Genomic DNA, 171,145 nt, shown 5'->3' on the forward strand with positions numbered 1-171,145 from the left:
GGTGGTATGCCCGCCGGCGCTCGTCGCGCTGCTCGAATCGGTCGATGGCATCACGCAATGCGTCCCGCTCGATGCGCTCGCCGCGCTGCCGCCGCACGACTACTGGTGCTTCCTGATGAGCCTGCCCGCGCTCGCCGGCACGACGCTCGACACCATCCCGTACGCGACGCCTTATCTGCACGCGAGCGCATCGCGCATCGACTATTGGCGGAGCCGCTTGCCGGATATGCCGAAGGTGGGCATCGCGTGGTCCGGCGAGCCGCGCCCGTGGACGCCCGATTCATACGGCGCATTCAGCCGCCGCTGGCTCGATGCGCGTCAGTGCGAGCCGCTTCTTGCCACGCCCGGCGTGACGTTCGTGAGCCTGCAGAAAGGCCCGATGGCGCGCGCCCAGATCGGCACGCTGCCCGAACCGCTGCGCCCGCTCGACCCGATGAACGAGGTCGCCGACTTCGCCGAGACGGCCGCGATCATCGCGTCGCTGGATCTCGTGATTTCGGTGGATACGGCGGTCGCGCATCTGGCCGGCGCGCTCGGCAAGCCGGTGTGGATACTGCTGTGCGCGAACGCCTGCTGGCGCTGGCTCGACGCCCGCGACGACTCGCCGTGGTATCCAAGCGCGCGGCTTTTCCGCCAGCGCGCGCCCGGTCAGTGGGTCGAGGTGATCGAGCGCGTCGTCGATGCGTTGAACGCATGGCGCTCGGAACGCGTCATGCCTCGCTCTCCATGATGCGGTCGATCCACCGCGCGTTCTCGCCCGCCGATCCGATGCCTGCATGCTTCGCCATCGGCACGAAGAAATGCGTGGCGATCGGCAGCTTCGAGCTTTCGAGCCAGTTCGTCAGATGCGCTTCGAGACGCTTCGCGGGCGCGCGCAGTTCCTCGCGCAAAACCGGCGGCAGCTTCTCGAAGTGACGCATGTCCGTCTGATACGGCTCGGGCGCGACGCACAGCGCGTTCGGGCGGCCGTCGACATCGGCGGGAAGACGCTCCAGCGCCTGATGCAGCAGCGCGACGCCCAGCCCTTCGCCGCGCCAGGGCTTGCGCACTTCCCATTTGCTGATGTAGATCACGCGGTGCGTGCTGAAGACTTCGCACAGACGCTCGTGTCCGAGCGCCTCGGTCGATGCCAGCGCGAGCGAAAGCATTTCGCCCGAATAGGTGTCGAGCGTATAGACGAGATCGGCGCTCTTCGTGAGCGGCGGCACCTTCACGAGCTTCAGTTCGACCGCCGCCGCGACGATATCGCTGCCCGCCTCGTGGTACACGGCGAACGCGGTGCCGAGCCGCTCGTCGTCGACTTGCGGATACTCGTGGCGGTAAGTCATCGTGAAGAGCAGCGGGCCGATCTTCTCGCGATACGCGAGCGGCCGGTCCACGTCGTAGTCGTCGGTGCCTTGCAGGCCGTAAGGGTCGTAGTCGCGCTTCTGGCGGCGCTCGCCGCTTTCCATCGCCGAAGCGAGCGCGGCAAGCGGCCGGCGCGATTCCGGCACCAGATCTTCCGGCAAGCCTTCCCACGAAAGACGCAGGAACTCGCGTCCGCCACGGTAATGCGCCTCGAAGAGCGACGCGACCGGATCGCTCGCGACCGGATCGAGAATGCGCTGCGCGCACTCGAGCGCGCGGTCGAGCAACTGATCGGCTTCGGCGGGATCGGGCGCGAGCGGCGGCTCGTCGGCCTGCGGCTGGGCGGGCAGCCCTTGCGCCACGCGCGCCTTGTGCGCCAAGTCCAGCCACTCGTCGGCGGCGCGCTCCGCGATGAAACCGGCGGCGATCCGATAGCCCGTCAGCACGACGGACTGGCCGGTATCGCCGAGCGGAAACACGTACTCGTCCGACATGGCTTCGTCGACCGTGACGGACGCGAACGTCTCGCGTGGCAGCGGCGCGTTGGCCGCCGAGTCGAAGCGGGCGTGGGACAGGACATGCGCGGCGAGGTCGGACGCGGCGGGACCGAATTCCGAACCCGGCCCGGGAAGCAGCTTCAGAAGAGGTAAGGCGGTCGCATTGCCGAGGGTGCCCGATGTGCTCATGAGTGCCGTTCTCCGATCGTGAACGGCTATCGTAACAAACCGTGCCAATTCAGGAGAGCGGGCGCAGGACGTGCTTCTGGCTCGACAGTTCGACTCGGCTGCGGAGAAACGCGATGAACAGCGACATTCACGAGGGCGGCTGCGCGTGCGGCGCGTTTCGCTTCCGGGCGACGGGCACGCCGCGGCGCGTCGCGCTGTGTCACTGCATGACGTGCCGGCGCGTGCACGGCTCGGCGTTCGGCGCCTACGCGATCTTTGCCCGCGATCAGGTAGAGATGCGCGGCGCACTCAACACGTGGGAAAGCTCGGAAGACGGGCGGCGCCATTTCTGCCCTGTCTGCGGATCGGTGGCGTACATGGAGTTCGTGAGCCGGCCGGAAGTGGATCTGCCGCTCGGCGCGTTCGATGAAACCGGCGTCTTCGAGCCGGCCTACGAGCTCTGGTGCATGCACCGCGAGCCGTGGCTGCCGAGTGGCGCGCGCCCGGAATACGCCGAGGAACGGACGGCATGATCACGCGCCGCCGCTGCTTGCGTCCCGAAAGGTGAGCGCCATGCCGGGACGCGAGGGACGTGAAGGACACATTCGCATCGGCATTTCGGGCTGGCGTTATGCGGGCTGGCGCGGCGTGTTCTATCCGAAGAAGCTCGCGCAGGCGCGCGAACTCGAATTCGCGTCGCGCGCGGTGCAGACCGTCGAGATCAACGGATCGCACTATTCGCTGCAAAGCCTCTCCAGCTGGCGGGCATGGCACGAGGCCACGCCGGAGGGCTTCGTCTTCAGTGTGAAAGGGCCGCGCTATCTCACGCACATGCTGCGTTTTCGCGACGAGACGGCGATTCCCGCCATCGCCAATTTCTTCGCTTCGGGCGTGCTCGCGCTCGACGAGAAACTCGGGCCTTTCCTGTGGCAATTCCCGCCGAATTTCAGCTTCAAGCCGGAATCGTTCGAACGCTTTCTCGAACTCTTGCCGAAGGACACGCACGCCGCCGCGGCGCTCGCCCAGCAGCACGACACGCGCGTGAAGGAGCCGTGGTTCGAGGCGCGGCGCAAGCGCGCGCTGCGCCATGCGATCGAGATTCGCCATCCCAGCTTTTGCACCGATGCCTTCGTGAAACTTCTGCGCAAGCATGGCGCAGCGCTCGTCGTATCGGATTCGGTCGCGGACTGGCCTTATGCCGAAGACCTCACGTCCGACTTCATGTATCTGCGGCTGCATGGCACCGAGACGCTCTACGGCGGCGCCTATTCGGACGACGCGCTCGACGGCTGGACGCGGCGCATCGAGCGCTGGGCGGCGGGCGGGCAGATCGAGGACGCGCGGCTCATATCGACGGCTGCGGCGCGCCGCCGTGCATCGCGGGATGTGTACTGCTACTTCGACAACGACCAGAAGGTGCAAGCGCCTTTCGATGCGCGCCGCCTGATGGAACGCCTCGGCGTGAAGCCTGCAAACGGCGGCTGATCGCGTCGGCAACGGGTCATTTCGTGTCCGAATCGACCGGGACACGAATTGTCCCGCCGGAACTGCATCCTTCACTCAACGGTCCGACAGTTTGCATCGATTGCATTCGCGTCAGGAAAATAAGACGATAAGCGGCGTGCTTCGCGACAGAAAAAGCGGTCAACAAAGCGAAAGCGAAGGCACAGGCGCCGGATGCGCGACAAGCGGCAGGATCGAGAACGTGAAACCTCCAATGCCTACGAGGAGCATCGATACCATGGCGAAGCAACCGGTTAGCGGCAGTGACAAGACTCATCCCGAAGGCGCGAAGTGCGTCGGCGCGTGCGACCTTCAGGAGCAGATCGAAGTGATCGTCATGCTGCGGCGCAAGGACGAAGCGGGCTTTCGCCAGATGATGGCGCGCATCGACGCGGGCGATGCCCCCGCGCAATCCGTCACGCGCGAGGAATTCGACAAGCGTTTCGGCGCATCAGAACACGATGTCGAGAAAATCAGGAAGTTCGCGGCAGACAACGGCTTGACTGTCGTGCGCGCCGAGCCGAGCACGCGCAGCGTCGTGCTGAAGGGCAGCATCGACCAGTTCCAGAAGGCGTTCGACGTGAAGCTCGAACGCTTTCAGCATCACAACATCGGCGAGTATCGCGGGCGCAGCGGCCCGGTGAACGTGCCTGACGATATCCACGACGCCGTCACGGCCGTGCTCGGCCTCGACAGCCGGCCGCAGGCGCGTCCGCATTTTCGCTTCCGGCCGCCGTTCAAGCCGGCACGCGGCGTCACGCCGGCGTCGTTTTCGCCCGTGGATCTCGCCGGTCTCTACGACTTTCCGGATGGCGACGGCGCGGGCCAGTGCATCGCCATCATCGAACTCGGCGGCGGCTATCGCGATGCTGATCTGTCCGCGTATTTCTCGAAGCTCGGCGTCAAGTCGCCGAAAGTGGTGTCGGTGAGCGTGGACAACGCGAAGAACGCGCCGACCGGCAACCCGAACGGCCCGGACGGCGAAGTGACGCTCGATATAGAGATTGCAGGAGCGGTCGCGCCGGGCGCGCGCATCGCGGTGTATTTCGCCCCGAACAGCGACGCCGGTTTCGTCGATGCCGTCAACCGCGCGATCCACGACAACACGAATAAGCCGTCCGTGGTGTCGATCAGCTGGGGCGGACCGGAGTCGAACTGGACGTCGCAGTCGATCAACGCGTTCAACGACGTGCTGCAAAGCGCCGCCGCGCTCGGCGTGACCGTGTGCGCGGCGGCGGGCGACAGCGGCTCGTCGGACGGCGTGGGCGACGGCACGGATCACGTCGATTTCCCGGCATCGAGCCCGTATGTGCTCGGTTGCGGCGGCACGAGCCTTTCGGCGTCGGCGCAGTCGATCACGCACGAAGTGGTGTGGAACGACGGCGATCAGGGCGGCTCGGGTGGCGGCGGCGTCAGCGCGGTTTTCGCGCTGCCCGCGTGGCAGAAGGGCTTGAGCGTGGCGCACACGGGCGGCAAGCACACGCCGCTGTCGAAGCGCGGCGTGCCCGACGTGGCCGGCGACGCCTCGCCGCAGACCGGCTACGAAGTCGTGATCGACGGCGAGGAAACGGTCGTCGGCGGCACAAGCGCGGTGGCGCCGCTGTGGGCCGCGCTGATCGCGCGCAGCAACGCGATCAACGGTGCGCCGTGCGGCTTCGTCAATCCGAAGCTGTACAAGGCGAAGACCGCGTTTCGTGACATCACGCAGGGCAACAACGGCAGCTTCGCGGCATCGGCGGGATGGGACGCGTGCACGGGCTTGGGCAGCCCCGACGGCGGCAAGATCGCGGCCGCGCTCACGCCCGCGAGCGGCCAGGCAAGGCAGTCGAGCAAGAGTTGAGGGACAACAGTGAACAACAACCACGACGACGATTCTGGAGCGACCACGATGAACTCCGATCCACTGACAACGAAGACGATTCATGGCCACGCCGGCACGGGCATCGCGCCGGACGCAGGCGCTGTCGCGCCCCGGCCGGCCGAGGCGAGCGAGCCTACCGGCGAGGAACGCGCGGCGAAAGCACCGGCCAAAGCGCCCGCGAAGAGCACGGGCAAGAAGGACCAGCCTTACTTCGATCCGGTCGCCTACGGCAACGGCCCCGACGACTCGGTCGAGGCCACCGAAGCCGATGAAAACGCCGCGATCACGCAGCACACGGCGAACATCGGCGGCGAGAAGATCGCGTACACGGCGACCGTCGGCCATCTGGTGACGGTGGATCCGAGCAGTTCGAAGCCGGATGCGAAGATGTTCTACGTCGCGTTCACGAAGGACGGCGCGAAAGAGGAAGCGCGTCCGCTCACGTTCTTCTATAACGGCGGGCCGGGCTCGTCGTCGGTGTTCGTGCTGCTCGGCTCGTTCGGGCCGCGCCGCATCAAGACGGCCATGCCGAGCTTCACGCCGCCCGCGCCGTACGAAATGGAGGACAACCCGGACAGCCTGCTCGACAAGAGCGACCTGATCTTCATCAACCCGGTGGGCACCGGCTATTCGGCGGCGATTGCGCCGAACAAGAACCGCGATTTCTGGGGCGTCGATCAGGACGCCGATTCGATCAAGCAATTCATCAAGCGATATCTGACGAAGAACAACCGCTGGAATTCGCCGAAGTTTCTGTTCGGCGAATCGTACGGCACGGCGCGCAGTTGCGTGCTCGCGTATCGGCTGCACGAAGACGGCGTCGATCTGAACGGCATCACGTTGCAATCGTCGATTCTCGACTACCGGCAGGCGGGCAATCCGGTGGGCGCGCTGCCGACCGCCGCCGCCGATGCGTGGTATCACAAGAAGCTCGGCGTGCATCCGACACCCACTAACTTGCTCAGCTTCATGGAGGAAGTCGCGGAATTCGCGCGCACGGACTACCTGAACGCGCTGCGCAAGTTCCCGCAGACGGACGACGAGGTGGTCGAAAAGCTCGCGGAATACACGGGCATCGACAAGGTGACGCTGCTTGCGTGGAGCCTCGACATCGCCGCCTACGACAGCCGCGGCAACTCGCTGTTCCTGACGACGCTGCTCAAGTCGAAAGGCGAGTCGCTCGGCTCTTACGATGGCCGCGTGACGGCGGTATCGACGGGCATCGCGGGCAAGATCGACCCGAACAGCGGCGGCAACGACCCGACGATGACGGCCGTGAGCGGCGTGTACACGGCCATGTGGAACAGTTACCTGAACGAGCAGTTGAAGTTCACGTCCACGTCGTCGTTCACGGACCTCAACGATCAGGCGTTCATCAACTGGGACTTCAAGCACACGGATCCGACCGGCGAAGAGAAGGGCGTCGATGCGAAGGGCAACGTCGTGCTGTACACGGCGGGCGATCTCGCGGCGGTGATGGCGCTGAACGTGGACCTGAAGGTGCTGTCCGCGAACGGCATGTACGACTTCGTGACGCCGTTCTACCAGACGATTCTCGATCTTCAGCAGATGCCGCTCATCGACAAGACCGTGCGGCAGAATCTCTCGGCGACGTTCTATCCGTCGGGGCACATGGTCTATCTGGATGGCGGTTCGCGCACGCAGTTGAAGGCGGATCTCGCGAAGATGTACAGCGAAGCCACGTCGAACCATGCGGCGATGAGCCGGATCATCGCGCTGCAGAAGGTCACGGCGGACAAGGCGGGGCAGGCGCTTTCGCCCGAAAACGCGCAGTAAGACCGCGCGTGCCGTTGCAGGTTTCGCAACGGCACGCGCGACCGTGTCACCGACCTTTCGGCTGTCCGATTGGCGCGTCTTGCGCTTTCTGACACACTGGCTGCACCGCTCGATTGGGGGTGCAGCTTGTCTCATTCCTCGAGGCCGCAACGCGCGTTGCGCTTATTGCTCGTCGTCGCATGGCTCGTCGCCGGCATGGTGGCCGCCGACCTGCACGCGGCCGCGCGGCTCGTGATCGGCGCGGTGCCGGGCATGGTTGCGCCGCTCGATGTCGCCACGGGCTTGGCCGCGAACGAAGCGCCGCGCGGCGTTTCTGTCGAATTCGCGCAGGCCGTCGCGGAATCGCTCGGCATGGAGCCGCAATGGCGGTGCTATGCGGATCGCGCGGCGCTCATCGAGGCGCTTTCGCGCGGCGAGATCGACATGGCGACCGGCGCGACCGGCGACGATCCCGGCGGCCCGCTCTTGCTCTCGCGACCTTACTTGCCGATCAAGACGGTCATCGTCGAGCCGCTCGCCAAACGCGCGCCGACGCATCGCATCGCGTATGTGCGGACGCAGACCTCGCCAGTGCGGCTCGCGGCCGCGTATCCGTCGATGACGCCCGCCGCGTATCCCGATACCGTGTCGGCGTTGCTCGCGGTATCGCTCGGCCAGGCCGATGCCTTCGCGGGCGACGTCACCGCCGCCGCGTACTCCATCGGGCATTTCGAGTTGCCGGGTCTCGCGGTCACGGGCTTCGCGCCGTTCGATCAGGGCGGCTACAGCTTCGCGTTCGACGCGCGCCGGCCGGGCGGGCAGGCGCTGGCGCAACGGGTCGATGCCGCGCTGGCCAGCCTGCCGCCGCGCTTCATGATCGTGGCCCGCGCGCGCTGGGAAGTGGCGATGACCGCGGTATCGGCGCAGGGCGCGCTGGAACTGACGCCCGAGGAGAAGGCGTGGATCGCGGCGCATCCGGTCGTGTACTACTCCATGCTGTCGCACGCTCCGCCGCTCATGTTCCGCGATGCCTCCGGTCAGCCCGCCGGTCTCGCGCCGGACTTGCTCGCGGCCATTTCGCGCATCACGGGGCTGCGCTTCGAAGGCCGCTTGCGCCGCGACATTGCACGGATAGAGCGCGACGTGAAGACCGGCGAATCTGCGTTCCTGCCGATCAGCGTGCCGCGCGATCCGGACGACCCCGATCTCGTCGCGTCGGTGCCGTTCGGCGAGGGCCTCGTCGCCATCGTGACGCGCACGGGCGCGCCGCCGCTTGCCGATGCAGCGGCGCTCGCAGGCAAGCGCGTCGCGTTGCCGTCCGGGTATCCGGCGGGGCCGTCGTTGAACGAACAGGCGCCGACGGCGCGCATCGTCGACGCGAGTGCAGGCGACGGCCAGCTCGCCGCCGTCGCGAACGGGAAGGCCGACGCGACCGTGCTCGACATGAAGCTCGCCAATTACGCGACCGCCAATCCGTATCGCGGCAGGCTCGCGATCAGCGGCGTGCTGTCGTCGAAGCCGTCCCCGCACGTGTTTCTCGTCGCGCGCAATCAGCCGGTGTTACTCGACATTCTGAATCGCGCGATCACGGCGCTGCCGCCTCACGAACTCGAGGCGATCCGTGCGCGCTGGCAACTGGCCGGGCATCCGGAAACGTTGTGGGAAGAGCGTCGCCCGCGCGTGGAACTCGGCGCGGCGCTGGGCGGCGCGCTCGTGATCGTGCTGGGCGCGTGGGCCGTGTCGCTGCGCGCGCAGATCCGGCGACGCATCGCAGCCGAAAACGCGATGCGCGCGGCCAAAGAGGAAGCCGAGACCGCGAACCGCGCGAAGTCCACGTTTCTCGCCACAATGAGCCACGAAATCCGCACGCCGATGAACGCCGTGCTCGGCCTGCTCGAACTCGAATTGCGCGCGCCCGGCGAGCGCGACGCCACCGCGCGTGCGCTGCTCACGGCGCATCGCGCCGCGCGCGATCTGCTCGGCATGATCGACGATCTGCTCGATGTCGCGAAGATCGAAGCCGAGCGGCTCGTGCTTTCGCCGTCGCCGGTGGAGTTGTTCGCGTGGATCGCGAGCGTCACGGCCATCTACGAGCCGGCGGCGCGGGCGAAGGGCGTCGCGCTCGTCGTCGAGCGGCATGGCGAGCGCGACGGCCCGGCGTGGATCACGGCCGATGCGCAGCGGTTGCGGCAGATCATCGGCAATTTGCTGTCGAACGCGATCAAGTTCACCGATGCAGGCGCGGTCACCCTGTCCTGCGATGTCACGCCGTCTCGCGATGGCGAGCGCGCGGTCACGTTCGTGGTGTCGGACACGGGCGTGGGCATTCCGCCGGAACGGCAGGCGTCGCTTTTCACGCCATTCGTGCAGGCTCACGACGGCGGCGCGCGGCGCTTCGGCGGCACGGGCCTCGGACTCACCATTTGCAAGCGGCTCGTCTCGATGATGGGCGGCAGCATTGCACTATCGAGCACGCCGGGGCGCGGCACGCGCTTCACGGTGCGCCTGGCTTTGCCCGAGGCAAGCGAGCCGATGCAGGCGGACACATCCGCGACGCCCGGGCTCGCGCGTTCGCTGAACGGTTTGCGCGTGCTCGTCGTGGACGATCATCCGGCGAACCGCATGGTGCTCGACGGCCAGATCCGGCTTCTTGGCGGCGCGACGGAACTTGCAGTGGACGGCCGCAGTGCGCTCGTGCGCTGGCGCGACAAGCCGGGCGCGTTCGACGTGATCCTCACCGACTGTTCGATGCCCGAGATGAGCGGCGAGGAACTGGCAGAGGCCATTCGCGCCGACGAGGCCACGCATGAGTTCGGCTCGCGCGCCATGCCTATCGTCGGGCTGACGGCGAATGCGCAGGCCGAGGCGGCCGAGCGGGCCGTCGCGGCGGGAATGACGATGTGTTTGGTGAAGCCCATCGGCCTCGATGCGTTGCGGGACGCGCTGGTGGCGGCGAGCGGGCTGGCGGCCGAGCCAAGGACGAGGGAGCGGCGGGGAACTGCGGCGCGGGAAGCGCACGGGGAGCGCCCGGCGACGTTCGCGGGAAGCGACGAAAGTGGGCAAGGCGGGCAGGCCGTGCGACGTTCGGTCGGCGGGCGATTGGGGCAAGTCGGGCGAATGGAGCAAACCGAGCGAAGCGAGCACGCGGAGCAAGCCGGGCACGCCGATCAAGCCGATCAAGCCGATCAAGCCGATCAAGCCGACCACGCAGCGCAGGCCGCACGAGCTGTTCGAGCTATCCGATCCTTGCCTACGGAGCAGGCAGCGCCACCTTCTCGCACTCAACAAGCTCTCCAAACGGCTCGGACGTCGCAGGCCGTGCGAGCCACACGGACGGCGCAAGCCATACAACCGCCGCCAGCGCTGCAACTGCCTAGCACCGCCCAAACCGCCCAAACCGCCCAAACCGCCCAAACCGCCCAAACCGCCCAAACCGCCCAAACCGCCCAAACCGCCCAAACCGCCCAAACCGCCCAAACCGCCAAAACCGCCAAAACCGCCCAAACCGCCCAAACCGCCCAAACCGCCCAAACCGCCGCAAGAGCCGAAACCGCCGAAACTGCCGTAAGCGCCGTAAGCGCCGTAAGCGCCGTAAGCGCCCTAAGCGCCGAAACCGCCGAAACCGCCCAAACCGCCCAAACCGCCGAAACCGCCGAAACCGCCGAAACCGCCGAAGCCCCGCAGACCAGCAACTTCACCACCACGTCCCCCGCCTTCAACCCCGCCACGCTCGCCACTTTCGGCGATCAGGCGACGACGCTCATCGAAACGCTGAAGTCCGCCAACGCGCAGGACCTCGACGAGGCGCACGCCGCGATGGACGCTTGCGATCACGAACGCCTCCGCGAGATCGCGCATCGGATGAAAGGCGCGGCGGCGGTTATCGGCGCGGCGCGGTTCACCGAGACGTGCGTCGCCCTTCAGCGCGATTGCGACCGCGCCATCGACGAAGATCGCAACGGTGATGACGACGCATCCATCGCCGCATCGTTCGCCGCCTTCGAGCGGGCAGCCCTGACACTCGATGCGGCGCTCGACGCCGCCGTCGCGCGGCCATCGGTCTGACCGACGCGCTTGCGCGCCGCCCGGCGATCGTGTGTTCTAATTGAACCTCCGTTCATCTCGAAAATAGGCGGCCACGCGTTGGCCGCACGATCAGCGTGCGCCAACGAGGCATGAATCGAAGGGACAGATACGCAATCCATCGTCGCTCGCGCCGCTTCGTTTGCGCGATGCAGTGTGCGCTCTTCGCGATGGCCGCGGTGCTCGCCACCAACGCAGCCCGCGCGCAGCAGTCCGACTGGCTGGATCCGCATGTCACGCAAGCCACCATCGTCGATACGATCTGCGTGCCGGGTTATGTCGACCGCGTGTTGCCGTCCTTCGAGACCCAGATGCGACAGAAGGAGCGGCTGCTGAAGCAGCGCAGCATCGACGCGTCGTTCGCGTCGGAATATGCGCTCGACCACCGGATGCCGGTGCTGCTCGGCGGCTCGCCGAATTCGCCCGCGAACCTCGATGTGCGGCGCTGGGAAGGGCGCAGCGGACAGCGTCGCAAGGAGCGGCTCGCGGTGTATCTGAAGCGTTGCGTCTGCACTGGCGACATGACGCTGAGAGCCGCGCAGTCGGCGATGGCGGGTGATTGGCCGAATCTTTATCCGAATCTGTCGAGTATGTCTTGTCAGGGGTTTTGAGCGAACGGATGCGCGGCCGTGCTGCGTCCGGGCAACTGCGCTACGTAGGTGGCACCGGTTTTATGCCGATGCGCGCGTTCCCTGAAGCAGTCGGTCGTGTAAGCCGTCCGTAGTCGAAGCTCAAGCGGATCGTTCAATGCAGCAGGAAGAAAGACACAAGACGCCAATGAGCGCACGAATCATCGGGGTCGCGGCACTCGCCGCATCGGTCGCTTGCACGGCGCAGGCGGGCGCAGGAGCGCCGGTGTCGGCGGCGTCGGGGACGGTGGTCCAGCAGCGCGCCTCACCTGCGCCCGTGCCGCCCGCGCCGCCTCTGGCGCGCAGCGCCAGCGCGCCACAGGCCGCGAGCGCACCGCCCCGCGCGCTCCCCGGGATGCCGGTACCGATAACGCCGCAAGCGGCATCGGCGCCAACGGGCGCATCGGCGGCGAGTGAGGCATCGGCAGCATCGGCCGCTGAAGCCGCATCGGCCGCCTCCGCCTCCGAAGCCGCATCCGAAGCCGCCGCGCCCGAAGTCCCGCTGCCGCCCGAACCGCCCGAACCGAACGTCGCCCAACGCACGGGTTTGCCGGCAACGGGCGCCTACGCGATGCGTCAGACGTTCGCGAAGGAAGTCGACCGCCGTCTCAATGTACCGCTTGCCGATCAGCAGGCGTATGGCCGCCTGCTGCAACACGCGCTCGACGAACACGGCCACGGCGATCTCGCGAACGAATTCGTCGTCCTCGTCGATCGCAGCGAGAACGTGCAGGCGCTTTTCGTCTACTTCCGCGCAAAGCCGGGCGATGCCTGGTCGATGATCGGCGCATCGCCCGTATCGACCGGACGGCCCGGCACATTCGACCACTTCCTGACGCCGCTCGGCGTGTTCCAGCACGTGCCGGGCAACATGGATTTCCGCGCGGAAGGCACGGAGAACGAGTTCAAGATTCGCGGCTACGGCGCGCAAGACATGCGCATCTACGATTTCGGCTGGGCCGATGGCGAACGCGGCTGGGGCAAAGGCGGCGTCTCGCCGATGCGTTTTCAGATGCACGCGACCGACCCCGAGAAACTCGAACCGCTTCTCGGCATGCGGCATTCGAAGGGCTGCGTGCGCATTCCATCGACGTTGAATACGTTCTTCGATCATCACGGCGTGCTCGATGCGCAGTACGAAGCGCGCGCAGCCGAAGGCGAATCCATGTGGGTGCTCAAAGCCACGCGGCAGACGACGCCGTGGGCGGGGCATTATCTCGTCGTCGTCGATAGCGCGCGCAAGGCGCGGCCCGCATGGTCGCCGGGACCGGGCAAAGCGGCGCGAGCGCATACGCCAGCGGGCGCCAATTCCGTGGACTAACGGTGGACTAGCGCGCTACTTCGACCGGGCGAGTACAACCCCCGCCAGCGCCACGGCAAAGCCCGCCAGTTGCAGCGCGCCGAGCGTCTCTCCGAACGCGATAAAGCTCATCAGCGCGGCGAGCGGCGGCGCGAGAAAGAGCAGGGCCGTCGCGCGCGACGCATCGCCGCGCCGGACCATCCACACGAGCATCGTCGTCGCGACGCCCGAGAGCATCACGACGCCCCATGCGATGCACGCCCACGTGGTCATCGACGGGACGAAGCGGTGTTCGCCCAGCGAGGCCGCGAGCACGGCCGCGACAATCGCCGCGCCCGCGTTTTGCAGCGCGCTCGCACTCCGGATGTCGGCGCTCGCGAGCGATGTCTTCTGGTACAGCGTGCCCGCGGTAATGGCGAAAACCGAGACGACCGCGACCGTCACGACGAGCCATTGCGGTGCGTGTGCAGGGTTCGCGGCCTGGGCGACCGGCGCACCGCTTTGCGCGAGCTTCGGCGCCAGCACCAGCGCGACGCCTAAGAGACCCACGAGCAGCCCGCTCCAGGATCGCGCCGAAAGCCGCTCGCCGAACACACGCGCCGCGATGGCTGCCGTCAGGAGCGGCTGAAGCGCACCCAGCAACGCCATGATGCCGACGCCCAGACCTTGGGCGACCGCCCAGTAGCCCGCGCCGAGATAGACGCCTTGCAGCAGCGCGCCGGCGAACAGATGCCGTGCGGCGTCGCGTCCATTCGGCCAATGCACGCGGGCGGTCAGCGCCAGCACGAAGAACAGCAGGGCCGTGCCGCAGAAGCGCGCGAGCAGGTAGAGATTCGGATCGACGTAAGGCGTGATCGCGCGCGCGACGATGAAGCCCGTCGACCATAAGAACACGAAAACCGGCGCGGTGAGGAAGGAGAGCATGAGTGCGGGCGGTTGGCGATAACCGCGGAAGTATCCCTGCGATTGCGTATGTCGTCTTGTTCAACCGTGCACTCGCCGGGGCCGCATATGACAGCCGTGAGCATTCACGCCGATGTCACAGACCTCTGCAATGCTTCCGGTCTACCGTCCTTTGTCATCCAGTCACGAGACCACACATGAGCCGCGATTCATCCTTCGCGCGCCGGCTGCTGCCCGGCGCGTGCGCATCGATTGCATTGGCTGCACTGGCTTCCTTCGCCGCGACGCCCGCACTGGCCGCCGACGCAGTCGTCCTGTACACCGCCGACGGTCTCGAAAATCTCTATAAAGACGTGCTGCCCGCTTTCGAAAAGAAAGAAGGCGTGAAGGTGAATATCGTGACGGCGGGTAGCGGCGAAGTGGTGAACCGCGCGACCGTCGAGAAGGATTCGCCGAAGGCCGACGTGCTCGTCACCTTGCCGCCGTTCATCCAGCAGGCTTCGCAAAGCGGGCTTCTCCAGAACTACCAAAGTGTGAACTACAAGAACGTGCCCGCCATCGCGAAGGCGCAGGACGGCGCGTGGGCCACGTTCGTGAACAACTACTTCTCGTTCGCGATCAATCCCGAAGTCACGAAGACTGCGCCGAAGACGTTCGCGGACCTGCTGCATCCGAGCTACGCGGGGAAGGTCGCGTATTCGAACCCGGCCACCGCCGGCGACGGCATGGCGGTCATCATCCTCACGTCCGCGCTGATGGGCGAGGACAAGGCGTTCGACTACCTGAAGTCGCTCGAACAGAGCGCGAAGTTCCACACGAAGGGCACCGGTTATCTCGACGTGCTGCTCTCGCGTAACGAGATCGCGTTCGCGAATGGCGACCTGCAAATGGATCTCGACGACGCCGAAAACGGCGGTTTGTCGATCAAGCCGCTCTTTCTCTCGCACGCGGCGAACGAAGCGCCGACGACGTTCCAGCTTCCGTACGCCATCGGTCTCATCAAGGGCGGGCCGAATCAGGCGGAAGGCAAGAAGCTGATCGACTATCTGATGTCGTCGGAAGTGCAGGCGAAGGTCCCGGACATCTACGGCATCCCGGCGCGCACCGACGTGCCGCTCGCGGGCAAGAACGGCGAAGCGGTCAAGCAGGCCATTTCCGGCGTCAGGCTGATTCCGGTCGACTGGAATCAAGTGATGCAGAAAAAGGCCGGCTGGACCGAGCGATGGAAGAACGAAGTCATCGGGAGTTCCGGCAAACAAACTGAAGTCGTGAAGCCGAAGTCGTGAGCACGGTCGCACTGTCGCCGGCGGCGCGCGAGGAGAGGGCGCTCGCGCCCGCGTCCGGCGTACGCATCGAGCACCTGACCGTGCGCTTCGGCGCGCGCACGGTGCTCGACGACCTGACGCTTCGCATCGAACGCGGCGAGTTCCTCACCGTGCTCGGCCGCAGCGGATGCGGCAAGACCACGCTCTTGCGCTTCATCGCCGGCTTCGTCAATGCGGACGCGCTCGCGGGCACGTTGAGCATCGCCGGGCGCGATTTGACCCATGTGGCCGCGCATCGCCGCAATCTCGGGCTGTTGTTTCAGAACTACGCGCTGTTCCCGCATCTGTCCGTGTTCGACAACGTTGCCTTCGGGTTGCGCGCGCGCAAGCTGAAAGCGGCCGAAATTGCGCGACGCGTCGCGGACGCACTGAAGCTCGTGCAACTGGCCGATGCCGGTCACGTGATGCCCGCGCAGCTTTCCGGCGGCATGCAGCAGCGCGTGGCGCTGGCGCGCGCGCTCGTCATCGAGCCGGACGTGCTGTTGCTGGACGAGCCGCTTTCCGCGCTCGATGCGAATCTGCGCGCATCCGTGCGCAGCGAACTGAAGGCGCTGCACGAGCGTCTGCCGAACCTGACCATCGTCTGCGTGACGCACGATCAGGATGACGCCCTCGTGCTGTCGGACCGCACGCTTCTGATGCGCGATGGCCGCATCGCGCAGATCGGCTCGCCTCGCGAACTGTACGACGCGCCCAACGACGGCTTCGTCGCGCGCTATCTCGGCGCGGCGAATCTGCTGCCGCCGCGCGTCGTCTATCCCGTCGGCGACGCGCGTCACGACGAACGCGAGCGTCTTGCGTGCATTCGTCCCGAGCGTTTCGCCATTGTGCCGCTCGGCGAAGGGCCGCTGCACGGCACGATCGCATCGGTGGAATGGTATGGCGCGGCGCTTTCCATCGCCGTCGCGCTCGATGCGCTGCCCGGCGAGCCCGTCCTCGTGACGATGCAGCGCGGCCACGCGCCCATGCCCGAAAAGGGCGCACGCGTCTCTCTTCGATTCGAGGCTGACGATGTCGTCCTTCTTCGTCCCTGACAGCGTCGCGCAGACGGGCAACGGCGAAAGCGCGTTCGCTGCGCACCGGGCGGCGGCGCAGCGTCGCGAGAAGCGCGCGCAGTGGCAGTTGCTTTTCATCCTTGTGTTCGTGCTCGGGCCGCTCGTCGTCTATCCGCTCGCGCGGCTCGTGCTGTTGAGTGCGACCGGTCCGCACGGCCTCACGTTCGATGCGTACACCGCGTTCTTCGGCAACGCCGAAACGCGCGGCGTGATCGGCACGACGGTGGGGATTTTGTTAGCGAGTGCGTCGATTGCCTCACTGCTCGGCGTCGCGCTCGCGTCCATGCTGTTCTTCCGGCCGTTTCCGGGCGCGAAGCTGCTCACGCGCTTTCTGGAATTGTTCGTCGCGTTTCCGTCGTTTCTCGTCGCGTTCACGCTGATTTTTCTGTATGGATCGCAGGGCGCGGTGAGCATCGGCTTGCAGCGCATGTTTTCGCTCGATGCCCCGCCGCTCGATTTTCTGTTCGGCATCGGCGGCGTAATTCTTGCCGAAGTCGTGTTCTATGCGCCTTTCGTGGTGCGCCCGACGCTCGCGTCGTATGCCACGCTCGACATGCGTCTCGTCGAAGCGGCGAGGAGCCTCGGCGCAAACGGATGGATGGTCGCGACGAAAGTCGTGCTGCCGATTGCATGGCCGGGCATCGCGGCGGGCACCATTCTGTGCTTTCTGCTGACGTTGAACGAATTCGGCATTCTGCTCGTGCTCGGCAGCGCGCACCTGATTACCTTGCCGATTGCAATCTATAGCGCGGCCACCGTCGATCTCGATCTGCGCGCGGCGGCGGCCGGCTCGGTCGTCATGCTGCTCATGTCGCTTTCGCTCTACGCGCTGTACCGCCGCGTCGATGCGCGCAGCCAGGGACGCTGACATGCAGCTTTCGGCATCCTTCAGACCGGCGTCGCTGCTGCGCATGATGGCGATGTGCTTCGTCGCGCTCGTGTGCTTCTGGCTTTTCGTGCTGCCAGTGATCGTCGTGGCGCTTTCCAGCGTGGCGTCGCGCTGGTCAGGCACGATCCTTCCTGACGGCTTCAGCGCGCGCTGGTTTTCACGCCTCGGATCGAGCGAATTCGACGCGCTCACGACGAGCCTGACGACCGGCTTCGCAGTCGCGGTTCTCGGCACCGCGCTGGGCTTGTGGCTCGCGCTGGCGCTCGAAGGGCGCGACCGTCGCGGGCTCGGCGCGCTCGTCGATGCCGTGGCAATGGCGGGCAGCGGCGTGCCGAGCGTCGTGCTCGGGCTCGCGGTGCTGATTGCGTATCACAAGCGGCCGGTGGATTTGTCCGGCTCGGCGGCCATCGTCGTACTCGTGCAGCTTGCGCTCGTGCTGCCGTTTTGCTACCGGTGCGCGGCGGCCGCATTGCGCCCTGAGCTGACCACGCTGCGCGAAGCCGCCGCGAGTCTCGGTGCGCCGCCGCGCATGGTGCTGGCGCGCGTCGTGCTGCCGCAACTGCTGCCTGCCGTGCGCGCGAGCCTCGCGCTCGGCTTCGCACTGTCGCTGGGCGAACTCGGCGCGACGCTCACCGTGTATCCGCCGGGCTTCGCGACCGTGCCCATCGTCGTGGTCGGGCAGGTCAATCGCGGCTACTATCTGCCCGCGTCGGCGCTCTCGCTGATCCTGCTGGCCGTTTCGCTGGCCGCTCTTTTCGTGATCGCCGGCCACGCGCCGCGCCGCGATCGCCGGGTCATTCGGCATCCGAAATAAATTTTACCGAGTACGCCCTTCGAAAGTTGCGGGGAACCTTCGCGCGGCTCGTCATACCAAAAAAAATAAAACTGGCGTAACCTGCCTTTATCGGGGCGACCGCGTCTCTGTGCCTGCGCGAAATCAGCCGGCCGTGCACAATCGGGCCGAACTCACGGCGCGCTTCGCTGTCGTTGCATAAGTTGCAAACACCGGAGGTTTAGATGACATCCGTCGACCTGGAATTCGACCAGCTCAACAGCACCGTCGATGCGCTGCGGCGCTCCATCTCGAACCGCCTGATGTACGGCGTAGGCAAGGACGCGGCGACCGCCCAGCCGCGCGACTGGCTGCACGCAGCGGAGCTGGCCGTGCGCGACCGGCTCGTCGCGCGCTGGATGCGCACCACGCGCCAGCAGTACGAACAGGACGTGAAACGCGTCTATTACCTGTCGATGGAGTTTCTCATCGGCCGAACATTCACCAACGCGCTGCTCGCGCTCGGCATCCATGACGAAGTGCGCGACGCGCTCGCGAGCCTCGGCGTCGATCTGGCGACGCTGGAGGATCTCGAACCCGACGCCGCGCTCGGCAACGGCGGTCTCGGGCGGCTTGCGGCCTGCTTTCTGGATTCGATGGCGACCGTCGGCGTGCCCGGTTTCGGCTACGGCATTCGCTACGAATACGGCATGTTCCGGCAGACCATCGTGGACGGCAATCAGGTCGAAATGCCCGACTACTGGCTGCGCGCGGGCAACCCGTGGGAATTCCCGAGGCCCGAAGTGGTGTACACGGTGCATTTCGGCGGACGGACGGTGCAGCGCGACGACCGCATCGACTGGATCGACACCGAGCACGTCAACGCGATGGCCTACGACACGGTGATACCCGGCTTCGCGACGACCGCGACGAATACGCTGCGCCTGTGGTCCGCGCGCGCGACCGACGAATTCGATCTGTCCGCTTTTAATCAGGGCGACTACCGCCGCGCGGTGGAAGCGAAGAACACGTCCGAGCACGTCTCGCGGCTCCTCTATCCCGACGATTCGACGCAGGCCGGCCGCGAATTGCGTCTGCGTCAGGAATACTTCTTCGTCTCCGCGACGATGCAGGATTTGATTCGCCGCTATCAACGCACGCATACGCATTTCGGCCGGCTCGCGGAGAAGGTGGCGGTGCATCTGAACGATACGCACCCCGTGCTCGCCATTCCCGAACTGATGCGCCTGCTCGTCGATACGCACCGCGTGCCGTGGGACAAGGCGTGGAAGCTCGTGCAGCAGATGTTCTCCTACACCAATCACACGTTGATGCCCGAGGCGCTCGAAACGTGGGACGTAGAAATGCTCGCGCGCCTCTTGCCGCGGCATCTGGAGATCATCTTCGAGATCAACGCGCAGTTCCTCAAGCAAGTCACGGAAAAGTTCGGACGCGATGTCGAGCTGATCCGCCGCATTTCGCTCGTCGATGAATTCGGCCAGCGCCGCGTGCGCATGGCGCATCTCGCGATTGTCGCGAGCCAGAAGGTGAACGGCGTCTCGAAGCTGCATTCGCAACTGATGGTGCAGAACATCTTCTCCGACTTCGCGCGCATGTACCCGGACCGCTTCACGAACGTGACGAACGGCATCACGCCGCGACGCTGGCTTGCGCAGGCGAGTCCGTCGCTGTCGTCGCTGATCGACAAGCGCATCGGACCGCGCTGGCGCACCGATCTTTTCGAACTCGGACGCCTGCGCGAATGGCGCGACGATCCCGAGTTCCGCAAGGCATTTCACGACGCGAAGTTCGCGAACAAGCTGCGTCTCGTGGAACGCGCGCGGCGCGAAGCCAACGCGATCATCAATCCTGAAGCGCTGTTCGACTTGCAGGTCAAGCGCATTCACGAATACAAGCGGCAGTTGCTGAACATTCTGTATGTGATCGTGCGCTACAACCGCATCCGCGAAAATCCGGAGCGCGACTGGACGCCGCGTGTCGTGATGTTCGCGGGCAAGGCGGCATCGGCCTACAAGATGGCGAAGAACATCATCAAGCTCATCAACGAGGTCGCGCGCAAGATCAATGCGGACCCGCTCGTCGGCGACCGGCTGAAGGTCGGCTTCATTCCGAACTACGGCGTGAGCGTCGCGGAGCTGATCATTCCCGCAGCGGATCTCTCACAGCAGATTTCGATGGCAGGCACCGAAGCATCCGGCACCGGCAACATGAAGCTCGCGCTCAATGGCGCGCTGACCATCGGCACGCTGGACGGCGCGAACATCGAAATATGCGAAGCCGTGGGGCGCGAGAACATCTTCATTTTCGGCAACACGACGGACGAAATCGAATCGCTGCGCGCGGCGGGATATCGCCCGCGGCTGATCTATGAAGAAAACCCGGAGTTGAAGCTCGCGCTCGACCAGATCCGGCTCGGGCACTTTTCGCCGGACGAGCCGCACCGCTTCTACGACATCTTTCACACGCTGGTGGACTGGGGCGATCACTACATGGTGCTCGCCGACTTCGAGAGCTTCGACAAGACGCAAAGCGAGGTCGACCTCAAGTTCCGCGACAAGGATGCGTGGACGAGAAGCGCCATCGAAAACGTGGCGGGCATGGGCATATTCTCATCGGACCGCACGATTGCCGAGTATGCGCGCGAAATCTGGCACGTCGAGCCGTTGAGTTTCAGCTGATGCCTCATGGCAAGGCGGGCCGCGCGTCGAGCGTGCGGCCCGCCTTCTCTCATGCCTGCGGCCGCGCCGCGTGCTTTGTCACCGCCTCGCCGACGAGCGCCGCCACGCGATCCGCAAATTCCTGATCTTTGGTGATCAGCACTTCACGCTCGCCATCTGGAGTCGTGACCATCAGCTGATAGACCACGTCCTGCGTGATCCACGACAGATAGCCGACCACGACGATCATCGCGCCGAGCACGAGCGCCGCGCCCGAGCCGGTGACGATACCGCTAGCCAGCCCCGCCAGCCCGATCAGCGCGATCACGATGGGCAGCGGCTTCTTGCGCTCAATTTTCACGACCCGCGCCGTGCGCAACTCGCGCAGCGGAATCATTTGTCCGGAAGCAGAGAGGCCGGCGCGCGAAAGCGTGACGCCGCGTTCGTTGAAGGGTGTATCCATAGGCTGTTCGATTTTTCAGTTGACGGCGGAGAAACCGGGCAGGTTACCAGACGCCTGCAATAAGCGATAAAGTCGGGAAACGACACCGATTGTAAGTGGCCGGCTAACGAAGGCTGTCGAAATCTGTGCGGCGTTGCCGTCACGCGCTTCGCAAACTATAATTGTTTCGGGCAACGAAGCAATCCATCGAGCGCAGCGCGCGACGCGTTGGTACGTCGCTCATGCCAAAGCACTCGAGCTGCGCTGCACAGGGCCCGCTTGGTGCGTGGCATGAAGCGACTCGAATGTTTTGTATCGGCGCACGTGGCAACAGGCCATTCCGGCGCTCACACTGTTTCCAAAACGGGGTTGACTGCACCGCGTTTGCAGTTATTAAAAGGTTGTTAATCAAACTAAGGAGTCACCATGAATGCAATGAAATGGCGTGCGGTCGGTGCCGTCGGTGCCGTTGTGATCGCGGCGCTCGCCCAGAATGTCGCGGCGCAAAGCAAACCGATTGCGTATCCGTCGAAAGGGCAGAGCCCGCAGCAACAGCAGCAGGATGACGGCGCGTGCTACAGCTGGGCGAAAAGCAGCACGGGAATCGATCCCGCGATGGCGTCCAATGCGCCGCCGCCGCAGTCGGGTCCCGCCGTGGGCGGCGGCGAGCGCGTGGGCGGCGCGGCGCGCGGAGCCGCAGGCGGCGCGGTGATCGGCGCCATCACGGGCGACGCGGGCAAGGGCGCGGCCATCGGTGCGGCAGCCGGCACCATGGCGGGCGGCGCGCGGGCACGGCAGAACAAGCGCGCGCAGCAAGCGAACGCCCAGGCGCAAAGCCAGGGCGCCATGGCCACCTACTACCGCGCGTGGACCGCGTGCATGCAGGGGCGCGGCTATTCCATCCAGTAGTGTTGGCACGGCGCGATTGCAGCTTGAGACGAACCGGGCTTCGCATGGTGTGAGCGGCAATCGGCGCTTTTGTCTGACTCGGCGGAGGCCGCGCCACGAACCACGGCCTTCTCTACGATGTGAAGGCCGCGCTCGATCCGCTGAGGCTGCGCAACTCGAAGCAGCGCGATCTTGACGTCGCCTCACGGCTGCGCGCTGCGCTCGATCGCCGCCGCGATGTCCCGGCTCACGCTGGCGAGCGCCCGGCTATGCGCGGCCACGAGCGCATCGAAGTCGGGCCCGGACACCGGTTCACGCACGACCGAACGCCCGCTCAGGGCGGTATCGCCGCCGAAACTGCGCACGGCCCAGCGCGCATCGATCGCCACTGTCTGGTCCGGAACGGATTCGAACTGCTGGATATCGACGCGCACGCGCCACGCCTGCGGGTCCGCCACCGCACGCGACGCGACCGCCACGCGGTCGGAGCCTAGCAACAGCGTGAGATCGCCCGCAATGGCATCCGCGATGCTGCTGTTGAGCGGCTCGCCCCAGCGCGCGTATTCGTTGAGCGCGACTTCGTTGTCCGAATTGCGCGTGACGATCTGCGGACGATTGACGAGATCCGGCACCGTGACCGGACGCACGATCAGCGGCCGGCCCGGCCCGCGGCCCGTGGTCGCGGTCAGCGACGAATCCACGCTCAGGCGGTAGAAGCTCGCGCGCGGCGAACTGCATCCGGCGCAGACGGCGAGCATGAGAGTCAGGCAGGCGAGAACGGGCCGCATCACTTCTTGTCCTCCGGCTTGCCGCGCAGCAGCGCTTCGGGATGCTGCTGCAGATAGTCGGCGAGACTGCGGAACGACGCCGCCGTGCGCGTCAATTCGCGCACCGCTTCGGCCGTGTCCTGCTGCAAGCCGGAATCGGGCATGAGGGTGGAATGCGCGGCATCGAGCGCGGCGCGGGCGGCGGAAAGCGTAGTCGCCGCCTGGGGAACGATCTGCGTGTTGAGGTTGCTCATCAGCAGGCTCGTGTTGTCGAGCGTCTGCTTGGCGCTCGCCGTGAGCTGTTCGATCGGCAGCTTGTCGATGCGCGTCATGATCCGGTTGATCGAATCCTGCAACGAGGCGAGGCCGCTCGGCGTGGTGGGCAGAACGGGCGGCGTGCGGCTCCAGTCGATGCTCGCCTTCGGCGCTGAGGGGAAGAAGTCCAGCGCGACATACAACTGTCCCGTCAGCAGGCTGCCGGTTCGCAACTGCCCGCGCAGTCCGCGTGCGACGAGCAGTTCCGCGAGCGCGCGCGGGTCGTTCACCAAGCGGCCGCTCTTGATGCCGCTTGCAAAGCGCGACGTGAATCGCTCCGGATAGAGCCTGACTTCCACCGGAATGCTGATCTGCCGCCTGACCGGATCGAAGCTCGTATAGATGGCCGATACCTCGCCGATGGTAATGCCGCGAAAGTCCACGGGCGCGCCGACCTCGAGCCCGCGCACCGAGCCGTGGAAGTCGAACGCATAGGTCTCGACTGTATGCGCAGTGCATCGGCGCGCGTCGCAAAGAGCGAAAAGGTCGTGTTCGCGGGCGCTTCCGCCCAGGAAAGCGATGCGGCCGGCGTCTCGAAGGCGAGACCGCCTATCAGCATCGACACGAGAGACTGCGTGTTGAGCTTGAGCCCGTCGGTGCCGAGCGTCAGGTCCACGCCGCTTGCCTGCCAGAAGCGCGAATCCGCGTTCACGTAGCGGTCGTAAGGGGCGTTCACGAATACGTGCAGCGTGACGCCGCTGCCGTCCGGATTCAGTTCGAACGAGGTCACCTGACCGACTTGCAGGCGGCGAAAGTAGATGGGCGCGCCGACATCGATCGAGCCGAGATCCGCCGCCTTCAGCACGAACTGCCGTCCGGGCACGTCGTTCGCGAAGACGGGCGGCGTCTCGAGACCCACGTATTCGCGCCGCTCGCGCTTCGTGCGGCCGATGTCCATGCCGATATACGCGCCGGAAAGCAGCGTGCTGATGCCCGACACCGAACCGCCCGCCACGCGCGGCCGCACGACCCAGAAGCGCGTGTCGTCGACGAGCATCCTGCTCGCATCGCGCGTCAGTTCCGCCTTGGCGACCACGCGCGAAAAGTCGTCCGACAGCGCCACCGACTTCACGAGGCCGATCTCCACGTCCTTGAACTTGATCTTCGTTTTTCCCGCTTCGAGCCCTTCGCCGGTCTTGAAGCTGATGGTGACGGTCGGTCCTTGCGCGAGCACCGCCTGCGCCGCCAGCCAGACGCCGACCGCCACCGCGATGGCCGGGACGATCCACACCCAGGGAATGCGCCAGCGCCGTTTGGGCACGACCTCCGCATCGGGCGTTTCGTCGGGCGTGCTCATCGCGGCTCCTTGCGCGGCGTCGCGGTGTCCCAAATCAGGCGCGGATCGAAGGACATGGCGGCGAGCATGGTCAGCACGACGACCGCCCCGAACGCAATCGACGCCGGCCCCGCTTCGATGGTCGCGACCGCGCTGAACTGCACGAGCGCGACGAGCACCGCGATCACGTAGATATCGAGCATCGACCAGCGGCCCACCAGTTCGACGATCCGGTAAATGCGCGCGCGTTGTTTATTGCGCTGAGTCATGCGCAGGTTGGCGCTCGCGGCGAGATAGCCGATCGCGAGAATCTTGAGCATCGGCACAGCAATGCTCGCAATGAACACGATGATCGCGAGCGGCCACGATCCCGAGTGCCACAGATAGGCGACGCCGCTCAGAATCGTGTCCTTCTGAGCGCCGAAGAGCGAACTTGTGTTCATCACCGGCAACGTGTTCGCAGGAATGTAGAGAATTGCCGCCGCGCTCAGATAGGCCCACGTCCGCGACAGGCTCGCGGGTTTGCGCAGATGCACGCGCGCGCCGCAGCGCGGACAAAAGAGGTGAGCGTGCCGGCGCGCGCCGCGCGTGCAGAGCCCGCATTCGTGGCAAATGCAGATGCCGTTCGCGGCAGCGGTCGCGCCGTGCAGCGGCGTGTCGGGGGCCATGCCGGGCGGGCCGCCTTCGAGGCGCGCCCACATGGCCCGTTCGTCGAATGCGGATGATGCCGCCACCAGCAGCAGCATGAGCGCGCCGAGCGACCAAAGCGCCGGACCCGGCACCACCGACGCGATATGCGCGAGCTTCACCACCGCGACGAGCAAGCCGAGCATCAGCACTTCGGTCATGCCCCATTCACGCGCAACGCGCAGCAGGCGAAAGACCGCATACGCGCGCCACGGCTTGCGGTTCAGGTGCAGCGGCAGCAGCAGCCAGACCATGCCGAGCGCCTGCAAGCCGGGCATCAGAACCGTCGTGACGAAGACGAGCCCGGCAAGCGGCCACATGCCATCGCGATACAGCACCCGCGCCGCGCCCATCAGCGTGGTTTCGACAAGCGAGCCGCTCACCGAAAGCCCCACGATGGGAAACGCGTTCGAGATGACCCAGAGCACGCAAGCCGTGAGCGCAAACGCGAGCGCCCGGTCGAATCCTTGTCTGCGGCGCCGGTAAAGGACGGCGCCGCATCGGCAGCAGGTGAGGGCGCCGCCGGGCGGCACGGGGTGCTCCCGCTGCACGAGATCGCATTCGTGACAGGCGATCAGCGCTCGCGCGCCGCATGCCGCGGCCGCTTCCGATGACGTGCTCATTGCAGCGCCTGCGCGGCTGTCCCGGCAGGTTTCGACGTCTCGGCGGACTGGCTTTCGCCCGCCGTCTGCTGCGTGGTCATCTTGTCCGCTTCGACGACCCAGCCGCCGCCCATCACCTTGTACAGCGTGACGAACGACGTGAGCGCGGCCGCTTGCGTCTGCGTCTGCGCGAGTTGCGCGTCGAAGAGACTGCGCTCCGCGTCGAGCACTTCGATGTAGCTGGTGTAGCCGCCCTCGTAGCGCGCCCGCGCAAGTCGCGCGTAAGTGGCGAGCGCCGTGACCTGGCGGCCTTGCACTTCGAGTTGCGTATGCAGTTTCTGCGAGGCGATGAGCGCGTCGTCGACTTCCTGGAAGGCGACCTGAATCGCCTTCTGGTACGACAGCAGCGCGGCGCGTTGTTGCGCTTCGGCCGTCTGCACCTGACCAGATATGTTGCCCGCCGTGAAGATGGGCTGCGTCACCGCGCCCGCAAACGACCAGACGCGCGAAGGCCCGGTGAACAGCGACGAAAACTGTCCGCTTGCCGTGCCGAACAGGCCGGTGATCGAAATTTGCGGGAAGTACAGCGCACGCGCCGCGCCGATGAGCGCGTTCGCCGCGATCAGATCCTGCTCGGCCTGAAGCAAATCGGGGCGGCGTTCCAGCAGATCGGACGGCAAGCCCGCCGGAATCACGGGCGTGGCGAACGCGCCAAGCTCGCAGCCGCGCACGATGGGCCGCGGATTGTCGCCGAGCAAAACGGAGAGCGCGTCTTCCTGTTGTGCGATTTGCGTTTCGAGCTGCGGTATCGTCGCGAGGGAGGCTTCGTACTCGGACTGGCTCTGCGCCAGTTCCATCTGCGAGACTTCGCCGCCCTCGAAGCGCAAGGTGAAGACGTGCACCGACTCCGCGCGGCTTTCCGTCGTTGCCTTGGCAATGGCGAGCTGCTGATCGAGGCTGCGCAGGTTGAGATACGACGACGCCACCGACGCCACGAGCGAGAGGATCGTCGCGCGCCGGGCTTCCTCGCTCGATAGCAGGTTCGCGCGTGCCGCCTCGGTGAGCCTGCGAATTCGGCCGAAGAGGTCGATTTCCCACGCGGCCGATACCGAAAGCTCGAAGTTGTTGAAGACCGGTCCGACGCCCGGCAGCGTGGGCTGCGGTCCCGCCCGCGAGATACGCTGGCGGCCCGCCGTCGCGCCCGCCGAAATCTGCGGGAAGAGCGCCGATCGCGTCGTGACGAACTGGCCCATGAACTGTTCGACGCGTGCCGCCGCTATCTTCACGTCCTTGTTGTTGGCGAGCGCCGTTGCGATCAGGTCGTCGAGGACGGGGTCCTGAAACTGCTTCCACCATTCGGTGTTCGCTGTGTCGGCCACTTCGGTTGTGGCGAAGCGGAACGTCGCGGGCGTCGGCACCGGCTCGCGTGAATAGTTCGGCCCGAGCAGGCAGCCGTTCAGCAAAACGACGCCGACGAGGCTTGCGAAGCAAAGAGAAAGCCGGGCGCGAAGCATGTCAGTTCCCCTCGTTGGGAGCGGAGGGGCGCGCGTCGGCGCTGCCGCCCGACGCGCCATGCACCTGCACCGCATCGGGCGCGGGCACCGGCGCGGCCGATGCCGGCGGGGCATGGCCGCTCTTCTTGCCGGAGCGTGAGGACATCGTTTCCAGCACGTAGAAGAACATCGGGATAAAGAACACGGCGATGACGGTCGCGCCCAGCATCCCGCCGATCACGCCCGTGCCGATGGAATGCCGGCTGTTCGCCGATGCGCCCGTCGCGATGGCGAGCGGCACGCAGCCGAGAATGAACGCGAGCGAGGTCATGACAATCGGCCGCAGGCGTTCTTCGGCGGCGGTCATCGTGGCATCGAACACGGACTTGCCCGCTTCGCGGTTGATCACGGCGAACTCGAAGATGAGAATCGCGTTCTTGGCGGCCAGCGCGACGAGCATCGTGAGGCCGATCTGGAAGTACACGTCGTTGTTCAGTCCGCGCAGGAGAATGGCAAGAAGCGCGCCGAAAATGGCGAACGGCACGGCCATCAACACGCCGAACGGCAAGCTCCACTTCTCGTATTGAGCCGCGAGGATCAGGAACACCATGACGAGCCCGAAGATAAAGACGAGCGCCGACGAACTGCCCGACTGCTTCGCTTCGAACGCCTCGCCGCTCCACGCAATGCCGTAGTCGGACGGCAGGCTCGCGGCCACTTCTTCGAGCGCCTGGATGACCTGCCCCGACGCGTAGCCGGGCGCGGCATTGGCCGTGATCTTGACCGCCGGGAAGTTGTTGAAGCGCGTGATGAGGTCCGGCCCCGTGACGTAGCGCGTGTTGACCACTGCCTTGAGCGGCACCATGCTGCCGCTCGTGCTCTTCACGAAGATCTGCGTGAGATCGTCGGGCCGCAGACGGTACGAAGGCTCGGCCTGCAGAATCACCTGCCAAAGGCGGCTCGAGCGGTTGAACTGCGAGACGTAGAGCGAGCCGAACATCGTCTGCATCGCGCTATAGACGTCTTCCACGGGCACGCCGAGCGTTTCCGCCTTGTCGCGGTCTACGTCGGCGAGCAGTTGCTGCGAGGCGGCGTTGAAGGTCGACGTGACGCCGGTCAGTTCGGGCCGGCGCTTGGCCTTGGCGACGAAGTCGTCGACGATGGCCGCGAACTGCGAGATGGGCGCATCGCCCTTGCTCTGAATCCACATTTCGGTGCCGCCCGTCGTGCCCAGCCCAGGAATGGACGGCGGATTCAGCGGCACCACAATGCCTTGCCTGATCTGCGAGAGCGCCTTGTAGGCATTGACCAGCACCGCGCGCGCGTTCTGCGTGCGGATATTGGCCGACTTGTAACGCTCATCGAAGCCCTTCAAGCCGACGAAAAACGTCGACGCGTTGTTCTTGCTCTGACTGTCCAGCAGGCTGAAGCCGTCCACTGTCGCGATGCTGCCGACGGCGGGCTGCTTGAGAAAATACTCGGTGATGCGGTCCGACACTTCGCCCGTGCGATCCAGCGACGCCGCGTCCGGCATGATCACCGCGCCCAGCAGATAGCCCTGATCTTCCGGCGGCAGGAACGCGGTGGGAATGTCGCGCATCATCACCACCGCCAGTGCGATCAGTCCGGCGAAAAGCAGCAAGGCGATCACGAAGCGTTTGATGACGAGCCTCACGACTCGCGTGTAACCCGATGTCATCCGCGCGAACTGGCGGTCGAACCAGCGGAAGAATCCTTTCTTCTCGTGATGCCCGGGCTTGAGCAGCAGCGAGGCGAGGGCAGGCGACAAGGTCAGCGCGACAATGCCCGAAATGATGACCGATATCGCGATGGTGATGGCGAACTGCTTGTACATCTGCCCCGTGATGCCGCCGAGAAACGCGACGGGCACGAACACCGCGCACAGCACGAGCACGATGGCGACGACGGGACCGGCCACTTCGTCCATCGCCTGCTTCGCGGCGGTCTTCGGATCGAGCTTGTGCACGGTCATGTTGCGCTCGACGTTCTCGATCACGACGATCGCATCGTCCACGACAATGCCGATGGCCAGCACCATGCCGAATAGCGTCAGCATGTTGATGGAGAAGCCGAGCGCCGACATGCCCATGAACGTGCCGACGATCGACACCGGCACGGCCAGCACCGGAATGAGGGTGGCGCGCAGGCTTTGCAGAAAGACGAACACCACGATCACCACCAGCACGACCGCTTCGAAGAACGTATGGACCACGTCGGAGATGGACGCCCGCGTGAACTCGGTCGTATCCATCGCGATTTCGTAGTCGATGCCTTGCGGAAACGACTTCTTCATTTCGGCGAGGCGCGCGCGCACCTGATTGGATACATCGAGCGCGTTGGCTCCCGGCTGCTGATACACCGCGAGCACGGTCGCGGATTTACCCTGGAAGCGGCTGCGAATCGAATAATCTTTCTGCCCGAGTTCGGCCCGGCCCACGTCTTTCAGACGCACGATGGCCGCGCCGCCCGACTGCGCGCGAATGATGATGTTGTCGAACTGCGCCGGCTCCGTGAGCCGCCCAGAGGTCGTCACCGCGAACGACTGCTCGACGGGCGCGCCCGTCGGCGATTGCCCGAGACGCCCCACCGCGAACTGCTGGTTCTGATTCGCGACAGCTTTCTGCACGTCGGCGGCCGTGACGCCGAGCTGCGCCATGCGGTCGGGCTTGAGCCAGATGCGCATGGCGTAATCGGGCGTGCCGAAAATGCTCGACTGGTTCGCGCCCGGAATGCGCTTGAGCGCATCGAGCACATAGACGTTCGCGTAGTTGGCGATATAAGTGGCGTCGTATCGCTCGTCGGGCGAGTAGATGGCGATCACCATCATGAACGCCTGAGACTTCTTCTGCACCTGCACGCCTTGCGCCGTCACCGACTGCGGCAGTTGCGGCAACGCGAGATTGACGCGATTCTGCACGTCCACCTGAGCAAGCTCCGGATTCGTGCCGATCTCGAAGTACGCGTTGATGGTCAGGTTGCCCGTCGACGAGCTCGACGAGCTCATGTAGATCATCCGGTCCGCGCCGTTGACCTGCTGCTCGATCGGCGCGGCCACGTTGTTCGCGACCACGTCGGCGCTCGCGCCCGGGTAAGTCGCGGAGATCGTGATCTGCGGCGGCGTGATGTCGGGATACTGCGCCGTCGGCAGTGCGAGCATCGCCAGCGCGCCCCCGAGCGTGATGACGATGGAAATGACCGAAGCGAAGATCGGGCGGTCAATGCAGAAATGTGAAATGTTCATTGGCCTCTTCCACGCGACATGCTTCCGATGGTCGGCTCTTCACATCACTTGCCGGCGCCGCCTTCGTTCCTCGTCTGGCTGAGTGATGCCTGCGCGCCCGGAGCAGAGCTCGCCGCGGGTGCCGTTGCGGGCGCTTCGCTGTTCCCCGGTGCGCTGACTACGCGCACCTGCGAATCGGCTGCGATGCGCACCGCGCCATCCACGATGACGCGCTCGCCTGACTTCAGGCCGCTCGTGACGAACCAGTCGTCGCCATGCCATTCGCCGACTTCAACCACGCGCTGGCGGGGTTTCGATTGCTCATCCAGCACCCAGACGAAATGACTCTTCGCGCCCTGCAGCACGGCGCGCTGCGGCACGAGAATGGCATTGGGGCGCACCGCGCCCGCTACCCGCGCCTTGACGAACTGCCCGGGGCGCAGCGTGCCTTTCGGATTCGCGAACACCGCGCGCACGAGAAACGTGCCCGTTTCCGTGCTGAAGGCCGGATTCGTGAAGTCAATGCGGCCGGTCTGCGGGTAGACAGATCCGTCTGCCTGAATGACGCTCACGTCGAACTTGTTTCCGGGCGGAAAGTGCAGTTCATCTTTGCGTATCTCTTCCCGCCATCTCAACAACTCGTTCTCCGAGATGCTGAAGTTCACCCACATGGGGTCGAGCTGGTAGACATAGGTGAGCAGGCCCGACTGCGTCGGTGTCACATAGCTGCCTTCCTGCACGCGCGCGAAGCTCGACAAGCCCTTGAGCGGCGAACGGATCGTCGTATAGCTGAGATTGAGTTGTGCGGTCTGCACTTCGCCTTGCGCCGCGATGACGGCGGCTTCGGCTTGCTTCTCGTTGCCGGTGGCGTCGTCGAGGTCCTTCTTGCTCAATGCGTTCATGGCGGCGAGCGGCACCACGCGCGCAAGATTCTGCTTCGTGACGTAGAGCCGCGCCTGCTGCTGCGCGAGCGCGCCCTTGGCGGTTTGCAGCGCAGCTTCGAACGGCCGCTTGTCCATGAGGAACATCACTTGTCCCGCTTCCACCAGCGCGCCTTCGGTGTACATGCGCTTCTCGAGAAAACCATCGACGCGTGCGCGGATTTCCACTTCGCGAGAACTCTGCGTCTGCGCGGTGAACTCGAAATCAACCGGTGTCGACTTCGACGCGACAGTGACGACGGTGACATCCACAGCCGCTCGCGGTGCTGCGGGCGGCGGCTTGTTGCACGCTGCGACCGACAGCAGCACGAGCGAGACAGAACAGCACGAGCGCAGGGCGGGCATCCGGCGCGGCAGTGGAAAAGACCGCCTGCAGTCGAGCATCTTCTTGCACGTGAACGCCATGGGCGCCTCCCCCCTGGGATGGCCGATAGTCGGAGAACGAACGCGCTCGCGCGTGCATCGCGCGATGCATCGAGCGATCGCGTCCCTCGAAGCTCGACTTGACACGCGACGTCCATGCGCGCGAGCCTGATACTTGTGATGTGGTAGCGAACTCCGGTCGTCACGGTAGCGATAGCCGGGCGCACCGGCTTCGCCCTGTCAGGCGTGATGTTTTCGATGAGTCCAGTAATAACCGAAGACGATCCAAAACGCTATAAAAAAGTTCGACGGTGGCCGACGTGCGGAGCCATCGGCTGCGAAACGTGCATCGCCGAAATAATGTATGTATTGCTTATTATCAACTTCAACCCTCATGGCGATTTCTGAAACGTTGGTCGAGACTGGTGCGAAAGTAGCGCTTCATTCGAACCGGAAGCTGGACCGAACCCCAGACTTGCATATCGGAAATTAACGATATATACTTCGCCTCAAGACGATTCGGAAGGCGCACGCTTGTTGCCGCGTGTTCCGCATCGTCAGATGCATGAGCAACGAAATGGACATCGACGCAATTCACAAGGCCCTCGCCAACCCCCTTCGCCGCGAGATTCTCGAATGGCTGAAGGAGCCGGAGCGGCATTTTCCGCATCAGGAACTGCCGCTGTCGCATGGCGTCTGCGCGGGCCAGATCGATGGGCGCTGTGGCATGTCACAGTCCACCGTTTCGGCGCACCTTGCAACCCTGCATAAAGCCGGGCTCGTCACGACCAAGCGCGTGGGGCAGTGGGTGTTCTTCAAGCGCGACGAAGCGGCCATTCAGGCGTTCCGCGATTCCATCGCAGATCTCTGAAGTCTTATCGCCCCTTCGAAGTGACAGCATCATATCAATTCAATTAGGATACCTCTACGTTATGCCGACTCTTTTCGATCCGCTCAAGGTGGGCGCAATCACGCTGAAGAACCGCATCGTCATGGCGCCGCTTACGCGTCAACGCGCAGGTGTCGAACGCGTGCCGAACGCGCTAATGGCGCAGTATTACGCCGATCGCGCATCGGCCGGTCTCATCATCAGCGAAGCGACGTCCGTCACGCCGCAGGGCGTCGGCTATGCCGATACGCCGGGCATCTGGTCGGACGAGCAAGTCGAAGGATGGAAGCTCGTGACGCGTGCTGTTCATGAAGCAGGCGGCAAGATCTTCCTGCAATTGTGGCACGTCGGCCGCATTTCGGACCCTATCTTCCTCAACGGCGAACTGCCGGTTGCGCCGAGCGCGATCGCCGCGAGCGGTCACGTGAGCCTCGTGCGTCCGCAGCGTCCGTATGTCACGCCGCGCGCACTGGAACTGGATGAAATCGCGGGCGTGGTCGCGGCTTATCGCAAGGGCGCGGAAAACGCGAAGCGCGCGGGCTTCGACGGCGTCGAAGTGCACGGCGCGAACGGTTATCTGCTCGACCAGTTCCTTCAGGACAGCACCAACAAGCGCACGGACGAGTACGGTGGCCCCATTGAGAATCGCGCGCGTCTGATGCTCGAAGTGGTCGACGAGTGCATCGCCGTTTGGGGCGCGGACCGCGTGGGCGTGCATCTCGCACCGCGTGCGGATTCGCACACCATGGGCGACAGCGACCGCGCGGCCACCTTCGGCTATGTGGCGCGCGAGCTGGGCAAGCGCAAGATCGCGTTCATCGCGGCGCGTGAAGCGGAAGGTGCGGACAGCCTGGGACCGCAATTGAAGAAGGCGTTCGGCGGCGTGTATATCGCGAACGAGGGCTTCACCAAGCAGAGCGCGGAAGCCATCCTCGAACGCGGCGATGCCGACGCTGTGGCATGGGGCAAGCCGTTCATCGCGAATCCGGACCTCGTGCGCCGCTTCGAAGTGGACGCGCCGCTCAACTCGCCGGATACCGCAACGTTCTATTCGGCAGGGCCGAAGGGCTATACCGACTATCCGTTGCTTGAAACGGCGGAGTAAGTTTTCGCATCAGGCATTACATCATGCATCGAACAAAACAGCGGCTTCGGCCGCTGTTTTGTTTTTGTCCTCCAGCTTAGTCAAGCCAATTACCTGCACAGGTACCGCAACGCCTTCTTCTAACCAATCGCACGTCGAAATTATCGATTTTGCGCTCAACCGCGCCGCAAAAATAGTGTATTGGTGCGTCTGACTCTCTGCCGACTGTGCGTGCACCACGAAGCGCACGGGCGCAGAAACCACACTGCAAGTGCATGCCCGGTTCGTTTCATGAACGATTCAAGACGCCGCTCGTTCCATACGTTTCTCCCGTGCCCGTCGGGCATCTAACGGCTGCGGGTCGATCCCGCCAAGGAGCGCTTATGTCGTGGCTTACGCAAACGCTGCGCAGCTACCCGGAAATCGCGATCTTTCTTTCGCTAGGCGTCGGGTATTGGGTCGGCGGCAAGTCGTTCAAAGGATTCAGTCTCGGCGCAGTGACCGCGACGCTGCTCGCCGCCATCGCCATCGGGCAACTTGGCATCAGCATTTCGTCAAATGTAAAAGCCGTCTTCTTTCTGATGTTCCTGTTCGCAGTCGGCTATGGCGTCGGTCCGCAATTCGTGCGCGGCATTGCAAAAGACGGCTTGCCGCAGGCGCTTTTCTCCGTGATCCAATGCGTCCTTTGTCTCGCCGCGCCTTATGCAGCAGCGAAGATCGCAGGCTATGGCGTCGGTTCGGCGGCGGGCCTTTTCGCGGGATCGCAGACGATTTCTGCGTCGATGGGGCTCGCGACCGACGCAATCAATCGCCTGGGCCTTGCGCCTGCCGAGACCAAGGCGTTGCTCGACGCGATGCCAACGGCCTACGCCGTCACCTACATCTACGGCACCATCGGCTCCGCGATCATTCTCGCGATGCTCGGGCCGAAACTGCTTAACATCGACCTCGTTGCGGCATGCAAGGATTACGAGGAAAAGCTTGGCGGCGCGGCGGAACTAGGCGGGCCGGGCACGGGATGGCATCAGTTCGCGCTTCGTGCGTATCGCGTTGCCGATCACGGGCGCGCCGCAGGCATGAGCGTGGCTCAAGCGGAGGCGCTCAGGCCCGCCGGCGCGCGGCTTTTCATCGAACGCATTCGGCGCGACGGCAAGATACAGGAAGCCAAGGTTGACGACGTGCTGCAGCCGGGCGATGTCGTCGCGGTCGTCGGGCGGCGCGAGCACCTCGTCGATCTGCTCGGCGGCACCGCGACCGAAGTCGACGACGCCGAATTGCTTGCGGTGCCCGTGGAAGGCGTGGATGTCTACATCACGAGCAAGCATGTGGAAGGGCGCACGCTCGCTGAACTCGGGCAAACGCCGGGCGCGCGCGGCGTCTTCATCCGGCGTATCAAGCGCGGCGCGACAGAAACGCTGATTCCCGTGCTGGCGAGCACCAAGCTGTATCGCGGCGACACGGTGACGCTTGTCGGACGCACGCAGGATACGACCGCAGTGGCGAATGCGGTGGGCGTCATCGACCGGCCGAGCGACGTGGCGGATATGGCCTTCGTCGGCCTCGCCATCACGCTCGGCGCGCTCATCGGCGCCATCGTGATTCGCTTCGGCGCTGTCCCGATCACGCTCTCGACGGCGGGCGGCGCGCTCATCGCAGGCATCGTGTTCGGCTGGCTGCGCGCAATTCATCCGACGTTCGGCCGCATTCCGTCACCGACTATCTGGTTCATGAATTCAGTAGGACTGAATGTATTCATCGCGGTGGTCGGCATATCGGCAGGTCCGGGCTTCGTCGCGGGATTGCAGAAGCTCGGCGTGAGCCTGTTTTTATGGGGTATTTTCGCGTCGTCGGTGCCGCTCATCATCGGCATGTATATCGCGAAGTACGTCTTCAAGTTCCATCCCGCGATTCTGCTCGGCATCTGCGCGGGCGCACGCACGACCACAGCCGCGCTCGGCATGATCTGCGACGCGGCAAAGAGTCAGGTTCCGGGCCTCGGCTATACGGTCACGTATGCGGTCGGCAATACGCTGCTCACCATCTGGGGGATGGTCATCGTGATGCTGATGACGTGAAGGCTCGACGCAGTGTGACTCATCGTTTTTTCCCGTACTCGATTGCTCATTTCCTGGGGGTGTTGGATGTCAAAGTCCTCGAAGTCCGGTTCCGACGATCGTGCAGCGATGGCCTCGCTTAGCCCGTTCGAACTTAAGGACGAACTCATCAAGGCAGCGGGCGGCGGCGTGGTGGAGCGCCCCGCGAACGTCGCGATGCTCAACGCGGGCCGCGGCAACCCGAATTTCCTCGCGACGATTCCGCGCCACGGCTTCTGGCAGCTCGGTCTCTTCGCGATGCGCGAATCGGAGCGTTCCTTCGCGTATATGCCGGAAGGCATCGGCGGCTTTCCGAAACACGAAGGTCTCGAAGAACGCTTCGAAATCTTCGCGCGTGAGAACAAGGGCACGCCCGGCATCGCCTTTCTCACGGGCGCGGTGTCGTATGTGCGGGACCAGCTCGGGCTCAACGCGGGGGACTTCCTCTACGAAATGTGCGAAGGCATTCTCGCGTCGAACTACCCCGTGCCGGACCGCATGCTGAAGCTGTCCGAAGTCATCGTCGGGCAGTATCTGCGGCGGGAGATGATCGGCAAGCATCCGTTCGTCGGCGACTTCGACATCTTCGCGGTCGAGGGCGGCACGGCCGCGATGACGTACATCTTCAATACGATGCGCGAGAATTTCCTCATCAAGGAGGGCGATACCATCGCGCTCGGCATGCCGATCTTCACGCCGTACATCGAGATTCCCAAGCTGAACGACTACAAGCTCGAAGTCGTGAATCTCAATGCAGACGTGGAGCAAGGCTGGCAGTACTCGAAAGAAGAGCTGGACAAGCTGCGCGACCCCAAGATCAAGGCGTTCTTCCTCGTGAATCCGAGCAATCCGCCGTCGGTCAAGATGGACGACGAAAGCCTCGAATACATTGCGGAGATCGTCAAGGAAAGGCCCGACCTGATTCTCCTGACCGACGACGTGTACGGCACCTTCGCCGACGATTTCGTTTCACTCTTCGCGCTCTGCCCGAAGAATACGATTCTTGTGTACTCCTATTCGAAGTACTTCGGCGCGACGGGCTGGCGGCTGGGAACCATCGCCACGCATCGCGAGAACGTGTTCGACGAGCAGCTCGCCGCTCTCCCGCAGGAGCAGAAGGCGATATTGCACGAGCGTTACGAATCCATCACGACGGAGCCCGACAAGCTGAAGTTCATCGACAGGCTGGTCGCCGATAGCCGCACCGTCGCGCTGAATCATACGGCGGGCCTGTCCACGCCCCAGCAGGTGCAGATGGTGCTGTTCTCGCTGTTTTCGCTGATGGACACGCCCGACGCGTACAAAAACGCGCTCAAGCGGCTCATTCGCAATCGCAAGCAGGCGCTGTATCGCGAGATCGGTATCCCGCTCGAGGACGACGACAAGAATCTCGTCGATTACTACACCATTCTCGACATGGAATATCTCGGGGAGCGCATGTACGGACGCGATTACGTCGAGTGGCTCACGAAGAACACCAAGCCGACGGAATTGCTCTTCCGGCTTGCGCAGGAAGCACGCGTCGTGCTGTTGCCGGGACGTGGTTTCGGTACGCAGCATCCGTCAGGACGCGTGTCGCTCGCGAATCTCAACGAAAGTGACTATATGCAGATTGGCCGCGCGATTCGCAGGATGATGGACGAGCACGTCGCGCAGTACAACGCGCAGAACGGCAAGAAGGGCAAGTAGAAGACAATCGGGCCGCGCAAGGCGGCCCGATTGTCATGCATGTGCTTCAAGCAGGAAGCGGCGCGCTCAAAACTTGTGACGCATGCCGATGCGGAACGCGAGCTGGTTGTTCTCGCCCTGACCCGACGTGCCGAAGTAGCTCGACGACGACGAACCGATCGACGCCTGATTCTCCTGGCCGCCGTTCGAACCCGACGCCTTCTGATAGATAGCGAGCAGGTACACGTCGGTGCGCTTGCTCAACGCGTAGTCGAAGCTCGCGTCGATCTGATGCCAATGGCCCTTGAGGTTGTCGTAAAGGTCCATGTACGTATAGCCGAGACCCGCCGTCATCGCAGGCGTGATGGCGTACTTGCCGCCGATATCGAATGCGTTGATGCGCGAACTCGCACCGACGATCGGCTCGAAGCGCGTGTTCGTCCACAAGCCGAAAACCGTCGCCGCGCCAATCGCATAGTTAGCGCCAACGCCGAATGAACGCAGATCCTTCGCGTTGTTCACCGTGCCGGTCGTGTTGATGTTCGCGACCGTCATGCTGAATGCCGGCGTGGCAGCCGTCGGATAGTGGATGTCCGTGTACGCCGCACCGACGCCGAGCGGCCCGGCCTTGTAGTTCAGGCCGAAGCTGTAGGCGCGCGACGAACCTTGCGTCGTCGTGGTGCCGACAGTGGTGTTAGGCGTGCCCGCGAACGCGCCCGCGGTGTTCGAGAAGCCGTACATCGCGCCGAACGTGATGCCGTAGAAGCTCGCGCTCGAGAACTTGACCGCGTTGTTGATACGGCTCGACGTCAACTGGTCGAAGTCGTTCATGTGGTACGCGTAGTTGCCCGCGACAGTCTGCCCGCCGATCGAATATGCCGACCCGAGGTAGTCGGTGTTGAAGCTGTATTGACGACCGAAGGTCAGCGAGCCGACGTCGTTCTTCGCGATACCGACGTATGCCTGACGGCCGAATTCCGCGCCGCCCTGACCGAGCGTGCCCGTGCCGCTGTTGAAGCCGTTTTCCAACGTGAAGATAGCCTTCAGGCCGCCGCCCAGATCTTCGGCGCCGCGCAGGCCCCAGCGGCTGCCTTGGGCAACGCCGTCGTCGTATTTCACGAGCGATTTGCCGGGGCGCGTCGCGCTGGCCGCGCTGTTGTTCACATAGCTGATGCCGGCGTCGATGATGCCGTACAGCGTCACGCTGCTCTGTGCATGAGCGGACGTGGCGATGGTGGCGAAAGCGGCGAGGGCGGCAGTTGCCAAGAGATTCTTCTTCAAAACGTGCTCCGTGAGTTGGTTCGCGGTGTGTGGTTGCGCTGCGAGGGCAGCGCCCGTCTGCTGCGTCGCGCTCGGGCTGGCGCGTGGCGGCGACGGGCGCAAATGTAGCGGCGGCTGAAGAAAGAAATGTGACAGGGTTTACCTTGAGCTTTGGTGTCTCGCCGGTGCAACGGGGCTTGAGCATCGCGCTCACGTGTGCCAACGCGCGCACGCGGGGCCGCGCTATGCTGGCGGTTCATCACCCCGAGCGAGCGAACATGGACGAACAGGGAATCCGCGAACTGGAAGAACGCCTGAGACAGGCGATGATCGCCTCAGACGTGAATGCGCTCGACGCGCTGCTCGCCGACGACTTGAGCTTCGTCGACGCAACGGGCAAGGTCTGGACGAAGGCCGACGACCTCAACGGGCATCGCTATGGCATGCAGCGCATCGACACGCTGAAGGTGGAGGAGCAAAGCATCCGCGTGTATGGCGCCTTCGCGATCACGGTGACGCGCGTGGCGATATCCGGCACGTTCGCGGGCGCACCGTTCACGGGCAGCCTGCGCTATACGCGAACGTGGGGCGAGACCGCAGGCGCCTGGCGCGTGGTCGCGGCGCAATGCGGTCTCATGGCTTTCTAGAGGCGAAACGCTCAGGCCGACAGCAGCGAGCCCGTGCGATACGCCTTCGCGCCCGCGATGCGCGCGACTTCGAGACCCGCCGTCGCGAAACGCGTGATATGCCGCGCGTACATGACGCCCGACGTGCTGCACTTGACGGTAGTCACGGTGTCGGTCAGCGGATCGACGATATCGGCAATGGCTTCGCCTGCGTCGATGAATGCGCCCACTTGCGCGCGAAACACGAGCACGCCCGACGCCGGCGCGACGATCGGCTCGGCGCCCGCGAGCGGCGTCGCAGGGAACGCGAGCTCAGGCAGCGGCGCTTGCGGCGCATCGATCACGCCGCGGTGAATCAGGTAATTGACGATGGCCTGCGCGTCCTTGTCCGCGAATTCATGCGACACGTCATGCTGGCTGCGCAGCTCGACCGTCACCGAAATGCCGCCGCTCGGAATCGGGAAGCGGTCGCCATAACGCGCGCGCAGATCCGACCAGCAGAAGCTGTGGATTTCGTCGAACGGATTGCCGACCGAATTCAGCGCCAGCAGCGATGCCTTGGAATCCAGATAACGCGCGAGCGGTTCCACTTCCGCCCAGATGTCCGGGTTCGTGTACAGATGCAGCGCGGCGTCGAGATCGCAGTGCAGATCGAGCACCACATCCGCGTCGTAGGAGAGCTTTTGCAGCGCGAGGCGTTGCGATTCCAGTTCGGTGCGCGGCGTCTGTTCGTCGAGCGCCTCTTTCATCGCGGCGCGCACCGCGAGGCGGTTCGCATCGGCGTCGTTGGACAGGCGCGCCTCGATGCGCGGCGCGACCAGCGCGGCGAGATCGTGGAAATTGCGGTTGAAGTTGTGGCCGCTGTTCGTATCGAACCGGCCGAGCAGGTTGCCGTGCAGGAACTGATTCAGGCCGATGGGATTGGGCACCGGCACGATCACCACTTCGCCGCGCAGCTTGCCGGCGGCTTCGAAAGCGGCGAGCTGGCGGCGCAGCTTCCACGCGACCAGCATGCCCGGCAGTTCGTCCGCGTGCAGCGACGACTGAATGTAGATCTTCTGTCCGCCGCCGGGACCGTAGTGAAAACTGGCGATGTTGCGAGAAGTGCCGAGCGTCGGCGAGATGAGCTGGTGAGTTCTGGTCTGCATAGTGTTCGCGCGCACGCGAGTGCGCGAGGTCTTGCCTCGATGGTTGCTGGACGGGTTGAGGCGCCCGGATGCGGGCCTGTGATGCGCTGCGGTGTCTCCGTCCGCCGGCGCGGCCTCAGACGTTCGATCTTAGCCGAAATCGGCGCGGCGGGCGGCCGGCTCGTCGGCACCGGCCGGACGGCGCGCAATGAAAAACGGGCTCCGCGGAGCCCGTTCGTCTGTTGGCTGCTTCCGAAGAATTAGCCGCCGTACACGTCGAAGTCGAAGTACTTCTTCTCGAGCTTCTTGTACGTGCCGTCCTTGATGATGTCGGCGATCGCCTTGTCGATCTTCGCCTTCAGGTCGGTGTCTTCCTTGCGCAGACCGATACCGGCGCCATTGCCGAGAATCTTCTCGTCGACGATATCCTTGCCCGCGAAGTCGAAGCCCGCGCCGCGCGGCGTCTTCAGAAAGCCGATGTCGGCCTGCACCGCGTCTTGCAGCGCGGCGTCGAGACGGCCCGAGGTCAGGTCGGCGTAAACCTGGTCCTGGTTCTGGTACGGCGTGACGGTCACGCCCTTCGGCGCCCAGTACGTCTTGGCGTAGGTTTCCTGAATCGTGCCTTGCTCCACGCCGACGTTCTTGCCCTTCAGGCTGTCGGCCGTCGGCAGGATGCCGCTGCCTTTCTTCGCGACGAGGCGCGTCGGCGTGTTGAAGAGCTTGCTGGAGAAAGCGATCTGCTCGGCGCGTTGCGGCGTCATGGACATCGACGAGAGCACGCCGTCGAACTTCTTCGCCTTCAGCGCGGGGATCATGCCGTCGAAGTCGTTTTCCACCCACACGCACTTGGCCTTCAGGCGCGTGCAGATTTCGTTGCCGAGATCGATGTCGAAACCGACCAGCTTGCCGTCCGAACCTTTCGATTCGAACGGGGGATAGCTTGCGTCGACGCCGAAGCGGATCGTCGAATAGTCCTTGGCATGGGCCGTGACGGCGGTGAACGACGTGACGGCGAGAAGGGACATCGACAAGGCGGCAAGCAGTTTCTTCACTGTTTTAACTCCAGAAGGTGGTCAGTTCGGCCCGGAAGGTCTCGTTCCGGTGCCGTCCGGCGAGGCGGGCGGTCGCCTGAAACAGGCCGGACGGCGGGCATTCCGCGGATCGTGTCCGTGCAGAATCGGCAGAAGGTTACCAAGCCAAAATAGTTCGGAACCTAGTGAAACCCCGAATAGCGGCGCTTTAGAGCATTTCCTCCTTTCTGCATCCACGCGCGAGCGGCGGTTCGCGCGCCCGAAGGGGCCGCCCGCAGGAATGATCCAGCCGGTTAAGATGCGGCCTTCGCTTTTTGCGCCTCGGCGCGCCGAAAGCCCTCGCATCGCCAGACAAAAAGCCAGACATGAATCAGGAGACGACACCGATGGCCACCTCACCTGCGGGAAATTCACGCCGCGCATCCGCCGATGCAGCCCCGCCCGCACTGACCGCCGGCCTCATTTCCGCGCGCCTCGACAGGCTGCCGGCTACGCGCACGGTGTGGACGCTCGTCGTTCTGCTGAGCCTCGGCTTCTTCTTCGAACTGTACGATCTGCTGTACTCGGGCTACGTCGCGCCCGGCCTCGTGAGAAGCGGCATCCTGACGCCCGCGACGAACGGATTCTTCGGCATGACGGGCGTGGCGAGCTTCATCGCTTCGCTGTTCGCGGGGCTTTTTATCGGCACGGTCGCGTGCGGCTGGCTTGCCGACCGCTTCGGCCGTCGCGCCGTGTTCACGTATTCGCTGCTGTGGTACACGGCGGCCAACGTCGTCATGGCGTTTCAGGAGACCGCCACGGGGCTCAACTTCTGGCGCTTTCTGGCGGGCGTGGGTATCGGCGTGGAACTGGTGACCATCGGCACGTATATCTCGGAACTCGCGCCTAAGCATATCCGCGGCCGCGCTTTCGCGTGCGAGCAGGCGGTGGGCTTCATGGCGGTGCCCGTCGTCGCGTTTCTCGCGTATCTGCTCGTGCCGCGCGCGCCCTTCGGCATCGACGGCTGGCGCTGGGTCGTCGTGATCGGCGCGCATGGCGCGCTCTTCGTCTGGTGGATTCGCCGGCGCTTGCCCGAAAGCCCGCGCTGGCTCGCGCAAAAAGGGCGGCTGGAAGAAGCCGACCGCGTGATGTCCGCGCTCGAAGCGCAGGTGCAGCGCGAATACGGCAAGCCGTTGCCGCCGCCCGCCGCGCCCGAGCCGGTGCTGGATGCCGAAGACGCACGAGGCGGCGCGTTCGCCCGCATGTGGCGCGCGCCCTACGGCAAGCGCGCCGCCATGATGATCATCTTCAACGTGTTTCAGACGGTCGGTTTCTACGGCTTCGCGAACTGGGTGCCGACGCTTCTGATCAAGCAGGGCATCACGGTGACGTCGAGCCTGATGTATTCGAGCATCATCGCCATCGCGGCGCCCATCGGCCCGATGATCGGCCTCGCGATTGCCGACAAGATCGAACGCAAGACGGCCATCGTCGCGATGGCGGCGGCCAATATCGTGTGCGGGCTGCTCTTTAGCCAGTCGTCGAATGCGGCGTTTCTGATTGCAATGGGCGTCGGGCTCACGCTGTCGTCGAACATCATGTCGTACAGTTTCCACGCCTATCAGGCCGAGCTTTTCCCGACGAGCATCCGCGCGCGCGCCGTCGGCTTCGTGTATTCGTGGAGCCGGTTCTCGGCGATCTTCACGTCGTTCATCATCGCGGGCGTGCTGAAGGGCTTCGGCACCACGGGCGTGTTCGTGTTCATCGCGGGCGCCATGCTGATCGTAATGGCGGCAATCGGATCGTTGGGGCCGAGAACGCGCGACATGGCGCTCGAAAAGATCTCGCACTGAAGCGAACGCGCGCCGATTGCTGCGTGTGTGCGTTCTGTATGCCAGAATCCGCATAACGTTCCTCGCAGCCGCCCACTATTCGAATATGTCCGACACGCTCAGTCCAGTCGAAGCAGATCATGCGATGCGCAACTGGACCTATCGACCCGAAGGCCGGATTCGGATCGGCTCCGAGATGCACAAGCGCATGTTCTGCGAGATGCTGCTGACGACGCACAATCCTTATAAGCCTGCCGTCATCGAGTGGCCGAAGCTGGACGCGGCGGCGCTGAGGCGCGTGACGTCGCTGCCGATCTGGGATATCGCGGTGCAGACGGAAGGGCGCGCGTCGATTCGCGTGGCGACGTATGCGGCGAGCGTGGCCGACCCGTTGCTCAACGAAGCGTTGCGCATGAACGGCGGCGAGGAGGCGCGGCACAAGCTCGTGTTGTCGAAGCTCGTCGAGGCGTATGGCATCGAACTCGCGCCCGAGCCGCCGTATCCCGCTCCCGATGATGCGCTGCGCGCGTGGATGCTTACGGGTTACAGCGAGTGCATCGACAGTTTCTTCGCGTTCGGGCTTTTCGAGGCGGCGCGTCAGTCGGGCTATTTTCCGGAGGCGCTTGTCGAGACCTTCGAGCCGGTGATCCAGGAAGAAGCGCGGCACATTCTGTTCTTCGCGAACTGGGTGGCGTGGTATCGGCGCAGCTTGCCGTGGTATCGCAAGCCGGGTTTTCTGCTGAAGACGGCGGGCGTGTGGCTTTCGCTGATCCGGGATCGCATATCGCTCGCGCGTGGTTTCGATAAGAGCGGCGCGGCGCAGGACGCGAATTTCCCCGCGAATGTCGGCGATTCGGTGGCGGGTGAAGTGTCGGTGGGCGCGTTGATCGACTTGTGTCTGGTCGAGAACGAGCGCCGCATGGCGGGCTACGACGCGCGGTTGCTGCGGCCGACCACCGTGCCGATGCTCGCGCGGGTCGCGCGGCGGTTCGTCAAGTAGGGGAGTCCGCTCCCGGCGCCTGACCACTTTCCTCGAACCGCCGCGACGCATCCTCCACATCCTGCCTGAACCTTGCGAGCGCCGCCAACCGAGCATTCGGCGGCTGCAGCGCCGCCCACAACACGTCCACCAGTTCATCCGCCGTCGTCTCGATCTGAGCCTGGCTCAGGCGGCGCTTCGCGAGCGTCGCGTCCCAGAGCACGTGCTCCATCGGCCCGAAGACGAGCGAGCGCAACAGACGCAGCGACACGTCCGCGCGTATCTGCCCGAGCGTCTGCCCGCGCGCGAGCACGTCCATCAACGGTGCGGTGTAGCGGCGCTGCAATTCAGTCAGCGTGTCCGACAAATCATGCTGTTTCGTGCGGCCTTCCGACAGCACCAGCGAACATAAGCCGGTGCCGTTGACGAGCATCAGCCGCAGATGCGTTCTCACGATAAAGGCGAACTGTTGCCGAATCGAGCCTTCGCGCGGCAGGCCGCTCTCGAACGCATCGATGATTTCGTCATACCAGTCCGCGATCACGCGCGCGCACAGCGCCCGCTTGCCGCTGAAGTAGCTGAAAACGGTCGCCTCCGAAATGCCCGCGCGCAGCGCGATTTCCGCAGTGGTCGCCGCGTCGTAGCCTTTTTCGGCGAAGACATCGCGGCCTGCTTGCAGGATGTCGCGCACGCGCTGCTGAGATTTGACGCCGGTGGGCGTCCGGCGGCCGTTTCCGGTGGATTGCGTGGACATGATCGTGCCGAAGAGTGTCGGGAACGAATGTGAGCGTAGCTCAAATCCCTATTGACGGCTACCGGATTTGAGCGTGAAATAAGCCACGAATCGGTAGATGCCCGTTGTGAGCCAGGCTCAAGTTCGGGTACGCCAACCCCACTGCATATCCGAGGAGACACCCATGAGCACCGTGCCGGGCCTGAACTTCGCGCTGGGCGAAGACATCGACATGTTGCGCGATACGCTCGTCAACTTCGCAGCGAAGGAAATCGCGCCGCGCGCTGCGGAAATCGACCGCACCGACCAGTTCCCGATGGACCTTTGGAAGAAATTCGGCGATCTCGGCGTGCTCGGAATGACGGTCTCCGAGGAATACGGCGGCGCGAACATGGGCTATACGGCGCACATGGTCGCGATGGAGGAAATATCGCGCGCGTCGGCGTCGGTCGGGCTGTCGTATGGCGCGCATTCGAATCTGTGCGTGAACCAGATTCATCGCAACGGCACGGAAGCGCAGAAGCGCAAGTATCTGCCGAAGCTCGTATCCGGCGAACATGTAGGTGCTTTGGCGATGAGCGAGCCGAACGCCGGGTCGGATGTGGTCAGCATGAAGCTGCGCGGCGACGAAAAGGGCGATCACTACGTGCTCAACGGCACGAAAATGTGGATCACCAACGGCCCGGACTGCGACACGCTCGTCGTCTATGCGAAGACGGATATCGAAGCGGGCGCGAAGGGCATTACGGCGTTCATCGTCGAGAAGGGCATGAAGGGCTTTTCCGTCGCGCAGAAGCTGGACAAGCTCGGGATGCGCGGCTCGCACACGGGCGAGCTCGTCTTCGAGAACGTCGAAGTTCCGAAGGAAAACATTCTCGGCGCGTTGAACGGCGGCGTGAAGGTGCTGATGAGCGGTCTCGACTATGAACGCGCCGTGCTCGCGGGCGGTCCCACGGGCATCATGCTCGCGTGCATGGATGCGGTCGTGCCGTATATCCACGATCGCAAGCAGTTCGGGCAGGCCATCGGCGAATTTCAGTTGATTCAGGGCAAAGTCGCGGATCTTTATACGACGCTGCAAGCGTGCCGCGCGTATTTGTATGCCGTGGGACGTCAGCTCGATACGCTCGGCTCGGGACACGTGCGCGACGTGCGCAAGGACTGCGCGGGCGTCATTCTCTATACCGCCGAGAAGGCGACGTGGATGGCCGGCGAAGCAATCCAGATTCTCGGCGGCAACGGCTATATCAACGAGTATCCGGTCGGGCGTCTCTGGCGCGATGCGAAGCTCTATGAAATCGGCGCGGGCACGAGCGAGATCCGCCGTATGCTGATCGGGCGCGAACTGTTCGCAGAGACGGCATAAGGGCGCGCGTCATGACCATCATCGAATCGAAGCTGAATCCGCGCAGCGAGGAGTTTCGCACCAATGCTGTCGCGCTCGAAGCACTCGTCGCGGACCTGAAAGAGAAGGTCGCGAAGATTGCGGAAGGCGGCGGGCAGGCGGCGCGCGACCGTCATTTGTCGCGCAACAAGCTGCTGCCGCGCGATCGCATCGCGCAGTTGCTCGATCCCGGCACGCCGTTTCTCGAACTCTCGCAGCTTGCAGCGTACGGCATGTACAACGATGAAGCGCCGGGCGCGGGCATCATTACAGGCATCGGGCGCATTGCGGGGCAGGAGTGCGTGATCGTCTGCAACGACGCGACCGTGAAAGGCGGCACGTACTATCCGGTCACGGTGAAGAAGCACCTGCGCGCGCAGGAAATCGCCGAGCAGAATCGCTTGCCGTGCGTGTATCTCGTCGATTCGGGCGGCGCGAACTTGCCGAATCAGGACGACGTCTTTCCTGATCGCGATCACTTCGGCCGCATCTTCTATAACCAGGCGAACATGTCGGCGCAGGGCATCGCGCAGATCGCAGTGGTGATGGGATCGTGTACGGCGGGCGGCGCATATGTGCCCGCGATGAGCGACGAATCGATCATCGTGAAAGATCAGGGCACGATTTTTCTGGGCGGACCGCCGCTCGTGAAAGCGGCGACTGGCGAGGAAGTGAGCGCGGAAGACCTGGGCGGCGGCGATGTTCACACGCGGCTTTCGGGCGTTGTCGATCATCTCGCGCAAAACGACGCGCACGCGCTCGGCATCGCGCGCAGCATCGTCGGCAATCTCAATCGCGTGAAAGCGCCGACGCTCGCGCTCAAGGAACCGTTGCCGCCGCGTTACGAGCCGGAGAGTCTCTACGGCGTGATTCCCGTCGATACCCGCAAGCCCTTCGATGTGCGCGAAGTGATCGCGCGCGTCGTCGACGATTCCGCTTTCGATGAGTTCAAGGCGCGCTACGGCACCACGCTCGTCTGCGGCTTCGCGCATATCTGGGGGCATCCGGTCGGCATCGTCGCGAACAACGGCATTCTGTTTTCCGAGTCCGCGTTGAAGGGCGCGCATTTCATCGAACTGTGCTGCCAGCGCAAGATTCCGCTCGTGTTCTTGCAGAACATCACGGGCTTCATGGTTGGCCGCAAGTACGAGAACGAAGGCATTGCGCGTAACGGGGCGAAGATGGTCACGGCGGTGGCAACGGCGAAAGTGCCGAAGTTCACGGTGATCATCGGCGGCTCGTTCGGCGCGGGCAATTACGGAATGTGCGGCCGCGCATATTCGCCGCGTTTCCTGTGGATGTGGCCGAACGCGCGCATCTCGGTGATGGGCGGCGAGCAGGCCGCGTCCGTGCTCGCGACCGTGCGGCGCGACGGCATAGAGAAGAAGGGCGGCACGTGGTCGAAGGAAGATGAAGAAGCGTTCAAGGCGCCGATTCGCGAGCAGTACGAGGTGCAAGGGCATCCGTACTATGCGAGCGCGCGCTTGTGGGACGACGGTGTGATCGATCCGGCGCAGACGCGCGACGTGCTCGGCCTGGGACTCGCCGCGACGATGAACGCGCCTATCGAAGACACGCGCTTCGGCGTGTTCCGCATGTAACCGGATGTGATGCCCATGTTCAACAAGATACTGATTGCGAACCGCGGCGAAATTGCATGCCGCGTGGCGGCGACGGCGAAGCGCCTGAACGTGGCGAGCGTCGCCGTGTATTCGGACGCGGACGCGGAAGCCAAGCACGTCGATGTCTGCGACGAAGCGGTGCATGTCGGCGGATCGGCTGCGTCGGAGAGCTATTTGCTCATCGAGCGTATTGTCGATGCCGCGAAGGCGACCGGCGCGCAGGCCGTTCATCCCGGCTATGGTTTTCTTTCGGAGAACGAAGCATTCGCCAATGCGTGCGAACAGGCGGGCATCGTATTCATCGGACCGCCGGTAGAAGCGATCCGCGCAATGGGTTCGAAAGCCGCCGCGAAGGCGCTGATGCAGTCCGCATCTGTCCCGCTGGTGCCCGGTTATCACGGCGACGATCAGGACGCGGCACTGCTGCAACGCGAAGCGGACCGCATCGGCTATCCGGTGCTGCTGAAGGCGAGCGCGGGCGGCGGCGGCAAGGGCATGCGCGTGGTCGAGCGCAGCGAGGACTTCATGCAGGCGCTCGCGTCGTGCAAGCGCGAGGCGGCGTCGAGCTTCGGCAACGACCGCGTGTTGATCGAGAAGTATCTGCTGCGTCCACGACATGTCGAAGTGCAGGTCTTCGCGGACACGCACGGCAACGCGGTGTATCTCTTCGATCGCGATTGTTCCGTGCAGCGGCGTCATCAAAAAGTGCTGGAAGAAGCGCCCGCGCCCGGCCTCTCCGATGAAACGCGCCGCGCGATGGGCGAAGCTGCCGTTGCGGCTGCGCGCGCCGTGAATTACGTCGGCGCGGGCACGGTCGAGTTCATCATGACGCAGGACGGCCAGTTCTACTTCATGGAGATGAACACGCGGCTTCAGGTCGAGCATCCGGTGACGGAGATGGTGACGGGGCTCGATCTCGTCGAATGGCAATTGCGCGTGGCGGCGGGCGAGCCGCTACCGCTCAAGCAGGACGAGTTGCGCGTGAACGGCCACGCGATCGAAGCGCGCATCTATGCCGAAAATCCGTCGCGCGGTTTCTTGCCATCGACGGGCACGCTCAAGCATCTGGCGCTGCCCGAAGCAGTCGAATTCGCGCTCGATGGCAACGTGCGCATCGACAGCGGCGTGCGCGAAGGCGACGCGATCACGCCGTTCTACGATCCGATGATCGCGAAGCTGATCGTGCATGGCCGCGACCGCCGCGATGCGCTGGCTCGCATGGCGCGCGCGCTCGCGCAGTGCGAGATCGTCGGCTTGCACACGAACGTTGAGTTTTTGCAACGCATCGTGCGAAGCGAGCCGTTCTCGCAAGGCGAACTGGATACGGGCCTCATCGAGCGTCATCGCGATGCGCTGTTTGCGCCGCCGCCGGTGTCGCGCGGCAAGGCGCTCGCGCTCGCGTGCGCCGCGCTGCTCACGCGGGAAGGCGGCGAAGCGCACGGCCATTCACCGTGGGATGCGCTTTCGCACTGGCGCATGGCCGGCGGCTACAGTCAGGATTTGAATTGGCGCGCAGTGGACACGGACGAGGCGCTCAAAGTTGTCTTCACAAAGGATCGTGAAAAGCGCCTGCAATGGGACGAGAAGACCGCGCGCTTCGACTGGTCGCATCAAGGAGAAACGTCGTTTACGGTTCAACTCGACGATGCGCTCATCAAAGGCCACGTCTTCACGGACGGCGACGCGTTCCACGTCTTTTACGAAGGCGCGGCGTTCGCTTTCGAGTGGCAGAACCTGATGGCGCACGCTGGCGACGCTGAACACGAAGGGCGTTTGACCGCGCCGATGCCGGGCAAGGTCATCGCGGTGTTGGTGGAAGCGGGCGCGTCGGTGGAGAAAGGCGCGCCGCTGATCGTGATGGAAGCGATGAAGATGGAACACACCATCGTCGCGCCGACGGCGGGCAAAATCGGCGAGATTCTCTTCGATGTCGGCGATCAGGTCGCCGATGGTTCCCAACTGCTGGTGCTCGAAGCGCAGCCGGCCTAGCGCTTCTTCTTCGGCGGGCGGCCGAGCAGCGTTTCTTCGCTCTCCGCCCGCACGAGGATCTCGACGCGCCGGTTCATCGCGCGGCCTTGCGGCGTGTCGTTGCTGGCGATGGGCCGCAGATACGCCACGCCCTTCGTCGTGAGGCGCTCGGCCGGCACGCCGCGGGCGATCAGCGCGCGCGCGACTGCTTCGGCGCGCGCCTGAGAAAGCGTCCTGTTGTAGGCGAGCGTGCCGTCGTTATCGGTGTGACCTTCGATCAGCACGGGCCGCATGCTGCGCTTGAGCACCGTTGCCGCGCGGTCCAGCGCCGGCAGACTGCCGCGGCGAATCTCCGCTTCGTCCACATCGAAAAGCGCGACTTCCGGGAGCCGCATCTCGACGCCGCCGTTGACCTGCTGCATGGCGATGCCGTATTGCGCATTCAGCCGCTCTTCCGTCGAGCGGTCCAGCTTGGTGCCGCAGCCCGTCAACAGCACGAGCGAGGTACATGCTCCAACCGCCAGTAAGCCTTTGCCGACCATTCCGAGATTCTCGCGTTGATGCCCGAGCCGCGATTATAGGGAGGACAGAGCGTTCGTTTGTAAAGAACGTTGCATCAATTCGTCGACGCGAAGTGGAACGAATCGTGCGCTTACAATGCTCGCGGCTCTATCGCTTTCGCTTATTGTCGATTCCTTCAGAGGCTCCCTTTCATGGCGATTTCTTCGCGCACCGAGAACACGCCCAACGCGGCTGAAGCGGCCGATCGCACGCGCAGGATGCAGCGCGCGGCGTCGGCGGTGCTCTATACCGTTCTCGTGGTGATCGCGCTCTATACCGCGCGCACGTTCATTCCGGCTGTCGTGTGGGCTATCGTGATCGCCATCGCGTTGTGGCCCGCGTTCGGCTGGCTGGAGCAGCGTCCCGTGTTCCGGCAGCGTCATACGCTGCTCGCGGTGCTGCTGACGCTCGCGGTCGGCTTGCTCTTCGTGGTGCCGTTCGCCGTTGTCGCGGCGCAGACGGCGGACGAAGCGCACGACCTGCTGCAATGGTTCCACGACGTCCTGCGCACCGGCATTCCGATGCCCGCGTTCGTTCAGTGGCTGCCGACCGGCGCGCAACAGGTCGCGCACTGGTGGCAGGCCAATCTCGCGACGCCGCTGGAGTCGTCGCCTGCGGTGAAAAACCTGCATAGCGCGACGTTCGTGGCGATGACGCGGCATTTCGGCAGCCGCGTCGTGCACGTCCTCGTGCTCTTCGGCTTCATGCTGATGACGCTTTTCTTCATCTTTCAGGCGGGCGCCAAGATCGGCAGGCAGCTGATTGCCGGGTCGCGGCGCGCGTTCGGCGCGGACGGCGCGGCGCTCGTGCAGCGCATGGCCGATTCGGTGCGCAGCACGGTCGTCGGACTGGTGGTCGTAGGCCTGGGCGAGGGCGCGCTGCTCGGTATTGCCTATGCCGTGACCGGCGTGCCGCACGCCACGCTGCTCGGCATGCTGACGGCGGTCGCCGCGATGCTGCCGTTCTGCGCGCCGATCGTCTTTCTCGGCTCGGCGCTGTGGCTGCTCGCACAGGGGTCGATGATCGCGGCGGCGGGCGTGGCGATCTTCGGACTCGTCGTGGTATTCGTCTCCGAGCACTTCGTGCGGCCCGTGCTGATCGGCGGCTCGACGCGCCTGCCGTTTCTGCTCGTGCTCTTCGGCATTCTGGGCGGCGCGGAGACGTTCGGGCTGCTCGGGCTCTTCATTGGCCCGGCGCTGATGACGATTCTCGTCGTGCTCTGGACCGACTGGGCTCGCGCCTGATCCGCAGCGCTTGATCAGTCGCCGCGTTCCTGCACGCACACCCACGGCGAGACGACCACGGCCCACAACTCAGGATCGCGGGCGGCGAGGTCGGCGGCTGTTTCGGCTTGCACGCGCTCCACAAGTCCGGCCGATAGCCATTGCGTGACCTGCTTCGTGTCGTCGCTCGCAACGGCTTCCGCGACACTCACCAGATCCAGGTCGCGCTTCACCCAGATCAGCACGCCCTTCGCGAAGAAGCGTTCGAGTTCCGACCAGCCGATCTGCGCGGTTTCGGCGAGGAGCTTCACGTACAGCGGGCTGGGATTGGCGGCGTCGGTCATGGCGGGAATGCGATAAAAACGAAAGGCGTCCGACACTATAGCGCAGTGCCGGACGCCTTTTTTGCGGCTTACAGCGATTACAGGTCGAAGAACACGGTTTCGTTCGGTCCGCGCAGATGCATGTCGAAACGGTAAATGGTCGAGGACGTGCCCGGCTCGCGCTTCGCGATCAGCGTGTGGCGGCGCTCGGCCGGCACGCTTTGCAGCACGGTGTCCTTCGCGTTTGCTTCGGTTTCATCGTCGAAGTAAATGCGCGTGTACGAATGCAGCAGCATGCCGCGCATCAGCAGGATCACGTCGAGATGCGGCGCGGAATCGTCGGCGGTTGCGCCCGGCTTCACGGTATCCACGATAAAGCGCAGCTTCGGGTCCGTGCCCGTGCCGACGCGCGCAAAGCCGCGAAAGCCCGATTCGCGCGCTTCTTCCGCGCTTTGCACGTAGCGGCCGTTCGCATCGGCCTGCGCGACTTCGATGAGCGCATCGCCGATGGGCTTGCCTTCTGCATCGAACACGTTGCCGACGACGGCGATGTGCTCGCCCGGCACTTCGCGGTCCGCCGCCGATGCCGTGAAAAGGCTCTTCAGGTCGAAGTTGTACTGTTCCGGCACGAGGCCGTATGCGAAATACGGTCCGACGGTCTGCGAAGGTGTTTGCTTGAGGGTCGTCATGATCACTCCGTCGGGGTCTCGTCCGGGCCGCGCAGCACGATGTCGAATTCGTAGCCGAGCGCGTAGTTTTCCTGCGTCGTGTCGATGGAAAAGCGCGAAACCAGGCGATGGCGCGCGTGTTCCGGAATGCCCTGGAAGATCGGATCGAGTTCGAGCAGCGGGTCGCCCGGGAAGTACATCTGCGTGACGAGGCGAGAGCCGAAGTATTCGCCGAAGAGCGAGAAGTGGATGTGATTCGGCCGCCATGCGTTCGGATGGTTGCCCCACGGATACGCGCCCGGCTTGATGGTCATGAAGCGGTAGCGGCCCTGATCGTCGGTCAGGCAGCGGCCCGCGCCGAGGAAGTTCGGGTCGAGCGGCGCGTCGTGCTGGTCGGCCTTGTGCACGTAGCGTCCGGCGGCGTTCGCCTGCCACACTTCGACGAGCGTGTTGCGCACGGGACGCCCGCCTTCATCCAGCACGCGGCCTGTCACGATGATGCGCTCGCCGAGCGGCGCGCCGTTCTTCGCTGCATTGCGCGTGAGGTCGTTGTCGTAAATGCCGAGGTCGTCCGCGCCGTATACGGGCACGCGGCGGTTGCGCAGGTTTTCTTTGAGCGGAATGAGCGGCAGCGAAGGACTGCGCGACACCGACGACCGGTAGCCCGGCGACAGGTACGGCGGGTGCGATTCCCAGTCGCGCGGCGTGAGAATGGGGGACGTCATGTCACTGTCTCCTGATGATGTGACGTGAATAGGATATTTCTGGCGACTACTTTAACGAACGCGCCGAGTTATGGAAAATGACGTTTTGTGCGTCTAACCATAACGGCTCTTCATGGATACGGACTTCACCAATACGCGCGTCAAGTTCCGCCATTTGCAGTGTTTTCTGGCCGTGACGCAACTCGGCAGCGTGCAGCGCGCCGCCGACAGTCTCTCCATCACGCAACCGGCCGTTTCGAAGACCATCGGCGAACTCGAATCCATTCTAGGCGTGCGGCTCTTCGAGCGCGGGCGGCGCGGCGCGGTGCCCACGCGCGAAGGGCGGCTTTTCGCGCCGCACGCGAGTGCGTGCGTGGCATCGCTGCGCGAGGGCGTCGACATGCTGCTGCGCGAGCGCGGCGACGTGCCGGGCGTGGTGTCGATCGGCGTGCTGCCGACCGTCGCGAATGCTTTGCTGCCACCCGCGTTCGCCGCGTTCCGGCAACAGTGGCCGGCCGTGTCGCTGAGCGTTCACACGGACTCGAACGCGCCGCTCCTGGACCGTTTGAAGGCAGGCGAAGTGGATCTGGTCATCGGCCGGCTCTCGGAGCCGGAGGCCATGCACGGGCTGTCGTTCGAGCAGATTTATCGCGAGCCGCTGGCGGTGGCGGTGCGCCGCGATCATCCGCTCGCGTTCGAGACGCCCCTGACGCCCGCGCTGCTGACGCGCTTTGCCATCGTCGTGCCGCCGTTTGGCACGCTCATCCGTCAATCGGCGGAGAGCATGCTGACCGCGTTCGGCGCGCACGCGCTCACCGCGCTCGTCGAAACGCTGTCGGTCTCGCTCGGGCGCTCGCTCGCGCTTCATAACGACGCGGTCTGGTTCGTGCCAGCGGGCGCGATCGAGCACGACATCGCGCTCGGCCTGCTGGTCGCGCTTCCGATGCCGTTTGCCGGCACCGACGAGCCCATCGGCCTCATCCGCCGCAACGACGCGGCCCGCACGGCCGTCGAGGAGTCGCTGGTCGATGCCATCCGCGAGGCCGGGCGCACGCGCGCCGCGAGCAAATGACCGAAGCGTCCGCGCGGCCCGCTGCTTGCTCAGGCAGCATTTACCGCGCAAGTTTTGCGGGAACAAAATACTATGACGAAAGGGCGGAAATGGCGGAATCGCGGCATCGAAAGCAAACGTTCACGGTCAATCACTCGCTGCCGCCCGGCCCTCGTTTTCGCATCCAACCCATGCCCGCACCGTTCGCACCATGAAGACCGTACTTCTCGTCGACGACGACCCGACCACCATCGAAGCCTGGACCTTATGCATGCAGGGAGAGGATTGCAACGTCTTATGTGCGTTCGACGGCAACCGGGCCTTGTCGATACTGGGTGAGCAAACGGTAGATATCGTCGTTTCCGACTGGATGATGCCCGGTCTGGGCGGCGCGCTGCTCTGTCAGACGATGAAGAACGACGCGTCGCTCGCGCACATTCCGTTCTTGATGATCTCCGGGCATCCGAACCCGCCGGCATTCGTGAGCTATGACGGCTACCTGCGCAAGCCGGTGGACATGGAAACGCTGCTCTCGGCGGTGAATCGGCTGTGCGCAGCCAAGAAACGCCCGCTGTACTAACGCAGTTCGGCGAGCGCCTCGTCCATCTGGTTCTGCGCGAGCCGGTTCAACTCCTGCGGGATCTCGCATGCCATCGGCAACGGGGGCGTGACGATCACGCGAATATGCCCGCCGTGGTCGGGCCAGCCCTTCGCGGGCCACACTTTCCCGGCGTCATGGACGACAGGCACGACCGGCACTTTCGTCGCGCACGCGAGCCGCACGCCGCCGGACGCGAGCTTGAGCGGCGCATCGTGGGCAACGCGCGTGCCTTCCGGAAAAATGACGACCGCATCGCCTTTTTTTAGCCGCGCCGCGCATTCGCGCGTGACCGCCTGATGCGCCTGCCGGATCGAACCGCGATCGAGGCTCACCATATCGAGTCCGCGCAGCACCCAGCCGAAAAACGGAATCTTCGTCAATTCGCGCTTGAAAACGAAACTGATGCGGCGCGGGAAGAGCGCCATGAACGCGAGCGTTTCCCACGTCGATTCGTGGCGACTCAGGATGATGAACGGTCCCTCGGGCAGATGCTCCAGGCCTTCCACGGAGCACGTCACGCCGGCGATGACGCGCATCATCGCGACCATCGCGCGGCACCACAGCTTCGCAAGCCAGTAGCGTCCGTTGCGGCCGACGAACGGAAAGAGCGGCAGGATCAGAATGGACCAGAGTGTGCCGCTGCCGAGCAGATAGGTAGCGAAGAGCCACTTGACGAGAGTGCGGCGCATCGGGCTTGAGGTATCGGAGTGATGGAGGGCGGGTAAGGGCAGAAGCATAGCGCATCGCACTTTCGGGAGCTTTCATGCGCGGCCGTCCGGTGGATGCAACAATGGTCGCCGTTCGACACTTTGAGGAATGACGCGATGGAAGACCTGCCGGTGACTTTCGACGAGGGCATGCTCGACGTCGGCGACGGACATTCGATCTACTGGCGCGCGCAGGGTCCGCGCGATGCGCCTGCGATGCTCGTCGTGCACGGCGGCCCCGGCGGGGCGATGAACGTCAAATGGGCGGAAGTGCTCGATCAGGACGCGTGGCGCGTCGTCTTCTTCGACCAGCGCGGCTGCGGCAAGTCGAAGCCGTTCGGGAAGCTGGAGCACAACGGGCTCGACGCGCTTGTCGGCGACATGGAAAAGTTGCGCGCTGCCCTCGGCATCGAGCGATGGGCGATCTTCGGCGGTTCGTGGGGCACGACGCTCGGCCTTGCCTACGGGGTCGCGCATCCCGAACGCTGCACGGGCTTTCTGCTGCGCGGCGTCTTTCTCGCGCGCCGCGAGGACATCGACTGGTTCCTGTGGGACGTGCGTCGTGTGTTTCCGGATGCGCATGGCGCGTTTCTCGACGCGATCGAAGCCGCCTGCGGGCAGCGCCCGGCGAACGCGCAGGACATTTTGACGCTGACCGAGGCGCCGCTCGCGCGTTTCGACGAGGCGGGCGCACGGCTCGCGCGCGCCTGGACGCTGTACGAAACGACGCTGTCGGTGGTCAACAAGCCCGCCTCCGAACCCGCCGACGAGGACAAGCGGCCGAGCGCCGAAGCCAATGCCGCCGCGGTTTCCATGGCGTTGCTCGAACGTCATTACATGGCGCAGGAACTGCCGCCTGAGGCGCTGCTGCCGCGCGTGGCGCGCATTGCGCATCTGCCGTGCCGTATCGTTCACGGGCGCTTCGACATGGTGTGTCCGGCGGACCAGGCGGTCGCGCTCGCGGCGCACTGGCCGGGCGCGGGGCTGGCCGTCGTGAGCGGCGCGGGACACTGGACTTTCGAGCCGGGCAATGTCGTCGCGCTGCGGGCGGGCGCGCAGGCGCTTGCGGACGCGATTCGCAACGCGTGAGCGAGCGTGACGCCGGCAGTCAGGCCAGCGGCGTGCGGGCGGCTTCGGCTAGACGCCGCGAGTGCTTCGAAGCGGGCAACGTGGCGGCGCATTTCAGGCGCTCGCGAAGCGGTCAAGGACGCGTGAGTGCGCGCAGCGCCGGCAGTCAGGGCAGCGGCGTGCGCGCGGCCTCGTCGAGGCGCCGCCAGTCCAGGTCTACTCCCGAGACGATCGTCCGCTCGCCGCGCCGTATCGCGATGGCGAGCGTCACGCACAGCGACGTGCCCGTCACCGAAAGATACGGCGCGGACGTGATGACCTGCTGCGGCTGCGCGCAGGCATCGACGAAATAGGAGCGGTTGTCCCAGCGGCCGCTCGACGGGTCCGCAATCGGCGCGAAACGCTCGCTGCGTCGAGTCGCGCACGCGCCGGCCAAGGCGGGCATGTACTCGCGGCCGGCTTCGTCGAGAAAGAAGCAGCTCAACGTGCTCGGTAGCGCAAGGATTTCGGCGCACGCGGACTCGCCGCTCGCGCCGCCCGCCAGACGCCGCGCCGCCTGAGCGAGGCCCGCGCGGTACGGCATCAGCAGCAGATCGCGCGTCAGGCGCTCGCTGCGGCGCGTCTGCGCGAGCGTGTCGAACGCCTCCTCGATCAGCGCGGTGGCCGCACTGGCCGGCGACAGCCCTTCCGCAGGCTTGCCGAGAAGATAGCCCTGCACGAAATCCACGTTTGCCCGCGCGGCGAGCAGAAGATCCTCGCGCGTCTCGATGCCTTCCGCCACCACGAACATGCCCGACTGATGAAGCAGATCGACGAGCTTCGGCAGCACCCAGTCGCTCAGGTGCGTGCGTTTCGGGCCGTTCGGCAGACGCACGAGACTGCGGTCGAGCTTGACGATGTCCGGCCGCATGGTCAGCAGCCGGTCGACGTTGGAGTGGCCAGCGCCGAAGTCATCCACCGCGACGAGAAAGCCTTCCGCGCGAAACGCACGCGTCGCGCCGGCAAGGCGTTCGACGTCCGTCCCGCCCGATTCCAGCACCTCGATCACGAGCTGTTCCGGCGCAAGCCCGGCCTCGCGCGTGCGCGCCGCGAACTGCCGCGCGTAGCCGTGGTCCGTGAAAGTTGCCGGGTTCATGTTGATGAAAAGCCATTGCGCAGCCGGCAGAAAGGCGGCGGCGCTCTGGAGATGCGTGATATGGCTCAGGCGGTCCAGCTCCGCCACCGTTCCCGCGACGATCGCGCGGCCGAACAGGTCGAATGGGCCGACGAGCGGCTCGTCGGTCAACGGCGCGTCGTTTGCTAGCTTTTTTCCGCGCAGAAGCGCCTCGTAGCCGATCTCGCGTTGATGTGGCAGGCTGAAGATGGGCTGGACATGCGTCGAGAGCGCGATGCCGTCGACGACTTCGGCGCGCCGCATCAGCACGCCACGCGGTCGCGCGGCGCGCGCTCGTCGCGCAATGCGGACGAGGACGCGCACAGGATGGCACACGGGTCGGAGAACGGCAGCACGGCGGCGGTACGAACGTGAAATAGGATGAACACGTTATCGGCGTGCGTGATGCGAACTTGAGCGCGTGCGGGGCGCGCGCCGGATTTGCCGGGCCACGTCCCGCGACCTATCTTTGATGGTGCGGTGATACGATCGCGCTGCAACTAACCCGGTGCGCGGCTCGTCGAACGCTGCATGCGAACTTCAAGAGAGACATCGATGGCGCAACAGAAAACCAATCCCAAACTCGAGCAGGCGCTGACACGCGGCGATCTCGCCATCCGCCAGGCCAACTCGAGCCGCGCCACCGCGGTGCTGCGCGCGCTCGGCAAGATGATCGTCGAGGCATCGGCGACCATCGGCGTCGAGGCGCACGTCGTCATCCATGATGGCGACAAGATCTACGATCCCGCCGACGGCGTGTGGCCGCAGCAACTGCTCGTCTCGCTGGACGGCCCGGTGGAGGAGAACGACCCGGACGAGATCCGCACGGTCACGCTGCTCGCCGATACGCCGGGCACCGTGTTCCGCTGCGAGTGGCAGCGTGCAGACGGCAACCTCGGCCGCCAGGAGGGACGGCCGCTCGCGATGGTCGCGTTCATCACGGACGTCGACATTCCCTGGCTGGACGAAGAAGACTGACACCGCATGATGTTCGTGCGCGAAAGCGCGGATGCCGGCCCGGCGGTCGCATCCGCGTTTTTTTTGCGCGGCGCATCGACTTACAAGTGCTCAAGCAAACGTTTCCGTGGGTTATTTTTATTTTGGTGACTGCTTAAGAGTTGTGTCCTATTTCTATTCAGACGGCTATTCTTCGAATTGCCTCTTGCGCGGGGTTTGCTTCTCCTTGCCCTCGTTCCGGTTCACCATTTTTGTGCGCGATCTTATTTCCGTACGGCGTTGGCTTATTCAAGATCGAATGCCTACCGGTAATAAGTTCGCTTGTAGAAGACATATTCCACCGATATAGCCCAAAAGTTGCTCCGTAACAGCGGCAAGCGCGCACCCCGTTCTTTGACTTCGTGAGAGGCTCGACACGCCGCATGAGGGTCCTACCTACCTAATCCGCCCTCATGACGCGGCACTTTCTAATCGCCGAGAAAATGGGGTTTAACAAATGGACCGTCTGGACCTTGCCAATCACGCCGCCGTCAAACAAGCAAACCAATTCGACAACACGCTTCGCCCGACGCTCACGGTCGTGCCCTCGCTTCAGAAAACCGAGCGCATGCCGTTTACTATTCGTATCGTCCGGGATGACGAGGGCCTGCAAAAAGCGGTAAGCATTCGACGTTCTGCTTACGGACGGCATTTGCCCGAGTTCGCAGAGAGAATGGCGATCGAACATTCCGATCGCGATCCGGGGACGGCCGTGCTGCTCGCCGAGTCGAAGCTCGACGGCGCGCCGCTCGGCACCATGCGCATCCAAACGAACGCTTACGGACCGCTCGCGGTCGAGCAGTCGATCACGCTGCCGGATCATCTCGCGACGAGCCGCCTTGCGGAAGCGACGCGGCTGGGTGTCGCGGGCGGCATGGTCGGGCGCGTGGTAAAGGTGGCGCTATGCAAGGCGTTGTGGATGTTCTGCGAAATGCACGAGATCGACTGGATGGTCATCACCGCGCGTTCGCCGCTCGACCGCGAATACGAGGCAATGCTTTTCCGCGATGTTTTCGGCGCGAACGAGTTTCTGCCGATGTCGCATGTCGGTGGTTTACCGCACCGAGTGCTGGCGAAAGAAGTGGCTGTCGCGCGGCAGCGTTGGGAGGAAGCGCGTCATCCGTTATTCAACTATATGGTGAACACGCATCACCCAGACATCGATTTGCAATCTGTCGATTTATCTTTTGATTGGGAACCGGTAGGATGCCCGGAGGCACCGTTGATGGCTTATGGCCGTTAATGGCGTCGCCGTTTCAGCATGCACCAACGAAGGTAAAAGCAATTAACCGGACCCCGGCGCGGTCCGGTTGGCCAAAAGGCAGCGGTGGCGGTTTGCCGTCCCGCTGTTCGCCAATACCGGCGCGGCGGGGCGCTGGCGGCGTGAACGGGGGTTGTCCAGGTATGGCGTCGGTTATTCCAGCTTCCTTATCGAGATTCAAACGAAGCGGCTCGTGGATCGACGACGCGCTCTACGCGGTCGCCGTCTACGCCGTGCCGTTTCTCATCGCGCTCGGCACGATCGCCACGCTTTACTTCCTGCCGCGCCAGTACGAATCGCGCGGCGCGATCCCGTTGCCACTGCGCGTCCTCGCCGATGAAGGCGATCAGCTGCGGCCCGCCGAAGCACTCACGGCGCTGAGCGGCGCCGCGCCCGTGTCCCGTTACAGCACGCATCTCTCCGAGAAGCCGATCTGGTTCACGTTCAGCGCGCCGCCGATGGGGGGCGAACTGACGACCGCCGTGGAATTACCGTCGCGTCACGCGCAAACGCTTGCTTGCTGGGACGCAGCGACCTTGCGCCCGCTCGGCCGCGCCGACCGGGATTCGGTGAGCGGCGCGATGCACCCCGTCAAGGCGGGCTTCTTCATCCAGGCGGGACGGCTCGCGCAACCCGAGACCATTCTCTGCCGCGGCACGTACTCCGGCCCGGCGCAGATCATCGTGCAGGCTTGGAAGTGGCAAGGCCTGCGCAGTTCCGCGCTCGACTTCCAGGAAAGCTCCGGGCTGATCGCGGGCGGCCTTCTGACGCTCGCCGTCTTCGTCTTCGTCACGGCGCTCATCAATCGCGAGTGGACCTACGTGATTTTCGCGGTATGGCTCGTCGGCAATCTGCGGTTATGCGCGAACGCCATGGGCTGGGACATGCAATGGCTCGGCCGCATGCTGCCGCCGGACTTCATGATGCCGCTGCGGCAGATCACGTTCGCCGCGTACTACCTGCTCACCGCCGCGCTCTTTGCGCAGTTGTTCCGTCGCGAACTGCGGGTCGTCGGCTATCGATGGCTGCTGCGTGTCATTCAATACGTCGGCGTCGTGCTGCTCGCCGCGGCGCTCGCGTTGCCTTACTCGCTCTTCATCCCGACGCTATGGATCACCGCGGCGTTCGGCATCTGCGTACTGGTGTTCTTCCTCGTGCGCCTCGTGTGGATGGCCCGCTCGCGGACGGTGCTGTGGTACGTGGCGTCGCTCGCCATCGTGCTCTTCGCCACCTTCTCGGAAGTGCTGGGCGCTGCTTTCGGACTCAAGGTGCTGCTGGGCGGCGTGAATACGGTCATGGCCGCCCTGTCGTCGAGCATGATGGCGGCGTTCGCCATCGCCGAGCAGATGCGCGCCGAGCGCGACTTCCGCCGGCAGGCGCAGATGGAACTGCGCAACACGTACGAAGTCACGCCCATCGGACTCTTCACGCTGGATGAGAAAGGCCACTTCGTGCGCACGAACCCCGCCTTGCGCGCGATGCTCGATCTGCAAAAGGCCGAATACAAGCTGCGTCACTGGCACGATTACTTCGAGCCGGGCGCGTGGGGCGCGTTGCAGGCGCTGGCGTCCAAAGGCAGCGACGGCGAACTGGAAATGAGCGGTTCGGTGGAACGCGGCACCGGCGAGCGGCGCTACTTGCTCAAGGCCATTCGCTCGAACGGATGGATAGAAGGTTCATTGCAGGACACGACCGAACGTTCGAAGGCCGTCGAGCGCTTGCGCTTTCTCGCCGAGCACGATCCGCTCACCGGCTCGCTGAATCGCCGCGGCGTCGAGAAAGCCATCGCCGCGCAGAGCGAGGAATCGCTGCCGTGGGCGCTGGCCTATGTCGATCTCGACCGCTTCAAGCTGGTCAACGATCTCTTCGGCCATCGCTGCGGCGACGAGGTCTTGCGGCAGGTCGCCGCGCGCACGCGAGCGCATTTCGCGCGCAGCTATCCCGTTGGCCGCATCGGCGGCGACGAGTTCGTATGCGTGATGAACGATACGTCCATCGAAGACGCCATCGCGCAGTGCCGCGAACTGATCTCCATTCTGAGCGACGCGCCGTACCAGGTCGGCAATCGCGCATTCCAGGTGAAGGCGTCGATCGGACTCGTGGAATGTTCGCAGGGCGTGCGCGTGCAGGACGCGCTCTCCCACGCCGACCGCGCGTGCCGCGAAGCGAAGAAGGTCGCGCATACGCATCTGGTCACGTATCGCAAGGGCGCCGCGGCGTTCGAGGAGCGCGCGGAAGAATTGAAACTCGTCGAGACGCTGGGCCGCAATCGCCTGCCGCCGGGCCTCTTTCTCGTGATGCAGCCGATCATGTCGCTGCGCGCGCCGAATGAGTCGCTGAACTTCGAAGTGCTGCTGCGGATGCGCGCGCCCGACGGCACCACGCTGCCGGCCGGCAAGGTTATCGTCGCGGCGGAAGAGTCGGGCAACATCGCGGCTATCGACCGCTGGGTGATTTCTACGCTGCTCGAATGGATCGAGACGCATCGCCACGAACTAAAGAACACGCAGTTCATCTGCGTGAATTTGTCTGGCGGCTCGCTCAACGACGAGCAGTTCATGGAGGACATCTTTGCGCTCTTCGCGCGGCATCCGTCCGTCGTGCATTATTTGTGTCTCGAGATCACCGAAAGCGTCGCGCTGCACGATCTCGAAAACACGCAGCGTTTCATCGCGCGCGTCCACGAAATGGGCGGCAAGATCGCCCTCGATGATTTCGGCGCGGGCTACACGTCGTTCAAATATCTGAAGTCGCTGTCGGCGGATGCGCTGAAAATCGACGGCGAATTCGTGCGGTCCATGTGCGAGCATCCGGCGGATATCGCGATTGTCGAGGCAATTGTCGCGCTGGCGCGCAATCTCGGCATGCGAAGCGTCGCGGAGTGGGTCGAGGATATCGACACGCTGCGTGCATTGCAGGAAATCGGCGTCGATTACGTGCAGGGCTTTCTCGTTGCGCGGCCGCAGGACAGCTCGGCCATTCTGGCGGCGCGCTCTGCCGCGAGCTTCGTCAAAGATCCGGAGGTCGTCAGCTTCGTGCAGTGTTTGTCCGAGCCGGCGCAGGCCGTTGCCATCGACTTCGAGCGGCGCGCGCGCGCCATGAACACGCACTGATAATCAACGCGTTCTGGGCGGCCGGGATTACGCCGCCGTCATTCCATTCAGAATCTTTTCCGCCGCAATCGGAATGCGCGTGTCGTCCCATTGCGCGAGCCATTGCAGTTCCTTTCGCGTGAAATAACCCGATTGATTGCGAAGCGCATATTGAAGCGCATCCACGACGTGATCGCGGATGATCTGCGGCGCATTTTCGTCCGTGACGATTGCGTGAAAGGCTTCGAGTGTGCTCATGTTGCGTCGTTTCGATTGACCGTAATGCGACTCACATTAACCGGCCAAAAAACGCGGACAAAAATCGCGGAGTCGATTCGTTTTTAAATCCTCGTTGCATCCTGTCTATACAGCTTGCGCTGCCGCAGCGCTGCGCGACGTCGGGATTTCCCCAATACAACGCAAGTTGTATATACAAGAACATGCGGTGAACCACTCAATGCCCGAGCGCAGGAGCCACCGTGACGTCGTCCTCCCGTATTCGCGATACCCAGATCCGCGCGCCGCGCGGCGCCCAGCTCAATGCGAAAAGCTGGCTGACCGAAGCGCCGCTGCGCATGTTGATGAATAACCTGGACCCGGACGTCGCCGAGAATCCGAACGAACTCGTCGTCTACGGCGGCATCGGCCGGGCGGCGCGCGATTGGGCCTGCTACGACAAGATCGTCGAGACGCTCAAGCGGCTCGAAGCCGACGAGACGCTGTTGATCCAGTCGGGCAAGCCGGTCGGCGTGTTTCGCACGCACGAGAACGCGCCGCGCGTGCTCATCGCGAATTCGAATCTGGTGCCGCATTGGGCGAACTGGGAGCACTTCAACGCGCTCGACGCGAAAGGTCTCGCCATGTACGGCCAGATGACGGCGGGAAGCTGGATCTATATCGGCAGTCAGGGCATCGTGCAGGGCACGTATGAGACGTTCGTCGAGGCGGGACGGCAGCATTACGGCGGCAATCTCAAGGGGCGCTGGGTGCTCACGGCCGGGCTCGGCGGGATGGGCGGCGCGCAGCCGCTCGCCGCGACGCTCGCGGGTGCGTGCTCGCTGAATATTGAATGCCAGCAGAGCCGCATCGACTTCCGTCTCAAAACGCGTTATGTCGATGAACAAGCCAGCGATCTCGACGATGCTCTCGCGCGTATCGCCCGCTACACGTCGGAGGGCCGCGCGGTGTCGGTCGCATTGTGCGCGAACGCCGCCGACGTCCTGCCCGAGCTGGTCAGGCGCGGCGTGCGCCCGGACCTCGTCACCGATCAGACGAGCGCGCATGACCCACTGAACGGCTACTTGCCGCGAGGCTGGACGTGGACGCAATACCGTGATCGCGCGCAAAGCGATCCGGCGGCGACCGTCAAGGCCGCGAAGCAGTCGATGGCCGAACACGTGCGCGCAATGCTCGCGTTCCGTGAGCAGGGCGTGCCGACCTTTGACTACGGCAACAACATCCGCCAGATGGCCAAGGATGAAGGCGTCGAGAATGCCTTCGATTTCCCCGGCTTCGTGCCCGCGTATATCCGGCCGTTGTTCTGCCGCGGCGTCGGGCCGTTCCGCTGGGCGGCGCTGTCGGGCGATCCCGAAGACATCTACAAGACCGACGCCAAGGTCAAGGAACTGATCGCCGACGACGCGCATTTGCATCGCTGGCTCGACATGGCGCGCGAGCGCATCCGCTTTCAGGGCTTGCCGGCGCGCATCTGCTGGGTCGGGCTGGGTCAGCGGGCGAAGCTCGGCCTCGCGTTCAACGAGATGGTGCGCAGCGGCGAGTTGTCCGCGCCGGTCGTGATCGGGCGGGACCATCTGGATTCGGGGTCCGTCGCGAGTCCGAATCGCGAAACGGAGGCGATGAAGGACGGCTCGGACGCCGTGTCCGACTGGCCGCTGCTGAACGCGCTGCTGAACACGGCGAGCGGCGCGACGTGGGTATCGATCCACCATGGCGGCGGCGTCGGCATGGGCTTTTCGCAGCACGCTGGCGTCGTGATCGTCTGCGACGGCAGCCGCGAAGCCGACGCACGCATTGCACGCGTGCTGCACAACGATCCGGCGACGGGTGTCATGCGCCACGCGGACGCCGGCTATGACTCTGCAATCGAATGCGCGCGCGAGCAAAACCTCGATCTGCCGATGATCGCGCGATGAGCACGCTCTGGCATCACTTCCACGCGGCAACGATGACGGGCGGCAAGTATTCGGTCATCGAAGACGCGGCGATGTTGACGGACGCCCGGCGCATTGCGTGGATCGGTGCGCGCGCCGACGCGCCGCGCGAGGTGGATTGCGAGCACATCGATTTGGGCGGCGCCTGGGTGACGCCTGGGCTGATCGATTGCCATACGCATCTCGTTTTCGGCGGCGATCGCAGCGGCGAATTCGAGGCGCGCCTGGAAGGCGCCAGCTACGCGGAGATCGCGGCGCGCGGCGGCGGCATCGCGAGCACGGTTCGGGCGACGCGCGAAGCGAGCGAGGACGCATTGTTCGACGCGGCCCGGTCCCGCGCGCTCGCTCTCATGCGCGATGGCGTGACGACGCTCGAAGTCAAATCGGGCTACGGTCTGGACCTGGCGAACGAACGCAAGATGCTGCGCGTGGCGCGGCGTCTCGCCGGCACGCTGCCGCTCACCGTGCGGACAACGTGCCTCGCGGCGCACGCGTTGCCGGCCGAATATGCGGGGCGGGCGGACGATTACATCGCGTATGTCTGCGAAACCATGCTGCCGGCGCTGGTGGACGAGCATCTCGTCGATGCCGTCGATGCCTTCTGCGAACATCTCGCGTTCTCGCCGCAGCAAGTGGAGCGCGTGTTTCAGGCCGCGCGCAATCTGGGCGTGCCGGTGAAGCTGCACGCGGAGCAGTTGTCGTCGTTGCGCGGCGCGACGCTCGCGGCGAAGTATCAGGCTTTATCGGCGGATCATCTCGAATACATGACGGAGGACGACGCCATAGCGATGGCGCGCGCCGGCACGGTCTCCGTGCTGTTGCCGGGCGCGTTCTACATGCTGCGCGAAACGCAAGTGCCGCCTGTCGATGCACTGCGGCGGCACGGTGTGCCGATTGCCCTCGCGAGCGACCTGAATCCGGGCACGTCGCCGGCGCTGTCCCTGCGGATGATGTTGAACATGGGTTGCACGCTGTTCCGGCTGACGCCGGAGGAGGCGCTTGCCGGCGTGACGATTCACGCGGCGCAGGCACTCGGCTTGAAGTGCTCGCACGGCTCGCTGGAAGCGGGCAAGGCGGCCGATTTCGTGGCCTGGCGAATCAATCGGCCTGCGGAACTGGCGTATTGGCTCGGCGGCGCGCTGCCGAATCGGGTGGTGCGAAACGGCGAAGAGATTGCGTTCGATACGCCGACTCAATGAGACGACGCCCCGTCGATGGCGGCGGGGCGCGGCTCGGACGGTACGGCGCAGTCAGGCCCGACGGCCGCGGATCATTCCATAGATGACGAGCAGGATGATCGCGCCGATGACCGAGGCGATCCATCCGGCGGGCTGTCCGGGCTGGTACCAGCCGAGCGCCCGGCCCACGTAGCCCGCGACCAGCGATCCGGCAATGCCGAGCACGATGGTCATGATCCAGCCCATGTTGTCGTCGCCCGGCTTAATGGCGCGTGCGATAAGACCGACGACCAGTCCAACGATCAAAGTACCGATAAATGCAAGCATGCGGTTGCTCCTCGACGTGATTTGCTGCGTGTTAGCAGGTAGCGTCCGGGCGTGGCCCGGCCTCTTCAAAGTAGCACGGCCGGTAGCGTTTGAGTATGACGCTGCCGGCAGTGCCCGGCATCGGCCGTTCGGCCAAAACGGGTAGCACGCCGGATGCCACGCAAGCCAGCAGGGTAGAATTCGTCGCATTGCTTCACGCACAAACATTGCACGATGACCGACTCCGCATTTCCTCCCACCGACGACCCTATTCACGAAGACCGGCTCTGGCAAGACGACGGCTGGACAGCACGGGTGATCAAGAATGAAGACGACGACGGCTGGGCCGTCGAAATGATTCAGGCGGGCGAGGCGGAACCCGCGCTCGTCGGTCCCTGGACAATGGGCCGCGACAAGAAGAACCCCAAGCCGCTGGATGCCGCCGCGTTTCGCACACTGGTGAAGACGGCGTCCGAAGTGCTGCGCCGCCATGAGCAGCAGCGTCACGCGATGCTGCACAAGAACGTCACCATCGACGTGCGCGGCGAGGAAATCACGGTCACGCTCGATATCGTTCCCGATGACGACGATCCATACGCCGATCTCAAAGCCATGGATGCATTCGGCGCGCAACTCGCGCATGTTCGCGTTTCACCCGCGTTCAAGCTGAGCAAGGCTAGCGCGGAGCGGTGGGCCGAGAACGACTTCGCGAAGCCGAATTGAACGGCCCCGGCCGCTCTTTCGCTGCACTCGCTGCCCAAAAAGAAAATGCCGTCACGCGGACGTGACGGCATTTGCATTTCGTCGTGAAGCTGACCCGTCTTATTTGACGACGAATTCGATCCGGCGGTTCGCGAAGCGTCCGCTTGCGGTCGCATTGTCGGCCACGGGATTCGCGTCGCCGTAGCCCGTCGCAGTGAGCGACTGCGGCGGCACGCCGCTCTTGACGAGGAACGCACGGACGGCTTGTGCGCGCTCTTTCGACATCTCCAGCTTCGCCGGCGGCGCGCCGACGCCGTCGGAATAGCCGGCGATTTCGAGGTTGACCATTGAGCCCTTCGCCGCGCAGTTCTTGAGCAACTGCGCCGTTTCACCGAGCGTCGAGGCCGCGCCTTCCGGCACCGTCGCGCTCGACCGGCCAAAGTTGACGACTTGCAGGTCCAGCACCGCCGTCAGTTTTTGGCCCGAACAGGCGTCGTCGGTGGCGAGGAGCGTCTTCATCGCGTTGCGAAACGACTGCGTGGCACTGGCCACCGCGCTGTCGACGTCGAACGAACTGACCTGGAACATGCCGCCGAGTGAGTTCTTCAGGCGCTCTGCCCATCCGAGCTTGGCGTCGGCCGCAGCGCCGCTCAATTCGACCTTGGAGCCGACGACCTTCGCCTCGGCGCCCGGCACAGCCATGAGCGGCGTCAGTTGTTTCAGTTGCGCGAGCCACGGGGCCGGGGGCGTACCCGCCGCCACTGAGACATCTGCGGTGTAGCCCTTGCCGAAGCGGTGATCCAGCGCCTGAATCAGTTGCTGCTTCTCGGCGTCCGAGCCCACCGTCGCGTGAATGGAGGGAACGCCTGCTTCGCTGACCGAAAATACCAACTGCGCGTCTTTCATTGCTGCGGCCGGTGCGCTGGGTTCCACGCTCGGAGCGGCGGTCGCGGCGAAAGGGGCCGAAACGGCGTTTGCCGTCGAAGCCGTATCGATCGATGCCGCGGCCTGTGAAGCCGGCTGCGCGACCGTCGATACGGGTGTCGTTGCCGCGCTCGTAGCCAGATCGACGCTCGGGTTGTGCGTGAAGCCGCGGTAATACACGAGCGCGAGAATCGCCGCCAGCACCGCGAACAGCAGCCATACCGCCTTGTTGGACCGCTTCGGCGCCGGCTTGCGCACGGGCGCCCGCATAGTCGCGGACTTCGTCGGCGCAGGTGAGACGGGTGGAACGGGCGGCGCGGGCGGGGGCGGCGGCGCCACAACCGGCGGGGTGCTTCGCGTTGGTGCCGGCGCAGCATGACTCGCGACGGTGGCCGCAGGCAGGGCGAGCTCGTCGGCGATATCTAGCGTCGATCCCACCGCGTCGAGCCGCGCGCCGATGCTGCTTACGAAACCGTCCACGTTCCCCAGGCCGATGGCGCTCGCGGCATGATGCGTGAGCGACGCGCGCATCTCGCCGATCTGGTCGCGCAGCAAGCCAGGCAAGTGCGAGAGGTTCGCCTGCGATAGCAGAAAGTGATGCTTGAGAATGCCGAACATGATGGCGGACAGCATGCCCGCGAGCGCGGACGTGGCCTGCACGGGCACGCCGGTTTCGGCGGATACGGCGTCGGTCAGCGCATCGATGCGCTGACCGGTCGCGCGGGAGGCGAGCAGGTGGCCCGACGTCTCCAGATGCTTGAGGCCGGCGGTCGTCGTGATGACGTTTCGCAACTGCTCGGCCACGAAGGCGTTCGCCTCGGGCGACATGATGACGGCATAGACGGAACGCGCGCCGTCGGCGAGGGCCGATCGGTCCATGACCGATGCAACCAGCCCCGGCGCCGTGCGCGCGGCCAATTGCTGCACGATCTGCGCAGGGATGCCGAACTTCTGCGATAGCTGGTCCGCGACCTCGCTGGAGATCGCGGTCTTGACCGCCTGAACCAGATTGATACTCATCGACTGCCTATCCTTTTACTATGACGCCGAGCGCGGGCGCAATGACGTGCGCATTCTATATGTGCAGGTATCCTGAAAAGTCGTCGGGATATTTCTTTACATAAGTGCCGTACGTACGCCACTCAATTAAAGATGGCGCTTGCAACGCTTGACAGTTCGTTTTCAGTGCGAGCGCGCGGACAAATCCGAAAAAATCCGCGCGAGGCGCGTCTTCGCGGCCTCAAACCAAGACGGCTTCGCGTCCGCTGCCTCGAGGTTGCGCGCGGCGACGGCAAGCAGCGACAAGACAGAATGAGCGTGAATGAATTTGCTATACGATGCGTCGAGCGGCGAGGTCCACGCGCAAGCGCGGCAATCGTGCTTCGCGCAGGTGTTGCAAGGCGGTTGATCGCGATACATGAGAGGGTCCTGATCCGAGTACCCGCGCATGATGTGCCATCTTGTAACGATTGACGATCAGACGCTTCTGATTGAATCTCAAATGCGCCCTAAAAAGGGGCAGAATTGCATCGGATAGCCGTTCGGCCTATGGCGCGACGGCAAACTCTTGGAGGCATGGAAATGCACTATCTGCTCGTGTACCACCTTTGCGACGATTATCTGGACCGCCGCGCGCAGTTTCGGGATGCGCATCTCAAGCTGGCGTGGGAAGCGGTCGAGCGCGGAGAAATCGTGCTCGCCGGCGCGCTCGATGCGCCCGCGGATCGCGCGATGCTACTGTTCCAAGGCGACTCGCCGGCCGCCGCCGAAACGTTCGCGCGTAACGATCCGTATGTGATCAACCAGCTCGTGGAACGCTGGGAAGTGCGCAAGTGGAATACCGTAGTGGGCGAGGACGCAGCCACGCCCGTCCGCTAGACCGGGACCGGAGGCTCAGGCGTCGGCCGTCTCCTCGGGCCGCCGCCGTGCCGCGCGATAGAGGCTCGTGAGCGTGTCGTCCATCTGTTGCGATCGCTCGAACAATTGCGCGAGCCATTCCACGAAAGCCGAGACGCGCGGCGTCGCCTGCCGGCTCTTCAGGAACGCGACCGACACCTTCAGCGGCGGCGATTTCCATTGCGGGAGGACCTCGCGCAGTTGCCCGGAGCGCAGATAGGGCTGCGCCGCGATGGAGAGCGGCTGAATCAGGCCGAGCCCTTCGAGCCCGCACGCGAGGTACGCGTGCTCATCGGCAACCTGCACGAAACCGCGCATGCTCACGGTGAAAGGCTTGCCATCCACGTCGAACTCGAAGTCCGCAGGGCGGCCGCTCTTCGCCGGCACGCAATTCACCGCGACATGCTGCGCGAGCTCGTCGAGGCTCGTCGGCGTGCCGTGCTTCTCGAGATAGGCGGAACTGGCGCACGTGACCTGTTCGAGCACGCCGAGCCGCCGCGCGATCAAACCCGAATCGGGCAATTCACCGAGCTGAATGCTGCAATCGACGCCTTCGCCGACGAGATCGACATTGCGGATGCCGATGCCGATCGACAGCTCGATCTGCGGATAACGCGCGTGAAATTCCGGCAGCGCGGGCACGACGATGGACGTCGCAACCGTGTCCGGCATTTCGACGCGCAGCCGTCCGCGCAGGCGCTCTTCGCCCGCGCCGAAGCCGGATTCGAGTTCGTCGATGTCGGCGAGGATCTGCGCGCAGCGTTCGTAGTAGGCCGCGCCGTCGACAGTCAGGTTCAGGCGCCGCGTCGTGCGTGCGAGCAGTTGCACGCCGACGAGCGCTTCGAGTTGTTGCACGGTCGTCGAGACGCTTGCACGCGGCATGCCGAGCGATTCGGCAGCGCGCGTGAAGCTGTTCGTATCGACGACACGCGTAAAGACACGCATGGCATGGACGCGATCGATCACGTGGTTTTTCCTTGTTCGCGATGGAGGGCGATGCGCAGGCGCAGGGCAAGCGGAGACGCATCGGCGAATGGTCACATCGTAATGACCGGCGCCCGATGCGTGAATACACAAAACTGGACGATTCTTGCCTGATTCTTCCGGCAACCGCGACGCGTCAGAGCGTCGGCATCTCGCCGCGCAGGCGTCCTGCGACGCCCGCGAAGTCGCTGCCCGAAGGCGCCTGATAGAGCCGCAGGCCCATCTCGGGAAGAATCGCGAGCAGATGATCGAATACGTCGCCCTGAATGCGCTCGTACTGCGTCCACGCAGTCGTCGCGGTGAAACAGTAGACCTCGACTGGAATGCCTTGCGATTCCGGTTCCATCATGCGAACCATGATCGCCATGTCCTGCCGTATCTCCGGATGATGCTTCAGATAAGCGAGCCCGTACTCGCGGAATGTGCCGATGTTCGTGAGCCGCCGCCGATTCGCGGGCTCCGCCGCGAGTTCGCCGAGATTGCGGTTGGCCTGTTCGACTTCCGTCTGCTTTTGCAGCAGGTAATCGTGCAGCAGGCGAAAGCGCATCATGTGTTGCGTTTCCTCATCGGTGAGAAAGCGCACGCATTGGGCGTCGATGCGCATGGTCCGCTTGATGCGCCGCCCGCCCGATTCGAACATGTGCCGATAGTTGCGATAGCTCTCGGAGAAGAGCTTATAGGTCGGCACCGTCGTAACGGTGTTGTCCCAGTTCTGGACCTTCACCGTATGCAGCGCGATGTCCTTCACCGCGCCGTCGGCCAGAGCTTGCGGCATCTCGATCCAGTCGCCAATGCGCAGCATGTCGTTCGACGTGAGCTGGGTGCTCGCGACGAGCGACAACAGCGTGTCCTTGAACACGAGCAGCAGCACCGCGGAAAGCGCGCCGAGCCCGGAGAGCATCCAAAGCGGCGAACGGTTGATGAGTATCGAGAGCACCAGCACGAAGCAAATCAACGCGAGCGCGAGCTTGCCGATCTGGATGTAGCCTTTGATGGAGCGTGTCTGCGCTTCCTTGCTCTCGGCGTAGACGTCCTGCCACGCCGAAAGCGCGCTGCCCGTCGCGAGAAACACGCAAACCCACGCCGCACCGTGCGCGAGGCGCTCCACGGCCGTCGCCCATTGCCCGATATGCGGCACTTCGCCGATGCCGAGCGCGACGACCGCGAACGGCGCCGCATACCAGAGCCGGTGATAGGCGCGATGCCGGATGAACGCCTTGTCCCACGCCACGTGCCCGGCGAGCACCAGCAGCCGATGAGCGATGCGCAGCAGCACGCGTGCGACGACCCATTGCGCGAACTCGGCGATGACGAAAAGCGCCACGAGCCCGAGGAGCAGTTGCGCCCATGGCTGCGTCGGAAGATGCTGCTGGAGCGTGTTCGGAAGCCAGTCGAGATTCATGCGAAAGGGGCGGAAGAAGCGATGCGTCCCGTATTGTGCATGAACGCGCACGGCTCGTCGGAGGCACGTGCGCCGCTTATCGAAAACCCCAGTTCGATGAAAATGAATTTTTTTCGGCGACTGTTTTGGGTAAACATACTTTCACCGCGACTTCCGAGCTGCCTGCCGCCGCGTATGTCCCGCCGTCCACCGGTCGTTCCGCCCGCGCCTGCCGATGAGCTGATTTCGACGCGCATCGCCGCCGCCATGCCGATGCTCACGCCGATTCATCAGCGCATGGGCGCGTTCGTGCTCGCAAACCTGTTCCGCTCGGCGACCATGCGGATCGACGAACTGGCCGACGCCGTCGGCGCGTCCATCGCGACCGCGAACCGCTTCGCGAGGGCGCTCGGTTTCGCCGGCTATCCCGCGTTTCGCGAGGCGCTCGTGCGCGGTTTCGAAGCGACCATCGCGCCGGTCGAACGCCTGCGCTCGTCGCTGGAATCGCCTGCGAGCGGCGCGGAAGTCTTCGAGGCGTCGCTCGCGCAGGCTGCGGCGAACGTGCGTCTCGCCCAAACATCCGTCGATGCCGCGAAGGCCGAATCGCTCGTCGATGCCATTCTCGAAGCGCGCCGCGTGTTCGTGCTCGGCTACGGCGCGAGCGCCTTTCTCGCGGGCCTGATGGAGCACGGCCTCACGCCGTATTGCGCCAACGTGCAGTCGCTCGCGCTTCATGGCGGGCCGTCGCACGCGGCGCGGCGGCTCTTCACGGCATCGCGCGATGACGTGCTCGTGGCGATCGCCTTTCCGCGCTATGTCGACGACACCATTGCGCTCGCGCGGCAGGCGCAGCAACGCGGCGTGCGCGTCGTCGCGCTCACGGACAGCGGTGCGTCGCCGCTCGCGTGCATTGCGGATCTCGTGCTCACGATCCGCGCCGAGCGCAGGCTCGCCGCCAATTGCGATACGGCGGTGCTCGCCGTGATCGAAGCGCTTTGCGACGCGGTTGCGCATCGCGCGAATCGCTCGGTGGAAGCAGCATCCGGCCTCACCGAATTCGTGCTGCCGTGGCTTGTCGCACCGCCGATATTGAGCGGCGCGACAGCCACTGCGCCCGCCACTTCAGCGCACGCGCCGCGTCGCGCATCCGCCAAACGCCACACTCACACGGAGCCGCGCGAGACATGAGCGCCATTCCAGTCATCGCCATCCACGGCGGCGCGGGCACGATCCTGCGTTCCGCCATGAGCACCGACGCCGAAACGCGCTACCACGCCGCGCTCGGCGACATCCTGCGCGCGGGACAGCGCGTGCTTGCCGATGGCGGCAGCGCGCTCGATGCCGTGACAGAGGCCGTGCGTCTGCTGGAAGACTGTCCGCTCTTCAATGCGGGCCACGGCGCGGTGTTCACTGCCGCAGGCACGCACGAACTCGATGCGTCGATCATGGACGGCGCGACGCTCGACGCCGGCGCGATCAGTTGCGTGACGCGCGTGAAAAACCCCGTGCTTGCCGCGCGCCGCGTGCTCGACGTGAGCGATCATGTGATGTTCACCGCTGCCGGCGCGGAGGCGTTCGCAGAGGCGCAGGGGCTGGAATTCGTCGATCCGTCGTACTTTCATACCGACGCGCGCTATCAGCAATGGCTGAACGCCCGCGGCACGCAGGGCACGCTGCTGGATCACGATGCCGCAACACGAGCCGCACGGGTACAACAGACAGGCGAGGACGATCCCATCGATCCCAGGAAGAAATTCGGCACGGTCGGCGCGGTCGCGCTGGATGCGCACGGCCATCTCGCGGCGGCGACATCCACGGGCGGCATGACGAACAAGCAGGCCGGCCGTGTCGGCGATGCGCCGTTGATCGGCGCGGGCTGCTACGCGAACGACGCGACCTGCGCGGTCTCGACCACCGGCACCGGCGAGATGTATATCCGTATGCTTGCGGCCTACGACGTCTCTGCGCAGATGGAATATCGCGGATTGACGCTCGCGGCGGCCGCCGAAGACGTCGTGATGAATAAGCTGCCGCGTATCGACGGACGCGGCGGTCTGATCGCCGTCGATGCACGCGGCAACGTCACGCTGCCGTTCAACACCGAAGGCATGTATCGCGGCTTCGCGCGGGTGGGCGAGCAGGCGGTCACGGCCATCTACCGATCATGAGCGCGGCGCCGATCTTGCCGGATTCGCGCGTGATCGACGTGCGCGATTTGTCCGTCACGTTCCGCTCGCGCGCTCGGACCGTCGAGGCTGTGCGCAACGTCTCGTTCACGGTGGAGCGCGGCGAAACGCTCGCTATCGTCGGTGAATCGGGATCGGGAAAATCGGTGACTTCGCTCGCGCTGATGCGCCTCGTCGAGCATGGCGGCGGCGTGATCGCATCGGGCAGCATCGCGCTGCGGCGGCGCAACGGGCATGTGCTCGACCTCGCGCGCGCGTCGTCGGCGACCATGCGCGGCGTGCGCGGCGCGGATATCGCGATGATCTTTCAGGAGCCGATGACATCGCTCAATCCGGTCTTCACCGTGGGCGACCAGATCGCGGAGGCGATTGCGCTGCATCAGAACAAGAGCCGTTCAGAGGCACGCGCCGAAGCGCTGCGGCTACTCGATCTCGTGCGCATTCCCGAATCGCGCCGCGTGTTCGCGCGCTATCCGCACCAGTTATCGGGCGGCATGCGCCAGCGCGTGATGATCGCGATGGCGCTGTCGTGCAAGCCCGCGCTGCTCATCGCCGACGAGCCGACCACGGCGCTCGACGTGACCATCCAGGCGCAAATTCTGCAACTCGTGCGCGGCTTGCAGGACGAAATGAACATGGCGGTCATCTTCATCACGCATGACATGGGCGTGGTGGCGGAAGTGGCGGACCGCGTGTTGGTCATGTATCGCGGCCAAAAAGTGGAAGAGGGACGCTCAGAACAAGTGTTTCGTTCACCGAATCATGGCTATACGATGGCTTTGCTTGCTGCCGTGCCGACGCTCGGCGCGATGCGCGGCACGGACCGTCCCGCGAAGTTCCCGATTCTCGAAGTCGAACCGGTAGACGTGGCACCCGACGATGCAAGCGCGCTGCGGCCATCGGCGGCAGTGGAGCATCAAGTGCAGCCCGCCGTCGATGAGACCAGCCCGCCAATTTTGCGCGTGCGCGATCTCGTCACGCGCTTTCCCGTGAGAAGCGGCATTTTCGGGCGGATGACGGCAGCGGTGCATGCCGTCGAACGCGTGAGCTTCGATCTGCGTCGCGGGGAAACGCTTGCGCTCGTCGGTGAGTCGGGCTGCGGCAAATCGACGACGGGGCGTTCGCTCCTGCGGCTCGTCGAAAGCCAGAGCGGTTCCATCGAATTCGACGGACGCGACATAAGCGCATTGCAAGGGCCTCAATTGCAGGCGCTGCGCCGTAATATTCAGTTCATCTTTCAGGACCCGTTTGCGTCGCTGAACCCGCGTCTCACGGTCGGCTTTTCGGTGATGGAACCGCTGCTCGTCCACGGCGTCGCAAGCGGCAAGGAAGCGCAGGCGCGGGTCGACTGGCTGCTGCAAAAGGTGGGCTTGCCGGCCGAAGCGGCGCAGCGTTATCCGCACGAATTTTCCGGCGGACAGCGGCAACGCATTGCCATTGCACGCGCGCTCGCGCTGAACCCGAAAGTCGTGATCGCCGATGAATCCGTCTCCGCGCTCGACGTTTCCGTGCGTGCCCAGATCGTCAATCTGATGCTCGACTTGCAGCGCGAACTCGGTGTCGCCTACCTTTTTATTTCGCACGACATGGCCGTGGTCGAGCGCGTGAGCCATCGTGTCGCGGTGATGTATCTCGGGCAGATCGTCGAGATCGGGCCGCGCGCCGCCGTGTTCGAAGCGCCGCGCCATCCGTACACGAGGAAGTTGATGAGCGCAGTGCCCGTTGCCGATCCCGAGCGCCGTCATGCGAAACGCATCCTGGCCGCCGATGAAATTCCGAGCCCGATTCGCAAGCTAGGCGACGAACCGGCGGTCGCGAAGCTCGTCGCGGTCGGGCCCGGCCATTACGTCGCGGAGCATCACGTCGGCGGCGCTTACTGAGCGATGAGCCGAAACAGCACCACATCGTAGTGAACCATAACGTCAAGCCAAGGAGCCTCACGATGCCGTCCTCTCGTCCTTCACCGTTGCGCGCGGTTTTCGCGGCCGGCGCGTTCACCGGCTTCGCCGCCTTGTCCGCACTCGGTCCCGTGTCCGCGCATGCGCAAAGCACCGCCGTCATGGCGGTCGCCTCGACTTTCACGACGCTCGATCCTTACGATGCGAACGACACGCTGTCGCAAGCGGTCGCGAAGTCGTTCTATCAGGGGCTTTACGGCTTCGACAAGGACATGAAGATCCAGCCCGTGCTCGCGACGAGCTACGAAGCAAGCCCGGACGCGAAGGTCTACACGATCCACCTGCGCCAGGGCGTGAAATTTCACGACGGCACAGACTTCAACGCCGAAGCCGTGAAGGCGGTGTTCGACCGCGTCACCGATCCCGCGAACAAGCTCAAGCGCTACAACCTGTTCAATAAGATCGACAAGACCGAAGTGGTCGATCCGAACACGGTGAAGGTGACGCTCAAGTTCCCGTTCTCGGCATTCATCAACGTGCTCGCGCATCCTTCGGCTGTGATGATCTCACCGACCGCGTTGAAGAAATACGGCAAGGAGATCGCATTTCATCCGGTCGGCACGGGACCGTTCGAATTCGTCGAATGGAAACAGACCGACGACCTGAAGGTGAAGAAGTTCGCGGGCTACTGGAAGAAGGGCTATCCGAAGATCGACATGATCGACTGGAAGCCGGTCGTCGATAACAACACGCGCGCCGCGCTCATGCAAACGGGCGAAGCGGACTTCGCGTTTCAGGTGCCGTTCGAGCAGGCGGCGACGCTCAAGACGAGTCCGAAGGTGGACCTGATCGCCGCGCCTTCCATCATTCAGCGTTACATCAGCCTGAACATGCAGCAGAAGCCCTTCGATAATCCGAAGGTGCGCGAGGCGCTCAACTATGCGATCAACAAGGAGGCGTTGGTGAAGGTCGCATTTGCGGGCTATGCGGTGCCGGCCGAAGGCGTCGTGCCGCCGGGCGTCGACTATGCGACGAAGACCGGCCCGTGGAAATACGATCCCGCGAAAGCGCGCGAACTGTTGAAGGAAGCGGGCTATCCGAACGGCTTCGAGACGACGCTCTGGTCGGGCTACAACTACACGACTGCGCAGAAGATCATCCAGTTCGTGCAGCAGCAGCTCGCGCAAGTGGGCGTGAAGGCGTCGGTCGAGGCGCTCGAAGCCGGGCAGCGCGTGCAGCGCGTGGATAGCGCGCCCGATCCGGCCACGGCTCCGGTGCGCATGTACTACATCGGCTGGTCGTCCTCGACGGGCGAAGCGGACTGGGCCATCTCGCCGCTGTTGTCGAGCGCGTCGTTTCCGCCGAAGCTCGCGAATACGGCGTACTACAAGAACGATAACGTCGATGCCGACCTACAAAAGGCACTCGCGACCACCGACCGCAACGAGAAAGCCGCGCTCTACGCCGACGCGCAGAAGCGCATCTGGGCCGACGCGCCGTGGATCTTCCTCGTAACGGAGAAGGTCGTGTATGCGCGCAGCAAGCGTCTTTCCGGCGCCTACGTGATGCCCGACGGCTCCTTCAACTTCGACGAGATCGCCATCAAGTAAAGGCCGCGATGCTCAACTTCCTTGCCAAACGCCTGCTCGGGCTGCTGCCGACGCTCTTTATCGTCGCGGTGCTGGTTTTCATGTTCGTGCATCTGTTGCCGGGCGATCCCGCGCGGCTCGCAGCGGGCGCCGAAGCGGACGAAGCGACGGTAGCGCTCGTTCGCGCGGACTTGGGCCTCGACAAGCCGCTGCCGCAGCAACTCGCGAGCTTCTTCGGCAAGGTCGTGCATTTCGACTTCGGCAGATCGACGCGAAGCAAGCGCCCCGTCAGCACCGAAATCGCCGAGCGTTTCATGCCGACGCTGTGGCTCACGCTCGCGAGCATGGTGTGGGCCGTGGTGTTCGGCATGACCATCGGCATCGTGTCGGCGGTATGGCGCAACCGGTGGCCGGACCGGCTCGGCATGACGCTCGCGGTGTCGGGCATTTCGTTTCCCGCGTTCGCGCTCGGCATGCTGCTGATGGAGATCTTCTCGGTGAAGCTCGGCTGGCTGCCCATCGTCGGCGACGGAACATGGCAAAGCTACGTGCTGCCATCGCTCACGCTCGGCGCAGCGGTGGCTGCCGTGATGGCGCGCTTCACGCGCGCGTCGTTCGTCGAGGTGCTCGGCGAAGACTTCGTGCGTACCGCGCGCGCAAAGGGCGTGCATGAGCCTATCGTCATCGTGAAGCACTGCCTGCGCAACGCGATGATTCCGGTCGTCACCATGATGGGCCTTCAGTTTGGCTTCCTGCTGGGCGGTTCGATCGTGGTGGAGAAAGTCTTTAACTGGCCGGGCCTTGGACGCTTACTCGTGGATGCCGTGGAAATGCGGGACTATCCGGTGATTCAGGCGGAAGTGCTGCTGTTCTCGCTGGAGTTCATCGTCATTAACCTGGTGGTGGACGTGCTGTACGCGGTCATCAACCCGACTATCCGTTTCAAGTGAGGACGGCATGAGCGTAACCGTGCAAGCCGCACAGGACAGCCAGCAGAACGTCCGCACGCCGTGGACCGAGTTCTGGCGCAAGTTCCGGCAGCAGCATGTCGCGATGATCGCGGCGGTGTTCGTGCTGCTGCTGATCGTGATCGCGATCATTGCGCCGTATATCGCGCCTTTCGATCCGGAGAACTACTTCGACTACGATGCGCTCAACGCGGGTCCGTCCGCGGCGCACTGGTTCGGCGTCGATTCGCTAGGGCGCGATATTCTCAGCCGCATTCTCGTCGGCAGCCGCATATCGTTGACGGCAGGTTTGCTGTCGGTGGTCATCGGTGCGGTGATCGGCACGTTCTTCGGCCTGCTCGCGGGCTATTATGAGGGATGGTGGGACCGCATCGTGATGCGCATCTCCGACGTGCTGTTCGCGTTTCCCGGCATTTTGCTCGCTATCGGCGTGGTCGCGATTCTCGGCAACGGCATGGTGAACGTGATCTGCGCCGTGGCCATCTTCAGCATTCCCGCGTTCGCACGGCTCGTTCGCGGCAACACGCTCGCGCTCAAGCATCTGACGTACATCGAGGCGGCACGCAGCATCGGCGCGTCGGACTGGACCATCATCGTGCGCCATATTCTGCCGGGCACGATTTCATCAGTGGTGGTGTACTTCACGATGCGCATCGGCACGTCGATCATCACGGCGGCGAGCCTCTCGTTTCTCGGCCTCGGCGCACAGCCGCCGACGCCCGAGTGGGGCGCGATGCTCAACGAAGCGCGCGCCGACATGGCGATGGCGCCGCACGTGGCCATCTTCCCGAGCCTCGCGATTTTCCTCACGGTGCTCGCGTTCAATTTGCTAGGCGACGGCTTGCGCGATGCACTCGATCCCAAACTGGACCGGCCGTGACGAAAGCACCGCACGTAGGCACCTTGCGAGCGGGCGCACGCGGCACGATAGCGGATGTCGCGGACGTGACGGTCGGCCACTGCACGCTCGATGATGGCAGCGTGCAAACCGGCGTCACAGTCGTGCGTCCGCATAGCGGTGACGTGTATCGCGCGAAAGTGCCCGCCGCCGCGTGCGTCATCAACGGCTTTGGCAAGAGCGTCGGCCTCGTGCAAGTCGATGAACTCGGCGTGCTCGAAACACCGATTGCGTTGACGAATACGTTCGGTGTCGGTGCTGTAGCATCGGCACAGATTCATTCGACGTGCGAAGTAAATGAAGCGATAGGCCGTGACTGGCCGAGCGTCAATCCGCTCGTCTTCGAGTGCAACGACGGCTATCTGAACGACATGCAGGCGTTTGCGGTCGAAGAGGCGCACTATCGCGAAGCACTCGCCCGATGCTCGAAAGAATTCGCTCGCGGTGCCGTTGGCGCGGGCCGTGGCATGTCGTGCTTCGAGTTGAAAGGCGGCATTGGTTCGGCCTCCCGGATCGTGGACATCGGCGCAAACGACTATGCAATCGGCGCGCTCGTGCTCGCCAACTTCGGACGCTTGCCGCAACTGACGATAGCGGGCGACCCTGTCGGCCGCAGGCTGCACGCAGCCACGCAGAGTCGGATGGAGCCGGAACAAGGCAGCATCATCATGCTGCTCGCCACCGATGCGCCGCTTGATGCGCGACAGTTGCGCCGTCTCGCGATGCGCGCCGCCGCCGGGCTCGCGCGCACGGGATCGGTCTATGGCCACGGAAGCGGCGATATCGCGCTCGCGTTCTCTACGGCGTACACCGTTGCGCACGATGCCGCGTGGGTCACGCTGCCGCCCTTGCTTGCCGACGCGCGCCTCGATCCGCTTTTTCAGGCGGCTGCCGATAGCGTCGAACAAGCCATTCTCGATGCGCTATTCAGCGCGAAGACCGTGACGGGTCGCGACGGCCATCAGCGGCTGTCGCTTACGGATGCATTGAAACTTCAGCCATGAAAGTACTGATTTCGAGCGATATAGAAGGCATCGCGGGCGTGTTCCATCCGGAGCAAACGCGGCCGGGCAACGCGGACTACGAGCAGGCGCGTCGCTGGATGACGCATGAAGCGAACGCGGCGGCGCAGGGCGCAATCGAAGGCGGTGCGTCCGAAGTATGGGTCAACGATTCGCATGGAGGCTTTCGCAATCTCCTGCCCGATGCTTTCGATGCCCGCGTCCAGCTCGTGCTCGGCAAGCCACGCACGCTAGGCATGATGGCGGGCCTTGAGGCATCGCCCGATCTCGTGTTCATGGTCGGCTACCACGCGCGCGCGCAAAGCCGCGGGATTCTGGCGCATACGATCAATAGCGCGGCGTTCGCCCGCGTGCTGCTGGACGGTGACGAAGTCGGCGAAGCGGCGCTCTACGGCAGGCTCGCGGAAGAACGCGGTGCGCGCGTGGCGCTGCTGACGGGCGATGACGTCTTCGGCGCGGAGACGCTGCAGTTCTTTCCTGACGCGCGCTTCGTTTGCGTGAAGACGGCGCACGGCTATTCGAGCGGCGTCACGCAAACGCCCGCAGCGGCGTGCGAAGCGATCCGGCGCGCCGCCCGAGAAGTCGTCGAAGGAGCCGCGCCCGAAACGTTCGGCGCGCGCCATGCATCAAAAAACATGCACTGCGAACTGCGCGTGCAGACCAGCGCGCTCGCCGATCTTTTCTGCCAGTGGCCGTCGCTCGAACGCATCGACGGGGTCACGCTAGCCTTCGATGCGCCCGGTGCCGAGCACGTCGTTCGCACGCTCAATTGCCTTTCGGCAATGTCATTCATGTTGCGGTGAGGCCCGCAAGTGTCGTTAGAATGGAGCCCTTGAGCAGGCAAGCTCGATTCAGTAGCCGGCAGGCGAAGTCCATGCATGACGTTAGACTCGCACACAACGACGACACCACGCTCGATCCCGCCGATCCCACGCTCGTCATGCGCGGATCATTGTTCATCGACGGTCACGAGGCCGGCTGCTGGGAATCGCGGCGCGACGGCACACGGACTGCGCATCTGCGGCACGCCCGGGGTTGGATCGTCGAGTCGAGCCGCGCCGCGCTGACCGAGCGGCTCGCTCGCGGAGCGTGACGTCCGCTTGCTGCGCTTTCATCAAGATAACTGAACAACAACATGTACCTGTCCATCATCGCGGTAGGACTCGGCGGCGGTCTTGGCTCGCTGCTCCGCTGGGCGCTCGGTCTGCGCCTCAACGCCGTGTTTCCGAACCTGCCGCTCGGCACGTTTTCCGCCAATGTGATTGCGGGTTACATCATCGGCGTGGCGGTCGCGTTCTTTGCGCGCGTCCCGGACGTTTCCGTCGAGTGGCGGCTTTTCGTGATCACCGGTTTGATGGGCGGCCTGTCCACGTTTTCGACGTTCTCGGCCGAAGTGGTCGCGCATCTCCAGCAAGGGCGGCTCGGCTGGGCGCTCGCGGAAATCGCGATTCACGTCGGCGCGTCGCTCTTGATGACCGCGCTCGGCATTGCAACGGTGGCCGTCGTAAGCTAACTGTCGCGACACCTTTTGGCTTTTCTCACGCGCCTCTTTCCTACAATTCTCCCCGCGTTTCCGACGCCCAACTCTTCGCCGCGCTAGCAGCGGCTCGACTTTTATCGCAACAAAGAAGGTGAAGACATGCCCGAGTTCCCGCTAATCGAAATCAGACCGTACCGGGCGAGTGATCTCGACGGCGTGATCGACCTGTTCCTGCGCGCGGTGCGCGAGACGGCATCGGCCGATTACAACGAAAAGCAGATCGACGTCTGGGCGCAAGCCGATCCCGACGAATGGGCCGTCGCGCGCGCAAGCCGGCCCACGTGGGTGGCGTTTAGCGGCGGCCAGCTCGCCGGTTTCGCCGATCTGGAACGAAACGGCCTGATCGACATGATGTTCGTTCATCCGGACCACCAGCGCAAAGGCGTCGCCACGGCGCTGCTCGCGCGCATCGAGGCGGAGGCGGATGAGGCGGGTATGCAGGTGCTGCATACGTATGCGAGCGCGACTGGCCGGCCGTTCTTCGAATACTGCGGATTCACCATGTTGTTGGCGCGGGCGGTCGTCGTGCGCGGGCAGCGGTTCGTGCAGTTCGTGATGGAGAAAGTGCTGTAAATGCTGCGCGTCTGTATAGACAAGCGGTCCGCACATACGGGATTGGGTCTCAGTGGAATCCCGCATAGCCCCTTGTTTCGCCGTTTATGCCCGTTTAGACTGGCGTCTGACTTGTATAGACAGGATGAAACATGATCACGCTGACGCCCGGAAAACTCACGCTGCCGCAACTGCGCCGCATCGCGCGCGGTTCCGATTCGCTGCGCCTCGATCCCGCGAGCTTTCCCGCTATCGACGCGAGCGCCCGCGCGGTCGCTGCCATTGCCGCAAAGGGCTATCCGGCGTACGGCATCAATACGGGCTTCGGGCGGCTCGCGAACACGCATATTCCCGCGGAGCAACTCGAACTGTTGCAGCGCAATCTGGTGCTGTCGCACGCGGTGGGCGTGGGCGAACCGATGTCGCGTCCGGTCGTGCGGCTGCTCATGGCGCTCAAGCTGTCGAGCCTCGGGCGCGGCCATTCGGGCATCCGCCGCGAAGTGATCGAGGCGCTCGTCACGCTCTTCAACGCTGACGTGCTGCCGATCATTCCGGTAAAGGGCTCGGTCGGCGCATCCGGCGATCTTTCGCCGCTCGCGCACATGTCGACGGTGCTGCTCGGCATCGGCGAAGTCACGATTCGCGGCGAACGCGCGAGCGCGCTCGACGGTCTCGCGGTCGCTGGCCTCAAGCCGCTGACGCTGCAGGCCAAGGAAGGACTCGCGCTGCTCAACGGCACGCAGGCTTCCGCGGCGCTGGCGTTGTATCACCTCTTTGCCATCGAGGACTTGTTCCGCACCGGGCTCGTCGCGGGTGCGCTGTCGGTGGATGCGGCCGCAGGCTCGGTCGTGCCGTTCGATGCGCGCATCCACGAACTGCGCGGGCATCGCGGACAGATCGACGCCGCAGCCGCGTATCGCGCGTTGCTCGCGGGCTCGGGCATCAATCTGTCGCATGCGGATTGCGAAAAGGTGCAGGACCCGTACAGCCTGCGCTGCCAGCCGCAAGTGATGGGCGCGTGCCTCGACCAGATGCGCCACGCCGCCGACGTCCTGCTGATCGAAGCGAACGCCGTCTCCGACAATCCGCTTATCTTCCCGGAGACCGGCGAAGTGCTGTCAGGCGGCAACTTCCACGCTGAACCGGTTGCTTTCGCCGCCGACAATCTCGCGCTCGCCGCTGCTGAAATCGGCGCGCTGGCGGAGCGGCGCATCGCGCTGCTGATCGACGCCACGCTGTCCGGCCTGCCGCCGTTTCTCGTGCGCGACGGCGGCGTCAACTCCGGCTTCATGATCGCGCATGTGACGGCGGCCGCGCTCGCTTCCGAGAACAAGACGCTGGCGCATCCCGCTTCCGTCGATTCGCTGCCCACTTCCGCGAATCAGGAAGATCACGTTTCGATGGCCACGTTCGCTGCGCGCAAGCTCGGCGATATCGCGAGCAACACGGCCAACATTCTCGCCATCGAGTTGCTCGCGGCGGCGCAGGGCGTCGATCTGCGCGCGCCGCACAAGACGAGCGCGCCGCTCATCGAGGTGATGAACACGCTGCGCGCGCACGTGCCGCACTACGACCTGGACCGATACTTCGCGCCGGACATCGCGGCCATCGCGAAGCTGGTCGAACAAGGCGTCATCGCGAGGCATAGCCCGTTCGCGTTCGCATCCGAAGCATTCGAGCAAGCGGACGCGAGCGCATGAACACGCCCGCGTATCAGGAGATCAAGGACTACATCCTGCAGCGCATTCATATCGGCGAGTGGCGCGAGGGCGATCAGGTGCCCTCGGAAAACGAGCTGGCGCGCGAATTCAAGGTCGCGCGCATGACCGTCAACCGCGCGCTGCGCGAACTGACGGCCGAACAGGTGCTCACGCGCGTGCAAGGCGCGGGGACGTTCGTCGCGCAGCCGAAGTACGCGTCGACGCTCGTCGAGATTCGCAGCATTTCCGACGAAATCGCTGCGCGCGGCCATGCGTATCGTGCGCAAGTGCTGCATCTGGGCGCATCCATCGTCGACGAGGCGCTCGCCGCTGAGATGCAGCTCGCGCTCGGCAGGCCGGTGTTTCATTCGCGCGTGCTGCACTTCGAGAACGACGAGCCGGTGCAGCTGGAAGAACGTTACGTGAACCCGGCGCTCGCGCCGGAGTACGCGCGGCAGGATTTCACGACGATCACGCCGAACCAGTACCTGATGATCGCCGCCCCGCTTCAGCGCGTGGAGTACCGGATCGAGGCGTCCGTGCCATCACCGGAAATCCGCGAGGCGCTCGCGATGGGCGTCCACGAGCCGTGTCTCTTGCTGCATCGGCGCACGTGGTCGCGGGATGCGGTCGCGTCTGTCGCGAACCTGTGGCATCCCGGCGACCGCTATCAATTCACCGGGCATTTCTGACGTGACGATCATTCCTGCGGCTTCGCTCATCGACGTGCCGTGGAAGAACGGCGGCGGCATCACGCGCGAGATTGCGGCGGGGCCGCCGGGCGCGTCGCTCGATGCGTTCGCGTGGCGCTTGTCGATTGCCGATGTATCGTCCGACGGCGCTTTTTCGGTGTTTCCGGGCGTCGATCGCGTGCTCGTGCTGCTGGACGGCGTAGGGATGCGGCTCGCCGAAGCGGGTGGCCGGGAGCATCGGCTGGACCAACCGCTCGCGATGGCGCGCTTCGCCGGTGAAACGCCGATTAGCGCGAGTCTGATCAACGGACCGACGCGCGATTTCAACGTGATGGTGCGGCGCGACCGGGCGCGCACGTCGGTGTGCGTCCGGCGCGCCGGGCGTCATGAACTGGCGCGGGCGCACGAATTGACATTCGTCTACTGCGCACGCGGGCGGGTGAGCATCGCTTGCGCCGACGGCTCGCGTGCGGTGCTCGATGTCGGCGATACCGTGCGCGTCGAGCAGCCGTGCGCTGTTGAAGCTACAAGCGATGCGGCGTGGCTCGTCATCGGCATCGAGGAGATACGAGCTTGATACCGTTCTTCGCGGAATACGCGCGCCTGCCGGATGGCTGGCGGCGCAACGTGCTGATGGAATGGGACGACGATGGCGTGCTCACAGGCGTCGAGTGGGACAGCGTCGTTCCCACTCACATGGACGCCAGCGCATGCCGCCGGTTGCCGCGAGCCGAGCGGTCGCCGGACTGTGCCTGACCTCGGAGGCGAATCTAGGCGGCGGCTTCTTTCCGGCGCGCGAGGGCTTTCGGCCGACCAATTCGATTGTTGCTCGTTGAACAAAAATATTTCGTGAGAATTGGGGTTTCCCCTAGGTCGCAGTCCTCCTACACTTGTCGTCAAGCGAAGGAAATCAGAAAGTGCTTAAAAGCTTCTGAGTTCTGTTCGATCTCAAAACAAGATTACTGGAGGTCATCATGATCAAGTCATTCGTTCCGGCACTCGTTATCGCTTCGGCTCTGGCCGCCCCGACTTTCGCGTTCGCGCAAAGCAACGCGCCCGTCACGCGCGCTCAGGTCCGCGCGGAACTGGCCCAACTGGAAAAGGCTGGTTACAACCCGTCGCAAGACCGCGTGAGCTATCCGCAAAACCTGCAAGCCGCTCAAGCGCGTGTGAACGCCGAGCAAGGCGCGGTGGCAGAAACGTCGTACGGTCCCTCGTCCGCCGGTACGGCGCAATCGGGCGCTCGCTCGGCTGTGTCGATGTCGGATCGCAACTCGGTCTACTTCGGCCACTAAGCCGGTGTACATCGACCCGCAGCTCTCTCGACGCAGCGGGTAGCAGGCAGCAGGGCAGTAGAAGTAACAGCAGTGCGAGAAGTGCAGTAAGCAGTAGAGCATGAAAAAAGCGCCGGCCGCGTTGATCGCGGCCGGCGCTTTTTTTTGCGCCCAACGCGAACGCGCCGAAAGTCACGCGCTTGCAAGCGAAATCCTGCACGCTGTGTGCTTTCGTCCGGACCTTTGCCGATGCAGATCATCACACAGTGCCTTCTATTCTGCGCCGCTGTGGCGCTCGGCGTGGCGTCGTCGCCCGTGCGCGCTGGCAGCTCCGACGCGCTCTGGCAGATCGTCCACGACCGCTGCGTGCCCGCCGCCGAGGGCGCGCCCGTCGAGCAGCCGTGCGCCGAGGTGAACCGCGCGGGCGGCTATGCGGTGCTGAAGGATCTCGTCGGCGTCGCGCAGTATCTGCTGATTCCGACCGCACGCGTGAGCGGCATCGAGAGTCCCGCGCTGCTGGAACCGGAGACGCCAAATTACTGGCGCGATGCATGGAATGCGCGCCATTACGTCGACGACGCGCTGCGCCGCCTCTTGCCGCGCGACGAACTGTCGCTGGCGGTCAATTCGGCGAGCGGACGCACGCAGAACCAGCTGCATATTCATATCGACTGTCTGGCGGACGACGTGGCCGAGACGCTGCGCGAAACGGGGCCGGGCATCGGCACCCAATGGAAGCCGCTGCCTGTGCGGCTGCGCGGACACAGGTATCGCGCGATGCGCATCGACGACGCGGACCTTTCCCGCACCGATCCGTTCAGGCTGCTGGCCGCGACTGTCGCGCAGGAAGGCGGCTCCATGGGCGATCAGACCTTGCTACTGGTCGGCGGACAGCGTAGCGACGGCGCACCGGCGTTCTTTCTGCTCAACGATAGCGTCGGTCCGGGCGATCTCGCGTCGTCGGAAGAGCTACAGGATCACACGTGCGCGCTGGCCGGACGCACGATCATCAAACCGTGACTGCGCCGGATCAGCAATCGAAGCCCTGAAACACCGCATCGTCAGGGCCGATGGATGCGGGCGATTTCCACGTCGCGTCGCGCATCGAATGACGCACCTGATTCTCGACGCCCAGCAGCACCGCGAACAGCGCCATGCGCACGGCGATGCCGTTGTCCGTCTGCCGGAAGATAGCGAGCCGCAAATCGTGATTCAGGTCGGTCGCGAGATCGTTCGCGCCGGGACGGCTGTCACGCGGCAGCGGATGCATGATCAGCGTGTCGCGCCCGCATGCCTCGTCGACGAGCGCCTGATTGATCTGGAAGTCCGGCGTGTAACCTTCGATGGACTCGTCAGCGAACCGCTCTTTCTGGATGCGCGTCGCGTAGACGACGTCCGCACCGGCGAGGCCCGCGCGCAGATCGCTCGTCTGCTCGATCACGTGGCCGCCGCGCGCGATGCGGTCGAGGATATGCGCCGGCATCTCCAGCGACTGGGGCGAAACGAGCGTGAACTTCAGCCCTTTGTACAGCGACAGCAACTTGGCGAGCGAGTGCACCGTGCGGCCGTATTTCAGGTCGCCGACCATCACGATGTGCGCGCCGTCCACGATCTTGCCCAGACGCGAAAACTCGCGCTGAACCGTGTACAGATCGAGCAGCGCCTGGCTCGGATGCTCGCCCGGTCCGTCGCCCGCGTTGATCACCGGCACGTTCGTCGCCCGCGCGAATTCCGCTACCGAGCCCTGTTCGGGATGCCGCACGACGATCGCGTCGGCGTAACCGCTGATGACGCGGCTCGTGTCGTAGATGGATTCGCCCTTCGCCATCGACGAAAACGTGAAGCCTGTCGTGTCGCACACCGAGCCGCCCAGCCGGCAGAACGCCGCGCCGAAGCTCACGCGCGTGCGCGTGCTGGCCTCGAAGAACAGATTGGCGAGCACCGCGCCTTCCAGCACGCGCGTGATTTTCCGGCGGCGCGCGATGGGCTGCATCATGTCGGCGGTGCGAAAAAGGGCCTCGGCAGAATCGCGCGAGAACTGGTCGATGGACAGCAACTGCGGCCGCCCTTCAAATCCGATGGAATATGCGCTCTGCGTAGACGTGCCGCCTTCCGGCATCCCCGCGAGAATCTCGCCGACATAGCGCCCCGCGATTTCCGGCATGACGCGCGATTCGGGCGATTCGTCCGGCAGCAGCCACGTGTCCAGCGCCCGCCGCGATACGCCGATGCGCGATGCAAACGCATCGCGGGTCATGTTCAGACGCCGCATGGCGTCGCGAAGCAGAGTTTGTTGCTGAGTCACGAGACGCTCCGAGATGTACGCGGAGCGTATAGTAGGTTACTCACCGATCAGATGCAACACGAGTTCGCGGTGATGCGGCGCCGCCCGGTGCTCGAACACATAGATGCCCTGCCACGTGCCGAGCACCATGCGGCCCGCTTCCACGGGAATGGAAAGCTGAACGGTAGTGAGCGCGGTGCGAAGATGCGCGGGCATGTCGTCGGGGCCTTCCGCGTCGTGGATATAGCGGCCCGGCGCTTCCGGCGCGACCGCTTCGAAATACCGTTCGAGGTCCGCGCGCACGTCCGGATCGGCGTTCTCCTGAATCAGGAGCGACGCCGACGTATGACGGCAAAACACCGTCAGCAGGCCCGTGCGGATGTCCTGCAAGTCGATCCAGCGGTCGATCTCGCGCGTGACTTCGTGCAGGCCGCGCGAGCCGGTTGCGAGCGTCAGATGGTGGAGTGCCTGTTTCATGTCGTTTTCGATCCGAGGGAATGTGCCTGTTCCAGTGTAACGGCTGGTTCACACGATGATGGACTATGCTTGGCGCGTGCCGTTCACCGCATCGGACGATCATGCGCACACGAAAAGCCGCCGCGTTCCTCACCGCGTTCGTCGGGCTGCACGCGCTCGCCGCCCACGCCGAGGACACGCTCGCCGGTCCGGCCAATCGCGGCAACGATCCGTTTCTGCACGTATCGCACGCCATCGCCGATTGCCCCGCGCCGCGTGGCCCGTTCGAGACGGAAGCCGAATGGCTCGACGAAGCGCATTACCGCATCGAGCGCGGCAACAGTTGCTGGATCGCGGGCCGCTGCCGCCTGCCCAACAGCTACGACTACGATCGCGAGATCGCCGAAAGCGTCACGCGCCGCCTGAACGCGCTCAACGCATCGCTGCAATGGCGCGAGAAGACGAGTCTGTGGCTCACGTTGCAGCGGCGCTTCGTCTATGTGGACGGCTGCGTGTCGCCGGACTTCGACCGCGCGCGCTTCGTCGCGGAATTGAGCGAGACCGCCGATGTCGAGAAGATCATCGACCGCACGACGGTCGTTTCGCCTAAGCTGAAAGCGAGACCATGCGCGACGCCGGCCGCGACCGGCGATTGCCGAAGATGAGAACGAATCCCGCTGACCGGCTTCTACCGCTTCTCCGACGCCTGCTCGTGCTACTGGCGTTCGCCGCGATGCCGCTGTGCGCCGCCGCTGCGCCCGTCGTCGTCATTCCGCTGACGGGCGCGGTCGGCCCGGCGAGCGCGGACTTCGTCGTGCGATCGCTCGGGCGCGCCGCCGACGAGCACGCGCAACTCGCCGTCCTTCGCATCGACACGCCTGGCGGTCTCGATCTCTCGATGCGCTCCATCATTCAGGCGATTCTCGCGTCGCCCGTGCCGGTGGCAGCGTTTATCGCGCCGAGCGGGGCGCGCGCGGCGAGCGCGGGGACGTATATCGTGTACGCCAGCCATATCGCCGCGATGGCGCCTGGCACGAATCTCGGCGCGGCCACCCCGATTCAACTGGGCGCCGGTGGCCCGGAGCGCGCGGCGTCGGGTGCGTCGGCTGCGTCGGAAGGGGCATCGACCGAAACCCGCAAGCAGGTTCAGGACGCCGCCGCATATATCCGCGGTCTCGCGCAATTGCGCGGCCGCAACGCGCAGTGGGCCGAGCGCGCGGTGCGCGAGGCCGTCGCGCTTTCGGCCAACGAGGCGCTCGCGCAGAAAGTGATCGACCTCACCGCGACCGACATTCCCGATCTGCTCGCGAAGCTCGACGGCCGCCGCGTGCGCACCGCGCAGGGCGAACGGGTGCTCGCGACACGGCATGCGAGCGTCGTCGCGTTCCGGCCCGACTGGCGCAACCGCTTTCTCGCGACGATCACGGACCCGAGCGTCGCGCTCATCCTCATGATGATCGGCATGTACGGACTCTTCTTCGAATTCGCGAATCCGGGCTACGTACTGCCGGGCATGGCGGGCGCGATTTGTCTGCTCGTCGGCCTGTTCGCGCTGCAACTGCTGCCCGTGAGCTACGTGGGCCTCGGCTTGCTGGTGCTGGGCATCGGCTGTCTCGTCGCGGAGGCGTTCTTGCCGACGTTCGGCACGCTAGGGATCGGCGGCATCGTGGCTTTCGCCATCGGCGCGCTGATGCTCGTGGATACCGACGTGCCCGGCTTCGGCATCCCGTTCGGCGTCGTCGCGGCGCTTGCGCTTTTCTCCGCGCTCTTCGTCTTCGCGGTGTCGGGATTAGCACTGAAGGCGCGCAGGCGGCCCGTCGTCAGCGGCGGCGAGGCCTTGCTCGGCAGCATCGGCGTGATGCTGGAGGGCGGCGACACCGGCGAAACGATCGGCTGGGCGCAGGTGCACGGCGAACGCTGGCGGGTGCAGCCCGCATCGCCCGATGCGCTGCCGGAACAAGGCGCGCGCGTGCGCGTGACCGCACGCCACGGACTCACGCTGACCGTCGAGCCGTTCGACGAATCACATCGCAATGCACCTTGAACGAGGCTAAAGACATGGGGATGACTTTCGGTTTCGGCGGCATCATTCTCGCGCTGCTCATTTTTCTGCTGGCGTCGGCGGTACGCATTTTTCGCGAGTACGAGCGCGGCGTCGTCTTCATGCTCGGGCGTTTCTGGAAGGTCAAAGGGCCGGGGCTCGTGCTCATCATCCCGGTCGTGCAGCAAGTCGTACGCATGGACCTGCGCACCGTGGTTTTCGACGTGCCGCCGCAAGACGTCATTACGCGCGACAACGTCTCCGTGAAAGTGAATGCGGTCGTGTACTTCCGCGTGGTCGATCCGGAGAAGGCCGTGATTCAGGTCGCGCGCTATTTCGACGCGACGAGCCAGCTTTCGCAGACGACGCTGCGCGCCATTCTCGGCAAACACGAACTGGACGAACTGCTGTCCGAGCGCGAGCGCCTGAACAGCGACATCCAGCGCGTGCTCGACGCGCAGACGGACGTGTGGGGCATCAAGGTATCGAATGTGGAAATCAAGGATGTCGATATCAACGAGACGATGATCCGCGCGATTGCCCGTCAGGCCGAAGCCGAGCGCGAGCGTCGCGCGAAGATCATTCATGCGGAAGGCGAATTGCAGGCATCGGAGAAGCTGTTGCAAGCTGCGCAGATGCTCGCGCAAGCCCCGCAGGCCATGCAGCTGCGCTATCTGCAAACGCTGACGACGATCGCCGGCGACAAGAATTCGACGATCGTCTTTCCGGTTCCGGTCGATCTGGTGAGCGCGGTGATCGACCGGTTCACGAAGTCATCGAACGCTTAGACGAGCGCAGGGAAGTCGAGCGTCGTATCGTTCACGCGGTTGACGAGGTTCGTAAAGTTGATGACGCTCATCGCGAACAGGGCGTCGATGACTTGCGCTTCGGAATAGCCGGCTTCGCGCACATCGGCGAGCACGCGGGCATCCACGGTGCCGCGCGAATCCGCGACTTGCCGGACGAAGCGCACAAGTGCATCGCGCTTTGCGTTGCCGGTCGCATTGCCTGCGCGAATCTGCTGCGTCTCGTCTTGCGTCAGCCCGACCATCTTCCCGACGACCGTATGCGCAGCGGCACAGTAGTCGCAACCCGCCAGTTCGCTCACGGCGAGCTTGATGGCTTCGGCATCCGCCTTGTCGAGACTGCTCTTCGCGAGCACGGCATCGTTCGACAATGCCGCGCCGAGCGCCGCCGGGCTATGCGTGCCGACGGTGGCATACGCGTTCGGCACGCGGCCCGCAGCTTTCTTGATGGCGGTGAAGAGTTCAGCGGTCTTGCCGGTGGCTTCGTTGACGTTGACTTGAGAAAGACGCGACATGGTGTGCTCCGGTTGGTTGGTGAGCCATCTGAATGGCGTGAGTCAACTGTAGGCCGGAGCAGGGCCGCCGTGAATGCGCGCGCGTCTCAACGAAGCGCGCGATCGTCTCAAGTTCTATTGCACCGTCGCGAGCACTTCTCTCACCGTCGCGAAGATGCGGTCGATCTGGTCGTCTTCGATGATGAGCGGCGGCGAAAACGCGAGGATATCGCCCGTATAGCGGATGAGCACGCCCGCCTCGAAACACTTCACGAACGCTTCGTAGGCTCGCGCGCCGGGCGCGCCGTCGCGCGGTTCGAGTTCGATGCCCGCGACCAGTCCAAGATTGCGGATGTCTTTCACGTGCGGCGCGTCGCGCAGTGCGTGAGCGGCACTCTCGAACTTCGCGGCCTTCGACGCCGCGCGGTCGAACAACTTGTCGCGTGCGTAAAGGTCCAGCGTGGCGATGGCCGCAGCGGTCGCCGCCGGATGCGCGGAGTACGTGTAGCCGTGGAAAAGTTCGATGGCATTGGCCGCGCCTGCATCGACGATCGTGTCGTGCACCTTGCGCTGCGCCGCCACCGCGCCCATCGGAATCGACGCGTTGTTGATGGCCTTGGCCATGGTGATGAGGTCGGGCGTCACGCCGAAGAACTCGCTGGCGGTCGCCTTGCCGAGACGGCCAAAGCCGGTGATGACTTCGTCGAAAATCAGCAGAATGCCGTGCTTCGTACAGATGTCGCGCAGCTTCTGCAAATAGCCTTGCGGCGGAATCAGCACGCCGGTGGAGCCCGCGACCGGCTCGACGATCACCGCCGCAATCGTCGATGCATCGTGCAGCGCGACGATGCGCTCCAGGTCGTCCGCGAGATGCGCGCCCCAAACCGGCTGGCCTTTCGAAAAGGCGTTGTGCGCGAGATCGTGCGTGTGCGGCAGATGATCGACCGAAGGCAGCAGCGCGCCCGAGAACGTCTTGCGGTTCGGCGCGATGCCGCCCACCGAGATGCCGCCGAAGCCCACGCCGTGATACCCGCGTTCGCGCCCGATGAGCCGCGTGCGCTGGCCTTCGCCGCGCGCGCGATGGTAGGCGATCGCGATCTTGAGCGCCGTGTCGACCGACTCCGAACCCGAGTTTGTGAAGAAGATGCGATCGAGACCTTCGGGCATGATCTCGGCGACTTTGGTCGCGGCTTCGAACGCGAGCGGGTGAGCCATCTGAAACGTCGGCGCGAAATCCAGCGTGCCGAGCGCCTTTCGCACCGCTTCGACGATCTCGTCGCGGCAATGACCCGCATTCACGCACCACAGGCCCGCGCAGGCATCGAGCACTTCCCGGCCATCGGTCGACCGGTAGTACATGCCCTTCGCGCTTTCCAGAAGGCGCGGCGCGGCCTTGAACTGGCGATTCGCGGTGAAGGGCATCCAGAAAGACGACAGGTCGTCGATGACGGGGCGGGCGTTCATGGCTAAGTCTCCTCGAAAGAACGGTCACTGTATGCCGACGAAAATCTGCGCGGCATACACAGTCGCGTCACTGCGTTGCCAACTGTGCTGGCAAAATGGGGCAAACTGTGTTGGCTGATCTTGCCTGACCCTCTGATGATAGAACTCAAGCTGGAGCGCGGCTCGCGACAGGCGCCGACGCTCGTCGAGCAACTCGTGCGCGCCTTTTCGTCGGCCATCGAGGCGGACACACTGCGCGCGGGCGCATTGCTGCCCTCGGTGCGGCGTCTTGCCGAAAGCGAGCGACTGAGCACGTTCACCGTGACCGAAGCGTATGGCAGGCTCGTGTCGATGGGGCTTGTGGCCGCGCGGCGCGGCTCGGGGTATCGCGTGGCGGCGCGTGGGCCGCGCCACCAGGCCCGCGCGGTCGAATGGCAGCCGCCGAGCCTCACGGCCACATGGCTGCTGTCCGACGTCTTCGCCGATCATTCCGTGCCGATCAAATCCGGCTGCGGCTGGCTGCCGAACGAATGGGTCAACGAAAGCGGCCTGCATCATGCGTTGCGTGCGGTGAGCCGCGTGCCGGCGGCGCGCATCGCGGACTACGGACATCCGTATGGCTTCGCGCCGCTGCGCGAGCGCATTGCGGAGCAACTGGACCGTCACGGCCTGCCGGTCGATGCCGCATCCAATGTGCTATTGACGAGCGGCGCGACGCAGGCGCTCGATCTCATCGTGCGCACGCTGCTGCGTCCGGGCGATGCCGTGGTCGTCGAAGATCCCGGCTACTGCAATCTACTGCAGATTCTCAGGCTCGCCGGACTCGACGTTCATGGCGTGCCGCGCACCGCCGCGGGCATCGATACCGACGTGTTCGAACGCATCGTCACAGAGCATCGGCCGAAGGCTGTCTTCCTCAACACGACGCTGCAGAATCCGACGGGCGCGACTTTCAGCATGGCGTCGGCGTTTCGTCTGATGCAGATCGCCGAGCGGCACGGCCTGTGGGTCGTGGAAGACGACGTGAACCGCGAGCTTGCGCCGCCCGGCGCGCCGTTGCTTGCAGCACTCGAAGGCTTAAGCCGCGTCGTGTATGTCGGCGGTTTCGCCAAGACGATCACGCCCTCGCTGCGCTGCGGTTATGTCGTGGCCGAACGCGACGTGTTGCGCGAACTGGCGCGCACGAAGATGGCGGTAGGACTGACGTCGTCGGAGGCGACGGAGCGCATCGTCGAGAAAGTGCTGACGGAAGGGCGTTACGCGCGGCATGTCGGATTCGTGGTCGACAAACTGAAGGACGCGCATGCGCTCGTCGAGCAGCGCATGGATGCGCTCGGCGCGACGTTGTTTCGTCGTCCGCGCGCGGGTCTCTTCGTGTGGGCGCAACTGCCGATCGATCCGTCCCGTGCGAGCGAAGTCGCGACGCGTGCGCTGGAACACGGCATCTGGCTTGCCCCCGGCTCGTACTTTCGTCCGGGCGATGCACCGAGCGCGTGCTTTCGTTTCAACGTGCCGCACTCGCTCGATGACGCGCTCTGGGCGTTCCTGGAAACGTTGCTGTAGTCGCTTCTCAAACGGTGGCGCGCGGACCGGCGCTCAGGCGATGCAAATGCGTGCGCTGACGCGCCGCGCTCTTGCGGCCGCGCGACGCCGCGAGATGCGCCTGCAACCGCTCGCACACGTCTTTTCTGCGCACAGGGTTGAGCGGATCGCACAGACGAATGGTCAACGTGGCTGCTCTCGCGTGCAGCGGCACGAGCGTGTCGGGCTCCGGTGCTTCCCAGAGCACGACGGTATGCGTGCCGTCCGACACTTGCACGATCTGGAAGTGCGCGAGATCGATCTTGCTGAGTTCGTGTGGTTCGATCGAATGATGCATGATGCCCCCGGAAACAGTCTCTCTGTGCATCGCCGGGTATGCAAACAGTATGCCGACGCCTGAAGCATCGCCCTTTTCCGCGTCGGCGCGGTCGCAGTGTAATTTTCAGCGTGGCGCGCGTGAAAAAACGCCATTCGCGGACAAACGCATGTGTTGGCGCGAGCCGCACACCGCGCCCGCGCCGTCCGCTTTCTTATGCTTATTCGCCGTAAATATCGAAGTCGAAATACTTCTGCTCGATGCGCTTATAGGTGCCGTCCTTGATCATCGCGGCAATTGCGCCGTCGAGCTTCTCTTTCAGATCGGTGTCCTCTTTGCGAAGACCGATTGCCGTTCCCGGACCGAAAATCGCGCTGTCTTCTAGCGCAGGACCGGCGAAAGCGAAAGGCTTGCCGCGCGGTGTGTCGAGAAAGCCGCGTTCGGCCTGCACCGCGTTTTGCAGCGATGCGTCGAGACGTCCGGCGAGCAGGTCGGCATAAACCTGATCCTGATCCGCATACGATACGACTGTCACCCCTTTGGCGCCCCAATGCGCTTTCGCATAGCTCTCCTGCATCGAGCCTTGTTCGACGCCCACCGATTTGCCCGCGAGCGATTCCGCCGTCGGCTGAATCTTCGCATCGCGTTTGGCGACGAGTCGCGTCGGAACGTGGAAGAGCTTGCTCGAAAACGCGATCTGCTTCACACGTGCAGGCGTCATGGACATGGTGGACAGCACGCCGTCGAACTTGCGCGCCTTCAGCCCTGGAATCATGCCGTCGAAGGCATTCTCGACCCATACGCATTTCGCTTCCAGACGGCGGCACAGTTCATTGCCGACGTCGATGTCGAAGCCGACCAACTGGCCGTCAGGGGCTTTCGATTCGAACGGGGGATAACTGGCATCGACGCCGAAGCGAATGGTGGACCAGTCTTTGGCATGTGCGCCGATGGATACAGCCAGCGTGGAGCTCAACAACACCGTCAACAACGTCTTCACGTTCGTCCCTTCTTAGCGATGAGTTTGAATAGTTCTCGGACTGCCGCGAAAGATTATAGAGGGCTTGGAACGCGCTAAAAAAATGGCCGCGAATTTCGCGGCCATTGGGTTGAAGCACTGTCTTATCGTTAGAGAGCGTTCATTAGTTCGCGCGCACTTCGATGCGGCGCGGACGCGCTTCTTCACGGCGCGGAATCGTGAGCTTCAGCACGCCGTTCGTCAGATTCGCGTCGATCTTCGTCGTGTCGAAGTCGTCGCTGACGGTGAATGCACGAGCGAAACGCGGGGCGCGGACTTCCGCGTGATGCACGCGCAAGCCGGCTTGCGCGGTGACCACCGCTTCGGCTTCGATAAAGAGGCGCGCGTCATGCACCTTCACGTCGAGCTTTTCGCGCGGCACGCCGGGCAAATCCGCCCAGAGCGTGATGCCGTGGCTGTCTTCGACGATATCGACTGCGGGCGTGAAGCTCGCGCGGCGCACATTGTCTTCATTCTTGCGCGTCACGTCGCCTTCGTTGCGCTGCGCCAGTTGAGTGGTGTCGTTCATCGTAAGCTCCCGAATGCTGATTTACTGAATGGTGATGGCGCGCGGCTTGGACGCTTCGCGCTTGCCGACCGTGATGGACAGCGTGCCGTTCTCATAACGAGCCTGCACTTTGTCGATGTCCGCGTTCTGCGGCAGTTCGATCACGCGGCGGAAGCTCCCGGTAAAGCGTTCTTTCGCATACGTGCGTGCGCCTTCGCTCTGCGTTTCGGCCTTGCGCTCGCCGCTGATCGTGAGCGTGCCTTTGTCCACGGTCACATCCAGCGTTGCGGGATCGACGCCCGGCGCGAAAGCGACGATCTCCACGGCGTCGTCCGTGCTGCCGATATTCAATTGCGGAAAGACGTCCGTGCGGCTCGTGCGAATGCTCGACGGCAGGTTGCCGAAGAGCGTCGACATTTGCCGCTGCATGCGGTCGAATTCCGCAAAGACGTCGCCGCCAAAGTAGAAGTCACTCATGATCCAGTCTCCGAAAATACGGCCGCTTCAAGGCCGGAACAGTGCGTTAATGGATGTGGCAGCGCATTGTTTGCGTTGCTGCCCTTGCAGCCAAAAATAGGAGCGGAGAGGCTCTTTTCAATAACTCAAACCGCATTTGCAAAGCGATTTTTTATTCGTTCGAGGACTCTTGAAAAGTAGTCGCCGAATCATAAATGGCTTCGTTTGAGCACCGGGCGCTGAAGAATTCCATCCGCTCTTACAATGAGCGATCCATCACGAGCGGCGGGGACGGCAAGATGAAGGTATGCATATACGGCGCGGGCGCAATCGGCGGCTGGATCGGCGTCAGACTTGCGCAAGCAGGCTGCGATGTCAGCGTGGTCGCGCGCGGCGCGACGCTCGATGCGCTCACGACGCGCGGCTTGCAACTCGTCGAGCAGGACACGACGCACACGGCTCAGGTCCGCGCGAGTGCCGCGCCCCAAGCGCTGGGGCAGCAAGACCTGGTCGTTGTCGCCGTCAAGGCCCCGGCGATGGAGTCCGTCGCCGCGCACATCGCGCCGCTGTTGAGCGAGCGGACCACGGTGCTGACCGCCATGAACGGCGTACCGTGGTGGTTCTGCGACGGCTTAGGCGATGCATTCGCCGGCAGGCGTCTTTCGTCGGTGGACCCGCACGGCGCCATCGCGGCCGCGATACCGAGCGCGCAGACGGTCGGCTGCGTGGTCCACGCGAGTTGCTTCGTGCAGGCGCCGGGCGTCATCCGGCATCATCAGGGTAACGGGCTGATCCTCGGCGAGGCGAGCGGCAAGCCGAGCGCGCGTGTCGATTCGCTCGTATCGCTGTTCGCCCAGGCAGGCTTCGATGCTTCCGCTTCGCCGCAGATTCAGCGCGACGTCTGGTTCAAGCTCTGGGGCAACATGACCATGAACCCGATCAGCGCGATCACCGGCGCCACCACGGACCGCATTCTCGGCGACGATCTCGTGCGCGGCTTCGTCACGCGCATCATGCTGGAAGCGAAGGAAATCGGTGCGCGCTTCGGCATTCCCATCGAACAGGAGCCCGCGGACCGGCACGCGGTTACGGCGAAACTCGGCGCGATGAAAACCTCGATGTTGCAGGACGTCGAAGCGCGCAAGGCCGTCGAACTGGATGCACTCGTCGCGTCGGTGCGGGAACTCGGCGCCATGACCGGCGTGCCGACGCCTTTTACCGACGCACTGCTCGGCCTCGCGCGTCTGCATGCGCGCACGCTGGGGCTTTATCCGGCGCAATGAGTAGCGAGTCGAGGACGCCATGAAAGAATCCCCGAGCGAACTCGTCGCCATGCGCGACATGCTGCGCGAGTTCGTCGACGAACGCGACTGGCGCCGCTTTCATGCGCCCAAGAACCTCGCGGCGGCGTTGAGCGTGGAGGCAAGCGAGTTGCTGGAGCCGTTCATGTGGCTTCAGACCGGCGACAAGACCGAACTCGACGACGCCAAACTCCGGGCCATCCGCCACGAAATGGCGGACGTTCTCGCTTATCTGGTGATGCTGGCGGACGCGCTCGATGTCGACCTGCATGAAGCGTTGCGGGAGAAGATGGCGCTCAATCGCGCGAAGTATCCGGCGCACAAGGTTCGCGGGGACGCGCGCAAATACAGCGAATACGATGAATGACGAAAGCGGCGGACACGGCTAAGCTCGCATGATGCCCTAACGACCGAGGATGCCGATGGACTTTTCGCTTTCGCCGGAGTTGACCGAATTGCAGGCGCGGGTGCGCGCGTTCATCGCAAAGGAGATCGTGCCGATGGAGCGCGATCCGCGCTGCACGCCGCACGGGCCGAACGAAGCGTTGCGCGCTGAACTCATCGCGAAGGGCCGCAAGGCGGGCCTGCTGTCGAGCCACATTTCACCGGAGTTCGGCGGGCTCGGGCTCGGCCATGTCGCGAAGGCCATTCTCTTCGAAGAAGCGGGCTATTCGCCGCTCGGCCCCGTCGCACTCAATATCGCCGCGCCCGACGAGGGCAACATGCATCTGCTGGAAGCCATCGCGACGCCCGAGCAGAAAGAGCGCTGGCTGCGTCCGCTCGCGGCGGGCGAGATCCGCTCCTGCTTCTGCATGACCGAGCCGTCGCCCGGCGCGGGCGCGGACCCCGCGATGCTCCAGACCACGGCCACGCGTGACGGCGACGACTACGTGATTCACGGCCGCAAGTGGTTCATCACGGGCGCGGAGGGCGCGGCGGTGGCGATCATCATGGCCAAGTTCGCCGATGGGCCGGCAACCATGTTTCTCGCGGACATGTCGAGCCCCGGCTTCGTCATCGAACGGTCGATGGATTCGCTCGATACGTGCTTTCCGGGCGGCCACGGCGTCGTGCGATTCGACGGACTGCGCGTGCCTGCATCGAACGTGCTCGGCGAACCGGGCGAAGGCTTTCGCTATGCGCAAGTGCGTTTGTCGCCCGCCCGTCTCACGCATTGCATGCGCTGGCTCGGCGCGGCGCGGCGCGCGCATGACGTGGCAAGCGACTACGCGCGGCGCCGTCAGGCTTTCGGCAAGGCGCTAGGCGAGCATGAAGGCGTCGGTTTCATGCTCGCGGACAACGAGATGGATTTGCATGTGACGAGGCTTGCCATCTGGCACTGCGCGTGGGTGCTCGATCAGGGCGTGCTCGGCAAGCACGAGTCGAGTGTCGCGAAGGTGGTGTCGTCGGAGGCGCTGTGGCGCGTGGTGGACCGTTGCGTGCAGGTGCTGGGCGGGCAGGGCGTCACGCACGAAACCGTCGTCGCGCGCATCTTCGCGGACATGCGCGCGTTTCGAATTTATGACGGCCCGTCGGAAGTGCATCGGTGGAGCATCGCGCGGCGAATTCTGCGCGGGCCGAAGCCGGCCGCCTGACCGCGCGCTCTATTGCGTCATGGGCGGTTTGTCGGCTCGTCGTTGCGCGACGATGCGGCCGGCGCGCATTGCGTTGTCGGGATAATGGATCCAGTCGTTCGGATCGTAGCCCGCAGCGAGCCAGGCGCGGAGATCGTAGCGGACCTGTTCGCGCGTCTTGGGCGCGGACGGGTCGTCGGTAAGCGGCTGCGCGATGGCAGACGCCGCCCAGCACGCCGCAAGCGCGCCGAACATGAAACGGGAAGCAGCTTTCATGAAGACCCCTTGTGCCGCTTACAACGGCTTACTTATTCTAGGACACAACGTGAAATCGCACCGGCGCGTGCGCAGCCGTGCGCCGTTGCGCGAATAGGCAATCGACGCGGCTTCCGAATCGACAACTGCATTGCATCTGTACGCTATGTGGGGTGATCTGAGTCCCAAATAACGGACACCGTTTCACCCGCTCACAACAGGGGAAACCCCGTGTTGCATTGCAGCATGTCATTGAGTATGCTGTTCCGAGCGGGGCCGAGCCGCCCTCTATCATCAAGCCACATGCCCTAAACGTTTCGCGTGCGGGCAACGCGAAAGAGAAGCGCCCGACATCGAGGGCGTTCGTCTAGGCAAGGCAGCAAGCCTTACGGACGTCAACTTGAAGGAGCCGCATTGATGGACCTGACCACATCGTCGAAACCGACGCTGCATGTCTTCCACCAGGAAGGCGGGTGGCATTGGGGTATCACCGTCGAACGCGCGGCAGGCGGCGGCATGAAAGTAGTCGCCTACAGCGACGAAGGCTTCGACTCCGAGGACGAAGCCCGGGAGGACGGCGAACACGTCCTGCGCTCGGAAGACTGGCAGTCGCGTCAACGGTTCAGCCGCAGCGAGCGGCGCACCGGCTGCTCCTGATAACCGGCTTCTTTTCCCTTCGAACGACAAGCGCAATCCATTCCCTGCGTGCCGGCCGCCGCGCTATGTTTTTGCTCGTCATGCGGGCGGTCTGTCGATCGGCGGCGTGCCGTCGTGGAAGAACTTCCTAAGTTCTGTTCTCAACTCCGGCGAATCCTGATGTTGATGCGCGCTCACCGCATGTTGAACGGCGGCTTGCATCAATTCGTCTTCGGAGTCCGCGGCCAGCGCGAGGGTGCAGTGGCTGTCGCTCGAGCACTCGCGGCAATCGATGTACTTGCGTGTCATGGCGTCCTCCGTGCATGAGGCGCTGCTAACAGTATAGGCTGTCCGCGTGACTGCGATGCCGGTTTGCGCGTGCGTGCGCACTCGGGTAACGTCCATGCCTATGGACGATTCTTCGCTTTCCGACGCCACCCTTGCGGCCTATCGCGCGGCTGTCTATCGGATATATGGCGAGCCACCCATCGATATGATGATCGGCGAGAAGAACGCTGAGATCGCCGCGCTGCTGGCGCGCCACGGGGTCTCTAGCGCCGTGTTCGTGACGGCGTTTAATCCATTCGGGCGCGCACTCAGTGCGGGGCAAAACGGCGCGCGCCAGCACATGCTCGAAGCACGCATCGTGCAATCAGGGTTGACCGCTTTACCCGGCGAAGGAATCGATCCGAACGGCATATGGACCGCCGAAGCGAGCCTTTTAGTGCTCGGAGCGACTGAGCAAGACGCCGACGAACTCATGCTCGCATACCGACAGAACGCCGTGGTGGTCGTCCATAGTGACGGCTTGGCGCAACTGCGCGTGCATCCGCAATATCGCTGAATCAGTGAGGTAGCCTATTCATGCGGCTCGTGCGAATGGACTTGATGCGAGGAAAGGACGCCGCCTATCGCGCGGTGATCGGCGATGTCGTGTACGAAAATGCTCGCTTTCAGATCGGTGGTGAGCACCGCGCGTCGGATTTCATCGTGGATTGTGGATATCTCGGCATTAGCCGCACCGACCATTGCATCGTGATTCAGGTGACGCTCAATGAAGGACGCGATGGGGTGAAGAAACGCGCGTTTTGCAGAGCCGTCGCGGATGGCCTGCACGAGCGTATTCGTCTGCGGCGCTAGGACGTTTTATCAGCCTGATCGAAGTGAAAGGCAGAAGTGGTCGTTCGGCAGCCGAGAGTCAATCAATAAAAATAAGGATCGCATGACGAAGTACTGAGGGAATCCTTGAGCATCACTGCGCTCACGGAGCTCGCTCTTCGAGAGCCGCGAGACCGCCTCGCCGCTCGCTGGCTGATTAGCCATGGCACCCGAGCGCGTCACCCAGACGCAGCAACAAGTCGAGGGGATTACTAGGCGTTGCTCGCCGCGAGTACAAAGGCGTCAGCCCTCTTCGCACGCGAGGCCGAACAACTGGGAAGCCGGCTTGCCGAGGAGCAGCAGGGAAGCGCCACGTTAAAGCATGAAATTGACGCCGTGCGCAGCGGTGGGCCGAGCTTGCGCGCGGCGTTGACATGTTGATAACGAGGCGAGACCAGAGACGCGGAGACTGGTTGCTGAGACGTTCCAGAAAATCGTCCCGTATCAACTCAGTTTCGAATGACGTTGACTATTCAACGATCAATATGCTGCTGATGTCGGAGTACGGCGTCTCACGAGTGCTACACGTCGGGGAGTGGCGCACGGGGCCAGCAACCACCTGCGCTGTGCGCGGAACCATCAGGAGCCGTTCGGCCGACGCTACCGAGCCTCGTGGGAGTGCGTCGCGGCTCAAGACAAAGCCCTCCGAAGCGAAGCTTGCCAGCGACGCTCGCCTGGGCGCGGCATTGGCTGTGGCGACCAGTACGAACTGGACTTCGGTATGGCGAAGAGCACATCCGGACGATTCCGGTTCGCCCGCAACAGTGACAACTCCTGAGTGCCGATGCCGAAATCAGCGCATCGGACGAGGACATGTCGCAAATCCCGGCGCATATGACGTTCATGGTGCGCGTCGGCTACGGATATTTAGACTTGCACCGGCAAGCGGTGCGGCGCTTCCCCGACGCTTCCTCAGGGCGCTGCAGAAGGGGGCGCAAACTCTGGCCGCTCGCCCTCGCGGGACCGGTTGCCCTATCGGCAAGCGATCAGTTGTGGGCGGTATCTAGCAAGGTCATCAGCCCCACACGCCAACGACGTTGATGATCCACGGGCCCTTGTCGCTCGCCAAGGTCGCTTGAGGCACCTGGTGATGATCCGATTGTTTCGTATCGGCCTGCCCGGCGCGCTGCAAGTATCGCTCTACGTTTGACGCGTGCACCTTCGTCTACGTCGAAGCCGATCATCACGCGGTGAGCGATGTCGGCGAACATGGAAGAGGCATGCAACTGCCGGAGCGAACGGCCACGACAACGCCGCCTCAGCGGCTCTTTCCTCGCAGGTAGCAGCAGATCCAGCAAGCGGCCTCGACGAAGATCGAGGCCGCGATCGAGCGCGTGTGATTGCTCCACAACAGCGCAACGGTTTTCAGAGTATTCCCATATTACGCACTATTGATCGCCGGAACACTTGCGGGTTACTGGCGGGATGTGCCGTCGCGCGTCCGGCATCCTAGAAAGAAGCGAAGCATTGAAGAATGAATAACGGGATTTACAAGCTGGTCTTTAGCCGCGTACGGCACATGATGATTGCGGTTGCTGATTTCGCCACGGGGCAGGGCGCGGAAGGCGGGAGCGCGACGCAGCGCGAGTCGGTCGTATCATTCCACAGCATCGGTTCGAGCCTTCCCATGCGTGCCGTGGCTTTCGTCGCGATGTTGCTGCTGGGTGCTGCCGCGTCTGAGTCTTATGCTCAGATTGTCGCCGCACCTGGGTCCGCTGCGCAGGTGATCCAGACGCAGAACGGACTCCAGCAAGTGAACATCGCCAAGCCGTCTGCTGCCGGCGTTTCCCTGAACAATTATTCACAATTCGACGTGCCCGGAAAGGGCGCGATTCTCAATAACTCGCCGACCATCGTTCAGACGCAACAGGCGGGTTATATCAATGGCAACCCGAATCTCTCGCCGGGGCAATCGGCGGGGATCATCGTCAACCAGGTGTTGAGCAATTCGCCGTCGCAGTTAAACGGCTTTCTGGAAGTGGCCGGGCAGCGCGCGGAAGTCGTGGTTGCAAATCAGCTTGCGCTCTCGGCGTATGACCTGGTCAACCGCAACGGCACGATTACACAGGCAGGCACCGCGCCGACGACGTTCACTGTGACCGGCACGCTGGACAACACGTCTGGCTCGATTCAGACCAACGCCGCCGATCTGACGCTCGCGCCCGCAGCGCTCGTGAACGACAACGGCACGATCACGAGTTCGGGCACCCGTGTTCACCGAATCGCCCGACACCGCGCTGCCCACGCCGATGTTCGACTGGGTGTTCTGCATCTGCTCAGTGTTCGTGCTCTTCACGATGCTGCCGCGCGTGGAGTGCTCCCAGTAGGAGCTGTCGTGCTCCTCGCGCGCTTCGTTGAGCGTGACATCGCCCGTTGCGACGATGTTCGCCGCGCCCGTCTCAGTCGACAGCGTCGAGCCTGTGAGCGTCACATTGCCCTTGCTCTTGTCCGTGCTCACTGCCGCCAGCGTCGCATTGCCGCCCGCCGAGAAGCTCGTGCCTACAGCTTGCTCGTCATAGTTGTGGCTCTCTTGACTGCGCTTCTTGCTGTAGTAGACATCGTCGACCTTGGCGCTATCGGTGACGCTCGTCGCCGTCAGATTGCCACCCGCGACCACCGTCATGTCCTTGGCGTCCTCGCCCCGATCTTCGACAAGAACAAGATCGAGGCGGGGTTTGAGATCGTCGGGCAGTTCACCGCTGAAGCCGGAACCTTCGTCGCGAACCGGGTGAAGGAGGCGGATGCGGCGAGCGCGGCGGCGAAGGACCCGAATCTGACGCCGGAACAGCGGGTGCAAGCGCAGCAGCAGGCCGATGAGCTGAACAAGGACTGGGGCCCCAACGGGACGTATCGTCAGGTGATGACGGCGTTGACGGTGGCGGCGGGTGGCAATGTGACGGCAGGCGCCGGTCGGTTCGCGCAAGCGGCAACGGTGGCGTATCTGCAAGAGCTTGGGGCGAACGAAGTCAAGCAGCTAGCGGATTCGCTGAAGGACGAAACGGCGCGGGCAGCGCTGCATGCGATCGTGGGATGCGCGGGTGCGGCGGGATCGGGCGCGAACTGCGGCGCGGGCGCCATGGGCGCGGCGGCCAGTAGTGTCATCGGGAGCCTGCTTGGACCGACGGAGAATATGTCGGCGGCGGATCGGCTAGTTCGGGAGAATTTGGTCAATAGTCTGGTGGCAGGCGTGGCCACGGGCATGGGCGCGAGTGGGGCGGATACCGCGACGGCTGCGGGGGCGGCGCAGATTGAGGTGCAGAATAATCAGGTTTCGATACTGCCGAAGAAGAATCCGCTGTCGGTTGATTTGGTGAAGACGTTCTGCGGCGCGGGCAAGTGCACGGACGACCAGGTGAAGCAGCTCGTTCAAACGCAGAACCAGATGAACGAGGCTTCGGGCAAGAACGCGGTCACGGCGGCGGGTGCTGTCGCGGCAGTGGCGGCGATTCCAGCGTTGGCAGTGCTTGGGCCGGAGGCGTTGACGCTTGCGCTGACCAATCCGGCAGCGGCGGTGAATGCTGGCATCATTACGGCGGAGACGGCGGCAGCCATTGTGACTAACTCGGTTGCTCCGAGCGTTGCAGTAGAAGGGGCAGCGGCAAGAGCAGGCAGTGCCGCCGACATGCGCACGGGTACGCAGTTGCGCAATCGATTGGCTTTTCAGGACGCTGGGCTGCTGGATTGAAGCGGGGAACTGACCGAAGCGGCGATTCAAAATTCTCGGAGGATCAATTCGTCTGGTTCCGGCACGATCAACAATCCGTCTATCGTTCAAGAACTGACGAAAGATGGTTCTAATATTGCTGATTGGGGAAAGTACACAACGCAATCAGTGACTGCGCCCAATGGACAATCATTGCAGATTGACTACTATATGAATTCGAAATCTGAAAAATTGATTACGCCACGCCTGATTACAAGGTGAAGGGAGTTGTTCTACCATGATGGTTCGTTATGCTAGGGAACGCGGTTTTAAGGGACAAGGGTGTGATCCGCTGCTTACCCTTGGACGGATATATCTTGTGATGGGTGTTGTGATAAGGCCTGCGCCGTATCAAGTGCAAGTATGCATTCTCACAGATACCGATCCGGGAGACCACCGAGATGGTAAGCCATACTCGGATGGCGGGCCTGGCTTGTTCGATATGAACTTTTTTGACATCGCAGATGTGGATGTGCCACCGGACTGGTCGATGATTGATCAAGGGAAAGGTTATTACACCTTGAGCCCAAAAGAATTCGGCGGTGACTTCTGGGATCGCTTTCACGATGGGGATTCTCGGGCGGAGACGACCTTTGAACAAGTGTTAAAAAGACTAGAAGTCTTCCACTCTGGGGAAAATCCTTCAGACCACTGTGATCATGTTTAACAAGACCCAGCAAATGAAGTAGTCGAAGGCTTGCGAGCCACGGCGCGAGCAACTACGTAACAAGGGCGGAAGCAGCGGCAGAGGGGCAGCCCGGCAAACCGATGAATAATAGCGTTCCCGGTGGGAAAATGGGCGCCGATGTGTTCAAAACACGACCATTGTCTCACCTTCAACCACCAGTTGAGTTTTGTATGAAGCCGATATTGGGCTCAGCGGCAACATGTCTCGTAGTAATCAAACCGGCACAGGTGTTGTATTCGAGTGACGGATTGCTGTACGACCGATCATTACAAGACAGCAACTTCTATTGGAAATCGAGGCTAGAGCTAGGGTTCAAGAGGAAGTAACGATGCTGTGTGGCGATCCCAGTACGCTCGCGATTTGGCGCGATCCAATTGCGTCTTGGTCGGACGAGAGGGTTGAGAATGGTTGTTTCGGTTACTTTGTAGGGAGTCGTTTGTTTCTTTTGTTCTTCTTTGTCCACGCTTGGCGTAGACCTGGATCTGTCGAGTACAGTCAACAGCATGAAGAATGGTGTAGAAGACAAACGATTGTTCTCTGCAGCAGTCGTTGATGTCTATGAGGAGCTTTGCGATAGGGCCTTTCCCCCTGTCGATTCATGCGCGAAAGAAAGTGACTTCAAACATCTCGTCTCCGTTGGAAGTCTGTTAGATGAAGGTCACAATGTCTTTCTAATCGAGTGGAAAAGATCGGGCAAGGATCATTTACGGTTGTAACGAAGACGTTGATAGCGTGATGGATGTTATGCTTGATCGCGATAGTTTCCAGTCAGTGGTTCGAGAAGTCGTTGAGGAGTACAAAAACCTACCACATAATTGATGTGAAACAATGTGCCCGCGGTCACGACACCGACCACTACGACTCCAAGCAGCAGGGCGCCGGAGTAGGTGTGAGTATCCCGGTGTCGGGCGTGGGCAAGCCGAGCGTGTCGGCCAGTGTGAGCCAGCAGCAGATGAACTCGGACTACGCGAGCGTGAGCGAGCAGTCAGGGATCAAGGCAGGCTCGGGCGGGTTCGATATCGACGTGAAGGGCAATACTGACCTCAAAGGCGGCGTCATTGCGAGCGAAGCGGACGCGTCGAAGAACAGTCTGAACACGGCAACGCTGACGTACAGCGACATCGAGAATCACGCGAACTACGATGCGTCGTCGTTTGCGGCGAGCGGTGGCTATAGCTTCGGCGGTGGCGACGGTGACAAGAGCGGGATCGGCAAGGATCAAAAGGGTGTGGCGAACAACACCAATCCAGTGCCAGGCACGGATCTGCCGAAGAACGACAGCGGAGTAACGGTTGCGCCGCCTGTGGCGATGGCAGCGTCGTCGCGGTCTTCAAGCTGCGTGGCGATCCCGCCTGGGCATTTCACGCAGCGCCAATGCCCGCATGAACTCTGCTTCCCGTCCACGGCTCGAGTACCGCTTCGGGCTGTCACTCCTTGCTGCTCTCTTGGGGGGCTCGGTGGAAAATTTAGGAATGCGACGACTTGCAGTATTCGGCGTCGGACGATTAAGGTACAGACCACAGCTCGCGTGAAACGCGGATGGGGGAGACTTGCAATCGCGATTGGCAGGAGAATCTCACCGGCCTCCGAAACAGGCTTTTGACTTTCATCTTGTGATTCAGTTCGTTCACTTTTCTCCGGTCGATCGAAAATAAGACGGGGTGTTAGCCAATTTCACGCGCGAATGAGACTGCTTCGTCAGTCTCGTCGACGACAAACAACGTTCCTTTTATGGTACGCACGAGTGATTCTGACTATCGATAAGGCAATTCGTACACCTAAGGTACACAGTACGTTAGCGAGACATTTCGCCCTAAACCCTAGAAATCTATGAATGTCCTCGTTTCGCCGGGGGCTGTTCGCCCCGCATCTGAAAAATACCGGCCCGAAATTGACGGTCTGCGGGCAGTAGCGGTATTGGCAGTGGTCATGTTCCACGCCTTTCCGACCCTCGTCCCGGGCGGCTATGTCGGTGTCGATATATTCTTCGTCATTTCAGGTTTTCTGATCACCGGGATCCTGCTTTCAGAATTGGACGAGGAACGCTTCAGTGTTACTCGCTTCTATGGACGCCGCGTCAGGCGAATCTTTCCGGCGTTTGTTTTGGTGTTGGGCTTCGTTTTTTCGCTCGGCTGGTTCTCGCTGTTCAAGACCGAATACAGAGATCTAGGCAAACAGATCGTGTCCGGCGCCGCGTTCGTGGCGAACCTCGCTTTCTGGAAAGAGGCCGGCTATTTTGACAGCGCCGCCGACACCAAACCTTTACTGCACCTGTGGTCGCTCGGCGTTGAAGAACAGTTCTACATTCTCTGGCCGCTGCTGCTGGCATTCGCACGGCGGCGCCAAATCGGCCTCGCGAGACTGATGCTCGGAATATCCGTGGTCTCCTTTGGTGTCAACGTGCTGCTAATCAATCACCATCCGGCGGCCGCATTTTATTCACCCTTTAGCCGCTTCTGGGAGCTCCTTGCCGGCGCGATGCTCGCCTACGTGATGCGGTCATCGCTCGATCGAAATGCGGCTGCCCCGCGCCGACTGCCGATGCTCGGCGCAATGCTATGCGTCGCGGCCATGTTCGCGCTAAACCGGAACTCGGCGTTTCCCGGATGGTGGGCGCTGCTGCCTGTTGCCGGGGCTTCCCTGTGCATCTACGGCAACGGCGCGGATCCCGTGGCGCGTCACGTACTGAGCCGACCGGTGATGGTGTGGATCGGCAAGATCAGCTATCCACTTTACCTCTGGCATTGGCCGTTGCTGTCGTTTGCGACCGTCCTCGCTGGTGCGCAGCCAGCCGCCCAGGTGCGCGCCGTCCTCGTCGGGATTAGCGTCGTGCTCGCGTGGGCCACCTGCGCGGTGATCGAGAAGCCCATCCGTTTCGGCCCGAGCCGTCGCATGAAGGTAGTCATCCCGTGCGTGCTGGTCGTGCTCATGGCCTTCCTAGGTGGCATGGCCTGGATGCGCGACGGATTCGGGTTTCGTAAAGGCTATAGCCTAGGTGCCGACGTGAACACCGCATCGCTGGGGGCAGGGCGCGAATACACGGAACGCAATTGCGGTGTTTCCTCGCGGGACGAGCATCTTTTCCAGTTTTGCGCACAGGACAGCAGGGAACCGCCGCGTGCCGTCGTATGGGGCGACAGCAAGGCTGACGCCACGTATTGGGGCCTCGTGCGGCAGTCGGCACAGGGGCTTCGCTGGCGCCTGATCGGGCGTGCGAGCTGCGCGCCCATGGTCGGCGCTGCCCGGCTGTCGTCTTACGCGAATGACAATCCAGACGAATGCGAACGGTCCAACCGGATCGCCGCGCAGGCGATCGCTTCCGATCCGCACATCGAACTCGTCCTGCTGACGGGAGCCGCCCGCGTGCTGGTCGGGCCTCAATACGGCAATGCCGTGACCCGCAAGCCGGATGTGAACGGCGCGCTCGACGGTCTCGATGCCGCGATTACTTCCTTACAGCGTGCTGGCAAGAAGGTCGCGCTGCTGATGGATAACCCGACCTTACCCGATCCGCGTGAATGCATGGATCGCAGGTTGATGGCGTCTAGCGCAGTCCGGAAGTCCCTCGGCGTCGACCGAGCCGGCTCTTCGGCACCTCGGTGCACGGTTTCCTATGACGCGCACCTGGCAGCCACGGCCGCGTATCGCTCGATCATGACCATCCTGCACGACAGGCACCCGGAGGTTTCCTTTTTCGACCCGGCAACAGTTTTGTGCGATCGGCGAAAAAATGCCTGTTCGATTACGAAGGACGGCGCATTCCTCTACAGCTATGGCGATCACGTATCAGATGCCGGCAACAAGCTGATCGCCGATTACATCCTGCCTGAACTTGAAGTCAGTTTGGCCAGCAAATAAGGAAATAGATGTGAAGAACATGAATGCGCGCAATTGCTTGCAGATTGCGTTTGCAGGCTTGATCGTGACGGTGGTCTCGCATAGCGCATGGGCACAGAACGTGTCGCCAGCAGACGAGGCTGCCGCGGCTCGCGCCAACGCAGAACAGAACCAGCAGGTTCAGCAGCAGCGCGCCGCTCAGGAACGCGAGAAGGCCGTCAATGCGTCGTCCGTCCGGTCGACCGCGCCAGTAGACGGTGCCCGTCCTCAACTGCCGCACGAATCGCCCTGCTTTCGCATCGACGCGTTCGCGCTCGACGTGCCGGCAACACTGCCTGATGCTGTGCGTGCGAAGGGGGCATCCGCCCTGCCGCTCGACCCCTTTGGCTTCGCGCGTGATTGGCTGGTCCACTACGACGGCCAATGCGTCGGCAAAGACGGCGTGAACGTACTCACCAAGGGATTGCAACAGGCGATACTCAGTCGCGGCTATATTACGACTCGCGTGCTGCTGCCCGAGCAGGATCTGTCACGCGGCGTATTGAAGTTCGCGCTGGTGCCCGGCGTGATCCACGAGGTTCGGTTCGCCGGACCGATTTCTTGGGGCACATGGAAGACCGCATTCCCGACGCGCCCCGGCGACGTCCTCGACCTGCGCGACCTCGAACAAGGCGTCGAGCAGATGAAGCGCGTCGCATCGCAAGACGTCGACATGAAGATCGAGCCGACTAACGTACCGGGCGAAAGCGACGTCGTTCTGACGCTCAAACGTGCTAAGCCGTGGTCACTCGTCGCCTCGGTCGACAATTCGGGCAGCCGCGCGACCGGCAGACTGCAAGGTAACGTGAGTCTCGGCATCGACAACCCGCTGGGACTGAACGACATCTTCACTATCGGCGCAAATCAAGATCTTGAGTTCGGCGACAAGGGCTTGGGCTCACACGGTTTCAACGGCTCGTATTCGGTGCCGTGGGGCTATTGGACCGCAACGCTGTTCGGCAACACGAACACGTACTACCAACAGATCGCGGGCGTGAACCAGACATTCGTGTCGAGCGGCAACGCGCAGACGGCGGGATTGAAGCTGGCACGCGTGCTCCACCGCGGCCAGAACGATGTCTTCGGCGGCTACGCGCAGTTGTCGAAGCGCTTCGGCGCGAGTTTCATCGACGACACCGAGATCGTGCTCCAGCACCGCAACAACACGTTCTTCGAAACGGGGCTGACCCACCGCCATTACTTCGGCGGGGCGCAGTTCGATGGCTCGCTCGCGTACCGGCAGGGGATCAATGATCTCGGCGCAACCGGGGACCCCTCGCAACCGGCGGATGCCAACATCGCGCCGACGCCTGCAACGAAGCCGGCAGGTCCGACCTATCTGTACCACATGGCCGTGCTGGATGCGAACCTGTCGGTGCCATTCGCAATCGCATCGCAACCGCTTCGATACGTGACTACGTTCCACGGCCAATACACGAACGACACGCTGTTCTACATCGACGATATAACGATCGGCAGCCGATACACCGTGCGCGGTTTCGATGGTGAGCAGATGCTAGCAGGCGAAAAGGGCTTCTATTCGCGCAACGAACTGCAAGCGCCGATCGGCAAGACCGGGCAGACGCTGTACGCGGGCATCGACTACGGCCACGTATTCGGACCGAACACGGCGTTTCTTGCAGGGACGCAACTCGTCGGTGCGGTGATCGGTATTCGCGGCGGCGTGCCGTCGAAGTATGCAGGCTTCAGTTACGACCTGTTCGCCGGCACACCGCTCTACAAGCCGGCCACGTTGGATACGTCACGCGTGACGGTCGGTTTCCAGATGACTGCGCAGTTCTAGGGAAGCTGAGAGTTGCTCGTTCGATTGATCGCATGGTGGCGGTGAACATCAACCCGGCGGTGACCTTAACCGATGTGAATGTCTCTGCCGCGAGCAACGTCCCAATCACGATCTCGCTGGACACGCAAAGCGGCTCTAGCTATTACCGTCAGACAGAATCTGGGCTGATGAGTAACGGTAGGCATGTCGGATGCCCGAAACATTTGGTAGCATGCGCAGATGGGTTCACCATCGAAGGTACTCGTATGACGAATAGCAAACGCTTGCATGACACAGACTGTGCGGCGTTCCCCGTCTCATTCACGTAACAGTTTCCCGTTCAAATTACGGCGAAGCGCAATACGCTCCCCGCTAACAGCAATGCCCGCGCGATGCACGCCCTTGCTGACCGATGCACCCGCCGACGTGCGGCTATGGCTGATCGACATCGATCTGAACGCGCCGCTCCCGGCGTTAGATGAGGGCGTGCTGCAAGCCGACGAGCGCGAGCGTACACGGCGCTTCCTGCGGCACGGAGATGCCGCTCGCTTCGTCACGATGCGCGCCACGCTGCGCCGCCTGCTCGCTGCTGATGTCGGCATCCCTGCCGCTATGCTGCCGCTCTTTTCGGACGCGAACGGACGTCCCGTGCTCGGTATGCGCAACGGGCCCGATTTCAACGTGTCGCATTCGGGAGCGCATGGCCTGATCGCGATCTCCTTCGAGCGGCGCGTAGGCGTCGACATCGAAGAAGCGCGGCAAGCATTCGACTGGCGCGAACTGCAAGCCACCGTTCTGCATGCCGAGGATCAGCGCGTGATCGACGCCATGCCGCAAGCCGATCAGCTCGACGCATTCCTGGCATGCTGGACCGCTAAGGAGGCGGTGCTGAAAGCGCATGGCGTGGGAATCGGCAGTCACGCGCTGACGATGCCTTCTTTTTCCGTCCTGCCGCGCGACGGCATGCGCTATGCGTTGTCCATCGAAGCAGGCCGGTTTCGCGCGGAATCCGTTGCAGCGCCCAAGGGCTATGCAGCGGCGCTTGCCTGGTCGGACCAATAACCGTCAGACCGCCTGGCCGCGCAGCAAATCACGATGCGTCAGATAGAGACGCAAATCGAATTCGATCTGGTGGTAGCCCGGCTGCATCAACTCGCACAGGCGGTAAAACGCCTTGTTGTGATCGCTTTCCTTGAGGTGCGCGAGTTCGTGCACCACGATCATTCGCAGAAATTCCGGCGCCGTGTCCCTGAACAGCGACGCGATGCGAATCTCCTTCTTCGCCTTGAGCTTGCCGCCTTGCACTCGCGAGATGGCGGTATGCAGGCCGAGCACGTGGCGCAGCACATCCAGCTTGCTGTCGTAACAAACCTTGTCGATGGCCGGCGCGACGCGCAAGAACTCATTCTTCAGATCCGCGCAGTACTGATACAGCGCGCGGTCCGACTGCACGACGTGCTTGTGAGGATATCGCGCGTCGAGATACGGCCCGAGCTGTTGCTGGGCGATGAGTCGGCGCACCTTGTCCTGTAGCGTGTTGGGGTAGGCGCTCAGGTATTTCAGGTGTTGCATGACGGCTGATGAGAGAGATGACTTTGCAGCGTGCGTCGACGCGCGGCGGCAATCGCGCGCAACGGTTCCAGGCTTCATTTTAGTCATAGACGCGCGAGCTCGCCGACGAAGCGCGCGAAGCGTGCCCCAACGCACGCAATTGCGTAAGTTTGTGTATCGCCGCGCGCATTGAAGCATGTGCCGTGCGAATATGCGCGCTTTCTTAAGCACGCGGTTCAAGGCAGGTTTACATGGCATCGAGCAAGGCCCATCACGCGACGGGATGGGCAGCGGGAATCATCGCGGCGGCGCTGGTCAGCAAAGCGGCTGGCGTGAATTACCTTTCCTGCGCGTTGGCCGTTTTGGGCGGCGTGGTCGGCGCGACTGCACCGGACTGGCTCGAAGTCGCATGGTGGACCAGGAAGCGCAAGCTATGGGTCACGCATCGCACACTCACGCACTGGGGCGTGGGCTGGGCGGCGCTTCTCGCGTTGTCGTGGCACTTGCTCGGACGGCACCCCGCAGTGCCGTTCGCATTCGGCTTCGCGTGCGGTGGCATCATGCATCTGCTGGCCGACTGGCCAAACCCGCTCGGCGTGCCGTGGATCGGCGCACGCCATTCGCTCAGGCTATGGACGAGCGGACATTGCGACCTGATCGTCGTTGGTGCCGCCTGGCTTGCGGCACTTTATGTCGCCGATGGTGTCTGGTTTCATCATGAGTATGGGCGCATGTTGCTTGGCGTGCTGCGCGCCTGATCGTCGATTCATTCACGCTTACCGGACTTGACCCATGCCAATGAAACAAGCGCGGAACCGCATTTTCCTCGTCCTTTTGGTTTTCGCCACGTTTATGCTCGGCGGATGCGCGGGCTTCCTGAACCGCGATGCGTTGCGCGTCAACGTTGCAGGAATCGAGCCGCTTGAAGGGCAGGGGCTCGAGATGCGGTTCGCCGTGAAGCTGCGCGTGCAGAATCCGAACGATACGTCCATCGATTTCGACGGCGTCGCGCTCGATCTCGATGTGAACGGCCGGGCCTTTGCCAGCGGCGTGAGCCCGCAGCGCGGGACGGTGCCGCGTTTCGGCGAAGTGGTTGTCGCTGTGCCGGTGACGGTATCGGCGTGGTCCGTCGCGCGGCAAGCGTTGGGCTTTGCGAGCGGCGACGCCATGACCAAGGTTTCATATGTTGCGCGGGGCCGGCTCGCAGGCGGACCGTTCGGCGGCGCGCGCTTCTCTGATCAGGGCACCATCGACTTTCCGACGGGAAGCGGCGCATTCGGCTACTGAGTTCTGACGCAATGACGAGCGCTGGCAGGCGCTCGTGTACATAAAAAGCTCGTCAATGCACGCAACTTAGTGCGTGATGCGCGGGCCGTTTGCCTCGTCGTGGTGGAACTCGAAGTGCGCGTTGCCCGGCGCTGCGTCGTGATGAGCGAACTCTTCCTGACGCTTGTGTTCTTCGCGAGCCTGACGCGCTTCGCGCTCGTTACGGGCATCGCGCTCATGCGCTTCATCGACGCGCTCGCGATGCTCCTTGCGCTCGAAACGCTCGTGACGCTCGGCTTCGTGCGACTTGGCATACGCACCCGCCGACAGGCAGGCGATGAGAGCAGCAGCAAACAGCTTCTTCATTCTAGACATCCTTCAGTTAGACATCGCAGACCGGTTGGCATGCAATGCCCAACAAAACGCCAGCGTGTGCTTCCCGTTGACGCTTGTTGCTTTGGTGTAAGGACATTCAACAATGTTTGGCAATCAGCGATAAATAATCGGTCAAGCAGTAAGGGATCCGAAGTAACATGCGCGGCATGACGTGTATGCCGTTTCCGGAGACTATGCCGATGCAATGCTTACTGATTCGGTTCGTGCATGGCCCTCGCCGCACTGCGAGATTTCCATTGACGCCCTCGCCAGGCGAACCAACCGCGTTTCCTGCCGATGGGCTGCATACGAGAATTGCGATTAGGCGTTCGCCATCAACATACACGTCGGCTGGACCGAAGCCGAGGATGACGACAGTTGCACGCAACATCGTCGCCGCGTTGACGCCGCATGACGGGCGATGAGGGCGATCGCGTGAAGGCGGCGCATGGACCGAACTATGAGCGGCTCAAGCAGGTGAAGCGTCGTCAAGATCCGTTGAACGTGTGCCTCGGCAACCAGAACATCCAGCCGTCGTAATGCATGGCGCGCGCCGCGAATGCAGCCGGCGCTCGTCGTTCACGGCCGTTGCACATAACGCTGCGCGCTTCGATCGTCGTTGCTTGGTGCCTCGTAGACGAGTTCCCGTGTTTCGCTGCTCAGGCACTCACGCAATGCGCCGAGAAACGTTGGATCCACGGCAAGGCGCAATCGGTCAAACCGATGATGTAGTCTGCTTTGCTCGAGAAACGCCGCAATGGCTTGCGCGAATCGCTGGCGGTTCTTCTCGCTTTTGTCAGCAGCCGCGTTCCTGATGTCTTCGACCTGCTGAAGCTCGACTTTGAGTCCCCGCGTTTCGAAGATGCGGGCGCGGTTGTCGTCGGCGGCAAGAACCCACGTGATGGCGGTCATGGTGCTTCCTCCCGGTCGCTTGGCTTAAGCGACGCTCGCGCCATTGTGCTCCGATTCGCGCGATTCAACAGCCCGCCACGCTGCCGCGTTGCAGCATGGAGCCCGTCTTTGCAAAGCGTTCATGCAATGCGAAAGCCCGTTCCAAGCAATGCGGCGTGTGGCCGCCGCGTCCTGTTGCGTCGCGGTAATAGTCGCGCAAAAAGTCTTGGTAGAGCGGGTGCGCGCACTTGTCGATCACCGTCAGCGCACGCTCGCGAGGCGCAAGGCCGGACAGGTTCGCAAGTCCGCGCTCGGTCACGATCACGTCCACGTCGTGTTCGTTGTGATCGCAATGCGGGACCATCGGCACAATACTCGAAATGCAGCCGTTCTTCGCGATGGATTTCGTTGCAAACACGGCATACGATGCATTGCGCGCGAAGTCGCCCGACCCGCCAATGCCGTTCATCATGTGCGTGCCGCCTACATGCGTCGAATTCACGTTGCCGTAGATGTCGGCCTCCAGCGCGGTGTTGATCGCGATAAGCCCGAGACGACGAATGACTTCCGGATGATTGCTCACTTCCTGCGGGCGCAGCACGAGCCGGTCGCGGTAGCGGTCCAGATCGTTCAGGACCTGTTCCTGGCGCTTGGCCGATAACGTCATCGACGCGCCGGACGCGAAGGCGAGCTTGCCGGCATCGAAGAGATCGAAAGCGGAGTCTTGCAGGACCTCGGAATAGAGCGTGAGCGCTTCGAAAGGCGATGCGGCGAAGCCGGACAGAACCGCATTCGCGATAGTACCGATGCCGGCCTGCAAGGGTGGCAATGCCTTGGGCAGACGGCCGCGCGACACTTCGTGCTGGAAGAACTCGATGAGATGGCCAGCGATCATCGCTGTTTCATCATCGGCGGGCAGCACGGTCGAGGGGCTGTCGGGCTGATTTGTAACGACTATAGCCGCGATCTTTTCGAGCGGAATGTCGATACAGGTAGTCCCCACGCGATCGCGCGGGTGAACGAGCGGCAGCGGCGCGCGTGACGGGCGGGGCGCAGGCGACCAGATGTCGTGCAAGCCTTCGAGTGCGAGCGGCTGCGCGAGATTGAGCTCGACAATGACCTTCTGCGCCAACATCGGGAAAGTCGCTGAATTGCCTACGGACGTGCTCGGCACAATGGCGCCGGTTTCCGTGATCGCAACGGCTTCGATGATCGCGATATCGAGCGTGCCCAGACGATGATCGCGCAACAGCTCGACGGTCTCGGAGAGATGCTGATCGATAAACATGACTTCGCCGCGATTGATGGCGCGACGCAACGTGGTATCGACCTGGAACGGCAGGCGGCGCTCCAGCGCACCGGCTTCCGTGAGAATGCGGTCGATGTCGTTGCCAAGCGACGCGCCCGTCATGAGCGTGATACGCAGCGGATCGCGTTCCTCTCGCGCACGACGTGCTATTTCAATGGGTACCGCTTTCGCATCGCCGGCGCGGGTAAATCCGCTCGCGCCCACGCTCATGCCATTGCGTACGAGCTGCGCTGCATCGGCTGCGGAGGTGATCTTTCCGCGTAGCGCGGCACAACGAATGCGATCTTCGAACATCGATATCTCCACCAACACTGACTGAATCATGCGCTCGCATGCATCTCATCCTGACCGATGACTCACGTGCATTTGCTGGCGGCGCCGGCTCAATACGTTCTGGTGACTTGGGTATCGGCAGAGAGAGACTTGCGAACGACGCCGGGATTATAGGTATTGCCTGACGCTTTCATAGCCGTGCGTCGCCACACGGCAATTCAGGATGCGATTCTTTTGCGCTTTGTCTAATTTCAGCGCCGTTGCGCTCAACTGCCGCCGAAGAAGACCGTGCAATAACTGGCCGGGCCGACGCATTCCTGCGACGAGTTGGACGGTTGACTCGAGGACTGAGCCGACGACTGACTGGCGTTACTGGCAGCAGCAGGCGCGGACGTTTGTGCGATCGCGAGCGATGCGCCCGACACCATGATTGCAGCGATTGCGAATTGAAGCGATTTCATCGAACTCTCCTTGGGACCTGACCGCCGGCATGGATTGCCTCGGCACGAAGACACTATAGGCAGCGGCCTTCACGCGATAAATCGTCGTGGATGGAAGGCACATTTCCATGCAAGGGAAAGATCGGCTCAGCGAGAAGCATCGAAAGGCGCGTCGGTATCGATCAGCGCACTGCGGATGAAATGCAGGCACGCGAGAATGCGTTGCAGGTCGCGCATGCGTTCGCTTCGATTTGCGCTCGACGCCTTGGCAGATTCCAATAAGGCTTCTGCCGCGAATATCGACCCTACGACCGAACTGATCGCGCGCCGAAGCGATGCACTCGAGGGCATTCGAAACAGCATGGCGACGTCGCGAAGCATGCGCGCCAGGGATGAGGCCCACGATAGACGAACGGGCGCGGGAAGCTCATCGACATCGAGCGTCGCTCTTAGCGCGCGCAGATCGATCATCGCCTGTCCCACTTCGAGCGTGACAAGCATCCACGCCAGTGCGCGACGATGTCCTCGCGAGTAGGGAGCCGAAAGGGCCAACAGTTGAGACATCAGATCATGCGTGCCTGAATGGAAGCGTTCGCTCAATCGAACGAGAGGGGCTTCGCAGGCGAGCGCGGCTTGCGCACGCAACGCGGCGAGCGTCTTGCCGACGAGCCACGGCGTGTGGGGCGGTATGAGAATCGCGCATGCCATCGATGTGACGAGCATCGAAACGAGGATAGCGATGCCGTTATTCAAGAGCATGGCCGGGTCATAGACGATGACGTTATCGGGCGCTGCAAGCAGGCAGAAAAACACGCAGAAGCCCACGCCGTAGCCCGCCGTCGGGCGGCGCATTGCAATGAAGGTGCCGAGCGCGAGCGGTGGCGAAAGCATCGCGCAAAGCAGCGGGAAGCCGTCTATCGCGGGATAGACGTGGCATAGAAAGAAATAGCCGATGACCACTGCACCCGCTGTCCCCGCGGCCATCTCTGCGACGAACCGCGCCGGCCGCGCCGATGCCGACGATAGCCCGCAAGTTAGCGTCGCGCCGATGAGCGCCAGGCCGCCGCTTGGCCATGCCGTGGCGACCCAGAAGGCCGCGACGGCCGCTATCACCATCGCGGTGCGCGCGAACGTTGTGGCGACCACGAAGCCGTCGGTCTTCGCGACGTAGCGCGCGGTCGGCATGTCATCGCGGTGGCCTGCGGACAATGCGGCGCGTAACTGCGCTATGCGGTCCAGGTCGCAAATCAATCGGTCGAGAAGCTCGGCGCAAGTGACGATATCGATCTGCGATGCGTCCTCGAGCCGCGCTGATAGGGACGTCTTTAAGTTCATCAGAGCGTGCCGGTCGCAATCAGTCAAATGGAGGACGTTAGAAAATTCACTCAGGAATGCCGCAAGGGCGGGGCACGCTATATGGACGCGCAGCCGCTTGATCGACTGATCGAGCGCATGAAGACGCGAACACGCGCTCATGAACGCGTTGTTCAATTGGGAAAGCAGCATGCGTTGAGCGCGCAACGCAGGATTCTCATAAGCCGCGAGACGCCGAGTAGATTCGAAGCCGACGATATCCGCGACCAGTTCCGTGTAACGGCGCTCGCGCACGTGTGGATCGAGCCCGCCGCACACTATCTCTGCGGCAAGCATCTTGAACGCGGCCTCGCGTTGCGCAAGCGTCACGGTGAGCTTCGCGCTTGCATGACGCGGCAGGAGCAAGACACTGACGACGCCCGAGCACACGATGCCGATCATGACTTCCGCGCCGCGCGTGAGCGCGGCGAGCAGAAGTTGATCGGGCGCCGCGACGAGCGGTACGCCGATGAGTGCAGCGGTATAGCCCGCCAGTACCCAGCCGTACCAGCGGTATTGCCGATATCGCACCGCAAGCGCGGTGCAGGTTGCTACCCATATCGTCAATCCGATGGCATACAACTCCGCTTGCTGTACGCATACGGCGCCCAGCACGACCGCGGCGACCATGCCGAGCATCGTACCCGCGAAGCGATAGACGCCCTTGGCGAGCACCATGCCCGAGAAGGGCTGCATCAGGACGAACGTCGTCGTCATTGCAATGCGCGGTTGCGGCAACTCCAGACGCATGGCAAGGCCCATCGCGAGGAACGCTGCAATGAGTGTCTTGGACAGATGCAGCCACAGCGCGCCATCCGTTGCTAGCCAGTCCTGCAAGCCGTCGATGACTTCGCCCCCGAAGGGGGCGTTCGTGCGCGGCCGATCCATCAACGACATGCTATTGCCCGGTGCCTTCTTCGTGAAGGCGCCGATTCTAGACAGCGTGCGCTCACTCATTAATGAGAGAATCAGGGAACATTCTTTCCAGAAACAATAACAATAGGTTGCGCTATTCAGCGGACAATATCGTTCTTCTGGTAATTGTGACGTTTTGATGGACACCCTACAGAACATGCGGGTATTCGCCCGCGTGATTCAGGCCGGCAGTTTCACGGCCGCTGCACAGTCGATGAATTCGACGACTGGCGCCATGTCGCGCGCCGTATCGGAACTTGAAGCGCACTTGCGCACCCGCTTGATGAATCGCTCGACCCGGCGGCTTGCGCTCACGTCGGCAGGCGAGCGTTATTTGAAGCGCGTCGTGCAGATTCTCGCGGACATCGACGGGGCAGAAGAAGAAGCGAGCTGCGCGCACGAGCACCCGTCGGGCACGCTACGCATGTTCAGCTTCGCGAGTGTGGGGCAGCACTATATTCTTCCCGCCATCGCGCAATACCGTGCGCTGTATCCGGACGTCAAAGTTGAATTGACGCTCTCGCAGCGCATGCCGGATCTCTTCGAAGGCAGTAGCGATGTCGCGGTCGTCTCGGCAGCCGCACTATCCGATTCGGAAGTGATTTCGCACCGGCTCGGCAGCACCTTCAGCATTCTGTGCGCATCGCCCGATTACATTCGGGCACGCGGGGCACCTGTGCAGCCCGCCGACCTTGCGAATCACGATTGCCTCACGTTGCAGACCCCGGCATTTCCTGCGCACGAATGGACGCTCGAAGGTCCGCAAGGCCGCGAGACCTTGCAGATTAGCGGGCCGGTGCAGGTGAATATCGCGGAGTCGCTGGCGGTCGCGATACGTGAGGGCATGGGCATCGGCATGTTGCCGCTTTATGCCGCAATAGAAGGCTTGCGCAACGGTTCGCTCGTGCGCGTGCTGCCGCAGCATACGCTGCAGCCCACGAATCTCTATGCGCTCTATGCGTCGCGCAAATTCATCGATGCAAAGACGCGTACGTGGGTCGAATTTCTGCGCGCGCATCTTCCGGGTGTGATCGCCCGCGATGAAGCCGCGCTTGCCGGAATCGGACAGAGCGGCGCGTCAGGCGGCATGGCCTTGCCGTTGACCAAGAACTACGCCGCGCACCTAAACCACTAGGCGATCCGCTCTCACGTTTCACTCCACATGCGCAGCAGGTTGTGATAGCAGCCGACGAGCGAGCGTTTCGCGGCTTCGTCGCCGTTCGTCGCGTTGAGACGCTGTATCGAGTTGTCGAGATCGAAAAGCAGAGCGCGTTGGGCGTCGTCGCGCACGAGGCTTTGCGCCCAGAAGAAGCTCGACACACGTGCGCCGCGCGTGACGGGGCGCACTTGATGCAGGCTCGTCGCGGGATACACGATGGCATGTCCCGCCGGCAGCTTCACTTCCTGCACGCCGTAAGTGTCTTCGATGACGAGTTCCCCGCCGTCATACTCTTCCGGGCGCGAAAGAAAGAGCGTGATGGATACATCGGTGCGCACGCGCGCGCCATGACCAGGCACGATGCGAATGGCGCCATCGACATGGCTGCCGAAATGCATGCCGCCTTCATAGCGATTGAAAAGCGGCGGATACACGCGGTTGGGCAACACCGCGCTGATGAAAAGCGGATGACGTTCGAGCGCGCCGATGATCGCATCGCCCATTTCGCGCGCGATCGCGGAGCCTTCTGCAATCTGCTGATTGCGCTTGACGGGCGCGCCTTGATAGCCCGCCGTGGCGCGGCCATCGACCCATGAGTCTGTTGCGGCTTCGAGGCGCGAGCGCATCGCGGCGGCGTCTTCGGCGCTGAGCACGCCCGGTATTGAGAGAATCATTGCGTGGGCTTATCGATGTGGCTCTGCGCGCCGTGCGAAGCGCGGCGCGCGCCTGACTTACAGTGCATCAACGGAAGCGATAATTCAAGGTCGCGAGGAACGTGCGGCCAAGTCCCGGCACTGCGCGTCCGCCATCGGACGGGATAAGGGCATCGTAGTACTTCTTGTCGGTCAAGTTGATCACGTTCAATTGGATATCGTAGCGTTTCTGATGATACGCGGCCATCACATCCCAGCGTGTATAACCGCCAACTTGCACGAGATCGTTGTTCGCCGCATACCGCGATGACACATACGATGGACCGCCGCCGAATTCCCAATTCGGCGTGACGTTATACGTGGACCAGAACGTCAGCATGTTACGCGGCGTATTGGCGAGCGTGTTGCCGGTGGTGCCGTCGAGCGCCTTCTGCACGGTGCCATCCATATACGTATAACCGCCGAACACCTGCCACTTGTTCGTAATGTGACCCGCGACCCCTAGCTGATAGCCCCGCACGCGCACGTCGCCATCGAGCGTGTATTCGCCAGTTGAAACCTGCGTTCGTGCGTTAGTCTTCTCGATGTTGAAGAGCGATTGCGTGACAGACAGCCCGCCATTCAAGAGATCCCACTTGGAGCCGATCTCATATGATCGATTCTTCTCAGGCGGCGTGTTCTGCTGGTTGTTAGTGAGTGTGAGGGCTTCGAGCGACGGATTGAACGAGGTGCCATAAGAGACGTAATACGACTGCGATTCGGTCGGTTGCCATACGATGCCGGTCCGTACGCTGGTGAAGTAATTCGTCTGCGTGGCATAGCTGGGCGCGTTGATCGAGTTATGAATCGATGCTTCATAGCGATCCCAGCGCACGCCGCCGATCCACTTCCAGTGCTCGCCTAGCGAGATGGTGTCGTTGAGATAGAGGCCGATGCCGTTCGCGCTGGACTCTGCAAGGTTGGTCGCGACCTCCCGGTAATTCGAAGGACGCGTCGTATAGGTCGGATCGACGAGCGGCACGATGGCCAGTGTGTTCGACGACAGGCCCGGCGTGGTTGCGGTGAAACTCTGGTTGCTGTAAGTCTCGTGGCTCAGGTCCACGCCCACGAGCATGTCATGCTTGAGGAAGCCTGTAGCGAACTTGCCTTCGAAATCGGTCGTGTTATAGACGGAGTGGTCGTTGATATTTCGGTCCTTGCCTTGCAGCCGCACGTATAACGACGAAAGCGGCAGCGCCGTGTAATTGCCGTTGGTCAGAGCAGTCGATGTGCCGAGCGGCCCGGTGAGCACCGCGGCCGCGTTGGTCGCGCGCGCTTCGGTGCTGTAGTGGCTGAACTGAGTCTGATTGCGCAGCGTAAAGACATCGTTGAAGCGATGTTCAACGCGTGCATTGAGCGTCTGCACGTCCTGAATCGTACGGTCGTCGGTGAAGCCGTAGAACGTCTTTGTATCGACCGGTGCGGGATGCCCGTTAAGCGGCGGAATGCCGTAGTCCGGCTGATCGCGGTTGTGCTGGATAAGCGCCGACAGCGTCACCTGCGTCGGCGTGCCGATGCCGAACTTCACTTCCGGCGCGACGCCATAGTCCTTGCTCTTCATCTGATCGCGGGTCGAGCCGAGGTCTTGTCCGAACGCGTTGATGCGAAACGCCGACGTGTCCGTCATTGGCTGATTGATGTCGACCGTCGTGCGATAGCGGTCGTGCGTGCCCGCTTGCACGGAGACATCTGCGCGTGGTTTCAAGTCCGGCTGCTTGCTGACCTGATTAATGACGCCGCCCGTCGAGCCACGCCCGAAATACAGCGACGACGGCCCGTACAGCACATCGATCGATTCGAGGTTGAAGGTATCGCGATAGTACTGGCCGCGGTCCCGAAATCCATCGAGATAAATATCGGTGCGCGCGGTAAAGCCACGCAGGTTGATGTTGTTACCGATCTGGCCGCCTTCTGCTGCGCCGAGCGTGACGCCGGGCACGTTGCGCAAGGCGTCGGAGAACGAGCTGACCGCCTGCGATTGAAGCACCGCCTTCGGCACGACGACGACGGCCTGCGGAATGTCGCGCAACGCGGTGGGCACCTTCGCGCCGACGCTCGATACTTCTGGCTGAAAGTCTCGCGCGGTGTCGCTCTGTCCGGTGACCTTGACTGCGGGCAGGGCAGCGGTTTCCGGTGCGGCCGTGGTCGACGTTGCATTGGCCCCGGCGCCGCCGTCGCCCGCCTCAGCAAACGCTCCTTGTGCGGAAGAGGCAGCTTGCGGCGCTTGCGATGTGGTTTGCGCATACAGCGGCGCGGCCATCGGGACAGCGGCAATCGTGATCAGAGCCGCAGCGAGCGGCGTTTTCTCCAGCATATCGTTCCCCGATATCTTGTTAGTGATTTCGAACGTTGGCGCGTTGGCATGCGCCGGCTGCGTCGTGCATGAAAGCTATCGACGCGTTTGTTAAATGCGAATCACTATCATTACACGCCAACGCATGGTTTTGTAAGTAACCTTGTTCAGCGGTGTAGTACGCTGCGGTCTTGTGACGTTTGTGCAACAGTTCACGAAAACGCATTTTGTGTGCGGAATGCACCATTCAACGCATCGATGTGCACGATAAAAGTGCAAGCCGTCGACGGCGCACCAAGTTTGCCCGTGTCGAGCTTCGCGTCTGCACCGGTGGAAAGCGCACACTTCAACAGTGCACAGTCTTGAGACCAAGATGCATCAACTTGGCCCGGAACTTGCAAAAGTCGCCGTCTTTTTGAGACGGCAGTCTATATGCAGGCCCTTCAATCCGGTACCGACACCCTGTTTCTGCTTCTGGGCGCCGCCATGGTGCTCGCGATGCACGCAGGCTTTGCGTTCCTCGAACTGGGGACAGTCAGGCGCGAGAATCAAGTGAACGCGCTCGTGAAGATTCTTGTGGACTTCGCGGTGTCCACGCTCGCGTACTTCTTCATCGGCTACAACATTGCGTATGGCGTGCAGTTCATGCACGGAGCCGACGTCCTCGCGCAGCACAACGGCTACGGACTCGTGCGCTTCTTTTTCCTGTTGACGTTCGCGGCCGCCGTTCCGGCGATCGTGTCAGGCGGCATCGCCGAGCGGTCGAAGTTCAATCCGCAATTGTTCGCGACGTGCGTGATCGTCGGGTTCGTCTATCCGCTACTCGAAGGCATTGCGTGGAACGAGCGGTTCGGCATTCAGGCGTGGCTCGCGCAGACTTTCGGTGCGCCGTTTCACGACTTCGCCGGTTCGGTCGTAGTCCATGCGTTCGGCGGCTGGGTGGCCTTGCCGGCGGTGCTCCTTCTCGGGCCGCGCCACGGCCGCTATCACAAGGATGGCCGCATCGCCGCGCACCCGCCGTCGAGCATTCCGTTTCTGGCGCTCGGCGCGTGGGTGCTGGCGGTCGGCTGGTTCGGCTTCAACGTGATGAGCGCGCAGACTGTCGACAGAATCAGCGGTCTTGTGGCGGTGAATTCACTGATGGCGATGGTCGGCGGTACGCTCGCCGCGTGGGTCGCGGGGCGCAACGATCCCGGCTTCGTCTACAACGGTCCGCTTGCCGGACTCGTCGCAGTATGCGCCGGGTCCGACGTGATGCATCCGCTTGGCGCATTGATCGTCGGGGCGGTGGCGGGCGTCCTGTTCGTGCAGATGTTCACGTGCGTTCAGAACCGCTGGCGCATCGACGACGTGCTCGGCGTATGGCCGTTGCATGGGCTGTGCGGCGCGTGGGGTGGCGTTGCGGCAGGCGTGTTCGGGCAGAAGGCGTTCGGCGGAATCGGTGGGGTGTCGATGTGGTCGCAATGCATCGGTACCCTCGGCGCAGTCTTGCTGGCGCTCGCGGGCGGCGGCGCGGTGTATGGCGTCATCAAGATGACGGTCGGGCTGCGGCTCGACCGCGAAGATGAATTCAACGGCGCGGACCTGGCGATCCATCGGATCTCGTCGACGCCGGACCGCGAAATGGTCGGCTGATCACGCAGCCGTCGCCGACGGAAGGCGCCCGATTGCATGCAAGATGCCGCTCAATGGCATTTTGCATGCCGCCACCGGACCGGGTCCGTCGTCGCACCGTCCACTCGAAAGGGGCTGGGCATGCGCTTCGCTTCGAGTAGCGACAGCGCCGGTCACGCGAACGCCACATGTGCTTTGCCTGATTGACGTCAGATCCTCGTTTTATGAGAATCGCGCACCGGTCACCCGTCGGCTTGCTTTGCCGATGCGTGCTCGCCGGTTACGATATACCGGCCGACTCCCACTAAGGCCGAAAGCTTGAACCCCACAGAGACCGGGACCTTCGATCTGCCGCTTCCGTCGCGCAACTTCTCGTTGACGCGGCGCGTGCTGCTGCTCGTTCTGGCCGCTTCAATCGTGATTCCGCTCGCCTGTCTCGGCATCTACGGGTATTACGACTATCAGCGACGCTTCGCCGATGCGGGAGAACTCACGGAGCGGCTCGCACGCGTGGCGAACGAGCATGCGCAGAAGGTGCTGGACCTCAATCAGCAGCTGGAATCGCGTGTCGTCGACATGCTCGGCGACAGTGACGACGCAGGCATCAAGAGTCGTGAAGAAGCCCTGCATCGCGCACTCGACGACATGAGCGGCACGCTCGCGCAGGTCGCGGCGATTTCGGTTTTCGGCGCGAGTGGCACGCTCCTCGTGAATAGCCGCTGGTATCCCGCGCCGCAGGTGTCGATCGCCCAGCGCGACGACTTTCTGTCGGCACGCGCGGTCGCGCCCGTCGCCTATTTCTCGTTGCCGTTGCGCGGCAAGGTCGCGCAATCGGATGTCTTCACGACGACGATGGGCCGCATCAGCCACAACGGGCAGTTCTTAGGCGTCGTGTCGATTGCATTGAAGCGCGACTACTTCGTCGACTTCTATCGCGAGATCGCGGCCGGCGACTCGGCCCTCGTCATCGGCCTATACCGGCGCGACGGCGGCATTCTCGTGCGCTATCCGCCAAGCCCCGACGCTTCCCAGGCCGCGAGCAACACGCCGTTCACCGACGCGTTCCGCAATAACGAATTGTTCGGCCGCGTGCGCATGACATCCACGATCGATCATGTCGAGCGCGTGCTGGCTTATCGGCGTGTCGGCGATCTGCCGCTCTACGTCGCAACCGGTTATGCAACGTCGGTCGTGCAGGCGCGCTGGCAGCAGAACCTCGCACTCGTCGCGGCCATCGCGGCGCTGCCATGCATTGCCGTATGGCTTCTTATCGGCTTCTCCATTCGCCGGCTCGATGCAGAGCGTGCCGCATGGGAACGCTGGCAGGCCGAGGTCGCGACCCGACTCTCCATCGAGGCGTCGAGCCGCCAGTTGCGGCGCATGGGTGCGCTCGGCAATCTCGTTGCAAACGTCGCGCACGATTTCAATAACTTGTTGATGGTCGTGTCGTCGAACATGGCGCTTGCGCGGCGCAAGCATTTCAACGATGTAGAGAGCGAAGTGCTCGCGGTCGAACGCGCGACCGCGGGCGCCGAGTCGCTTGCGCGGCGCCTGATGAGCGTCGCACGCAAACATCCGCTGAAGCAGGAAGTCATCGATCCCGCCGCGTGGATCCGAAGCATGCTCGACATCGCGAAGCGCGCGGTGCATCCGTCGGTGTCACTGACGGTCGAGTTCTCCGCGGACGTATGGCCCGTCATGGCCGATGCAGTGGAACTCGAACTTGCGCTCGTCAATCTCGTCGCGAACGCGAGCGAGGCGATGCCGCACGGCGGGCGCATCGTGATTCGCTGCCAAAACGCGCGTCTGCGTGGAGCAGAAACGGATCTCCCCGATGGCGAATATGTGCTGATCTCCGTGACGGACAACGGCGAAGGCATGAGCGAAGCGGTGCTGCGTCGCGCGTTCGAGCCGCTCTTTACGACAAAGGTCCGCGGTGCGGGCACCGGGCTAGGCCTTTCCCAAGTGCTCGCTGCATGTGAGCAGGCCGGTGGCACCGCGCGCATCACGAGTGTGCCGGGCGCGGGCACCACTGTGCGACTCTATTTGCCGAAGCATCACGGCCCGGTGACGGCTCCTATCGTAGTTCCCGTGGCGGAGAAAGCGCCCTGCAAACCGCAGCCTGTATCGGACGATGAACATCCGATGCAAGGCATGTCAGTGCTGCTCGTCGAAGACAATAGCGATGTCGCGGCGGGCGTCATGGCCGTGCTCGAAGTCTTCGGTTGCACGGTTCATCATGAAGAAAGCGCGGATGCGGCATTCGCACTCATGGGCGAGGGGTATAGCTTCGATCTCGTGCTCTCAGATGTGCAGATGCCCGGCAACATGAACGGCATCGACCTTGCAGAGCAGATCATGAAGCGCCTGCCTTCGCAAAAGCTCGTGCTGATGACGGGCTATGCCGATGAAATCGAACGCGCCAGACATCTGGGCGTGCCGATCCTCGCGAAGCCTTTCGACATGGACGATCTGCGCGATGTCATTGCAGACGGCGTCCCACACTAATCGAAACTTACTTATGCGTCGGCATAGGGCGTGCGCCGACGAGCGGGTTGAACGACCGGCGTTTCTCTGCCGTGGCTTCGTCATCAGCGTCGGCTTTAGCGCGGCGTGTAGACGTACGCTTGCCGCCGAGTTGATCGAGCAATGCTTCGTCATCCGATGGTTCTTCGTCTGCATTCGAGTCGTTTTGCGCGGGCGTTTGTGCTGCGCCTGCCAGATGCTCCATCACGGATACGAAATCTTTCTGCGCAGACCTCAACGCTCGTCCCGGCATCATGATGAGCACGACGGCTTCCTGCACTGTGTGATCATCGACGGTGTGCAGTGTGCCCGCTTCGCTCCAGTCGATGCTGCTGCCGCCATACGCCGCGATCACATGTTGAAGCACGGCGGGCGACAGCACGCCGGCATCGTACAAGCCGACGATCTGCCGTTCCGCGAGCGCGAAAAGACTGGGCGTCGCGGCGGCATTTGCCTTGGATCTAGGCTTGCGAGCGGCCATTATTTCGATGCGGGTGCAACCCGCCATACGGTATTGCCGACATCGTCGGCGACGAGCAAACCGCCCGAGTGATCCACGGCGACACCGACGGGACGCCCTAGCGCATGTCCATCCGACGAAAGAAATCCCGTGAGAATATCTTCGGGCGGACCTGAAGGCTTGCCATCCTGAAACGGCACGAATATGACCTTATAGCCGCTTCTTGGCTTGCGATTCCAGGACCCGTGCTGGCCGATGAACGCGCCGTTCCAGTAGTGCTGCGGGAAGGCTTTTGCGTCGTAGAAGGCGAGACCCAGTGAGGCCGTATGCGCGCCCAGTGCATAGTCGGGGACAAGTGCTGTCTCCACGAGATCGTCGCGCTGCGGCTTGACGCGATCATCGACATGCTGGCCGTAATAGCTATAGGGCCAGCCGTAGAATGCGCCGTCCTTCACAGCCGTCATATAGTCGGGCACCAGTTCGTTGCCGAGCTCATCGCGCTCGTTCACCGCCGTCCATAGCGCACCGGTCTGCGGCTGCCATGACATGCCGTTTGCATTGCGAAGGCCGGTTGCATAGAGACGGGTCTGTCTACTCGCGATATCCACTTCCATGATCGCCGCGCGCCCGTTCTCCGCCTCGATGCCATTCTCCGCCGCGTTGCTGTTCGACCCGACCGTCACGTAAAGCCGCTTGCCATCCGGACTGGCAATGATGTTCTTTGTCCAGTGATGATTGATCGGTCCCGCAGGGAGGTCGATGAATTTCTCTCCCGGCGATTCTACGGTCGTTTCACCGGTCTCATACTTGAAACGCAGCACCGCATCCGTATCCGCGACATAAAGGTCGTCTCCCACGAGCGCCATGCCGAATGGCGAATGAAGATGGTCGATGAATATCGTGCGCGTTTCCGCGATGCCGTCGCCGTCGGCGTCGCGCAGCAACACGATGCGATCCGGACTCGCCATGCCCGCGCCCGCGCGCTTCATCACCTTCTTCATGACGGCGCCTTTGATGCCCGCATTCTCGTCGTGCTCGGCGGGCGCGTTGCTTTCGGCAACGAGCACGTCTCCGTTGGGCAGCGTCGTGAGCCAGCGCGGATGGTCGAGCCCCGACGCGAAAGCCGTCACGTTGAATCCTGCCGGCGACAGGGGCTTTTGACCTTGCGCCCACTGTTTTGCAGGGGCGATGTTCACCGTCGGCAAGAGAGCACGGCGTGGAGCGGGAAGCTCGGGATCAGGCCCGAAGCCAGCGGGATAGCCGTCCGCGAGCGCGGCGCCGCACGTCGCGGTCAGCATCGCCAGAAGCGCCACGTGCGTGAATCGGCGTTTTCGCGCGTCGGGAAGGGCCATCCATCAGCCTCCGCCGATTCCCTGCACGATCTTTCCTGTGCCGTCGCACGTCGGGCAATCGGAGCCGTCGCGCTTGCCTGTTCCGTTGCAGTCGGGACAGATGTCTTCACCGGTGCCTGGAGCGCCGGGTTCGGCTTCATCGCCAGGACTGAGAGGAGGTTCTTGCGCCATGACTGTCTCCTTGGTTGGTGTCAATTGGGTCAAGCAAAGACTATTCCCCACGATGCGGCTCGCTGACTCACCCTGCATCAGGGCTTTCGTCCGAACGCTTCACGCAGGTGCTTCTTGGCACGCTCCAGCGTATTGCGCCGCGTTTTAGGCAGATTGCGTCCTGCACGATTGATATAGAAATTGAGCATCGACATGGCGGATTGAAACGGCGTGCCTTTGCGCCGTGTGCTTTCAGTCGAAGAGCGCTTGAGCGATTGCGCGATTTCCTCCGCATTGCCGTTCTTGAAGATATCGCGCTGTAGGTCCATTGCGTCGCTCGTTTCCATCACATGATGAGACCAGCGGTGAGTTGAGTCAGCCGAGTTTGCGGACTTGCTCTTTGTCTTCTTCTGATTGCTGGCTAACGCATGACGTTGCCGCGTGCTCGTGCTCTTGCCTGCACGCGTCTTGCCCGCGCCTGTGCCGGTCTTCTTGCTCTTGCTGTCCGTCGCCATGACGGCTCCTCCGTCAACGTTTATGGTTCATGAGCCGATGCGCTTCGCGCAGCGCGTCGACGATTGCCTGATATGCGGCATGACGCGTCTCGGGGTCCGGCGCGCGCAATACATACGACGGGTGATAAGTCGCGACGATGGCGCGTCCCTCATGCTCGATGGCATGTCCCATCGACGCCTGCAATTTGGCCTTGGAATCGCGCAGCACCGACTTGAGCGCGGTTGCGCCGAGCGCGACGATTACCTTTGGGTCGATGTCGGCGGTCTCGCGGTCTATCCAGTAGTGACACGCGTCGACCTCGCGTTGCGCAGGCGTTTTATGCATGCGGCGCTTGCCTCGCGGTTCCCATTTGAAATGTTTGACCGCGTTGGTCACATAGACTTCCTTGCGCGCAACGCCGGCTTCTTCCAGCGCGCGATCCAGCATCGCGCCCGCCGGGCCGACGAAAGGCTTGCCTTGCAGATCTTCCTGATCACCCGGTTGCTCGCCGACGATCATCAACGGCGCGTGACGCGGACCGGCACCCGGAACCGCTTGTGTCGCGTCCTTGTAGAGCGCGCAGCGATGACAGGCGTCGAGCGTATCGGGCGTCTGGTCGGGTTCTACACCGGGCTGCGGGGTTGTCGCCATGCATCACGCCTGGGAGCAAATGAACATCGGAAGCCGAAGCAATCGCCGCGCCATCTCGGGCGTGGAATGTGAGTTGCTCAACACTTAGAACTCAAGCAAAGGAGCCAACGATGAGTAACAACGATCGTCTTGAAGGACCCGGCAGCACGGACAAGCCGCTCGGCGACGCAGGCAGCGGAGCGAGCGGAGGCGGTTCTTTCGGTAATCAGCCGGGGCCGGGTGCGGCGACCGGCGGCGACCCGCATCAGGGCGTCCGTCAACCGAATGCTGGCGAAGTGGAACCGGAGAATCGTCGGCTGGATCAGCAACCGCATCAAACGGCCGAAGTGCCGCTCGGCTCGGGCAATCGGCCGGAGCCTGCGGGCAGGGGCGGACAAGTGAGCGACGTGGCTGCTTCACCTGGTCAGGATGTGCCGCCGCGCGGAAACTAAGTCTCCAATGCTACAAAGCAAAACGGCCGCTCGAAGCGGCCGCTTTGCATTCTTGCGGACTTGCCGATTAACGCGTGGCAATGTACATCGTGATTTCAAAGCCGAAACGCATATCGGTGAAGCTAGGGGTTTCCCACTTCATAGAGCCTCCTTTTGCATTGAGCGGCCGGGCGAATGCCGGGCCGTTGCGCGGTGGTATGCCTGTGCGCGGTGCAACGCCACGTCCAATCGACGCTCTTTCATCCTAGCGCGACTTTGCAGTTTGTATCATTAGAAATTGCCTCGGCGTTCATTTAATTTATTTATAGCGGTCTGGGTCGACTTCCCGAATCGTCAGGGTTGGTACTGATTTTGTCAGGGTCGGTCGCTTCGTCGCGTTCCATCATTTCGCCGGGACGAGGGATTACCCTATCGACATCTTCCGGCCGGATGTTGTTCAGTTCATTTCCGCCGGGTGCGTGCGGCTTGTCGTGTGTATCGGGTGCTTCAGGGGTTTCAGCCATTGCATTGCCTCTTTCGATATTCACTCGGCACGCGCTGCTTCGCGCAGCATGGCGGCGTCACTGTCATAGTTGCGGTCGGCTAATTTCCTCAGCACGGCCAGCACTTCTCCGTCCGCGCCGTTCGTCTTCGCAAGTGCTATCAGCTTTTCCTTATGCATCGGATACTCCGCGCCCTTGAGCGCCTGGACGATTGCGTCCGGACCCGGCTCGTCCAGATGCCGTTGATGCTGCGACTGCGCAGGATGTTGCGACATAGCGCCTCCATTTCCATTTAACGTTCAGCGTACAACCGGCAGCAACGCGCATACCCGTATGAATGTATTCGCCGGGCGCGATTGATGCTGCTTGATGTTCACTCACCGTTCGAATGGAGGACACACGCATGGCCATTTCCGCGGAGCGACTCTCCGATAACGAGATCAAGGTCGACGAGACCGTCTATACGTTCGACGCAAAGGACACCGCCGATGCGTTTCAGCAGTGCCTGGGAAGCGACACGCTCGACACGTGCCGAGGCCATCATGCGCCCGTTTCGACGCGCGCCGCGACGCCGGCCACCGGCCCGGCAGAGGGCGAGCCGGGCAGCATCATTTCGCCGTCGCTGGGCGGTATGCCCTGATCGGGCGAGTGACTTACAGCAGCGTATGAGTCGTGGAACGCGGCGCGAGCGATTCACGCGTCAGGGCTTCGAGCGGCAATGGCTTGTCGAACAGATAGCCCTGCGCCTGCGCCGCGCCCATGTCGCGCAGAACCGCGAGTGTCGCCGCATCTTCGACGCCCTCGGCGACGAGCGTGAGATCGAGCGATTCGGCCATGCGCACGATCGCCCGCACGATGGCGCGGCTGCGCGCACTGCGCGTGAGTTCGAGAATGAATGACTTGTCTATCTTGAGGCCGCTGAACTGATACTGATGCACATAACTGAGCGACGAAAAGCCCGAGCCGAAATCGTCGAGGACGACTGACATACCGTTATCCGCCAGCCGCTGCATCGTGCGTCGGGCAAGATCAGGCTCGGCGACAAGCGCGCCTTCGGTCAGTTCGAGGCACAAACGCGATGGCGAAACGCGATAGCGCCGCAATAGCGCGAGCACGTCGTCCGCGAATTCGGGGCGCGTCATGCTATAGCTCGAGCAGTTCACATGTACCGGCGGCCAGTGCGCGAAACGCTCGCTCGAAAGAATGGCCGCGACGCGTTCGAGCATATAAAGGTCGAGCCGGCCAATGAGTCGCAGTCCCTCCACCGCAGGCAGAAATTCCGCGGGCCCGACGATGCGCCCGTCCGCTTGCCGCCAGCGAATCAGCGCCTCCAGCGCCACCACGTCGCCGCTCTTCACATCCACGATAGGCTGGAAATAGGGCAGCAATTCGTCGTCGCGCTTCATGGCGTTGCGCAGCGCGCCTTCGCGCTCCACCTGGTCGGACACTTGCCGGCGCAATTCCTGATTGAACACGACGAAGCTGTCACGCCCCGCGTTTTTCACGCGATACATGGCAGTATCGGCGTCGCGGAGAAGATCGGCGGGCTCGGTATGGAACTGGCTGTCCGCGCTGACAATGCCGATACTGCACGACGAAAACACCACGTGTTCTTCGATATGGAACGGCAGGTCGAAGGCCGCGAGAATGCGCTTGGCGATGGAGACCGCGTCCTGCACCACCGCCTTCGGCGAGAGAATGGCGAACTCGTCGCCGCCCAGACGCGCGAGCAAGTCGGACGCGCGCACGCAGGCACGCAAGCGCGCGGCGGCTTGCACCAGCAGCATGTCGCCGAAATGATGACCGAGGCTGTCGTTCACCACCTTGAAGCGATCCAGATCGATGAACATCACCGACAAGTCATGGCCGTGCATGCTGTAGTCGTTCCACGCGCCCTGAAGCCGCTGCATCAAATGGCTTCGGTTGGGTAGACCCGTCAGTGCGTCGTGCGAATTTTCAAACACGAGGCGCGCGTTCGCTTCATCCAGTTCGCGTGTGCGTGCCTGCACGCGCGCTTCGAGTTCGAGATTCGCGGCGTGCAGCGCTTCGGCATCGCGACGTCGCGAAAGGGCCGTGTCGATATGGCGGGAAACGAACGTCAGCAGTTCCTGATCGCGCAGCGAATAGCGCACGAGCGGTGAATAGCTTTGCACGGCAAGCACGCCGCGCACGACGTCGCCGTCGAAGAGCGGAATGCCGAGCCACGAGCGCAGGCGCACGCAATTGTTTTCGGTTTCGATGGCGCCTTCGCTGATGAGGCGCACGGCTTCCTCATGATCGATCAAACGCGGACGACGCTCCCGGATTACATATTCCGTGAGCCCGCGCCGGCCGCGTCGCGGGCCGGGGCGTTGGGGCACGATCTCGTCCACGTAATAGGGAAACGACACCTCGTCCGTTTCCTTTTCGTACAGCGCGATATAGAAGTTGCGTGCGTAAAGCAGTTCGCCCACGATGCCGTGCAGGCTGCGGAAGAACTCCATCGTGTCGCCCGGCCGGCTCGACAGTTCCGCGATCTGGTACAACGCGGCCTGCAAATGCTCGGACCGCTCGCGCTCCGCGATGCCATGACGCAACGCGGCATTCAGTTGCGACAATTCGGACGTGCGGCGCGCAACCTGCTCTTCGAGATCCGCGCGATGCAGGATGCGATCGAGCGCCATCGCCACATGCCGCGCGACCACCAGAAACAGCGCGCGCTGCTCCGCCGTATAGATGCGCGAAACGTCGTAGACCTGCATCGCGAGCATCCCGAACACTTCGTCGGACGCATTTTTCAGCGGCGCGCCCATCCAGAACTCGGGGCGGTCGCCGAGGCAAAAGAACCGGCCTTCGCGCTCCGCTGCGGTGATGTCGGCCGTCGTGACGAACAGCGGCTTGCCGCTCGTGAGCACGCGGCCGGTCATCGAGAGATGGTCAAGGTCGAGTATGTCGAAGTTGTCGGCTTCGACCACGTCTGTGTCGATCACATCCACGTAGTACGGGTACGTGATCTTGCCGGTCTTGCGGTCGTACAGCGCAAGGTAGAAGTTTTCCGCGTCGATCAGCGTGCCCAGGCGCTCGTGGACGCCGCGCAGAAAGTCGGCGCGGTCCGGCACCGAACTCGCCAGATAAGCGATTTCGTACAGCACGCGCTGCGTAAGCTGCGCGCGGGCGAGGGCATCGGCCTGCACGCGCTCGCCCAGACGCCGCGCAAGCTCGGCAAGATGCGGGTCGTCGCGTTGCGCGAGCGGCGCGAGCAGCCAGCCGAGCACGCCTTCGCCGCGGCCCGTCGGCCAGCGGTGCCAGTCATGCGCGGCGCAAAGGCCCTCCAGACGCTCCTCCGGAATGCTGCGCGGCCATACGAGCGGCGCATCGCCGCGGCGCGCGAGGTGCAACTGCTCACCCGCGCGATACCATGCCCACGCCTGTCCGCAGCCCATCGCGGCGGCGTCCTGCAGCAACGCCTCGATGGATTGCGCATCGGTCACGTCGGTTCCGGGTGCGCCCGCCGTCGAAACGGGCGGCGCGTTGTACGCGGAAAACACACTCATCGGCGCTCCAGGCCATTCGGGTCTTGTCGACCGCCTCAGCGGCGGTCCCGTTCTTTCTCAAGCAAACGCTCTTACCGGGCTAACGGCAGCCAGCATACAGGCTTGAGCGTCGCCAAAAAAAATCGCGTGGGAGAGGGTATCAGGCAGCGGACGCGCCGCTTGCCGCGAAGCGTTCGCGGTACGCCTGCGGCGACACGCCCAGCGAGCGCAGAAAGCCGCGCCGCATGGTTTCCTCCGTGCCGAAGCCGCAGCGCGCCGCCACGCGCTTCACTGGCAGCGCGGTGTCGCCGAGCAGCCGCCGCGCGGCTTCTAGCCGCATCCGCTCGATGGAGCGCGCGGGTGTCGTGCCCGTTTGCGCACGGTAATGGCGCACGAAGCTGCGTTCGCTCATTCCGACGCGCGCCGCCAGCGTCGCCACGGAGAGATCGGCGGCCAGATTTTCGGCGATCCAGGCGTGCAGTTCGCCGAAACGGTCGCCCGATTTCTGCAGCGAGAGCGCGGCGCTGAACTGCGCCTGCCCGCCGGGACGCTTCAAGAAGACGACGAGGTGGCGCGCGACATCCAGCGCGAGCGCGCGCCCGAGATCTTCCTCGACGAGCGCGAGCGCCAGGTCGATGCCCGCCGTGACGCCCGCCGACGTCCAGACTGCGCCGTCGCGAATGAAGATGGGATCGGACTCCACGCGCACCGCCGGGAAGCGTGCGGCCAGCTCGTCGCAGCGCGTCCAGTGCGTCACGGCGCGGCGCTCGTCGAGCAGGCCCGCCGCCGCGAGCAGGAACGCCCCGGTGCATACCGACGCCGTGCGGCGCGCATGGCGCGCGCGCTCGCGAAGCCAGTCGACGAGCGTTCGGTCACGCACCGCGCCGTGCACGCCCCAGCCGCCCGCGACGATCAGCGTGTCGCACGGCGCGTCCGCCGCCGGCAGCGGATGACCGAGCAGGCCTAGACCGGCGGAAGCCGTCGCGCTCGCACCCGCCATCACGACGCGGGCACGATACGGCTGCGCCATGCCCGCCGCGACGGCCAGTTCGTTCGCCGACGCGAACACTTGCAGCGGCCCGGCGACATCGAGCAATTGCACGTCGGGGAAGGCGAGGGCATCGACGTCGCGCGGCGTCGGATCGGAAGGGCGGGTCATGGTGGCGGAAACCGGGGGTGGCGGAAAACGTGGGCTGACTGTCGATTTCGCCATAGCGTAGCCGCGTAGCATGGCTTTCGTCCACTGACATCAATCAAGGAGAAAGCGATGACCTTGCACATCGGCCTCTTGCTGTTCCCGGGGGTGCAGCAACTCGACATGACCGGCCCGTACGACGTTTTCGCGAACATTCCCGGCGCGAAAGTGCATTTGATCTGGAAGACGCGCGAGCCGGTTCTATCGACCGCTGGCATGGTTCTCACGCCCGACACGACCTTCGACGACTGCCCCGCGCTCGACGTGCTGTGCGCGCCCGGCGGCGGGGGCGTCGGCGCGCTGATGGAGGACGATGAGACGCTCGCGTTCCTGCGGCGGCAAGCGGCGGGCGCGCGCTATGTGACGTCGGTGTGCACGGGCGCGCTGGTGCTCGGCGCGGCCGGCTTATTGCGCGGCAAGCGCGCGACGACGCACTGGGCGTATCACGCGCTTCTCGCCGATCTCGGCGCGATTCCGGTGCGCGGGCGCGTCGTGCGTGACGGCAACGTGCTGACAGGCGGCGGCATCACGGCGGGCATCGACTTCGCGCTGACGCTCGCGGCGGAACTCATCGGCGAGCAGGGCGCGCAGGCCATTCAGCTTGCGATGGAATATGCGCCCGCGCCGCCTTTCGACGCAGGCGATCCCGAACGGGCGAGCGCGGAAGTCCTGCACATGGTGCAAGAGCACGAGGCCGCATCGCTCGAAAGGCGGCGTGAGATCATCGGCCGCGTTGCGCAGCGGCTCGCGGTGAGTGCGTGACTCAGAAGTGCTTCTGCATGAAATAGCGCGAGCGCTCGCCGTGAAAACGGGCCAGCTCGCCGAACGTCTGATAGCCGCAGCGCGCATAGAGATCGCGCGCTTGCGGGTTCAGCGTGTCGAGCCAGGCGGCGCGGCAGCCGCGCTTTCTCGCTTCCGCTTCCGCAGCCTCGAGCGCGCGTCTGGCGAGGCCGCGACCGCGCGCGTCCTCGCGTATCCACAGCCATTTGACGAAGAGCCAGTTCCACGCGGTGAAGCCCGCCAGCCCGCCGACGAAGTCGTCATCCACATAGACGGATACGGCGAGATCGCGGTGGCCGCTCGGCCCCATCTGCGTCGCGTTGAATGCGGCAAGTCCGCCCGCGACTTCGCGCTCGAACGATTCGTCGACCCAGTCGGCGACGGAAACGCTCACGTCGTTCATGTCAGACGCCCGCAGGCGGCGCGACCGATGCGCCTTTGATTCCATGCCGCGCTAGTGCTTCGGCGACGAAGCCGGACCGCTTCACGTCTTCGACGAATTTACGCAACGCATCGGCGGCCGCTTCGCTGCGCGATTTGGGCAAGCCCATGGCCTGCTGAATGACCATGAAGCGTTCGTTCAAGAGACGCAGGCCCGGCGTGCGTGCTGCATCGGCTTCGAGTTGCTGCTTGACGCCCGCGGCCACGTCGAGGCCGTCGCGAAGAAACGTCTTCACGACTGCTTGCGACGACTCCGCCCGCACGATCTGCGCTTGCTTGATTTCGCGCGTGAGAAAGAGGTCATATGCGCTGCCTTTGCCGACCACGATCCGATTTCCCGCGCGATCCACTTCGTCGTTATGTGTGAGCGGCGAGTCGTTGCGCACGAGGTAGAAGCCTTCGATCAACACGTAAGGTGCAGTGAACGCAATGCCCGCGCCCCGCAACGGATCGATCGCGAAGAAGCCGATATCCGCCGCCTCGTTGGTCACGGTCTCCACCGATTTCGCGGCGGTATCGAACGCGGTGAACGACACGTCCACGCCGAGTCGCGACGCCAGTTCGCGCGCGAGATCCACTGACACGCCGCCGGGCTCGCCGCTCGCATCGCGGTGCGCAAGGATCGGATTGCCGAGATTGAGCGATGCGCGCAGCACACCTGTCGGGGCGAAGGCTTGCAGCAAGGTCGGAGAAAGAGTCATGGCTTCGTGCGCGTATGTTGTGTGAGCATGCAGAATACGCGAACCGCGACCACGCTTGCAAAGGACAATCGCCATGACCGAACCGCTCGATGCGCAAGCCCTCGTTGCGCGCCTCGACTTGCAGCCGCATCCTGAAGGAGGCTACTTTCGTGAGACGTATCGCGCGAATCAGCGTGTGACGCGCGACAGCGAGAACGATCCGCGTTCGGCTTCGACGGCGATCTACTACTTGCTATGCGATGGCGCGCATTCGGCGTGGCACCGCATTCGCTCGGATGAAGTCTGGCACTTTCATGCGGGCGATCCGCTTTTCGTGCATGTACTGGATGCGAACGGTGCGCTGACCACGCACACGCTGGGCAATATGCTTCTGCACAAAGACGCGGTGTTTCAGGCCGTCGTACATGCAGGTCACTGGTTCGCTGCGGAATGCAGCGTGGCATCGGGCGCGTCGCTGGTTGGTTGCACCGTCGCGCCGGGTTTCGAGTTCAGCGAATTCGAGCTTGCCGATTGCGACGACTTGAAGGCGCGATATTCGCAACATCACGAGTTGATCGAACGGCTCGCCTAGCGGTGCAACGCGATACCGAGCGTCGCGCAGATGAACGCGCCAATGCGTTCTATGTCGTCGAGTGCGAGCACGGGCAAGGCCGTGTCGATAGCGGCGGCGTCGTCCGTCGCGATGGCGAGAAATCCCATGTCGCTCATATACAGTGGTTGCTTGCCTGTCGACGGTCGCACCACTTCGAGCCGTGGCATCGCTTCGCTCGCGAAGCCCTCGACTATCACGAAGTCCGCATGGGAAAGACGCGCGGCGAGCACCGCGAGCGGCGGCTCGGGTTCATCGTTCAGTTCATGCAAGATGGCATAGCGATACGGCGACGCGATCAGCACTTCACCCGCGCCCGCGCGACGAAAGCGCGCACTGTCTTTAGCGGGCGGCTCCAGTTCGATTGAATGGTGACTGTGCTTGATGACGTTGACCGTCAGCCCTTGCGCGCGAAACCACGGCAGCAGCGCCTCGATCAGCGTGGTCTTGCCTTGGCCCGAGCGGCCCGAAATGCCGAAGAGCGGCGGGTGCGGCGAATTCATGCGATGGATGTATCGTTGTCGTGGCTGAAGAAGTCCGGCAAGTGTAGCGGCTTCGTGGCGAGCGAAGGGAAATCGCGCTATCGTCGGGCATCGTGCTTGCACTGATTGCGCCGTATTCGCATCAGCGCCTACTCACAGGATCAGGACATGGCCGAAGACAATCCCAGCACCGCGCTCGCTCCGCAGCAATTCTCCATTGACGTCATGCTGGAAAAGTACGCCAAAGGGGACGAAACGCGTGTCGACGATATCTATCGGCGCGTGGCGCGCGGTGTCGCACTCGCGGAACCTCCCGAGCAGCGCGCGAAGGCCGAAGCGGAGTTCGTCGATAACTTCAAGCGCGGCGCGCTGGGCGCGGGCCGCATCATGAGCGCGGCGGGCGCGGGCATCGACGCCACGCTCATCAACTGCTTCGTGCAGCCGGTCGGCGATGCGATTCAAGGCGTCGACGACAACGGATTGCCCGGCATCTACGTCGCGCTGTTGCAGGCCGCCGAGACCATGCGGCGCGGCGGCGGCGTGGGGTATAACTTTTCGTCCATCCGTCCGCGCGGCGCACGCGTGCATTCGACAGGATCGGCCGCGTCCGGGCCGTGCAGCTACATGGACGTGTTCGATGCTTCATGCCGCACGGTCGAAAGCGCCGGTGCGCGGCGCGGCGCGCAAATGGGCATTCTGGACTGCACGCATCCGGATCTGCTCGAATTCATTGCGGCCAAGCATACGAAAGGGCGCTGGAACAACTTCAACGTATCGGTGGCGGTGACGGACGAATTCATGCAGGCCGTCGCCGACGACGCCACCTGGCAACTCGTGCACAACGCGGAGCCCTCGCCAGCGCAACGGGCGTCGGCGGATATTCGTCAGCGTGAAGATGGCTTATGGGTGTATCGCGAAGTGCGGGCGCGCGAGGTATGGAACACGATCATGCGTTCTACTTACGATGTCGCGGAGCCGGGCGTCGTCTTCATTTCGCGCATGAACGACGACAACAATCTGCGCGCGCTCGAAGCCATTCGCGCGACCAATCCGTGCGGCGAGCAGCCGTTGCCCGCGTATGGCTGCTGCAATCTCGGACCGCTGAATCTCACGCGCTTCGTTTCCGATCCGTTCGCGCAGATGCGGGGCGGCGCGCCGCGCTTCGACTGGGACGGACTCGCGCGCACGACACGCACGCAAGTGCGCTTTCTCGACGACGTTCTCGACGTGACCTTGTGGCCGCTGCCGGAACAGGCGCGCGAAGCACAAGCCAAGCGGCGCATCGGCGTGGGCTTCACGGGACTCGGCGACACGCTCGTCATGCTCGGCTTGCGCTATGACAGTCAGGAAGGGCGCGACTTCGCGGCGCGCATCGCACGCACCATGCGCGACGAGGCTTATCGCGCATCCGTGGAACTGGCGCGCGAACGCGGCGCCTTTCCGCTCTTCGACGCGCGTCGCTATCTCGAACAAGGCACGTTCGCATCCCGCTTGCCCGAGGACATCACAAGCGCCATTCGCACGCACGGCATCCGCAACAGTCATCTGCTTTCCATCGCGCCGACCGGCACGGTCAGTCTCGCGTTCGCGGACAACGCATCGAACGGCATCGAGCCCGCGTTTTCGTGGACCTATCAACGCACCAAGCGCATGGCGGACGGCTCGCGTCAGAGCTTTGCGGTGGAAGATCACGCGTATCGTCTGTATCGTGAGCTGGGCGGGGACGTGAATGCGCTGCCTGATTACTTCGTCAGCGCGTTGGACATGTCCGCGCACGATCACCTCGAAATGATGGCGGCGGTGCAGCCTTTCGTGGATACGTCCATCTCGAAGACGGTGAACGTGCCCGCGGACTATCCGTTCGACAAGTTCCAGGACCTCTACTTCGAAGCATGGCGGCGCGGGCTCAAGGGTCTTGCCACGTATCGGCCGAACGACACGCTCGGCGCAGTGCTTTCCGTCACGCCGCAGGAAACGCCGAGCGATTCTCCCGATCCCGAACTGGACCTCGATCCTTTGCGCATTGCAATCGACCACCGGCCGCGTGGCGAATTGCCCGCGATCATCGAGAAGGTCGAGTATCTGACGCAAGCGGGGAAGAAGTCGCTTTATCTCGCGGTGTCGTTCATCGAAGTGACGGGTCGCATCGCGGGTGAGGACGTAAGCATCGAACGTCCGATCGAATTCTTTATTCCAACCGGACAGAGCGACGAATCGCAGCAGTGGATCACGGCGACAATGCGTTCGCTTTCGCTGGCCGCGCGGGGCGGCTTCGCGGCGCGCACGTTGCAGGACATGCGCAAGGTGTCGTGGGACCGCGGACAGGTGCGGCTCGGCGATGTCGAGCGGCTCGACGGTCATCGCAGTCCGCGTTGGCACGACTCCGAAGTCGCGGCGCTGGCGTACGCGATCCAGCAGATTCTTCACCGGCGCGGCTTTCTGGATGCCGAAGGCAATCAGGTTCCCTCGCGCGTCCTTGCGCGCAAGCGTAGCGACGCGGCGCTGCCAGTGCGCGCCTTGCAGGTGGAAGACGAAGCGCCAGGGCAGGACGACGTGATACAGGCGCCCGTCGATCCGCATGGACTGGCACAAATGCACGGACGGAAATGCGCGACCTGCGGCGCGAACGCCGTGATTCGCAAAGACGGCTGCGATTTCTGCACAGCGTGCGGCGAAATCGGCGCGTGCGGCTAAGGTCGATTGCATTCTGAATGCAAAGCGCCGTTCGCGCGCTGAACTTTCTTTCCACGCTTCAACAAGGTCAGCGGCGAGCCTTCACGGCTCGCGCTGACTCCTTCCTTCGCGTTCGTCACAACGCTGCCTTCTCGCAGGCGACTCGCACCATCTAGCGCGCGGCGTCAATTAATCAAGACGACTTACGAATTAAGAATTCTCGGGATGTCTTTTCAATGTCGATTGATTGAAAATTCCGCCCGGTGCTTTCAACTGCGCAGGCTAAAAATAAACCGAGGGCCGCAACGTCGCACTGCTCGCAGAGCGTCGGCCGTGGGCGAATGCACCTGTCCGGCGTCAAGGTGAGAGCGTGTCCCTGCCCCTTATCGCAGGGCACGCTCGAAGTTGGAACCGATCTCTCTTACTTGCTTGGAGTTTCGAAATGAAGAAGTCCCTGATCTCGGCTGTCATTGCTGGCCTGTTGGGCGTCGCAGCGAGCGGTGCGTTCGCGTCCGATGGAACCATCACGTTCAACGGCGCGCTGACGGCCAGCACCTGCACGATCAATGGCAACGGCACGTCGTCGAAGGACTTTACCGTCACGCTGCCGACCGTGTCTACCTCGACGCTGACGGCGTCGGGCCAGACCGCGGGCGCGACATCCTACAACATCGCGCTGAGTGCATGTGCGCCGGTGACGGCCTCGAGCAAGGCAGCGGTGTTCTATGAAGCCGGCACGACGGTCGATCCCGCAGATGGCCGCCTGATCGTCGCCGCCGGTGGCGCGAAGAACGTCAAGCTGGAACTGCTGAATCAGGACCAGACGCAAATCAAGGCCGGCTATTCGCGCGACCTGCAGAACTCGAAGCCGGCCGACATCTCGTCGGGCTCGGCCACGCTGAGCTACGAGGTCCGCTACTACGCAACCGGCGCGACGTCGGCAGGCGCGGCCAACTCGTCCGTCGTGTACAGCATCGACTACCAATAAGCGGTGTCGTGTCAGCGGGAATTTTGCATGCCGTACGCAGAATTCCCGGTGCAAGGGCGGGCACATGCCCGCCTCTCCTGGATATCGTGCTTCGCTTGGGCGCTTCTTCGTCACTATGAAACTGTTTAGCCGACTCGCATCTATTGCGATGCTTCTTGCCGTGATTCAGGGCTTTGGCCCGCAGGCTCGTGCTTCGGTGGTTATCGCCGGCACGCGCGTCGTGTACAACCAGAGCGATTCCGAAGTCACCGTCAAGCTGACCAACAACGGCAAGCTGCCCGGTCTCACGAAAGTCTGGATCGATAATGGCGATGCCGACGCCAAGCCCGATACCATCGACGTGCCCTTCACGATCACGCCGCCCATGATGCGCATCGATCCGGGCAAGTCGCAGACACTGCGCATCATGTCGACCGGGGAGCCTCTTCCGGGCAACAACGAATCCGTGCTCTACCTGAACGTGCTGGAAGTGCCGCCGAAGCCGACAGGCGACGAAGCGAGCGCCAATCAGTTGCAGCTCGCGTTTCGCACGCGCATCAAGTTCTTCTATCGGCCGGCGGGCTTGAAGGGGCAGGCGAGCGACGCGCCGCAGTCCATCGTGTGGCATCTAAAGCGCGAAGGCGGCAAGAACGCGCTGGTCGCCGATAACCCGACGCAGTATCACGTGTCGTTCGACCGTGTGGAACTGACGGATGGCGCGCACACGGCGCTATTCACGGACGGCGGCATGGTTCGGCCCGGCCAGAGCGAGACGTTCCCGCTCAAGGGCGAACTCCCCGCCGCGGGCGCAAAGGTTCGCTATACCGCGATCAACGACTATGGCGGCCCGCAGACCGGTGACGCCACGCTCGCCCCCTGATCCGCAGCGTCGCCCACTGCCACAAGCCGGCTGCCAGACGCCCGCGCAGTTGAAAGCGCCGCAATGACCCCGTAGAGATGCCCTTGTGTGCATGCCTTGCCGCATGCCGGGGCCGGCTTTGCTCGCACATTTCGGATAACTGAATGAAAACGCACCAATGCAGCGCCCACTTGTCCGGCGCGCGATTGAGACCTGTCACGCTGTTCACGCTTCAGGCTTTGGCCGCGATGGGCGTCAGCGCGCACGCCTGGGCGGACGCTTCGCCGCAGCCCGCAGCCGTCGAATTCAACGAGCAGTTTCTGGATTCGAGCGGCGGCCTGAAGCTGGACATCTCACGTTTCAACAACGGCCAGCCGGTCCTGCCAGGCACATATCGCGCCGATACCTACGTCAACAACGTCTGGCGCGGCAAGTTTAGCGTGGAGGTGCGCGATTCCACGCAGCATCCCGGCGTGGTGCAGCCGTGCGTGACGGCGGACCTGCTTGAGAGCTTCGGTGTCGATCTGCGCAAGCTCTCGCCTGAAGCGGCCGCGAAGCTCGAATCAGCTGCTAACGCCTGCCTGACGCTGCCGGACCTGATCCCCGGTGCCATCGCGATGTTCGACGGCGGCGAGCAGCGTCTCGACGTGAGTGTGCCGCAAATCGCAATGAACAGCCGCGCCCGCGGCTATGTCGATCCGAAATACTGGGACGACGGCATCAACGCCGGCACGCTCCAGTACAACGCGAACGTGTATCACAGTTCCGCAGGCGGATTCGACAACGATTCGGAATACCTCGGCCTGATCGGCGGCATCAACGTCGGTCCGTGGCGTTTCCGCTATCAGGGCAACGTCACGCACAACAACGTCAGCGGCTCGCATTATCAGAGCGTGCAGACCTATGCGCAGCGTGCGTTCAAGGACATCAAGAGTCAGTTGACGGTTGGCGACACCTTCACCGACGGCGCTCTTTTCGACAGCTTCGGCGTGCGCGGCGCCACGCTCGGCACCGATGACCGGATGTTTCCGGAGTCGCAGCGCGGCTACGCGCCGGTGGTGCACGGCATCGCCAATAGCAATGCGCGCGTGCAGGTCAGGCAGAACGGCAACATCATCTACGAGACGACGGTCGCGCCGGGCGCGTTCGAAATCGACGACCTGTATCCGACGGGTTATGGCGGCAACCTCGACGTGATCGTCACCGAGGCCGACGGCACACAGCATATTTCGACGGTTCCGTACGCGGCTGCCGTGAACGCGCTGCGGCCGGGCGTCACGCGCTATAGCGCGAGCATCGGGCAGTACCGTGATCCGAACGTCGATATTCATCCGTTCGTCTCGCAGTTCACGTTACAGCGCGGCATTAGCAATCTGGTGACGCTCTACGGCGGCGTGAGCGCAGCCGACTTGTATTTCTCTACGATGATCGGCACCGCGCTCAACACGAGCGTCGGCGCATTCGGTCTCGACGTCACGCAGGCGACCGCCAGCTTCAAGGGCTACGGCACGCGCAACGGGGCGAGTGTGCGGATCAGCTATTCGCGCCTGTTCGAGCCGACAAATACTAACATCGCGATTGCTGCGTATCGCTATTCGACGAGCGGCTTCTTCTCGCTGCCCGACGCCGTGATGATGCGGCAACTGAACGAGATACATCAGCCCGGCCTCATGACCGCGCTGCAAAAGTCTCGCGTGCAGTTCACGCTGAACCAGAGCATCGGGGCGGGCGCGCAGTATGGCTCGCTCTATGCGATGGGTTCCTTCCAGACGTACTGGAATCGGTCCAACCACGATACGCAGCTGCAAATCGGCTACAGCAACAGCTGGAAGCGCATGACGTACGGCGCATCGTTCGTGCGGCAGTTCCAGGTCAACACGAACCGGTGGGACAACCGCATCATGCTGAACATGTCGATTCCGCTCGGCTTCGGCGCGCATGCGCCGCAGTCGACGACCAACTTCCAGCACGACACCGCGGACGGCAGTTCGACCATCCAGCAATCGGTCACGGGTACGCTCGGCACCGACAACGCATTCAGCTACGGCATCAACGCGACGTTGAACGATGGCGGCAGCCACAGCAGCAGTTCGGCGAGTGCGGGCGGCAACATCGGATACGCGGCTCCGTTTGCGTTGCTCACGGCAAATGCCAGTACCGGACGCAACTATTCGCAGATCGGGGCAGGCATGTCGGGCGGCCTGGTGGCGTGGCGCGACGGTGTCGCGTTTACGCCGAATATGGGCGATACCGTCGCGGTCGTCGAAGCAAGCGACGCGGCTGGCGCACGCCTCGCCAACGGCGCCGGCCTGCGCGTCGACCGGTGGGGGCACGCTGTCGTATCCGGCATGCAGCCGTATTCGAACAACGACATCGAACTGGACCCGAAAGGCTTGCCGATCAACATCGCGCTGAAGTCCACCGTGCAGCGCACCGCACCGACTGCCGGCGCCGTAGTGCGGCTCAAGTTCGAGACGGAGAACATGGGCAAGCCTGCCGTCATGCGCGTGTCGCAAGCGGATGGACAGCCCCTGCCGTTCGGCTCGGAAGTGTTCGACGCTGACAATCGCAGCGTCGGCACGGTGGCGCAGGGCAGCCGCATCATCGCGACCGGTCTCAAGGCCGACGCCGGCACGCTGAACGTGAAATGGGGCGAAGCGCCCGAGCAGCGCTGCGCGGTGCGCTATCAGTTGCCGGCTCTGACCGATGCGTCGAAGCCGAACTCGATCAGCATATCGGACGCCGTCTGCCAGTAAGCGCCAATCAACTCTAATAGTCAGGAAACCAAAATGAAACGCATGAATCGGCTCGCAGTCGGGCTGCTGCGGTGGGTGTTGTGCTGGATGGCTGCGCTGATGCTCGTGCCGTCGTCCGCATGGGCCACTGCTAGTTGCACGGTCAACTACAGTTCGTTCACGCTGACGCTGCCACCTTCGGTCGCGGTCGCGCGTGACTTGCCGAACGGATCGATACTGACGGCATGGTCGCTGTCGCCCTCGAAGAACGATTATTGGACCTGCATCGTGACGGGGCAGGTCTATACGGGCACGGACTTCGAGACGGCGGGCATCACGACGGGCGGACCGACCGTGTATACGGCCAATTACCAGGGCGTGGATTTCGAGGTATATCCGACCAATGTGCCGGGCGTGGGCATCGCCATGGGCGGTTATGTCATTCCGAACAGCCTTCCTGCAGGGCCCCGCACGTTTTCCAAACTCGGTCGTCAATGGAATAACAATGGCACGATCTACAACGGCGGCCAGTTGATCGTCGCATTAGTCAAGATTGGAGACATCACGCCGGGCACCGCAACGGGCATGGTCGCGCAGGCGTTCTCGTGGCAGACGCTAACGCCGCCGCCGGCGGGGGACGTGCCGTCGGCTGGCGTCATCAATTTCTACATCACGCCGGTGGTCATTACCGTGCTGACCTGCCAGACGCCCGATGTCACGGTGCCGATGGGGATTCAGGGACCGGCTGATCTTCCGAGTATCGGGCCGGCGCCGAGCAAGGTTTCATCGTTCAATCTGAGTCTGAACAATTGTCCCGGCGGAACGGCCGTGAGCGGAACATATGCAGGGCAGATTCACAGCATCCAGTACAGGATCGATCCGTCGAGCGGGCTGGTGGCCGGCTACAGCAATGTCGCCGCGTTGAGCGGGTCGCCGACTGCGGCGGGCGTGGGCATTCAGCTCTACGACCGGACCGGTGCGGTCTTCCCATACGGGACGTATATCGCGTTGAACGGCTTCGACAGCGCTAATGGCGGCAACTACACCATACCGATGCAAGCGCGCTATTACCGCACTGGCGCGCTCGGAGCGGGTCCCGCCAACGCGACGATGACCATGACCGTGCTGTACCAGTGATCCGTCCATCGGGCGGCCAGCAACATCGATTCAGGAGAACACACATGAACAGATTGAAAACCGCGCTCGTCGCAGTCGGCCTGGCGACGGCATCATCGGCCTTCGCCGCCGACGCCACGTTGACCTTTACCGGCACCATCATCCTGCCGACCTGCACGGTGGATCCAAGCTCCGTCACGCAAACGATCCCGCTCGGGACCGCGCGAACGACGGACTTCGCAGGCGTCGGCGACGTCAAGAACGCGACGCCCTTCAACCTCAAACTCAACAACTGTGCTGCAAATACAGCGGTCTCCATGACCATCAACGGAACGGCCGACACGGTGCAAAGCGTGCTCAAGAATACGGGCACGGCAACGCAAGTCGGCGTGCAACTGTTGAAGGCCGTTAATGTGGGTGACACGTCCGGTTCACCCATCACGCTGAATACGTCCGCGACGATCGGAACGGTCGACGCGACCAACGCATTGACCATTCCGATGGTCGCCCAGTTCTACCGGCTGGGCACCATGACGGGCGGAACCGTGTCGGCGGCGGCTACCGTCAACTTCGCCTATAACTGATAGACAGGAATGCAGAGTATTGGCGCAACTCCGTATAGGGACACACGGCGTTGCGCGGTAAATTGGGCGAGTGGCGCTCCGACAGTGCCATGAACCCTTGTTTTTCGTAACTTAGAGACACTGAAATGCAAAAAATCGACCGTAACACCTTGGCACACGCTGAACTCGCAGGCGGCACTGCCAAGGCGTCGAGCAGCTCTTCTTCAAACACGAATGTGAAGATTTCGATCGCCGGTTCGTCGAGCGCATCCGGCGGCGGGTCTGGCGGCGGGTCCGGCGGAGGGTCCGGCGGCAGCTCGAACAATTCGAACGACAAAGGCGGGTTCGCGGCCGCGCTAAGAGCGCACTGATTCGGGCTTGCGCAAAGCAAGGCCATCCTCTACGAGGGTGGCCTTTTTTGTTTTGTTATTGCACGTGACGTGGATTGACGTTGGTCCAGATGCGCCGAGACCGGATCGCTTCCGTTAGGCACGTATTTGGAGATTACGTTTGCACAGTCGCACGTTTCAGGCGTCTTATTCCTACCAATGCGCTAATAAGTTGCCGTCTTCAGGCTAGTCGTCGGGCGGTATTGCTTAATGGCGCGTCTTTCGGAGTTTTCGTCGTTTACCGGCATGATCGAAATGATTAAGATCGCCCATTCAGGATAATTAAACATTTCCTGATAACGCCCAAACAGAGTAGGGCCGACTGTCGGGATCATCCAATTTCGGTCGGCACTACTCATATTCAGAAACTTTGCAGGAGGAAATGAAAATGCAGAAAATCGAACGCAACGCATTGGCGCAAGCTTCGCTGGCTGGTGGATGCCATAAGGCAAACAGCCAGGCATCGTCCAATACGACGGTCGTTATTTACGTGACGGGTAAGTAAGGCGATTCGCCAATGGGCTGTCTTCTCGCCAGCGTTATCGCCTGAGAGCTAGCCAGCGGGGCGGGACCTCGGTCTTGCCCCGCCGCCACTTCCGGAAGAGTTCGTCATGCTTGCCTTGCGTCCCGCGCTGAAGAAATGGATCGCCGTGCGAAAGCACCGCGTTCGGCGTTGTATTGTCGGTCGTATTCCGATGGCTTCAGTGGAAAGGCTCGCGGAGTTGTCGTGGCGCGTGGTTAGCGTAGTGGACGCGAACTGTAGGGCGAATGGGCAAATCCGGGCGGAGATCGGTCGCGCCGCTCTGAATTTATCTAAGCGTCGCGCGCGTCGTGCGTGTTTCGGCGCTCAAGTCGAGAAACTGATCGACCAGCGCATCTATTATGGCCGCGACATTCGTCAACGGGAAGCGTGGGCGGATCTGGACGAAATTGCGAACATGCTGGTGGAGGCGGTGAATAAGCTAAAACGCGAAGCGCCTGCGCGGCCGGTATTCATCTCGCCATTTCACTTCGTATCGCAATACGCGAACATTTATATCGTCGAACGCATGGCCGCGCTGCTCGGGTTGAAGTCGATGTCCGTCGTATCCGGCGTGCCACGCAATCAATACGGCGACGATCACGCGCTGATTCCCGGCATCAAGGTCCTTTACACCTATGGCGACGCGAACCGCAACGGGCTCGGCGTGCGCGTGGCGCGCTCGCTCAAGCGCGACGGCGTGGCCGTACTGTTTAGCGACGTTCCGCCGTTCACCATGCACCGCTATCCGATGGAGACGGTCGAAGTCACCATGTTCGGCAAGAGCGCCCGACTCCACAACGGCGTTTTTCGCATGGGCGACACGTTCGGTGCCGTGCTGCTGCCGTTCTATCTGCGCTTCACGCGAGGCCGCTTCGAAGCGCGGCTCTTCGACCCGCTGCCGCTCGATAAGCCGGAATCTCCACAGCGCCTCGCCGGCTATATCGAGACCGCGCTCGGCGACAACTATGAGCAGTGGCTTCCGGCCGGGCACCCCGCCATGTACGCGTTCGCTCCGTCACGCTAGGAAACCACAGCGCGATCGACAGTGCGCGATGCATCGTCATTCGCAGGCAATCTCTCATGCAACCGACCGATATTCCCCAATTCAAAGATGTCCCGTGGCGCTGGATCGCCTACGCGACATCGCTATTCACCGTCGCGGCAATCGCCTTCGGTTTCGTGCATGAGATCGAACTCAAGCAGGACGTCACCGGCGAAGTCGTTTCTGCATCCGAGGTCAAGGTCGAGGGGTTGGCCGGGCTCGTCTCGGCCATTTATGCGCGGCCGTCCGACCGCGTCGAGCCCGGTACGCCGCTGTTCCGTCTTCAGCGCGATTTCTCACTGACGACAGACGGGCTGCGCCGGCAGGCTTTCGACGAAAAGATGCGAGACGACCAGATTCGCTCGATCGACGAACAGTACAGCGAGCGTCGCGTTCAGTTGCAGGCGCAGCGCGACACGGCGCGTCTCACCGAAGCTAGCAGGCGCGCGGAACTGGGTTCGCTCGATGCGCAAATCGCGCAGAACACGCAACTTGTCGGCGAATTCGAGCAGCGGCTCACGCGGCTCAACTCCGTGTCGGATTACGTGACGGCCGACAAGCTCGAACAGGCCCGCGCCGACGTTCACCAGGGCAAGGTGACGGTCGCGCAGAGCGTCGCGCGCAGGCAGCAGCTGGCGGGCGAATTGAGCGCGTCGCACAGCAGACAGACTGATCTCGATGCGCAACTGCGCGAACTCGACGCACGTCACGCCCGCGATGTGCAGGACGTCCGCGCGCGCTTCGAGCGCGAGCGACAGGACGCGACAGTATCGGCGCCGAAAGGCGGCACCGTGACGTTCTCCGGTTTGGTCGCCGGCCGGATGCTCGCTGCGGGCGATGTGGCGATGGTGATCTCGACCAAAGACAGCGGCCCGCTGCGCGCGGCGCTGAGCATTCCTTCGCGGCGGCGCGGCTTTGTGCGCGAAGGCCAGATCGTGCGCCTAAAGTTCGACGCGTTTCCCTACGCCAAGTTCGGGACGTATGAAGCGCGCATCGATTCGATATCCGGCACGACGGTGCTGCCGGCGAGTCCGGTCGCGCCGCCCGGCACGCCCGGCGCCCCCGATCCTTCCGAGCAGACCGAGACCGCGAAGGAATCCAATGGCGATTACCTTGCGTGGGCCACGCTGCGCGGCGATACGTTCGATTTCGAAGGGCAGCACTTCAAGATTCTGCCCGGAATGCGGGCGACGGCCAGCATCGTCGTCGAGCGCCGAACGATTGCTGAGTGGGTCCTGGCGCCGCTGTTCCGAATGTTGAGAGGTTGATGTGCGCGTTATCTATCAGAACGAAGTCGCCGAATGCGGTTACGCGTGTCTCGCGATGGTGCTGTCTCATTTGGGCCGCGCGACCGAGGTGCGTGAACTGTCGGCCTACAAGCCGATTTCGGCGAATGGTCTCTCGTTGATGGACCTGTACGACGTCGCCATCGATTTCGGGCTGGCGGTGCAAGCGTATCGTTTCGACGCGTCGGACCTTTCCGCCGTCAAGAAGGGCTCGATCCTGCATTTCGGCGGCGCACACTTCGTCGTGTTCGAGAAAGCGGGGCACGGCTACGTCCGCGTAATCGATCCGGCCACGGGTCGCCGGCGCGTGTCGATGGACACGTTTCGCTCCGCCGTTTCGGGCTTTCTGCTCGAATTCGCGCCCACGCCGCAGATGCCGCGCATCCGCGCGAAATCGCGGGTGCCCGCGGCGCTCAAGCGCGTGCGCACACTCAGTCCGCAGATGAAGGCGCAGATCAGCAAGATTGTCTTCGTCGCGCTCGGCAGTCAGTTCGCGATTCTGGCCGCGCCATATTTTGGCAACCTCGTGCTCGACTACGTCGTGGCGGCGGACAACCGCACTCTGCTCGACGTGCTGGTCGTCACTTTCGCCAGCATCTTCATGCTTGGCGCGTTGAGTGAGTATGTCCAGAAGTACCTGACCGAGATGCTCTACAACGTCACGCAGACCAACTCCACCGAGGGCCTGCTCGGGCACTTGCTGCGCAACCCGATGCCGTGGTTCGAGAAGCGGCATGTGGGCGATGTCTTCGCGCGCGTAAAGGCGCAGGACGAAATCAGTGCGTTCACCACGCGCACGACCGTGGCGCTCATCATCGATCTGACGGTCGGTGCGCTCGCGCTCGTGCTCATGCTCATTCAGAGCCGCCAACTGGCGTGCGTGGCGTTGCTCATCTTCGCGCTTTACGTCGCGCTGGCGTTGAGCATGTTCGCCGCAATGCGCGACAACCACGCGCTGGTGCTTGAAACATCCGCCCGCTGCGACGATTCGCTCATCGAGACGATCCGCGCCGCGTCGCTGCTCAAGCTGGCGCAAGGCGAGACGCGCCGTACCGCCCTCTACATGGTCCTTTACAAGGCGTATGCCGCGGCGCTTCTTCAGAGCAGCCGTCTCGCGTGCACGCGTGATGGATTGCTGAAGCTCGTGACTTACGCGGATACCATCGTCATCACGTGGCTTGCGGCGCGGCTGATGCTCGGCGGGAAGGTGTCGGTCGGTGTGTTCTATTCGTTTCTGATCTACAAGTCGCTGATGTCCGAGCGCCTCGCGAGCGGAATCAACGCCATGTTCCAGTACTTCATGCTGAGTGTGCCGACCGCGCGTGTCGACGATATTGTTCAGAGCGAGAACGAACGCTACACGCCGCTCGCCGATACGCAACGCGCCACCGAAGTGCGCTCGTTCGAGCAGATCGACGTGCGCGACGTCACGTTCAGCTACGGCATTTCCGATGAACCGGTACTCAAGAACGCCAGCTTCTGCATCCGCCGGGGCGACAAAATCGCGATCACCGGTCCGTCGGGCAGCGGCAAGTCCACGCTCTTCAAGCTGCTGTCAGCGGCCGAGCCGTTGCAGCACGGGCATATCGCGCTCAACGGCATTGCATGGCCGAATCTCACCGTCGACGAAATCCGCCGTCATCAGGCGCATATGCGGCAGGGCGACATCATCCTGCACGGTTCCATTGCGGACAACGTCACGCTCTTCGCGGCGCAGACGGACGAAGATCGCATTCACAAGCTGCTCGCGGATGTGGGTCTTCTCGACGACATCATGCGTTTGCCGATGCGCACGCGCACTGTCATCAGCGACACCATCGCGAATATCTCAGCGGGTCAGCGCCAGCGGCTCTTGCTTGCGCGCGCGCTGTATCAGCAGCGCGAGCTATTGCTGCTCGACGAACCGACATCGAATCTCGACCCCGCGTCCGTGCAGCGCATTGCGTCGCTGCTGCGCAATCTCGATAAAACGGTGGTCGTGATCACGCATGACATGTCGCTCGCTTCGGTTTTCGAAACCCGTTACAGGTTCGACGCCGGCGCGCTGCTGCCCGAGCGCAAGGCGACGAGCCATGCCGTGCCGGACGAACCGCTCCATGTTTAAGCGACGCATTGTGCTGTGTGCGCTCGCGGGCGCGCTCGTCTTCGTTGATGCCGCACGTGCGGACGATCTCGTTGCCATCGTGCAGCAGGCGCTCGATCATGACGCCGAACTCGGTCAGGCGCGCGCCGCCTACGAAGCCGCGAAGCAGGCGGTTCCCATCGCGCGCGCTGCGCTGCTGCCGCAGATTGCGGGCGGTTGGGGACGTTCGTACAACCGCATCGACATGGACGGCTTCCCGCGGCAGAAGTATTGGCAGAACGGCTGGATGGTGGCCGTGACGCAGCCGCTTTTCGACTGGAGCAAGTGGACCGCGTATCGGCAGGCGGATTTCGTCGTGGCGCAAGGCGCGGTCGACTTCGCGGGCGCGCAGCAGGCGTCGATCTTGCGCGCCGTGCGCGCGTATTTCGATGAACTCGCCGCCGAAGACGAAGTGAAGCGCGCGGCCGACTATCTCGCGGCCATTGACGCGCAATTGCAGCAGGTGCGTCGCAAACGCGCGGTGGGCGAGGTGACGCTGATCGACCAGCGGGAAGCCGACACGGCGCGCGAGCAGGCGCAGTTGCAGCAGACGGATGCGCAGGAGGAACTCAGCGTGAAGCGCCGCGCGTTGCAGCAAGTGACCGGACGGCCGTTTGCCGCGCTCGCCTCCTTGCCGCCGGGGTTTGCGTTGCCGACGCTAGCGGAAGGCGAGGAAGCGTGGGTCGAGCAGGCCAGATCGCGCGGTTACGAGGTGCAGTCGAAGCAGCTCGGCTGGGAAATCGCCAGGTTCGATTCGACGAAGTCTCGCGCGGCAAATTACCCGGTCGTCAGTGTGACCGGGAGCTACACGCCGGCCGGCGCGGCGTCGGGTTATGCGCGTCCCACGACCACGACAACCGGCATGCTGCAAATCCAGATTCCGCTTTTCTCGGGTGGCGAACTTCAGGCCCGCGTGAAGCAGTCGCTGGCGCTCGAAGACAAGGCCAAGGAGAGCTACGAACTGGCTTCGAATCAGGCGGAGGCATCCGCTCGCGAAAACTTTGCAAAGTACCTGCGCGAGCGTCAGCGGACGGACGCGCTCGGCCATCTCGTGCAAAGCGCGGGCGATACGTTGAGCGCCACCGAAGTCGGATTCAAGGTCGGAACGCGAACCGGCAATGACGTGCTGCGCGCCATCGACGCGCTCTACACCGCGCGCCGCGATCTGCTGCGTTCGCGCTATGCGGCCGTGGTCGCGTTCTTGCAGTTGAAGGCGGATGTCGCCACGTTGAGCACGGACGACATCGCGGACATGAACAGCAAGCTCTGCTGCACCGTGCAGACGTCGAGCGCCGACGTGCGATAGGCGTCGCGCGTCAGTCGGCGTGCCGCACCGCGCGTACCAGGCGTGCGATGGCCTTCAATGCATCGGCGGGGGCGTCGGCGAACTGCGCCGCCACGATCGCACCGTCCACCGCCAATGCGAGCGCTTGCGCGTCGGCCTTCGCGGTGCGGGAGGGCGGCATCAGCGCGCGAATCGCCGCGGTCATGTCCCGCTTGTGCCGCCGCGCGATCTCGACGGCTTGCGGCAGCGTACCGCCGACTTCGACGACCGCATTGATGAATGCGCAGCCGCGATACGTCTCGCCGCCGAACCATTCGGCGAGCGCGGGGACCAGTGCGGAAAGGCTTCCGCCGTGACGCGAAATGGCATCGTGGAACCACGCCATCCAGTTCTCGTGACGGTATTCCAGGAACGCGATGATCAGATCGTCCTTGCTCGGGAAATAGCGATAGAACGTCTTTTTCGCGACGCCCGATTCCGCAATCACACGGTCGATGCCCGTCGCGCGGATGCCGTCGCGGTAGAAGAGGTCGTGAGCCGTGCGCAAAATGCGCGCATCGGGGGAAAGCTCGGCAAAGTCAGCAGAAGAGGCGATCACGTTCATGCAGCCAATTGTAGACAGAGTTGTCTACCTGCGCTAGAGTGCAATTCAGGTAGACAGACCTGTCTACCTAGTCGCCTCTGCCTACAACCCGCAGCGCAACCAGGAAACGTCATGGAAACCAGACCGCCTCTTCCGCCATTCGATGCAGAAACCGCTGCGCTCAAGGTTCGTCTCGCCGAAGACGGCTGGAACACGCGAGACCCCAAGCGCGTCGCGCTGGCGTATACCGAGGACACGCGCTGGCGCAACCGCGCCGAATTCGTCAATGGACGCGCGGAAGTCGAGGCTTTCCTGCATCGCAAGTGGGCGCGCGAGCTCGACTATCGGCTCATCAAGGAACTGTGGGCGTTCACCGGAAACCGTATTGCCGTGCGCTTCGCGTATGAATGGCATGACGACTCGGGCAACTGGCATCGGAGTTATGGGAACGAAAACTGGCTGTTCAACGAAGCGGGCCTGATGACGCATCGCCACGCGTCGATCAACGATCTCCCAATCAAGGAATCGGAGCGCAAGTATCACTGGCCGCTCGGCCGCCGTCCCGACGATCATGCGGGACTGAGCGATCTGGGGCTGTAGCGTGCGGCCGCGTGGAGACGCTCACATATCGCGCCGCCGGCGGAACGCCCACCATCCGGCGAGCACGGTGAAGCTCGCGACGATCGCCACCAGCAGCCAGAAGCCGTGATGATTCTCCGCGAGTGGTATGCCGCCAACGTTCATGCCGAAAAAGCCGGCCACGATGTTGATCGGCAACGCGAGCACGGTTACGAGCGTCAGCGTGAAAAGCGTGCGGTTGCTTTGCTCGTCCATGCGCGTCGCGATTTCTTCCTGCAACAGCTTGATGCGCTCGACGAGCCCCGCGAGATCGTTCAGCACGAGCGAGAACTCTTCGGTCGCGTCGCGCAGATCCTGGATATCCTGTGCATGCAGCCAGCGCGGCGGCCGCGCGAGCAGCCGGAAGACCGAGCCGGGTTCGGGCGCGAGAAGCCGTTGCAATCTCACGAGCACGCGCCGCTGCGCGCCGAGATCGGAGCGCGTAGTGGAAGAGTGCGTCGAGAGAAAGCGATCCTCGATGCCGTCCACTTCGGCGCTCGTCCGCCGCACGATGTGCACGAGCAGGTCCGCCTGATCGCGCAGCAGGTGCGCGAGCAGCTCGGCCGGCGAGCGGAACACTTCGCCGCGCCGCACCGACTCGCGTAGCGAATCGATGGAACGCAGCGGCTTCATGCGCGCCGTGACCAGCAGCTTCTGGTGCGTGTACACCCAGAGCGTCGCGATCTCCGAGGGCGTCAGCTCGAAATTGAACATCACGTCGTTGATGACCGCGAAAAGCGCGCCCTCCTGATGCTCGATGCGCGTCGAATGCGAGCCTTCGTGCAGCGTGTCGAAGAACGCATCGGGCAGGCCGAGCTGCGTTCGGATCCATCGCTCGCAGGCGCTGTTCGCCAGATCGAAGTGCAGCCAGAGAAACTCCTTCGTGGTGTCGTCGCGGGCGAGCCAGTCGCTTGCCGCCTCCGAATCGATCGGCTCGCCGGGCTGGTCGACGCGAAAGCGGAAGCCGCAGACGAGGCCTGTGAAGTCGGAACCGTAAAGCGGTGTTTGCGGGATGGCGGGATTCATGCGGTCGTTGGATGGCGGTGAAGGCTGCGGCTTGCTCGGTCAGGCGGTAGTTTGCCACCGGTCGGGGCGCGGGACGCGGGCGTTTGCGACGACTCGCGCCGAGAAACAATCGCGTCGATTGGTCATGCAAGATGTAAGAATGATTGTCATATTGACGGCGTATCATGGCCGCGTACGCGACGATGCACGCCGGTTTTCGCCGGGCGCCGTCGGAAAAAACTGGGGAGAAGTGCTGTGGATGACGACCGTGACGATCTGGATGGCGCGACGCAAACCACTGCGGCGGGACTGATACGCCTCGCATCGGTGATTTCCGGGCTGGTGCGCGACGGCGCGGTGGATACGCGCTTCGGCGCGAAGCTCTTCAAACGGCTCGACAAGGAAGCGCGGCGCGTGGCGGCAGGAGGGGAACTCCCGTGCGAAGAAGCCGACCGCGACTCGCTTGTCGCGGCGCTCGGCGAACTCGACGTGGCGCTGCGGCAGCGCGATGCAGCGTCTCTGGTGCAAGCGAACGCGCGCCTGCGCGAGAGCGAAGAGGGCGCCGCAAAACGACGCAAGAGCAAGCGCGAGACGAGCACCTGAGCCGAGATCGGACCTGGCGCGAATCGTGCGTCACGGCGATCAGATGAAATTCCCGACTCGCCATGCCCGTGAACTTGCATTCCCCCCGATGCGCCTTGTGGACCAATCGCAGTATCGACGTCGATCTTCCGTGCTGGCGCATTCTCGTCGTCGATGACAACGCCTCCAGCGCCGAGGCCCTTGCCGCCGCCCTTACCGCAGACGGCTTCGAAACGCGGATCGCCCTGTCGGGCGTCGATGCGCTCCATGCGGTCGACGGCTGGGTGCCGCACATCGTCATTCTCGATATCAGCATGCCGGAACACGACGGCTTCGCGACCGCGCGCGTTTTGCGGCGCATCGCCCGGACGCGTGACGCGGGAATCATCGCGTTCACCGCGCTCGGCGAAGAACTCGTGCGCACCAAGGGTCTGCACGCCGGCTTCGACGCCTACTGCCAAAAAGGCAATTCACCCGCGACGCTGGTTCACCTGATGCAGCGGCTCGTTCACTGATAACGTCCAAAAAGCCGCGCAGCAAGGACAAATCGGCCAAATAGTTGTTCTGTCCCTACCGAGCAGCGTGGGCAGACACACAGACACACTCCCTACGCGGCAGCCCTTATTCCACGCGGCTTTGGCCGTTTTCGCACGCCCGTGCTGCCAGTGATTGTTGGCCGTGGGTGAATACTGTATTGAAATATATCGGGATAAAAAACCGATAGTAGGGGTATACACTGCATTCCATCGACGTAGCAGACAGTTTCTCGCAAGACCGCTGCGGCGCTTTCTGAATGAACGTCAACCGTCTTTGGAGCACACCATGAAACGCAATCTTCTCGCTTCCCTGCTTATCGCTGCCACCGCAACCATCGCCGCGCCCGCTTTTGCAAGCGGCTACGGCCCGGCTCCGTTCTATCGCCCGGCTGCCGGCGCGCCGACGTCGCAACAAGGCCCGAGCGCACAAGCCATCGCTGCTGAAGAGCATGCACACGGCGTCGATGCAAACGCCTACGGTGGTTCGCGCGATTCGCTGGCTCAGTCCGGCGCACGCACGCAAGCAGCAAACAGCACCAACTCGGTCTTCTTCGGTCACTAATCGAACCGGTCTGGCCGGCTTATCCGCCGGCCATCAAGACTGAGGCGACCCATTCGGCGCCCGGCGCGGCAGACTCACAAGGTCTGTACGCTCCGGGCGCCGATGCGTTTGCCGCGCACGCTCAGGCATTGACGATCGCGCCGCGCATCACGCTCGCGAGTTCGGACGCCTCGAACTTCGACACATACGCGTTCGCGCCGACCTTGCGCACGTGCTGCTCGTTGGCCGATCCCGACAGCGACGAGTGAATCACCACCGGAATATGCTGCAAGCCGCTGTCGGCCTTGATGCGGCGCGTGAGCGTGAAGCCGTCCATCTCGGGCATTTCGAGGTCGGTGAGCACCAGCGCGATCTCGTCGGAGACTTCCGTGCCGTGCTTCTGCGCCTTGCGCAGTGCCGCTTCCAGCACGTCCCACGCTTCCTGGCCGGTCTTCGTCATGACGAACGGCACGCCCATCGCGGTCAGGCTCTGCTCGATCAGCGCCCGCGCGACGCCAGAGTCGTCCGCTGCCAGCACGCGTGCGCCGGGCTTCAGTTGCAAGCGGCCCGTGCGCGCCTCCGTGATGTCGGATTCCTGTCCCGGCAGCACGTCCCGCACGATGCGCTCGACATCCAGCACCTGTGCGAGCCGCGATCCGTCCACGTTGCCGTCGAGGCGCGCGAAGCTCGTCACCGTGCGTCCGCTCGAATGCGATTCCGCCGACAACACCTGATTCCACTCCAGCCGCACGATATCGTCCACTTCCTCGACCGCGAAACCCTGCGTCGTGCGCGCGAACTCGGTCACGAGCAGAATTTTCGGTCCATTTTTCGGGCGGCAGCCGGTCATGCGCGCGAGGTCGATCACCGGAATGATCTGCCCGCGAATGTCCGCGACGCCGAGGATTTCATCGCTGGAACCGGCGACGGCGGTAATCGTCGGCATCGCGAGAATCTCGCGCACCTTGAAGACGTTGATGCCGTAAAGCTCGCGCTGCTCCGAGTCGGGCGCCTCGCCCAGCTTGAAGAGGAGCAACTCGAACATGTTGTTGCCCGCGAGCCGCACGCGCTGCTCGATATCCTGTTGTGAAGTGCTCACATCTTCTCCCGTGTGTTTGGCGCTCCGCGCCGCGTGGTTTGCGGACGACAGCGTTTCCCGCGCAATGCCTGATTAGCGGCACGAATCGTCGAAACTGAAGGCAGGAAAAGCACCGGTGCGCCCGCCGCGCGTCTCCTATACTCTTTCCCGAATGGTCGGGTTAATGCCGATGAAGCCATCGGACGGAAGCCTTACGCTCGATACAGCGCAGCAACGTGTTCCGGATACAACGCAGCGCGCTCGTCGCCCGGTCGCGGGCGGCAACGGCGCGCAAGTCAGACGGAGGCGGTCGATGGCAACAGTCGCAAAGGTTCTGAGCTCGAAACCCGAACAGACGGTCTATACGATCGCGGACACGGCGCCGGTCTTCGACGCCATCAAGCTGATGGCCGACAAGCACATCGGCGCAGTAATCGTCACGCACGGCGACGAAATCGTCGGCATCATGACCGAGCGCGACTACGCGCGCAAAGTCGTGCTGATGGACCGCTCGTCGAAGGACACGCCGGTGCGCGACATCATGACGTCGCACGTGCGCTACGTGCGGCCCGACCAGACCACGGACGACTGCATGGCGCTCATGACCGACAAGCGCATGCGCCATTTGCCGGTCATCGACAACGGCAAGCTCGTCGGCATGATCTCTATCGGCGATCTGGTGAAGAACATCATCTCGGAACAGCAGTTCACCATTCAGCAGCTCGAGTACTACATTCGCGGCGAGCACACGTAAGCGTTCGCAGTCGCGTCACGCCCGGCGCACTCGCGTTGTAAGGCTTTCGTTATAATCGGCACGGCTCGCCGGCCGCGTCCCCGCGTATCGGCGCGCAACATGCGACCAACCGCGAGGAGCGCAGCCGATGACCGTGTCCGCACCTTTGGCCGATGCGTCGGCCGCCGCCAGCGCGCTCGCGCCCGACGCGCCGTTTTTCATCGTGATGAATGCCGGATCGGGCCGCAGACAGGCAGACGAAACGCGCGCCGCGCTGGCGCGCGAATTCCAGGCAGCGGGGCGGCGCTTCGACTTGCGCGTGGTGGATAATCCCCGGCGCCTGTCCGCCGCCGCGCGCGAAGCGGCCGGGCAAGCGCGTGCGCAGGGCGGCGTGCTCGTCGGCGCGGGCGGCGATGGAACGCTCTGCACGGTCGCGGAAGCGGCGCTCGATGCCGGCGTGCCGTTCGGCGTGCTGCCGCGCGGCACCTTCAACTATTTCAGCCGCGATCACGGCATTCCCGCCGATCTCGACGAATCCACGAAACTGCTGCTCGACGCACGCGCGTATCCGGTTCAGGTCGGCTACGTGAACGAGCGCATGTTCATCGTCAACGCGAGCCTCGGGCTGTATCCGAAACTGCTGGAAGACCGCGAAGCCTACAAGCGGCAATTCGGCCGCAGCCGGCTCGTCGCGCTGGGGTCGGCGCTCTTCACGCTGCTGCGGCGGCATCGGCACTTGCGCCTGCACATCGAACACGAAGGACGCACCCGCGAAGTGCGGTCGTCGACGCTCTTCGTCGGCAACAACCGGCTACAACTGGAGCAGGTCGGCATGGCCGAAGCCCGCGCAGTGGAACAGGGTTTGCTCGTTGCCATGGCGCCGCGGCCCGTCGGGCGGCTCGCGCATCTGCTACTGTCGCTGCGCGGCGCGGCGGGACGTCTCGCCGATTCGGATCATGTGGAGAGCTTCACGTTCGACCGGATCACGGTCACGCGCCCATCGCGTCAATCGCGTGGCTCGCGTTCGACGGCCAGACGCCGCGTGAAAGTCGCCACCGATGGCGAGATCGCCTGGCTCGACATGCCGCTCGAATTCCGCGTGTCGGACCGGCCGCTGCTGTTGCTCAAACCGGAGCCCGCCGTGGCCGAAGCCAATCGCTCATGACCGTATTGCTGCAGATTTCCGATCCGCATTTCGGCACCGAGCGGCCTAAGGTCGTCGCGGCGCTGCTGCGTCTGGCTGAGGCCGTGCCGCCAGACGTCGTGATTCTTTCCGGCGACATCACGCAGCGTGCGCGCCGTTATCAGTTCGACGAGGCGCGCGCCTTCCTGAACACCTTCGGCGCAACGCCCGCCGTGGTCGTGCCGGGCAACCACGATATTCCGCTCTACGACGTGTTCACGCGGCTCGTTCGCCCTTACGCGAATCACCAGCGCGCGTTTGGCGCGGAGCTGGAGCCGTCGTTCGAATCGCCCGATGTGCTCGTGCTCGGGGTCAACACGACGCGGCCGTATCGTCACAAGGACGGCGAAGTGTCGATGGCGCAGATCCGGCGCGTCGCTTCGCGGCTGGAGGCGGCAAGCGCCGCGCAGTTGCGCGTCGTGGTCACGCACCAGCCGGTCGCGGTCACGCGGGCGGGCGACGAGAAAAACCTGCTGCACGGCCGGGAGCGCGCGGTGCCGCGCTGGGCGCGGGCGGGCGCGGATCTGATTCTCGGCGGCCATATTCACCTTCCGTACGTGCTGCCGCTGCACGATACCTTCGCGGACTTGCCGCGCCGCGTGTGGGCGGTGCAGGCGGGCACGGCGCTGTCCTCGCGCACGCGGTCGAGCGTCGGCAATTCGGTGAACGTGATCCGCTATGCGTGCGATGCGGCCGGGCGGCGCGCGTGTGTGGAACGCTGGGATTACGCGGAGACGAGCGGTCGCTTCGAACAGGTCGCGCGTCACGAACTCGCGCTCGACGGCGTGCCGCAGGCAGCGGCGCTGACATCGGCTGAATGAAGCCTGCGCATGGAACAATAGACGCCCGACTGGAGACGCCATGAGTTTCGAACTGACGATGCTGGCCTGGACGCTCGTGCTCGCGCTGGTGCAAGTGCTGCTGCCCGCGCTCCTGCGCAATCGCGAGACCGGAATCAAGTACAACACCGGCCCGCGCGACGGCCCCGCGCCGCCGCCCGGCAAGCTCACCGCGCGTCTGATGCGCGCGCAGTCGAATCTCTTCGAGACGCTGCCGGTGTTCGCGGTGGCCGTGCTGATCGTGCACGTGACGGGCCGCGAGAATCCGCTCACACACTACGGCGCGCTGGCCTACTTCGTCGCGCGCGTGGTTTATGTGCCGCTCTATGCGGCGGGCGTGCCGTTTTTGCGCTCGCTGGCGTGGCTCGTTTCCGTCGTAGGCATCGTGCAGATCCTCGTTCCCATCATCTAGAGAGAAGGTCACATGAGCGATTCACCGTCGATCGTCGAGATCGAAACCGCGCCGAATCCCGAGTTCGCCGTTATCCTGATGCACGGCCTCGGCGCCGACGCCAACGACTTCGTGCCGCTCGTGCCCGAACTGCGCCTCGCGGATGCGCCCGCCGTGCGCTTCGTGTTCCCGAACGCGCCGGAGATTCCGGTCACGGCGAACAACGGCTACGTGATGCGCGCGTGGTACGACATCCTGTCGTTCGAGGGCATCAACCGGAAGGTGGATGAAGCGGGCATCGAGGCGTCCGTCGAACGCGTGCGTGCGCTGATCGCCGAGCAGAACGCGCGCGGCATTCCGACCGAGCGGATTTTCATCGCGGGCTTTTCGCAGGGCGGCGCGATGACGTATCACGCCGGTCTCACGCATCCGGAAAAGCTCGCGGGCTTGATCGTGCTGTCGGGCTACATCCCGTCGCAAGGTCTAATCGATGCCTCCATCAGCGAAGCGAACCGCGCCGCGCCGGTGTTCGCCGCGCACGGGAGCTTCGACGACGTGCTCGACGTGCGGCTCGGCGAGGAAGCGTGCGAGTTCGCGCGCGGCCACGGTTGCGAAGTCGACTGGCACGCGTATCCGATGGCGCACACGGTCTGCATGGAAGAAGTCGAAGCGCTGCGGGCGTGGTTCGCGGCGCGGCTCACCGGCCACTGAACGCATTGCCCGCGATCATCGACACCATGCCGCGACGCAACTCCGCCGGGCTCACCGGCTTGCTCAGGACGTCGTGATCGCAGGCGAGCGGCACGATGGTCGCCGCCGGCTCGCCCGTCACCACGAGGCAAGGGCACGCGCGCCCGAGCTTGCGCGCGCCGAGCATCGCGACCTGGCGCGCGGTTTTGGCATCGCCCAGGCGGTAGTCGGTGATGACGAGATCGGGAAACCGTTCGATGGTCGCGAGAAGCGCTTCGTATTCTTCGAACGTCGCGGCGGAGTCGTAGAGCACGCCCCACTGTGAGAGCAGCGCCTCGGTGGATGCGCGCACGAGCCCGTCGTCCTCCACGAGCAGCACGTAGCGCCCGTCGAGTTGCGCCGCTTCGTCCGCTTCGGTTCGCGCCGGCACACGCGCCGACGGCTGGTCCGGCGACGGCCCGCACAGCGGAATATCCACCGAAAAGCGCGAGCCGCGTCCTTCGGTGGATTTCAGTTCGATGCGGTGTTCGTCGAGCATCGAAATCACCGCGTTCACGATGGAAAGCCCGAGCCCCAGCCCCTTGTCGCGGTCTTGCTCCGGGTTGTCGACCTGAAAGAACGGCTGAAAAATGGCGTCGAAGTAGTCGCCCGGTATGCCGATGCCGTTGTCCAGCACGTCGATGCGCGCGCGCGTCGGCGAGCGCACCACGCCGACGATCACCGTCGGCTTCGCGCGCTTGGCGGTGTCCGCGTACTTGATGCCGTTCGACACCAGATTCGCCACGGCGCGACCGAGCCAGTGCGCGTCGCTACGCACGCACACGACGTCGTTCTTGGGCAGACGCAGACGCAAATCGACGCCGCGGCTGCGCGCGAACGGGCGCAACTGCTCGGCGGCTTCCTCGACGATCTCGCGGACATCGAACACGTGATAGCGCGGCACGACGCGCCCCGATTCGAGCCGCGACAAATCGAGCACCGCGTTCAGGAGACGCGCGAGGATCACTGACGAGCGTCCGCATTCGTCGATAAGCCGGTGTGCCTGAGCGAATTCCTCGTTGCGAATGGCCTCGGCGGCGGCCTGCAGAAAGAGATTGAGCGCGTGCATCGGCTGCCGCAGGTCGTGCGTCGCGGCGGCGAGGAAGTTCGACTTCTCGCGGCTCGCCGTCTGCGCGGCGATCATCTGCTGTTCGCGCAGGGCGAGCAGCGCGTGAGTTTTCGTCTCCTGATCCTTTTTAGAGATCTCCAGTTCGCGGTTCTTGCGTTCCAGCGAGCCGTTGGCGGCGCGCAGTTCGTCGTTCAGCGAAGCGAGCGCGCGTTCGGCCAGATAGCGTTCGCGCGACACGCGCTCGGCGTGCGCACAGACGCCATGCCCGACGATCACCACGTTGAACATATAGAAGAGCCCGGCGAAGAAGTCCTCGGGATTCAGCAGCCCGACCGTGATCTGCATGAAAACGACGGCCGCCATCGTGATGACGCCGACCGTCAGCGCGACGCGCGAGCGCAGATAGAAGAAGCTGAACTGGAAGAACAGCGCCAGATACAGGCCGATGAAGTACTGCGTGTAGTTGTACGGCGCGGGCGTGATCGCGACCATCGTCAGGATCAGGCACAGCAAGCCGTAGATGCCGGTGAGAATGACCCGGTGCGCCATCGCGTGAGAGCGAAACGACGGCCGCAGCACCAGAAAGCCGACGCAAATCAGCAGCGCGACGCCCGCGAACCGCAGGGTGAGGATGTCCGCGAGGCGCACGTTGAGCGCCTTGTTGCCCCGCACGAAGCTGAAGTCCCACCACAGGAAGCACGTCCAGATGACGAGCGCGAGTAGCGCCGACGCGCGCCGGAACGCGCAAAACCGCTGGCTGTGATCCTCCAGAAACTGCGCTTCGAGCGCGGCGTCGGAGAACGGGGCGGGAATCGACAGGTTGCGCACGAGGCTCGCGCCGGCTTCGCGCGCGGCGGCGGTCAGGATTCCTTGAGCGCGCACGGGGGCGGCGCGTGGCGGGACGGCCATCGTCGGGATCTCGAAAGAGCGGTGCAAGGGAGGTTAACTACTTTAGGCTACCGCTGCCATGTGGCAACGGCTTTTTTGCGCGATGGACGGTCGGGCGCGGAAAAAAGTGCGTCTTTGGCGTATGAGTCGGCGCGGCGCATCCAGAAGCAGGAAAGCGAACGGCGAGCGGCCCGATCCTGCTCGCCGCTCGCCGTTTCGAAGGACAGCCACAACCGATCCCCGCGCGGGTGAGAGCGCGGTATCAGAGACCGCTGCTCACGATTTCGGTTTGGCCTTCGTGGTGCGCTTGCCGACGCTCGTTTCCTTTGCGCCGGCGGTCTTTGCGGTGGACGCCTTGGTGCCGGCGGTTTTCTTGCGGCTCGACATTTCGGTGTCGGCGGGGTGGCTCGCTTGAGCTTTACGCGGGGACGGCATGATGGACCTCCTTCAGTGAGTGTCGAAGCGACACACTGATAACCATAGGTCGCACGCCGCCGCTATGCAAGCGATCACGTTCGACGCGCGGGAGAACGCTTCTGAGAGCGAAGCATTTTATGTGGCGTGTGAGCCGGATTCAGCCGATCAGCTTCAATCCCGCCGGCAGCGTTTCGCCGAACACGCGGCCTTCGTCGGCTCGATCCAGTACGACAGTCTCGCGCACCATGGCGATCCATGATTGCGCCGCGCCCATCGTTGTAAGCCGGTCGATGACGGCGGCGCGCACGTCGTCGGCGACATCGCGCGAGCGGTCGCCGGTCATGCGCGCAATCTGCACTGCCGCGAACGCCGCAGGCTCCACCTTCTTCCAGTCGAGCGCGAGGATCGCATCGAGCCAGAGCGCGGCGACGTCCGGCGGCACGACGCCATGCGCGCTGCCGTAGAACGGCTGCCGGGCGCCGATACGCCCGACCGCCCACCAGCTTTGCAGATTCTCCGAAGGCTTCTTCAGGCGCGTGAGCAACCACTCGCCGACTTCGACCTTGCGCTCCACCGGCACGCGTTCGAGCGATGCCGCGAGCCGCACCATGTCTTCATAGCCCGCTCGTGCCGCGCCCGCCGCGCGACGATACCGGCTCGTTCCGGGCGGCTGGAGTACGAAAGCCATGTCGTCGAGCAGACGCAGTTGCGCGGCTTCGTCGAGTCCGCCCGCCGCGCGCCGCCACAGCGTCCACCATTCAGACCAGATCTGATTCTCGTTGACGTACTGGATGCCCTGATCGAAAAGCGTCCACAACTGCTCGACGCGCCATTCATCGAGCGGATGCCCGAAGCCGGGACGCACCGCATAGCCCGCGAGATTGAGCCAGAGGCGTTCGTGGTCGGCGCTGCGCCGACGCTTCTTCGCGCGGTCCCACAGCGCGCCGAAGAGTTCACGCAAGAGCGCGATGTCCCATGTGTCGCGCGGGCCGAGCGCCTGTTCAAGCTGCGCGCGCAGCCGCTTGACTTCCTTGGGCGCGACGTCCTGCGCGCGTGTGCCGAAGGTGCGGTCGATCAAGTCGATGGCTTTCGGCAGCGCCGGATGCGTCTGCCCGACGGCCGCATCGCCTTTGGATTCTTCGCGGCGTAGCTGAAATTCGAGCAGCCAGCGTTGGGCGGAATCGTCGGTCGCGATGCAGTGCATCTCCAGCGTGCCGACTTCGGTGAGCGATGTCGTGAGCTGCACCGGCGTCTCGCGCGGCTTGCCGGCGTTCGTCTGGCCGTGCGGATCGACGACCGTCGCGATGGGCGGCAGACGCACGAAGTCGCCCGCCGAGGCGCTCACGTCGGCGATCTCGCCTGCCCGGTACGCCGTATCCGCGACCGACGAGACGAGGTGAAAGCGCACCGGCGCGCCGAGGCGCAGCGCGAAAGTGCGGTCGGCGAGATGGATCGCCTGACCTTCTTCGGTGCCGCGCGGCAGCACGCACACGCCGCGCGAGGCGTCGCCGTCTTCGTCGAGCAGCAGGAAATAGCTGCGCGCCGAGCCGCCGCCGATTTTCGGCGCGTGGCCCGCGCGCGCGAGCGCGTAGGCGACCGCACCACGCGCGACAGCCACGTCGGGGTTGTCGTTGGCGAGCACGTGCACCGGCTCGCCGCGCCAGTGGCCGAGCGTATCGGCGACGCGTTTCGCGAGCGGCGCCGCGCGGAAAACGCCGCCGTTTAGAAGCAGCGTGTCGGGAACGGGAAGGGCGTCGCTTCGCGCAGCTTCGCGCAACGCTTCGCGCGAAGGCGACGCGTGTTGCGCGAGGAACGCGGCGACGTGCCGCGTGATCGCCGGATCGCTTGCATAAGGCAGCCCGAATTCCACGATGCCGGCGCGCGTGCGCCCGGGGCGCTCGTTCTCCGACACGAGCGGAAAGAAGCCCTCGACGATGATCCGCTCGATCTCTTCGCGCGTCACCTCGGCCGAGCGCGCGCCGCCGATCAGCTTCGATCCCGCGCCGAGCAGCGTGATCGAAGCGGACGCAGGCGCGTTCTCGCCGAGCAACTGTTCCTTGGCAGCGCGGCACCGCTCGACCAGTTGCGACAGGCGCGCCGCCGACAGCCGCCCGTCGCCGCCCGCGAGCTGCTTTTCGACGAGATGCGCGAGCGCGAGGTCCATGTTGTCGCCGCCGAGCATCAGGTGATTGCCGACGCCGATGCGCGTGAGGCGCGGCTCGTCGCTGTCGCCGGCTTCGACCTGAATCAGCGTGAGATCGGTCGTGCCGCCGCCGACGTCGCAGATCAGCACGAGGCGCGTCTTGGCGAGTTCATCGCCGAGCGTTTCGCG

General features: G+C 63.6%; 156 protein-coding genes and 2 pseudogenes (1 of these 158 cut by a window edge). 98 read left to right on the plus strand and 60 right to left on the minus strand.

Annotated features, from left to right (window positions below):
• On the plus strand, nt 1-730 hold the end of the coding sequence (locus P9239_RS05270) for a tetratricopeptide repeat protein (RefSeq protein WP_309749417.1). Its footprint begins 1,310 nt before the window's first position; only the last 730 of its 2,040 coding nucleotides appear in the window; its start codon lies beyond the left edge, outside the window; it ends in the stop codon at nt 728-730.
• Here the strand turns inward: P9239_RS05270 and P9239_RS05275 are convergent.
• Nucleotides 711-2,033, minus strand: coding sequence for an inositol monophosphatase (locus P9239_RS05275; RefSeq protein WP_309749418.1), 1,323 nt, complete (start codon nt 2,031-2,033; stop codon nt 711-713). The genes P9239_RS05270 and P9239_RS05275 overlap by 20 nt on opposite strands.
• A 113-nt stretch (nt 2,034-2,146) precedes the next feature.
• On the opposite strand from P9239_RS05275, the gene P9239_RS05280 reads away from it, so the two are divergent.
• The 7 genes from P9239_RS05280 (at nt 2,147) to P9239_RS05310 (ending at nt 13,185) form a co-directional block, all read left to right on the plus strand.
• Entirely contained in the window at nt 2,147-2,545 is a 399-nt protein-coding gene (locus P9239_RS05280) for a GFA family protein (protein WP_309749419.1), read from the plus strand.
• A gap of 40 nt (nt 2,546-2,585) precedes the next feature.
• Nucleotides 2,586-3,497, plus strand: coding sequence for a DUF72 domain-containing protein (locus P9239_RS05285; RefSeq protein WP_309749420.1), 912 nt, complete (start codon nt 2,586-2,588; stop codon nt 3,495-3,497).
• Nucleotides 3,498-3,753: 256 nt separating this feature from the next.
• On the plus strand, nt 3,754-5,355 hold the full coding sequence (locus tag P9239_RS05290; protein ID WP_309749421.1) for a S53 family peptidase: 1,602 nt from the start codon (nt 3,754-3,756) through the stop codon (nt 5,353-5,355).
• A gap of 48 nt (nt 5,356-5,403) precedes the next feature.
• Entirely contained in the window at nt 5,404-7,173 is a 1,770-nt protein-coding gene (locus P9239_RS05295; RefSeq protein ID WP_309749422.1) for a S10 family serine carboxypeptidase-like protein, read from the plus strand.
• A 126-nt stretch (nt 7,174-7,299) separates the two neighbouring features.
• Complete coding sequence (locus P9239_RS05300; RefSeq protein ID WP_309749423.1) at nt 7,300-11,217, plus strand: ATP-binding protein; 3,918 nt, start codon at nt 7,300-7,302, stop codon at nt 11,215-11,217.
• A 167-nt stretch (nt 11,218-11,384) separates the two neighbouring features.
• Complete coding sequence (locus P9239_RS05305) at nt 11,385-11,846, plus strand: hypothetical protein (protein WP_309749424.1); 462 nt, start codon at nt 11,385-11,387, stop codon at nt 11,844-11,846.
• A gap of 166 nt (nt 11,847-12,012) precedes the next feature.
• A complete protein-coding gene (locus P9239_RS05310) occupies nt 12,013-13,185 on the plus strand; it encodes a L,D-transpeptidase (RefSeq protein ID WP_309749425.1) in 1,173 nt (390 codons plus the stop codon).
• 15 nt (nt 13,186-13,200) lie between these two features.
• On the opposite strand, the gene P9239_RS05315 is transcribed toward P9239_RS05310, so the two are convergent.
• Nucleotides 13,201-14,088: a DMT family transporter gene (locus P9239_RS05315; protein ID WP_309749426.1), complete on the minus strand. Its 888-nt coding sequence runs from the start codon at nt 14,086-14,088 to the stop codon at nt 13,201-13,203.
• A gap of 176 nt (nt 14,089-14,264) precedes the next feature.
• Between P9239_RS05315 and phnS the strand changes: the two genes are divergently transcribed.
• From phnS to P9239_RS05340, 5 genes are all read left to right on the plus strand, one after another.
• The gene (phnS, locus tag P9239_RS05320) at nt 14,265-15,353 is read left to right on the plus strand and encodes a 2-aminoethylphosphonate ABC transporter substrate-binding protein (RefSeq protein WP_309749427.1); all 1,089 of its coding nucleotides are present in this window, start codon (nt 14,265-14,267) and stop codon (nt 15,351-15,353) included.
• Entirely contained in the window at nt 15,350-16,426 is a 1,077-nt protein-coding gene (gene phnT, locus P9239_RS05325) for a 2-aminoethylphosphonate ABC transport system ATP-binding subunit PhnT (RefSeq protein WP_309749428.1), read from the plus strand. Before phnS ends, phnT begins: the two co-directional genes overlap by 4 nt.
• The gene (phnU, locus tag P9239_RS05330; RefSeq protein WP_309749429.1) at nt 16,404-17,315 is read left to right on the plus strand and encodes a 2-aminoethylphosphonate ABC transporter permease subunit; all 912 of its coding nucleotides are present in this window, start codon (nt 16,404-16,406) and stop codon (nt 17,313-17,315) included. Before phnT ends, phnU begins: the two co-directional genes overlap by 23 nt.
• Before the next feature lies 1 nt (nt 17,316).
• Nucleotides 17,317-18,150, plus strand: a complete 834-nt coding sequence (phnV, locus tag P9239_RS05335) for a 2-aminoethylphosphonate ABC transport system, membrane component PhnV (protein ID WP_404980137.1) — start codon at nt 17,317-17,319, stop codon at nt 18,148-18,150.
• Nucleotides 18,151-18,353: 203 nt separating this feature from the next.
• The gene (locus P9239_RS05340; protein WP_309749430.1) at nt 18,354-20,807 is read left to right on the plus strand and encodes a glycogen/starch/alpha-glucan phosphorylase; all 2,454 of its coding nucleotides are present in this window, start codon (nt 18,354-18,356) and stop codon (nt 20,805-20,807) included.
• A 49-nt stretch (nt 20,808-20,856) separates the two neighbouring features.
• On the opposite strand, the gene P9239_RS05345 is transcribed toward P9239_RS05340, so the two are convergent.
• Complete coding sequence (locus P9239_RS05345; RefSeq protein WP_309749431.1) at nt 20,857-21,249, minus strand: DUF6232 family protein; 393 nt, start codon at nt 21,247-21,249, stop codon at nt 20,857-20,859.
• Nucleotides 21,250-21,654: 405 nt separating this feature from the next.
• On the opposite strand from P9239_RS05345, the gene P9239_RS05350 reads away from it, so the two are divergent.
• Nucleotides 21,655-22,137 carry a YMGG-like glycine zipper-containing protein gene (locus tag P9239_RS05350; RefSeq protein ID WP_309749432.1) on the plus strand — a complete coding sequence of 161 codons (483 nt, stop codon included), beginning with the start codon at nt 21,655-21,657 and terminating at the stop codon, nt 22,135-22,137.
• A gap of 182 nt (nt 22,138-22,319) precedes the next feature.
• On the opposite strand, the gene P9239_RS05355 is transcribed toward P9239_RS05350, so the two are convergent.
• The 6 genes and pseudogenes from P9239_RS05355 to P9239_RS05380 form a co-directional block, all read right to left on the minus strand.
• Nucleotides 22,320-22,904: a PqiC family protein gene (locus P9239_RS05355; RefSeq protein WP_309749433.1), complete on the minus strand. Its 585-nt coding sequence runs from the start codon at nt 22,902-22,904 to the stop codon at nt 22,320-22,322.
• Nucleotides 22,904-24,495 (minus strand): annotated as a pseudogene (locus P9239_RS05360) (intermembrane transport protein PqiB). Before P9239_RS05360 ends, P9239_RS05355 begins: the two are co-directional and overlap by 1 nt.
• A complete protein-coding gene (locus P9239_RS05365; protein WP_309749434.1) occupies nt 24,492-25,784 on the minus strand; it encodes a paraquat-inducible protein A in 1,293 nt (430 codons plus the stop codon). The pseudogene P9239_RS05360 and the gene P9239_RS05365 overlap by 4 nt, the downstream one beginning before the upstream one ends.
• Nucleotides 25,781-27,277, minus strand: a complete 1,497-nt coding sequence (locus P9239_RS05370) for an efflux transporter outer membrane subunit (protein ID WP_309749435.1) — start codon at nt 27,275-27,277, stop codon at nt 25,781-25,783. Before P9239_RS05370 ends, P9239_RS05365 begins: the two co-directional genes overlap by 4 nt.
• Nucleotide 27,278: 1 nt before the next feature.
• Nucleotides 27,279-30,518, minus strand: a complete 3,240-nt coding sequence (locus tag P9239_RS05375; RefSeq protein WP_309749436.1) for a multidrug efflux RND transporter permease subunit — start codon at nt 30,516-30,518, stop codon at nt 27,279-27,281.
• 44 nt (nt 30,519-30,562) lie between these two features.
• Nucleotides 30,563-31,783 carry an efflux RND transporter periplasmic adaptor subunit gene (locus tag P9239_RS05380; RefSeq protein WP_404980171.1) on the minus strand — a complete coding sequence of 407 codons (1,221 nt, stop codon included), beginning with the start codon at nt 31,781-31,783 and terminating at the stop codon, nt 30,563-30,565.
• 583 nt (nt 31,784-32,366) lie between these two features.
• Here P9239_RS05380 and P9239_RS05385 point away from each other — a divergent pair.
• The 4 genes from P9239_RS05385 to P9239_RS05400 all read left to right on the plus strand — a co-directional run bounded on the left by P9239_RS05385 (nt 32,367) and on the right by P9239_RS05400 (nt 37,556).
• Nucleotides 32,367-32,672: a metalloregulator ArsR/SmtB family transcription factor gene (locus P9239_RS05385; protein ID WP_309749438.1), complete on the plus strand. Its 306-nt coding sequence runs from the start codon at nt 32,367-32,369 to the stop codon at nt 32,670-32,672.
• A gap of 61 nt (nt 32,673-32,733) precedes the next feature.
• A complete protein-coding gene (locus tag P9239_RS05390; protein ID WP_309749439.1) occupies nt 32,734-33,795 on the plus strand; it encodes an alkene reductase in 1,062 nt (353 codons plus the stop codon).
• Nucleotides 33,796-34,157: 362 nt separating this feature from the next.
• Entirely contained in the window at nt 34,158-35,849 is a 1,692-nt protein-coding gene (gene aspT / locus P9239_RS05395; protein WP_309749440.1) for an aspartate-alanine antiporter, read from the plus strand.
• 66 nt (nt 35,850-35,915) lie between these two features.
• On the plus strand, nt 35,916-37,556 hold the full coding sequence (locus P9239_RS05400) for a bifunctional aspartate transaminase/aspartate 4-decarboxylase (RefSeq protein ID WP_309749441.1): 1,641 nt from the start codon (nt 35,916-35,918) through the stop codon (nt 37,554-37,556).
• A gap of 66 nt (nt 37,557-37,622) precedes the next feature.
• On the opposite strand, the gene P9239_RS05405 is transcribed toward P9239_RS05400, so the two are convergent.
• Entirely contained in the window at nt 37,623-38,816 is a 1,194-nt protein-coding gene (locus tag P9239_RS05405; protein WP_309749442.1) for a porin, read from the minus strand.
• Between the two features lie 257 nt (nt 38,817-39,073).
• Here P9239_RS05405 and P9239_RS05410 point away from each other — a divergent pair, with 257 nt between their 5' ends.
• Nucleotides 39,074-39,442: a nuclear transport factor 2 family protein gene (locus tag P9239_RS05410; protein ID WP_309749443.1), complete on the plus strand. Its 369-nt coding sequence runs from the start codon at nt 39,074-39,076 to the stop codon at nt 39,440-39,442.
• Nucleotides 39,443-39,453: 11 nt separating this feature from the next.
• On the opposite strand, the gene P9239_RS05415 is transcribed toward P9239_RS05410, so the two are convergent.
• Both P9239_RS05415 and P9239_RS05420 read right to left on the minus strand, forming a co-directional pair.
• Nucleotides 39,454-40,569, minus strand: coding sequence for a M14 family metallopeptidase (locus tag P9239_RS05415; protein ID WP_309749444.1), 1,116 nt, complete (start codon nt 40,567-40,569; stop codon nt 39,454-39,456).
• A gap of 239 nt (nt 40,570-40,808) precedes the next feature.
• On the minus strand, nt 40,809-41,600 hold the full coding sequence (locus P9239_RS05420; RefSeq protein ID WP_309749445.1) for an ABC transporter substrate-binding protein: 792 nt from the start codon (nt 41,598-41,600) through the stop codon (nt 40,809-40,811).
• Nucleotides 41,601-41,965: 365 nt separating this feature from the next.
• Between P9239_RS05420 and P9239_RS05425 the strand changes: the two genes are divergently transcribed.
• A complete protein-coding gene (locus tag P9239_RS05425; RefSeq protein ID WP_309749446.1) occupies nt 41,966-43,411 on the plus strand; it encodes an MFS transporter in 1,446 nt (481 codons plus the stop codon).
• A gap of 85 nt (nt 43,412-43,496) precedes the next feature.
• On the plus strand, nt 43,497-44,390 hold the full coding sequence (locus P9239_RS05430) for a ferritin-like domain-containing protein (protein ID WP_309749447.1): 894 nt from the start codon (nt 43,497-43,499) through the stop codon (nt 44,388-44,390).
• Here the strand turns inward: P9239_RS05430 and P9239_RS05435 are convergent.
• A complete protein-coding gene (locus P9239_RS05435) occupies nt 44,383-45,123 on the minus strand; it encodes a TetR/AcrR family transcriptional regulator (protein ID WP_309749448.1) in 741 nt (246 codons plus the stop codon). The genes P9239_RS05430 and P9239_RS05435 overlap by 8 nt on opposite strands.
• A 163-nt stretch (nt 45,124-45,286) precedes the next feature.
• On the opposite strand from P9239_RS05435, the gene P9239_RS05440 reads away from it, so the two are divergent.
• The 3 genes from P9239_RS05440 to P9239_RS05450 are packed head-to-tail and all read left to right on the plus strand — an operon-like array spanning nt 45,287 to nt 50,097.
• Entirely contained in the window at nt 45,287-46,468 is a 1,182-nt protein-coding gene (locus P9239_RS05440; RefSeq protein ID WP_309749449.1) for an isovaleryl-CoA dehydrogenase, read from the plus strand.
• 11 nt (nt 46,469-46,479) lie between these two features.
• Nucleotides 46,480-48,087 (plus strand): carboxyl transferase domain-containing protein, encoded by a 1,608-nt coding sequence (locus P9239_RS05445; RefSeq protein ID WP_309749450.1) that lies wholly within the window; start codon nt 46,480-46,482, stop codon nt 48,085-48,087.
• 15 nt (nt 48,088-48,102) lie between these two features.
• Nucleotides 48,103-50,097, plus strand: coding sequence for an acetyl/propionyl/methylcrotonyl-CoA carboxylase subunit alpha (locus P9239_RS05450; RefSeq protein ID WP_309749451.1), 1,995 nt, complete (start codon nt 48,103-48,105; stop codon nt 50,095-50,097).
• Here the strand turns inward: P9239_RS05450 and P9239_RS05455 are convergent.
• The gene (locus P9239_RS05455; protein WP_309749452.1) at nt 50,094-50,618 is read right to left on the minus strand and encodes an OmpA family protein; all 525 of its coding nucleotides are present in this window, start codon (nt 50,616-50,618) and stop codon (nt 50,094-50,096) included. The genes P9239_RS05450 and P9239_RS05455 overlap by 4 nt on opposite strands.
• Before the next feature lie 171 nt (nt 50,619-50,789).
• Between P9239_RS05455 and P9239_RS05460 the strand changes: the two genes are divergently transcribed.
• Nucleotides 50,790-51,881: an AI-2E family transporter gene (locus P9239_RS05460; protein ID WP_309749453.1), complete on the plus strand. Its 1,092-nt coding sequence runs from the start codon at nt 50,790-50,792 to the stop codon at nt 51,879-51,881.
• Nucleotides 51,882-51,895: 14 nt separating this feature from the next.
• On the opposite strand, the gene P9239_RS05465 is transcribed toward P9239_RS05460, so the two are convergent.
• From P9239_RS05465 to pcaH, 3 genes are all read right to left on the minus strand, one after another.
• Complete coding sequence (locus tag P9239_RS05465) at nt 51,896-52,204, minus strand: DUF2288 domain-containing protein (RefSeq protein WP_309749454.1); 309 nt, start codon at nt 52,202-52,204, stop codon at nt 51,896-51,898.
• A 77-nt stretch (nt 52,205-52,281) separates the two neighbouring features.
• Nucleotides 52,282-52,872: a protocatechuate 3,4-dioxygenase subunit alpha gene (gene pcaG, locus P9239_RS05470; protein ID WP_309749455.1), complete on the minus strand. Its 591-nt coding sequence runs from the start codon at nt 52,870-52,872 to the stop codon at nt 52,282-52,284.
• Nucleotides 52,873-52,874: 2 nt separating this feature from the next.
• Nucleotides 52,875-53,576, minus strand: coding sequence for a protocatechuate 3,4-dioxygenase subunit beta (pcaH, locus tag P9239_RS05475; protein ID WP_309749456.1), 702 nt, complete (start codon nt 53,574-53,576; stop codon nt 52,875-52,877).
• A 112-nt stretch (nt 53,577-53,688) separates the two neighbouring features.
• On the opposite strand from pcaH, the gene pcaQ reads away from it, so the two are divergent.
• Nucleotides 53,689-54,627 carry a pca operon transcription factor PcaQ gene (gene pcaQ / locus P9239_RS05480; RefSeq protein WP_309749457.1) on the plus strand — a complete coding sequence of 313 codons (939 nt, stop codon included), beginning with the start codon at nt 53,689-53,691 and terminating at the stop codon, nt 54,625-54,627.
• Between the two features lie 190 nt (nt 54,628-54,817).
• Nucleotides 54,818-55,186, plus strand: a complete 369-nt coding sequence (locus P9239_RS05485) for a response regulator (protein WP_309749458.1) — start codon at nt 54,818-54,820, stop codon at nt 55,184-55,186.
• Here the strand turns inward: P9239_RS05485 and P9239_RS05490 are convergent.
• Nucleotides 55,183-55,896: a lysophospholipid acyltransferase family protein gene (locus tag P9239_RS05490; RefSeq protein ID WP_309749459.1), complete on the minus strand. Its 714-nt coding sequence runs from the start codon at nt 55,894-55,896 to the stop codon at nt 55,183-55,185. The genes P9239_RS05485 and P9239_RS05490 overlap by 4 nt on opposite strands.
• Before the next feature lie 135 nt (nt 55,897-56,031).
• On the opposite strand from P9239_RS05490, the gene pip reads away from it, so the two are divergent.
• Entirely contained in the window at nt 56,032-57,003 is a 972-nt protein-coding gene (pip, locus tag P9239_RS05495) for a prolyl aminopeptidase (RefSeq protein ID WP_309749460.1), read from the plus strand.
• Between the two features lie 145 nt (nt 57,004-57,148).
• Here pip and P9239_RS05500 read toward each other — a convergent pair whose 3' ends face one another.
• Complete coding sequence (locus P9239_RS05500; protein ID WP_309749462.1) at nt 57,149-58,399, minus strand: EAL domain-containing protein; 1,251 nt, start codon at nt 58,397-58,399, stop codon at nt 57,149-57,151.
• Between the two features lie 291 nt (nt 58,400-58,690).
• Here P9239_RS05500 and P9239_RS05505 point away from each other — a divergent pair, with 291 nt between their 5' ends.
• From P9239_RS05505 to P9239_RS05515, 3 genes are all read left to right on the plus strand, one after another.
• The gene (locus P9239_RS05505) at nt 58,691-59,113 is read left to right on the plus strand and encodes a hypothetical protein (RefSeq protein ID WP_309749463.1); all 423 of its coding nucleotides are present in this window, start codon (nt 58,691-58,693) and stop codon (nt 59,111-59,113) included.
• A gap of 586 nt (nt 59,114-59,699) precedes the next feature.
• A complete protein-coding gene (locus P9239_RS05510) occupies nt 59,700-60,374 on the plus strand; it encodes an N-acyl amino acid synthase FeeM domain-containing protein (protein WP_404989710.1) in 675 nt (224 codons plus the stop codon).
• A 161-nt stretch (nt 60,375-60,535) separates the two neighbouring features.
• On the plus strand, nt 60,536-63,505 hold the full coding sequence (locus P9239_RS05515) for an EAL domain-containing protein (RefSeq protein ID WP_309749467.1): 2,970 nt from the start codon (nt 60,536-60,538) through the stop codon (nt 63,503-63,505).
• Between the two features lie 27 nt (nt 63,506-63,532).
• Here P9239_RS05515 and P9239_RS05520 read toward each other — a convergent pair whose 3' ends face one another.
• Nucleotides 63,533-63,742, minus strand: a complete 210-nt coding sequence (locus P9239_RS05520) for a hypothetical protein (protein ID WP_309749468.1) — start codon at nt 63,740-63,742, stop codon at nt 63,533-63,535.
• A 221-nt stretch (nt 63,743-63,963) separates the two neighbouring features.
• On the opposite strand from P9239_RS05520, the gene hutU reads away from it, so the two are divergent.
• Together hutU and hutI are read left to right on the plus strand one after the other, a co-directional pair.
• The gene (gene hutU, locus P9239_RS05525; RefSeq protein WP_309749469.1) at nt 63,964-65,637 is read left to right on the plus strand and encodes a urocanate hydratase; all 1,674 of its coding nucleotides are present in this window, start codon (nt 63,964-63,966) and stop codon (nt 65,635-65,637) included.
• Nucleotides 65,634-66,854, plus strand: a complete 1,221-nt coding sequence (gene hutI / locus P9239_RS05530) for an imidazolonepropionase (protein ID WP_309749470.1) — start codon at nt 65,634-65,636, stop codon at nt 66,852-66,854. The genes hutU and hutI overlap by 4 nt, the downstream gene beginning before the upstream one ends.
• A gap of 51 nt (nt 66,855-66,905) precedes the next feature.
• On the opposite strand, the gene P9239_RS05535 is transcribed toward hutI, so the two are convergent.
• Nucleotides 66,906-67,160, minus strand: a complete 255-nt coding sequence (locus P9239_RS05535) for a GlsB/YeaQ/YmgE family stress response membrane protein (RefSeq protein ID WP_309749471.1) — start codon at nt 67,158-67,160, stop codon at nt 66,906-66,908.
• A 213-nt stretch (nt 67,161-67,373) separates the two neighbouring features.
• Between P9239_RS05535 and P9239_RS05540 the strand changes: the two genes are divergently transcribed.
• On the plus strand, nt 67,374-67,862 hold the full coding sequence (locus P9239_RS05540; protein ID WP_309749472.1) for a hypothetical protein: 489 nt from the start codon (nt 67,374-67,376) through the stop codon (nt 67,860-67,862).
• Between the two features lie 99 nt (nt 67,863-67,961).
• Here P9239_RS05540 and P9239_RS05545 read toward each other — a convergent pair whose 3' ends face one another.
• Complete coding sequence (locus P9239_RS05545) at nt 67,962-69,785, minus strand: OmpA family protein (RefSeq protein WP_309749473.1); 1,824 nt, start codon at nt 69,783-69,785, stop codon at nt 67,962-67,964.
• A 561-nt stretch (nt 69,786-70,346) separates the two neighbouring features.
• Between P9239_RS05545 and P9239_RS05550 the strand changes: the two genes are divergently transcribed.
• Nucleotides 70,347-70,643 (plus strand): YciI-like protein, encoded by a 297-nt coding sequence (locus P9239_RS05550; protein ID WP_309749474.1) that lies wholly within the window; start codon nt 70,347-70,349, stop codon nt 70,641-70,643.
• 15 nt (nt 70,644-70,658) lie between these two features.
• Here the strand turns inward: P9239_RS05550 and P9239_RS05555 are convergent, their stop codons facing one another.
• Both P9239_RS05555 and P9239_RS05560 read right to left on the minus strand, forming a co-directional pair.
• Complete coding sequence (locus P9239_RS05555; protein WP_309749475.1) at nt 70,659-71,627, minus strand: LysR substrate-binding domain-containing protein; 969 nt, start codon at nt 71,625-71,627, stop codon at nt 70,659-70,661.
• A 154-nt stretch (nt 71,628-71,781) separates the two neighbouring features.
• Nucleotides 71,782-73,047: a mechanosensitive ion channel domain-containing protein gene (locus tag P9239_RS05560; RefSeq protein ID WP_309749476.1), complete on the minus strand. Its 1,266-nt coding sequence runs from the start codon at nt 73,045-73,047 to the stop codon at nt 71,782-71,784.
• 174 nt (nt 73,048-73,221) lie between these two features.
• On the opposite strand from P9239_RS05560, the gene P9239_RS05565 reads away from it, so the two are divergent.
• The 17 genes from P9239_RS05565 (at nt 73,222) to P9239_RS05645 (ending at nt 88,365) form a co-directional block, all read left to right on the plus strand.
• Nucleotides 73,222-74,214, plus strand: coding sequence for a MurR/RpiR family transcriptional regulator (locus tag P9239_RS05565; protein WP_309749477.1), 993 nt, complete (start codon nt 73,222-73,224; stop codon nt 74,212-74,214).
• Nucleotides 74,211-75,194 (plus strand): isoaspartyl peptidase/L-asparaginase, encoded by a 984-nt coding sequence (locus P9239_RS05570; protein ID WP_309749478.1) that lies wholly within the window; start codon nt 74,211-74,213, stop codon nt 75,192-75,194. Before P9239_RS05565 ends, P9239_RS05570 begins: the two co-directional genes overlap by 4 nt.
• Entirely contained in the window at nt 75,191-77,092 is a 1,902-nt protein-coding gene (locus P9239_RS05575) for a dipeptide ABC transporter ATP-binding protein (RefSeq protein WP_309749479.1), read from the plus strand. The genes P9239_RS05570 and P9239_RS05575 overlap by 4 nt, the downstream gene beginning before the upstream one ends.
• A 62-nt stretch (nt 77,093-77,154) precedes the next feature.
• On the plus strand, nt 77,155-78,720 hold the full coding sequence (gsiB, locus tag P9239_RS05580) for a glutathione ABC transporter substrate-binding protein GsiB (RefSeq protein WP_309749480.1): 1,566 nt from the start codon (nt 77,155-77,157) through the stop codon (nt 78,718-78,720).
• An 8-nt stretch (nt 78,721-78,728) separates the two neighbouring features.
• Nucleotides 78,729-79,649, plus strand: coding sequence for a glutathione ABC transporter permease GsiC (gsiC, locus tag P9239_RS05585; protein WP_309749482.1), 921 nt, complete (start codon nt 78,729-78,731; stop codon nt 79,647-79,649).
• A gap of 7 nt (nt 79,650-79,656) precedes the next feature.
• On the plus strand, nt 79,657-80,547 hold the full coding sequence (gene gsiD, locus P9239_RS05590; RefSeq protein ID WP_309749483.1) for a glutathione ABC transporter permease GsiD: 891 nt from the start codon (nt 79,657-79,659) through the stop codon (nt 80,545-80,547).
• Nucleotides 80,544-81,569, plus strand: a complete 1,026-nt coding sequence (locus P9239_RS05595; RefSeq protein ID WP_309749484.1) for a P1 family peptidase — start codon at nt 80,544-80,546, stop codon at nt 81,567-81,569. Before gsiD ends, P9239_RS05595 begins: the two co-directional genes overlap by 4 nt.
• Nucleotides 81,566-82,390 (plus strand): M55 family metallopeptidase, encoded by an 825-nt coding sequence (locus P9239_RS05600; RefSeq protein ID WP_309749485.1) that lies wholly within the window; start codon nt 81,566-81,568, stop codon nt 82,388-82,390. Before P9239_RS05595 ends, P9239_RS05600 begins: the two co-directional genes overlap by 4 nt.
• A 71-nt stretch (nt 82,391-82,461) precedes the next feature.
• Nucleotides 82,462-82,680: a hypothetical protein gene (locus P9239_RS05605; RefSeq protein WP_309749486.1), complete on the plus strand. Its 219-nt coding sequence runs from the start codon at nt 82,462-82,464 to the stop codon at nt 82,678-82,680.
• A gap of 42 nt (nt 82,681-82,722) precedes the next feature.
• Nucleotides 82,723-83,100, plus strand: coding sequence for a fluoride efflux transporter CrcB (gene crcB / locus P9239_RS05610; protein WP_309749487.1), 378 nt, complete (start codon nt 82,723-82,725; stop codon nt 83,098-83,100).
• A gap of 126 nt (nt 83,101-83,226) precedes the next feature.
• On the plus strand, nt 83,227-83,700 hold the full coding sequence (locus P9239_RS05615) for a GNAT family N-acetyltransferase (RefSeq protein WP_309749488.1): 474 nt from the start codon (nt 83,227-83,229) through the stop codon (nt 83,698-83,700).
• A 131-nt stretch (nt 83,701-83,831) separates the two neighbouring features.
• Nucleotides 83,832-85,379 (plus strand): histidine ammonia-lyase, encoded by a 1,548-nt coding sequence (gene hutH / locus P9239_RS05620; protein ID WP_309749489.1) that lies wholly within the window; start codon nt 83,832-83,834, stop codon nt 85,377-85,379.
• Entirely contained in the window at nt 85,376-86,071 is a 696-nt protein-coding gene (gene hutC / locus P9239_RS05625) for a histidine utilization repressor (protein WP_309749490.1), read from the plus strand. The genes hutH and hutC overlap by 4 nt, the downstream gene beginning before the upstream one ends.
• Nucleotide 86,072: 1 nt before the next feature.
• Nucleotides 86,073-86,648, plus strand: a complete 576-nt coding sequence (locus P9239_RS05630) for a HutD family protein (RefSeq protein WP_309749491.1) — start codon at nt 86,073-86,075, stop codon at nt 86,646-86,648.
• Nucleotides 86,645-86,827: a hypothetical protein gene (locus P9239_RS05635; protein ID WP_309749642.1), complete on the plus strand. Its 183-nt coding sequence runs from the start codon at nt 86,645-86,647 to the stop codon at nt 86,825-86,827. The genes P9239_RS05630 and P9239_RS05635 overlap by 4 nt, the downstream gene beginning before the upstream one ends.
• Nucleotides 86,828-87,048: 221 nt before the next feature.
• Complete coding sequence (locus P9239_RS05640; RefSeq protein ID WP_309749634.1) at nt 87,049-87,366, plus strand: DUF4148 domain-containing protein; 318 nt, start codon at nt 87,049-87,051, stop codon at nt 87,364-87,366.
• A 228-nt stretch (nt 87,367-87,594) separates the two neighbouring features.
• Nucleotides 87,595-88,365: a CDP-diacylglycerol diphosphatase gene (locus P9239_RS05645; RefSeq protein WP_309749492.1), complete on the plus strand. Its 771-nt coding sequence runs from the start codon at nt 87,595-87,597 to the stop codon at nt 88,363-88,365.
• A gap of 10 nt (nt 88,366-88,375) precedes the next feature.
• Here P9239_RS05645 and P9239_RS05650 read toward each other — a convergent pair whose 3' ends face one another.
• Entirely contained in the window at nt 88,376-89,617 is a 1,242-nt protein-coding gene (locus tag P9239_RS05650; protein ID WP_404980170.1) for an aspartate carbamoyltransferase, read from the minus strand.
• Nucleotides 89,618-89,686: 69 nt separating this feature from the next.
• Nucleotides 89,687-90,106 carry a secondary thiamine-phosphate synthase enzyme YjbQ gene (locus P9239_RS05655; RefSeq protein ID WP_309749494.1) on the minus strand — a complete coding sequence of 140 codons (420 nt, stop codon included), beginning with the start codon at nt 90,104-90,106 and terminating at the stop codon, nt 89,687-89,689.
• Between the two features lie 101 nt (nt 90,107-90,207).
• Here P9239_RS05655 and P9239_RS05660 point away from each other — a divergent pair, with 101 nt between their 5' ends.
• From P9239_RS05660 to P9239_RS05670, 3 genes are read left to right on the plus strand one after another with little or no spacing between them, the layout of a single operon-like run.
• The gene (locus P9239_RS05660) at nt 90,208-90,750 is read left to right on the plus strand and encodes a BON domain-containing protein (RefSeq protein WP_309749495.1); all 543 of its coding nucleotides are present in this window, start codon (nt 90,208-90,210) and stop codon (nt 90,748-90,750) included.
• Nucleotides 90,747-92,129: an NfeD family protein gene (locus tag P9239_RS05665; RefSeq protein ID WP_404980136.1), complete on the plus strand. Its 1,383-nt coding sequence runs from the start codon at nt 90,747-90,749 to the stop codon at nt 92,127-92,129. The genes P9239_RS05660 and P9239_RS05665 overlap by 4 nt, the downstream gene beginning before the upstream one ends.
• 14 nt (nt 92,130-92,143) lie before the next feature.
• Complete coding sequence (locus tag P9239_RS05670; protein ID WP_309749496.1) at nt 92,144-92,914, plus strand: slipin family protein; 771 nt, start codon at nt 92,144-92,146, stop codon at nt 92,912-92,914.
• Here the strand turns inward: P9239_RS05670 and P9239_RS05675 are convergent.
• Nucleotides 92,911-93,447, minus strand: a complete 537-nt coding sequence (locus P9239_RS05675) for a carboxymuconolactone decarboxylase family protein (RefSeq protein WP_309749497.1) — start codon at nt 93,445-93,447, stop codon at nt 92,911-92,913. The genes P9239_RS05670 and P9239_RS05675 overlap by 4 nt on opposite strands.
• Before the next feature lie 114 nt (nt 93,448-93,561).
• Entirely contained in the window at nt 93,562-94,890 is a 1,329-nt protein-coding gene (locus P9239_RS05680) for an aspartate aminotransferase family protein (RefSeq protein ID WP_309749498.1), read from the minus strand.
• 135 nt (nt 94,891-95,025) lie between these two features.
• On the opposite strand from P9239_RS05680, the gene P9239_RS05685 reads away from it, so the two are divergent.
• The gene (locus P9239_RS05685; protein WP_309749499.1) at nt 95,026-96,432 is read left to right on the plus strand and encodes a PLP-dependent aminotransferase family protein; all 1,407 of its coding nucleotides are present in this window, start codon (nt 95,026-95,028) and stop codon (nt 96,430-96,432) included.
• Between the two features lie 7 nt (nt 96,433-96,439).
• Here P9239_RS05685 and P9239_RS05690 read toward each other — a convergent pair whose 3' ends face one another.
• The 4 genes from P9239_RS05690 to P9239_RS05705 form a co-directional block, all read right to left on the minus strand.
• Nucleotides 96,440-96,748 (minus strand): hypothetical protein, encoded by a 309-nt coding sequence (locus P9239_RS05690; RefSeq protein ID WP_309749500.1) that lies wholly within the window; start codon nt 96,746-96,748, stop codon nt 96,440-96,442.
• Between the two features lie 199 nt (nt 96,749-96,947).
• Entirely contained in the window at nt 96,948-97,727 is a 780-nt protein-coding gene (locus P9239_RS05695) for an ABC transporter substrate-binding protein (protein WP_309749501.1), read from the minus strand.
• Between the two features lie 142 nt (nt 97,728-97,869).
• Nucleotides 97,870-98,274, minus strand: coding sequence for an Hsp20/alpha crystallin family protein (locus P9239_RS05700; protein ID WP_309749502.1), 405 nt, complete (start codon nt 98,272-98,274; stop codon nt 97,870-97,872).
• 21 nt (nt 98,275-98,295) lie between these two features.
• Nucleotides 98,296-98,730, minus strand: a complete 435-nt coding sequence (locus P9239_RS05705; RefSeq protein ID WP_309749503.1) for an Hsp20/alpha crystallin family protein — start codon at nt 98,728-98,730, stop codon at nt 98,296-98,298.
• Between the two features lie 278 nt (nt 98,731-99,008).
• On the opposite strand from P9239_RS05705, the gene P9239_RS05710 reads away from it, so the two are divergent.
• From P9239_RS05710 to P9239_RS05720, 3 genes are read left to right on the plus strand one after another with little or no spacing between them, the layout of a single operon-like run.
• Complete coding sequence (locus tag P9239_RS05710) at nt 99,009-99,992, plus strand: 2-dehydropantoate 2-reductase (RefSeq protein ID WP_309749504.1); 984 nt, start codon at nt 99,009-99,011, stop codon at nt 99,990-99,992.
• 19 nt (nt 99,993-100,011) lie between these two features.
• Entirely contained in the window at nt 100,012-100,377 is a 366-nt protein-coding gene (locus P9239_RS05715) for a nucleotide pyrophosphohydrolase (RefSeq protein ID WP_309749505.1), read from the plus strand.
• A 55-nt stretch (nt 100,378-100,432) separates the two neighbouring features.
• On the plus strand, nt 100,433-101,605 hold the full coding sequence (locus P9239_RS05720; RefSeq protein ID WP_309749506.1) for an acyl-CoA dehydrogenase family protein: 1,173 nt from the start codon (nt 100,433-100,435) through the stop codon (nt 101,603-101,605).
• 9 nt (nt 101,606-101,614) lie between these two features.
• Here P9239_RS05720 and P9239_RS05725 read toward each other — a convergent pair whose 3' ends face one another.
• Entirely contained in the window at nt 101,615-101,860 is a 246-nt protein-coding gene (locus P9239_RS05725) for a DUF4148 domain-containing protein (protein WP_309749507.1), read from the minus strand.
• 396 nt (nt 101,861-102,256) lie between these two features.
• On the opposite strand from P9239_RS05725, the gene P9239_RS05730 reads away from it, so the two are divergent.
• A complete protein-coding gene (locus P9239_RS05730) occupies nt 102,257-102,496 on the plus strand; it encodes a hypothetical protein (protein WP_309749508.1) in 240 nt (79 codons plus the stop codon).
• A 78-nt stretch (nt 102,497-102,574) separates the two neighbouring features.
• Here the strand turns inward: P9239_RS05730 and P9239_RS05735 are convergent, their stop codons facing one another.
• Nucleotides 102,575-102,784: a DUF1059 domain-containing protein gene (locus tag P9239_RS05735; RefSeq protein WP_309749509.1), complete on the minus strand. Its 210-nt coding sequence runs from the start codon at nt 102,782-102,784 to the stop codon at nt 102,575-102,577.
• 100 nt (nt 102,785-102,884) lie between these two features.
• Between P9239_RS05735 and P9239_RS05740 the strand changes: the two genes are divergently transcribed.
• The 8 genes and pseudogenes from P9239_RS05740 to P9239_RS05775 all read left to right on the plus strand — a co-directional run bounded on the left by P9239_RS05740 (nt 102,885) and on the right by P9239_RS05775 (nt 114,745).
• Nucleotides 102,885-103,319 (plus strand): DUF3293 domain-containing protein, encoded by a 435-nt coding sequence (locus P9239_RS05740; protein WP_309749510.1) that lies wholly within the window; start codon nt 102,885-102,887, stop codon nt 103,317-103,319.
• A 44-nt stretch (nt 103,320-103,363) separates the two neighbouring features.
• Nucleotides 103,364-103,615, plus strand: a complete 252-nt coding sequence (locus tag P9239_RS05745; RefSeq protein WP_309749636.1) for a tautomerase family protein — start codon at nt 103,364-103,366, stop codon at nt 103,613-103,615.
• Nucleotides 103,616-105,107: 1,492 nt separating this feature from the next.
• Nucleotides 105,108-107,318, plus strand: coding sequence for a filamentous hemagglutinin N-terminal domain-containing protein (locus P9239_RS05750; RefSeq protein WP_309749511.1), 2,211 nt, complete (start codon nt 105,108-105,110; stop codon nt 107,316-107,318).
• A gap of 256 nt (nt 107,319-107,574) precedes the next feature.
• Nucleotides 107,575-108,003, plus strand: a complete 429-nt coding sequence (locus P9239_RS05755) for a hypothetical protein (protein ID WP_309749512.1) — start codon at nt 107,575-107,577, stop codon at nt 108,001-108,003.
• An 865-nt stretch (nt 108,004-108,868) separates the two neighbouring features.
• Nucleotides 108,869-109,360: pseudogene (locus tag P9239_RS23375) on the plus strand (hypothetical protein); the annotation flags it as partial.
• Nucleotides 109,361-109,854: 494 nt separating this feature from the next.
• Nucleotides 109,855-111,882 carry an acyltransferase family protein gene (locus tag P9239_RS05765; RefSeq protein WP_309749514.1) on the plus strand — a complete coding sequence of 676 codons (2,028 nt, stop codon included), beginning with the start codon at nt 109,855-109,857 and terminating at the stop codon, nt 111,880-111,882.
• A 19-nt stretch (nt 111,883-111,901) separates the two neighbouring features.
• Nucleotides 111,902-113,704, plus strand: a complete 1,803-nt coding sequence (locus tag P9239_RS05770) for a ShlB/FhaC/HecB family hemolysin secretion/activation protein (RefSeq protein ID WP_309749637.1) — start codon at nt 111,902-111,904, stop codon at nt 113,702-113,704.
• A 360-nt stretch (nt 113,705-114,064) separates the two neighbouring features.
• Nucleotides 114,065-114,745 carry a 4'-phosphopantetheinyl transferase superfamily protein gene (locus tag P9239_RS05775; RefSeq protein WP_309749515.1) on the plus strand — a complete coding sequence of 227 codons (681 nt, stop codon included), beginning with the start codon at nt 114,065-114,067 and terminating at the stop codon, nt 114,743-114,745.
• Nucleotides 114,746-114,748: 3 nt separating this feature from the next.
• On the opposite strand, the gene P9239_RS05780 is transcribed toward P9239_RS05775, so the two are convergent.
• Nucleotides 114,749-115,255, minus strand: a complete 507-nt coding sequence (locus P9239_RS05780; protein WP_309749516.1) for a M48 family metallopeptidase — start codon at nt 115,253-115,255, stop codon at nt 114,749-114,751.
• A gap of 230 nt (nt 115,256-115,485) precedes the next feature.
• On the opposite strand from P9239_RS05780, the gene P9239_RS05785 reads away from it, so the two are divergent.
• Nucleotides 115,486-115,992, plus strand: a complete 507-nt coding sequence (locus P9239_RS05785; protein WP_309749517.1) for a metal-dependent hydrolase — start codon at nt 115,486-115,488, stop codon at nt 115,990-115,992.
• Nucleotides 115,993-116,032: 40 nt separating this feature from the next.
• Entirely contained in the window at nt 116,033-116,521 is a 489-nt protein-coding gene (locus P9239_RS05790; RefSeq protein WP_309749638.1) for an LEA type 2 family protein, read from the plus strand.
• Nucleotides 116,522-116,587: 66 nt separating this feature from the next.
• Here the strand turns inward: P9239_RS05790 and P9239_RS05795 are convergent, their stop codons facing one another.
• Nucleotides 116,588-116,866, minus strand: a complete 279-nt coding sequence (locus P9239_RS05795; RefSeq protein ID WP_309749518.1) for a hypothetical protein — start codon at nt 116,864-116,866, stop codon at nt 116,588-116,590.
• 420 nt (nt 116,867-117,286) lie between these two features.
• Here P9239_RS05795 and P9239_RS05800 point away from each other — a divergent pair, with 420 nt between their 5' ends.
• Nucleotides 117,287-117,415: a BBE domain-containing protein gene (locus P9239_RS05800; RefSeq protein WP_309749519.1), complete on the plus strand. Its 129-nt coding sequence runs from the start codon at nt 117,287-117,289 to the stop codon at nt 117,413-117,415.
• A 39-nt stretch (nt 117,416-117,454) separates the two neighbouring features.
• Here P9239_RS05800 and P9239_RS05805 read toward each other — a convergent pair whose 3' ends face one another.
• The 4 genes from P9239_RS05805 to P9239_RS05820 all read right to left on the minus strand — a co-directional run bounded on the left by P9239_RS05805 (nt 117,455) and on the right by P9239_RS05820 (nt 122,038).
• Complete coding sequence (locus P9239_RS05805) at nt 117,455-117,787, minus strand: host attachment protein (RefSeq protein ID WP_309749520.1); 333 nt, start codon at nt 117,785-117,787, stop codon at nt 117,455-117,457.
• A 64-nt stretch (nt 117,788-117,851) separates the two neighbouring features.
• Nucleotides 117,852-119,369, minus strand: coding sequence for a succinate CoA transferase (locus P9239_RS05810; protein ID WP_309749521.1), 1,518 nt, complete (start codon nt 119,367-119,369; stop codon nt 117,852-117,854).
• A gap of 245 nt (nt 119,370-119,614) precedes the next feature.
• Nucleotides 119,615-119,809: a hypothetical protein gene (locus P9239_RS05815; RefSeq protein WP_309749522.1), complete on the minus strand. Its 195-nt coding sequence runs from the start codon at nt 119,807-119,809 to the stop codon at nt 119,615-119,617.
• Between the two features lie 126 nt (nt 119,810-119,935).
• Nucleotides 119,936-122,038 carry an FUSC family protein gene (locus tag P9239_RS05820; RefSeq protein ID WP_309749523.1) on the minus strand — a complete coding sequence of 701 codons (2,103 nt, stop codon included), beginning with the start codon at nt 122,036-122,038 and terminating at the stop codon, nt 119,936-119,938.
• Between the two features lie 157 nt (nt 122,039-122,195).
• Here P9239_RS05820 and P9239_RS05825 point away from each other — a divergent pair, with 157 nt between their 5' ends.
• On the plus strand, nt 122,196-123,191 hold the full coding sequence (locus P9239_RS05825) for a LysR family transcriptional regulator (RefSeq protein ID WP_309749524.1): 996 nt from the start codon (nt 122,196-122,198) through the stop codon (nt 123,189-123,191).
• A gap of 11 nt (nt 123,192-123,202) precedes the next feature.
• On the opposite strand, the gene P9239_RS05830 is transcribed toward P9239_RS05825, so the two are convergent.
• Nucleotides 123,203-123,889: a Fe2+-dependent dioxygenase gene (locus P9239_RS05830; RefSeq protein WP_309749525.1), complete on the minus strand. Its 687-nt coding sequence runs from the start codon at nt 123,887-123,889 to the stop codon at nt 123,203-123,205.
• Between the two features lie 67 nt (nt 123,890-123,956).
• Nucleotides 123,957-126,221, minus strand: coding sequence for a TonB-dependent siderophore receptor (locus P9239_RS05835; protein ID WP_309749526.1), 2,265 nt, complete (start codon nt 126,219-126,221; stop codon nt 123,957-123,959).
• Nucleotides 126,222-126,632: 411 nt separating this feature from the next.
• Between P9239_RS05835 and P9239_RS05840 the strand changes: the two genes are divergently transcribed.
• Both P9239_RS05840 and P9239_RS05845 read left to right on the plus strand, forming a co-directional pair.
• Nucleotides 126,633-127,835 (plus strand): ammonium transporter, encoded by a 1,203-nt coding sequence (locus tag P9239_RS05840; protein WP_309749527.1) that lies wholly within the window; start codon nt 126,633-126,635, stop codon nt 127,833-127,835.
• A 297-nt stretch (nt 127,836-128,132) separates the two neighbouring features.
• The gene (locus P9239_RS05845) at nt 128,133-130,322 is read left to right on the plus strand and encodes an ATP-binding protein (protein ID WP_309749528.1); all 2,190 of its coding nucleotides are present in this window, start codon (nt 128,133-128,135) and stop codon (nt 130,320-130,322) included.
• Nucleotides 130,323-130,329: 7 nt separating this feature from the next.
• On the opposite strand, the gene P9239_RS05850 is transcribed toward P9239_RS05845, so the two are convergent.
• From P9239_RS05850 to P9239_RS05870, 5 genes are all read right to left on the minus strand, one after another.
• Nucleotides 130,330-130,821 carry a hypothetical protein gene (locus P9239_RS05850; protein WP_309749529.1) on the minus strand — a complete coding sequence of 164 codons (492 nt, stop codon included), beginning with the start codon at nt 130,819-130,821 and terminating at the stop codon, nt 130,330-130,332.
• Nucleotides 130,821-132,152 carry a PQQ-dependent sugar dehydrogenase gene (locus P9239_RS05855; RefSeq protein WP_404980135.1) on the minus strand — a complete coding sequence of 444 codons (1,332 nt, stop codon included), beginning with the start codon at nt 132,150-132,152 and terminating at the stop codon, nt 130,821-130,823. The genes P9239_RS05850 and P9239_RS05855 overlap by 1 nt, the downstream gene beginning before the upstream one ends.
• 3 nt (nt 132,153-132,155) lie before the next feature.
• The gene (locus P9239_RS05860) at nt 132,156-132,323 is read right to left on the minus strand and encodes a hypothetical protein (protein WP_309749530.1); all 168 of its coding nucleotides are present in this window, start codon (nt 132,321-132,323) and stop codon (nt 132,156-132,158) included.
• A gap of 77 nt (nt 132,324-132,400) precedes the next feature.
• Nucleotides 132,401-132,817: a DUF3175 domain-containing protein gene (locus P9239_RS05865; RefSeq protein WP_309749531.1), complete on the minus strand. Its 417-nt coding sequence runs from the start codon at nt 132,815-132,817 to the stop codon at nt 132,401-132,403.
• Nucleotides 132,818-132,830: 13 nt separating this feature from the next.
• Complete coding sequence (locus P9239_RS05870; RefSeq protein WP_309749532.1) at nt 132,831-133,448, minus strand: UdgX family uracil-DNA binding protein; 618 nt, start codon at nt 133,446-133,448, stop codon at nt 132,831-132,833.
• Between the two features lie 110 nt (nt 133,449-133,558).
• Here P9239_RS05870 and P9239_RS05875 point away from each other — a divergent pair, with 110 nt between their 5' ends.
• Entirely contained in the window at nt 133,559-133,879 is a 321-nt protein-coding gene (locus tag P9239_RS05875) for a hypothetical protein (protein WP_309749533.1), read from the plus strand.
• A gap of 67 nt (nt 133,880-133,946) precedes the next feature.
• Here P9239_RS05875 and pqqA read toward each other — a convergent pair whose 3' ends face one another.
• Together pqqA and P9239_RS05885 are read right to left on the minus strand one after the other, a co-directional pair.
• Nucleotides 133,947-134,021: a pyrroloquinoline quinone precursor peptide PqqA gene (pqqA, locus tag P9239_RS05880; protein WP_008353049.1), complete on the minus strand. Its 75-nt coding sequence runs from the start codon at nt 134,019-134,021 to the stop codon at nt 133,947-133,949.
• A gap of 381 nt (nt 134,022-134,402) precedes the next feature.
• The gene (locus tag P9239_RS05885) at nt 134,403-134,636 is read right to left on the minus strand and encodes a DUF2795 domain-containing protein (RefSeq protein ID WP_309749534.1); all 234 of its coding nucleotides are present in this window, start codon (nt 134,634-134,636) and stop codon (nt 134,403-134,405) included.
• Between the two features lie 128 nt (nt 134,637-134,764).
• Here P9239_RS05885 and P9239_RS05890 point away from each other — a divergent pair, with 128 nt between their 5' ends.
• Nucleotides 134,765-135,001 (plus strand): hypothetical protein, encoded by a 237-nt coding sequence (locus tag P9239_RS05890; RefSeq protein ID WP_309749535.1) that lies wholly within the window; start codon nt 134,765-134,767, stop codon nt 134,999-135,001.
• Between the two features lie 13 nt (nt 135,002-135,014).
• On the opposite strand, the gene P9239_RS05895 is transcribed toward P9239_RS05890, so the two are convergent.
• Both P9239_RS05895 and P9239_RS05900 read right to left on the minus strand, forming a co-directional pair.
• The gene (locus tag P9239_RS05895) at nt 135,015-137,894 is read right to left on the minus strand and encodes an EAL domain-containing protein (RefSeq protein ID WP_309749536.1); all 2,880 of its coding nucleotides are present in this window, start codon (nt 137,892-137,894) and stop codon (nt 135,015-135,017) included.
• A gap of 139 nt (nt 137,895-138,033) precedes the next feature.
• Entirely contained in the window at nt 138,034-139,086 is a 1,053-nt protein-coding gene (locus P9239_RS05900; RefSeq protein ID WP_309749537.1) for a helix-turn-helix domain-containing protein, read from the minus strand.
• Nucleotides 139,087-139,140: 54 nt separating this feature from the next.
• On the opposite strand from P9239_RS05900, the gene P9239_RS05905 reads away from it, so the two are divergent.
• Nucleotides 139,141-139,830, plus strand: coding sequence for a DJ-1/PfpI family protein (locus P9239_RS05905; RefSeq protein ID WP_309749538.1), 690 nt, complete (start codon nt 139,141-139,143; stop codon nt 139,828-139,830).
• Nucleotide 139,831: 1 nt separating this feature from the next.
• Here the strand turns inward: P9239_RS05905 and P9239_RS05910 are convergent, their stop codons facing one another.
• The gene (locus P9239_RS05910) at nt 139,832-140,251 is read right to left on the minus strand and encodes a GNAT family N-acetyltransferase (protein WP_309749539.1); all 420 of its coding nucleotides are present in this window, start codon (nt 140,249-140,251) and stop codon (nt 139,832-139,834) included.
• 1 nt (nt 140,252) lies between these two features.
• Complete coding sequence (locus P9239_RS05915) at nt 140,253-140,990, minus strand: ABC transporter substrate-binding protein (protein ID WP_309749540.1); 738 nt, start codon at nt 140,988-140,990, stop codon at nt 140,253-140,255.
• Nucleotides 140,991-141,063: 73 nt separating this feature from the next.
• On the opposite strand from P9239_RS05915, the gene P9239_RS05920 reads away from it, so the two are divergent.
• Entirely contained in the window at nt 141,064-141,561 is a 498-nt protein-coding gene (locus P9239_RS05920; protein WP_309749541.1) for a cupin domain-containing protein, read from the plus strand.
• On the opposite strand, the gene mobB is transcribed toward P9239_RS05920, so the two are convergent.
• The gene (gene mobB / locus P9239_RS05925) at nt 141,558-142,082 is read right to left on the minus strand and encodes a molybdopterin-guanine dinucleotide biosynthesis protein B (protein ID WP_309749542.1); all 525 of its coding nucleotides are present in this window, start codon (nt 142,080-142,082) and stop codon (nt 141,558-141,560) included. The two genes, P9239_RS05920 and mobB, sit on opposite strands and share 4 nt — an antisense overlap.
• Before the next feature lie 147 nt (nt 142,083-142,229).
• Here mobB and P9239_RS05930 point away from each other — a divergent pair, with 147 nt between their 5' ends.
• The 11 genes from P9239_RS05930 (at nt 142,230) to P9239_RS05980 (ending at nt 157,642) form a co-directional block, all read left to right on the plus strand.
• Nucleotides 142,230-144,755 (plus strand): adenosylcobalamin-dependent ribonucleoside-diphosphate reductase, encoded by a 2,526-nt coding sequence (locus tag P9239_RS05930; protein ID WP_309749543.1) that lies wholly within the window; start codon nt 142,230-142,232, stop codon nt 144,753-144,755.
• Nucleotides 144,756-145,176: 421 nt separating this feature from the next.
• Entirely contained in the window at nt 145,177-145,722 is a 546-nt protein-coding gene (locus P9239_RS05935; RefSeq protein WP_309749544.1) for a fimbrial protein, read from the plus strand.
• A 148-nt stretch (nt 145,723-145,870) separates the two neighbouring features.
• Nucleotides 145,871-146,581: a fimbria/pilus periplasmic chaperone gene (locus tag P9239_RS05940; RefSeq protein WP_309749545.1), complete on the plus strand. Its 711-nt coding sequence runs from the start codon at nt 145,871-145,873 to the stop codon at nt 146,579-146,581.
• Between the two features lie 143 nt (nt 146,582-146,724).
• Complete coding sequence (locus tag P9239_RS05945; RefSeq protein WP_309749546.1) at nt 146,725-149,316, plus strand: fimbria/pilus outer membrane usher protein; 2,592 nt, start codon at nt 146,725-146,727, stop codon at nt 149,314-149,316.
• Between the two features lie 33 nt (nt 149,317-149,349).
• On the plus strand, nt 149,350-150,432 hold the full coding sequence (locus P9239_RS05950) for a fimbrial protein (RefSeq protein ID WP_309749547.1): 1,083 nt from the start codon (nt 149,350-149,352) through the stop codon (nt 150,430-150,432).
• A gap of 44 nt (nt 150,433-150,476) precedes the next feature.
• Nucleotides 150,477-150,995 carry a fimbrial protein gene (locus tag P9239_RS05955; protein WP_404980134.1) on the plus strand — a complete coding sequence of 173 codons (519 nt, stop codon included), beginning with the start codon at nt 150,477-150,479 and terminating at the stop codon, nt 150,993-150,995.
• A gap of 125 nt (nt 150,996-151,120) precedes the next feature.
• Nucleotides 151,121-151,345, plus strand: a complete 225-nt coding sequence (locus P9239_RS05960) for a hypothetical protein (RefSeq protein ID WP_309749549.1) — start codon at nt 151,121-151,123, stop codon at nt 151,343-151,345.
• A gap of 971 nt (nt 151,346-152,316) precedes the next feature.
• Complete coding sequence (locus P9239_RS05965; RefSeq protein ID WP_309749550.1) at nt 152,317-152,910, plus strand: hypothetical protein; 594 nt, start codon at nt 152,317-152,319, stop codon at nt 152,908-152,910.
• Between the two features lie 56 nt (nt 152,911-152,966).
• Nucleotides 152,967-154,196, plus strand: coding sequence for an HlyD family efflux transporter periplasmic adaptor subunit (locus P9239_RS05970; RefSeq protein WP_309749551.1), 1,230 nt, complete (start codon nt 152,967-152,969; stop codon nt 154,194-154,196).
• A gap of 1 nt (nt 154,197) precedes the next feature.
• Nucleotides 154,198-156,318 (plus strand): peptidase domain-containing ABC transporter, encoded by a 2,121-nt coding sequence (locus P9239_RS05975; protein ID WP_309749552.1) that lies wholly within the window; start codon nt 154,198-154,200, stop codon nt 156,316-156,318.
• Nucleotides 156,311-157,642 (plus strand): TolC family outer membrane protein, encoded by a 1,332-nt coding sequence (locus P9239_RS05980; protein WP_309749553.1) that lies wholly within the window; start codon nt 156,311-156,313, stop codon nt 157,640-157,642. Before P9239_RS05975 ends, P9239_RS05980 begins: the two co-directional genes overlap by 8 nt.
• A 10-nt stretch (nt 157,643-157,652) precedes the next feature.
• Here the strand turns inward: P9239_RS05980 and P9239_RS05985 are convergent, their stop codons facing one another.
• The gene (locus P9239_RS05985; RefSeq protein ID WP_309749554.1) at nt 157,653-158,225 is read right to left on the minus strand and encodes a TetR/AcrR family transcriptional regulator; all 573 of its coding nucleotides are present in this window, start codon (nt 158,223-158,225) and stop codon (nt 157,653-157,655) included.
• A 111-nt stretch (nt 158,226-158,336) separates the two neighbouring features.
• On the opposite strand from P9239_RS05985, the gene P9239_RS05990 reads away from it, so the two are divergent.
• On the plus strand, nt 158,337-158,804 hold the full coding sequence (locus tag P9239_RS05990) for a nuclear transport factor 2 family protein (RefSeq protein ID WP_309749555.1): 468 nt from the start codon (nt 158,337-158,339) through the stop codon (nt 158,802-158,804).
• Between the two features lie 21 nt (nt 158,805-158,825).
• On the opposite strand, the gene P9239_RS05995 is transcribed toward P9239_RS05990, so the two are convergent.
• On the minus strand, nt 158,826-159,848 hold the full coding sequence (locus P9239_RS05995; protein ID WP_309749556.1) for a transporter: 1,023 nt from the start codon (nt 159,846-159,848) through the stop codon (nt 158,826-158,828).
• 234 nt (nt 159,849-160,082) lie between these two features.
• Between P9239_RS05995 and P9239_RS06000 the strand changes: the two genes are divergently transcribed.
• The 3 genes from P9239_RS06000 (at nt 160,083) to P9239_RS06010 (ending at nt 161,507) form a co-directional block, all read left to right on the plus strand.
• Nucleotides 160,083-160,430 carry a hypothetical protein gene (locus P9239_RS06000; RefSeq protein WP_309749557.1) on the plus strand — a complete coding sequence of 116 codons (348 nt, stop codon included), beginning with the start codon at nt 160,083-160,085 and terminating at the stop codon, nt 160,428-160,430.
• A gap of 95 nt (nt 160,431-160,525) precedes the next feature.
• Entirely contained in the window at nt 160,526-160,924 is a 399-nt protein-coding gene (locus P9239_RS06005; protein ID WP_404980133.1) for a response regulator, read from the plus strand.
• 307 nt (nt 160,925-161,231) lie between these two features.
• Nucleotides 161,232-161,507, plus strand: coding sequence for a hypothetical protein (locus P9239_RS06010; protein ID WP_309749559.1), 276 nt, complete (start codon nt 161,232-161,234; stop codon nt 161,505-161,507).
• 121 nt (nt 161,508-161,628) lie between these two features.
• Here the strand turns inward: P9239_RS06010 and P9239_RS06015 are convergent, their stop codons facing one another.
• Nucleotides 161,629-162,585: a chemotaxis protein gene (locus tag P9239_RS06015; protein ID WP_309749560.1), complete on the minus strand. Its 957-nt coding sequence runs from the start codon at nt 162,583-162,585 to the stop codon at nt 161,629-161,631.
• A 292-nt stretch (nt 162,586-162,877) separates the two neighbouring features.
• Here P9239_RS06015 and P9239_RS06020 point away from each other — a divergent pair, with 292 nt between their 5' ends.
• The 5 genes from P9239_RS06020 to P9239_RS06040 all read left to right on the plus strand — a co-directional run bounded on the left by P9239_RS06020 (nt 162,878) and on the right by P9239_RS06040 (nt 166,421).
• Nucleotides 162,878-163,318 carry a CBS domain-containing protein gene (locus P9239_RS06020; protein ID WP_309749561.1) on the plus strand — a complete coding sequence of 147 codons (441 nt, stop codon included), beginning with the start codon at nt 162,878-162,880 and terminating at the stop codon, nt 163,316-163,318.
• Nucleotides 163,319-163,445: 127 nt separating this feature from the next.
• The gene (locus P9239_RS06025) at nt 163,446-164,462 is read left to right on the plus strand and encodes a diacylglycerol kinase family protein (protein ID WP_309749562.1); all 1,017 of its coding nucleotides are present in this window, start codon (nt 163,446-163,448) and stop codon (nt 164,460-164,462) included.
• Nucleotides 164,459-165,301, plus strand: a complete 843-nt coding sequence (locus tag P9239_RS06030; RefSeq protein ID WP_309749563.1) for a metallophosphoesterase — start codon at nt 164,459-164,461, stop codon at nt 165,299-165,301. Before P9239_RS06025 ends, P9239_RS06030 begins: the two co-directional genes overlap by 4 nt.
• Before the next feature lie 40 nt (nt 165,302-165,341).
• On the plus strand, nt 165,342-165,731 hold the full coding sequence (locus P9239_RS06035; protein WP_309749564.1) for an MAPEG family protein: 390 nt from the start codon (nt 165,342-165,344) through the stop codon (nt 165,729-165,731).
• Nucleotides 165,732-165,743: 12 nt separating this feature from the next.
• A complete protein-coding gene (locus P9239_RS06040; protein ID WP_309749565.1) occupies nt 165,744-166,421 on the plus strand; it encodes an alpha/beta hydrolase in 678 nt (225 codons plus the stop codon).
• On the opposite strand, the gene P9239_RS06045 is transcribed toward P9239_RS06040, so the two are convergent.
• The 3 genes from P9239_RS06045 to P9239_RS06055 form a co-directional block, all read right to left on the minus strand.
• On the minus strand, nt 166,408-168,417 hold the full coding sequence (locus P9239_RS06045; RefSeq protein ID WP_309749566.1) for a hybrid sensor histidine kinase/response regulator: 2,010 nt from the start codon (nt 168,415-168,417) through the stop codon (nt 166,408-166,410). The genes P9239_RS06040 and P9239_RS06045 overlap by 14 nt on opposite strands.
• Nucleotides 168,418-168,672: 255 nt before the next feature.
• A complete protein-coding gene (locus P9239_RS06050) occupies nt 168,673-168,831 on the minus strand; it encodes a hypothetical protein (protein ID WP_309749567.1) in 159 nt (52 codons plus the stop codon).
• A 139-nt stretch (nt 168,832-168,970) separates the two neighbouring features.
• The coding region (locus P9239_RS06055; protein ID WP_309749568.1) for an Hsp70 family protein at nt 168,971-171,145 on the minus strand (2,175 nt) is incomplete at its 5' end.

The organism is Caballeronia sp. LZ062 (assembly GCF_031450785.1).
GTDB lineage: Bacteria > Pseudomonadota > Gammaproteobacteria > Burkholderiales > Burkholderiaceae > Caballeronia.

Excerpts from the sequence above, each read along its gene's own strand:
- P9239_RS05995 (WP_309749556.1), bottom strand. The coding sequence starts at position 159,848 with ATGAATCCCGCCATCCCGCAAACACCGCTTTACGGTTCCGACTTCACA.
- P9239_RS05735 (WP_309749509.1), bottom strand. The coding sequence starts at position 102,784 with ATGACACGCAAGTACATCGATTGCCGCGAGTGCTCGAGCGACAGCCAC.
- P9239_RS05885 (WP_309749534.1), bottom strand. The coding sequence starts at position 134,636 with ATGTCGCAACATCCTGCGCAGTCGCAGCATCAACGGCATCTGGACGAG.
- P9239_RS05540 (WP_309749472.1), top strand. The coding sequence starts at position 67,374 with ATGACCGACTCCGCATTTCCTCCCACCGACGACCCTATTCACGAAGAC.
- P9239_RS05440 (WP_309749449.1), top strand. The coding sequence starts at position 45,287 with ATGAGCACCGTGCCGGGCCTGAACTTCGCGCTGGGCGAAGACATCGAC.
- P9239_RS05490 (WP_309749459.1), bottom strand. The coding sequence starts at position 55,896 with ATGCGCCGCACTCTCGTCAAGTGGCTCTTCGCTACCTATCTGCTCGGC.
- P9239_RS05765 (WP_309749514.1), top strand. The coding sequence starts at position 109,855 with ATGAATGTCCTCGTTTCGCCGGGGGCTGTTCGCCCCGCATCTGAAAAA.
- P9239_RS05535 (WP_309749471.1), bottom strand. The coding sequence starts at position 67,160 with ATGCTTGCATTTATCGGTACTTTGATCGTTGGACTGGTCGTCGGTCTT.
- P9239_RS05750 (WP_309749511.1), top strand. The coding sequence starts at position 105,108 with ATGAATAACGGGATTTACAAGCTGGTCTTTAGCCGCGTACGGCACATG.
- P9239_RS05930 (WP_309749543.1), top strand. The coding sequence starts at position 142,230 with ATGGCCGAAGACAATCCCAGCACCGCGCTCGCTCCGCAGCAATTCTCC.
- P9239_RS06025 (WP_309749562.1), top strand. The coding sequence starts at position 163,446 with ATGACCGTGTCCGCACCTTTGGCCGATGCGTCGGCCGCCGCCAGCGCG.
- P9239_RS05865 (WP_309749531.1), bottom strand. The coding sequence starts at position 132,817 with ATGGCGACGGACAGCAAGAGCAAGAAGACCGGCACAGGCGCGGGCAAG.
- P9239_RS05575 (WP_309749479.1), top strand. The coding sequence starts at position 75,191 with ATGAGCGCGGCGCCGATCTTGCCGGATTCGCGCGTGATCGACGTGCGC.
- P9239_RS05685 (WP_309749499.1), top strand. The coding sequence starts at position 95,026 with ATGATAGAACTCAAGCTGGAGCGCGGCTCGCGACAGGCGCCGACGCTC.
- P9239_RS05920 (WP_309749541.1), top strand. The coding sequence starts at position 141,064 with ATGACCGAACCGCTCGATGCGCAAGCCCTCGTTGCGCGCCTCGACTTG.
- phnU (WP_309749429.1), top strand. The coding sequence starts at position 16,404 with ATGTCGTCCTTCTTCGTCCCTGACAGCGTCGCGCAGACGGGCAACGGC.
- P9239_RS05515 (WP_309749467.1), top strand. The coding sequence starts at position 60,536 with ATGGCGTCGGTTATTCCAGCTTCCTTATCGAGATTCAAACGAAGCGGC.
- P9239_RS05375 (WP_309749436.1), bottom strand. The coding sequence starts at position 30,518 with ATGAACATTTCACATTTCTGCATTGACCGCCCGATCTTCGCTTCGGTC.
- gsiB (WP_309749480.1), top strand. The coding sequence starts at position 77,155 with ATGCCGTCCTCTCGTCCTTCACCGTTGCGCGCGGTTTTCGCGGCCGGC.
- P9239_RS05275 (WP_309749418.1), bottom strand. The coding sequence starts at position 2,033 with ATGAGCACATCGGGCACCCTCGGCAATGCGACCGCCTTACCTCTTCTG.
- P9239_RS05980 (WP_309749553.1), top strand. The coding sequence starts at position 156,311 with ATGTTTAAGCGACGCATTGTGCTGTGTGCGCTCGCGGGCGCGCTCGTC.
- P9239_RS05800 (WP_309749519.1), top strand. The coding sequence starts at position 117,287 with ATGACGGGCGATGAGGGCGATCGCGTGAAGGCGGCGCATGGACCGAAC.
- P9239_RS05940 (WP_309749545.1), top strand. The coding sequence starts at position 145,871 with ATGCTTCTTGCCGTGATTCAGGGCTTTGGCCCGCAGGCTCGTGCTTCG.
- P9239_RS05850 (WP_309749529.1), bottom strand. The coding sequence starts at position 130,821 with ATGGCCGCTCGCAAGCCTAGATCCAAGGCAAATGCCGCCGCGACGCCC.
- P9239_RS05740 (WP_309749510.1), top strand. The coding sequence starts at position 102,885 with ATGGACGATTCTTCGCTTTCCGACGCCACCCTTGCGGCCTATCGCGCG.
- pcaQ (WP_309749457.1), top strand. The coding sequence starts at position 53,689 with ATGGATACGGACTTCACCAATACGCGCGTCAAGTTCCGCCATTTGCAG.
- P9239_RS05380 (WP_404980171.1), bottom strand. The coding sequence starts at position 31,783 with ATGCCCGCCCTGCGCTCGTGCTGTTCTGTCTCGCTCGTGCTGCTGTCG.
- P9239_RS05410 (WP_309749443.1), top strand. The coding sequence starts at position 39,074 with ATGGACGAACAGGGAATCCGCGAACTGGAAGAACGCCTGAGACAGGCG.
- P9239_RS05860 (WP_309749530.1), bottom strand. The coding sequence starts at position 132,323 with ATGGCGCAAGAACCTCCTCTCAGTCCTGGCGATGAAGCCGAACCCGGC.
- P9239_RS05835 (WP_309749526.1), bottom strand. The coding sequence starts at position 126,221 with ATGCTGGAGAAAACGCCGCTCGCTGCGGCTCTGATCACGATTGCCGCT.
- P9239_RS05790 (WP_309749638.1), top strand. The coding sequence starts at position 116,033 with ATGAAACAAGCGCGGAACCGCATTTTCCTCGTCCTTTTGGTTTTCGCC.
- P9239_RS05355 (WP_309749433.1), bottom strand. The coding sequence starts at position 22,904 with ATGCGGCCCGTTCTCGCCTGCCTGACTCTCATGCTCGCCGTCTGCGCC.
- P9239_RS05660 (WP_309749495.1), top strand. The coding sequence starts at position 90,208 with ATGCGCACACGAAAAGCCGCCGCGTTCCTCACCGCGTTCGTCGGGCTG.
- P9239_RS05285 (WP_309749420.1), top strand. The coding sequence starts at position 2,586 with ATGCCGGGACGCGAGGGACGTGAAGGACACATTCGCATCGGCATTTCG.
- hutC (WP_309749490.1), top strand. The coding sequence starts at position 85,376 with ATGAACACGCCCGCGTATCAGGAGATCAAGGACTACATCCTGCAGCGC.
- P9239_RS05870 (WP_309749532.1), bottom strand. The coding sequence starts at position 133,448 with ATGGCGACAACCCCGCAGCCCGGTGTAGAACCCGACCAGACGCCCGAT.
- P9239_RS05950 (WP_309749547.1), top strand. The coding sequence starts at position 149,350 with ATGAAACGCATGAATCGGCTCGCAGTCGGGCTGCTGCGGTGGGTGTTG.
- P9239_RS05825 (WP_309749524.1), top strand. The coding sequence starts at position 122,196 with ATGGACACCCTACAGAACATGCGGGTATTCGCCCGCGTGATTCAGGCC.
- P9239_RS05945 (WP_309749546.1), top strand. The coding sequence starts at position 146,725 with ATGAAAACGCACCAATGCAGCGCCCACTTGTCCGGCGCGCGATTGAGA.
- P9239_RS05340 (WP_309749430.1), top strand. The coding sequence starts at position 18,354 with ATGACATCCGTCGACCTGGAATTCGACCAGCTCAACAGCACCGTCGAT.
- P9239_RS05645 (WP_309749492.1), top strand. The coding sequence starts at position 87,595 with ATGCAGATCATCACACAGTGCCTTCTATTCTGCGCCGCTGTGGCGCTC.
- P9239_RS05500 (WP_309749462.1), bottom strand. The coding sequence starts at position 58,399 with ATGCGGCGCGCCGAAGTCGTCGACGGCATCGCGCTCTCGACGCATGTC.
- P9239_RS05505 (WP_309749463.1), top strand. The coding sequence starts at position 58,691 with ATGGCGCAACAGAAAACCAATCCCAAACTCGAGCAGGCGCTGACACGC.
- P9239_RS06050 (WP_309749567.1), bottom strand. The coding sequence starts at position 168,831 with ATGCCGTCCCCGCGTAAAGCTCAAGCGAGCCACCCCGCCGACACCGAA.
- P9239_RS05725 (WP_309749507.1), bottom strand. The coding sequence starts at position 101,860 with ATGAAAGCTGCTTCCCGTTTCATGTTCGGCGCGCTTGCGGCGTGCTGG.
- P9239_RS05430 (WP_309749447.1), top strand. The coding sequence starts at position 43,497 with ATGTCCGACACGCTCAGTCCAGTCGAAGCAGATCATGCGATGCGCAAC.
- P9239_RS05600 (WP_309749485.1), top strand. The coding sequence starts at position 81,566 with ATGAAAGTACTGATTTCGAGCGATATAGAAGGCATCGCGGGCGTGTTC.
- P9239_RS05570 (WP_309749478.1), top strand. The coding sequence starts at position 74,211 with ATGAGCGCCATTCCAGTCATCGCCATCCACGGCGGCGCGGGCACGATC.
- P9239_RS05550 (WP_309749474.1), top strand. The coding sequence starts at position 70,347 with ATGCACTATCTGCTCGTGTACCACCTTTGCGACGATTATCTGGACCGC.
- P9239_RS05365 (WP_309749434.1), bottom strand. The coding sequence starts at position 25,784 with ATGAGCACGTCATCGGAAGCGGCCGCGGCATGCGGCGCGCGAGCGCTG.
- P9239_RS05690 (WP_309749500.1), bottom strand. The coding sequence starts at position 96,748 with ATGCATCATTCGATCGAACCACACGAACTCAGCAAGATCGATCTCGCG.
- P9239_RS05305 (WP_309749424.1), top strand. The coding sequence starts at position 11,385 with ATGCAGTGTGCGCTCTTCGCGATGGCCGCGGTGCTCGCCACCAACGCA.
- P9239_RS05385 (WP_309749438.1), top strand. The coding sequence starts at position 32,367 with ATGAGCAACGAAATGGACATCGACGCAATTCACAAGGCCCTCGCCAAC.
- P9239_RS05960 (WP_309749549.1), top strand. The coding sequence starts at position 151,121 with ATGCAAAAAATCGACCGTAACACCTTGGCACACGCTGAACTCGCAGGC.
- P9239_RS05820 (WP_309749523.1), bottom strand. The coding sequence starts at position 122,038 with ATGTCGTTGATGGATCGGCCGCGCACGAACGCCCCCTTCGGGGGCGAA.
- P9239_RS05455 (WP_309749452.1), bottom strand. The coding sequence starts at position 50,618 with ATGGTCGGCAAAGGCTTACTGGCGGTTGGAGCATGTACCTCGCTCGTG.
- hutH (WP_309749489.1), top strand. The coding sequence starts at position 83,832 with ATGATCACGCTGACGCCCGGAAAACTCACGCTGCCGCAACTGCGCCGC.
- P9239_RS05280 (WP_309749419.1), top strand. The coding sequence starts at position 2,147 with ATGAACAGCGACATTCACGAGGGCGGCTGCGCGTGCGGCGCGTTTCGC.
- P9239_RS05295 (WP_309749422.1), top strand. The coding sequence starts at position 5,404 with ATGAACTCCGATCCACTGACAACGAAGACGATTCATGGCCACGCCGGC.
- crcB (WP_309749487.1), top strand. The coding sequence starts at position 82,723 with ATGTACCTGTCCATCATCGCGGTAGGACTCGGCGGCGGTCTTGGCTCG.
- P9239_RS05560 (WP_309749476.1), bottom strand. The coding sequence starts at position 73,047 with ATGAATCTCGACTGGCTTCCGAACACGCTCCAGCAGCATCTTCCGACG.
- P9239_RS05425 (WP_309749446.1), top strand. The coding sequence starts at position 41,966 with ATGGCCACCTCACCTGCGGGAAATTCACGCCGCGCATCCGCCGATGCA.
- P9239_RS05315 (WP_309749426.1), bottom strand. The coding sequence starts at position 14,088 with ATGCTCTCCTTCCTCACCGCGCCGGTTTTCGTGTTCTTATGGTCGACG.
- P9239_RS05465 (WP_309749454.1), bottom strand. The coding sequence starts at position 52,204 with ATGACCGACGCCGCCAATCCCAGCCCGCTGTACGTGAAGCTCCTCGCC.
- P9239_RS05400 (WP_309749441.1), top strand. The coding sequence starts at position 35,916 with ATGTCAAAGTCCTCGAAGTCCGGTTCCGACGATCGTGCAGCGATGGCC.
- P9239_RS05780 (WP_309749516.1), bottom strand. The coding sequence starts at position 115,255 with ATGCAACACCTGAAATACCTGAGCGCCTACCCCAACACGCTACAGGAC.
- P9239_RS05990 (WP_309749555.1), top strand. The coding sequence starts at position 158,337 with ATGGAAACCAGACCGCCTCTTCCGCCATTCGATGCAGAAACCGCTGCG.
- P9239_RS05890 (WP_309749535.1), top strand. The coding sequence starts at position 134,765 with ATGGCCATTTCCGCGGAGCGACTCTCCGATAACGAGATCAAGGTCGAC.
- P9239_RS05435 (WP_309749448.1), bottom strand. The coding sequence starts at position 45,123 with ATGTCCACGCAATCCACCGGAAACGGCCGCCGGACGCCCACCGGCGTC.
- P9239_RS05675 (WP_309749497.1), bottom strand. The coding sequence starts at position 93,447 with ATGTCGCGTCTTTCTCAAGTCAACGTCAACGAAGCCACCGGCAAGACC.
- P9239_RS05345 (WP_309749431.1), bottom strand. The coding sequence starts at position 21,249 with ATGGATACACCCTTCAACGAACGCGGCGTCACGCTTTCGCGCGCCGGC.
- P9239_RS05615 (WP_309749488.1), top strand. The coding sequence starts at position 83,227 with ATGCCCGAGTTCCCGCTAATCGAAATCAGACCGTACCGGGCGAGTGAT.
- P9239_RS05970 (WP_309749551.1), top strand. The coding sequence starts at position 152,967 with ATGCAACCGACCGATATTCCCCAATTCAAAGATGTCCCGTGGCGCTGG.
- P9239_RS06020 (WP_309749561.1), top strand. The coding sequence starts at position 162,878 with ATGGCAACAGTCGCAAAGGTTCTGAGCTCGAAACCCGAACAGACGGTC.
- P9239_RS05700 (WP_309749502.1), bottom strand. The coding sequence starts at position 98,274 with ATGAACGACACCACTCAACTGGCGCAGCGCAACGAAGGCGACGTGACG.
- phnS (WP_309749427.1), top strand. The coding sequence starts at position 14,265 with ATGAGCCGCGATTCATCCTTCGCGCGCCGGCTGCTGCCCGGCGCGTGC.
- P9239_RS05710 (WP_309749504.1), top strand. The coding sequence starts at position 99,009 with ATGAAGGTATGCATATACGGCGCGGGCGCAATCGGCGGCTGGATCGGC.
- hutI (WP_309749470.1), top strand. The coding sequence starts at position 65,634 with ATGAGCACGCTCTGGCATCACTTCCACGCGGCAACGATGACGGGCGGC.
- phnV (WP_404980137.1), top strand. The coding sequence starts at position 17,317 with ATGCAGCTTTCGGCATCCTTCAGACCGGCGTCGCTGCTGCGCATGATG.
- P9239_RS05955 (WP_404980134.1), top strand. The coding sequence starts at position 150,477 with ATGAACAGATTGAAAACCGCGCTCGTCGCAGTCGGCCTGGCGACGGCA.
- P9239_RS05935 (WP_309749544.1), top strand. The coding sequence starts at position 145,177 with ATGAAGAAGTCCCTGATCTCGGCTGTCATTGCTGGCCTGTTGGGCGTC.
- P9239_RS05755 (WP_309749512.1), top strand. The coding sequence starts at position 107,575 with ATGATGGTTCGTTATGCTAGGGAACGCGGTTTTAAGGGACAAGGGTGT.
- P9239_RS06045 (WP_309749566.1), bottom strand. The coding sequence starts at position 168,417 with ATGGCCGTCCCGCCACGCGCCGCCCCCGTGCGCGCTCAAGGAATCCTG.
- P9239_RS05875 (WP_309749533.1), top strand. The coding sequence starts at position 133,559 with ATGAGTAACAACGATCGTCTTGAAGGACCCGGCAGCACGGACAAGCCG.
- P9239_RS05775 (WP_309749515.1), top strand. The coding sequence starts at position 114,065 with ATGCCCGCGCGATGCACGCCCTTGCTGACCGATGCACCCGCCGACGTG.
- P9239_RS05565 (WP_309749477.1), top strand. The coding sequence starts at position 73,222 with ATGTCCCGCCGTCCACCGGTCGTTCCGCCCGCGCCTGCCGATGAGCTG.
- P9239_RS05520 (WP_309749468.1), bottom strand. The coding sequence starts at position 63,742 with ATGAGCACACTCGAAGCCTTTCACGCAATCGTCACGGACGAAAATGCG.
- P9239_RS05665 (WP_404980136.1), top strand. The coding sequence starts at position 90,747 with ATGAGAACGAATCCCGCTGACCGGCTTCTACCGCTTCTCCGACGCCTG.
- P9239_RS05830 (WP_309749525.1), bottom strand. The coding sequence starts at position 123,889 with ATGATTCTCTCAATACCGGGCGTGCTCAGCGCCGAAGACGCCGCCGCG.
- P9239_RS05605 (WP_309749486.1), top strand. The coding sequence starts at position 82,462 with ATGCATGACGTTAGACTCGCACACAACGACGACACCACGCTCGATCCC.
- P9239_RS05415 (WP_309749444.1), bottom strand. The coding sequence starts at position 40,569 with ATGCAGACCAGAACTCACCAGCTCATCTCGCCGACGCTCGGCACTTCT.
- P9239_RS06030 (WP_309749563.1), top strand. The coding sequence starts at position 164,459 with ATGACCGTATTGCTGCAGATTTCCGATCCGCATTTCGGCACCGAGCGG.
- P9239_RS05680 (WP_309749498.1), bottom strand. The coding sequence starts at position 94,890 with ATGAACGCCCGCCCCGTCATCGACGACCTGTCGTCTTTCTGGATGCCC.
- P9239_RS05805 (WP_309749520.1), bottom strand. The coding sequence starts at position 117,787 with ATGACCGCCATCACGTGGGTTCTTGCCGCCGACGACAACCGCGCCCGC.
- P9239_RS05895 (WP_309749536.1), bottom strand. The coding sequence starts at position 137,894 with ATGAGTGTGTTTTCCGCGTACAACGCGCCGCCCGTTTCGACGGCGGGC.
- mobB (WP_309749542.1), bottom strand. The coding sequence starts at position 142,082 with ATGAATTCGCCGCACCCGCCGCTCTTCGGCATTTCGGGCCGCTCGGGC.
- P9239_RS06035 (WP_309749564.1), top strand. The coding sequence starts at position 165,342 with ATGAGTTTCGAACTGACGATGCTGGCCTGGACGCTCGTGCTCGCGCTG.
- pip (WP_309749460.1), top strand. The coding sequence starts at position 56,032 with ATGGAAGACCTGCCGGTGACTTTCGACGAGGGCATGCTCGACGTCGGC.
- P9239_RS05715 (WP_309749505.1), top strand. The coding sequence starts at position 100,012 with ATGAAAGAATCCCCGAGCGAACTCGTCGCCATGCGCGACATGCTGCGC.
- P9239_RS05795 (WP_309749518.1), bottom strand. The coding sequence starts at position 116,866 with ATGAAGAAGCTGTTTGCTGCTGCTCTCATCGCCTGCCTGTCGGCGGGT.
- P9239_RS05310 (WP_309749425.1), top strand. The coding sequence starts at position 12,013 with ATGAGCGCACGAATCATCGGGGTCGCGGCACTCGCCGCATCGGTCGCT.
- P9239_RS05770 (WP_309749637.1), top strand. The coding sequence starts at position 111,902 with ATGAATGCGCGCAATTGCTTGCAGATTGCGTTTGCAGGCTTGATCGTG.
- P9239_RS05450 (WP_309749451.1), top strand. The coding sequence starts at position 48,103 with ATGTTCAACAAGATACTGATTGCGAACCGCGGCGAAATTGCATGCCGC.
- P9239_RS06040 (WP_309749565.1), top strand. The coding sequence starts at position 165,744 with ATGAGCGATTCACCGTCGATCGTCGAGATCGAAACCGCGCCGAATCCC.
- P9239_RS05985 (WP_309749554.1), bottom strand. The coding sequence starts at position 158,225 with ATGAACGTGATCGCCTCTTCTGCTGACTTTGCCGAGCTTTCCCCCGAT.
- P9239_RS05655 (WP_309749494.1), bottom strand. The coding sequence starts at position 90,106 with ATGAAACAGGCACTCCACCATCTGACGCTCGCAACCGGCTCGCGCGGC.
- P9239_RS05650 (WP_404980170.1), bottom strand. The coding sequence starts at position 89,617 with ATGCGGCGTCTGAACATGACCCGCGATGCGTTTGCATCGCGCATCGGC.
- P9239_RS05810 (WP_309749521.1), bottom strand. The coding sequence starts at position 119,369 with ATGTTCGAAGATCGCATTCGTTGTGCCGCGCTACGCGGAAAGATCACC.
- P9239_RS05910 (WP_309749539.1), bottom strand. The coding sequence starts at position 140,251 with ATGAACGACGTGAGCGTTTCCGTCGCCGACTGGGTCGACGAATCGTTC.
- P9239_RS06010 (WP_309749559.1), top strand. The coding sequence starts at position 161,232 with ATGAAACGCAATCTTCTCGCTTCCCTGCTTATCGCTGCCACCGCAACC.
- P9239_RS05705 (WP_309749503.1), bottom strand. The coding sequence starts at position 98,730 with ATGAGTGACTTCTACTTTGGCGGCGACGTCTTTGCGGAATTCGACCGC.
- P9239_RS05350 (WP_309749432.1), top strand. The coding sequence starts at position 21,655 with ATGAATGCAATGAAATGGCGTGCGGTCGGTGCCGTCGGTGCCGTTGTG.
- P9239_RS05670 (WP_309749496.1), top strand. The coding sequence starts at position 92,144 with ATGGGGATGACTTTCGGTTTCGGCGGCATCATTCTCGCGCTGCTCATT.
- P9239_RS05545 (WP_309749473.1), bottom strand. The coding sequence starts at position 69,785 with ATGAGTATCAATCTGGTTCAGGCGGTCAAGACCGCGATCTCCAGCGAG.
- aspT (WP_309749440.1), top strand. The coding sequence starts at position 34,158 with ATGTCGTGGCTTACGCAAACGCTGCGCAGCTACCCGGAAATCGCGATC.
- P9239_RS05815 (WP_309749522.1), bottom strand. The coding sequence starts at position 119,809 with ATGAAATCGCTTCAATTCGCAATCGCTGCAATCATGGTGTCGGGCGCA.
- P9239_RS05745 (WP_309749636.1), top strand. The coding sequence starts at position 103,364 with ATGCGAGGAAAGGACGCCGCCTATCGCGCGGTGATCGGCGATGTCGTG.
- P9239_RS05840 (WP_309749527.1), top strand. The coding sequence starts at position 126,633 with ATGCAGGCCCTTCAATCCGGTACCGACACCCTGTTTCTGCTTCTGGGC.
- P9239_RS05460 (WP_309749453.1), top strand. The coding sequence starts at position 50,790 with ATGGCGATTTCTTCGCGCACCGAGAACACGCCCAACGCGGCTGAAGCG.
- gsiC (WP_309749482.1), top strand. The coding sequence starts at position 78,729 with ATGCTCAACTTCCTTGCCAAACGCCTGCTCGGGCTGCTGCCGACGCTC.
- P9239_RS05290 (WP_309749421.1), top strand. The coding sequence starts at position 3,754 with ATGGCGAAGCAACCGGTTAGCGGCAGTGACAAGACTCATCCCGAAGGC.
- P9239_RS05855 (WP_404980135.1), bottom strand. The coding sequence starts at position 132,152 with ATGGCCCTTCCCGACGCGCGAAAACGCCGATTCACGCACGTGGCGCTT.
- P9239_RS05445 (WP_309749450.1), top strand. The coding sequence starts at position 46,480 with ATGACCATCATCGAATCGAAGCTGAATCCGCGCAGCGAGGAGTTTCGC.
- pcaH (WP_309749456.1), bottom strand. The coding sequence starts at position 53,576 with ATGACGTCCCCCATTCTCACGCCGCGCGACTGGGAATCGCACCCGCCG.
- P9239_RS05900 (WP_309749537.1), bottom strand. The coding sequence starts at position 139,086 with ATGGCGAAATCGACAGTCAGCCCACGTTTTCCGCCACCCCCGGTTTCC.
- P9239_RS05510 (WP_404989710.1), top strand. The coding sequence starts at position 59,700 with ATGCCGTTTACTATTCGTATCGTCCGGGATGACGAGGGCCTGCAAAAA.
- gsiD (WP_309749483.1), top strand. The coding sequence starts at position 79,657 with ATGAGCGTAACCGTGCAAGCCGCACAGGACAGCCAGCAGAACGTCCGC.
- P9239_RS05905 (WP_309749538.1), top strand. The coding sequence starts at position 139,141 with ATGACCTTGCACATCGGCCTCTTGCTGTTCCCGGGGGTGCAGCAACTC.
- P9239_RS05390 (WP_309749439.1), top strand. The coding sequence starts at position 32,734 with ATGCCGACTCTTTTCGATCCGCTCAAGGTGGGCGCAATCACGCTGAAG.
- P9239_RS05370 (WP_309749435.1), bottom strand. The coding sequence starts at position 27,277 with ATGCTTCGCGCCCGGCTTTCTCTTTGCTTCGCAAGCCTCGTCGGCGTC.
- P9239_RS05720 (WP_309749506.1), top strand. The coding sequence starts at position 100,433 with ATGGACTTTTCGCTTTCGCCGGAGTTGACCGAATTGCAGGCGCGGGTG.
- P9239_RS05730 (WP_309749508.1), top strand. The coding sequence starts at position 102,257 with ATGGACCTGACCACATCGTCGAAACCGACGCTGCATGTCTTCCACCAG.
- pcaG (WP_309749455.1), bottom strand. The coding sequence starts at position 52,872 with ATGACGACCCTCAAGCAAACACCTTCGCAGACCGTCGGACCGTATTTC.
- P9239_RS05785 (WP_309749517.1), top strand. The coding sequence starts at position 115,486 with ATGGCATCGAGCAAGGCCCATCACGCGACGGGATGGGCAGCGGGAATC.
- P9239_RS05485 (WP_309749458.1), top strand. The coding sequence starts at position 54,818 with ATGAAGACCGTACTTCTCGTCGACGACGACCCGACCACCATCGAAGCC.
- P9239_RS05915 (WP_309749540.1), bottom strand. The coding sequence starts at position 140,990 with ATGACTCTTTCTCCGACCTTGCTGCAAGCCTTCGCCCCGACAGGTGTG.